This is a genomic window from Pseudomonas sp. Ps21-P2 (assembly GCF_039672565.1).
Lineage (GTDB): Bacteria > Pseudomonadota > Gammaproteobacteria > Pseudomonadales > Pseudomonadaceae > Aquipseudomonas.
In genome coordinates this window covers 226,099-456,784 of the sequence record NZ_JBDFPL010000004.1, presented here as the reverse complement: position 1 = coordinate 456,784, position 230,686 = coordinate 226,099, and the positions used below count along the sequence as shown (strand labels likewise).

General features: G+C 58.7%; 208 protein-coding genes, 4 tRNA genes and 3 pseudogenes (1 of these 215 cut by a window edge). 74 read left to right on the top strand and 141 right to left on the bottom strand.

The features are described 5' to 3' along the window. A pseudogene (ligD, locus tag ABEH28_RS13190) lies at positions 1-733 on the top strand (DNA ligase D) (it extends 1,829 nt beyond the left edge of the window). 9 nt (positions 734-742) lie between these two features. Further along, a complete protein-coding gene (locus ABEH28_RS13185; protein ID WP_346630133.1) occupies positions 743-967 on the top strand; it encodes a DUF2188 domain-containing protein in 225 nt (74 codons plus the stop codon). Positions 968-1,058: 91 nt separating this feature from the next. On the opposite strand, the gene ABEH28_RS13180 is transcribed toward ABEH28_RS13185, so the two are convergent. From ABEH28_RS13180 to ABEH28_RS13155, 6 genes are all read right to left on the bottom strand, one after another. Beyond that, on the bottom strand, positions 1,059-1,655 hold the full coding sequence (locus ABEH28_RS13180) for a hypothetical protein (protein ID WP_346630132.1): 597 nt from the start codon (positions 1,653-1,655) through the stop codon (positions 1,059-1,061). A 73-nt stretch (positions 1,656-1,728) separates the two neighbouring features. Then, on the bottom strand, positions 1,729-2,136 hold the full coding sequence (locus ABEH28_RS13175; RefSeq protein WP_346630131.1) for a hypothetical protein: 408 nt from the start codon (positions 2,134-2,136) through the stop codon (positions 1,729-1,731). Between the two features lie 50 nt (positions 2,137-2,186). After that, positions 2,187-2,519, bottom strand: coding sequence for a hypothetical protein (locus ABEH28_RS13170; RefSeq protein WP_346630130.1), 333 nt, complete (start codon positions 2,517-2,519; stop codon positions 2,187-2,189). Between the two features lie 61 nt (positions 2,520-2,580). After that, positions 2,581-2,946, bottom strand: a complete 366-nt coding sequence (locus ABEH28_RS13165; protein ID WP_346630129.1) for a hypothetical protein — start codon at positions 2,944-2,946, stop codon at positions 2,581-2,583. A 113-nt stretch (positions 2,947-3,059) separates the two neighbouring features. Further along, on the bottom strand, positions 3,060-3,620 hold the full coding sequence (locus ABEH28_RS13160; protein ID WP_346630128.1) for a hypothetical protein: 561 nt from the start codon (positions 3,618-3,620) through the stop codon (positions 3,060-3,062). Positions 3,621-4,113: 493 nt separating this feature from the next. Continuing rightward, on the bottom strand, positions 4,114-4,572 hold the full coding sequence (locus ABEH28_RS13155) for a hypothetical protein (protein WP_346630127.1): 459 nt from the start codon (positions 4,570-4,572) through the stop codon (positions 4,114-4,116). A 225-nt stretch (positions 4,573-4,797) separates the two neighbouring features. On the opposite strand from ABEH28_RS13155, the gene ABEH28_RS13150 reads away from it, so the two are divergent. The 6 genes from ABEH28_RS13150 (at position 4,798) to ABEH28_RS13125 (ending at position 12,078) form a co-directional block, all read left to right on the top strand. Then, a complete protein-coding gene (locus ABEH28_RS13150) occupies positions 4,798-7,578 on the top strand; it encodes a hypothetical protein (protein WP_346630126.1) in 2,781 nt (926 codons plus the stop codon). A 67-nt stretch (positions 7,579-7,645) separates the two neighbouring features. Next, on the top strand, positions 7,646-10,195 hold the full coding sequence (locus tag ABEH28_RS13145) for a hypothetical protein (protein WP_346630125.1): 2,550 nt from the start codon (positions 7,646-7,648) through the stop codon (positions 10,193-10,195). Between the two features lie 70 nt (positions 10,196-10,265). After that, on the top strand, positions 10,266-10,820 hold the full coding sequence (locus ABEH28_RS13140; protein WP_346630124.1) for a hypothetical protein: 555 nt from the start codon (positions 10,266-10,268) through the stop codon (positions 10,818-10,820). Then, positions 10,817-11,338 carry a hypothetical protein gene (locus ABEH28_RS13135; protein WP_346630123.1) on the top strand — a complete coding sequence of 174 codons (522 nt, stop codon included), beginning with the start codon at positions 10,817-10,819 and terminating at the stop codon, positions 11,336-11,338. The genes ABEH28_RS13140 and ABEH28_RS13135 overlap by 4 nt, the downstream gene beginning before the upstream one ends. A 53-nt stretch (positions 11,339-11,391) precedes the next feature. Continuing rightward, the gene (locus tag ABEH28_RS13130) at positions 11,392-11,880 is read left to right on the top strand and encodes a hypothetical protein (RefSeq protein WP_346630122.1); all 489 of its coding nucleotides are present in this window, start codon (positions 11,392-11,394) and stop codon (positions 11,878-11,880) included. Positions 11,881-11,916: 36 nt separating this feature from the next. Beyond that, complete coding sequence (locus ABEH28_RS13125) at positions 11,917-12,078, top strand: hypothetical protein (RefSeq protein ID WP_346630121.1); 162 nt, start codon at positions 11,917-11,919, stop codon at positions 12,076-12,078. Here the strand turns inward: ABEH28_RS13125 and ABEH28_RS13120 are convergent. From ABEH28_RS13120 to dapA, 14 genes are all read right to left on the bottom strand, one after another. Continuing rightward, entirely contained in the window at positions 12,075-13,874 is a 1,800-nt protein-coding gene (locus tag ABEH28_RS13120) for a hypothetical protein (RefSeq protein WP_346630120.1), read from the bottom strand. The two genes, ABEH28_RS13125 and ABEH28_RS13120, sit on opposite strands and share 4 nt — an antisense overlap. Positions 13,875-13,982: 108 nt before the next feature. Continuing rightward, entirely contained in the window at positions 13,983-16,913 is a 2,931-nt protein-coding gene (locus ABEH28_RS13115; RefSeq protein WP_346630119.1) for a hypothetical protein, read from the bottom strand. Between the two features lie 69 nt (positions 16,914-16,982). After that, a complete protein-coding gene (locus ABEH28_RS13110) occupies positions 16,983-17,387 on the bottom strand; it encodes a hypothetical protein (RefSeq protein ID WP_346630118.1) in 405 nt (134 codons plus the stop codon). A 249-nt stretch (positions 17,388-17,636) separates the two neighbouring features. Further along, positions 17,637-18,056, bottom strand: a complete 420-nt coding sequence (locus tag ABEH28_RS13105) for a hypothetical protein (RefSeq protein ID WP_346630117.1) — start codon at positions 18,054-18,056, stop codon at positions 17,637-17,639. A gap of 69 nt (positions 18,057-18,125) precedes the next feature. After that, positions 18,126-18,971 carry a hypothetical protein gene (locus tag ABEH28_RS13100; RefSeq protein ID WP_346630116.1) on the bottom strand — a complete coding sequence of 282 codons (846 nt, stop codon included), beginning with the start codon at positions 18,969-18,971 and terminating at the stop codon, positions 18,126-18,128. Beyond that, a complete protein-coding gene (locus ABEH28_RS13095; protein WP_346630115.1) occupies positions 18,968-19,342 on the bottom strand; it encodes a hypothetical protein in 375 nt (124 codons plus the stop codon). The genes ABEH28_RS13100 and ABEH28_RS13095 overlap by 4 nt, the downstream gene beginning before the upstream one ends. Positions 19,343-19,489: 147 nt before the next feature. Then, on the bottom strand, positions 19,490-19,981 hold the full coding sequence (locus ABEH28_RS13090) for a hypothetical protein (RefSeq protein ID WP_346630114.1): 492 nt from the start codon (positions 19,979-19,981) through the stop codon (positions 19,490-19,492). 32 nt (positions 19,982-20,013) lie between these two features. After that, a complete protein-coding gene (locus ABEH28_RS13085) occupies positions 20,014-20,310 on the bottom strand; it encodes a hypothetical protein (protein ID WP_346630113.1) in 297 nt (98 codons plus the stop codon). A gap of 1,036 nt (positions 20,311-21,346) precedes the next feature. Continuing rightward, on the bottom strand, positions 21,347-21,748 hold the full coding sequence (locus ABEH28_RS13080; RefSeq protein ID WP_346630112.1) for a hypothetical protein: 402 nt from the start codon (positions 21,746-21,748) through the stop codon (positions 21,347-21,349). A gap of 310 nt (positions 21,749-22,058) precedes the next feature. Next, positions 22,059-22,148, bottom strand: a tRNA-Ser gene (locus tag ABEH28_RS13075). 104 nt (positions 22,149-22,252) lie between these two features. Next, entirely contained in the window at positions 22,253-22,966 is a 714-nt protein-coding gene (purC, locus tag ABEH28_RS13070; protein WP_192170882.1) for a phosphoribosylaminoimidazolesuccinocarboxamide synthase, read from the bottom strand. A gap of 60 nt (positions 22,967-23,026) precedes the next feature. Further along, entirely contained in the window at positions 23,027-23,785 is a 759-nt protein-coding gene (locus ABEH28_RS13065) for an MBL fold metallo-hydrolase (RefSeq protein ID WP_346630111.1), read from the bottom strand. Beyond that, positions 23,786-24,901 (bottom strand): outer membrane protein assembly factor BamC, encoded by a 1,116-nt coding sequence (gene bamC, locus ABEH28_RS13060; protein ID WP_192132093.1) that lies wholly within the window; start codon positions 24,899-24,901, stop codon positions 23,786-23,788. Between the two features lie 17 nt (positions 24,902-24,918). Beyond that, entirely contained in the window at positions 24,919-25,797 is an 879-nt protein-coding gene (dapA, locus tag ABEH28_RS13055) for a 4-hydroxy-tetrahydrodipicolinate synthase (protein WP_282370503.1), read from the bottom strand. 307 nt (positions 25,798-26,104) lie between these two features. Between dapA and ABEH28_RS13050 the strand changes: the two genes are divergently transcribed. Then, a complete protein-coding gene (locus ABEH28_RS13050) occupies positions 26,105-26,668 on the top strand; it encodes a glycine cleavage system protein R (RefSeq protein ID WP_037014004.1) in 564 nt (187 codons plus the stop codon). A gap of 10 nt (positions 26,669-26,678) precedes the next feature. After that, positions 26,679-27,152 (top strand): peroxiredoxin, encoded by a 474-nt coding sequence (locus ABEH28_RS13045; protein ID WP_346630110.1) that lies wholly within the window; start codon positions 26,679-26,681, stop codon positions 27,150-27,152. A 115-nt stretch (positions 27,153-27,267) separates the two neighbouring features. Here the strand turns inward: ABEH28_RS13045 and ABEH28_RS13040 are convergent, their stop codons facing one another. Both ABEH28_RS13040 and ABEH28_RS13035 read right to left on the bottom strand, forming a co-directional pair. Then, positions 27,268-28,338, bottom strand: coding sequence for an AI-2E family transporter (locus ABEH28_RS13040; protein ID WP_346630109.1), 1,071 nt, complete (start codon positions 28,336-28,338; stop codon positions 27,268-27,270). A 37-nt stretch (positions 28,339-28,375) separates the two neighbouring features. Continuing rightward, the gene (locus ABEH28_RS13035) at positions 28,376-28,627 is read right to left on the bottom strand and encodes a sulfurtransferase TusA family protein (RefSeq protein ID WP_192170877.1); all 252 of its coding nucleotides are present in this window, start codon (positions 28,625-28,627) and stop codon (positions 28,376-28,378) included. A 146-nt stretch (positions 28,628-28,773) separates the two neighbouring features. Between ABEH28_RS13035 and ABEH28_RS13030 the strand changes: the two genes are divergently transcribed. Then, a complete protein-coding gene (locus tag ABEH28_RS13030; protein ID WP_065986750.1) occupies positions 28,774-30,210 on the top strand; it encodes a M48 family metalloprotease in 1,437 nt (478 codons plus the stop codon). Positions 30,211-30,312: 102 nt separating this feature from the next. Here the strand turns inward: ABEH28_RS13030 and nadA are convergent, their stop codons facing one another. Beyond that, entirely contained in the window at positions 30,313-31,371 is a 1,059-nt protein-coding gene (gene nadA, locus ABEH28_RS13025) for a quinolinate synthase NadA (protein WP_346630108.1), read from the bottom strand. Between the two features lie 254 nt (positions 31,372-31,625). On the opposite strand from nadA, the gene ABEH28_RS13020 reads away from it, so the two are divergent. From ABEH28_RS13020 to ABEH28_RS13000, 5 genes are all read left to right on the top strand, one after another. Further along, positions 31,626-33,485 carry an ABC transporter ATP-binding protein gene (locus ABEH28_RS13020; protein ID WP_346630107.1) on the top strand — a complete coding sequence of 620 codons (1,860 nt, stop codon included), beginning with the start codon at positions 31,626-31,628 and terminating at the stop codon, positions 33,483-33,485. 145 nt (positions 33,486-33,630) lie between these two features. Further along, on the top strand, positions 33,631-34,233 hold the full coding sequence (locus ABEH28_RS13015; RefSeq protein WP_346625505.1) for a TetR/AcrR family transcriptional regulator: 603 nt from the start codon (positions 33,631-33,633) through the stop codon (positions 34,231-34,233). Between the two features lie 215 nt (positions 34,234-34,448). Continuing rightward, the gene (locus tag ABEH28_RS13010) at positions 34,449-35,222 is read left to right on the top strand and encodes an alpha/beta hydrolase (protein WP_346630106.1); all 774 of its coding nucleotides are present in this window, start codon (positions 34,449-34,451) and stop codon (positions 35,220-35,222) included. A 108-nt stretch (positions 35,223-35,330) separates the two neighbouring features. Then, positions 35,331-36,020, top strand: coding sequence for a type 1 glutamine amidotransferase domain-containing protein (locus ABEH28_RS13005; protein ID WP_346630105.1), 690 nt, complete (start codon positions 35,331-35,333; stop codon positions 36,018-36,020). 282 nt (positions 36,021-36,302) lie between these two features. Next, entirely contained in the window at positions 36,303-37,805 is a 1,503-nt protein-coding gene (locus ABEH28_RS13000) for a M10 family metallopeptidase C-terminal domain-containing protein (protein ID WP_346630104.1), read from the top strand. A gap of 117 nt (positions 37,806-37,922) precedes the next feature. On the opposite strand, the gene ABEH28_RS12995 is transcribed toward ABEH28_RS13000, so the two are convergent. From ABEH28_RS12995 to ABEH28_RS12975, 5 genes and pseudogenes are all read right to left on the bottom strand, one after another. Next, positions 37,923-39,320 carry an NAD-dependent succinate-semialdehyde dehydrogenase gene (locus ABEH28_RS12995; protein WP_346630234.1) on the bottom strand — a complete coding sequence of 466 codons (1,398 nt, stop codon included), beginning with the start codon at positions 39,318-39,320 and terminating at the stop codon, positions 37,923-37,925. Between the two features lie 105 nt (positions 39,321-39,425). Beyond that, positions 39,426-40,235 (bottom strand): helix-turn-helix transcriptional regulator, encoded by an 810-nt coding sequence (locus ABEH28_RS12990; protein ID WP_192170869.1) that lies wholly within the window; start codon positions 40,233-40,235, stop codon positions 39,426-39,428. Positions 40,236-40,287: 52 nt separating this feature from the next. Beyond that, positions 40,288-42,315: a methyl-accepting chemotaxis protein gene (locus ABEH28_RS12985; RefSeq protein ID WP_346630103.1), complete on the bottom strand. Its 2,028-nt coding sequence runs from the start codon at positions 42,313-42,315 to the stop codon at positions 40,288-40,290. 181 nt (positions 42,316-42,496) lie between these two features. After that, positions 42,497-42,601, bottom strand: a pseudogene (locus ABEH28_RS12980) (flavodoxin family protein); the annotation flags it as partial. Between the two features lie 175 nt (positions 42,602-42,776). Continuing rightward, positions 42,777-43,598, bottom strand: a complete 822-nt coding sequence (locus ABEH28_RS12975) for an NADPH-dependent oxidoreductase (RefSeq protein WP_346630102.1) — start codon at positions 43,596-43,598, stop codon at positions 42,777-42,779. Positions 43,599-43,711: 113 nt separating this feature from the next. Here ABEH28_RS12975 and ABEH28_RS12970 point away from each other — a divergent pair, with 113 nt between their 5' ends. After that, the gene (locus tag ABEH28_RS12970) at positions 43,712-44,026 is read left to right on the top strand and encodes a hypothetical protein (RefSeq protein WP_192170865.1); all 315 of its coding nucleotides are present in this window, start codon (positions 43,712-43,714) and stop codon (positions 44,024-44,026) included. A 113-nt stretch (positions 44,027-44,139) separates the two neighbouring features. Beyond that, complete coding sequence (locus ABEH28_RS12965) at positions 44,140-45,240, top strand: hypothetical protein (RefSeq protein WP_192170864.1); 1,101 nt, start codon at positions 44,140-44,142, stop codon at positions 45,238-45,240. A gap of 109 nt (positions 45,241-45,349) precedes the next feature. Here ABEH28_RS12965 and ABEH28_RS12960 read toward each other — a convergent pair. The 17 genes from ABEH28_RS12960 to ABEH28_RS12880 form a co-directional block, all read right to left on the bottom strand. Continuing rightward, a tRNA-Lys gene (locus ABEH28_RS12960) sits at positions 45,350-45,425 on the bottom strand. Positions 45,426-45,488: 63 nt separating this feature from the next. After that, on the bottom strand, positions 45,489-46,163 hold the full coding sequence (gene queC, locus ABEH28_RS12955) for a 7-cyano-7-deazaguanine synthase QueC (protein ID WP_346630101.1): 675 nt from the start codon (positions 46,161-46,163) through the stop codon (positions 45,489-45,491). Between the two features lie 15 nt (positions 46,164-46,178). Next, positions 46,179-46,826 carry a 7-carboxy-7-deazaguanine synthase QueE gene (queE, locus tag ABEH28_RS12950; RefSeq protein WP_346630233.1) on the bottom strand — a complete coding sequence of 216 codons (648 nt, stop codon included), beginning with the start codon at positions 46,824-46,826 and terminating at the stop codon, positions 46,179-46,181. Positions 46,827-47,005: 179 nt separating this feature from the next. Next, positions 47,006-47,824: a tol-pal system protein YbgF gene (gene ybgF / locus ABEH28_RS12945; RefSeq protein ID WP_346630100.1), complete on the bottom strand. Its 819-nt coding sequence runs from the start codon at positions 47,822-47,824 to the stop codon at positions 47,006-47,008. Between the two features lie 6 nt (positions 47,825-47,830). Continuing rightward, positions 47,831-48,334 carry a peptidoglycan-associated lipoprotein Pal gene (gene pal, locus ABEH28_RS12940; RefSeq protein WP_037014065.1) on the bottom strand — a complete coding sequence of 168 codons (504 nt, stop codon included), beginning with the start codon at positions 48,332-48,334 and terminating at the stop codon, positions 47,831-47,833. A gap of 53 nt (positions 48,335-48,387) precedes the next feature. Then, complete coding sequence (tolB, locus tag ABEH28_RS12935; protein WP_192171054.1) at positions 48,388-49,668, bottom strand: Tol-Pal system beta propeller repeat protein TolB; 1,281 nt, start codon at positions 49,666-49,668, stop codon at positions 48,388-48,390. 17 nt (positions 49,669-49,685) lie between these two features. Further along, positions 49,686-50,777 carry a cell envelope integrity protein TolA gene (gene tolA, locus ABEH28_RS12930; protein WP_346630099.1) on the bottom strand — a complete coding sequence of 364 codons (1,092 nt, stop codon included), beginning with the start codon at positions 50,775-50,777 and terminating at the stop codon, positions 49,686-49,688. Continuing rightward, the gene (gene tolR / locus ABEH28_RS12925) at positions 50,777-51,232 is read right to left on the bottom strand and encodes a protein TolR (RefSeq protein ID WP_172613049.1); all 456 of its coding nucleotides are present in this window, start codon (positions 51,230-51,232) and stop codon (positions 50,777-50,779) included. The genes tolA and tolR overlap by 1 nt, the downstream gene beginning before the upstream one ends. 23 nt (positions 51,233-51,255) lie before the next feature. Beyond that, positions 51,256-51,951 carry a protein TolQ gene (gene tolQ, locus ABEH28_RS12920; RefSeq protein ID WP_122537415.1) on the bottom strand — a complete coding sequence of 232 codons (696 nt, stop codon included), beginning with the start codon at positions 51,949-51,951 and terminating at the stop codon, positions 51,256-51,258. Then, positions 51,941-52,411: a tol-pal system-associated acyl-CoA thioesterase gene (gene ybgC / locus ABEH28_RS12915; protein WP_346630098.1), complete on the bottom strand. Its 471-nt coding sequence runs from the start codon at positions 52,409-52,411 to the stop codon at positions 51,941-51,943. Before ybgC ends, tolQ begins: the two co-directional genes overlap by 11 nt. Positions 52,412-52,548: 137 nt before the next feature. Further along, the gene (ruvB, locus tag ABEH28_RS12910; RefSeq protein WP_065989736.1) at positions 52,549-53,604 is read right to left on the bottom strand and encodes a Holliday junction branch migration DNA helicase RuvB; all 1,056 of its coding nucleotides are present in this window, start codon (positions 53,602-53,604) and stop codon (positions 52,549-52,551) included. Then, positions 53,605-54,213, bottom strand: a complete 609-nt coding sequence (gene ruvA / locus ABEH28_RS12905) for a Holliday junction branch migration protein RuvA (RefSeq protein ID WP_065989737.1) — start codon at positions 54,211-54,213, stop codon at positions 53,605-53,607. Positions 54,214-54,274: 61 nt separating this feature from the next. Then, positions 54,275-54,799 (bottom strand): crossover junction endodeoxyribonuclease RuvC, encoded by a 525-nt coding sequence (gene ruvC / locus ABEH28_RS12900; protein ID WP_065989739.1) that lies wholly within the window; start codon positions 54,797-54,799, stop codon positions 54,275-54,277. A 125-nt stretch (positions 54,800-54,924) separates the two neighbouring features. Further along, positions 54,925-55,671 (bottom strand): YebC/PmpR family DNA-binding transcriptional regulator, encoded by a 747-nt coding sequence (locus ABEH28_RS12895; protein ID WP_346630097.1) that lies wholly within the window; start codon positions 55,669-55,671, stop codon positions 54,925-54,927. Between the two features lie 149 nt (positions 55,672-55,820). Beyond that, the gene (gene aspS, locus ABEH28_RS12890; protein ID WP_346630096.1) at positions 55,821-57,596 is read right to left on the bottom strand and encodes an aspartate--tRNA ligase; all 1,776 of its coding nucleotides are present in this window, start codon (positions 57,594-57,596) and stop codon (positions 55,821-55,823) included. Between the two features lie 261 nt (positions 57,597-57,857). Continuing rightward, positions 57,858-58,205 carry a ribbon-helix-helix domain-containing protein gene (locus ABEH28_RS12885; protein ID WP_346630095.1) on the bottom strand — a complete coding sequence of 116 codons (348 nt, stop codon included), beginning with the start codon at positions 58,203-58,205 and terminating at the stop codon, positions 57,858-57,860. 437 nt (positions 58,206-58,642) lie between these two features. Further along, on the bottom strand, positions 58,643-59,116 hold the full coding sequence (locus ABEH28_RS12880; protein WP_037014103.1) for a Dps family protein: 474 nt from the start codon (positions 59,114-59,116) through the stop codon (positions 58,643-58,645). A gap of 424 nt (positions 59,117-59,540) precedes the next feature. Between ABEH28_RS12880 and ABEH28_RS12875 the strand changes: the two genes are divergently transcribed. Then, positions 59,541-60,146, top strand: a complete 606-nt coding sequence (locus ABEH28_RS12875; RefSeq protein WP_108120953.1) for a cold-shock protein — start codon at positions 59,541-59,543, stop codon at positions 60,144-60,146. Between the two features lie 76 nt (positions 60,147-60,222). On the opposite strand, the gene ABEH28_RS12870 is transcribed toward ABEH28_RS12875, so the two are convergent. Both ABEH28_RS12870 and ABEH28_RS12865 read right to left on the bottom strand, forming a co-directional pair. After that, positions 60,223-60,429, bottom strand: a complete 207-nt coding sequence (locus ABEH28_RS12870; RefSeq protein WP_133772807.1) for a SlyX family protein — start codon at positions 60,427-60,429, stop codon at positions 60,223-60,225. A 2-nt stretch (positions 60,430-60,431) separates the two neighbouring features. Further along, on the bottom strand, positions 60,432-60,857 hold the full coding sequence (locus ABEH28_RS12865; protein WP_346625515.1) for an HIT domain-containing protein: 426 nt from the start codon (positions 60,855-60,857) through the stop codon (positions 60,432-60,434). A 987-nt stretch (positions 60,858-61,844) separates the two neighbouring features. Between ABEH28_RS12865 and ABEH28_RS12860 the strand changes: the two genes are divergently transcribed. The 3 genes from ABEH28_RS12860 (at position 61,845) to ABEH28_RS12850 (ending at position 66,096) form a co-directional block, all read left to right on the top strand. Beyond that, a complete protein-coding gene (locus tag ABEH28_RS12860) occupies positions 61,845-63,167 on the top strand; it encodes an OprD family porin (RefSeq protein ID WP_122623039.1) in 1,323 nt (440 codons plus the stop codon). 173 nt (positions 63,168-63,340) lie between these two features. Next, positions 63,341-65,056 carry a proline--tRNA ligase gene (locus tag ABEH28_RS12855; RefSeq protein ID WP_192170854.1) on the top strand — a complete coding sequence of 572 codons (1,716 nt, stop codon included), beginning with the start codon at positions 63,341-63,343 and terminating at the stop codon, positions 65,054-65,056. Positions 65,057-65,139: 83 nt separating this feature from the next. Then, a complete protein-coding gene (locus tag ABEH28_RS12850) occupies positions 65,140-66,096 on the top strand; it encodes a hypothetical protein (RefSeq protein ID WP_282369182.1) in 957 nt (318 codons plus the stop codon). Between the two features lie 17 nt (positions 66,097-66,113). Here the strand turns inward: ABEH28_RS12850 and dinB are convergent, their stop codons facing one another. Then, complete coding sequence (dinB, locus tag ABEH28_RS12845; protein WP_192170852.1) at positions 66,114-67,172, bottom strand: DNA polymerase IV; 1,059 nt, start codon at positions 67,170-67,172, stop codon at positions 66,114-66,116. Positions 67,173-67,409: 237 nt separating this feature from the next. On the opposite strand from dinB, the gene ABEH28_RS12840 reads away from it, so the two are divergent. From ABEH28_RS12840 to ABEH28_RS12825, 4 genes are all read left to right on the top strand, one after another. Beyond that, a tRNA-Met gene (locus ABEH28_RS12840) sits at positions 67,410-67,486 on the top strand. Positions 67,487-67,754: 268 nt separating this feature from the next. Next, a tRNA-Met gene (locus ABEH28_RS12835) sits at positions 67,755-67,831 on the top strand. Positions 67,832-68,161: 330 nt separating this feature from the next. Next, a complete protein-coding gene (gene mprF / locus ABEH28_RS12830; protein WP_346630094.1) occupies positions 68,162-70,804 on the top strand; it encodes a bifunctional lysylphosphatidylglycerol flippase/synthetase MprF in 2,643 nt (880 codons plus the stop codon). Further along, positions 70,804-72,093: a virulence factor family protein gene (locus ABEH28_RS12825; RefSeq protein ID WP_192170850.1), complete on the top strand. Its 1,290-nt coding sequence runs from the start codon at positions 70,804-70,806 to the stop codon at positions 72,091-72,093. Before mprF ends, ABEH28_RS12825 begins: the two co-directional genes overlap by 1 nt. Before the next feature lie 187 nt (positions 72,094-72,280). On the opposite strand, the gene ABEH28_RS12820 is transcribed toward ABEH28_RS12825, so the two are convergent. Further along, entirely contained in the window at positions 72,281-74,179 is a 1,899-nt protein-coding gene (locus ABEH28_RS12820; RefSeq protein WP_192170849.1) for a potassium transporter Kup, read from the bottom strand. Between the two features lie 270 nt (positions 74,180-74,449). Here ABEH28_RS12820 and rimO point away from each other — a divergent pair, with 270 nt between their 5' ends. Next, positions 74,450-75,787: a 30S ribosomal protein S12 methylthiotransferase RimO gene (rimO, locus tag ABEH28_RS12815; RefSeq protein ID WP_122537399.1), complete on the top strand. Its 1,338-nt coding sequence runs from the start codon at positions 74,450-74,452 to the stop codon at positions 75,785-75,787. 121 nt (positions 75,788-75,908) lie between these two features. Further along, positions 75,909-76,361 carry a GNAT family N-acetyltransferase gene (locus tag ABEH28_RS12810; protein WP_346630093.1) on the top strand — a complete coding sequence of 151 codons (453 nt, stop codon included), beginning with the start codon at positions 75,909-75,911 and terminating at the stop codon, positions 76,359-76,361. 12 nt (positions 76,362-76,373) lie between these two features. Here the strand turns inward: ABEH28_RS12810 and ABEH28_RS12805 are convergent, their stop codons facing one another. Continuing rightward, on the bottom strand, positions 76,374-77,369 hold the full coding sequence (locus tag ABEH28_RS12805) for an alpha/beta hydrolase (protein WP_346630092.1): 996 nt from the start codon (positions 77,367-77,369) through the stop codon (positions 76,374-76,376). 162 nt (positions 77,370-77,531) lie between these two features. Between ABEH28_RS12805 and ABEH28_RS12800 the strand changes: the two genes are divergently transcribed. The 3 genes from ABEH28_RS12800 (at position 77,532) to tsaA (ending at position 79,498) form a co-directional block, all read left to right on the top strand. Further along, positions 77,532-78,242, top strand: a complete 711-nt coding sequence (locus ABEH28_RS12800) for an rRNA pseudouridine synthase (RefSeq protein WP_346625521.1) — start codon at positions 77,532-77,534, stop codon at positions 78,240-78,242. 72 nt (positions 78,243-78,314) lie between these two features. Continuing rightward, on the top strand, positions 78,315-78,776 hold the full coding sequence (locus tag ABEH28_RS12795) for a DUF1456 family protein (RefSeq protein ID WP_346630091.1): 462 nt from the start codon (positions 78,315-78,317) through the stop codon (positions 78,774-78,776). Between the two features lie 17 nt (positions 78,777-78,793). Beyond that, a complete protein-coding gene (gene tsaA / locus ABEH28_RS12790; RefSeq protein ID WP_192170846.1) occupies positions 78,794-79,498 on the top strand; it encodes a tRNA (N6-threonylcarbamoyladenosine(37)-N6)-methyltransferase TrmO in 705 nt (234 codons plus the stop codon). Between the two features lie 168 nt (positions 79,499-79,666). On the opposite strand, the gene fpr is transcribed toward tsaA, so the two are convergent. Continuing rightward, positions 79,667-80,446, bottom strand: a complete 780-nt coding sequence (gene fpr / locus ABEH28_RS12785) for a ferredoxin-NADP reductase (RefSeq protein ID WP_065989778.1) — start codon at positions 80,444-80,446, stop codon at positions 79,667-79,669. Between the two features lie 121 nt (positions 80,447-80,567). Between fpr and ABEH28_RS12780 the strand changes: the two genes are divergently transcribed. Further along, positions 80,568-81,494 carry a LysR family transcriptional regulator gene (locus ABEH28_RS12780; RefSeq protein WP_065989779.1) on the top strand — a complete coding sequence of 309 codons (927 nt, stop codon included), beginning with the start codon at positions 80,568-80,570 and terminating at the stop codon, positions 81,492-81,494. Positions 81,495-81,521: 27 nt separating this feature from the next. Here the strand turns inward: ABEH28_RS12780 and ABEH28_RS12775 are convergent, their stop codons facing one another. Together ABEH28_RS12775 and erdR are read right to left on the bottom strand one after the other, a co-directional pair. Next, positions 81,522-81,890 carry a diacylglycerol kinase gene (locus tag ABEH28_RS12775; RefSeq protein WP_192170844.1) on the bottom strand — a complete coding sequence of 123 codons (369 nt, stop codon included), beginning with the start codon at positions 81,888-81,890 and terminating at the stop codon, positions 81,522-81,524. Positions 81,891-81,996: 106 nt separating this feature from the next. After that, positions 81,997-82,644 (bottom strand): response regulator transcription factor ErdR, encoded by a 648-nt coding sequence (erdR, locus tag ABEH28_RS12770; protein ID WP_065989781.1) that lies wholly within the window; start codon positions 82,642-82,644, stop codon positions 81,997-81,999. A 175-nt stretch (positions 82,645-82,819) separates the two neighbouring features. On the opposite strand from erdR, the gene ABEH28_RS12765 reads away from it, so the two are divergent. Then, positions 82,820-83,701, top strand: coding sequence for a DMT family transporter (locus ABEH28_RS12765; protein WP_346630090.1), 882 nt, complete (start codon positions 82,820-82,822; stop codon positions 83,699-83,701). Positions 83,702-83,759: 58 nt separating this feature from the next. Here the strand turns inward: ABEH28_RS12765 and ABEH28_RS12760 are convergent, their stop codons facing one another. Then, positions 83,760-84,491, bottom strand: coding sequence for a tRNA-uridine aminocarboxypropyltransferase (locus ABEH28_RS12760; protein ID WP_346625679.1), 732 nt, complete (start codon positions 84,489-84,491; stop codon positions 83,760-83,762). A gap of 218 nt (positions 84,492-84,709) precedes the next feature. Between ABEH28_RS12760 and ABEH28_RS12755 the strand changes: the two genes are divergently transcribed. Together ABEH28_RS12755 and ABEH28_RS12750 are read left to right on the top strand one after the other, a co-directional pair. Next, the gene (locus ABEH28_RS12755; RefSeq protein WP_065989783.1) at positions 84,710-85,135 is read left to right on the top strand and encodes a quorum-sensing-regulated virulence factor family protein; all 426 of its coding nucleotides are present in this window, start codon (positions 84,710-84,712) and stop codon (positions 85,133-85,135) included. A 378-nt stretch (positions 85,136-85,513) separates the two neighbouring features. Further along, the gene (locus tag ABEH28_RS12750; protein ID WP_346630089.1) at positions 85,514-86,620 is read left to right on the top strand and encodes an LOG family protein; all 1,107 of its coding nucleotides are present in this window, start codon (positions 85,514-85,516) and stop codon (positions 86,618-86,620) included. Positions 86,621-86,668: 48 nt separating this feature from the next. On the opposite strand, the gene recX is transcribed toward ABEH28_RS12750, so the two are convergent. The 3 genes from recX to ABEH28_RS12735 all read right to left on the bottom strand — a co-directional run bounded on the left by recX (position 86,669) and on the right by ABEH28_RS12735 (position 88,810). Beyond that, entirely contained in the window at positions 86,669-87,136 is a 468-nt protein-coding gene (recX, locus tag ABEH28_RS12745) for a recombination regulator RecX (RefSeq protein WP_122537389.1), read from the bottom strand. Between the two features lie 8 nt (positions 87,137-87,144). Further along, entirely contained in the window at positions 87,145-88,209 is a 1,065-nt protein-coding gene (recA, locus tag ABEH28_RS12740) for a recombinase RecA (RefSeq protein WP_065989790.1), read from the bottom strand. A gap of 85 nt (positions 88,210-88,294) precedes the next feature. Further along, positions 88,295-88,810 (bottom strand): CinA family protein, encoded by a 516-nt coding sequence (locus ABEH28_RS12735; RefSeq protein WP_282369224.1) that lies wholly within the window; start codon positions 88,808-88,810, stop codon positions 88,295-88,297. A gap of 479 nt (positions 88,811-89,289) precedes the next feature. Between ABEH28_RS12735 and mutS the strand changes: the two genes are divergently transcribed. Then, positions 89,290-91,857, top strand: coding sequence for a DNA mismatch repair protein MutS (gene mutS / locus ABEH28_RS12730; protein WP_346630232.1), 2,568 nt, complete (start codon positions 89,290-89,292; stop codon positions 91,855-91,857). 239 nt (positions 91,858-92,096) lie between these two features. Next, positions 92,097-92,420 carry a ferredoxin FdxA gene (gene fdxA / locus ABEH28_RS12725; RefSeq protein WP_065989796.1) on the top strand — a complete coding sequence of 108 codons (324 nt, stop codon included), beginning with the start codon at positions 92,097-92,099 and terminating at the stop codon, positions 92,418-92,420. Between the two features lie 559 nt (positions 92,421-92,979). Here the strand turns inward: fdxA and rpoS are convergent. From rpoS to ABEH28_RS12685, 8 genes are all read right to left on the bottom strand, one after another. Further along, positions 92,980-93,984 carry an RNA polymerase sigma factor RpoS gene (rpoS, locus tag ABEH28_RS12720; RefSeq protein WP_065989798.1) on the bottom strand — a complete coding sequence of 335 codons (1,005 nt, stop codon included), beginning with the start codon at positions 93,982-93,984 and terminating at the stop codon, positions 92,980-92,982. Between the two features lie 103 nt (positions 93,985-94,087). Beyond that, positions 94,088-94,981: a peptidoglycan DD-metalloendopeptidase family protein gene (locus tag ABEH28_RS12715; protein ID WP_346630088.1), complete on the bottom strand. Its 894-nt coding sequence runs from the start codon at positions 94,979-94,981 to the stop codon at positions 94,088-94,090. 179 nt (positions 94,982-95,160) lie between these two features. Next, positions 95,161-95,796 (bottom strand): protein-L-isoaspartate(D-aspartate) O-methyltransferase, encoded by a 636-nt coding sequence (locus tag ABEH28_RS12710; protein ID WP_172610991.1) that lies wholly within the window; start codon positions 95,794-95,796, stop codon positions 95,161-95,163. Between the two features lie 41 nt (positions 95,797-95,837). Continuing rightward, positions 95,838-96,587: a 5'/3'-nucleotidase SurE gene (gene surE, locus ABEH28_RS12705; protein WP_282369377.1), complete on the bottom strand. Its 750-nt coding sequence runs from the start codon at positions 96,585-96,587 to the stop codon at positions 95,838-95,840. After that, positions 96,575-97,633, bottom strand: a complete 1,059-nt coding sequence (gene truD, locus ABEH28_RS12700; RefSeq protein ID WP_346630087.1) for a tRNA pseudouridine(13) synthase TruD — start codon at positions 97,631-97,633, stop codon at positions 96,575-96,577. The genes surE and truD overlap by 13 nt, the downstream gene beginning before the upstream one ends. Beyond that, the gene (gene ispF / locus ABEH28_RS12695) at positions 97,630-98,103 is read right to left on the bottom strand and encodes a 2-C-methyl-D-erythritol 2,4-cyclodiphosphate synthase (RefSeq protein WP_192170837.1); all 474 of its coding nucleotides are present in this window, start codon (positions 98,101-98,103) and stop codon (positions 97,630-97,632) included. Before ispF ends, truD begins: the two co-directional genes overlap by 4 nt. Positions 98,104-98,209: 106 nt before the next feature. Beyond that, a complete protein-coding gene (fghA, locus tag ABEH28_RS12690) occupies positions 98,210-99,055 on the bottom strand; it encodes an S-formylglutathione hydrolase (protein WP_122537381.1) in 846 nt (281 codons plus the stop codon). Positions 99,056-99,149: 94 nt separating this feature from the next. Next, entirely contained in the window at positions 99,150-100,262 is a 1,113-nt protein-coding gene (locus ABEH28_RS12685; protein WP_108120933.1) for an S-(hydroxymethyl)glutathione dehydrogenase/class III alcohol dehydrogenase, read from the bottom strand. A 103-nt stretch (positions 100,263-100,365) separates the two neighbouring features. On the opposite strand from ABEH28_RS12685, the gene ABEH28_RS12680 reads away from it, so the two are divergent. Next, positions 100,366-101,262, top strand: a complete 897-nt coding sequence (locus tag ABEH28_RS12680) for a LysR substrate-binding domain-containing protein (protein ID WP_346630086.1) — start codon at positions 100,366-100,368, stop codon at positions 101,260-101,262. 5 nt (positions 101,263-101,267) lie between these two features. Here the strand turns inward: ABEH28_RS12680 and ispD are convergent, their stop codons facing one another. From ispD to rpsB, 23 genes are all read right to left on the bottom strand, one after another. Next, positions 101,268-101,978: a 2-C-methyl-D-erythritol 4-phosphate cytidylyltransferase gene (ispD, locus tag ABEH28_RS12675; RefSeq protein WP_346625527.1), complete on the bottom strand. Its 711-nt coding sequence runs from the start codon at positions 101,976-101,978 to the stop codon at positions 101,268-101,270. A gap of 10 nt (positions 101,979-101,988) precedes the next feature. Next, positions 101,989-102,267, bottom strand: coding sequence for a cell division protein FtsB (ftsB, locus tag ABEH28_RS12670; RefSeq protein ID WP_037014212.1), 279 nt, complete (start codon positions 102,265-102,267; stop codon positions 101,989-101,991). 159 nt (positions 102,268-102,426) lie between these two features. Next, positions 102,427-103,713, bottom strand: a complete 1,287-nt coding sequence (eno, locus tag ABEH28_RS12665) for a phosphopyruvate hydratase (protein WP_122537377.1) — start codon at positions 103,711-103,713, stop codon at positions 102,427-102,429. Positions 103,714-103,883: 170 nt separating this feature from the next. Continuing rightward, a complete protein-coding gene (kdsA, locus tag ABEH28_RS12660; RefSeq protein WP_346630085.1) occupies positions 103,884-104,729 on the bottom strand; it encodes a 3-deoxy-8-phosphooctulonate synthase in 846 nt (281 codons plus the stop codon). Positions 104,730-104,743: 14 nt separating this feature from the next. Further along, positions 104,744-106,375 carry a CTP synthase gene (locus tag ABEH28_RS12655; protein ID WP_192132158.1) on the bottom strand — a complete coding sequence of 544 codons (1,632 nt, stop codon included), beginning with the start codon at positions 106,373-106,375 and terminating at the stop codon, positions 104,744-104,746. Positions 106,376-106,647: 272 nt separating this feature from the next. Next, a complete protein-coding gene (tilS, locus tag ABEH28_RS12650) occupies positions 106,648-107,985 on the bottom strand; it encodes a tRNA lysidine(34) synthetase TilS (RefSeq protein WP_346630084.1) in 1,338 nt (445 codons plus the stop codon). A gap of 80 nt (positions 107,986-108,065) precedes the next feature. After that, entirely contained in the window at positions 108,066-109,013 is a 948-nt protein-coding gene (locus ABEH28_RS12645) for an acetyl-CoA carboxylase carboxyltransferase subunit alpha (RefSeq protein ID WP_172610979.1), read from the bottom strand. A gap of 127 nt (positions 109,014-109,140) precedes the next feature. Then, positions 109,141-112,662 (bottom strand): DNA polymerase III subunit alpha, encoded by a 3,522-nt coding sequence (gene dnaE / locus ABEH28_RS12640; RefSeq protein WP_346630083.1) that lies wholly within the window; start codon positions 112,660-112,662, stop codon positions 109,141-109,143. 71 nt (positions 112,663-112,733) lie between these two features. Continuing rightward, positions 112,734-113,375, bottom strand: a complete 642-nt coding sequence (rnhB, locus tag ABEH28_RS12635; RefSeq protein WP_346630082.1) for a ribonuclease HII — start codon at positions 113,373-113,375, stop codon at positions 112,734-112,736. 11 nt (positions 113,376-113,386) lie between these two features. Next, positions 113,387-114,523 (bottom strand): lipid-A-disaccharide synthase, encoded by a 1,137-nt coding sequence (gene lpxB / locus ABEH28_RS12630; protein ID WP_192170832.1) that lies wholly within the window; start codon positions 114,521-114,523, stop codon positions 113,387-113,389. Between the two features lie 2 nt (positions 114,524-114,525). Continuing rightward, positions 114,526-115,302 carry an acyl-ACP--UDP-N-acetylglucosamine O-acyltransferase gene (gene lpxA / locus ABEH28_RS12625; RefSeq protein ID WP_192170831.1) on the bottom strand — a complete coding sequence of 259 codons (777 nt, stop codon included), beginning with the start codon at positions 115,300-115,302 and terminating at the stop codon, positions 114,526-114,528. Beyond that, on the bottom strand, positions 115,299-115,739 hold the full coding sequence (gene fabZ, locus ABEH28_RS12620) for a 3-hydroxyacyl-ACP dehydratase FabZ (protein ID WP_037014232.1): 441 nt from the start codon (positions 115,737-115,739) through the stop codon (positions 115,299-115,301). The genes lpxA and fabZ overlap by 4 nt, the downstream gene beginning before the upstream one ends. A gap of 112 nt (positions 115,740-115,851) precedes the next feature. Then, complete coding sequence (gene lpxD / locus ABEH28_RS12615) at positions 115,852-116,907, bottom strand: UDP-3-O-(3-hydroxymyristoyl)glucosamine N-acyltransferase (protein ID WP_346630081.1); 1,056 nt, start codon at positions 116,905-116,907, stop codon at positions 115,852-115,854. 4 nt (positions 116,908-116,911) lie between these two features. Next, entirely contained in the window at positions 116,912-117,415 is a 504-nt protein-coding gene (locus ABEH28_RS12610; RefSeq protein WP_037014235.1) for an OmpH family outer membrane protein, read from the bottom strand. A gap of 46 nt (positions 117,416-117,461) precedes the next feature. Continuing rightward, the gene (bamA, locus tag ABEH28_RS12605; RefSeq protein WP_346630080.1) at positions 117,462-119,849 is read right to left on the bottom strand and encodes an outer membrane protein assembly factor BamA; all 2,388 of its coding nucleotides are present in this window, start codon (positions 119,847-119,849) and stop codon (positions 117,462-117,464) included. A gap of 75 nt (positions 119,850-119,924) precedes the next feature. After that, positions 119,925-121,277, bottom strand: coding sequence for an RIP metalloprotease RseP (gene rseP / locus ABEH28_RS12600; RefSeq protein WP_346630079.1), 1,353 nt, complete (start codon positions 121,275-121,277; stop codon positions 119,925-119,927). An 87-nt stretch (positions 121,278-121,364) separates the two neighbouring features. Then, a complete protein-coding gene (ispC, locus tag ABEH28_RS12595) occupies positions 121,365-122,555 on the bottom strand; it encodes a 1-deoxy-D-xylulose-5-phosphate reductoisomerase (RefSeq protein WP_265386918.1) in 1,191 nt (396 codons plus the stop codon). Next, on the bottom strand, positions 122,552-123,370 hold the full coding sequence (locus ABEH28_RS12590; RefSeq protein ID WP_346630078.1) for a phosphatidate cytidylyltransferase: 819 nt from the start codon (positions 123,368-123,370) through the stop codon (positions 122,552-122,554). The genes ispC and ABEH28_RS12590 overlap by 4 nt, the downstream gene beginning before the upstream one ends. Beyond that, positions 123,370-124,125: a polyprenyl diphosphate synthase gene (gene uppS / locus ABEH28_RS12585; protein WP_074891303.1), complete on the bottom strand. Its 756-nt coding sequence runs from the start codon at positions 124,123-124,125 to the stop codon at positions 123,370-123,372. Before uppS ends, ABEH28_RS12590 begins: the two co-directional genes overlap by 1 nt. Before the next feature lie 16 nt (positions 124,126-124,141). Next, positions 124,142-124,699: a ribosome recycling factor gene (frr, locus tag ABEH28_RS12580; protein ID WP_065989845.1), complete on the bottom strand. Its 558-nt coding sequence runs from the start codon at positions 124,697-124,699 to the stop codon at positions 124,142-124,144. Further along, the gene (gene pyrH, locus ABEH28_RS12575) at positions 124,696-125,439 is read right to left on the bottom strand and encodes a UMP kinase (RefSeq protein ID WP_037014256.1); all 744 of its coding nucleotides are present in this window, start codon (positions 125,437-125,439) and stop codon (positions 124,696-124,698) included. Before pyrH ends, frr begins: the two co-directional genes overlap by 4 nt. Positions 125,440-125,661: 222 nt before the next feature. Then, a complete protein-coding gene (gene tsf, locus ABEH28_RS12570; RefSeq protein ID WP_122537362.1) occupies positions 125,662-126,525 on the bottom strand; it encodes a translation elongation factor Ts in 864 nt (287 codons plus the stop codon). 187 nt (positions 126,526-126,712) lie between these two features. Continuing rightward, complete coding sequence (rpsB, locus tag ABEH28_RS12565) at positions 126,713-127,453, bottom strand: 30S ribosomal protein S2 (RefSeq protein ID WP_037014262.1); 741 nt, start codon at positions 127,451-127,453, stop codon at positions 126,713-126,715. Positions 127,454-127,792: 339 nt separating this feature from the next. On the opposite strand from rpsB, the gene map reads away from it, so the two are divergent. The 3 genes from map to dapC all read left to right on the top strand — a co-directional run bounded on the left by map (position 127,793) and on the right by dapC (position 132,652). After that, entirely contained in the window at positions 127,793-128,575 is a 783-nt protein-coding gene (gene map / locus ABEH28_RS12560) for a type I methionyl aminopeptidase (protein WP_192170825.1), read from the top strand. 84 nt (positions 128,576-128,659) lie between these two features. Continuing rightward, positions 128,660-131,359, top strand: coding sequence for a [protein-PII] uridylyltransferase (locus ABEH28_RS12555; protein ID WP_282369294.1), 2,700 nt, complete (start codon positions 128,660-128,662; stop codon positions 131,357-131,359). A gap of 96 nt (positions 131,360-131,455) precedes the next feature. Next, positions 131,456-132,652, top strand: coding sequence for a succinyldiaminopimelate transaminase (gene dapC / locus ABEH28_RS12550; protein ID WP_346630077.1), 1,197 nt, complete (start codon positions 131,456-131,458; stop codon positions 132,650-132,652). A gap of 41 nt (positions 132,653-132,693) precedes the next feature. On the opposite strand, the gene ABEH28_RS12545 is transcribed toward dapC, so the two are convergent. Continuing rightward, positions 132,694-134,340: a Na+/H+ antiporter gene (locus ABEH28_RS12545; RefSeq protein ID WP_346630076.1), complete on the bottom strand. Its 1,647-nt coding sequence runs from the start codon at positions 134,338-134,340 to the stop codon at positions 132,694-132,696. Positions 134,341-134,593: 253 nt separating this feature from the next. Here ABEH28_RS12545 and ABEH28_RS12540 point away from each other — a divergent pair, with 253 nt between their 5' ends. The 4 genes from ABEH28_RS12540 to ABEH28_RS12525 all read left to right on the top strand — a co-directional run bounded on the left by ABEH28_RS12540 (position 134,594) and on the right by ABEH28_RS12525 (position 137,694). After that, positions 134,594-134,956 (top strand): ArsC family reductase, encoded by a 363-nt coding sequence (locus ABEH28_RS12540; RefSeq protein WP_133772712.1) that lies wholly within the window; start codon positions 134,594-134,596, stop codon positions 134,954-134,956. A 31-nt stretch (positions 134,957-134,987) separates the two neighbouring features. Then, positions 134,988-136,022, top strand: coding sequence for a 2,3,4,5-tetrahydropyridine-2,6-dicarboxylate N-succinyltransferase (gene dapD, locus ABEH28_RS12535; RefSeq protein ID WP_282369285.1), 1,035 nt, complete (start codon positions 134,988-134,990; stop codon positions 136,020-136,022). A gap of 65 nt (positions 136,023-136,087) precedes the next feature. Beyond that, positions 136,088-137,293, top strand: a complete 1,206-nt coding sequence (locus ABEH28_RS12530; protein ID WP_346630075.1) for a cysteine desulfurase — start codon at positions 136,088-136,090, stop codon at positions 137,291-137,293. Beyond that, entirely contained in the window at positions 137,290-137,694 is a 405-nt protein-coding gene (locus tag ABEH28_RS12525) for a SufE family protein (protein WP_346630074.1), read from the top strand. The genes ABEH28_RS12530 and ABEH28_RS12525 overlap by 4 nt, the downstream gene beginning before the upstream one ends. 346 nt (positions 137,695-138,040) lie before the next feature. Here ABEH28_RS12525 and tcdA read toward each other — a convergent pair whose 3' ends face one another. Then, complete coding sequence (gene tcdA / locus ABEH28_RS12520; RefSeq protein WP_192170817.1) at positions 138,041-138,859, bottom strand: tRNA cyclic N6-threonylcarbamoyladenosine(37) synthase TcdA; 819 nt, start codon at positions 138,857-138,859, stop codon at positions 138,041-138,043. 232 nt (positions 138,860-139,091) lie between these two features. Between tcdA and ABEH28_RS12515 the strand changes: the two genes are divergently transcribed. From ABEH28_RS12515 to ABEH28_RS12485, 7 genes are all read left to right on the top strand, one after another. Beyond that, positions 139,092-141,680: a glycosyltransferase family 2 protein gene (locus ABEH28_RS12515; RefSeq protein ID WP_346630073.1), complete on the top strand. Its 2,589-nt coding sequence runs from the start codon at positions 139,092-139,094 to the stop codon at positions 141,678-141,680. A gap of 103 nt (positions 141,681-141,783) precedes the next feature. Further along, positions 141,784-142,935, top strand: a complete 1,152-nt coding sequence (dapE, locus tag ABEH28_RS12510; RefSeq protein ID WP_192170815.1) for a succinyl-diaminopimelate desuccinylase — start codon at positions 141,784-141,786, stop codon at positions 142,933-142,935. Continuing rightward, a complete protein-coding gene (locus ABEH28_RS12505) occupies positions 142,935-143,744 on the top strand; it encodes a putative RNA methyltransferase (RefSeq protein ID WP_192170814.1) in 810 nt (269 codons plus the stop codon). The genes dapE and ABEH28_RS12505 overlap by 1 nt, the downstream gene beginning before the upstream one ends. Positions 143,745-143,809: 65 nt before the next feature. Then, the gene (locus ABEH28_RS12500) at positions 143,810-144,187 is read left to right on the top strand and encodes a hypothetical protein (RefSeq protein ID WP_346630072.1); all 378 of its coding nucleotides are present in this window, start codon (positions 143,810-143,812) and stop codon (positions 144,185-144,187) included. A 97-nt stretch (positions 144,188-144,284) separates the two neighbouring features. Then, complete coding sequence (gene plsB / locus ABEH28_RS12495; protein ID WP_346630071.1) at positions 144,285-146,777, top strand: glycerol-3-phosphate 1-O-acyltransferase PlsB; 2,493 nt, start codon at positions 144,285-144,287, stop codon at positions 146,775-146,777. Between the two features lie 48 nt (positions 146,778-146,825). Beyond that, positions 146,826-147,224, top strand: a complete 399-nt coding sequence (locus ABEH28_RS12490) for a YbaY family lipoprotein (protein WP_282369274.1) — start codon at positions 146,826-146,828, stop codon at positions 147,222-147,224. Positions 147,225-147,263: 39 nt separating this feature from the next. After that, positions 147,264-147,953: a DUF4197 domain-containing protein gene (locus ABEH28_RS12485; protein WP_192170810.1), complete on the top strand. Its 690-nt coding sequence runs from the start codon at positions 147,264-147,266 to the stop codon at positions 147,951-147,953. A 24-nt stretch (positions 147,954-147,977) separates the two neighbouring features. On the opposite strand, the gene ABEH28_RS12480 is transcribed toward ABEH28_RS12485, so the two are convergent. Together ABEH28_RS12480 and ABEH28_RS12475 are read right to left on the bottom strand one after the other, a co-directional pair. Then, a complete protein-coding gene (locus ABEH28_RS12480) occupies positions 147,978-151,058 on the bottom strand; it encodes an efflux RND transporter permease subunit (RefSeq protein ID WP_346630070.1) in 3,081 nt (1,026 codons plus the stop codon). A gap of 4 nt (positions 151,059-151,062) precedes the next feature. Beyond that, complete coding sequence (locus tag ABEH28_RS12475) at positions 151,063-152,175, bottom strand: efflux RND transporter periplasmic adaptor subunit (RefSeq protein ID WP_346630069.1); 1,113 nt, start codon at positions 152,173-152,175, stop codon at positions 151,063-151,065. Positions 152,176-152,266: 91 nt separating this feature from the next. Here ABEH28_RS12475 and ABEH28_RS12470 point away from each other — a divergent pair, with 91 nt between their 5' ends. Further along, on the top strand, positions 152,267-152,914 hold the full coding sequence (locus tag ABEH28_RS12470) for a TetR/AcrR family transcriptional regulator (protein ID WP_346630068.1): 648 nt from the start codon (positions 152,267-152,269) through the stop codon (positions 152,912-152,914). Between the two features lie 311 nt (positions 152,915-153,225). On the opposite strand, the gene ABEH28_RS12465 is transcribed toward ABEH28_RS12470, so the two are convergent. Further along, entirely contained in the window at positions 153,226-154,314 is a 1,089-nt protein-coding gene (locus ABEH28_RS12465; RefSeq protein WP_346630067.1) for a catalase family protein, read from the bottom strand. A 128-nt stretch (positions 154,315-154,442) separates the two neighbouring features. Beyond that, complete coding sequence (locus tag ABEH28_RS12460; protein WP_346630066.1) at positions 154,443-155,234, bottom strand: class I SAM-dependent methyltransferase; 792 nt, start codon at positions 155,232-155,234, stop codon at positions 154,443-154,445. 98 nt (positions 155,235-155,332) lie between these two features. Between ABEH28_RS12460 and ABEH28_RS12455 the strand changes: the two genes are divergently transcribed. Then, complete coding sequence (locus ABEH28_RS12455) at positions 155,333-155,962, top strand: energy transducer TonB (RefSeq protein ID WP_346630065.1); 630 nt, start codon at positions 155,333-155,335, stop codon at positions 155,960-155,962. A 24-nt stretch (positions 155,963-155,986) separates the two neighbouring features. On the opposite strand, the gene ABEH28_RS12450 is transcribed toward ABEH28_RS12455, so the two are convergent. From ABEH28_RS12450 to ppc, 6 genes are all read right to left on the bottom strand, one after another. Then, the gene (locus ABEH28_RS12450; RefSeq protein ID WP_346630064.1) at positions 155,987-156,685 is read right to left on the bottom strand and encodes an extensin family protein; all 699 of its coding nucleotides are present in this window, start codon (positions 156,683-156,685) and stop codon (positions 155,987-155,989) included. Between the two features lie 49 nt (positions 156,686-156,734). After that, entirely contained in the window at positions 156,735-157,607 is an 873-nt protein-coding gene (locus ABEH28_RS12445) for a DUF72 domain-containing protein (RefSeq protein WP_346625550.1), read from the bottom strand. Then, the gene (locus ABEH28_RS12440) at positions 157,604-157,894 is read right to left on the bottom strand and encodes a hypothetical protein (protein WP_192171051.1); all 291 of its coding nucleotides are present in this window, start codon (positions 157,892-157,894) and stop codon (positions 157,604-157,606) included. Before ABEH28_RS12440 ends, ABEH28_RS12445 begins: the two co-directional genes overlap by 4 nt. A 218-nt stretch (positions 157,895-158,112) precedes the next feature. Continuing rightward, the gene (gene tsaB, locus ABEH28_RS12435; protein ID WP_346630063.1) at positions 158,113-158,787 is read right to left on the bottom strand and encodes a tRNA (adenosine(37)-N6)-threonylcarbamoyltransferase complex dimerization subunit type 1 TsaB; all 675 of its coding nucleotides are present in this window, start codon (positions 158,785-158,787) and stop codon (positions 158,113-158,115) included. Between the two features lie 90 nt (positions 158,788-158,877). Next, entirely contained in the window at positions 158,878-159,525 is a 648-nt protein-coding gene (gene adk / locus ABEH28_RS12430) for an adenylate kinase (RefSeq protein ID WP_346625552.1), read from the bottom strand. Between the two features lie 283 nt (positions 159,526-159,808). After that, complete coding sequence (ppc, locus tag ABEH28_RS12425; protein WP_346630062.1) at positions 159,809-162,445, bottom strand: phosphoenolpyruvate carboxylase; 2,637 nt, start codon at positions 162,443-162,445, stop codon at positions 159,809-159,811. Between the two features lie 243 nt (positions 162,446-162,688). Between ppc and ABEH28_RS12420 the strand changes: the two genes are divergently transcribed. From ABEH28_RS12420 to ABEH28_RS12410, 3 genes are all read left to right on the top strand, one after another. After that, the gene (locus ABEH28_RS12420) at positions 162,689-163,024 is read left to right on the top strand and encodes a pilin assembly protein (protein ID WP_346630061.1); all 336 of its coding nucleotides are present in this window, start codon (positions 162,689-162,691) and stop codon (positions 163,022-163,024) included. Between the two features lie 286 nt (positions 163,025-163,310). Next, positions 163,311-163,736, top strand: a complete 426-nt coding sequence (locus ABEH28_RS12415; RefSeq protein ID WP_074893253.1) for a DUF4398 domain-containing protein — start codon at positions 163,311-163,313, stop codon at positions 163,734-163,736. 48 nt (positions 163,737-163,784) lie between these two features. Further along, on the top strand, positions 163,785-164,567 hold the full coding sequence (locus tag ABEH28_RS12410; protein ID WP_192170798.1) for an OmpA family protein: 783 nt from the start codon (positions 163,785-163,787) through the stop codon (positions 164,565-164,567). 114 nt (positions 164,568-164,681) lie between these two features. Here the strand turns inward: ABEH28_RS12410 and ABEH28_RS12405 are convergent, their stop codons facing one another. The 14 genes from ABEH28_RS12405 to ABEH28_RS12340 form a co-directional block, all read right to left on the bottom strand. Then, the gene (locus ABEH28_RS12405; RefSeq protein ID WP_346630060.1) at positions 164,682-165,590 is read right to left on the bottom strand and encodes an alpha/beta hydrolase; all 909 of its coding nucleotides are present in this window, start codon (positions 165,588-165,590) and stop codon (positions 164,682-164,684) included. A 75-nt stretch (positions 165,591-165,665) separates the two neighbouring features. Continuing rightward, entirely contained in the window at positions 165,666-166,943 is a 1,278-nt protein-coding gene (locus ABEH28_RS12400; protein ID WP_074892251.1) for a flavohemoglobin expression-modulating QEGLA motif protein, read from the bottom strand. Positions 166,944-166,970: 27 nt separating this feature from the next. Further along, the gene (locus tag ABEH28_RS12395; RefSeq protein ID WP_346630059.1) at positions 166,971-167,528 is read right to left on the bottom strand and encodes a hypothetical protein; all 558 of its coding nucleotides are present in this window, start codon (positions 167,526-167,528) and stop codon (positions 166,971-166,973) included. An 18-nt stretch (positions 167,529-167,546) separates the two neighbouring features. After that, on the bottom strand, positions 167,547-168,278 hold the full coding sequence (locus ABEH28_RS12390; protein ID WP_192170795.1) for a TetR family transcriptional regulator: 732 nt from the start codon (positions 168,276-168,278) through the stop codon (positions 167,547-167,549). Between the two features lie 211 nt (positions 168,279-168,489). Continuing rightward, positions 168,490-169,992, bottom strand: a complete 1,503-nt coding sequence (gene lysS, locus ABEH28_RS12385) for a lysine--tRNA ligase (RefSeq protein ID WP_346630058.1) — start codon at positions 169,990-169,992, stop codon at positions 168,490-168,492. Between the two features lie 114 nt (positions 169,993-170,106). After that, a protein-coding gene (prfB, locus tag ABEH28_RS12380) for a peptide chain release factor 2 (RefSeq protein ID WP_108120905.1) occupies positions 170,107-171,202 on the bottom strand; the annotation gives its coding sequence in 2 pieces (ribosomal slippage) (positions 170,107-171,129 and positions 171,131-171,202; 1,095 coding nt in all). A gap of 159 nt (positions 171,203-171,361) precedes the next feature. Further along, a complete protein-coding gene (locus ABEH28_RS12375; RefSeq protein ID WP_192170793.1) occupies positions 171,362-172,366 on the bottom strand; it encodes a PleD family two-component system response regulator in 1,005 nt (334 codons plus the stop codon). A gap of 45 nt (positions 172,367-172,411) precedes the next feature. Continuing rightward, positions 172,412-173,422 (bottom strand): chemotaxis response regulator protein-glutamate methylesterase, encoded by a 1,011-nt coding sequence (locus tag ABEH28_RS12370; protein WP_192170792.1) that lies wholly within the window; start codon positions 173,420-173,422, stop codon positions 172,412-172,414. Next, the gene (locus ABEH28_RS12365) at positions 173,419-175,755 is read right to left on the bottom strand and encodes a hybrid sensor histidine kinase/response regulator (RefSeq protein ID WP_346630057.1); all 2,337 of its coding nucleotides are present in this window, start codon (positions 175,753-175,755) and stop codon (positions 173,419-173,421) included. Before ABEH28_RS12365 ends, ABEH28_RS12370 begins: the two co-directional genes overlap by 4 nt. Next, on the bottom strand, positions 175,752-176,435 hold the full coding sequence (locus ABEH28_RS12360; protein ID WP_346625558.1) for a chemotaxis protein CheW: 684 nt from the start codon (positions 176,433-176,435) through the stop codon (positions 175,752-175,754). The genes ABEH28_RS12365 and ABEH28_RS12360 overlap by 4 nt, the downstream gene beginning before the upstream one ends. Next, a complete protein-coding gene (locus tag ABEH28_RS12355; RefSeq protein WP_346630056.1) occupies positions 176,432-177,787 on the bottom strand; it encodes a protein-glutamate O-methyltransferase CheR in 1,356 nt (451 codons plus the stop codon). The genes ABEH28_RS12360 and ABEH28_RS12355 overlap by 4 nt, the downstream gene beginning before the upstream one ends. Next, complete coding sequence (locus ABEH28_RS12350) at positions 177,784-178,320, bottom strand: chemotaxis protein CheW (RefSeq protein ID WP_346630055.1); 537 nt, start codon at positions 178,318-178,320, stop codon at positions 177,784-177,786. The genes ABEH28_RS12355 and ABEH28_RS12350 overlap by 4 nt, the downstream gene beginning before the upstream one ends. Before the next feature lie 9 nt (positions 178,321-178,329). Next, positions 178,330-179,952, bottom strand: coding sequence for a methyl-accepting chemotaxis protein (locus tag ABEH28_RS12345; protein WP_192170787.1), 1,623 nt, complete (start codon positions 179,950-179,952; stop codon positions 178,330-178,332). Positions 179,953-180,295: 343 nt separating this feature from the next. Continuing rightward, positions 180,296-181,054, bottom strand: a complete 759-nt coding sequence (locus ABEH28_RS12340; protein ID WP_346630054.1) for a tellurite resistance TerB family protein — start codon at positions 181,052-181,054, stop codon at positions 180,296-180,298. Positions 181,055-181,310: 256 nt separating this feature from the next. On the opposite strand from ABEH28_RS12340, the gene ydcS reads away from it, so the two are divergent. The 6 genes from ydcS to ABEH28_RS12310 all read left to right on the top strand — a co-directional run bounded on the left by ydcS (position 181,311) and on the right by ABEH28_RS12310 (position 185,997). Further along, complete coding sequence (ydcS, locus tag ABEH28_RS12335) at positions 181,311-182,462, top strand: putative ABC transporter substrate-binding protein YdcS (RefSeq protein ID WP_346630053.1); 1,152 nt, start codon at positions 181,311-181,313, stop codon at positions 182,460-182,462. Positions 182,463-182,465: 3 nt separating this feature from the next. Further along, positions 182,466-183,527 carry an ABC transporter ATP-binding protein gene (locus tag ABEH28_RS12330; protein WP_346630052.1) on the top strand — a complete coding sequence of 354 codons (1,062 nt, stop codon included), beginning with the start codon at positions 182,466-182,468 and terminating at the stop codon, positions 183,525-183,527. 31 nt (positions 183,528-183,558) lie between these two features. Beyond that, positions 183,559-184,479 (top strand): ABC transporter permease, encoded by a 921-nt coding sequence (locus ABEH28_RS12325; protein ID WP_346630231.1) that lies wholly within the window; start codon positions 183,559-183,561, stop codon positions 184,477-184,479. Next, complete coding sequence (locus ABEH28_RS12320) at positions 184,469-185,278, top strand: ABC transporter permease (protein ID WP_346630051.1); 810 nt, start codon at positions 184,469-184,471, stop codon at positions 185,276-185,278. Before ABEH28_RS12325 ends, ABEH28_RS12320 begins: the two co-directional genes overlap by 11 nt. A 141-nt stretch (positions 185,279-185,419) precedes the next feature. Continuing rightward, complete coding sequence (locus ABEH28_RS12315) at positions 185,420-185,674, top strand: type II toxin-antitoxin system HicA family toxin (protein ID WP_346625565.1); 255 nt, start codon at positions 185,420-185,422, stop codon at positions 185,672-185,674. Then, on the top strand, positions 185,671-185,997 hold the full coding sequence (locus ABEH28_RS12310) for a type II toxin-antitoxin system HicB family antitoxin (RefSeq protein ID WP_192170782.1): 327 nt from the start codon (positions 185,671-185,673) through the stop codon (positions 185,995-185,997). Before ABEH28_RS12315 ends, ABEH28_RS12310 begins: the two co-directional genes overlap by 4 nt. Positions 185,998-186,046: 49 nt before the next feature. Here ABEH28_RS12310 and ABEH28_RS12305 read toward each other — a convergent pair whose 3' ends face one another. The 3 genes from ABEH28_RS12305 to ABEH28_RS12295 form a co-directional block, all read right to left on the bottom strand. Then, entirely contained in the window at positions 186,047-187,153 is a 1,107-nt protein-coding gene (locus ABEH28_RS12305; RefSeq protein WP_346630050.1) for an NADH:flavin oxidoreductase/NADH oxidase, read from the bottom strand. Between the two features lie 186 nt (positions 187,154-187,339). After that, a complete protein-coding gene (recJ, locus tag ABEH28_RS12300; RefSeq protein ID WP_282373304.1) occupies positions 187,340-189,049 on the bottom strand; it encodes a single-stranded-DNA-specific exonuclease RecJ in 1,710 nt (569 codons plus the stop codon). 90 nt (positions 189,050-189,139) lie between these two features. Beyond that, complete coding sequence (locus ABEH28_RS12295; protein WP_192170779.1) at positions 189,140-189,682, bottom strand: YaeQ family protein; 543 nt, start codon at positions 189,680-189,682, stop codon at positions 189,140-189,142. A gap of 200 nt (positions 189,683-189,882) precedes the next feature. Between ABEH28_RS12295 and ABEH28_RS12290 the strand changes: the two genes are divergently transcribed. After that, complete coding sequence (locus tag ABEH28_RS12290; RefSeq protein ID WP_346630049.1) at positions 189,883-190,779, top strand: TIGR02285 family protein; 897 nt, start codon at positions 189,883-189,885, stop codon at positions 190,777-190,779. Positions 190,780-190,973: 194 nt separating this feature from the next. On the opposite strand, the gene ABEH28_RS12285 is transcribed toward ABEH28_RS12290, so the two are convergent. The 11 genes and pseudogenes from ABEH28_RS12285 to ffh all read right to left on the bottom strand — a co-directional run bounded on the left by ABEH28_RS12285 (position 190,974) and on the right by ffh (position 202,233). Next, positions 190,974-191,270, bottom strand: a complete 297-nt coding sequence (locus tag ABEH28_RS12285; protein ID WP_346630048.1) for a DUF3509 domain-containing protein — start codon at positions 191,268-191,270, stop codon at positions 190,974-190,976. 219 nt (positions 191,271-191,489) lie between these two features. After that, a pseudogene (locus ABEH28_RS12280) lies at positions 191,490-193,556 on the bottom strand (transporter substrate-binding domain-containing protein); the annotation flags it as partial. Between the two features lie 176 nt (positions 193,557-193,732). Further along, positions 193,733-195,142 carry a threonine synthase gene (thrC, locus tag ABEH28_RS12275; RefSeq protein WP_346630047.1) on the bottom strand — a complete coding sequence of 470 codons (1,410 nt, stop codon included), beginning with the start codon at positions 195,140-195,142 and terminating at the stop codon, positions 193,733-193,735. A gap of 150 nt (positions 195,143-195,292) precedes the next feature. Continuing rightward, entirely contained in the window at positions 195,293-196,597 is a 1,305-nt protein-coding gene (locus ABEH28_RS12270) for a homoserine dehydrogenase (RefSeq protein ID WP_108120894.1), read from the bottom strand. 132 nt (positions 196,598-196,729) lie between these two features. After that, entirely contained in the window at positions 196,730-197,470 is a 741-nt protein-coding gene (gene dsbC / locus ABEH28_RS12265) for a bifunctional protein-disulfide isomerase/oxidoreductase DsbC (protein ID WP_192170775.1), read from the bottom strand. Positions 197,471-197,637: 167 nt separating this feature from the next. Next, on the bottom strand, positions 197,638-198,534 hold the full coding sequence (gene xerD / locus ABEH28_RS12260) for a site-specific tyrosine recombinase XerD (RefSeq protein ID WP_108120893.1): 897 nt from the start codon (positions 198,532-198,534) through the stop codon (positions 197,638-197,640). Between the two features lie 129 nt (positions 198,535-198,663). Next, positions 198,664-199,014: a 50S ribosomal protein L19 gene (gene rplS / locus ABEH28_RS12255; RefSeq protein ID WP_037012438.1), complete on the bottom strand. Its 351-nt coding sequence runs from the start codon at positions 199,012-199,014 to the stop codon at positions 198,664-198,666. Positions 199,015-199,057: 43 nt separating this feature from the next. Then, entirely contained in the window at positions 199,058-199,810 is a 753-nt protein-coding gene (gene trmD, locus ABEH28_RS12250; protein WP_192170770.1) for a tRNA (guanosine(37)-N1)-methyltransferase TrmD, read from the bottom strand. A gap of 3 nt (positions 199,811-199,813) precedes the next feature. Then, positions 199,814-200,350, bottom strand: coding sequence for a ribosome maturation factor RimM (gene rimM, locus ABEH28_RS12245; protein WP_037012440.1), 537 nt, complete (start codon positions 200,348-200,350; stop codon positions 199,814-199,816). Between the two features lie 5 nt (positions 200,351-200,355). After that, positions 200,356-200,607 (bottom strand): 30S ribosomal protein S16, encoded by a 252-nt coding sequence (rpsP, locus tag ABEH28_RS12240; RefSeq protein ID WP_037012442.1) that lies wholly within the window; start codon positions 200,605-200,607, stop codon positions 200,356-200,358. 246 nt (positions 200,608-200,853) lie between these two features. Then, complete coding sequence (ffh, locus tag ABEH28_RS12235) at positions 200,854-202,233, bottom strand: signal recognition particle protein (RefSeq protein WP_122535068.1); 1,380 nt, start codon at positions 202,231-202,233, stop codon at positions 200,854-200,856. A gap of 291 nt (positions 202,234-202,524) precedes the next feature. Between ffh and ccsA the strand changes: the two genes are divergently transcribed. From ccsA to ABEH28_RS12220, 3 genes are all read left to right on the top strand, one after another. Further along, positions 202,525-203,337, top strand: coding sequence for a cytochrome c biogenesis protein CcsA (gene ccsA / locus ABEH28_RS12230; RefSeq protein ID WP_192170768.1), 813 nt, complete (start codon positions 202,525-202,527; stop codon positions 203,335-203,337). 12 nt (positions 203,338-203,349) lie between these two features. After that, the gene (locus ABEH28_RS12225) at positions 203,350-204,588 is read left to right on the top strand and encodes a transporter associated domain-containing protein (protein ID WP_346625569.1); all 1,239 of its coding nucleotides are present in this window, start codon (positions 203,350-203,352) and stop codon (positions 204,586-204,588) included. Between the two features lie 322 nt (positions 204,589-204,910). Next, positions 204,911-206,227 (top strand): MFS transporter, encoded by a 1,317-nt coding sequence (locus tag ABEH28_RS12220; protein WP_192171048.1) that lies wholly within the window; start codon positions 204,911-204,913, stop codon positions 206,225-206,227. Between the two features lie 83 nt (positions 206,228-206,310). Here ABEH28_RS12220 and purT read toward each other — a convergent pair whose 3' ends face one another. The 4 genes from purT to ABEH28_RS12200 all read right to left on the bottom strand — a co-directional run bounded on the left by purT (position 206,311) and on the right by ABEH28_RS12200 (position 209,070). Then, positions 206,311-207,492, bottom strand: a complete 1,182-nt coding sequence (gene purT / locus ABEH28_RS12215) for a formate-dependent phosphoribosylglycinamide formyltransferase (protein ID WP_172610874.1) — start codon at positions 207,490-207,492, stop codon at positions 206,311-206,313. Positions 207,493-207,609: 117 nt separating this feature from the next. After that, positions 207,610-207,873 carry a DUF1289 domain-containing protein gene (locus tag ABEH28_RS12210; RefSeq protein WP_346630046.1) on the bottom strand — a complete coding sequence of 88 codons (264 nt, stop codon included), beginning with the start codon at positions 207,871-207,873 and terminating at the stop codon, positions 207,610-207,612. Continuing rightward, positions 207,873-208,397 carry a gamma carbonic anhydrase family protein gene (locus ABEH28_RS12205; protein ID WP_192170765.1) on the bottom strand — a complete coding sequence of 175 codons (525 nt, stop codon included), beginning with the start codon at positions 208,395-208,397 and terminating at the stop codon, positions 207,873-207,875. The genes ABEH28_RS12210 and ABEH28_RS12205 overlap by 1 nt, the downstream gene beginning before the upstream one ends. Positions 208,398-208,458: 61 nt before the next feature. After that, entirely contained in the window at positions 208,459-209,070 is a 612-nt protein-coding gene (locus tag ABEH28_RS12200; protein WP_192170764.1) for a CoA pyrophosphatase, read from the bottom strand. Between the two features lie 153 nt (positions 209,071-209,223). Between ABEH28_RS12200 and ABEH28_RS12195 the strand changes: the two genes are divergently transcribed. Beyond that, positions 209,224-209,775: an NUDIX hydrolase gene (locus ABEH28_RS12195; RefSeq protein WP_192170763.1), complete on the top strand. Its 552-nt coding sequence runs from the start codon at positions 209,224-209,226 to the stop codon at positions 209,773-209,775. Between the two features lie 50 nt (positions 209,776-209,825). After that, the gene (locus tag ABEH28_RS12190) at positions 209,826-210,389 is read left to right on the top strand and encodes a L,D-transpeptidase family protein (protein ID WP_192170762.1); all 564 of its coding nucleotides are present in this window, start codon (positions 209,826-209,828) and stop codon (positions 210,387-210,389) included. Positions 210,390-210,444: 55 nt separating this feature from the next. On the opposite strand, the gene ABEH28_RS12185 is transcribed toward ABEH28_RS12190, so the two are convergent. Then, positions 210,445-210,756, bottom strand: a complete 312-nt coding sequence (locus ABEH28_RS12185) for a YqfO family protein (protein WP_346630045.1) — start codon at positions 210,754-210,756, stop codon at positions 210,445-210,447. A gap of 6 nt (positions 210,757-210,762) precedes the next feature. Further along, positions 210,763-214,662: a phosphoribosylformylglycinamidine synthase gene (gene purL / locus ABEH28_RS12180; protein WP_346630044.1), complete on the bottom strand. Its 3,900-nt coding sequence runs from the start codon at positions 214,660-214,662 to the stop codon at positions 210,763-210,765. A 213-nt stretch (positions 214,663-214,875) separates the two neighbouring features. On the opposite strand from purL, the gene mltF reads away from it, so the two are divergent. After that, the gene (gene mltF / locus ABEH28_RS12175; RefSeq protein ID WP_346630043.1) at positions 214,876-216,336 is read left to right on the top strand and encodes a membrane-bound lytic murein transglycosylase MltF; all 1,461 of its coding nucleotides are present in this window, start codon (positions 214,876-214,878) and stop codon (positions 216,334-216,336) included. A 33-nt stretch (positions 216,337-216,369) separates the two neighbouring features. Here the strand turns inward: mltF and tadA are convergent, their stop codons facing one another. Together tadA and ABEH28_RS12165 are read right to left on the bottom strand one after the other, a co-directional pair. Then, positions 216,370-216,852: a tRNA adenosine(34) deaminase TadA gene (gene tadA, locus ABEH28_RS12170; RefSeq protein ID WP_346630042.1), complete on the bottom strand. Its 483-nt coding sequence runs from the start codon at positions 216,850-216,852 to the stop codon at positions 216,370-216,372. After that, the gene (locus ABEH28_RS12165) at positions 216,852-218,225 is read right to left on the bottom strand and encodes a multicopper oxidase family protein (RefSeq protein ID WP_282370272.1); all 1,374 of its coding nucleotides are present in this window, start codon (positions 218,223-218,225) and stop codon (positions 216,852-216,854) included. The genes tadA and ABEH28_RS12165 overlap by 1 nt, the downstream gene beginning before the upstream one ends. Before the next feature lie 171 nt (positions 218,226-218,396). Here ABEH28_RS12165 and ABEH28_RS12160 point away from each other — a divergent pair, with 171 nt between their 5' ends. Next, positions 218,397-221,327 (top strand): membrane-targeted effector domain-containing toxin, encoded by a 2,931-nt coding sequence (locus ABEH28_RS12160; RefSeq protein ID WP_346630041.1) that lies wholly within the window; start codon positions 218,397-218,399, stop codon positions 221,325-221,327. A 96-nt stretch (positions 221,328-221,423) separates the two neighbouring features. On the opposite strand, the gene guaA is transcribed toward ABEH28_RS12160, so the two are convergent. From guaA to ABEH28_RS12145, 3 genes are all read right to left on the bottom strand, one after another. After that, positions 221,424-223,001, bottom strand: coding sequence for a glutamine-hydrolyzing GMP synthase (gene guaA / locus ABEH28_RS12155; RefSeq protein WP_122535040.1), 1,578 nt, complete (start codon positions 222,999-223,001; stop codon positions 221,424-221,426). 98 nt (positions 223,002-223,099) lie between these two features. After that, the gene (guaB, locus tag ABEH28_RS12150; RefSeq protein ID WP_172610855.1) at positions 223,100-224,569 is read right to left on the bottom strand and encodes an IMP dehydrogenase; all 1,470 of its coding nucleotides are present in this window, start codon (positions 224,567-224,569) and stop codon (positions 223,100-223,102) included. Between the two features lie 126 nt (positions 224,570-224,695). After that, the gene (locus ABEH28_RS12145; protein WP_346630040.1) at positions 224,696-225,244 is read right to left on the bottom strand and encodes a sugar ABC transporter ATPase; all 549 of its coding nucleotides are present in this window, start codon (positions 225,242-225,244) and stop codon (positions 224,696-224,698) included. Between the two features lie 136 nt (positions 225,245-225,380). On the opposite strand from ABEH28_RS12145, the gene xseA reads away from it, so the two are divergent. Next, positions 225,381-226,760 (top strand): exodeoxyribonuclease VII large subunit, encoded by a 1,380-nt coding sequence (xseA, locus tag ABEH28_RS12140; protein ID WP_122623414.1) that lies wholly within the window; start codon positions 225,381-225,383, stop codon positions 226,758-226,760. 48 nt (positions 226,761-226,808) lie between these two features. Further along, on the top strand, positions 226,809-227,606 hold the full coding sequence (locus ABEH28_RS12135; RefSeq protein WP_346630229.1) for a peptidoglycan DD-metalloendopeptidase family protein: 798 nt from the start codon (positions 226,809-226,811) through the stop codon (positions 227,604-227,606). A gap of 83 nt (positions 227,607-227,689) precedes the next feature. Here ABEH28_RS12135 and ABEH28_RS12130 read toward each other — a convergent pair whose 3' ends face one another. Next, positions 227,690-228,010: a peptide ABC transporter substrate-binding protein gene (locus ABEH28_RS12130; protein WP_192170750.1), complete on the bottom strand. Its 321-nt coding sequence runs from the start codon at positions 228,008-228,010 to the stop codon at positions 227,690-227,692. A 382-nt stretch (positions 228,011-228,392) separates the two neighbouring features. Between ABEH28_RS12130 and leuA the strand changes: the two genes are divergently transcribed. Continuing rightward, complete coding sequence (leuA, locus tag ABEH28_RS12125; protein WP_192170749.1) at positions 228,393-230,075, top strand: 2-isopropylmalate synthase; 1,683 nt, start codon at positions 228,393-228,395, stop codon at positions 230,073-230,075. 81 nt (positions 230,076-230,156) lie between these two features. On the opposite strand, the gene ABEH28_RS12120 is transcribed toward leuA, so the two are convergent. Further along, positions 230,157-230,564, bottom strand: a complete 408-nt coding sequence (locus ABEH28_RS12120; RefSeq protein ID WP_346630039.1) for a hypothetical protein — start codon at positions 230,562-230,564, stop codon at positions 230,157-230,159. Positions 230,565-230,686 lie beyond the last annotated feature (122 nt).

Here is a 230,686-nt window from a genome sequence, read left to right as displayed (position 1 = left end):
GGTACGTGCGCCCGAAGGAATCGCCGGGGAACTGTTTTTTCAGAAGAACGTTGAGCGCCTTCCCATACCCGGCATCGAGACAGTGGAAGGTGAATCAGTGATGCTCATCAACAACGCCGAAGCACTCGTTGGAGCAGTGCAGATGAGCACCATCGAGTTTCATTCTTGGAATGCTCAAGCACCAGACTTGGACCGTCCTGACCGTTTCGTGTTGGACCTCGATCCAGACCCTGCCCTACCGTGGAAATCGATGGTAGAAGCAACCACCCTGACGTTGACCATCCTTGATGAATTGGGGTTGAAGTCATTCATCAAAACCAGTGGCGGCAAAGGTATCCATGTCGTTGTTCCTCTTACGCCCAAAGACGATTGGGACACCGTGAAGCGTTTCAGTCAGGCAATCGTCCAGTACATGGCGAAGCTGATTCCCGACCGCTTTTCTGCCGTTCTAGGTCCGAAGAACCGCATTGGCAAGATCTTCATCGACTACCTTCGCAACGGTAAAGGCGCGACCACCATCAATGCCTATGCAGCGCGTACACGCGAAGGCTTGCCAGTATCCGTGCCGATTTTCAAAGAAGAAATTCATGAGATCAAAGGAGCGAACGTGTGGAACATCCACAACCTGCATGAGCGTTTAGGTCAGCTAGGCGATGACCCATGGAAAGATTACGCGAAAACGAAGCAAACTATTACGGCTGACATGCGTCGAAAGCTTGGACTCAAAAAATAGGAGATTGAAATGGATAACTATCACATCACCAAATCCGGGGACCATTGGATTCTCAAAAAGCAGGGTGCTGAACCAGCCTCCAAAACCGGTGATACAAAGGCAGAAATCATCAAGCTTGCCACTGAATTCCTTGAAGGCAAAACTGCCTCTTTGAAAATTCATAAGGAAGACGGAACCATTCAAGAAGAACGGACTTACCCACGGAGTGCTGACCCGTCGAAATCCAAGGGTTGATTCATCATTATAAAGCCCTTGATTGGGCTTTATTTCGGACCAAAAAAAACCGCCTTTGGGGGGGCGGTCTGTTTATGTCGCATTGAATTTCTCACATTTTGAGTTTGGATTTTACTGCAGGTTTTTCTATCTGTTTTAACTCAGTTTTCTTTTTAATGTCATCTAATACATCAACAACATATTCAGATGTAGCAAATAAAGCTGAATCAATGTCTGGTCTGCCACCGGATTCTTGTAAAGCAGGTACATAGAAGTTTAAATCCTTTGTCCCATTACTGTTAACCGTCTTGCCAATCTCTAAAGCTTTTGAACTGCCGACATAGCTTGCAATTTCTTCACTGAATTTAATTGATGTAACGGGCGTCGAAATATCAATACTTAAATGACCTTGCTCAACTTGCCTTTGAAAAGCGAAAAATTTAGGCTCATTACGGACTGTCATTATTATGTCCTGCGCTATCAGAATATTCTCAATGTTTTCCTTTGGCGTTACTCTTGAAGGATCTATACCAGCAGCTTTAATTATTTTATCTTTATCATTTGCGTATCTAGCATAAAATCCTTGATGCGAAAGAGCAAATCCTCCATCAATAGTGTTACATGATTGCTCAGCATTGAATCTAATCGAGCTTTTCATTGCTTCGTTAATCAATTCATTTCTCTCATCTTTCGTTAATCTTGCACTCATATTTATTTACCTTCTGTTATGAAAACTGAATTGCCTCCATTCCAACAATTATACCATTTTGAAAAACACAAATTTACTTGGCAGACCTTATTTTGCTTTTTGTATTTTCAAAAGGAAAGCACTTTTGATGTGTCTGATAAAAACTCAGTGACCAAACATCTTCCGATTCAGCAAAATCATCCACTTCATTAATAACCCCTTTTGCTGAATATTCCGTATATCCGAAACACCTATACTTATATAGCTCCGTTTCGAATTCTAGAAATTCTTCAAATTCGCTTTTTAAATGGATTTTCCAAGCTTCTATACTTAAACATCCGTTAATTGTTTCGTATTCAATGTGACCCTTTCTTAACCTTATTTCCTTAACGAACCCGAGGCTCGCTACGCTACCCTTTACTTCTCGACATAGCTCTATTTGTAGATACTTATCATCAAACCATTTCATAGTGTCTTCATACAGCGAATAGAATTCTTCCATTTTTATTTACCTCATTGCTGCCAGCGGGATTGCTGACAGGTATTGCTCAGTCACCCAACATAAAAATAAAGGGAGAGATAATCGCCTCTGAAAACAAACTCGACGGATTTCTCATTAACCGCAATACTTTCAATATCTTCTTCATTAATATCCATTACAGCCCCATAAAGCCAGTCCCAATAACGAACGCACATTTTATTTTGCGTAAAACCCAAAGCAGTTTCTGGAGTAATAAAAATCATGACCGAACTTAAATCATTATGCACAGCCCATTCCTTAATATCCGTACAAAAGCCACGACCTTTCGAAACGAAGATATTACAACCATGCAACTTTACGAAATCAGCGAATTGCTGAAATTGTTCTACATTATTAATTCCCATTAATTGAACCTCATAGCCTATCAGCGGAATTGCTGATAGATATTCCCCACACAATTACTTGTTAATTACTTGAGTAGCTTTGCAAAGATTCTCTATGAATCCTTTTAAAGCCTTTAAGAATTTTCACGAACTCCAAATCCTGAACACTGCGCCGAAAATACTTTTCAAAGATTTCATTGCAGCGAGATCTTACTGCCACATCGCAACAATCATTATCCAGTCTCAAAGACTCATTCCACGTAGCAAAGATCAATCGGGAGATGATTTCATAGACAGGCTTTCGTTTTGGATGAGTCATCCACCCTGAAGTTCTATTGTTGAATCCAGCAAAAATCGGAAAGGAAGCTTTATAAGATGTCAATTCAGTTTCACATTCTTCACTGCTGACGAATTCAAAATCTACTGCTTCACTTTTTCTTGTACCCATTTCAAACCCACCCATTAACATTAAAAATTATTACTACCGCTATTCTCTAAATTAGCCTTTTAAGGAATTTAATAATTCCAACTATTGCCAATAGATGAAGCAAGTATAGATACTTAGGCTTTTTTAAAACGAGGATATAATTCGTCAAAACCGATACCAGCGTGAAATTTCATGTACTGCCCACCACCTACATGAACAAAACCTTGCTCTTCAAGATTTGGGCGCTTGGAATAACCCCAAAGATCAGCAGCAATTTTCTTGATGATTTTCCGACTCAATTTGCTTTGATCACCCCACTGCAGCGTAGTGATATACAGGCTTTGCTTAGCTTCGATTTTGAAAATTTCGGATAATTGTTCACAGCAAGCAGTAATAATCACTTCTTTAAAATCTGGCTTGAGTTTAGTGATTTCTGTGAAAATAGCCGTCGGAGGGCAGGTTTTTGTGTCAAAACGGAATTTAAAAATACCACTTTCGGCGCGCACAACCTCGAAATGAAAAGCCTCGCTGTCTGAATGCCATATCTGTCTTGGTTGCTTTCCATTCAAAGAGAGAAATTTTTCAAAATCGATGAATTTTTGTTCTTGCTCAACACTGAAATACTTATTAATGAATGAGTGAATAGAAGCATCAGTACCTTTCAAAACCACTTCATTACGATAAAGATTTGCCATGCTTGTATATTCTTTGCGCTATAACTGAATGTTAGAGCGAAGCAGCGTTACTGCTTGGGCGTGCAATGTAGCGTTGATTAAAACTACTTTTAGAAACGTTTAAGGTTTCAGGTAATGCACATATTTGAAAGCGTGATTGCTTTCGACGAGACAAACGATATCAAATCCAATTTATTTGTCAAACGACCAAATCACTCAAAAAAGCAACTTTTATTTTCTCTTAAAATCTTTAAAAAGGATTATTGGTTTTTTCACAGTGAGTACCAAAACCGCTAAATGGCTACAAGCCTTAAGCCACTTGAGTTTGAGGGTTATCTTTAAAAGAATTTAAAGATTTTCCAGAAGTTTCGATTGTGATTTTTGAGCAAAACTGGAGAATCCTGATAGAAGGAATCGATCAGGAGGAAGCAAGCCGATTAAAACGTTTTGAAAAAATAATTGGGATTGGCGCTTGCTGAACGTGTGCGAGAGCCAACCAATGTGACGGATCTGGTCAGTTCGGCTTGAAGGTCAGTTCGCCTTTCCGCCATTTCGCTACTTTCGAGATCGCACCTTTGAGTACCGTAGTCATGCCGCTTTCGATGGCTGCATGGGCACCAAACACCATCACGACCTTCTGAAGCTCTTTGAACACCACGCCTTGACCTTCAGACACGCTCACAGTGGCGTATCCACTGGTGCCGTACACATCGACCTCAACCGCACGGAAACGAACCTCGAGGCGTCCACCATCCCGCGATTCCTTCACGCTCGCTTTGAGATCTCCCAGCGACACGGACAAGCCTTGCTTGTCGTCATTCACAAGGTTCTTCTCCTTATCGAGTTGAACGACGTACACGCCTTCTGGTGACTGCTCACACAGATAGATGAAGCGGAAGCCGTTCAGGAGTTTGAGAAGGTCTGTCTTGAAGTCACCAAGCGTGAACAGTGCGATGGGATCGAGGTGGGACATACGTTTTGGAGTCTCAAAATGCTGGAATGGCTGGATTGTAAGCTTCTACCACCTGCCCTACAAACACGAACCACACGTACAGCCAGGTCCATCGTGTGACGGCACAACCATCCATCACGACGAGAATCCAGTTCACTCAAAATCTGCGATTTTGGGAATGGCTCTATCGCTCATTTGAGGAAGCACCAAATGTTATAATGATAAGCAGATAAACAATATAATCATATGAAACGTCTTTTCCCTTTATTTTTTCTTCCCTTAATGATTCTCTCAGGTTCAGCATTTGCTTATACCAAACCAGCAGATTGCGGATTGTCTGACGATGGTAAATCAATCAAGCCCTACAATTCAGATGTGTGTCCACAGAACATTACTCAACTAATTAGAATATCCTTTATGGGTCAAGCGGGTTTCACAAGCCTCATCGAAAAGACAGTTAATGATTCAAGATACTCAGACATTCAGGTTCAATTGTCAGAAGATCAAAAAAACATGAATAAGAAAAACGTTGAACATTTTGCAACTATGAAATACCTCATCTATGGTTTTGCATTGTTCATGACTTCCTTGATGTTTGCCCCATCAATATATCAAATCGTACATTCTCTAATGACTGGCGAAACGAGAAAGCAAGAGGACGGAACACCAGCACGATTTAACATCTGGTTATCTTTTCTAGCAATAATTTCAGGGGTTTTATGTTTCATTCCCGGCTTCTATGGAAACGAAAGCGAAGATGGTCATGATGACGCATTCAGTGTTTATGACTTCTTCTCAAATTTCAGTTTCATGAGTGACTTGACCTTTTCAAGCGAATTCATGTCCACCTATTTCAACCTTCTTTTGACTGGCGGCGTAGAAACGACAACACCAGACCAAACCGAGGAACAACAAAAAAAGGCGATGGAGAACAGTTATGTGTACTATTCAGTGCGCTCAACAATTGCGGGAATAATAAATACGTCTGTCGTTATTTCTGCAACATCAGCATTCAACAGCGAGATAGAAAACAAACAAGATAAAACAACTGGATGGAAACCAAGACTTACAACTGATGATGTGTGGCAACCAAACGATAATTTCGGAATAGATTTTGAGCATAGATTTATCGAAGATCCCAACCAAGTGATGTGGAAAGCAGATCCCATCACCTTTGCTGCAAATCCTGAATCACTCGGAAAAACTCTGGCTTATTTATCAGCAATAAATTACAACAAAACGTACCGTCCATTCAGCGACATTGAAGGATTATCTGCACAAGCGGCAAAATTGAGAAGTGACATTAAAACCACATCATTCTTTAACAATGAAGCGGGTTACGCTCAAATCGCAAATGATGCCACTGAGATTTTCTATCGCGATGCACAAGCGAATATCATGAAAATCCGGTTCAAGGAATGGATGAAAAAAGCTGATGAGATAGCTTTGCTCAAAATAAATTACGCTTGTTCCAAAGACAAGAGCACTCAAATCGCTTCTCAATTATTCATCGATGCACACAATGGTAAAGGTAATGATTCGGGCATATCCGATTGCGTAAGTGCTGATTGGAAATTATTGGGTCAGAACACATCTGAATTCTACGCTCAACAAGTCAAGGAGAAAACCGAAGCTTTGCAAAAGGAATATTATGATGTACGTATGAAAATTAACGACCAATACGCTGAATCTCATTTCAATCAAGACTTGTTAACAAAAATGAAAGAAACATTTCAACAAGGACCATTCGCCTATTTCTTTGCATTGCCGGGAATTTGGAACGCTTCAAGATTCACATCTACATCACAGAGCCAATTTGCAATCACAAGTCCTATCATGACATTGCAATCCAAGGCTCTAGATAATTACGTCGATGATGCATGGGCGGTTCAGCATGGATATGCTTCAAGAGCGTTCAACCTAAGCAAATACATTCGTGAAGTCACGTTGAGCGTTCCTGACGTTGGTTCACCAACGTTAAGGGATTCTCAGGCAATGATGCAGAAGCTTTACGAGAACGACTACACAGCGAGCCTGCAAAACAACGATCTCGAAGCAGCAACAATTATGGGATTCGAAAACCCACAAAATGAATTTGATAAGTGCAGAGAAACGTCTCTTCACCCTGTAACCTGCCTTCAAATCTACGGGCAGAAAATATCAGAGACGATGGTTGATATTATCTATTTTGGTGTGAGTATTAAAATGCTTGCAATGGGCGCAACCAAATTTGGCAACAACAAGAAATCGAAACTGAAGAAGAAAATCGCTGACGAAGACGAAAGCGCAGGAATTTCAAAGCACGTCACTAAAGTAAAACAGAATTCTGTAAAATCTAACTATTTTCAGTTAGCTGGCTCTTTAATGTCAGGTCTCTCAGATTTCATGCTTTACATAGCGGGATTCGGATATGTGTTTGCGATGGTTATGAAATTCTTAATTCCGTTCGCGATGATTGGTCCATTCGTGATTATGTACACACTGTACATTGTCTATTCGTTGATGCTCATTCTTTCCAGTGCTTTCGCCCTATACGCTTGGGCAAAATACAATGACAAGGACAATCTATTAACAATGGTAAGCACATTATGGGCGTTATTTTTATCAACGTTCGTTATGGGAACAATCATTTTAATCGTGTACACATTGAATTGGGAAATGACTGCACAGCTTGACAAAATAATTTCACCGTTGATTGCAAAAGGCGTCGGTTCAGAATTCAGTAGCTCAGCAAGCGCAATCATAGACAGCTTGACCGTAATGTTCGTTTCATACGTTTGCTTCATGGCTGTCAGTTTTGGTTCACTTAGATATTCACTAGGCGCTTTAAAAGGCATAGGAAAATTCCTAGGCGTAAGCGCACCATACCTTGATTACGGCGATCAATTCTTATCGAAAGCAATCAGAATTTGTTTCGTAATGTCGTTCGGAATTCTATGGGTAGTGGAAACTGGAATGAAGGCATTAAGTGGTGCGGCTGTCAATTTCGGTAAAGCACAATTAGAAAGAGTTAGAAGAAATAAGTAAGCATCTGCTTACCACCCTTTTGGAATAGGTCATTATGATATAATAGAAGAATACAATATATCTGCTCATGAAAAAACTATTCTATCTTTTCCTTTTTTGTTTTGTCTTTCTTTCACCCAGCGCTAATGCTTCGCAATGGAGTCTTTTACATCCTTGGGGAGCCATTGACGCAAGTAGAGATTTAGAGGCGAGCTACACTCAGCAGGAACGTATTCAAGCAAATCTATTTCCTTCTCTAGAATCAGCCATTGGTTGCAGATTAACGACCGACATTCGAGAAATGCCATTAGGACAACAATGGTTTTTTACTGGAAAATACGAATGTTCAAAAGCCTCTAACAAGTACAACAGCAATGTACACGTTATTCTAAATGGACCACTTCACTGGTTCTTTCAAGTCCTATTAGCGTTTCTAGGCGCGTGGGTCGCTAGACGTATATTACTGAGCTTCATAGAGTACATGAAGGGAGATGGAGAATCAGCAGGTTCGTTTACTAAATACATATTATTTGTCATCATCGCTGCAATGCTTCTTGTCCCACTTTACAAATCATCTGATGAACAGGATGCAAAAAAGGACACGAATTTAGTCACAATGGGTTATTACACAGGCTATGCGATTACCTACACGTTTGGTTCATTTGCCATGCATTTGCTTGCTGATAATGATGTGACTGAACAGCCCTACATCTACGTAGCAGAACCAGAAGACAAGAAAACACGAGAGGTTATCAATTTAGTAGATTTCGCTATGTGTATTCAAAGATTTTCAGGTTCAGCAAAACAGACGTTGCAGTTCACCCACACAGATGGGCACCTTTCTGCTTTCGCCCAAATTGGCAATTGTGTATTAGAGATTGATCACGAAATTGACGAAGGAACAATAGCCGTAGCGAAAATAAACGGGTTGCCAGATCTTTATCAGTTTGAGCTTGAAGCCCTCAATGACGCTTATACGACAATGTTTCAAGAGATTCATGATTTGACTGCAAAAGTAAACGCCTACAAGTCAATCACAGTTGATTCTTCTCCTGTCTTCCAAAGAAACCAATCATGCGAAAATCTAAAAACCGTTGACCCAACGGTGTTAGATACTACCGGACTGAAGCAATACGTTTATGACTCAGCAAATTGCATTGGTGCTGAATTCATTTCAAGGATGACCAGAGCGCCGGGAGTTACAGAGGAAAGCTTAGCAGCCTCAAATAGCCGTTCAGTTCAGTTGTGTAAAACGGACTACAGCAGTGATGTAGAAACTGCACAACGTGCTTGCGCTCAAACCATGTGTGCCTCAGATTCATCGCCATTCTTTTGCTCTGCACAAATAAATAATTACCTAAATCTTGTAGGTGCAAGGTTTATGACTGACCCAAATTACGCGACCATTCCACATTATTTTATGAGGAAATATTATGGTTCGACTGGCGTAGACGAGTTCGGAAAATCATTAGTAAACAGCACAACGATTACCAGCTACACCACAAACGACATTCTAGAACCTATCGAAACAGGCGAACTAGCATTTACCGTGCAGTTCGACAAAATAGATTCTACTGGAAAAAACGTTTACTCAACTGCCGATTTAATGGACGTATACGATTCAGAAGCTTCTTTGAATAGTGACCCATTACAGATTTTTGTGAATTACTTCACAAATAAAGATGGATTCCTTTCTCTAACAAGATTCAAGGATTGCCTTGCTAATCCAAGCAGCGTTTCACCATCGGGCAGACGTTGCCCAAACGTTTTCAAATCCTACGACATTCAGGGTAATACCTTATTAGCAATCTCAACAGAAATTAGATTAGGAACAAAAGCAGTGGGCATGTTCAGAGCCACGTCAGCAGAGAAAAGGCTTGAACGAGCTGGTGTTGATGCTGCTCAGAAGGGTTTGAAAGCCACTGCAAGCATGTTCGGCAACACAAGTGATGCTGTCATCACGTTCATGCTTGCTTCGTTCATGAACAACGCTGCAAACGATGTATTCAGCGAGTACGGAGCGAACATTGGACCAGAAGCCAATTACGTGATTGCGGCGGTCTATGCTGACCCTGACGCAGCAGAATTCGCTAACAGAGCAGCTAATACATTGTGGGTTATAGGAATGTTCATGAAATTTGGTTTCCCCATTTCATTCGGAATGGTGATTATCAGTTTCATTCTTGATGCTTATAAAAAAATAAGCCAAGAACAATTAACTATCGTTCCGCACTTCATAAAGCTTTTAGGTAAACATGGAGTTAATTCTCACAATGATACGTGGAAACCAATTCAGGTATTTTTCGTGAACATCGCAAGTTGGGCATGCTTTGGCATTATGATATTTTTCGCATCTGATTTTGTGACATCACTGTTTACATACAAAGCAATCTCCTATGCGTACCTAGACATGGTTCTAACAGAATCTTCAAACGCATCGACGTTAGGCGCTGGTATTGATCAGCTAATGAAAACAGGCTTATTCATATTCTTGGCTTCATTCGTGATGGCTTACGTTTTTAAATTCTCCACATTCACGATTGGTAAAGTGATTGATCACTACGCATTTGGTATCACACCAAGCAACAATGGTGACAAACACAAAATCATATCAGTTGAAGGAAAGCATGGCATTTAATAAATCGGGGCTTTAAGCCCCTTTTTTATCGCCTGCAAATGATACAATTAGAGAAACAAAACCTATAACCATGAATATTTTTAGATTTCTCAAACGAAAGCCTAAACTAGATATAGCAGAATTAACTGATGAAGAATTATTAACCAGATTGAAATTTTGGCTTAGCCAATTAAAGAATATTAGTAAAATATATTTCTTTTGTGCAATAGGCTCTTTCTTTTCACCTATAGCTTGGTTTGCTTTTTTCTATACATCAGCTTATCGCAAAAGCGAAAACCCACTTCTAAAAAATTGGCTCAAAATACCCAAGACTATAATATTTGCAGAAACCATCGTTCAATTTTGCCTTGTATATAGCCACATTGTATTGACTCAGGCAGGAGCGGAAATTTCAGGTTTAGGGTTAGGCTTATCCTATTTTATGTTCGGCACATTCTTTTTAGTGTTTACTATTTCTCTGAGCAAATTCCATGGTTTCGCTATCAAACGCAAGCAGCAATATTTCATCAATTCAGTTTCTGGCGATGACTATAAAATCACAGAGTCTTTCTTTCAGAAAAGCGCAAGATTAGCTAAAACACGTATCAATGATTTTAAAGATTTAGTCAAGGAGACGCCAAAATGATTTTCACCACTACTCAACTAACGATAAAAGGCGAACCTTCTGCTTTGGTAAAATCAGGTTTAATCATTGATTCTGAGCCAACGTCACACCCTTTCATCATTGGCAGTGATTCTGAATACATTCTGAATAAAGCTCGAAGCTGGTTGGAATCTTACAACTCCAAAGGCTTCAACAACCATACAAATGTTGATAGTTTTTATTTATTTAGCGTAGATTACAATACTTTACCTTCTGAACATTTTTTCCTACTTAGTTTCGAAGGTCGTAATAATCCAGAAGAATGCGTATTCATGCAGGCTGTGTACGAATCAGGAAAGAATGATTTTGCCATTAATTTTTTTGGATTGATCTCTAAAAATTCTTTTACTGATAGATCTATTGGCAATATTCAATTAGACATTGCAGTAGAGACTTACTTCTTTTCAGATATTGATGAGCCTCTGTCTAGTTTTTACGAATTCATTCAGCATCCTCACTTTGAAGAATCAGTAGCTACATTTACCCTTTTAAACTATTAACAGCCATTCCTCGCAAAGCGGGAGTGAATTGGACCTACAACACAGGAGAAATTATGAAATTATACACAAACAAAATCGACTTTTTAGAGTCAGTTGAATTAGGTAACTATGATGTTTGTCTTTTCGAATATACAGAAGCACCTTCTGATGAACTCGCAATTCAAGGATTGGATAGTCTTAAAAGAAAAGCAATACGTCATGATGCGTTACCTTCATTGTTGGGAAAAATGACAGATAGCACAGGCAAATCTAAATACTTGTTTTATTATTCACAAGAGTTTCTTTTCGATGAGAACCTAATATCATATGTAATTTGCGAATTCCGTTGCAATAAGCATGGAAAAGTCATAGCGACATTTGGCAGACTGTTTCACGAAATCATAGAACAAAGCTATAACGTGCAAGGTAATGATTACGACATATATCAACTAATTTATGTGTACAAATCATTTTCGATGTTTGATGACCTTCCCTTCACAGATTTTCTTGAAAGTCCTCATTTTGATGAATGTATCCTTATCTCAGACCTCCTGAATTACTAAATGCTACAATTCACTCATAACAAATAAAAAACCTTTATGAAAAAGACTAAAGAACAAATTTACCAAGAAAAACTAGAAGAAGCGCTTTTTTTTATGCAGCTTTATGAGGAAGGTGGAATTATAAATGATTGGGAAGTGCCAGCAGAAAAACCCGACCCATCAGAATCAGGCTATCCAGAAGATCTTAGAATTTATTAATCAGTTTTTAAATTAACACCTGTCAAATCACCATTGAACAACTGTATATCAGCAGACTTTTCGACTGGCATTGACAGTGTTTTTTTATCCGCTGAATCCATGTACTTCACAGTAAGCTTACTACCATTCAACTCAGAACTGGTCAAATTCAAGCCTTTTCCGCTCTGAATCTCACCATTGCCTGCATATTTATCAATGCTTCTAGGCAACGTTATTTTGAATTCCGCACCGCTACCAACCGCAGTTCTAAAAGCTTTAACTACATTCGTTACGTTTTGAGCATTGTATTTGCCCGGACTTAAATCATTTACAACTATATTCAGCCTATGCGTCTCCCCTGCTTTGATGCTTTGAAATTTCAATGAATCTACAAGCTTAGTCGAATATGTTGGATCAGAAAGCATAGATGACGTGAGGGAAAGATTCTCAATAAGCCCCGTTTTTGCAGCTGCAGCTACAACAACTGGTGAATTATCTACGCTTGTTCCTGCACAGGTATTAGAAGAAATCGTGTAAACCGTGCCGCTAGGATAAGATTTCGTGCCATTTGGCGCAGTAGCTACCGTTCTTGTTTTTGTAATGATCCCTGATTGACCGATACCACAAGCCTCGGTGATTGATTCGTTTGAGTAAGATTTTTCAGGATCTTGGACACATTGAGTCACATCAATTGACGTCACATTGAAAACATTGTTCGTTTGTTTTTTGTTCGAATCGTAAGACGAAACGTAATTTCCGTATTTTACAACATCACCAATATACGTCCCTTTCACGACATTATAGTAAGCGTCACATGTCACTGTTTCGTGCCCCGGCACCGAAGCCACGCCTTGGGACGGGATCAACGTACAGGTGTTAGACAGAAGCAATTCTTGCTGATGAGGCGTTGATAACGTGTAGCTGATGAGCTTGCCGTCAGCGTCATAGGCGCTGTAGGAGTCGTTTGTGTAATACACAACCCAGTGGTAGGTAATCTGCCCCGTATACCCTTCATCGCACAGTTCACGGCGCTGTGTTGGGTTCGCTGTCATAGGAGCGCTCACACAGGAATTACCTGATACGTTCCACGCCGAGTAATTTCTTACGCTTCCATCGGTCCAGACCTCATAGGTTCTTGACTGCACGATCTGACCTGACTGACCAGACGGGCAACCATAGTAACGGGCTTCGCTCTGGATCGAGCTACGAATTGCAGAGCAGTAATCGGCAATGGTTGACCAGCCAGATTCGTTCCTTCTCCCGTCTGACCAATTCTCGAAGGTTCTACGCTGAATGAGGTAGCCGCTTGGTCTGTCGGCAGGACATGAAGCATTCTGGTCCTCGTATCCAGAGCTTATGAAGGTAGGTCCAGCAGGAGGCGCAGGAGGCGTAGCAATGTTTGTATAGCATATTTGGAATTCAAAATAGGCGGTACGAGTGTTGTAGTACGGTCCAACGAAATAGGTTTTCCCATTGTAATTATAAAGCCCCATACCATCCGAGCCGAATCCGTTAACTGATGCACCCGGAGCATCTTCGATGTAAACGATACCTGCAGAACCTAAGTTTTTTGGCGTTATATCGCTTGGATGATAACCAATATTTCCTGAATTTCTAATTGAGATTCCGAATCTATTTCCATAAAGGGCATAAGACCCGGTAACGCCGCCTGAGCATGTTGCACTTCCTAAGAGTTCAGGATGAGAACCTTGCGCCGTAAGCGCAGCGTTAGCTTGCGCTGTAAATAACAGTGAGGAAAATATCAGAAATAAATACGAACAAAATCTTGATTTATTGGTTTTGTATTTGTTGTTCATGTGAATAATGTTTGCTGTAATGTCATTATACCACGACAGCTTTTAACACTTATCATTAGCAGATAATAAATAATCAAAAGCCCAACGATGGGCTTTCAATTTATTTCATCAGTATGCCTTGACTGAATTCAAGGCACTACCAGCTTGCCCTACATCTATTAAAGGCACATCAATACTTTGAATTGATCCTGAGTCCAAGACTGATTTTGTTTGCTTGTAATGTACAGTCAATTTACCTGTGCTTGAATTAAATGACACATCACCAATTACGGTTTTACTAACGTTTTCTTTGGTAATATTCCCTTTTCCTATATAACTAATCGCACTTCGTGGCAAGCTACCTAAATTTATCTTTCCACCAGTCTTAGCAACCCATGCTTTAGCCAACAAGCCTAGCTTTTGAGAATGAACATTAATTGAATCAATCGTAATGTTGAGTTTGTAATTTCCAAAATCTGGCGCTGCATTATTCACATAGTCAGTCATAATTTGTATTTGCGCGCTGTCAGAGGCTTTCACGGATTGATTTGCAAGGATTCCGTGTGCCGCTGTATTCTCGCCTTGATTGGCAGTGTCAGCTTCGGATTGTGCTGAACAGTTATTTTGCGAAACCTCATATCCCGCGCCATATGGGTAATTTACAGAACCATCATCTTTTGTTTGTACATAGCGAACCTTAGTCAATGAACCCGTTTGTCCTACTGGACAATCTTCTGTTTTGTATTGAGGATCAAGCGAAGTTGTTTCAGCTACACAATTATTCTGACGAGAAATCTCAACGAATTTCGTGCCTGACAGTGAATACGTCACGTTTTGCCCGGTTATTATAATAACTCCTTTCTGACCATTTGGGCACGCTTCGTTAAACGATACAGGAGTCGTTTCTAATAAATCATCGGTCAGCGTTTTACACGTATCGGTTAAAGCCGTTCTGATTTTTGGCGTGAAATTCTTCATCGTGCCATCGGAATAAATATCATACGTCCAATCAAATCTGAATGTTTTTTCACCAGTCTGACCTTCAGCGCACATTACGCGAGCCAATTCAAAATCTTTGATGGTCACGAAATCAGCAACGGGCGGTTTTGGGTCAACTGGTGGAACAGGGTCTACAGGAGCCACGACTACTGGCGGTACAGTCACAGGAGGCGTCGGGTCAACAGGCGTCACAACGGGAGGAACAACCTCTGGTGGTGTAGGGTCCACTACGACAGGAGGGACTACACAAGCATTCATAGTCGTTTTCCAGTCCCCGTAGCTGTCATTCACACCGTCTGACCATTGTTTGTAAGAACGTTCGAGGGTCAAGGTTCCAGTGAGAGGACTGGCACAATTTTCGGTTTTGGTTTCGACGGCATTGATGAAGGTACGAACCGGCTCGCAAGCGGGAATGCTGTCTTCATTCCATGTGCCGTATGAGTCGATTATCCCTTTTCCGACGTTCCATTCTGGCTCTTCATACCCAGCCATATCGGCGTAATTAAACTGAATCAATTCGTCTGTTTTTGCTGATTTGAAAAAATACTGCTCTTGCATGTACGAGTCGTATCCGTACCACACCCAAACCGTACCGTGTCTTGTTGTTAAACCACCCTCAACACCACCCACGGTCGAGCCTGCAGGACAATATTCGTAACCGTCCTCAGTCCATCCTTCCTGAGCAGGGATCGGGTCAGGAAGCGTCACAGGAACTGTCTGACATGCCTGAATGCTGTTCGTATCGAATGCTCCGAATTTCTTCACCATATCCTCAGTGATCTGAGGGAAATTCGAGAATCCGTTTTGCTCAACCATCCCGATTGGTGTGTACGTAGACCCGTCGAAAAAGAAGTATTTTGACGTGAACGTGGTTGAGTCAAAAAGGAAGTAAACCGGCACCTTGCCTGTACGCACGTTGCTACCATCCGTAGAGCCACCAACGGTTTCACCAGCAGCGCAATATTGGCTGTATGGAAGGTCGAAACTGTAGGTAGGCACCGCAGAGGCAGTCACTACTGGCTTGCATGCAGCATCAGAACCAGGATTCATCGAGCCGTATTTATCGACCATAGCTTGGGTAGCCGTTGGGTATGGAATCACACCGACGGCAGATTTTGCCGTGTAGAACACATCGTATGCACCTGAACCGTTCTGTTTCATGCTCCAAGAGCTAACGTTCGTAGATTGCTCGTAACTGATGTAGATCGGTACATTTCCTTGGCGCATGGCGCTGGCACCATTCACACCACCAACCGTGTACCCGGCTGGGCAGAATTCACGGTAATCAAGACTCGAGATCGCTAAATGCCCAGCGCTAACAGGGTTCGTTGGATCGTTCGGTTCAGTTGGCTGTGTAGGCACCACAGGAACCGTTGGAGGTGTCGCACAAGCTAGAACGCTATCGGTATCCCATGTGCCGTATGTATCTACGTCAGAGGCACCGTATTGCGGGAAACTGGACGTACCATCCCCATTGTCAGTCATGACTACTTCTGAGAAAAGTCCATTGAAGCTCTTCACGTAGTTCGTGCTGAAACCTTTGACGCTATCAAAGGAGCTGTAGAAGGGAATCGTGCCAGTTCTGTACGTAGACCCACCCAACACACCACCGACCGTTTGCCCGTTCTGGCAGGCGCTCATGATGGTGTTGTTGAACGAGAAGGTCGGATTGGCAGGAGGCGTAACTACTGGGGCGTCTATGATTGGGTAGCAAGCAGCGAGGGGCGCAGTGGGATCTTCAAAACCGTACTGAATGACAAAATCTGTCATCTGCTGATTGGTCATTTTTCCAGCAAATAAATCGTCAGGCGCAAGGGAGAACTCGCCTGTAATGTTGTCCTTGAGGTAATGAATGTCTGGATTTCCGAAGCGATCAAAGTACGTTTGGAAATATCCATCCCCTCTGTATGTCACTCCAAATTTGTACCCGGTAGGGTCCGTTGTGTAGCCGTCCGCACATGAAAGCCCGAAGCTATCAATGCTGAACCCAACCAATGCTGCATTAGCTTGTGCAGTTAAAACTAAAAAACCTAAACCAGTAATTATTTTTATCGTATTCATGATTATGTAAATTCATCTTATGCCTCTATTATATCAAATTGCGCCCTCCACATTTCTCTTTCCCATTGATTACTCCGTTTCAGAAAACACAAAATCATCAGTAACGTCTTCAGAGCAATTGGTTATAAAGCTCTGCTCATAACGTATTTTGCAGAAACAATCAGCAAAAGCCTTGGCAGCAAAAACCGGATGAACGTCTATCAGATTTTTTCTAACGCGCTCAGCATATGCAGAATAATCGAACAGGTAGTTTTCATCATAGACGGCATAAACACTGGACAATGCAATGTGAATCATCAGTAAAACGAAGTTTTCTGACTCCTTCAAATACCGTTCAGCCTTCTGCCCTTCTAGTGTTTCGTAATGGCGAAATTCCTCAACCGTGTCTGCTAACCGCGCCAATGTTGATGGCATGTCGTAATCAACGTTCAGGGTCAGGTGGCGTTGATAGCGGTCTTTAAAGGTCCAGTGCATGACTTTGATCCACGAAAAAGCGAAACCTTATGGTTGATCGATTCACTGATACTAGCAAGAAAAAAAACCGCCAACGTGGGCGGTCGAAAATACCTAGGCAAAGCCTTCCAATCCTAGGGATTTTTAATAACAATGACTAAACTATGAAACGTGAGCAACATCACAAAACAAATATTCCCAAAACATAATAATTGCTCACCTTTATATCGTACCATTTATTTCAGAAATACAAGGTTAAGCAGAGATTTTTTAAATAACTTCTGCATCACTCCATTGTTCCTGAACAGCTTCCAGTTTATGCGCCCTATAGCAATAGGCTTTGAAGATAATAAAACCGGCGCTTTTAACATCAGCGTGAGCAACGTGTTCATCGAAATCTTTCACATATGAATTCCATACATCTTCAACGTCGAGATCGCCATATTGACCAAAAAGACAAGCCAATAAGTCATGGATAGAGAAAAATTCAGCCAAAGCCTTGTCTTCAATCTGGATGCCCTTCTCAATCAGCAGGGACTGCGCGTATTCCAGATTTTCGGAAATGGTAAAGGCTTGATAAGCTTCGAGAGTTGAAACCAGATTAGGAATGACCTCATTCACGTTCATCGTGAATTGAAGATATTGACCTTTTTTGTAAGGATTTTCGAAAACATTTTCAGGAAGATTCATTTACTCAATTCCTTTTCTTTGGATTGAATAAATTATTGATCGATTACCTAAGCGGATCAAGCGATCTTTTTAAAAATCGCTGGTTTCTTGAGGTTTGTTTCTTTCTTCAATATACTGAGTAATTTCAGCCGAAGTGAAATTCTCTTTTTGAAGACGGTAAAATAGTCTGCAGTTAATTTCATCATTGTCAAATTTGTCACCAGCATTAGTGGCTTTGTAAATGATTTGTGAGCGGCAAGATTCGAAGTACAGGAACGTGCTTCCAGAACGATTTAGCTCTGGCATTTTCTCAGCAGCGACGGTGACTTGATTTCTTTTTACGAAAAAGTCATAGCGTCCTTCGCACGTAGGACAATTCTGATTGATTGCACGGTTTGCGTTAACCCACATGCCGGATTTCTTATCGACAAATCCGCACAGAACGATTCCTTCTTCAAGGCTTTTCGTTTCTTTCGAACCCACATTTATCTGAAAGCTACCAGCAACCTTAGCGGCATATTTGCTACTATAAATTTTTCTTTGATCGAAACGTAAAACGACAGAGTAGAATTTTTCACCTTGTTTAGAAACTCTCACAAGCGAAACGATGCACGGTTTCACAGCATTAGCACTCAATGCATAAAGCTCTTGTTGGCTCACGTCATACAGAGTCACGTAGTGGTATTTCATCGATTTGCATATTATTTTCAATGTGCAATTGCTTGTATTGATTCCTTTCAGCTTTCTGATTACGTCAGGCTTGACGATTTCGTCAGGAAAGAAGCCAGTGCTTGGCTTTCTCATTTCTGCAGCGTGCTTGACTGTGTACGTGCTTCGAGCTGGATTGTGAGGGACTGCACGGACTATATAGCTGTCTGCGCCCAATGCATCAATCATCTTCTGCAATTCTGCGTTCGGATTGTCGATGCAACTCATGCCGCACCTGAAATCTGCATCAATCCGGTAGTGCTATTAATTTTAATTTCATAATTCAGATACTTCCATCCAGTACGGGCGTACAAGCCATCAAAATACCCATCAACAAACAATGATTTGTTTGGCTTGAAACAACCAGTATCCACCGATCTTAAAAATCCTGACTTTTTCAGCTTTAAAATAACGTTATTCACGGTATGGGGCGCAACACCAGCTTCACTAGCTATGTGCTTTTTGTGATAAAAATTGATATTTATCAAACCGTCGGAGTCAAGGAACTTCATTAATTCCTTGAAAACCTTTTCGCTGCTTGGCGAAAGGTTGTTGTGTGCGGCTATCAACTGAAATAAGATATCTGCTTTAGTATTCATTATTATTTATTGTCTATTTTTATATATAATACCATTTATAATTCGAATACCAACAGTTACGCCAAAACAAATGTTAAGAACAATCATCACCTTTGAGGACTAATACTAATTAAAAACAAAGTGGTATGAAGTGCATAATGACGCGCTTCAAAAAGGCAAGCCATCATGTTTTTCAACTTTTTCTTGATTCTTCTCATAATATCTATAAGTATCGATATATGCCTGAATAACCTTCCCATCGGCACCCACCATTTCAGTATTCAATTCCTGACAGAACCTACTTTCTTTATCTTTAACTCTTAAACTAGTTTTACTGAAAGCCCTTGCATTGATTCTGAACATCACAACGCCCTTCTTGTTGCCATTTGTAGTTTCTATCAAATTCAGCATTCTTAGAATGTTGATTGATTTAGTCCTTGTTCTTGTTTGTTTAATACCTAAATCCTTGTCTAATTCTGCATAAGCCACAGTGCATTCATTATTTCTATCCATCATTTCGCAAGCCATGTCTAGAATTTCTCTAGCGTAGCTATCTGATCTTCCGGCAGCAGAAATCACTAAACGGGCTTTGCAATTCGTCTGATAAAAATATTGTTCAGTGTCATTTACTGATATTACGCTTTTAAAGGGGTTACTCATTTGAAATCACCAAATCTTCGTTGCTTATTATCTTAATTTTTGTTAATCAAAACTTCGATGAGGAAATTCCTGTTTTTTCCATCATATTCTTCTGATATAAGATTTCTCTTTCTCAAAACATTAAGTGCAACTCTTACTGTCTCTTTAGACTTACCTAAATATGCCGCCATTGAATCGTAATTTTGATATGTAACTTGATGCCTTCCAAAAAACTCGTCCGATTCAATCATTAAAAAAAACAACAATACATACGCATTGGTACTTTCCTGAGCCAAATCAGCTAGTAATTTTTTCGTCTTTGGATGGTGACTGATGTAAGTTGACGCCATTTGAAATCTCCGTTTTTATTCTTGTTTAATCAATATATCATATTGGTAACAGAAATTTCGGCGTTAAGATAAAAATTATCAAATAATATTATAATGCACGGTTAAACCCTTTAACCAATTATGGATTTGTATAAAGGTGCTTTTCACGCACTACCTTTTATTTAATGGGTTTAGCGCGTTATTATTAAAGGTTTAATCACATTTGGTGACGTATAAAGTACACCACAGTGTACTTCTTAAAAGAGCCAACACAGAAAACTCTGGAAAAAAAGCGTGAAAAAGTACACCACAGTGTACTTTATAAAATGGATATTTTTGGTTATAAAGTACAGCACAGTGTACTTTATCACCTCTACAGCCCTTTAAATTCAAGGGGTAAAATCCCAACGTGTGCGCGCGCGCATTTTTTTAGATTTAAAAGCCAACAGCTAAAACCAAATCCGAACCTGACAATTCCTACGGACCGCCAAAAATTCATAATGGGAACTGGATATTGGGAACTGGATATTGGGAACTGAAAAAAGGGAACTGAAAAACACCTTGTTATGAAAATTGATTTTTGAATGAGAAATCCTTTAATGGGAGAAGATGAAATTCCCTTTCTGTATTTAAAAGCCAATCCGCTTCGCGGGAATTGATATTCTCCAAGTGACCCTACATACCGCCATAAAAGCCTGCCTTTTGTGTGAACCCTGAAAGATCAAGAGCAGGTTTTAAGCTATTGTAGTTTTTTATAGATTGTCTTTTCGAGACATAATTTAAACCCTGAGCCAGTAAGGTTTATAAAAATCATCAAATCAAACGAATTTGAGCAATCCAAAGCAATTCTTGCACAATTATACTCAGAAGGACTTAAAACATTAAATCAGGTACTAAATTATAGTTTTTTAGACGTTGCATCTAAAATCAATAATCATCCATCCTTGCAGATTCTTGAATTCCACTCTTCTATTTCGAGCCATCGGTAGGTACGAAAATTCCCTAAGCACGGCATGGCTCTATTTATAAGATTCAACCTCAACAGAATCTTTAAAAATCAATCCTTATTCATAGATGAGATTTTTATTCTGACTTTCATGTTTTGCATGATCCAGCCGCCGTCTTCAGTCTCAACCTCAACGCCTGACAATACTCTTCCAACCTCACCAGTATCGTCTTTGAACATACCAAAGACCCCTGCTTTTTCAGTATCGTTGTCAGGGGTCAGCTCCAACCATCGCCCATCATCGGACTTCAATCTGACAAAAAACGGAAATCCATGTTCCGGGGTGAATATGCTGCAATTCAATAATTCACGAACAACACTGCCTGTTTTCATGGCATAAACACGGACTACCGCGCTTGACTCGCCTAGATTCGAAACCATTTCCATCAGAGCTAATTTCGCCTTTGCTTGGAGTGCCTCGAGTTCTTCATCGGTCAGTTCTTGCGAGATCATGCTTACAAATCCTTCGTGAGTGACGCCCTATGAAGCGTTCTGAGCCATTTTCGATGCCTACCCTACCCGTTTTGACACTGGCATGGCAAAGAGCCTTGTAGCTTGCCAGAACACACCACAGGCGAGTGAGTTCCACATGCCGCAGTTGAAGCAACAGGACAAACCAAGGACAGGATTAAACTGGTCAAATTCTGAGCAAAAAAAAGCCCCAATCCGAAGATCAGGGCTATTTTTTTTGGTACAAAGCGTTGGTACAAAACGCTTTTTTTGAACCCTCGTAAGTGCTTGATTTACAAGGGTTTCCGACGAATGGCGGAGAGATAGGGATTTGAACCCTAGGTACTGTCGCCAGTACAACGGATTTCGAATCCGTCCCGTTCGGCCACTCCGGCATCTCTCCAACGGCGCGCATCATAACAGTTCGTTCGAGGAACGCGAACCCTTTTTAAGGATTTTTTCGCGTTCTTTCAGATGCTTGCAGCGTTTTCCGCTTGAAGCGTTGGATCAGAGCGGTACGCCGAGACGCTGGGCGACTTCTTCGTAGGCTTCGATGACATCACCGAGGCCCTGACGGAAGCGGTCCTTGTCCATTTTCTTGCGGGTTTCTTTGTCCCACAGGCGGCAGCCGTCCGGGCTGAACTCGTCGCCCAGGACGATCGAGCCGTCGCTGAAGACGCCGAATTCAAGCTTGAAGTCGACCAGCAGCAGGCCGGCGTCGTCGAACAGTTTGCTCAGGACTTCATTGACCTTCAGCGACAGTTCTTTCATGCGAACCAGTTGCTCGGCGGTGCCCCAACCGAACGCGACGACGTGGGAGTCGTTGATGAACGGGTCGCCTTTGGCGTCGTCCTTCAGGAACAGCTCGAACGTGTAAGGGTTGAGCTTCATGCCCTCTTCCACGCCCAGGCGCTTGACCAGGCTGCCAGCGGCGTAGTTACGCACGACGCATTCGACCGGGATCATGTCGAGCTTCTTGACCAGCACTTCGTTGTCGCCCAGCAGTTTGTCGAACTGGGTCGGAATGCCGGCGGCTTCGAGCTTCTGCATGATGAAGGCGTTGAACTTGTTGTTCACCATGCCTTTGCGGTCAAGCTGCTCGATGCGCTTGCCATCGAAAGCCGAGGTGTCGTTGCGGAACACCAGGATCAAGCGGTCAGCGTCATCGGTCTTGTAGACCGACTTGGCTTTGCCGCGGTAGAGTTCTTCACGTTTTTCCATGATGGGCTCCGCTTGCTGAATCTTGCTGAATAGTGGGGGGCGAGTCGCCCGTTTGGGACGCTAGGCGATTTCGCGCCAGTCGAGCCCTGAATCCTGATCGGCCAATTGTAGCCAGTCCTCGTCGCACCCAAGGGTGTCGACAAAACATTGCCGGGCCAGATGCGGCAGGTTGTTCTTGCTGCTCAGATGGGCCAGCACCAGGTGCTGCAGATCCTGCCATCCCAACTCGTTCACCAGACTGGCGGCCTGATGATTGTTCAAATGACCGTGATCTCCGCCCACCCGCTGCTTGAGAAAGTACGGGTACTGACCCCGGGCGAGCAGATCGCGACAGTGATTGGACTCGACCATGAGCGCGTCGAGCCCACGGTAGCTGTCGAGCACCATCGGGCAATACGAACCAAGGTCAGTCAACAGCCCGAAACGCCGACGACCGTCGTTGAACACGAACTGCGTCGGTTCCAGCGCGTCGTGGGCCACCGACACCACGTCGATACCCAGACCACCGATGCGCACACCCTGCCCGCCCACAAGCCGAAGACCAGCTTCCACCGGCTTGCGCATGCCGCGCAGCGTGCCGTCGCTGAGGTACACCGGCACATCGTAGCGCCGAGACAGCAAACCCACGCCATGCACATGATCGGCATGTTCGTGGGTCACTAGAATGGCGCTGAGCTGTTTGCCGCTGACGCCCAGCCTGTCGAGCCGTCGTTCGGTTTCTCGCAGGGAGAAACCGCAATCGACCAGCACGTACGTGTCGTTGCTCGCGACCAGCGTGGCATTGCCGCGACTGCCGCTGCCCAGAACCGCGAAGCGCACTTAACCCAGGTTGTCCTGAATGACGCTCAACACACGACGAGCGACTTCAGTCGGCGCAACGGTGTTGATGTTCTTCTCGACCGTGACCTGAACGTTCTCGCCGACCTTGCTCAGGCGAACCTGATACCGCTCGGCGCGGGCCTCCTTCTCTTCCTTGGACTCTTCACTGCCGAATACGCGACTGAGGAAGCCAGGCTTGTTTTCAGGCTTGTCGGCTTTTTCTGCCAGGTTGATGTAGTACAGGCCCAGGCTGCGGTTGATGTCTTCAACGCGCCAGTCGCCCTGGTTAAGCGCACGACCGACGCTCGACCACGCGCGATCCAGATCCGCGCCCAGGTTCAGCACCGGGTTGCCGCTGCCGTCTTCGCTGAGGGAAACACGGCTTGGGGTGTCGAAATCACGCGCCGCCAGCAGGGACACCGAACCGCCCTTCTCGGCAGTGCGGGTCAGGCTTGCCAGCATGTCGTCGGTCAGCACGGAGTCGAGGCCAACGTTGGTGCTGCGCGACGGGAAGGCAGGGTCATCGCGGCTGCCGGCCGGACGTTGCACGCTGACCACATAGATTTCACTGGTGTTGCGCTGCACGCCAGGCTCAATGCGAACGCGGACGCGGGTTTCGGTGTTGGCGGCATCGCCACTCGAACCCATGCGCTTGGCAACCGATGCGGACAGTTCGTCCATGCGCTGCCAGGTGGTGTTGAATTCACCGGTTTGCGGACGATCTTCGGCAATACGGAAGCCGTTGTCTTCAAAGTACTGATGCGCCACAGGCCAGACTTCGGCCGGTGCGCGCTGGGCGAGAATCCAGCGGTTGTCGCCGCTCTTCTGCAGCGTGTAGTCCCCGGAGTCCTGAGCAGTAGTCAGAGGTTGCGGACGCGGCACGGTGAATTCACCCTTCTGGGTGTCATCGGCGACGTTGCGCGGGATCGGCAGCAACGGGTCCAGTCGTTTGACTTCTTGAACGCCCTCGGGCATTTGCATCGGAGGCTTCTGGGTCGCTTCCAGGTAATCGCTGCTGCGATCGCGGAAATAACCGTCCTGGCCAAAAAGCCAGCTGCAACCGCTGGTGCTGGAGATAATCAAGGCTAGTGCGGAAAGTCCGGCCAGTCGCTTCATTGCGTAATGCTTCCTCATTAGACCAATACACCGGACTGGCGCAGGGCCTGACGCAGCGGCTCGCGGCAGGACTCGCTGAGCCAGGTGAGCGGCAGACGAATACCGTCTGGCATCAAACCCATCTCATGCAGGGCCCATTTCACGGGAATAGGGTTCGATTCGATGAACAGGGTCTTGTTCAGCGGCATCAGTTTTTCATGGATTTTGCGGGCGGTGTCGGCGTCACCGGCCATCGCGGCCTTGCACAGATCGGCCATGGCGCGCGGCGCGACGTTGGCGGTGACCGAGATATTGCCTTTGCCACCCAGCAGCATCAGCTCGACGGCGGTTGCGTCGTCGCCGGAATAGACCAGGAAGTCGCTGCTCACGCCGGCAAGAATATCCTTGGCGCGCTGCAGGTCTCCGGTGGCTTCCTTGATGGCGATGATGTTTTTGACTGTCGACAGGCGGATAACGGTTTCGGCTGACATGTCGCAGGCGGTACGGCCCGGCACGTTATACAGAATCTGCGGGATGTCGACGGCTTCGGCGATGTGCTTGAAGTGCTGGTACAAGCCTTCCTGGGTCGGCTTGTTGTAGTACGGGGTGACCAGCAGGCAGGCATCGGCACCGGCGTTCTTGGCGTTGGTGGTCAGTTCGACCGCCTCGCGGGTGGAGTTGGCGCCTGTGCCGGCGATGACCGGAATGCGGCCAGCGACCTGCTGAACCACGCGGCGGATGACTTCGATGTGCTCGTTGACGTCGAGCGTCGCGGATTCACCGGTGGTGCCGACGGCAACAATGGCGTTGGTGCCCTCTTGCAGGTGAAAGTCCACCAGTTTGCTCAGGCTGTCCCAGTCGAGACGACCTTGTGCATCCATGGGTGTGACCAGTGCCACCATACTGCCCGCAATCATGCAAACCGCTCCTGCCGGAAAAAGAGAGCGGTAATGGTACTGGCGCCATGATCCTTGCACAAGGCGAGCATTCCCCTCGGCGCCGGTTTTCGCTACCCTTCGGTCTTTGATCGGTACGGGTCATCTGCCCGGCTCGTTCGACTGCTCGATTTTGTCGTCACTTACCCCGCCCTGCGTCGCGCGCCATGACAGGCCCATGGCCGCGATTGACGGCTGCGGGTCGGGGCGACATCACGATGCCTTCGTCCGTCGAGCCCGCCGGCACAGGCCTGCTGCGTACCGACCGCTCATCGTTTAGGAATGCTGCATGTCATCCATCCCCACAGTTCGCGAACAATTCCTTGTCATCAGTGCCCTTGGCGCCAACCCAATGGAGCTGACCAACGTCCTGTGCCGCGCCAGTAACGAAAGCCGTTGCTCGGTCGTCAGCTCTCGCCTTACTCGCCACGGTGAGTGCAGCGCGCTGATCCTGCAGATCTCCGGCAGCTGGGACGCCCTGGCGCGTCTGGAAACCGGCCTGCCCAACCTGGCGAAGAAACACGCCTTCACCGTCAATGTGGTGCGCAGTGCTTCGCTGGAAAACCGTCCGGAAGCCCTGCCCTACGTGGCCTACGTCAGTTCGGCGTACCGCCCGGACATTATCAACGAGCTGTGCCAGTTCTTCATCGACCACAACGTCGAGCTGGAAAACCTGATCTGCGACACCTATCAGGCCCCACAGACCGGCGGCACCATGCTCAACGCGACGTTCACCGTGACATTGCCGGCCGGTACCCAGATCAGCTGGCTGCGTGACCAGTTCCTGGACTTCGCCGACGCACTCAACCTCGATGCGCTGATCGAACCATGGCGCCCTCAAGCACCGATGTAAGGAGTCTCGAATGGCTGTAGAACTCGACCAACCGGTTGCCGACTTTCAGGTGCAGGCCACGAGCGAACAGGCGGTCAGCCTGTCGGCGCTCAAAGGTCAGCAAGTCGTCCTTTATTTCTACCCAAAGGACAGCACCCCTGGCTGCACCACCCAGGGCCAGGGCTTTCGCGATCATCACGCCGACTTCAAGGCCGCCAACACGGTGGTGTTCGGTGTTTCGCGGGACAGCCTGAAATCCCACGAGAACTTCAAGGCCAAGCAGGAATTCCCGTTCGAGCTGATTTCGGACAAAGATGAATCGCTGTGCCAGCTGTTCGATGTGATCAAGCTGAAAAAGCTGTACGGCAAGGAATACCTGGGCGTCGACCGCAGCACCTTCCTGATCGACAAGGACGGTGTGCTGCGTAAAGAGTGGCGCGGCGTGAAAGTGCCGGGGCATGTGGCGGCGGTGCTTGACGCAGCTCAGGCGCTGAACAAGGCTTGATCGCCATCATGTAGGCCTGAGCTTGCCCGCGATCGGGGGCCGTTTAGTCATCGTAGGTGGACCATGACGACGCCGATCGCGAGCAAGCTCACTCCTACAAAAAGCGAGGCAACGCCTATAACAACGGCGCCACCGTCGGTTCGTTCCGTGGCCACGCATCCAGCACGGCCTTGAACAGGGTCGCCAGCGGAATCGCAAAGAAAATCCCCCAGAACCCCCATAGCCCTCCGAACAACAGCACGGCGCAGATGATCGCGACCGGGTGCAAGCTCACGGTCTGGGAGAACAGCAGCGGCACGAGCACATTGCCGTCCAGGGTCTGGATGATGCCGTAGACCGCCATCAGATAGATGAACTGATCGCTCCAGCCCCACTGGAACAGCGCGATGAACGCCACGGGCACCGTCACCACCACCGCGCCCACATAGGGCACGACCACCGAAATCCCCACCAGCATCGCCAGCAACGCCGAGTAATTCAGGCCCATGGTCACGAAGGCGATGTAGGTCACCCCGCCGCAGATGAAAATCTCGATAACCTTGCCGCGAATGTAGTTGGCGATCTGCCGATTCATTTCCTCGGCCACATGGGTAATCAGCGTACGTTCACGGGGCAGATAGCCCCTCGCCCAACGGCTGATCATCCGACGATCCTTGAGGAAGAAGAACACCAGGATCGGCACCAGAACCAAGTAGATCATCATGTTGACCAACAGCGGCAAGCTGGACAGGGAAAACGTCAGCGCCCATTGCCCGAACTTTCCGACCTCGCCGCGCGCCACTTCGATGGCCTGCAGGACCTGTTCGTCCGACACCAGATGCGGATAACGCTCCGGCAGCAGCAACAGCAACGACTGCCACTTGGCGAGCATGCCGGGCAATTCGTTGAACAAGGTGATGAGCTGTCGCCACAGCAGTGGGACCAGAACCAGCAAAAACAGCGCCAGCGCCCCCATGAATAACGCGAAGACCAGTCCGACTGCGCCACCTTCCGGGACCCGCAGGCGTTCAAGCAGGTTGACCAACCCCTGCATCAGAAAGGCGAGCACCAGTCCGGCCAGCACCGGGGCAAGCACGCCGCCGAGGGTGAGAACAACGGTAAATCCGAGAACCAACAGCACTGCCAGCACTACCGCTTCCTCGTCGGAAAAGTAGCGCTGTATCCAGTCGCGAAGCACTTTGAACATCAAGAATCCTAGGAGGGTTGCGAGGGATCAGAAACGCTCAGGCCTTGCGTAGCCAATACCGATAAATGCCGTCAGCGTTTTCTTCGTGCAGCAGCACGTGCCCGGCCAGTTTTGCGAAGGTACGGAAGTCGCGCTGCGAGCCTGCATCGGTGGCCGTCACTTTGAGGACCGCGCCGCTGGCCAGACGATTGAGTTCCATCTTGGCCTTGAGCAAGGGAAGCGGGCAGTTGAGGCCGCTGGCGTCGAGCTCTGCATCGCAGGGTGCGGGGTGTCCTACAGCGTCAGACATCGTTTCTCTCCGGATAGACACATCCGCCCTCGCATAAAAGCAGTCAGGCGGAAGAACATTCTTACAAGTTTTCCAGAATACCCCACTCTGGTCAGCAAGCCATCGAGCCAGCTACAGTGGCGCCTTTCTGCCCCAGAGTTTCGTGCATGAATTTTTTGCGCCCCACGCTGCTGACCCTCGCATGCCTGCTGGCAGCGCCGAGCTTCGCAGAAGATGACCTGCCCTCCCTCGGCGACGCGAGTTCATCCATCGTTTCTCCCCAGCAAGAACATGACCTGGGGCGTGCCTGGCTCGGGCTGCTGCGCTCTGAAGTGGCGCAGCTGTCCGACCCGCTGCTCAAGGACTTCGTCGAGTCCTCGGTCTATCGGCTGGCCGAAACCAGCCAGGTGCAGGACCGCCGGCTCGAATTCATCCTGATCAACACGCCGGAGATCAATGCCTTCGCAGCGCCCGGCGGGATCATCGGCGTCAACGGCGGGTTGTTCCTCCATGCCGAGACCGAAGGCGAATACGCCGCGGTCCTCGCCCACGAATTGGCTCACTTGTCGCAACGGCACTTCGCCAGGGGCGTGCAGGCGCAGCAGCGCATGCAAGTGCCGGTGATGGCGGCGATGCTCGCCGGTATTGTCATGGCCGCAGCGGGCGCGGGGGATGCGGGGATTGCCGCGATCGCTGGCACCCAAGCGGCCGCGATTCAGGAGCAGGCGCGGTTCTCCCGGCAAAACGAAGCAGAAGCCGACCGCATCGGTATTCTCAATCTGGAAAAGGCCGGCTACGACCCGCGCAACATGCCCACCATGTTCGAGCGGTTGGCGCGCCAGTATCGCTATGACGCCAAGCCACCGGAATTCCTGATGAGCCACCCGGTGACCGAATCCCGTATTGCCGACACGCGCAACCGCGCCGAGCAAGCCAAGCCCGGCGGCAAGGAAGACAGCCCTGCGTATCAACTGATGCGCGCACGCACCGTGCTGATATACGAAGAAACCCCGGGCATGGCGGCCAAGCGCTTCCGTGCGCAACTGGCCGAGAACCCGAAAAACGATGCGGCTCGCTACGGTCTGGCACTGGCCCAGACCAAAGCGGGTCAGCTGAATGAGGGCCGCGAGACGCTGAAGCCCCTGCTCGACAAGGCGCCGGACAACATTCCCTACAACCTCGCCGCCGTGAACCTGGACATCTCCAATAATCGCCTGCCCGACGCTCAACAGCGGGTGGACCGGATGTTGAACCTGTACCCGGACAACTACCCGCTGAATCAGGCGAAAGTCGACGTCCTGCTCAAGCAGTCCAAGGCGCCGGAAGCGCTGAAGTCTCTGGAAATTCTGTTGAAGAGCCGCCCGGACGATCCGGACATCTGGAATCAGGTGGCGGATACCCGTGGTCTGTCGGGCAACACCATCGGCCTGCACCAGGCCCGTGCCGAATACTTCGCGCTGATGGGCGATTTCAAGCAAGCGATTCAGCAGCTTGAATTTGCCAAGCGACGGGCGAACAACAACTTCCAGCTGGCCTCACGCATCGACGCGCGGCAGCAGGAAATCATTGCTCAGGAGCGGGCGGTGAAGGACATGATGAACTGAAGTCAGCTACAAGCGGCAAGCCATAAGCTGCAAGGTGGAACGCAGCAAATCGCCTTTTCGCTTGGAGCTTGAAGCTTGAAGCTTGAAGCTTGCCGCTACAGATCATGCATTACCCGAAGCTTTCATCCGCGCCGCCTGAGTAAAGTCGAGCATGCGCTGCAACGGCCGAACGGCGTGAGGGATAACCGCCGGGTCGACGAAGATTTCGTTGGTACCTTCGCGCAAACACTGAAGCGTGCGCGCCAGCGTGTTCATCGCCATCCACGGGCAATGGGCGCAACTGCGGCATGCGGCGCCATTACCTGCGGTCGGTGCCTCAATGAAGACCTTGTCCGGGCACAGCTGCTGCATCTTGTAGAAGATGCCGCGATCGGTGGCGACGATGAAGGTGGTGTTCGGCAGCGTTTGCGCCGCCTTGATCAACTGGCTGGTAGAGCCCACGGCGTCAGCCAGGTCGATAACCGATTCGGGGGACTCCGGGTGCACCAGAATGGCAGCGTCCGGGTACAACGCTTTCATGTCCTCAAGCTGCCGGGACTTGAACTCCTCGTGCACGATGCAGGCGCCGTCCCACAACAGCATGTCGGCCCCGGTCTCGCGCTGGATGTAACGCCCCAGATGCTTGTCGGGCGCCCAGATGATTTTCTCGCCGTTGTCCATCAGGCTCTCGACGATCTCCAACGCGCAGCTGGACGTCACCACCCAATCAGCACGGGCTTTTACAGCGGCTGAGGTATTGGCGTAAACCACCACGGTACGCTCGGGATGCTGATCGCAGAACGCAGCGAACTCCTCGACCGGGCAACCAAGGTCCAGCGAGCAGGTAGCCTCAAGGGTTGGCATCAGGATGCGTTTTTCGGGAGTGAGGATTTTTGCGGTTTCACCCATGAAACGCACCCCGGCCACCAAAACGGTTTTCGCCGGATGGTTTTTGCCGAATCGCGCCATCTCCAGAGAATCCGAAACGCAACCGCCGGTTTCTTCCGCCAGCGCCTGAATCACCGGATCGCAGTAGTAGTGAGCGACCAGCACAGCGTCCTGAGCCTTGAGCTCGGCGGCGATCAAACGGCGGTACTCAGCCTCCTCTTCCGGGCTAAGGGTTTTGGGCTGTTTGGCGTCCAGGTGCGCTTGGACCAGAAGGCGTTCGGAGATGTGTGTCATGTCGGTGGACCTGAATGCGCGTACGGACGGAAAGTCCGCATGATAGAAAACGGCCGGGAAGTTAGCACGGGATCTGTTGAGCGATCACTTACCGGCAGTCACCGACTGCTGATCTTCAACCATCATGTTGGCGTCCTGGACGCCGCGAGACCGTCTCGCAATCGGGCGGAACGACCCATCCGCGAAAGCCTCGAACCCTCAAGTTAGCCATTCAATGGCAGAATCTGCGCCACTGGACAGTTTTGGAGACCCTCATGCTGCGCGTATTTGAACGACGGCTCGACCCCTTTCCACCCGACGAAGCACCGCCGCCACCCATAGGTCTGGCGCGTTTTCTGTGGGCCTGCACCCGTGGAGCGCGTGGCTATATCCTCGCCCTTGCGGTGCTCAGCGCCTGCGTATCGCTTTACGAAGCCTGGCTCTTCTCGTTCCTCGGGCAAGTGGTCGATCTGCTCTCGACCTGGAAGGACGGCGGCGCCACCGCGGGCGAGGAAAGTCGAGCGCTGTGGGGCATCGGCATTGTGCTGGTGATCAGCATCGGGCTGGTGGCCATGCGCACGATGGTTCAGCACCAGGTGCTGGCGATCAACCTGCCGCTGCGGCTGCGCTGGGATTTTCACCGACTGATGCTGCGGCAAAGCCTGTCGTTCTTCTCCGACGAGTTCTCCGGTCGGGTCACCACCAAGGTGATGCAGACCGCGCTGGCGGTGCGGGACGTGCTGTTCACCCTGATCGAAATCGCGCCCGGCATCGGCGTTTATTTCATTGCGATCATCGCGCTGGCCGGCGGCTTCGCCTTGAAGCTGATGCTGCCGTTCATGGCCTGGATCGTATTGTTCGGCCTGGCCATGCTGTACTTCGTGCCGCGCCTGGGCAAAGTCGGTCAGGAGCAGGCCAACGCGCGGTCGTCGATGACCGGGCGGATCTCCGATGCCTACACCAACATCACCACGGTGAAACTGTTCTCCCACTCCAAACGCGAAGCGCAGTTTGCGCGTGCGGCGATGGAGGACTTCAAGCAGACCGGCTTTCGCCAGATGCGTCTGGTGAGCCAGTTCGAGATCGTCAATCAGGCACTGGTTGTCGCGCTGATTCTGGGCGCAGGCGGTTATGCCCTGTGGCTGTGGCATCAGGGTGACGTCGGCACCGGCGCGGTGGCCGCGATTACCGCCATGGCGCTGCGCATCAATGGCATGTCCCACTGGATCATGTGGCAGATGACCTCGCTGTTCGAGAACATCGGCACGGTGCAGGACGGCATGGCGACCCTGACTCAGGGCCCTAAAGTGCAGGACGCGCCGGATGCAGCCGTGTTGAAGACCACCGGCGGCGCCGTGACCTTTGACAACGTCAGCTTCAACTACAACGGCGAGCGTCAGGTGCTGGAGGGTTTGAATCTCGCCATCCGCCCCGGCGAGAAGATCGGGCTGGTCGGACGTTCAGGCGCCGGCAAATCCACGCTGATCAATCTGCTGCTGCGCTTCTATGACGTGGACAGCGGCGAGATTCGCATCGATGGGCAGAACATCAGGCAGGTCACGCAAGACAGCCTGCGCAGCGCCATCGGCATGGTCACGCAAGATACGTCGCTGCTGCATCGGTCCATTCGCGACAACATCGCGTATGGCCGACCTGATGCCACCGATGAGGAAATCCACACCGCTGCGGCCAACGCCCAGGCCGACGGCTTCATCAGCCAGCTCAGCGACAAGCATGGTCACAGCGGCTACGACACGCTGGTGGGTGAGCGCGGTATCAAGCTGTCGGGCGGCCAGCGCCAACGGGTCGCCATTGCTCGCGTGATGCTGAAGAACGCGCCGATCCTGCTGCTGGACGAAGCCACCAGCGCACTGGATTCGGAAGTCGAAGTGGCGATTCAGGAAAGCCTCGACGAAATGATGAAAGGCAAAACCGTCATTGCCATCGCCCACCGGCTGTCGACCATTGCGGCCATGGACCGGCTCATCGTGATGGACGACGGTCGCATCATCGAACAAGGCACCCATGCCGAACTGCTCAACAAGAACGGCACGTACGCGCGGCTGTGGCATCACCAGAGCGGCGGGTTTCTAGGCGAGGACCAGGGCGTGCCTGAAGCGGTGGATCAGGTTTAGCGGGCAGGCGCGCTTTATAACCGCAGCGACACGACGGCGATGGGGGTTAAAGCTGTCGTGTCGAGCCGGTCCCCGCCGACACACGACAACATCGTCCATCAGAATCCGCTAGTAGACCGACTTACTAGGATGTATTCTCCGAGCCATGAATACTCCCCAAACACGTGGTTCATCTGATGTCCGTCAAGGAATCCTCGACGTCGGCCAACGCATCATGGCCGCCAAGGGGTATTCCGGCGTAGGCCTGAACGAAATTCTGGCCGCGGCGGGCGTGCCGAAAGGCTCCTTCTATCACTACTTCGGTTCCAAGGATGCCTTCGGCGAGGCGTTGCTTGAGCACTACTTCGACGACTACCTCGCGGATATTGATCGCATCCTCGGCGAGCCCGGCCTGCCCATGGGCGAGCGCCTGATGAGTTACTGGCGGGTCTGGCAAGACACCCAGTCGTTCCAGGAATGCCAGGGCAAGTGCCTCGCCGTGAAGCTTGGCGTTGAAGTGGCCGATCTGTCTGAAACCATGCGCGCGGTGCTCAAGCGCGGCACGGCCGGGATTACCGACCGGCTCGGCAGCGCGATTGAGGCCGGCATTGCCGACGGCTCGTTGCCCGCCTGCGAGAACCCTTACGCCGTTGCGCAAAGCCTGTACCAGCTGTGGGTCGGCGCCAGCGTGATGGTCAAGATCGAACGAAGCCTCGCGCCCTTCGAAACAGCCATGGCAACCACGCGCACGATTTTGCGCCTGACCTGATCAGCGCCCCGCAATGTCCCGCCGCTCTCTTTGCCTTCGTTCCTCCTCTGCATAGCGCCTGCCGGTCTCTCCTGACCGGCTTTATACCTTCGCCGCGTCCATTGCCAAGCACGTCAAAAAGGCCTCCTGAAATAATTTGAAAATAACTCTAGACGACTGGTCTACTCAGAGTTAAGGTGTACCCACATTAACCCGCCGCCACAAGGACTGACGTGATGAAAACCAGAACAACGATCACCGCTCTCGCCACTGCCGTGACATTGCTCGCCGCCGCTGGATTCGCGTCAGCCCAAGACCGCCCTGCCGCTCCCCTGACCGCCAAGACTGTAGTGCTGGTCCACGGCGCTTTCGCCGACGGCTCCTCCTGGAACAAAGTGATTCCGCTGCTGGAAAAAGCCGGCCTCAATGTGGTGGCAGTGCAGAACCCGCTGGATTCCCTGGAAGGCGATGTCGCTGTCACCAACCGCGCCATTGCCGCTGCTCCAGGCCCGGTGGTTCTGGTGGGTCACTCCTGGGCTGGCGCGGTCATCACCGACGCTGGCGTCAACGACAAAGTCCGCTCGCTGGTCTACGTCGCCGCTTACGCCCCGGATGATGGCCAGTCAGTATTCGATGCCGTTAAAGGCTATCCCGACATGCCCGGCCAGGCCTCCTTCGTCAAAGATGCAGACGGCTACGTGAAAGTCAGCGACGAAGGCGTCGCCAAATTCTTCGCCCCTGATCTGCCCCGCGCCGAACAGAAACTCGTCGCCGCGACCCAAGGCGCGCTGAACATCAAAGCGCTGAGCCAGCCAATTCCCCACGCTGCCTGGCACAAGGTGCCCTCCTTTGCGGTGGTGGCCACAAACGACCAGATCATCTCGTCACAACTGCAGCGCGATCAGGTGCAGCGCCTGCACGCCGATTCCATCGAAGTCCCTTCAGGCCATGTTGCGATGCTGGCCTATCCCAAGGCCGTGGCTGACCTGATCATAAAAGCCGCCAAGTGAATTTCGTTTTGCCGCTGAACTAGACGACTAGTCTATTAATCCAAGTAGATGACGCTTTACCTTTTGGCTGCTCGGCAGTCTCAAACCTAATCGAAAAGGAAATACCCGATGAAAGTTCTAATGGTTCTGACTTCCCACGACACCCTCGGCAACACCGGCCGTCCTACCGGCTTCTGGCTGGAAGAACTGGCCGCGCCCTACTACGCGTTCAGCGACATCAACGCCGAAATCGTCCTGGCTTCGCCACAAGGCGGTCAGCCTCCGCTGGACCCGAAGAGCAACGAGCCCGACTTCCAGACCGACCTGACCCGTCGCTTCGAGAAAGACGAAACCGCCAAAGCCCTGCTCGCCAACACCGTCCGCCTGGACAGCGTCTCCCAGGCAGATTTCGACGCCGTGTTCTACCCAGGCGGCCATGGTCCTCTGTGGGATCTGGCTGAAGACAAACACTCCGTCCAACTCATCGAATCGTTCATCGCCGCCAACAAGCCCGTCGCTGTCGTATGTCACGCCCCTGGCGTGCTGCGCCACGTGAAGAACGCCGACGGCACGCCGCTGGTCAAAGGCAAGACGGTCACCGGCTTTGCCAACAGCGAGGAAGAAGCCGTCGGCCTGACCAACGTGGTGCCTTTCCTGGTGGAAGACGAGCTGAAATCACTGGGCGGCGTCTACTCCAAAGGTCCGGACTGGGGCTCGTACGTCCTCACCGATGGTCTGCTGATCACCGGCCAGAACCCTGCTTCGTCCGGTCCTGGGGCAGACGTGTTGATCAAGGCACTGCAGAACAAATCGGCCTGATCACCGCCCGGCGCGAGGGGTGTTCGCACCCCTCGCCGCTTCTCACCTTCGCACCGAGATAACCGCCATGAACTGGTAATGAACGGATTCAACCCGACCCCAGGCCCGACTTTATGTCGGGCTTTGTCGTTTCTGGACGGATGCGAATAATCAAACAAACGCGGCTTTGACGGGTCTACCACGCCAATGGCCGGCATTGATCAACGCTCACGATGCCTGTTGTAACTGGATCTGCCGTCCACGGCGGCCGCAGGTGCCAAACCTTTTATAGCGAGAAAAAAAATGGCTCAGGCAACGAAACCAGCACTGCAGAGTGAAGCGGATGAGGCGGTTGTCGTGACGGCTCATGGCACGTATGACAGCTACGTGGGCACGGCGGATGACGACACCCTCACGGGCACCACAAAGCGGGATTTCATCTTTGGAGGCGATGGCGACGACATCCTCACCGGTCAGGGAGGGGATCCCAATCCGTTCAGCAACGCACAGGATCGCTATAACGGCGGTGCCGGCGTCGACACCCTCATCAGCCATCCTGCCTATTACTACGGCAACACCTTCGTCTACACATCAGTGACGGACAGTTACTTCGACAAACAGGGCTCGCACTCGGATCTGATCAAAAACTTCCAATCCAATGACGTACTTGACCTGACAGCGCTCGGGCTGGAGCGGGTTGGAAATGGCCACAACGGCGATCTGGCGGTCACTTACAACGCTGACGAGAACGTCACCTATGTTCGCTCGCTGGACATAAACGCCGAGGGGCAGGCATTCGAAGTCCGGCTGGAAGGCGACCACGCCGCTCAGCTCGGCACGCAGAATTTCGCCCTGCGTTACGACCTGACGGCAGAAAGCAATGGCCGCGAACATCACGAGAGCGAAAAGCAATACGTCATCAGCGGGACCGATGGCGATGACTTTTTGATCGTTCCCAAAAGCGGCAACATCGTCACAGGTGGCGGTGGCGCTGATGAGATGTACAGCGGCAATGCACGTAACACCTTCGCCTTCGAACACCTCACCGACAGCTTTGTTAACGACAGCTCGGGACACTCCAGTGTCGATTTCATCCACGACTTCCAGCTTGGCGAGGGCGACCTTCTGGACGTTTCGGCACTGGGTTTCACCGGCCTGGGCGATGGTTATAACGGCACCCTCAGTTACAGCTACGACAGCGAAGCGGGTTACGCGATTGCCCAATCCTTCGAGGCCGATGAGGACGGCAACCGTTTCGTGGTGCACCTGACACAATACGAACGGTATCCGCTCACTGGCCTGCAGGACATGGACCGTTTCACCTTTGCCGGGGACTCTGCAGCAGACCGAGCCAACCAGACGCTGACCGGCGACAACTACCGTGACGAGTTCACCAACTCGACCGCAGGCGGCATCCTTGTCGGAGGCGGTGATGATGACCTGCTGGTGGGCAATACCGGCGTCGACACCTTTCGATACGTCGAGAAGAGCGATAGCTTTCGGGGCAATTCGGACTTCATCAAAAACTTCGATGCCACACAGGACCGGATCGATGTGTCAGCGCTGGGCTACACCGGCCTGGGCGACGGCACCGATGGCACGCTGAAGTTGATCTACGACGCGGCCACGCACCGTACCTATCTGAAGGATTACGAAGCGGACGCGGACGGTCACCGATTCGAGATCAGTATCGACAAGAACGTCGCCAAGACTTTCACCGCCGATAACCTGATCGTGGCTGACGCGAACACTGCACACATCGAACTGGTGGGCCTGGCACCTGCCGACCTGCACCCGATTGGCTGAATCCAGACGCGCCATCCCAATAGGGCAGGCATGAAAAAGCCGTCGCAAATGCGACGGCTTTTTTTGCAGCAGGGGCGACTACAAACGTACGCCCATGCTGATACTGCTCACTGAATCTCAGTCGACGCTTTTTGCCCACACCGCTTGGGCATTGGTGAATTCACGCAGCCCGAAGTGGGACAGTTCGCGGCCGTAGCCACTCTTCTTGACGCCGCCCACCGGGATCCGCGCGTTCGTCGCCGGGAAACCATTGATGAACACGCCACCGGTTTCCAGACGCCGGGCGATGCGTTGCGCGCGCGGGATGTCCTGGGTCCACAGGCTGCCGCCCAGTCCATAGTCACTGGTGTTCGCCAGCACGATGGCGTCTTCGGCGTTGGCGGCAATGGTGATCGCTGCCACCGGGCCGAAAGTTTCTTCGTCGAAGGCGGCCATGCCTGGCTTCACATCAGCCAGCACGGTGGGCGCGTAGAAGTTGCCGGGGCCGTCGATCTTCTTCCCGCCCAGCAGCAACGTCGCGCCGGCGGCGATAGTGCGTTGAACCTGGCCATCCAGCTCATCGCGCAGATCAGCGCGGGCCATCGGACCGACGTTGATCGCGCTGTCCAGCGGGTCGCCGACTTTCAGTTGCTCGACCGCTGCAACGAATTGACGCGTGAATTGCTCGGCGATCGGTGCCTCCAGAATGAAGCGCTTGGCCGCCAGACAGACCTGACCGGCGTTCTGGAAACGCGCCTCGACGGCAGCTTTCACCGCAAGGTCGATATTGGCGTCGGCCAACACAATGAAAGCGTCCGAGCCGCCCAGCTCCAGCAGGCTCTTCTTGAGCGCCTTGCCCGCCGTGGCTGCCACGGCAGAACCTGCGCGCATGCTGCCCGTCAGGGTGACGGCGGCGATGCGCGGGTCTTCGATAGTGCGGGCCACGGTGTCGTTGTCAGCAATAAGGTTGGTGAACAGCCCTTTGGGAAAGCCTGCCGCCTCGTAAGCTTCTTGCAGCGCGTAAGCCGAGCCCATGACGTTCGGCGCGTGCTTGAGCATGAAGCCATTGCCCGACAGCATGATCGGCCCGGATGCACGAATCACCTGCCACAGCGGGAAGTTCCAGGGCATCACCGCCAGCACAGTGCCAATCGGCAGGAAGGACACGTGGACTTCGTCGTCGCTGCCTACATTGACGGGCTCATCGGCAAGAATCGCCGGGCCGTTGTCAGCAATCCACTCGATCGTGGCCGCGCACTTCTCCACTTCTCCACGGGCTGCCGCCAGGGTCTTGCCCATTTCAGCGGTGATCAGCGCAGCGAAGGATTCCGACCGCTCACGCAGGGTGTCTGCCAGACGGCGATAGGCCGCTACGCGCTCGCGCATCGGCGTGGCGCGCCACAGACGAAAGGCCGCAGCATTCACATCCAGCAACTGCTCGACGTCGGTCTGGGTCTGGAAGGGGTAAGTGGCGATCAGCTCGCCGGTGGCCGGGTTGCGTGACGTAGCGACGTTTGCGGCGGAGATCGGGCTCAAGTCAGACATCGTGATTACCTCGTTGACGGTCGGTGCAGCACCTATGCGCTGCGATGACCGCCACTCTAGGCAAGCCCGAAAAAGCCAGGAAGGCGTGTTGTTATCCTATGACCGTGAGTCATAGGCAGTGTGGCGGGGAATGTAGGTCACCAGCGACAGGTCCGGCCGCCCTTCAGGCGTCAGCGCGACGTAGGTGAAATCGATATGGCCGCTGATGGGATGCAGCAGACGCTTGCGGCCCTCCTCGAAACCTTTGACCTCGGTGTCCTGCCACCACTCTTTGAATTCAGGGCTCAGGGACGAGAGTTCTTCGATCAGGCTGTCGAACGGTGCCTTGTCCTGGGCCAGCGCGCGCGATGCCCGAAACGCACTGATCATGCCACGTGCCATCTGCTCCCAATCCAGAATGATGGTTCGGTACGGGATGTACAGAAACAGCAGACGGAGCGTGTTGCGCTCATGGGGCTGCAACGAACCGTAGTCGACGAACAGCTCGGCGATGGCGTCGTTCCACGCCAGGATGTCGAGCCGGGCGTTGCGCACATACGCCGGAATGGGGTTGATGGCGCGCACCAGCATTTCCAGGCCGGCCGTCACTCCGCCGCCGGTCGCAGCGACCGGCACCTCAAGTGCGGAAAGCGCATACAGGTGCGCGGACTCCACACGGTCAAGCTTGAGGACTTTGGATATCCGTTGCAGCGCGTCCGGCGAGGGCTGAATGTCGCGGCCCTGTTCAAGCCAGGTGTACCAACTGACGCTGACCCCGGCGAGCGCCGCCACTTCCTCACGGCGCAGTCCCGGGGTGCGGCGCGGCCCTTCTGGCAGGCCGAAATCATTCGGGTCGAGGCGCGCCCGTCGGCTGGACAGAAAATTGCCGAATTCGCGCCGCTGCTCTATCGAAGGTCTTTTTGCCATAACTCGCTCGTGGTCCACGTTTTGGTTGATCGCGGAAAACGGGCATCGTGGGTCAAGCTCTGGCGTGGGTCAAGCCGGTCAAGGTATCGGCGATGGCTTTGGTGCGCCGCGCCGTGCCTTCGGTGGCCTGGTTCGAGTTCTCCAGGGAGTCGAGCATTTCGCGCAGCGCGCCGACGCCGGTGGACTGGTCCTCGATCTGCTGCGCCACGCGCTGGATCTCGCTGGAGAGCAAGTCGATGTCGACGCCGATCTCGGCCGCGTTCTTACGGGTGATTTCCGCCAGCTTGCGCACTTCGTCGGCGACCACGGCAAAGCCTCGGCCCAGATCCCCTGCCCGCGCCGCTTCGATCGCAGCGTTGAGCGCCAGCAGATTGGTCTGGCCGGCGATCTGTTGAATCACCTGCACGATGGACTGGATACGCAGGCTCGATTCCGCGAGGGCTCGTGCGCCGACCACCGCTTCGTCCGCCTGGCTGACCAGCGCTACAACGGTATTGCCGGCGTTTGTCGAGACCGTGTTCTGCTGGTCGATCGTGCCGGCCAGATCGTCCATCGACAGGTGCAGCTCGCCGGAGTAGTGCTTGATCTGCGTGGACATCTCTTCCTGCTGCTGACCGGCCTGGGCAAGGACCCGACCCAGTGCGGCGAGTCCTTCGAAGACCGGAAGGACTTTGGTATCCAGCCCGCGGGTGTCCAGCGCGGTGTTGAAGTCGTTGAGCTTGAACGCCTCGATCTGCTTCACGATGACGTGATTCAAACCCACCATCTTCTTAAGCTGGCGGCGCAGGAAAAACGCCTTGAATTCGCCATAGTGCGCGATGAAATTGTCCACATACTCATCCGTGAATGACGCGCCTTTTGCCACCCGAAAGAAGAAGATCGCCGTGAGCGTCTGGTTCAGGTTCAGGCCAAGAATTTCACCAAAGGTCGAGAACCCCACCAGCGGTACGTCACCGAACAATCCGGTCATGCTGCCCAGATCCTTGCCGTTGTTGGCCCGACGCAAGATGCAGTCGTTGAGGATCGCCGCGACAGGCTGCCCGCCCTTGCCGCGCAGGAATTGCTCGTAATCCACGCGGGTGGCTTCGCGCAACGGCGTACGCTTGACCATCACCAGCTCTTCGCCGGGGGCCACGTCGCAGAACAGCTGAATGATTTGCTGTGCATGGTCGATGCGCGCGATTGATCGCACGAACAACTCGCTGCCCACCCGAATGGCGAAGGAGTAATCAGCCAGGTTCTTCTCAAGGGCGTGAGCGTCACAATCGAAGGCGTTACACAGCGCCTGGACCATGCTCATGATGTTGCCCTTGCTATCGATCACCTGGTCGATGGTGCGGTCTTCGACGGAAGCGGTCAGGACACTGAAGGTCAGCCCGGCGGGCTGGAAATTCTGACTTTTGAACACGCCGAAACGGATGTCGGCGGCGGTCTTGATGAAAACAATTTGCGCATGATTCTGATAGCTGCGCTTGCCGTCGTGGATCAGCGTCTTCTTGAAATCCGACTTGCCGCCGGCCGAGCCGCCGACAAACAGGCAGGGAAAACGCCCGGACTCGTAGAGCGCTTCCATGAAGAACGATTCGGACGCAGACAAGCCGTCGAACACCACATAGGCCAGCGTGTCGCGATGGTCGATGGCCGTGCTGACCTGCGCACGCTTGATGTTGCTGACCAGTTTTTCGATGCGCTCACGCATCTCCATGCGCTTGCCACCGCTGCGGATATCTTCGCATTCCAGCGGCACCATCACCACTTCAGCGGAGGCAATCACGCTGCGTTCGAAGAGCTGCAGAACGATGCGGTCCCATCGATCGCCGGTCGCACAATACAAACCGGTCGCACTGTTGCATAGCTCGCCGGAGGTGGTGCACAGGCTCAGCGCGCTATCGGGAAACCGCTGCTTTATGCGGGCGGCAATGTGGTCGATGTCCAGATGCGGTGAGACGAAGCCTGTCACCAGAACGGGAACTGAACGCACGCCCGCGAGGGCACGGTCCAGTTCGCCAGCGGTGCAGTTGATGCTGATCGCTTCCTGGCGGTTGGCACGGGATCGATTGAAGAGTTTGAGTGGGTTCATCGTTCGCTCACAGGAAAGGATCGCAGGGCGCATGCGTTACATACACAGAGCTTTTTTCTGTATCGGCCGCGGAAAATCCGACTTGAAGGACAGGACGTGGCGTTGGTCGGGGGGCCAACCGAAGTCGGCACAATTGCGTCAGTTTTAATCGACGTTGGTGTAATGGCTGCCAATTCGTGGGCCCCGGCGCGAGGTGCGGCTTGAGCGTGAATGCCGGGATCTCATAATCGCCGGCATTCTGTCGACGAAACGGCAGTGGCGGATTGGTGAAGGGGTTATCCAGCCGCGTCGCATTGTGGCCGGAACGCCTGCACCGCGATCCCGCCCACAGGTGGCTGCGCGACCTCATCGCTTCGACGGTCGAAACGACTTCCTGCCCGCCGCACTGACGCTGAACACTGCCTCAGTCATGCACAATCAAGGCGCGCTGACCGCATGACTGAATCCCTGGAGCCACGTTATCAACGAAGGCCAAAACCCATCCGGATCAACTGCTCAACCAAATGTTCACGGCCATGGAGGTTTGAGGTGTCACGAAGTCGGTTGACCACCTGTTCCGACCAACCGTTTGCCCTCATCCCCTCGCGCTGGTAGAAAGCCCCCAACCGCTGATCATAAGTGGCGACTGCGGCCGACTCTGGCTCCGCTGCGTAGGTTTCGTGGTGAAGCACCGCAGCCTGTGGAAGCCTCGGTTTGACCTTCGCCGGCAGTTCGATGGAGGGGTAACCGACGCAGAGGCCAAACACGGGATAAACGTGTGCAGGCAATCCAAGTTCCTTGGCTACCCCCTCGATGTCATTGCGAATGGCCCCGATGTAAACGCTTCCAAGCCCCAACGATTCGAGTGCCACTACTGCGTTCTGAGCCGCCAGTGAGGCATCTATCGTTCCGAGCAACAGGCTTTCGAGGTAGGGCAGTGCATGCAGTTCGGCGTGCTGCTGCTCGGCTACACGGGAAACGCGAGAGAGGTCGGCAAGCCATACCAGGAACAGCGGCGCTTGTCGGATGTATGCCTGGTTACCGGCAAGTGCCGAGAGACGCGCTTTGCGATCGGTGTCCCGCACCGCGACCACACTCCAGACCTGCAGGTTTGAAGAGCTGGCTGCAGACTGCGCAGCAGCAACCAGTGTTTCCATCAGCCCATCCGGCAGAGGCTCGGCGCTGAAAGCGCGAACGCTGCGATGGTCGAGCAACTGATCGATGGTATCGTTCCCGGTGGCGAGCGCCGATGCCTCGGGGTCCCCGTAGCGCGCTGCCATTCTGGATTGGTTGGTTGTGGTCATGGGTCTCTCCAAAAAAGTGACGCGAGGCTATCAAATCGATGCCACAGGCGCATGCCTTGCGCAGACGTTTTCACCCGGCCGCCCTGCTAGCCGAGCCATCAAGGGACATCCATTTGTCAGCAAAGCCTCTCAGTGCGCGTGACACCTGTCAGGTCCTGCGTGACATCGCCCTCGGCATTCGGGTGATGCGTCGGGTGGGCGGCAATGCTCAAGTCGACATCGACAGTGGCCTGATGACCGTAGAGGCTGATGGCTGGCTGATCACCTTTTACAAAGAGCACAATGCCCTGGATCACTGCGACCGCTGCCTCAGCCCCGAAGGTCGGGGCTACCTGTTTGACGCCCGCCAACGCTACGGCACTGATCCTCTTGAACTGCTGAGCACCTGGGAACGCGGTCAGCTGGAAACCCTGCTCTCCCTCATCTAACCGAACGCTCATACGCCGCGCGCCAAAAAAGGGCTCCGCCCATAGCGTGGGATGACGGAACCAAAGCGACTCAGTTGCCACTCAAGCGGTATAAAGTCCAAAGCGGGTGGCGTATGTCGACGAAAGTGAGTGGGCCTGTTGATCAGCTCTTCGGCTTGCATAATAGCGATTTTGGCTCGCCCCAAGGGCGTCTGACTGACCAGCGCCAAGCGGGCGGAGGCATCGATTTTGGTACGTCGCCCGGTGCCGGTGCGCAGTCGGTGAACTTCGGGGGACCATCGCCCCACAACAGTGACGGCCGAGTGAATGCCAGCGCGCAGGCGGCCAATCCCACTGATCAGGACCTGGCTGCATCGGTGCGTAATCTGGTCGAGCAGATCATGCAGGCGCTCGCACAATTCATGCAGCAAAACCGGAGCGACACGGGCGCGTCTTCTCAAAGCAGCGGCAGTCCGCAAGGCAAGTCGGCGGCAGTCTCCGCGCCCGCTCAGCCGGCGGCTGCCAACGCTGGGTCCCAGCAAGCAGCCGCGACGCCAAGTGCGGCCCAGCCATCATCAGCCGGGCCTCAAGTGGCATCCACACCTCCGGCGAATGCTCAGGCTGCGGCGGAGGCGACAGCTGCGCCTGCACCTGCAGACAAGAGTACCGCCGTAGGTGACGCCGCCTCCGCTGGCAGCGGGCCTTACTCGTTCAATATCACCAACACTCAAGACCATGCCATAAAGATTGGCCAGTTCGACAAAAATGAAAAGCTGGTAGGTGAATTGTCACTGGAGCCTGGGCAAAAAGGGACCATGAAGTACGAGGCAGACACGACGGGGCTGCTTAAACAGGCCGATGCGGACGGCAACTACAAGCCTGACGCGAGCCGCCTGGAGTTCTACAACGGTTTCATCAATACCAGCGACATTGATGGCCGCAACGCTGCAATTTATGCGAGCGACGGCAAAGGATTTGAAGTCGGAGACAAGCAAAGTATCGCTGACAAGGCACCTGACAGCATTACTTCCCTGGATTCTGCGGGGAACAAGACCATCGCCGGATGGTACGACGGGTCTACGGAGAAGATGAAACAGGGAGGCGATTTCCTGACCAAAGAGCTGGGCACTGGAATGACGTATCAGCATCCCAATGACGACACCCTGGGCCAGGGCAGCAACCCTATGCGCCATACGGACTCGATGTCCCTGGACGTGGTTTTCGGCAAGGCGTGAGATGGAGGCGGGGGCGTTGAGTTATTGAGTCAGCGCCGGCCGCTACTTTTTCACAGGCAAAAAAAAATCTGGAAATCCGCATTTACATGGGCCTTCCAGATTTTCGAAATGGTGGGTCGTGTGGGATTCGAACCTACGACCAATTGGTTAAAAGCCAACTGCTCTACCAACTGAGCTAACGACCCGCTTCGTTGTGGCGCGTATATTACTGATATTTCACAGTAATTCAACACCAAAGCGAAAATAAATTAAAAATAACGCGTCGGGTCCGTCACGCCAGCCGCCGCGAAGCCCTCGGCGCGCAAGCGGCAGCTGTCGCATTTTCCGCACGCACGTCCCTGCTCGTCGGCTTGATAGCAGGAAACCGTCAACCCGTAATCCACACCCAGACGCGTACCGGCTTTAACGATATCGGCCTTACTCAGCATCTGCAGCGGCGCCTGTATCGTGAAGCCCTGGCCTTCAACGCCAGCCTTGGTAGCGAGATTGGCCATGCGCTCGAACGACTCGACAAATTCCGGACGGCAGTCCGGGTAGCCGGAGTAATCCACAGCGTTGACACCGATGAAGATGTCGCGGGCACCAAGCACTTCGGCCCAGCCCAGTGCGAGAGAGAGAAAAACAGTATTGCGCGCCGGTACGTACGTCACCGGAATGCCCTCGCCCGGCGTCTCAGGCACCGCAATGCTGCTGTCAGTCAGCGCGGAACCGCCGATGCCGTTGAGATTGAGGCCGATAACCTTGTGCTCGACCACGCCCATATCGGCCGCTACACGCTCCGCCGCCTGCAACTCGGCGCGATGCCGTTGGCCGTAGTCGAAGCTCATGGTGTAGCAGCTGAAGCCATCGGCCTTGGCCATCGCCACCACAGTGGCCGAATCCAGCCCGCCGGACAGCAGGATTACCGCTCTTTTCTCAGTCATCGATTGCTCACTCATTCAGCGCCCCGGCTCGTCATTCCAGAGGATTTTATGCAACTGCAATTGCAGCCGCACCGGGAGGTTGTCGGCCACGATCCAGTCGGCCAGGTCTCTGACGTTCAGATCACGGTGGACAGGGGAAAACAGCACTTCGCCGGCGCGACGGTCCAGACCGTACTGAATGATCTTTGAAACGGCCCAGTCGTAATCTTCGCGCGAACAAATGACGAATTTGATCTGGTCGTTGGGCGTGAGCAGTTCGATATTCTCATATCGGTTGCGCGTCACTTCTTTTGAACCAGGGGTTTTCAGATCGACGACACGGCTTACGCGGGGATCGACTTTCGAGATGTCCAGCGCGCCGCTGGTTTCCAGAGAAACCTCGTAGCCCGCATCACACAGCCGTTGAAGCAAAGGAATGGCATTCGGCTGAGCCAGGGGCTCGCCGCCTGTGACGCAGACATAGCGCGGGCGATAGCTGGCAACCTGCTCCATCAACGAGTCGAGGGTCTGGATGGTTCCGCCAGTGAAGGCATATTCGCTGTCGCAATAACTGCAACGCAATGGGCAGCCGGTGAGGCGCACAAAAACGGTAGGCAAGCCTGCCGTGCGCGTTTCACCCTGCAACGAGTAGAAAACTTCGGTGATACGTAGTGTGTCTTGCATAGGGGCCACGGGCGTAACGGCTAAACAGGCCATCCGCCTCCGTCAGGCACTTCTGTACACCCTGCACACGCAGAATCCACAGAAGCGTAATCAATACCGGAATTTCGGGGGCGGAATTCTAACGAAGAAAGCCGCGCAATGCGCGGCTTTCTTGAATCAGCGGTCAGATTGACTGGCAATCAGAGACGCTGGAGGTCCCGCTGAGCCAACTGAGCGGCTGAAGTGCCTGGATACTGAGCAACGACTTGCTGAAGGATGCCCTTCACTTTATCGGTGTGGCCCAGGCGACGTTCCACGTCCGCCAGTTTGTACAGGGAATCAGGTACCTTGGCGTGCTTTGGGTAAAGCTGACTGACCTTTGCAAAGGCCTGACCGGCACCTTGCAGATCGCCCTTGGCCAGATTCACTTCGCCCAACCAGTATTGAGCATTGCCCGCGTACTGGCTGTTCGGGTATTTGCGCAGGAACGCCGCAAATGCCTGACTGGCCTTGTCGAAATCCTTCGCTTTGATCAGGTCGAAAGCAGCGTCGTAATAGAGCTTTTCTTTCGCTGGGTCACCGGGTTCGCTGCTGGCCTGTGGCGCTTGAGCGGCGGGTGTCACGGGGGCTCCGCCGGCATTGGTGCCGCCGTCGGAAGCAGAATTGTTGGCAGCTGATGGGGCCGATGCGCCGCCAGCTCCGATACGGGAGTCGAGATCTTTGTAGCGATCCAGCGCTTCCTGCTTCATCTGCTGGATGTCGTTTTGCTGGACCTCCACTATTCCGCGCAAGCGCGAAATTTCGTCCTGCATTTGCTGCAACTGCATGAACAGCTGACCTTGCGCCGAAGGTGCGGTCGTAGCCGCACCTCCGGCGTAGGCGCCAGACGTACCATAACCCGATGGCGGATAACTGCTACCAGCAGAGCCAGAGTTGTCATCGACCACAGGAACCGCACCCATCGCTGCGAGAGGAAGGGTGAGAGCCAAAACGGTTAAAGCACGTCGGCACGTTCGCATGTCAAATTACTTACGCAGTTCGACGCGACGGTTTTGAGCCCACGATTGCTCGTCGTTACCGGTGGCAACTGGACGCTCTTCACCGTAGGAAACGATTTCCAGCTGAGCTGGCGAAACGCCCTGCAGAACCAGGTAGCGTTGAACGGCTTTCGCACGACGCTCGCCCAGTGCCAGGTTGTATTCGCGAGTACCGCGTTCGTCAGTGTTACCTTCCAGAACTACGCGAGCGCCGTTGGCTTTCAGGTCTTTGGCGTGAACGTCCAGAGCGCGCATGGCCTCTGGTTTCAGGTCAGAGCTGTCGTATTCGAAGTAGAAAGTGGTGATAGCGCGCAGAGCAGCTTCTTCGCTCAGGCTGCCGTCAACAGCGCCAGAGTTAGCGCCGTAACCAGCGTTAGGATCTACAGCAGCGCCGCCAGCACCGGCATTGTCGCCGCCTTTGGACGAGCAACCTACAGCTACAGCCATGGCCAGAGCCAGCGCAGCAAATTTACCAAACTTCAGCATTTCCATCGTAAAACTCCTAATGAACCCCAAGTGTGTTAAGTACAACGTAAAGCGCCGCGTCAGTTCAGGTAAGGGGACCAGGAAGGTTCTCTGACTTCGCCTTGAGCGGTAGGAAGCGGGAGCCTTACGCGTCCATTAATGGACACGAGCATCAAGACTCCCCGGCCCTGCTGGCGGGTGGCGTAGATTACCATGGTGCCGTTAGGCGCAACAGTAGGCGACTCATCAAGGTTGCTGTCTGTGAGGATTTTTACGCTACCGCGCTGCAAATCCTGAGCTGCAACCTTGAAGTTGGTGAAGCCATCTTGACGATGGATCATCACAAGAGTCTTTTCATCCGCCGATAACTTAGGGTTGGCATTGTAGTTACCGATGAAAGTAACGCGCTCTGCCCCTCCGCCATTAATATTGGTTTTATAGATTTGTGGCTTGCCGCCGCGGTCAGACGTGAAGTAAATCGTGGAGCCGTCTTTACCGAAGAACGGTTCTGTATCAATGGAGGAATCGTTGGTCACTCGCGACAATTGACGCGAGGCCAGATTCATCACATAGATTTCCGGGTTGCCATCTTTCGACAACACCATCGCCAGCTTGCTGCCGTCCGGGGACCACGCAGGCGCGCCGTTCAGTCCTTCGAAGTTGGTGATCTGCTCGCGACGACCGGTGTCGATGTGCTGAACGAAGATGCGCGGGCGCTTCTGTTCAAACGACACATAGGCAATACGCTTACCGTCCGGCGCAAAGCGTGGCGACAGGATCGGCTCACGGGATTGCAGCAGCGTCACCGCACGGGCGCCATCGTAGTCCGAACGCTGCAGCGTGTAGCGAGTGTTGTCAGTGGAGAAACGCTCAGCCGTCACGTACAGCATGCGGGTCGAAAACGCACCCTTGATGCCGGTCAGTTTCTCGAATGACTGGTCAGCGATGTAGTGCGACATGTCGCGCAGCTGGTCAGCGGTGCCCGATACGTTACCGGTGAGAACCTGTTGCTCGGTGGCGACGTTAAACAGCGCGTACTGGACCTGAAGGCGACCGCCCGAAGGAACGATGCTGCCGACCATGACGTATTGCGCACCCAGCGCTTTCCAGTCACGGAAAATGACTTCGCTGGCCTGGCTCGGCTGGCTGATCATGTTTTCCTTTGGAATCGGCGAGTAATAGCCCGAATTCTGCAGGTCGTTGCCAATGATCTTGGCCATGTCTTCCGGCAGCACGCTGCCGCCCTGCAAACCAAACGGCACGACTGCGATAGGCGTGGCGCGGTCACTGCCGCTTGTTACCAGAATGTTCTTTTCGTCGGCAGCGGCGAAACCCGCTGCACAACACAGAACGACAAGCATTCCTCGAAGAAGGTTAATCACAAGGCTAGGTCCTCAGGTGTGAATGTCATCTTGAATGAACGGTAAGGTGCGAAGTCCGAAGGCTTCATCCCCTGCATCTCTGTCAAACGACCAATATTCTTGACCGCCGCTACTGCTGAACTGTCGAAAGGACCATCGCCGCTGGACTTGCTCACGCTGGCCGAAGTCACGGTGCCGTCCGGCAACATGTTGATCTGCAAGACGACTGTCATGCCCTTGCGCGCAGAAGGTGGACGTGCCCAGCCTTCAGCCGCCCGAGAGCGAATCAAATCATCAAAGCTGCCGGCCACTTCGTCGCCACGTTCATCGGCCAGCGCCTGTTGGCGTTCCGGCTTGTCGGAAAGCAGGTCGGCCAGTGCTTGCGCCTTCTTGTCTTCCGCTGATTTACGGGCAGCGTCCTGAGCTTTCTTCTTCGCGTCCTCAGTCGCCTTCTTCTTGGCGTCCTCGGCCGCTTTCTTCTTCGCGTCTTCAGCAGCCTTCTTCTTGGCGTCGTCCGCAGCCTGCTTCTTCGCGTCCTCGGCAGCCTGTTTCTTGGCTTCCTCGGCGGCCGCACGCTTGGCGTCTTCCTCGGCTTTCTTCTTCGCGTCGTCTTCGGCTTTCTTCTTGGCTATATCAGCCAATTGTTTCTCTTCGGCGGTTTTCTTCGCGTCATCCGCTTTTTTGGCTTCGGCTTTCTTGGCGTCGTCCGCAGCTTTTTTAGCGTCGTCGGCTTTTTTGGCGTCGTCAGCTTTCTTCGCTTCCTCGGCCTTTTGTTCTTCGGCTTTTTGAGCGGCATCGGCTTTCTTTTGTTCCGCCGCCTTCACTGCCTCTTGCTCAACTTTTTTCTGCTCCATCTGCTCGACTTCGGTTTGTCGCGCAGCGGATTTCTTCGCCTCACCGGCAAGCTTCTGGTTGGTCTGGGTGGTCGCCTGACTTTTTGATTTCAACTGATAGAGCGTGGCCTGAACGATGGGCCTGGCTTCAGGAAGCTCAGGCGTCATTGCGAAGCTGACGAACAACAAACCAAAAATCAGGACGTGCAGTCCCACCGCCCAGACGGACGGCCAGAAGTAGCTTTCCGAGGCGGACGGCTCTCGAATCGGCTGCATCAGGGGGCCTCGGTAATCAAACCAACGTTCCCGACCCCGGCCTTCTGCAACCCGCCCATCGTGCCCATGACGGCGCCGTAGTCGACCGTCTTGTCGCCACGGATGAACACTTGAGTCTGCTTGCCGGCGTCACGACCGGCGGCAATGATCTTGGTCACTGCGCTGGTCAGTTGCGGCAAGGTCATCGCCTTGTCCATTTGCTTGTCGGTGTCGACTTCGCTGCCAAGGTTCCAGTAGTAGGTCTTGTCAGCCTTGATCGAGATCGTCAGGACCTGATTGTTGTTGTCCTGCGGCAAAGCCTCGCTGGAGACCTTGGGCAGATCAACTTTCACGCCCTGGTTGATCATCGGAGCCGTCACCATGAAGATGACCAGCAGCACCAGCATCACGTCGATGTACGGCACCACGTTCATTTCGGCGACCGGCTTGCGCTTGTTGCGTCGGCCGCGAGCGATTAAAGCCATTGGGAAATACCTGCTTATTCTTCGCTGGTGTGCACTTTACGGTGCAGGATCGCCTGGAACTCGTCGGCGAATGTGTAGTAGCGACCGATCAGGTTCTCGCCACGAGCGGCGAAACGGTTGTAAGCGATGACCGCAGGGATCGCTGCGAACAGGCCGATGGCGGTAGCGATCAGTGCTTCGGCGATACCCGGTGCAACGGTGGCCAGAGTGGCTTGCTGCGCAGTGGCCAGGCCGCGGAAGGAGTTCATGATCCCCCAGACGGTACCGAACAGACCGATGTACGGACTGGTCGAACCCACGGTTGCCAGGAATGGCAGGCTCTGCTCGAGTTTTTCTTCTTCACGGGAGATCGCGACGCGCATGGCACGTGCAACACCTTCCATGACCGCGTCCGGATCAACGCCTGCCTGCTGACGCAGACGGGAGAATTCCTTGAAGCCCGCGCGGAAGATCTGCTCTACGCCGGAATCCGGGTCCGGGTTGCTGCCGGCCTGACGGTAGAGCTTGGACAGATCGATGCCTGACCAGAAGCGCTCTTCGAAACTGTCCAGAGCCTTGCGCCCGGCGCGCAGCATGGCGCTGCGCTGAAAAATCATGATCCACGAGGTGACCGAGGCGGCCACCAGGATCAGCATCACCAACTGCACAACCACGCTGGCATTGCTGACCAAACTCCACATGGAGGAATGGTCGACGACGTTAGCTTCCACGCTGTATCTCCTGCTCTGAATGTGTACCCGCGCCGCCCTGCCCGGCAAAGGCCGTGCGCAGAGCTTCGGGAATGGCCCGGGGTTTCAAACTGTCGGCGCGCACACACGCCACCAAAAACTGCCCTTCGCAGAGCAGCACATCATCCGCAGCCCGCCTGACCTGTTGCTGAAAACGCAGGCTGGCGCGGTTCAATTCGATTACTTCGGCGCTGATCAGCAGCTCGTCGTCCAGCCGCGCGGGCTTGTAGTACCGAGCCTCGCTTGAATGCACGACGAACAACAGGTTCTCGATACCCGCCATTGCGGATTGGGCAAAGCCCAGTTCCCGCAGTCGCTCGGTTCGAGCCCGCTCCATGAATTTCAGGTAATTGACGTAGTAAACGATGCCGCCGGCATCGGTGTCCTCGTAATAAACGCGACAACGATGTGCGAACGACTGAGCCCCGTTTTGCGCGCGCATACTCTAGTGCTTACTCCTCAGGTTGCCAATCCGGCCAGGCAACTGTTTTTCATCGTTTTTACTGCCCGCAACGCGTCACTTTGCGGTGACTGCCCGTCAGACCATCAAACACCCGAATAAATCGGTTGATCGTGCATTTATTCGTCAGGGTCTTCGACCGGTTCATCCATCACCGCCCGGTCGCCCATCCGCGAGGGGATGTTCAGACCGAAGTGCAGATACGCATGCCGCGTGACCATGCGGCCGCGAGGTGTGCGCATCATATAGCCTTGCTGAATCAAATAGGGCTCCAGCACGTCTTCAATTGTGTGTCGTTCTTCGCTGATGGCGGCCGCGAGGTTATCCACCCCGACCGGCCCGCCATCGAACTTCTCGATCATCGTCAGCAGCAAGCGTCGATCCTGATGATCGAAACCGCGTTCGTCGACGTCCAGCAGGTTCAGCGCAAGGTCTGCAATCGCCTTGGTGATCTCGCCCTTGGCGCGCACCTCGGCGAAATCCCGCACCCGACGCAGCAGCCGGTTGGCGATCCGTGGCGTTCCCCGTGCACGACGGGCAATCTCGAATGCGCCTTCGTCCTCGATGTACAGACCGAGAATTTTCGCCGAGCGCGACACGATCGTGGCCAGATCCGCAGTGCTGTAGAACTCAAGACGCTGCACGATACCAAATCGGTCACGCAGCGGATTGGTCAGCATGCCCGCGCGGGTTGTCGCACCCACCAGCGTGAACGGCGGCAGATCGAGCTTGATGGAGCGCGCCGCAGGGCCTTCACCGATCATGATGTCCAGCTGGAAATCTTCCATCGCCGGGTACAGTACTTCCTCGACGATGGGTGACAGACGGTGGATTTCATCGATGAACAGCACGTCGTGGGGCTCAAGATTGGTGAGAATCGCCGCAAGATCCCCCGGCCGTTCGAGCACAGGGCCCGAGGTGCTCTTGATCGAAACGCCCATTTCCTGCGCGATGATATGCGCCAGTGTGGTTTTACCCAGGCCCGGCGGACCAAAGATCAGCGTGTGGTCCAGCGCTTCACTGCGGCCGCGCGCCGCCTGAATGAACAGCTCCATCTGCTCACGCACGGTGGGCTGACCAATGTAGTCGGCCAGGCTCAGCGGCCGGATCGCACGGTCCAGTTGCTCGTCACGGTCACGCCCGGTGGCGGCGATCAGACGGTCGGCATCTATCACTTACAGCATCCCCTTCAGTGCGCGGCGAATGAGGTCTTCGCTGCTGAGATTCTTGTCCTTGATCGCGGTCACTGCCTTGCTCGCTTCCTGGGGCTTGTAGCCCAGGGAAATCAAAGCGCTGACGGCATCCGACTCCGCCGTCGCCACGGCCATCGGCGCGCCCGGCCCGTCCGATACCAGCGCGAAGGTGCCCGGCAACGAATCCCACGCCTTGAAGCGATCCTTCAGCTCGACCAGCAAACGCTCGGCGGTCTTCTTGCCAACGCCCGGGACTCGGGTCAGCGCGGAGGTATCCTGCGCCTGTACACAGCGCACCAACTCGTCCACTTCCAGCGTCGACATCAGGGCCAGGGCCAGTTTCGGCCCGACCCCGTTCAGACGAATCAGCTCGCGGAACATCTCGCGATCACGCTTCTCGTAGAACCCGAACAGCAGGTGCGCATCCTCGCGAACCACCAGATGAATATGCAGTGTCACGGTTTCGCCCAGATGAGGCAGGCGATACAGCGTGGTCATGGGCACTTCGACTTCGTAACCCACGCCGTTGACATCCAGTACCAGATGCGGCGGCTGCTTCTCGACCAACGTACCGCGTAGACGTCCAATCACGAATCAAATCCTTTCCAGAGGCCCGTTGCTGCGACGGGCCGTGCTAACGCAAATAATGCCATCAGAGCCGCAGACGACCGCCACGACTGCGCGCGGTATTGAGGCCGTGAGGGATGAGGCTGGATCGGGTATGCGCGTGACACATGGCAATTGCCAGTGCATCCGACGCATCCACCTGGGGTTTGGTGGTCAGCTTGAGCAGATGCATGACCATCATCATCACCTGATCCTTGTTGGCGCCTCCCGTCCCTGCGACGGCCTGCTTGACCTGGGTCGCGGTGTACTCGGCGATCTCCAGGCCTTCTTCGGCGCCTGCAACGATCGCTGCACCCCGGGCCTGACCCAGCTTCAAGGCCGAGTCGGGGTTGCGCGCCATAAACACCTTTTCGATGCCCATGGTCACGGGACCGTATGTCTGAATGACCTCGCGTACGCCGCGGTACACAATCTGCAGCCGTTCATGGAGCAAGCCTGTGCCCGTGCGAATGCAGCCCGAGGCCACGTACTCGCAGCCGCGCCCGGTATCACGCACCACGCCAAACCCGGTAATTCGTGAACCGGGGTCGATACCTAAAATAAGAGTCATAACGCCTGCAGCTTGAGAGGTAACGCGAACAATTGGACGCAGCATAAAGGCAGAAGCCGGAGGCCGATAGCGTTGATCATCAACGCTTCGTGCGCTCCGGCCTCAAGTTCCGAACGGGCAAAGGATCAGCCGAGCTGCTCCAGCACCTCGTCCGGGATTTCGGCGTTGGAATAGACGTTCTGCACGTCATCCAGGTCTTCCAGCATATCGATCAGCCTGAGGACCTTTTCCGCCATGTCCAGATCGAGCACCGCACTGGTGGTCGGCTGCATCACAATCTCCGCATCGGCAGGCGTGAAACCAGCGGCTTCCAGGGCGTTGCGCACGGCATAGAAACTGGAGAATGACGTGAATACGTCAATGGAGCCGTCTTCGTGGGTGACCACGTCGTCAGCGTCCGCTTCCATGGCAGCTTCCATCAGCGCGTCTTCGTCAACGCCCGGTGCGAAGGAGATCTGCCCCTTGCGTTCGAACAGATAAGACACCGAACCGTCAGTCCCCAGGTTGCCACCGCATTTACTGAACGCATGGCGCACTGCCGCAGCGGTCCGGTTGCGGTTGTCGGTCATGGTTTCGACCATCACCGCAACGCCACCCGGGCCGTAGCCTTCATAACCCAGTTCAACCATGTCATCGGCATCGGCAGCCCCGGCACCGCGAGCGATGGCGCGGTCGATGATGTCGCGGCTCATGTTCGCGCCAAGGGCCTTGTCCTGGGCCAGACGCAGACGCGGGTTCGACGCCGGATCACCTCCGCCCTGACGGGCAGCGACGGTCAGTTCGCGGATCCACTTGGTGAATATCTTGCCTTTCTTGGCATCCTGACGCTCTTTGCGGTGCTTGATGTTCGCCCACTTGGAATGACCAGCCATAACACGCTCCAAACCTTGAAACACGCACGCCCGCGCTTGATCGCTCAAACGCAGACGCTTCACTCGAATCTGTGCCCGGTATGGGCGGGGATCAGGGCGGACCGAATCGTCAGTCCGCCGAGCCCCATGTTCTACAAGGCCTACACGGCTCACTCAGCCTTCGGCGTCTCGCGCAGGCGGATGTGCAGCTCGCGCAGTGCCTTGGCATCAACCACGCCCGGTGCCTGGGTCATCACGTCCGCAGCGCTCTGGGTTTTCGGGAAGGCAATGACTTCACGAATGGACTGAGCACCGGTCATCAGCATAACCAGACGATCCAGACCGAACGCCAGGCCACCGTGGGGCGGCGCGCCGTACTTCAGTGCATCGAGCAGGAAGCCGAACTTCTCTTGCTGTTCGTCTTCGGAAATACCCAGCAGACGGAACACGGCCTGCTGCATTTCCTTGCGGTGGATACGGATCGAACCGCCGCCCAGCTCAGTGCCGTTCAGCACCATGTCGTACGCGCGGGACAGCGCGGTCGCAGGGTTGGCCTCAAGCTCTTCGGGCGAGCATTTCGGCGCGGTGAACGGGTGGTGCAGCGCAGAGAAGCTGCCGTCGTCGTTTTCTTCGAACATCGGGAAGTCGACGACCCACATCGGCGCCCACTCGCAGGTGAGCAGGTTCAAGTCGTGGCCCAGCTTGATGCGCAGGGCGCCCAATGCTTCGCTGACAATTTTGAATTTGTCGGCGCCGAAGAACACGATGTCGCCGTCCACTGCACCCACGCGATCAAGGATCACGTTGAGGTTGGCTTCAGGGATGTTCTTGACGATCGGCGACTGCAGGCCTTCGACGCCCTTGGCGCGCTCGTTGACCTTGATGTAGGCCAGACCTTTGGCGCCGTAGATACCGACGAATTTGGTGTAGTCGTCGATCTTGCTACGCGGCATGCTCGCACCACCGGGAACGCGCAGCGCCGTGACACGGCACTTCGGATCGTTCGCCGGACCGCTGAACACTTTGAAATCCACGGCCTGAAGCTGATCGGCAACGTCAACCAGCTCAAGCGGGTTACGCAGGTCTGGCTTGTCGGACCCGTAGCGACGCATGGCTTCTTCGAAGGTCATGTGCGGGAAGTCATCGAACTCCACATCCAGCACTTCCTTGAAGAGCTTGCGGACCATGGTCTCGGTGATGCCCATGATGTCGGTTTCGTTGAGGAAGCTGGTCTCGATGTCGATCTGAGTGAATTCAGGCTGACGATCGGCACGCAGGTCTTCGTCGCGGAAGCACTTGGCGATTTGGTAGTAACGGTCGAAACCGGCAACCATCAGCAGCTGTTTGAACAGCTGAGGCGATTGCGGCAGGGCAAAAAAGCTGCCTGGGTGGGTACGGCTTGGTACCAGGTAATCACGGGCGCCTTCCGGCGTGGCGCGGGTGAGGATCGGCGTCTCGACATCGAGGAAGCCGTTGCCGTCCAGGAAGCCACGGATGCTGGAAGTGATGCGCGAGCGAAGGCGCAGCTTTTCAGCCATCTCCGGACGACGCAGGTCGATGAAGCGATAACGCAGGCGGGTTTCTTCACCGACGTCGGAGTATTCGTTGAGCGGGAACGGCGGGGTTTCAGACTCGTTGAGCACTTCCAGCTCATAGCCCAGCACTTCGATCGCGCCCGACGCCATGTTCGGGTTGACGGCGCCGGCAGGACGCGCACGCACTTTACCGGTCAGTTTGACCACGTATTCGCTACGAACGCGGTCGGCGATGGCGAAGGTGTCAGCACGATCCGGATCGAAAACCACCTGGGCCAGACCTTCACGATCGCGAATATCGAGGAAAATCACCCCCCCGTGGTCGCGACGGCGATGGACCCATCCGCAAAGGGTAATTTCCTGACCTTCCAGGCTCTCGTTCAGTTGGCCGCAATAATGGCTGCGCATCATGATCGTGTGTTCACTTCTCGTAATTCGGAATTCGATGGAGCTTTCGCCCGTCGCCGGTGCAAGGGTGCGCAAGCTTTGGCATGCAGTCCAACCTGACGGTCAATCCTGCCTCCCACAGTAAGGCGGGGGATTATATAGGGATAATCATCGCTGTGCAGCCGCCCAGCCCGATACCGGGCAAGAAGATGTCGGCACACGGCGTGGATGCCGCAGTGCCGCCAGGGAATGCAGGCCCGCCGCAACGGGCCCGCTGAAATCAGGTCAGGTCGGGGACGGCGTCAGCCGCAGGCCCTCGGCACTCAAGACGTGCGCCACGCACACGACGCGGATCAGCCCGCTGAAATTCTTGACGCCGCCGTAACGCAGGTGAACCTCGCGATCGACGTAGGACAGCACGGCGTTGATGGAGCAATCGTTGAATCGTGCCATTTCGGACAGAATATTCCAGTACACCTCCTCAAGTCGCAGGCATGTGGCCAGCCCATTGAGCCTCACCGACCTGGAGTGCGGCTGGGCCAGGCTCATGTTGAAATTTTCGATAAACGGGTCGCCCCGGGCGTTCAGACACTGGGTCGGCTCCCATTCCTCTCGGGCAATATTCAGGTTCATGCAGGTCCCCCTCGTTGCGATTACGGATATGGCATCGGCACCTTCGCAATCAGTTGAAAAGAGGTGTCTATCAAGCCGTATTCCAAAGGGCGCAACCAGCAGAAGGAGCACTCTGAACCTGTAGGAGATCACCACGCTGCAGGGGTGATTTTCGAGAGTGAGCAAACGACTCAGACCCGATCCTAATCGGGGTGTTAAATATGTATTTTTCGCTGGTTTATTTCTTCCCGCTCACCCGATTGCGGACGTCAGCGTGACTCGGAAAAAGAGGGCGAGCGCGTTTCACAGGTGAGCGTTGTGAGCCAAAGGATTTCACACAGAGGGTGGATCAGGAGGGAATTGTTGCGCGCGGCGGGTGAAAGCAGTGGGGAGCGGGCACTCGTTACGTTGCCCGCACCTGTATTGCGTTGATCAGCTGTGGATGACTGAGCTTCTGATTATTGGGTTTCCAGCATCGAGCGCAGCATCCAGGCCGTTTTCTCATGCACTTGCATGCGCTGGGTCAGCAAGTCCGCCGTTGGCTCGTCGCTTACTTTGTCCAGCAACGGGAAAATGCCACGGGCCGTACGGGTGACTGCTTCCTGCCCCTGAACCAGCGAACGAATCATGTCCTCGGCAGCGGGTACGCCCTCTTCTTCCTTGATCGACGACAAGCGTGCATAGGTCGAATAGGTGCCCGGCGCCGGGAAGCCCAGTGCGCGGATACGTTCGGCGATTTGATCCACCGCCAGCGCCAGTTCGTTGTATTGCTCTTCAAACATCAGGTGCAGGGTACGAAAAGCCGGGCCAGTCACGTTCCAGTGAAAGTTATGGGTTTTCAGATACAACACGTAGGTGTCTGCCAGCAGGCGGGAAAGACCGTCCACGATGGACTTGCGATCTTCTTCGCTGATGCCGATATCGATTGCCATGTTCAGCCCTCTTCAATGATGGTTTTTTTAAAACGACTGCCGACCACTCTACCAAGACCATGGACCCTGCGCAGCCATCTGTCGGGATTAGTTCAGTCACGGGGCCGCAGTCAGGCCCGCTTCCTTTAATAGCAACGATCAGCGTAACGGTTTGTTTAGCCCGGCCGCTCTGGAACGAGCCTCTTGCCAGAATCGAAAAAAACCGACATACCGCCACTATCACCCTCGAACACATGCGCTAAGCACTTGATTTGAGTAGCTCTCGGCTTTGCTGTTAAATACAGACGCGCTGCCGCCAAAGTGCCGTCCGGCGGCAGTGCGTAGGCGGGACCGACACTCGTGCATCACGCCTCCCTTTTCTCCCGAAGCGTACCGAAGGTCACCCGCTATTTCCTTGTGATCCATCTTAATGTGAGTCATCAAAATGTTGAAAATAGTCCACCTGCTAACGGGCGCAGCTGCCCTGCTGCTGTCTTTCATCCCTAGCCTGCGTAGTGAAGCGCTGTCTTCTTACCTGTCCCAACCGGATGCGCTGTACCTGGCGCTCTTCGGCCTCATCAACCTGGTGCTTGCGCCAGTGATTCCTTACTGGAACAAAGGTCCACGTCATCAACTGCAAAACCTGGTCAGCGGCTTGCTCGTGCTGGCTGTCGTGCTTCAAATCCTCACGCTGGTCGTTCCACTGGAAACCATTGCCGGCCAGCCAGCCGTCCTGGTCAGCCTGCTCGCCGTCGTTATTGCCGTGGCGTTGCACCTGGCGGTCAGCTTCTACCGTTCCTCTCCTGCGCCTGCCGCACAGTCCCAGGATCTGGGCAACCGCGATACAGGCACGGTGAAGTGGTTCAACACCTCCAAAGGCTTCGGATTCATTTCCCGTGATTCGGGCGACGATATCTTCGTGCACTTTCGCGCCATTCGCGGAGAAGGCCACCGCGTTCTGGTCGAAGGCCAGCGCGTCGAGTTTTCGGTGATGAACCGCGACAAAGGCCTGCAAGCGGAAGACGTCATCGCTGCGCTTCCGCGCCGCTAACGTTGCCGCATAAAAAAACCGCGCTCACAGGCGCGGTTTTTTTTGACTGAAATTCCTGCCCTCAGCTCTTTCTCCCTTAATAGTGAGGGGGACGCGAGTCTTCAGCGAAGCCGTCGCCCTGCCCGCCCATTTCCTCCTGACGCTTGATCAGGGCAGCGATCTGTAGTTCCAGACGATCAAGGCTGCGCTGCTGGGCGACCAATACGTCGTTGAGGGCCTGAATCGTATCGTCCTGAAAGGCCAGTCGACTTTCCAGCTCCATGACACGGGATTCGAGATCCATGGTCAGTCCTCCTTAAAGGTGAATGCTTCGGTCAATCCGGACTTCAGTTGCGAGGTGATCCGGGCAACCTCATCCGGTGAATAAGGCTTGGCGGGATGCTTTCCCCACACCGGCGCAGGCCAGGCCGCGTCGCCCACCCGGCGAACAATGACATGCATATGCAGCTGACTGACCACATTACCCAGCGCAGCGACGTTCATCTTGTCGGCGTGAAACGTACGATCAAGTACGGCCGAGAGGTAGGTGGTTTCTTTCCACAACTGCGCCTGCTCCGCTTCGGACAGTTGGAACACTTCACTGATGTCCGGACGCTTCGGCACCAGAATGAACCATGGGTAATTGGAATCATTGGACAGCAGCAGCGTGCACAGCGGGAAGTCGCCGATCGGTAGTGTGTCTTGCAGCAAGCGCGGATCTAGAACAAACACGTAAATACTCCTGATCGCGGATTAGATAGGCTGAGCCGATTGACTGGCCCGATAAAGAAGTCGTGGGTAGCGGGAAGGATACTCGCGAATTCCAGACGATTCATCCGGCACTGTGATTCTGGGCATTTTGCGGATCTGGTGTTGATCGGTAGGCACTACACGTCCGCCTCGCACCAGAAACGCGCGAAAAATACCGCCACGCACTTTCATGAAGCGGGCAGCCGCCGCCCCAGGCCTGGCAGAACCAGGCAACGGACTTCGGGTGCACCCAGTTAATCCGGGCCTCACGGACGATATTCCTGGGTGCCGCTGCAGTCATGATTCCTAGGATGGCAGCGATACCGAATCGGAAGAACCAAACGCAGGCAATTTTGCGGCGTGACGCACCAAAACGACTCAGATGAGGCCCGGATATGTGACAGCTATCCGCGATTTACCCACTGCCAAGGGGTAACAGGTAACGTTAGTGACATTTCATCGCGCTAGTCTCAAGAAAATTCGGGTTGCAAAGCAGGCTATCGAAAATATTTTTATCGTTTTGATTCAGTAGCTTGAAGTCGACATCGAATGTTTTTACAACGCTTCCGACATTTTTTTCATATTCGTCGAAATTTTGTGCACGGTTGTTGCTTTGTCACACACAAGCTTGAAGACGAGCGTGTCGAGAGACAGGCCGGGACCGAAGGGATGCAACGGCGTTTGACAAGGTAGCTGGAGCGTCTGGATTCAATGAAGGTGTGAATGAATCCAGCGTTCAAAGTAACCCGGTAGTTGCACGGTTTAACGAATCAGGAGCTGTTCAGTAGCGACATGGACAGAGCTGGCGGCGACAAGGCCGTAAAGAAATTGAAAGGATAGGTTCGTAACTATCGCCATTAATGTCAGCGTGCTATAAATTTCGCCGACACCAAAAAGAAAGAAGCCGGCCAGATAAAAAAACAGGTGGACGGCAGTACTCTTCTTAAAAACCAAAGGAGCAAAGTCACGATGAGAGTGATGAAGTGGAGCGCAATCGCACTGGCAGTTACTGCAGCCAGCACCCAATTGGCATCGGCTGCGGCATTCGTAAGCGATCAGTCCGAAGCAACTGGTTTTGTAGAGGGGAGCAAGCTCGACGTCAAGGCTCGTAACTACTACTACAATCGCGACAAAAAGAATGGCGCGGTAGACGACAAAGACTGGACTCAAGGTTTCTGGGCTAACTACAGCTCCGGTTACACCCAAGGCCTGATTGGTGTCGGTGTTGACGCGTTTGGCTATGCCGGCTTCAAGCTTGATGGTTCGGACAAGTATTCGGGTTCGGGCAACCTGGTGACCGACAGCCAGGGTAAAAACGAAGACAGCTTCGGCAAGGCCGGTGGCGCTGTTAAATTCCGCGTCTCCAAGACCGAACTGAAAATCGGCGACATGCAGCCGCAGAACCCGGTTTTCGCAGTTGGCGGTTCCCGCCTGCTGCCACAAACAGCAACTGGCGTGACCTTGCAGAGCAGTGAGATCAAAGGTCTCGACGTAGAAGCAGGTCGCTTCACTTCGGGCACCAGCCAGGATGAGACCAATCGCAACGGCGATATCTGGGCCACCTACGCTGGCGTGACTTCCAAGTCCGCTACCTACGGCGGCGGCAAGTACTCGATCACCGACAACCTGGGTGTTGGTTTCTACTACAACAAACTGGAAGACGTGTGGAACCAGTACTACGGCAACGTGAACTACGCACTGCCGTTGACTGACGACCAGGCGCTGGCGTTTGACTTCAACTATTACAACACCCAGGACACCGGCAGCAAGAAAGCAGGCGACATTAACAACAACGCTTTCTCCCTGTCTGCAGCCTACTCGTTCCTGGCCGCTCATACCCTGACCCTGGCATTCCAGAAAGTTAACGGTGATACACCGTTCGACTACATCGGTATCGGCGACAACAACCGCGGTGGCGACTCGATCTTCCTGGCGAACTCGATTCAATACTCCGACTTCAACGCCCCGGGTGAGAAATCCTGGCAAGCCCGCTACGACCTGAACATGGCCACCTACGGTGTTCCAGGCCTGAGCTTCATGGCTCGCTACGTGACCGGTACTGACATCGACGGGACTCACACTCCATCGAACAGCACCTACACCGGCCTGTACGGTTCTGATGGCAGCCACCACGAGACCAACGTCGAGGCCAAGTACGTTGTTCAAACTGGCCCAGCCAAAGACCTGTCGTTCCGCATCCGTCAAGCATTCCACCGTGCCAACACGGACGAGGGCGAAGGCGATGTCAACGAGTTCCGTCTGATCGTCGACTACCCGATTTCGGTCTTGTAATCGCACTGTCTGACACTCGTTATAGAAAAGCCCGGCCCTCGCGCCGGGCTTTTTCATGGGCGCGCGGTTGACAATCCCTCCTCCTGCGGCGCCCGCCCGGCCTGTACTCAGCGATACCACCACCGTACAATGCCGGGTCATTTCCCAGTCACCGCAACCGACAACGGCCGACCATGCGTACCAGTCAATATTTGCTCGCCACACAGAAAGAAACGCCATCCGATGCGGTCGTGATCAGCCATCAGCTGATGCTTCGTGCCGGCATGATCCGCAAACTTGCCTCCGGTCTCTATACCTGGCTCCCCATGGGCCTGCGGGTACTGCGCAAGGTCGAAGCGGTGGTTCGCGAAGAGATGAACGCAGCGGGCGCGCTGGAAGTGTTGATGCCGGGCATTCAGCCGGCAGAGCTCTGGCAGGAGTCGGGCCGCTGGGAACAGTACGGCCCTGAGCTGTTGCGCTTGAAAGACCGTCACGATCGCGATTTCTGCGCGGGCCCGACCCACGAAGAGGTCATCACCGATCTGGCCCGCAACGAACTCAACAGCTATAAACAGCTGCCCATCAACATGTATCAGATCCAGACCAAATTCCGTGACGAAATCCGCCCGCGCTTCGGTTTGATGCGCGGCCGCGAGTTCATCATGAAGGACGCCTATTCCTTCCATGCGACCCAGGATTCCCTGCAGGAAACCTACGACCGTATGCATCAGGCGTACTGCAACGTGTTCACTCGTCTGGGCCTGAACTTCCGCCCGGTCGTGGCCGACAACGGCTCCATTGGTGGCGCGGGCTCCCATGAGTTCCACGTGCTGGCCGAGTCCGGCGAAGACGACATCGTGTTCAGCGACACCTCCGACTACGCCGCGAACATTGAAAAGGCTGAAGCCATTCCGCGCGAGGCCAGCCGCCCTGCGCCGACAGAAGAGCTGCGCCTTGTCGACACCCCTGACGCGAAGACCATCGCGGCCTTGGTCGAGCAGTTCAATCTGCCGATCGAAAAGACCGTCAAGACGCTGGTTGTGCATGCCGCTGAAGAAGGCAAGCTGATTGCGCTGATTATCCGTGGCGATCACGAGCTCAACGAAATCAAGGCGTCGAATCTGGAGCAAGTCGCCAGCCCGCTGGTCATGGCCTCCGAAGCCGAACTGCGCGATGCCATTGGCGCCGGCGCGGGTTCCCTCGGCCCGCTGAATCTGCCGCTGCCGTGCATCATCGACCGCTCGGTTGAGCTGATGAGCGACTTCGGTATTGGCGCCAACATCGACGACAAGCACTACTTCGGCGTCAACTGGGAGCGGGACCTGCCGGTTCCGACCGTCGCGGACTTGCGTAACGTCGTCGCCGGCGACCCGAGCCCGGATGGTCAGGGCAACGTGATCATCAAGCGCGGCATCGAAGTCGGTCACATCTTCCAGCTGGGCACCAAGTACAGCGACGCGATGAAGTGCCAGGTGCTGGGCGAGAACGGCAAGCCGGTCACACTGACCATGGGCTGCTACGGGATTGGTGTGTCGCGCGTTGTGGCTGCCGCGATCGAGCAGAACAACGACGCAAACGGCATCATCTGGAGCGACGCGCTCGCGCCTTTCCAGATCGCCCTCGTGCCGCTGCGCTACGAAACCGATGCGGTCAAAGAGGCAACCGACAAGCTGTACGCCGAACTGACGGCTGCCGGCTTCGAAGTGTTGCTGGATGACCGCGACAAGAAGACCAGCCCGGGGATCAAGTTCGCTGACATGGAACTGATCGGCATTCCGCATCGCATCGTGGTCAGTGACCGTGGTCTTGCCGAGGGTAACCTCGAATACAAGAGCCGCACCGAAGCCGAAGCGCAGGCCCTGCCTGTCGCCGATGTGTTGTCTTTCATCAAGGACCGGATCAAGCGCTGACCGGATTGCGCGCCTGCGATTGTGCAGGCGCGCTTTCATCCGCCACGCCTCTGCTATGCGCCTTACCTGCACCTAGAGATCTCATGTTCAAGCGAAATCCCTCACGTCTCGCAGGCGCTGTGTTGTGCACCAGCCTGTTTCTCGGCGGCTGTGCCAATCATCTGTCTCAACGCAGCGAGCATGAAGAACGTGTCGAGCGCAAATTGCTCGACCACAGTTTTCAGGTCGACCTTGGCGAACCCAAGACGCTGGAATTGCCCCAGCGCCGGATACGCATCCACGAGCTGAAAACATTCGACATCACCGAATTCGAAGTCACCCGGCACTACGACCGGTACACGCCGTATCAGCCGTGGCGGGAAGTCTATGAAATCCCACTGGGCGCGGTGGCCATCGTCGCGGGCATCGGCGCCAATGTGGTCAACGTACTGACGTTTGGCAGTCTGCCCGACAGTGTCACCAAGGACTGGCTCACTTACGGCGTCGCGGGGGTCAACCCGTTCATGAACGCACCCTCCCATGGTCGCGCTCAACAGAACCTGGCCGGTATCGACGAAGTACAGCGCGATCACCGCGTCGAGCATTCGAGTCTGCCGTGGAGTGAAGCGCCGGTTGAAGTCACCGCGGGCAAAGAGACCCACGAGTTGAATACGGACCGTAACGGCGTGCTGCGCGTGAATCTGCTGGACAGCCCGTTCGCCGAGCAGAACCTCAGCTATGTCACGCAACTGAACATCAAAGTGCAGGATGAGCAAAGCAACGTTCAGGCAACTGCCACGTTGCCACTGAGCAAATCACTGCGCGGCAAGCTGATTGAAGCCCACGACCTGATCTACGACGATCTGGAAGATGACGAAGTCAGCCAGTGGGTGCATCGCGTCAAGCGCCTGTCCGAGCTGGGACTGGAAGAGGAAGCCAGTGAGCTGGAACAGTCATTGATCGAGCTGACCCGCAACGATCCGCAGTTGCAGCACGAATTCCTTCGGGCACTGGCAAAAGATGCTGGTCGCCTGGTCGCGGTACCGCCGGGCAGCGAATAGCCTGGCCTGAACCAGTCTCAGCTGAACAACTCGAGCTGCTCATGGGCAGCCCGAAGGTCATGCAGACGTACACCAATCCCAAGCAATCGCACCGGCTTACCGCCCCGTGCGAACGCCTGGGTCAACAGTTGCTCATAACTGCTCAAGTCCCGCCCTGCCCCCGCCTGTTCCAGCGTTGTCTGGGTGAAGTCATGAAACTTGACCTTTACGAACGGTTTGCCAGGGCGGTAAAGGGTGTCAATCCGCGCGATGCGGTCGTTCAACGTTTCCAGCAATGCCGGCAGCATCAGCAGGCAACTGGCGAGGTCCGGCAGATCAGTGTCATAGGTATTTTCGACACTGACCGACTGGCGGCGATTGTCGTTCTGCACGGGCCGCTCATCCACACCATGGGCCAGATTCCACAGCCGCTCGCCAAATGAGCCGAATTCCCGCACCAGCGAAAGCTTGCTCCAGCCGCGCAAATCGGCGCAGGTGATGATGCCGAGGCGGCCCAGCTTGTCGGCCGTTACTTTGCCAACGCCGTGTAACTTGGACACCGGCAATTCGGAGACAAAGTCTTCCACCTGATCCGGGGTAATGACAAACAACCCGTTGGGCTTTTTCCAGTCGCTGGCGATCTTGGCCAGAAACTTGTTCGGAGCGACGCCGGCGGAAACGGTGATGTGCAACTGATTGGAAACGCGCCGCCGAATGTCCTGGGCGATCCGCGTCGCACTGCCGGAAAAGTGCTCGCATTCCGTGACATCCAGATAAGCCTCATCCAGCGACAGCGGCTCGATCAGATCGGTGTAGTCACGGAAGATCGTCTGGATCTCTTTCGATGCTTCTTTATAGGCATCCATTCTCGGTTTGACGATGGTGAGATCCGGGCACAGCGTCAGCGCATGTCGGGATGACATCGCGGAGCGGATGCCGTAGGCCCGAGCTTCGTAGTTGCAGGTCGCAATGACACCCCGCCGTTCAGCCGACCCGCCGACTGCCAACGGCTTGCCGGCCAGGCGCGGGTCGTCGCGCATCTCAATCGCGGCGTAGAAGCAATCACAGTCGATATGGATGATTTTGCGCTGCGGCATCACATGGAGTCGTAGGAAAACGGTCGTGCAGTATCTCATTCACGCGACTTTCTGACACTGAATAAGCCTCGTCCCCTACGGCCATGCCACTCCACGAAACCGCCCCTGAAAGTCCCGAAAGCGAGACGCGCCATGGCTCTCCGCGACACGTTCACGCTAACCGATTGAAGAAAAAGCCTTTTTTTCTGCCCATTGCTTGACAGCCCGGCGATCCTCTGTAGAATGCCGCCACACAGACGCGGGATGGAGCAGTCTGGTAGCTCGTCGGGCTCATAACCCGAAGGTCGTCGGTTCAAATCCGGCTCCCGCAACCAAACATCAAAAAAGGCTACTCGAAAGAGTGGCCTTTTTTGTGGCTGTCATTTGGGGAAGCGCGATCCCGCCGCCCTCTCCTCCCAGCGCTTCATATTAATGAAACAAGGCCTGTGGATGATGGCGACCTGCTGTCAGGCGCGGATTGCGATAAAAGCCTTGTCCAACCGCCACTTAGGCGCCCCAACGCTCCCGATGCGGTTATTTTGTCGATGCTTGGCATTAAAGGTTGACACTTCGTCGTTCGACTGTAGAATGCCGCCACACAGACGCGGGATGGAGCAGTCTGGTAGCTCGTCGGGCTCATAACCCGAAGGTCGTCGGTTCAAATCCGGCTCCCGCAACCAACATCTAAAAAGGCTACTCGAAAGAGTGGCCTTTTTTTTGCCTCGCTGAAAGCGCTCGAACAGCGGGCCGGAATCCTTGTCACATCCCATTACCGGGGTGCGTTCATCCGAGAGGTCTTGTTACTGTATGTTGCCGGGAGCGATAGTTTTGATCTCCCCTGCCGATACGCTGGCCAGCGACTGAACCTAGACTGAACGGTCACCGATACGTATCCGTGGTATTCGCCCGTTAGACGTTCAAGCGCTAACATCCTGAATTATTTTTTGCGTAGGGATTGGTAACTTGGCTGTATACCTCCATCCTGTCGCGCACGATCCAAGGAGTGATTGATGCGCGCCAACCCGTCCGACACAAACGAAGCAGTGACGGAGCATCCTCCGGCTCCCCCGAAACGACTGCGTCTACGCGAACTGGTGAGCAAGTACCGTCAACCCATTGGGTTAGGCGTCACCATCCTGCTGTTCGCCATCGCCCTGATCGCCTGTCGGCACATGCTGACCGAGCTGGACATCTACGCTCTGCAGGATTCGCTGCTCAGTGTGCCGCTGCCTTCTCTGGCCGGCGCAGTGCTGGCGACTGCCATCGGGTTCGTGATTCTGCTGGGCTACGAATGGTCCGCCAGCCACTACGCCAATGTCGATCTGCCGCCGAAGTCGCTGATCATGGGCGGGTTTTGCGCGTTCGCCATTGGCAACGCCGTAGGCCTGTCGATGTTGTCCGGCGGTTCGGTTCGTTACCGCCTTTACTCGCGCTTGGGACTGGGTGCGGGCGAAGTTGCCCACATGACCCTGTTTGCCAGCCTGTCCTTGGGTTGCGCACTTCCCCCGCTGGCTGCCCTCGCGACCTTGAGCGACCTGCCCGCCGCTTCACTGGCGCTGCATGTATCAGTGCCCGTACTGGCAACCGTTGCAGTCGCCGTGCTCGCGTTCAGTCTGATTCTGGGTTATGCCATCTATCGCCGACGCCTGCCGGAACAGACGATCCCGCATAATCTGCTGGTCCGCGCCGGACGCCGCACCCTGCGTCTGCCTGGCGTACGCCTGACCCTGATGCAGTTGGTGATCACTGCGCTGGACGTCGCCGCCGCTGCTGCCGTCCTCTATCTGTTGTTGCCCTCCGCCCCGCCCTTCGGCGCATTTCTGCTGGTTTACCTGCTGGCCCTGGCCGCAGGTGTCCTCAGCCACGTGCCCGGTGGCGTCGGCGTCTTTGAAGCCATTCTGCTCGCCGCCTTTGCCGACGAGCTGGGCGCCGCACCGCTGGCCGCCGCGCTGCTGCTGTACCGCCTGATCTACGTGGTGATGCCGCTGCTGATCGCTTGTCTGGTACTGCTTTACAGCGAGGCGAAGCGACTGTTGTTTGCGCAACAAGCCATGCGCGTTGCGTCCGGCCTTGGCGCTCCGATTCTGGCGTTGCTGGTATTTCTCTCCGGCGTGGTGCTGCTATTTTCCGGCTCGACGCCCGAGATCGACACCCGCCTGGAGAGCCTCGGCTTCCTCATTCCCCATCGACTGATCGACGCCTCTCACTTCGGCGCCAGCCTGATCGGCGTGCTCTGCCTGTTGCTCGCGCAGGGCCTGCGTCGTCGCCTGTCGGCGGCGTGGATGCTGACCACGATTCTGCTGTTTGTGGGCTCCATTCTGTCGATCCTCAAGGGTTTCGACTGGGAAGAAGCGAGTCTGCTGCTGCTGACCGCGTGCCTGCTGACCATCTTCCGGCGCTCGTTCTACCGTCCGAGTCGCTTGCTGGAACTGCCGTTTTCACCGCTGTATCTGGTCGCCAGTGTCTGCGTGCTGGGTGCTTCGGTCTGGCTGCTGCTGTTCGCCTATCAAGACGTGCCCTACAGTCATCAGCTGTGGTGGCAGTTCACACTGGACGCCGATGCCCCACGGGGTCTGCGCTCGGCGCTCGGAAGCGCGGTGCTGCTGCTGATCGTCTCGCTGACCTGGCTGCTGCGCACCGCGCGCCCTGTGATCAACCTGCCCGACGAGGCACAGCTGGCCAAAGCCGCGGAGATCATCAAAGCATCCAGCCAGCCCGATGGCGGTTTGGTGCTGACCGGCGACAAGGCCGTGCTGATGCACCCTGACGGCAATGCGTTTCTGATGTACGCCCATCGCGGCCGCAGCCTGGTTGCGCTGTACGATCCGATCGGCCCGACCCAGCAGCGGGCCGAGCTGATCTGGCAGTTCCGCGATCTGTGTGACGTTCACCATGCCCGCCCGGTGTTCTATCAGGTGCGTGCGGAGAACCTGCCGTTCTACATGGACATCGGCCTGACTGCGATCAAGCTGGGCGAAGAGGCCCGGGTCGATTTGCACAAGTTCGACATCGAAGCCAAGGGCAAGGAAATGAAGGACCTGCGCTACACCTGGAATCGGGGTGGGCGCGACGGTCTGTCGCTTGAAATCTACGAAGTGGGTCAAGCGCCCATGGACGAGCTCAAAGTGATTTCCGATGCGTGGCTGATGGGCAAGAACGTGCGCGAGAAAGGCTTCTCCCTCGGCCGCTTCAGCCTGGATTACCTCAAGCATTTCCGCATCGCCATCGTGCACTTCCAGGGCAAGCCGGTCGCGTTCTCCAATTTGCTGGAGACCTCGCGCAATGATCTGGCGAGCCTGGACCTCATGCGCTCGCACCCGGAAGCGCCGAAGCTGACCATGGAATTCATGATGGTCGGACTGATCCTGCATTACAAAAAAGAAGGTTACGCCCGCTTCAGCCTCGGCATGGTGCCGTTGTCCGGGCTGCAACCGCGACGTGGCGCGCCCTTGACCCAACGTCTGGGTTCGATGGTGTTCAGCCGTGGCGAGCAGCTCTACAACTTCCAGGGGCTGCGCCGTTTCAAAGACAAATTCCAGCCTGACTGGGAACCTCGTTATATGGCCGTGCCCGCAGGACTTGATCCGCTCGTGGCACTGGCAGATACCGCCGCCCTGATTGCGGGCGGCCTGACTGGATTGGTGAAACGCTGATGATTCAACGCTACTGGCGCTTTTTGCTCGCAGCCCTGGTAATTCTGGTGGTGGCATTGGGTTTCTGGCTGTGGAACCGCCCCGCCGCGCAACCGACGCTTGAACACATCACCCTGGATGACGGCTCTGCGCTGATCCGTGTGGTGCCTTCGACCAAGGTGAAAACCCAGGTCGCGCTCGCCGTTACCACTGAAGAATCATTGACCGAGAAACAACTGCTCGCCCTGAGCTACGACGCTTCGGCCCGGGTCGTACAAGTGACGCTGCCGAAGGACGATTGCCAGCTTCAGGCGAAGACCTTCAATGCCGCGCTGCAGAAGCTCGACGGCGCGCCTGATCTGGTTGCCGGTGTCGGTGCGGGTGCTTCCCTGGCGTGGCGCTGGCTGGCCGGTCAGGACAACGACAATGCCCGGGCCATCTCGGTTGGCTTCGTCCGCGATCAGCCGGGTTGCACTGACCCTGTGCCGAAGGCCGCCGCCCACGGCAAGTGGACGGTCGCCTGGAACGACGGCCCCGACGACGAAAGCGCCACACTGGTCCGTGACGCACCCAATACCGAAACCAGCATCAGCGACTACGACATCAAGTACCCGCAGGTGCTGAACAACGAAGTGCGCCGTCGCCTGATTGGGGGTGACGACAACGGTGGTCTGAACATTCCGGTGGTTGAGGTGCCGTCTTCCCAGCCCTCTGACACGGTCACGCTGTTCCTGTCCGGCGACGGTGGCTGGCGCGACCTGGACAAGGACGTGGCGGGCGACATGGCGAAAATGGGTGGCTACCCGGTCGTCGGCATCGACACCCTTCGTTACTACTGGGAGCACAAATCGCCAGAACAGACCGCCGCTGATCTGAGCGAGCTGATGGCCCATTACCGGCAGAAATGGGGCGCCAAGCATTTCGTCCTGGCGGGCTATTCCTTCGGCGCCGACGTGTTGCCAGCGATCTACAACCGCTTGCCGGAAGAAGACAAGGCGCGGGTCGACGGCATCATCCTGCTGGCCTTCGCCCGCACCGGCAGCTTCGAGATTGCAGTCGAAGGCTGGTTGGGCGCAGCCGGTAAGGAAGCGGCGACAGGCCCTGAGATGGCCAAGCTGCCCGGCGACAAGGTGCTGTGCGTCTACGGCATCGAAGAGAAGGATGAAAGCGGCTGTACGGAAACCACAGCACCTGGCGAGAAGATGCAACTGCCAGGGGGCCATCACTTCGACGAAGACTACCCGGCCCTGGCCAAGCGCCTGAGTGCGGTGATCGACAAGTGGAAGGGCAAAGAACCCGCCGCGGAGTAATCGCCCGCCCATAAAAAATCCCTGCTCTCTTGCGATTGCGGGGATTTTTTTGTTTCAGCTACTCGCTGACGTGAGGCCAACCTCTGTTGGACCGGCTTCAGCCGGGAAGAGGCCAGTGCATACGCCATCAATCTCACGGCGTGACACCCGGCACATTCCCGGTTAAACCCCGCCGAAGCGGAGCTGCTTACATCTCCACCTGCGTGCCCAGCTCGATCACTCGGTTGAACGGCAGTTTGAAGAAACGCAAATTGCCGTTGGCGTTCTTCAACATGAACGAGAACAGGCCCTCGCGCCAGCGGGCCATGCCCACCAGTTTCGACGAGACCACGGTTTCGCGGCTGAGGAAGTAGGTCGTGCGCATCGGGCTGAAGTCCAGTTCCTTCAGGTGACACAGGCTCAGCGCTGCCGGCACGTCCGGCTCGTCGATGAAGCCGAAATGCAGAATCACGCGATAGAAGCCCTCGCCAAACGCCTCGACCTCGAAGCGCTGGGCCGTTGGCACGCGCGGGGTGTCTTCGTACACGACGGTCAGCAGCACCACTTGCTCATGGAGCACCTGGTTGTGCAGCAGGTTATGCAACAGCGCATGGGGAACGGCGTCCGCACGGGCCGTGAGAAACACGGCCGTGCCCTGAACGCGATGGGGCGGCTGCACGCGAATACTGCTGATGAAGATCGGCAGCGGCAGACCGCCCTCGTCGATGCGATCTACCAACAGCTGCTTGCCGCGCTTCCAGGTGGTCATCAGGATAAACAGCGCGATACCCGCCAGGAACGGGAACGCCCCGCCCTGAATGACTTTTGGCACGTTGGCCGCGAAGAACATACCGTCCACGAACAGACATCCGACCAAAATCGGCACCGCGATCAGCGGCGGCCATTTCCAGGCCAGCAGCATGACCGACGCCACCAGAATCGTTGTGCAGAGCATCGTGCCGGTCACCGCCACGCCGTAGGCCGAGGCCAGCGCGCCGGAGGATTCGAATCCCAGCACCAGCAGGATGACCCCGACCATCAGCGCCCAGTTCACCGCACCGATGTAGATCTGCCCTTGGGCGTCGCTCGAGGTGTGCTGGATGTACATGCGCGGGATGTAGCCGAGCTGAATCGCCTGCAGCGTCATCGAGAACGCCCCGGAAATCACCGCCTGCGAAGCAATAATGGTCGCCAGCGTCGACAGGGCAATCAAAGGCAACAGGGCCCAACTCGGCGCCAGCAGGTAGAACGGGTTGCGTACCGCTTCAGGGTCTTGAATCACCAGGGCGCCCTGACCGAAGTAGTTCAGCACCAGTGCCGGCAGGACCAGCGCGAACCACGCGCGGGAGATCGGCTTGCGACCGAAGTGACCCATGTCCGCATACAGCGCCTCGGCACCGGTCAGTGCGAGCACCACAGCGCCCAACACCGAAACGCCAATGCCGGGATGATCAATAAAGAAGCGAACCGCCCACACCGGGTTGACGGCATGCAGCACTTCCGGCTGTTGCAGGATGCCGTGAACGCCAAGCACGCCGAGGGTCACGAACCACAGCACCATGATCGGGCCGAACATCACGCCAATGCGCGCAGTGCCGTGACGCTGAATCAGAAACAGCGCCACCAGCACGACCAATGCAATCGGCACCACCCAGTGCTCCAGTCCGTCAAAGGCCAGCTCCATGCCCTCGACCGCGGACAGCACGGAAATTGCCGGGGTGATCATGCTGTCGCCGTAAAACAGCGCCGCGCCGAACAGGCCGAAGACGATCATGCTCGCCTGCAGCTTCGGGTATTTGGCTGAAGCCCTTCGCGCCAGCGCCGTTAGCGCCATGATGCCGCCTTCGCCTTCGTTGTCGGCGCGCAGCACCAGGGCCATGTACTTGAAGGAGACCACCCAGATCAGTGACCAGAAGATCAGTGACAGAATGCCCAGCACGGCATCGTGGCCGGCCTGCACGCCATAGCCGCCGACGAAGACCTCTTTAATGGTGTAAAGCGGGCTGGTACCGATGTCGCCATAGGCTACACCCACCGCGCCCACCAGCAGACTCAACGGTTTCGCCGAAGAATGCCCGACCTCTGCCTGACTCGTTGCGTGACCCATTTACCACTCCTGAAACCATGACTCGAGCACCGCGATCCGGCGTTGTCGGATTGACCCACGCCGCACCGGTAAATTCCGATGCGCCCGGCCCACTTGGGGTGCCGGGCGTAACGCCGCGAAGCATAGCGCAGCACTCGTCGTAATTCTCTGTATAACACTGGTCAATCGTTCGACGCGCCGCTAGAATTGCGCACTTTTTGATCAGAGGCGCCCCAAGCGCCCAGTCGATGCTTCGGCCAAACGCCGGGCATCCTACGCCGAGGTTAGTCAATGTCCACCGTCACCACGTCTGCCGCCCCCAAGGTCGGCTTTGTCAGCCTCGGTTGCCCGAAGGCTCTGGTCGATTCCGAGCGCATCCTGACCCAGCTGCGCATGGAAGGCTATCAGGTCGTGCCGACCTACCAGGACGCTGACGTGGTCGTGGTCAACACCTGCGGTTTCATCGACAGCGCCAAGGCCGAGTCCCTCGAGACCATTGGCGAGGCGCTGGCCGAAAACGGCAAAGTGATCGTCACCGGCTGCATGGGCGTGGATGAAAGCGTGATTCGCAGCGTGCACCCGAGCGTGCTGGCCGTCACCGGTCCGCAGCAGTACGAGCAAGTGGTCAATGCCGTCCACGACGCCGCCCCGCCGAAGCTCGATCACAACCCGCTGATCGATCTGGTGCCGCCGCAAGGGGTCAAGCTGACCCCACGCCATTACGCGTACCTGAAGATTTCCGAAGGCTGCAACCACAGCTGCAGCTTCTGCATCATCCCGTCCATGCGCGGCAAGCTGGTCAGCCGCCCGATTGGCGATGTGCTCGACGAAGCCCAGCGTCTGGTCAAAGCCGGCGTGAAAGAGCTGCTGGTGATCTCCCAGGACACCAGCGCCTACGGCGTCGACATCAAGTACCGCACCGGTTTCTGGAACGGCCAGCCGGTCCGCACGCGCATGACCGAGCTGTGCCAGGCCCTGAGTTCGCTGGGTGTGTGGGTACGCCTGCACTACGTTTACCCGTATCCGCACGTCGACGAGATCATTCCGTTGATGGCGGCGGGCAAGATCCTGCCGTACCTGGACATCCCGTTCCAGCACGCCAGCCCGAAGATTCTCAAGCTGATGAAACGCCCGGCCTTCGAAGACAAGACCCTGGCGCGCATCAAGAACTGGCGCGAACAGTGCCCGGACCTGATCATCCGTTCGACCTTCATCGTCGGCTTCCCGGGCGAGACCGAAGAAGACTTCCAGTACCTGCTGGACTGGCTGACTGAAGCACAGCTCGATCGCGTCGGCTGCTTCCAGTACTCCCCTGTCGAGGGCGCGCCGGCGAACCTGCTGGATGCACCGATCGTTCCGGACGACATCAAGCAGGACCGCTGGGACCGCTTCATGGCGCACCAGCAAGCCATCAGCGCCGCACGCCTGCAGATGAAAATTGGCAAGGAAATCGAAGTGCTGATCGACGAAGTGGACGAGCAGGGTTTCGTCGGCCGTTCGTTCTTCGATGCGCCGGAAATCGACGGCAACGTGTTTGTCGAAAGCGACCGTGACTTCAAGCCAGGCGACAAGGTCATGTGCCGCGTAGTGGATGCCGATGAGTACGACCTGTGGGCTGAGCCAATCTAACGCTCAATCCCTGGCTCGCACGCCGCTTCACCTCCAACAGCCCTGCCCGTAAAACGGCGGGGTTTGTTTTTTCTGGCTATCGTCCCCACATCAGGATCACTACCCAGGGAGTAGCGGCCACATGACACGGCACTCGGTCATTTATCTGCCCAGGCAGCACGATTTCGCCGAACTCACCCGGGTCTGGGAAGCGTCCGTGCGCGCGACCCATGACTTTCTGCCCGAGAACTACATCACGCTGCTCCGGCATCTGCTGGAAACCCAGTACCTGGGCGCCGTAAACCTGCTCTGCACCCGCGACTCACACCTGCGCATCACCGGTTTCGCCGGCACCACCCCGGGCAAACTCGAAATGCTGTTCATTGCCCCCGACCACCGTGGCGCGGGCCTGGGCAAGCAACTGCTGGACTACGCGATAGAGCACTTCCACATCACCGAGCTGGACGTGAACGAACAAAATGCTCAGGCGCGGGGGTTTTACGAACGGCAGGGGTTTGAAGTGGTGGGCCGGACCGAGCTGGACGGGCTCGGCCGACCGCATCCGATATTGCGGATGCGGCTCAAGGTCATCTGAAGCAACCCTGCATCAGCGCTTCAGACTTTCCAGCAGCACCTTGTTGAACTGCTGAGGATCCTGAATCTGGGGCGCATGGCCCAACCCAGCGAACTCCACCAGTGTCGCCTGGGGAATGCGCCTGGCGGTGGCCTTGCCGAGCTCCGGGTAATTGCCCAGCGTCTTGCGCAACGCTTCGGGCGCCGCGTCCTTGGCAATGGCGGTGTTGTCCTTCTGCCCGATCATCAACACCGTCGGCATCTTCAGCTTCTCGAAGTCGTACAACACCGGCTGATTGAAGATCATCCCGTAGGTCTGCGCTGACGCCCGCGCCACCTCCTCCTTGCCTTTGCCGTTGAACATCCCGGCCTGCATGTCGACCCAATGGTCGAACTCGGGCCGCCATTCATTGGCGTAATAGGTCGACTGCTGATACTTGCGAATGCTCTCGGCACTGGTCTTCAGCTCACGGGCGTACCAGTCATCGAAGCTGCGATCCGGGACACCTTTGGCTTTCCAGTCTTCCAGACCGATAGGGTTGACCAGCAGCAGCTGATCCACTTGGTCGGGGTACATCAGCGCAAAGCGCGTCGCCAGCATGCCGCCCATTGAATGCCCGACCACGGTGACGTGGTCGATACCCAGTTGGGTCAGCAGCGCTTTGGTGTTCTGCGCCAGCTGCTCAAACGAGTACTTATAATCCGCCGGTTTGCTGGAGCGGCAGAAACCGATCTGATCCGGCGCGACCACACGATAGCCCGCGCCCGTCAGCGCCTTGATGGTCCCTTCCCACGTGGCGCCGCAAAAATTCTTGCCGTGCAGCAGCACCACGCTGCGACCATTGGCAGTGCCGGTTGGCTTGATATCCATGTAACCCATCTGCACGGGCGCACCCTGGGATTCAAAGCTGAAGTTCTGTGCCGGGAACGGATACTGAAACCCTTCCAGCTGTGGGCCGTAAGACGGTGGTTGCGCAGCGAGCAGCGGCAGACTGACAGTCATCAGCAGTGCGGGTAGCCATTTGGTCATGAATTCGCTCCAGACAATGTAGGAATAGAGAGCAGACCTGCATCGCTCCCGGAAAAATCCATCGAGTGGAGGCTTATTCGCCAGGCAATTTCAATGTGGCCGCGATTAACGGTGCATGCGCGGGTACAATAGGCGCCTTTCCATTTTGTTACGGCTTTTCTCATGACTGACCCCATTCGCCTTTCCAAACGCCTTATCGAGCTGGTCGGCTGCTCCCGCCGCGAAGCCGAGTTGTTCATCGAAGGTGGCTGGGTCACGGTGGACGGCGTTGTCGTCGACGAGCCGCAGTTCAAGGTCGAAAATCAGACCGTGGTGCTGAACGCGGAAGCGAAAGCTGATACGCCTGAATCCGTTACCCTTTTGTTTAACGCACCTGCAGGCATGGCCTCTGAAAGTGCCTTGGCGTTGATCACACCCGGTACGTTGTCCGCCGACCACAGCATCGGTCGACGTCCCCTCAAAGGGCACTTTCTGCGCCTGGAAGCGATTTCCACGCTGCAAGCCAACGCCAGCGGCCTGATGGTGTTCAGCCAGGACTGGAAAATCCTGCGCAAACTCACCGACGACCGCAGCAAGATCGAGCAGGAATACGTCGTCGAAATCTCGGGCGACATGGTTGCCCACGGCCTCAACCGCCTGAACCACGGCATGACCTACAAGGGCAAGGAACTGCCGAAGGTCAAAGCCAGCTGGCAGAACGAAAACCGCCTGCGCTTCGCCATGAAAAACCCGCAGCCCGGCGTTATCGCCCAACTGTGCGAGGCTGTAGGCCTGAAGGTTGTTTCGGTGCGGCGCATCCGTATCGGCGGCGTGTCCATCGGCAAGGTGCCTGAAGGCCAGTGGCGCTACATGACCGACAAAGAAAAATTCTGAATCCCCCCTTTATGAGCGCCGCATCCCATTTCGCGCGCGCTCATCTGTGAATCTCCAGGAAATACACGCACCATGATGAACAACGATGTACTGCGCAGCATCCGTTACATGCTTGATATCAACGACGCCAAAGTGGTCGATATCATCAAGCTCGGCGGGTTCGACGCGACCAGAGCCGATGTCGCGGCCTACATGAAGAAAGACGAAGAAGAAGGCTTCGTGCCGTGCAGTGACGAGGTCATGGCGCACTTCCTCGACGGCCTGGTGTTCTTCAAGCGTGGCAAAGACGAGAGCCGCCCGCCGCTGCCTGTCGAGCTGCCGATCACAAACAACATCGTCCTGAAAAAGCTGCGTGTGGCCTTCGAGCTGAAAGAAGACGACATGCACGCCATCCTCAAGGCGTCCGAGTTCCCGGTGTCCAAGCCTGAACTCAGCGCCCTGCTCCGCAAGGCCGGTCACACCAACTACCGCGTTTGCGGCGACCAGCTGCTGCGCAATTTCCTGCGCGGCCTGACCCTGCGCGTACGCGGCTAAGCGCTGCAGATCCGTCGATGACCCAGGCCTACAGCGTCTCGCCGATCGGTTTCATGCGCTCGTGCTTCAAAGAGAAGTTCGCCATTCCCCGGCAGCCGCAACTGGCGCCTGCCGCGCGGGGCGTGCTGGAGCTGGTCGCGCCTTTTGATCAGGGTGACGCCGTGCAGGGCCTCGAACAGGTCAGCCATGTCTGGCTGCTGTTTCTGTTTCATCAGGCCCTGGAGGATAAGCCGCGACTCAAGGTGCGCCCTCCTCGTCTGGGCGGCAATCAGTCGATGGGCGTGTTCGCCACGCGCGCGACCCATCGGCCGAACGGCATCGGTCAGTCGGTGGTCAAGCTGGACAAGGTCGAAGCCGGGCGCCTGTGGCTGTCAGGCATCGACCTGCTGGACGGCACGCCGGTGCTGGACGTCAAACCCTACGTGCCTTATGCGGACGTGATCGTTGATGCACGCAACAGCATGGCCGCCGCCGCGCCGGAGATGATTCCGGTGCAATGGGCAGACGCTGCGCTGGCCCAGGCTCGCGAACAGGGGCTGCGCCTCGAAGAACCGCTGATCGAGCTGATCGAGCAGTGCCTGGCTCAAGACCCGCGACCGGCCTACCAGACACCCACGCCAGAGCGACGCTACGGCGCGCAGTTCTGGGATCTGGACGTGCGCTGGCATTACCCGCAAGCAGGCGTCATCTGCGTGCTGGAAGTCGTCCCCGCCGCCGGTTGATAAACCGCTTACACCCGCCCACAAAAAAACCGCCTGGTCCGTGACCTCCAGGCGGTTTTTTTCAGACCCCAAAAAGGCGGGTGCCTGTACTGACCTATTCGCCGATGACGTCACCCTCGCGGTACTGCGAGGATGATTCATCGGCGATTGGGTCTTATCCGAACGCGATTACTTCTCGACGAACGCGCGCTCGATCAGGTAATCACCCGGCTCGCGCATGCGTGGCGAAACGGTCAGGCCGAAGCTGTTGAGCACTTCGCTGGTTTCGTCGAGCATGCTCGGGCTGCCGCACAGCATGGCGCGGTCGTCCTGCGGGTTGATCGGCGGCAGGCCGATATCGCTGAACAGCTTGCCGCTGCGCATCAGGTCGGTCAGGCGGCCTTCGTTCTCGAATGGCTCGCGGGTCACGGTCGGGTAGTAGATGAGTTTGTCGCGCAGCATCTCGCCGAAGAACTCGTTCTGCGGCAAGTGCTCGGTGATGAACTCGCGGTAGGCGACTTCGTTCACGTAACGCACGCCGTGGCAGAGGATGACCTTCTCGAAACGCTCGTAAGTTTCAGGGTCCTGAATGACGCTCATGAACGGCGCCAGCCCGGTGCCGGTGCTGAGCAGATAAAGGTGTTTGCCTGGCTTGAGGTCGTCCAGCACCAGCGTGCCCGTAGGCTTCTTGCTGATGATGATCTCGTCGCCTTCCTTCAGATGCTGCAACTGCGAGGTCAGCGGGCCGTCCGGCACCTTGATGCTGAAGAACTCCAGATGCTCTTCCCAGTTCGGGCTGGCAATGGAGTAGGCACGCATGAGCGGGCGCCCGTTTGGCTGCTGCAGACCGATCATGACGAACTGACCGTTCTCGAAGCGCAGGCCAGGATCACGGGTGCACTTGAAACTGAAGAGGGTGTCGTTCCAGTGATGAACGCTGAGGACACGCTCGTGATTCATGTTGCTCATGGTACGTGGGAGCTCCTGATAAATTCTTGCGCGGGTCAGTGCGCCATTGCGCGACATTCTAGTGGCAGACACAATATCTGTTAACTGAATTATCAAGATATAGGTTATCGGTTATATAGATATGCGATTTACTCTCCGTCAGCTCCAGGTTTTCGTCGCGGTCGCCCAGCAGGAAAGCGTTTCCCGCGCGGCGGTCCTGTTGTCCTTGTCGCAATCTGCGGCGAGCACGTCCATTACCGAACTGGAGCGCCAGTCCAGTTGCCAGCTGTTCGACCGCGCCGGTAAACGGCTGAGCCTCAACGCGACCGGCCGGCAGCTGTTGCCACAGGCCGTCGCGCTGCTGGATCAGGCCAAGGAGATCGAAGACCTGCTCAACGGCAAGTCCGGCTTTGGTTCGCTGGCAGTCGGCGCGACCCTCACCATTGGTAACTACCTCGCCACGCTGTTGATCGGCAGCTTCATGCAGCGCCACCCCGAGAGCCAGGTGAAGCTGCACGTGCAAAACACGGCGAACATCGTTCAGCAGGTCGCTCATTACGAGATTGATCTGGGTTTGATCGAAGGTGACTGTAGCCACCCCGACATAGAAGTGCAGACTTGGGTCGAGGATGAGCTGGTGGTGTTTTGCGCCCCTCAGCATCCCCTGGCCAAAAAGGGCCGGGCGTCCCTGGAGGAGCTGACGCGCGAGGCGTGGATCTTGCGGGAACAGGGTTCGGGGACGCGCCTGACTTTCGATCAGGCCATGCGTCATCACTTGAACAGCCTGAACGTGAGGCTGGAGCTGGAACACACCGAAGCGATCAAACGCGCCGTTGAATCCGGGCTTGGAATTGGCTGCATCTCGCGTCTGGCCCTGCGTGACGCCTTTCGTCGGGGCAGCCTCGTTGCGGTTGAAACGCCGGAGCTGGATCTGGTGCGACAGTTCTACTTCATCTGGCACAAGCAGAAATACCAGACATCGGCCATTCGCGAATTCCTCGACCTCTGCCGCTCATTCACCGCCGGTGTGAATCGCAGCGACGAGATCGTCCTGCCGAGCATCGCCTGACGCGGAGCCCGACTGTAAAAGCGATTGTCAGCCCAGCAGAATCAGGCCCCAGACCACGGCAATCATGCTCAGCGCCACGAACTGTGCAGCGCTGCCCATGTCTTTGGCGTTTTTGGACAAGGGGTGACGGTCCAGAGAGATCCGGTCAATCGCGGCTTCGATCGCCGAGTTCAGCAGCTCAACGATCAGCGCCAACAGGCACACCGCGATCAGGATCGCGCGCTCGCCGCGGCTGACGTGAAACATGAACGACAGCGGGATCAACACGACGTTGAGCAGCACCAGTTGACGGAACGCCGCTTCGCCTTTGAATGCAGCGGTCAGGCCGTCGAAGGAGTAGCCAGATGCGTTGAGAATACGTTTCAGGCCGGTCTGGCCTTTGAATGGGGACGTCATAGGGAAACTACTGATGAATGAAAGCGGTGGAGGCTAGTGCGGCGACGGTCAAAAAAGTGTGAAGGTCGACCGCGTACAGCCCGGGGTTCAGCCTGATTCAGGGGAATCAGCTCTGCGGAATGGATTCCAATTGTTGCAGCAGCAAGGCCGCCTGAGTTCGCGTGCGCACATTGAGCTTGCGAAAGATCGCCGTGACGTGGGCCTTGATCGTCGCTTCCGACACGCTCAGCTCGTAGGCGATCTGCTTGTTCAGCAGCCCCTCGCAGACCATCGTCAGTACGCGAAACTGCTGGGGCGTCAGGCTGGCAAGCCCTTCACTGGCAGCCTTGGCCTCCGGTGAGACGCTGATGCTTTCGTTGACCTGCGGGGGCCACCAGACATCACCGTCCAGCACCGTTCGCACGGCCTTCTGGATGGTTTCGAGGGAACTGGATTTCGGGATGAAACCGCTGGCGCCGAATTCCCGGGACTTGACCACCACCGCAGCCTCTTCCTGGGCAGAGACCATCACTACCGGCACCTGCGGGTACTGACCGCGCAACAGCACCAGGCCCGAAAAGCCATAGGCGCCGGGCATGTTCAGGTCCAGCAGGACCAGATCCCAGTCGGACTTTTCGGTCAGTCGCGCTTCGAGATCGGCGATGCTCTCGGCCTCGACCAGCCTTGCATCCGGCCCGAGCCCCAGGCTTAGCGCCTGATGCAATGCGCTGCGAAACAGGGGATGGTCGTCGGCAATCAGGATTTCGTATGGCATTTCATGATCCTTTAAGTGACTCAGCGCCGACGAATTCAACACCTAATGAGGCAGCCCGCGACATCTTGACACAGGGACCGTGCGTGAGCGGCGCCAAGGATGCCCAGCGAAGTCGGGGTGGTCAAGCCTGACGCTTTACGGCAAAGTCTGCGCCCCCGACCTGACGAGTGCCATCATGCCAAACCATGCCCTGCGAGCGGACTTGCTCATGCTCCTGACCGCATTGATCTGGGGCACCGGCTTCGTCGCCCAGACCGCCGGGATGGATCACATCGGTCCGTACCTGTTCTCGGGGCTGCGTTTTGCGCTGGGCTCCCTCTGCCTGATCCCGCTGATTCTGCGCAACGCCACGGTCCGAGTGCCGGAACCTTTGCTCAATCATGGCATGTTACGCGCCGGCATCATCATGGGCCTGACGCTGGCACTGGGCATCAGCCTGCAACAGGTTGGCCTGCTGTTTACCAGCGTGACCAACTCCGGTTTCATCACCGGTCTGTACGTGATTGTCGTTCCGCTGCTGGGCTTGCTGCTCGGTCATAAAACCGGGCTGGGCACCTGGCTGGGCTGCCTGTTGGCCGTGGTCGGCATGTGCCTGCTCAGTATTGGCGATAACTTTCACGTCGCCTCAGGTGATTGGCTGCAGTTGATCGGCGCGTTCGTGTGGGGCGGGCATGTGGTGTTGGTCAGCTTGTTTGCCAGTCGCCACGACCCGATCCGTCTGGCCTTCTTACAGTTCGCCACGTGTTCGGTGGTGAGCCTGTTGCTGGCAGTCCTCTTCGAACCGATCGCCCTCGACGCGATCATCGCTGCGGCCCCCTCTCTGCTCTACGGCGGCATCGTCGCGGTCGGCGTCGGCTACACGCTGCAAGTGGTCGCGCAGAAACACGCCATTGCTTCCCACGCGGCCATCATCCTTTCACTTGAAGCCGTGTTCGCCGCCATTGCCGGGGCCTGGATTCTCGGAGAGGCGTTGCAACTGCGCGGCTATATCGGCTGCGGATTGATGCTGGCGGGGATGCTGCTGGCGCAGTTGTGGCCGAAGAAAACCCTCGCCTGAGATCTGCTGCTATGCGAGCCGTCTTGATGCGGCTCGCTGGCGCCAGCCTTACTGATGACTACTCAAGATAGCCCTTGAGCTCTTGATGAGCATCGCTTAGCAAGTCGAGGGGCAACTGATTTTTGGCACCTAGATAGTGCTGACTGAACACATCGAAGTAGCAGCTTAGAGCCGAAGCTGCTTCAGTGTCGCCGGCCAGATCGAAACACAGTGCGGCCACTTCAGCGGTACAGAGATGTTCGCTGCGCGTGGAACGTCTGAGCTTGTACCGTGAAAGCTTTTCGGGGATCAGGCTCAAAATGGGGATGGAGTCAAAATAAGCGCTTTTACGGAAGATTTTCCTCGCTTCAGTCCATGTAGCGTCAAGCAGCACGAACAGCGGTCTCTTATTCGGATTAATCGTCACGGTATTGGTGACGCGCTCGGCCGCTACATATTCCCCCGGAAACACCAGATACGGTTGCCACTGCGGATCGTTGAGCAATGCAATCAGCTTCTCATCGACTTCGGTGCGTGACCACACAAACGCATGGTTATCCTTGATCACGTCTGCGATCAGCCAACCCGTATTGCTGGGTTTGAAGACCTCTTTTGTTGTCATGATCAGGCACACCCCTGATTTTGCCTCGACCTTGGGACGCCACCTGCACAGGCAGTGACTTTCGATCACTCGACAGTACGGGCACCTGGGCGCACGTGATCCGCGAGCAAGGTAAGGCTTGGTACTCTCCTCCTCCCGCTCATCTCTCAGACAGGCGACAGAGTTTCTGTGAAAAAGAGTCGGGGTCATCGAAGGGTAAGAAGGCAGTGACACGAGGGTATCCGGCAGGTCGAAAAGTCGCGGCATTCTATCAGACCCGCCCGACGCGCCGTGTTCTCTGGTGTCCGCCAAGGCTCCTCCCCTATACTGCCCGGCCTTGAGAGCTCACTCCCCCAGTGAACGCCTCGGGATGTCGCCGGTCCAACGGCCAGCCTCTGCATCACCCGTCCACGCACCAGGAGAATTCAATGCTGCGCCTCATCGCCCCCACTCTCACGCTTTTGCTCGTCGCTCCACTGTGCGCCAACGCGGCGTCCAAACAGGATTACGAACTGAGCCAGATGCTTGATAAAGTCGCGAAGGAAAGCAGTGTCGGTACGCCACGCGCCATCAACGAAGACATCCTCGACGAAGGCTACACCGTTGAAGGGAAGATGCTGATCAACCACCTGAGCGTGCAGTCTGGCCAGGCGGCTCAGATGCGCGAAAACCCGGACGACGTCCGCGGTCAGCTGGGCGGTAGCGTGTGCCGCAACGCCGGTTATCGTCAGCTGATGGCCAAGGGCGCGATCCTGCGTTACCAGTTCACCGAATACAAAACCAACAAGCTCATCACGACCCAGGAAATCAAAGCGGCGGATTGCGCTGCCAAGCCCCCTGCCCACAAGAAGTGATGTAACGCGCTTTATGGGCTGCGCGTTTCGAAATCCTTTCAACGCGCAGTCTTGCTCTCCCCTCCCCGGTACTTCCACTATTCAAATCCCCGCCACTCAGCACTTTTCGCGCGCTGCCTGATCGCTGATCCTGGTGCCTGCTTTTCGTTTCGCCGTGCCCCTGATGCCTCATCACATTTTGCATGCAAGAAAGGGTTGCCTGCGGCGCCGGTTGCCATCAATGTTTTCTCTTTTCAACCACGGATTAGCCCAGAATCGGGCGCCGCGCAGGTCTGACGCCTCCCTTTCCTTCGGATGCGCTGCGCACGCCGACGCATGACGCGTCGCGATCCCGCCACCTGGCGGCGGTCAATGATTCTGCAGAAGGAGAAAGCGTGAATGCCGTACGTACCCAGTGACGCGTTGTCTCAGCACTTTCAGAGCAACGGAATCGACCTCACCCCCAAAGTCGAAGAACTCCTCGGTTCGGTCGCCCCGGACAGCCCCAACCTTCCGCTCTACCGCGACATGATTCTGACCGTCCTGCGCATGGCCCAGGACGACCTGAATCGCTGGAATGCCAAAATCACCCTGCAAGCTTTGCGAGAGCTGGAGAATGCCTTCCGGGTGCTCGAACGATTCAAAGGCCGGCGCAAGGTCACCGTGTTCGGCTCAGCCCGTACCCCCCTGGAGCATCCTGTTTATGCACTGGCCCGTGAACTGGGCAAGCAACTGGCAGCCTCCGACCTGATGGTCATCACCGGCGCCGGTGGCGGGATCATGGCCGCGGCCCACGAAGGCGCCGGCCTGGATCATAGCCTGGGCTTCAACATCACCCTGCCGTTCGAGCAACACGCCAATGCGACCGTGGATGGCACCGGTAATCTGCTGCCGTTCCACTTCTTCTTCACGCGCAAGCTGTTTTTCGTCAAAGAGGCCGATGCGCTGGTGCTCTGCCCCGGTGGTTTTGGCACCCTTGATGAAGCACTGGAAGTGCTGACGCTGATCCAGACCGGCAAAAGCCCGCTGGTTCCCATCGTGCTGCTGGATGCTCCGGGCGGCACGTTCTGGGAAGGCGCTCTCGGTTTCATCAAAAATGAGCTGGAGGCGAACAAATACATTCTGCCCACGGACATGAACCTGATGAAGCTGGTGTACAGCGCCGATGAGGCCGTCGCCGAGATCAATCGGTTCTACAGCAACTTCCACTCCAGCCGCTGGCTGAAGAATACCTTCGTCATCCGCATGCATCACGCCTTGAGCGAACAGGCGCTGAACGCCCTGCAGGACAGGTTCGTCGATCTGCGGTTAAGTGGAGACTTCCAACAATACGGCCATCAGGACGAATATGACGAAGCGCAGTTCAGCCATCTCACGCGTCTGGCGTTCGCGTTCAACGGCCGCAACCATGGCCGCTTGCGCGAACTGGTGGACTGCATAAATCTGGAGGAGAACTGGGCGACACCTGCACTTTCTCAGCAGACCCAGCCTGTGAAATCGATGTGAGGGTGAATGCTTGAGGGCGCGTCTGCGCGCCTTCAGGCAGATCAAGCGTCAGTCGTCGTTGCCCTTGCCACTCAGCAAACGACCAATCAGCTCGGGCGGGTATCCGCGATAACTCAGAAAACGCATCTGCTGCCCACGTTCGCGGGCATCTCTGGGCAACTGGCCGCTGAACTTGCGCTGCCACAGCGCTTCCAGCTTCTCCCACCAGTCGACGCCGCACTCACGCAACGCCTGTTCAATGTCCGGACGCGGCAAACCGCGCTGCCCCAGCTCTTCGCGAATGCGCAAAGGGCCGTGGCCAGAACGGGCACGGTAGGAAACGAAGCTTTCGAGGTATCGGGATTCGGACAGCAGCCCCTCTTCCGTCAAACGGTCGAGCGCTGCGTCAATCAATTCGGGGGGAGCGCCGCGCTGACGTAGTTTGCGCGTCAGCTCGACACGACCATGCTCGCGTCGTGCGAGCAGGTCCATTGCAGTACGCCTTACAGCGACGGGCGTATCAAGCACAGCCGGCATGGCGGGGATCAGATGTCCGCGTCAGCTTCGACTTCAGCCACATCGTCTGCCGCTACGCGGGACGATTGAGCCTTCACATCAGGCGCTGCAGTCAGCAGTTTCTCGCGAATCTGCCTTTCGAGGGTGGTGCCGATTTCCGGGTTGTCAGCCAGGAACTTCGCGGAGTTGGCTTTACCCTGACCGATCTTGCTGCCCTGGTAGCTGTACCAGGCGCCGGACTTCTCCAGCAGACCGTGCAGCACGCCGAGGTCGATGATCTCGCCGTTACGGTAGATGCCCTTGCCGTAGAGAATCTGGAACTCAGCCTGACGGAACGGTGGGGCCACCTTGTTCTTGACGACCTTGACGCGGGTTTCGCTACCGACGACTTCGTCGCCTTCCTTGACCGCGCCTGTACGGCGGATGTCCAGACGAACCGACGCGTAGAACTTCAATGCGTTACCGCCGGTAGTGGTTTCCGGACTGCCGAACATCACGCCGATCTTCATACGGATCTGGTTGATGAAGATAACGAGGCAGTTGGCTGTCTTGATGTTACCGGTGATCTTGCGCAGCGCCTGGGACATCAGTCGGGCTTGCAGGCCGACGTGCATGTCGCCCATTTCGCCTTCGATTTCAGCTTTTGGTACCAGAGCGGCCACGGAGTCGACGACGATGACGTCGATCGCGTTCGAGCGCACCAGCATGTCGGTGATTTCGAGGGCCTGTTCGCCGGTATCTGGCTGGGAAACCAGCAGGTCATCGACGTTGACGCCCAGCTTGCCGGCGTACTCTGGATCGAGCGCGTGCTCGGCGTCGACGAATGCGCAGGTGGCGCCCATTTTCTGGGCTTCTGCGATGACGGACAGAGTGAGGGTGGTTTTACCCGAAGATTCCGGGCCGTAGATTTCAACGATCCGGCCTTTTGGCAGGCCACCGATACCGAGTGCGATATCGAGACCCAGCGAGCCGGTGGAGATAGCAGGAATAGCCTGGCGGTCATGGTCACCCATGCGCATTACGGCACCTTTGCCGAACTGACGCTCGATCTGACCCAAGGCCGCAGCCAAGGCTTTCTTCTTGTTGTCGTCCATTGAATCCTCTCGTAATAGGTTAGGCCTTGACGGCCGATATAACTGTATAAGTAGCCAGTATTATTCCACAGGGTCTGACGCGCGCCTACCCCTGATTTGGTATTTCTCCGCGAGAGAGGCGTACAAGCCCCTCTAGCGCGGCGCTCACCGTTTGTCGGCGGACCGCATCACGGTCACCTGCAAATAGAAAGCGCTCGGCGATCAATCGTTCCGCCACGCCCCAGCAGACCCACACCGTACCGACAGGTTTCTCCGCGGAGCCCCCGTCCGGCCCGGCCACCCCACTGACCGCAACCGAAAACTGCGCACCGCTGTTGGCCTGCGCGCCTCTGGCCATGGCTTCGACCACTTCGCGGCTGACGGCGCCGACCTGGGCGAACAACGCTTCCGGCACCGCCAGTTGTCGGGTCTTCTGCCGGTTGGAGTAGGTGACATACCCGGCCTCGAACCAGGCCGAACTTCCGGGAATACGGGTGATGGCTTCAGCGATGCCGCCTCCGGTGCAGGATTCGGCCGTACTGACCTGCGCGCCCGCTGCCAACAGTTGCTGACCCAGGGTTGCTGCCAGGTGGGTGATATCGTCCAAAGGGGTTCTCCGTATCGGTCGAGGCAAAGCAGACACGCTACACCAGCAGGATGGATGTGCAACACAGACGCGACCTGAATCCGGATCACGCCTGCAAGACACTTATTTGCGCTCCGGTTTTTCGGGGCAGGGTTTCTTGACGGTTTCCACGATGGTCTCCCGTGGACGTCGCTTGGCCTCCTCCAGAGGGATGAAACGGCCGTTGGTTGAATCTCGTCCTCGCTTGCGTTGCATAGGGCAATCCTTGTCGATGATGCCGCCTCCAGTCGGGCGGTGCTCGACATCCTAGCCAGCTCGAAGCGCTTCGTGTCGGTTCGGAAACGCGCCGTGACGAATCAGCCGGACCTGCGGCCCGAGAGCGTGCGTGGTAACCTTGCCGCCATCGCAAAAGCAATCGGATATGACGTCGGGCCACGTAGGTGGAATCCCTTTCGTCGCCCGAAACTTGCCTCAACCTCCTACAGAATTTGCCTAAATAACTGATGAATAAAGCAATTTCCGACCTGTCCTCGCACACCCCGATGATGCAGCAATACTGGCGGCTGAAAAATCAGCACCCCGACCAGCTGATGTTCTATCGCATGGGTGACTTCTACGAGATCTTCTACGAAGACGCCAAGAAGGCGGCCAAGCTGCTCGACATCACGTTGACCGCGCGCGGCCAGTCAGCGGGGCAAAGCATTCCCATGTGCGGCATCCCCTATCACGCGGCGGAAGGCTATCTGGCCAAGCTGGTGAAACTGGGCGAGTCGGTGGTCATCTGCGAACAGATCGGCGATCCGGCCACCAGCAAAGGACCGGTTGATCGTCAGGTGGTGCGCATCATCACGCCGGGCACTGTCAGCGACGAAGCGCTGCTGGACGAGCGTCGGGACAACCTGATCGCCGCCGTGCTGGGTGACGAGCGCCTGTTTGGTCTGGCTGTGCTGGACATCACCAGCGGCAATTTCACCGTTCTGGAAATCAAGGGCTGGGAAAATCTGCTGGCCGAGCTTGAGCGGATCAATCCGGTCGAACTGCTGATTCCCGATGACTGGCCGCAGGGCCTGCCTGCGGAAAAGCGTCGCGGCGCCCGGCGTCGCGCGCCGTGGGATTTCGAGCGCGATTCGGCGCACAAAAGCCTGTGCCAGCAGTTCTCCACTCAGGACCTGAAAGGCTTCGGCTGCGAGACCCTGACCCTGGCGATCGGCGCGGCCGGCTGCCTGCTGGGTTACGCCAAGGAAACCCAGCGCACGGCCTTGCCGCACTTGCGCAGCCTGCGCCATGAGCGTCTCGACGACACGGTGATTCTGGACGGCGCCAGCCGCCGCAATCTGGAACTCGACACCAACCTGGCGGGCGGGCGCGACAACACGCTGCAGTCGGTGATGGATCGCTGCCAGACCGCCATGGCCACGCGCCTGCTGACCCGCTGGCTGAACCGCCCACTGCGCGATCTAAATATCCTGCAGGCCCGCCAAGAGTCGATTGGCTGCTTCCTTGAGCGCTACCGCTTCGAGAACCTGCAGCCGCAGCTGAAAGAGATTGGCGACATCGAGCGCATTCTCGCGCGTATCGGCCTGCGCAACGCCCGCCCGCGAGACCTGGCGCGGCTGCGTGATGCCCTAAGCGCACTGCCCGAGTTGCAGCTGGCACTGGCCGAGCTTGAAGCGCCGCACATCCAGCAACTGGCGAAAACCGCGAGCACTTACCCGGAGCTGGCCGACCTTCTGCAACGCGCGATCATTGACAACCCGCCTGCGGTGATTCGCGACGGCGGCGTACTGAAAACCGGTTACGACGCCGAGCTCGACGAGTTGCTGTCCCTGAGCGAGAACGCCGGGCAGTTCCTCATCGATCTGGAAACCCGGGAGAAGGCGCGCACCGGGCTGGCTAACCTCAAGGTCGGCTACAACCGCGTGCACGGCTACTTCATCGAACTGCCGAGCAAGCAGGCGGAGCAGGCGCCGGCCGATTACATCCGCCGCCAGACGCTTAAAGGTGCCGAGCGCTTTATCACCCCGGAGCTCAAGGAATTCGAAGACAAGGCGTTATCGGCCAAGAGCCGCGCGCTGGCTCGGGAAAAGATGCTCTATGAGACGCTGCTGGAAGACTTGATCGGTCACTTGGCGCCGCTGCAGGACACCGCCGCCGCGCTGGCGGAGCTGGATGTGCTGAGTAACCTGGCCGAGCGCGCGCTGAACCTGGACCTCAACCGTCCGCGCTTCACCGACGAGCCGTGCATGCGCATCGAGCAAGGTCGTCACCCGGTGGTGGAGCAGGTCTTGTCGTCGCCGTTCGTGGCCAACGACCTGGACCTCAATGACAACACGCGCATGCTGGTGATCACCGGTCCTAACATGGGCGGTAAATCCACCTACATGCGCCAGACCGCTTTGATCGTGTTGCTGGCGCATATCGGCAGCTTCGTGCCGGCGGCGAGCTGCGAGCTTTCGCTGGTCGACCGTATCTTCACGCGTATCGGCTCAAGTGATGACCTGGCCGGCGGACGCTCCACCTTCATGGTGGAGATGAGCGAGACGGCGAACATCCTGCACAACGCCACCGACAAAAGTCTGGTGCTGATGGATGAAGTCGGACGCGGCACCAGCACCTTCGACGGGCTTTCCCTGGCGTGGGCTGCGGCGGAATGCCTCGCCCAGCTGCGCGCGTACACGCTGTTCGCGACGCATTACTTCGAGCTGACCGTGTTGCCGGAGAGCGAGCCGCTGGTGGCTAACGTGCATCTGAATGCCACCGAGCACAACGAGCGCATTGTGTTCCTGCATCGCGTGCTGCCGGGCCCGGCGAGTCAGAGTTATGGTCTTGCCGTGGCGCAACTGGCGGGCGTGCCGGGGCGCGTCATCACGCGGGCCAAGGAGCATCTGTTGCGTCTGGAGACCACCAGCCTGCCCCACGAACAGCCCAAGGCCAAGCCGGGCAAACCGCCGCTGCCGATGCAGAGCGATATGTTCGCAAGTTTGCCGCACCCTGTTCTGGACGAGTTGTCGAACCTGAAGATCGACGACCTGACGCCGCGACAGGCGCTTGAGTTGTTGTATTCGATGAAGACACGCATCTAACGTCATTCGTAACAAGCTGTTAGAATCCCGCGCGGTTCGGGACGCTGTGAGCTTTTAGCCTGGCTTTACAGCGCACCTGGCCGCGTTTGAACGCAGCGAACCAAGGTCGGACATCGCCGCGCAGGACACCTTGCCTGCCGCGTTGCTCGAGAAGCTGAGTTTTACGGCCGGGGGACGTCCCGTACCTGGCAAGCCGGACTGAACGGCCTTGCTGCCGCCGCCTGAGGAGAGAATTAGAAATGACCTTCGTCGTCACCGACAACTGCATCAAGTGCAAGTACACCGACTGCGTAGAAGTCTGTCCGGTGGACTGCTTTTACGAAGGCCCGAACTTCCTGGTGATTCACCCGGACGAGTGCATCGACTGCGCCCTGTGCGAGCCTGAATGCCCTGCGAACGCGATCTTCTCGGAAGACGAGATTCCGGCCGGCATGGAGAATTTCATTCAGCTGAACGCAGAGCTGGCTGACGTCTGGCCCAACATCACGGAACGCAAAGACGCGCTGCCGGATGCGGCGCAGTGGGATGGCAAGACCGGCAAGATAGCCGATCTGGAGCGCTAAGCGCTTGCTGATAAAAAGGGCCCTTCGGGGCCTTTTTGCGTTGGGCCTCCACACGGCCTCACTTTTCTGCAGGCGAAAAAAAGGGGCGGTTTGACCCGCCCACATTTTTTCCATAATCCCTTCAATCCTTTTTCATCATCCTGATGAATCGCATCCTGCGATGTCCTTGAGCAGTCGTCCTTGACCGCCTGTACCAATCCGTCGGTACAGGACTGATCTTAGTGATTTAAACCGTCAGGGCAAGGCCCGAGAGTTTTCAGGAAAATTCAGACACTGGCTGACACTCTCTTAAAATTATCAATTGAATCAGAGAGATAGCGACTGACTTGCAACTGACGGAGACATGATCCGCCAAAGAAGAGACGATAACTCACATTACGCGTAAGAAACGGCTTACAGCCTGAGTAAGCATCACTTACCTGATTGTGAAAACGAACGTTGGCCCATCAAATCGCTGTCATGGGAACTCCATCAAAACCACCTTCAACCGACATAAAAAAAGCCCCGACTCGTCGGGGCTTTCGTGTTGCTCGATGTAACTTACGCCAACTCTCTACGCTTATTGAAAGAGTGACTCGCTGGACAAGCCGTTCTTCTCGAGAATCTCGCGAAGGCGCTTCAACCCTTCCACTTGAATCTGGCGTACACGCTCGCGGGTCAGGCCGATTTCCAGTCCGACGTCTTCCAGCGTGCTGCTTTCATGCCCGCGCAGCCCGAAACGACGAACAACGACTTCACGCTGCTTGTCGGTCAACTCGGACAGCCACTGATCGATGCTCTGGGAGAGATCATCGTCCTGAAGCAACTCGCACGGGTCGGTAGGACGATCGTCCGTGAGCGTGTCGAGCAGCGTTTTGTCGGAGTCAGGCCCCAGAGACACATCTACCGAGGACACGCGCTCGTTGAGGCCCAGCATGCGCTTGACCTCACCGACCGGCTTCTCCAGCAGGTTGGCGATTTCTTCGGGAGAGGGTTCGTGGTCCAGCTTCTGCGTCAGCTCCCGCGCGGCGCGCAGGTAGACGTTGAGCTCTTTGACCACATGAATCGGCAGGCGGATCGTGCGCGTCTGGTTCATGATCGCGCGCTCGATGGTCTGACGAATCCACCAGGTGGCGTAGGTAGAGAACCGGAATCCGCGCTCCGGATCGAATTTTTCGACCGCTCGAATGAGGCCCAAATTGCCCTCCTCGATCAGGTCCAGCAATGACAGACCACGATTGACGTAGCGTCTGGCGATTTTCACGACCAGCCGCAGATTGCTCTCAATCATGCGTTTGCGCCCAGCCGGATCGCCGCTTTGCGACAGTCGCGCAAAGTGGACTTCTTCTTCCGGGGAGAGCAGGGGGGAAAAACCGATTTCATTGAGATACAGCTGCGTAGCATCCAGTGCCCGCGTGTAGTCAATGTACTTATGCTGTTTGAGCGCTGCAGAGTTTTTCGGTTTTGCACGAACAGAAGGTGTAGCTGGCTTCTCATCCGTTGCAGAATCCAGGACGATTACGGGCTCCATCAGGAGGACCTCGTCGTCTATGTCAAACTCCGGCACTTCTTTGCTGAGAGCCATTGTTATAGTCCTTTGGTGAGTTCGACCTCAAGCTCCAGTGACGCCTTCTTCCATGGCAGCACTTGAGCCTGTCCCCTCTACGCAGGAACAGGCTGACAACCGATCAGCGACGTGGCAAGAATTCCAGTGGATCTACTGGTTTACCCTGGCGGCGAATCTCGAAATGCAGTTTCACCCGGTCAGTCCCCGTTGAGCCCATCTCGGCAATACTTTGCCCTGCCTTGACCTGTTGTCCCTCCCGAACCAAGAGCCGACGGTTATGTCCGTATGCACTGACGTAGGTATCGCTGTGTTTGATGATGACCAACTCGCCGTAGCCCCTTAATCCACTCCCGGCGTATACCACGGTCCCATCAGACGCGGCCAAAACAGGCTGTCCCAAATCACCAGCGATATCAATTCCTTTATTCAAACTACCGTTTGAAGAGAACTTGCTGATCAAAACGCCGCTTGTTGGCCATGTCCAGCCGCTCGGAGAGCGGGCGCCGGTGACCACGGTTGTGTTGACCGGCGTGGTCGTCGAGTTGCTGGTCGGCGGTGGCGACGTGGCGGCGACAGCGCCTACGGGCCTTGAAATCACGGTGGTTTTCAGCGACCCGGAAGGCGATGTCGAACTGCTCGTGGTGGTCTGCGGAACGCTGGCCGAGCCAGAAGCCACGGCCGTGGACGGCGAGCTGGCGCGCCCGTCGAAACGGATCGTCTGACCCACATGAATGGTGAATGGCTCTGGGATATTGTTGCGTGCGGCCAGCGCTTTCCAGTCCCAGCCGTAACGGAATGCAATGGAAAACAGCGTGTCGCCGCGCTTCACGACGTACTGACCTGTGGTGACCGGCTGACGTGTCGGCACCGTCGACTTGCCGTTTCGGTCGACAACCCGCACGCCGCCCGATGGCGTGCTGGAGCAGCCGACCAGAAGGATACTCAGGGCAACTCCAATCACCAGACGCTGAAAACTTGTTGAAGCACTACGCTGCCGAATGACTGTGAGACTCACCCGCCACTCCCTTTACCGGTGACTGAAGAAGAAACTGCCCTGCGTCGTGAAAAGACCAGGCAGCCATGAAAAACTTGGTGTGAGACGGCGCTGCGGCAGTTGGCCGAAGCATCGTTGCAAAACGCCAGCCTGTAGACCGGCTGCGTCTTGTGGAATTCATTGCCTTCGCAAAATAGCGATTAAGCCAATGGTCCGTTGAGCAACGGGACGAAACGAACGGCGCCCAGCACATGGCGAGAGAAACCGTTTTCCTCACGAATGATCAGCATCAGTTGCTGCACCTCACCCGACCCCACCGGAATCACCAGACGACCGCCGGGTGCCAGTTGGTCCAGCAAGGCCTGAGGCACGTCGGTAGCAACCGCGGTGACAATGATCCCGTTGTAAGGCGCGAGCGCCGGCCAGCCTTCCCAGCCATCGCCCCAACGAAACACCATGTTGCGCAGGTTCAGCTCGACGAGGCGTTCCTTGGCGCGATCCTGCAGCACCTTGATCCGCTCAACGGAGAACACACGCTCCACCAGTTGCGCCAGCACGGCGGTCTGGTAACCCGAGCCGGTGCCGATCTCCAGCACTTTATCCAGCGGGCCCGCCGCCAACAGCAGCTCGCTCATGCGCGCCACCATGTAAGGCTGGGAGATCGTCTGGTTGTTGCCGATCGGCAGCGCGGTGTCTTCGTACGCGCGGTGCGCGAGGGCCTCGTCGACGAACAGGTGTCGAGGGGTCTTGCGAATGACGTCCAGCACTTGGGTGTTGGCAATGCCTTCTTCGCACAACCGTTGAATCAGACGCTCGCGGGTACGCTGGGAAGTCATCCCCACGCCACGTCGTAACAGATCATCTTGCTCACGCGACATCAGGCCATTCCCTCCAGCCATGCGTTCAGGCTGTTGAATCCGTCCTGATAAGTACGATCCAGCTGCAACGGGGTGATCGACACATAACCCTGCATCACGGCGTGGAAATCGGTGCCCGGCCCGCCGTCTTCGGCATCTCCTGCGGCAGCAATCCAGTAACCGGCCTTTCCGCGCGGATCGACCACGCGCACAGGCGCCGCCGCACGGGTGCGATGGCCAAGACGGGTCAGCTGAATTCCGCGCACATGTGCCAGCGGCAGGTTAGGGATATTCACATTCAATACGGTACGGGGTGGAAGGTCGAGGCGTTCATGGGCTTCGACCAGAAGCCGCGCGTAATGCGCAGCGGTTGCCAGGTTATCGACCTGACGTGACAAAAATGAAAAGGCAAATGACGGGCGTTGCAGAAAACGACCTTCCAGCGCCGCAGCAACGGTGCCCGAATACAGCACATCGTCACCCAGGTTGGCGCCGAGGTTAATCCCCGAAACAACCATGTCCGGCTCATCGGGCAGCAAGCCGTTGAGTCCGAGGTGGACGCAATCGGTGGGCGTGCCGTTGAGGCTGATGAAGCCGTTGTCCAGGGTGTGCGGGTGCAAGGGCCGGTCCAGCGTCAGCGAACTGCTCGCGCCGCTCTTGTCTTGATCGGGCGCAATCACCACGCACTCGGCGTACCCGGCCAGCGCGCCATGCAGCGCAGCCAGCCCGGGGGCCATAACCCCGTCATCATTTGAAATCAGAATACGCATGAGCTGTCCGTCTGCCCTGCCGGCGCGAGATCGATGAGTTCACGCACCAATGCGGTGGCGAAGCATCCGGCCGGCAGGACGAATTCCAGTTGCAGAATGTCAGGCTCGGGATAATGCCACGTCAACCGCCCGATGGGCAGTCGCAGGATGCGCCGTTCGTGCTCCATTCCCGCTTTTATCAACCAGTTACAGAGCGACGCCTCCCGCGCGGCGATGCTGTTTTCAAGCGCTGCGGTGGCGCCTGCAGCCGGGGAATCGCCCTCGCCCCACTGCGGCCCGGTCGGGTGCAGATCGAGGATCGCCAGTCGGGGGTCGCTGCACTCGGCGTCGCCAGCAGGGAAGAAACTGCGGCTGTCGGTGAACGCCAGCAGATCGCCCACTTGCGCCCGCTGCCAGCTGCCATCGGCGACTCGAGCGGCCAAGACCTGGTTGAAGAGGTAACTGCGCGCAGTGGATAACAGTCGAGAGCGCACATTGCGCTGCTCGGGCAGGGCCTGACGCTCGGCATAGTGCCGGGCTTCACCGAGGTTTCCGCCTTCATGGCCGAAACGCTGAGCGCCGAAATAGTTGGGAATGCCGTGTTGCCTGATCGACTCAAGACGTGCATCGAGCCCGGCCTTGTCGGCCTGCAATTGCGTCAGACGCAGCGTAAAACCATTGGCCGCGTGGGCGCCCCGTTGCAGCTTGCGCTTGTGGCGTTTGCTATCGAGGATCTTCAGCGAATCGTTTTCAGCCACTGACATGTCCGGATCGGCCTTGCCCGGCAGCTGAATGCTGAACCACTGACGGGTCAACGCCTGGCGATCCTTCAAACCGGCGTAGGCGACGGTTCGCAACGGCACACCGGCCGCCTTGGCCAGACGCCGGGCCGCTTCCTCGGTATTCAGGCCGCGTTTTTCAACCCACAACCACAGGTGCTCGCCATCGCCGGACAGCGGAATGTCGAGGACTTCATCGACCTGAAAATCTTCGGCAGTGGCCTTCAGCACAGCAGTACCCAGTGCGTCGCCGTAAGCTCTCGGACCCAGAAGTTCGAGTTCGGTCATGCGCTGATCAACAACGCGACGGCGTGCACGGCGATGCCTTCTTCGCGGCCGGTGAAGCCCAGCTTTTCAGTGGTGGTCGCCTTGACGTTGATCTGGTCGATGTCGACTTGCAGGTCTTCGGCAATCAAGGCGCGCATGCTTTCGATGTGGGGGGCCATCTTCGGCGCCTGGGCAACGATCGTCGCGTCGACGTTGCCGACCTTCCAGCCCTTTGCCTGCACTTGCTTGAGCACATGACGCAGCAGAACCCGGCTGTCGGCGCCCTTGAACTGCGGATCGGTGTCCGGGAAATGCTTGCCGATGTCGCCCAGCGCGGCAGCACCCAGCAGGGCATCGCTCAGCGCATGCAGCACTACATCGCCATCGGAATGCGCGAGCAAACCCGACGTGTGCGCAATCCGCACGCCGCCCAAGGTAATGAAATCGCCTTCAGCGAAACGGTGCACATCGTAGCCGTGGCCAATACGCATAAAAAAACGCCCTGAAAAAGTCAGGGCGTGATTCTACCTACTTTGACCGACATTAGGGTCGGCCCGCGCGCAATTGCCCGTGACGCTGCAATTGAGGGCGAGGACTTCAGCCGGCCAGGGCTCGGGCGTGATGGCGCAAGTGGTCTTCGATGAAGCTCGCGATGAAGTAATAGCTGTGGTCGTACCCCGGCTGCATGCGCAATTCCAGAGGATGACCGGCCGCCTTCGCCGCCTGAACCAACGATTCCGGCTTGAGCTGATTGCCGAGGAAATCGTCGCGATCGCCCTGGTCCACCAGCAGAGGCAAGCGCTCGGTGGCCTCGGCAATGAGCACGCTGGCGTCCCATTCACGCCAGCGCGAACGGTCTTCGCCCAGATAGCGAGAGAAGGCTTTCTGTCCCCAAGGACAATCCATCGGGTTGCAGATGGGCGAGAACGCCGACACCGATTGGTAGCGGCCGGGATTGCGCAATGCACCGACCAGCGCGCCATGGCCACCCATGGAGTGCCCGCTGATGCTGCGCTTGTCCGAGGCCGGAAAGTGCGCCTCGATCAACGCGGGCAGCTCGCTGATCACATAATCGTACATGCGGTAGTGCCGCGCCCACGGCTGCTCGGTGGCGTTCAGATAAAAGCCGGCGCCCAGGCCGAAGTCGTAGGCCTTGTCCGGATCATCTGGCACGTCGGCGCCGCGCGGGCTGGTGTCTGGCGCCACGATGATCAGCCCCAGTTCCGCCGCCACGCGCAGCGCACCGGCCTTCTGCATGAAGTTCTCATCGGTGCAGGTCAGCCCCGACAGCCAGTAGACCACCGGCAGCTTGCCGCCCTGCTCTGCCTGCGGCGGCAGATACACCGCGAACACCATGTCGCAGCCGAGCACATCGGAGTGATGTTTGTAACGCTTGTGCCAGCCGCCGAAGCTTTTCTGGCACGAAATGTTTTCCAGACTCATGGGCTTCTCCGAGCTACAAGCTTCAAGCCTCGAGCGGCAAGAGGTCATGACACGACGCTCTTGCGGCTTACAGCCTGGAGCTTGCCGCTGCTCCTCAGAAATGAATGACGGTACGGATGCTTTTGCCTTCGTGCATCAGGTCGAAGGCTTCATTGATCCGGTCCAGGCCCATGGTGTGGGTGATGAAGGTGTCCAGCGGGATTTCGCCGGTCTGCGCTTTTTCGACGTAGCTCGGCAGTTCGGTGCGGCCTTTGACGCCGCCGAAGGCCGAACCGCGCCAGACGCGACCGGTGACCAGCTGGAACGGACGGGTGGAGATTTCCTGACCTGCGCCAGCGACGCCGATGATCACTGATTCGCCCCAGCCCTTGTGGCACGATTCCAGCGCCGCACGCATCAAGTTCACGTTACCTACGCACTCGAAGCTGTAATCCACGCCGCCGTCGGTCATTTCGACGATCACTTCCTGAATCGGCTTATCGTGATCTTTGGGATTGACGAACTCGGTCGCCCCCAGTTCACGGGCCACGTCGAATTTGGACGGGTTGATGTCGACCGCGATGATGCGGGAGGCCTTGGCCATTTTTGCGCCGATGATCGCCGCCAGGCCGATACCGCCGAGGCCGAAGACTGCCACAGTGGCGCCCTCTTCGACCTTGGCCGTGTTCAGGACCGCACCGATGCCGGTGGTGACACCGCAACCCAGCAGGCAGACCTTCTCCAGCGGCGCTTCTTTGGGGATTTTTGCCAGAGAGATTTCCGGCACTACGGTGTATTCGGAGAACGTTGAGCAGCCCATGTAGTGGTAGATCGGCTGGCCGTTGTAGCTGAAGCGGGTGGTGCCGTCGGGCATCAGGCCTTTGCCTTGGGTGGCGCGGACTTTCTGGCAGAGGTTGGTCTTGCCGGACTTGCAGAATTTGCACTCGCGGCATTCGGCGGTGTACAGCGGAATGACGTGGTCGCCCACGGCGAGGGAGGTCACGCCCTCACCGATAGCCTCGACGACGCCCCCGCCTTCGTGGCCAAGGATGCACGGGAAGACGCCTTCGGAATCCGCACCGGACAAGGTGTAGGCATCGGTGTGGCAAACGCCGGATGCGACGGTACGAATCAACACTTCGCCGGCTTTCGGGGCCTCAACGTCCACTTCGACGATCTGCAGTGGTTCATTGGGCGCGAAGGCAACGGCAGCACGTGACTTGATCATCATGATCTCCAGCTAAATAAATACGAGCCCGGAGTGTAATACAGTGCTGGCTGATGAATAATCCGCCTGAAAGCAAAACATTAATGCTGTGCAGGGACAATCGATGCAGGTCAATCGCTGGGAAGGTCTGGACGAGTTTGTCGCCGTTGCCGAGTGCGGGCAGTTCACCGCCGCGGCTGAGCGGCTTGGGGTGTCGTCGTCGCACATCAGCCGCCAGATCGCGCGACTGGAAGAGCGTTTGCAGACACGCTTGCTCTATCGCAGCACCCGAAAAGTCGCTCTAACCGAGGCCGGTCAGACGTTTCTGCATCACTGCCAGCGCTTGCAGGACGGACGCGAGGAAGCGCTGCGTGCGGTCACCGACCTGACCAGCGAGCCGAAGGGGCTGCTGCGGATGACCTGCGCCGTGGCGTACGGCGAAAGGTTCATCGCCCCGCTGGTGACACGTTTCATGGAGGAATACCCGCAACTGCGCGTAGACATCGAGCTGACCAACAACACGCTGGACCTGGTGCATGAAGGCCTGGACCTGGCGATCCGGCTGGGCCGCTTGCAGGAATCACGACTGGTGGCTGCACGACTGGCGCCGCGCAAGATGTACCTGTGCGCCTCCCCCGCTTATCTCGAACGGTATGGCCGGCCCCACAGCGTGTCGGAACTGGCGCGACACAATTGCCTGATCGGCAGCTCGGACAGCTGGCAGTTGCAGCAAAACGGGCGGGAGTTTTCCCAGCGGGTGCAAGGCAACTGGCGGTGCAACAGTGGGCAGGCGGTGCTGGATGCGGCATTGCGCGGGGTCGGGCTGTGTCAGCTCCCGGATTACTACGTGCTGGAGCATCTCAAGCGCGGTGCGCTGGTGTCGTTACTGGATGCCCACCAGCCGCCGAACACCGCCGTCTGGGCGCTGTACCCGCAGCAGCGACATCTGTCGCCCAAGGTGAGAAAGCTGGTGGATTATCTGAAAGCGGGCTTGGCGTCGCGGGAGGAATACAGCGTTTAGGGCGATCAGCCGTTGAATTCGACCCGTCGCTGGCGCAGCCACTCGAGGTCTTCCGGGCGGGTGACCTTGATGTTGTCGGCGCGCCCTTCAATCAGACGCGGCGATTGCCCGGCCCATTCGATCGCCGAGGCTTCATCGGTGATCGCCACATTCGACACCAGGCTATCCGCCAGCGCCCGGTGCAGCGCACCCAGACGAAACATCTGCGGCGTATAGGCCTGCCAGATCAGGCTGCGATCCACGGTTTCGGTGACGCGGCCATTGGCATCGGCGCGCTTGAGGGTGTCTTTTGCCGGCACCGCCAACAGGCCGCCGACCGGATCATGCGCCAGCTCGCCCAGCAGATTATCGAGGTCCGAACGCGCCAGATTCGGGCGCGCGGCGTCATGCACCAGCACCCAATCGTTGTCATCGGCGCCGTTGGCGTGCAGGTGCAGCAGCGCATTGAGCACCGAGTCCGCACGCTCCTTGCCGCCTGCGACCTGCTGGATGCGGGAATCCAGCGCGCAAGGCAACGTCGGCCAATAAGGGTCATCCACAGCCAGACTGACCACCAGGCCCTTGAGCCGGGGGTGATCGAGAAAGCAAAGCAGGCTGTGTTCAAGAATCGTGAGGCCGCCCAGTTGCAGGTATTGCTTGGGACGGTCTGCCGCCATGCGCGCGCCAACGCCCGCTGCGGGAATCACTGCCCAGAAGGCAGGAAGGGATTGAGTCATTACACCAACGTCACTGTGCCAACTGATAAAGGGTTTCGCCGTCCTTGACCATGCCCAATTCATGACGGGCACGCTCTTCAACGGTTTCGAGGCCTTTTTTCAGCTCCAGCACTTCCGCGTCGAGGACTCGGTTGCGCTCCAGCAGAGCATCGTTTTCGGCATGTTGATCGGCGATTTGCTGAGTCAGACTGGCCACCTGCGCGAGACTGCCATTACCTACCCATAGGCGATACTGCAAGCCAGCGAGCATCAAAAGCAGAACGAGGAACAACCAGTTAGGACTGCGCATTGTGAATATCTGTTACCCGGCGAATAAAGACAGCAAAACCGACCATTTCAAATGCCCATAAGCCCGGTGGTCACCGGGCTTATGGATCAGGACGACAAGAAAGGTCACGCTTCAGTGACTTTTCCTACAACGCCTGCTGCCTTTTTACCATCTTTGCGATCAGCCGCGAAACTCGCCGCGACCACGGTACACCGCTTTGGCGCCCAGTTGCTCTTCGATACGCAGCAGCTGGTTGTACTTGGCGATACGGTCGGAACGGCTCAACGAACCGGTCTTGATCTGGCCAGCCGCAGTGCCCACGGCCAGGTCGGCAATGGTGGAGTCTTCGGTTTCGCCGGAACGGTGCGAGATCACGGCGGTGTAACCCGCGGCCTTGGCCATCTGGATGGCTTCCAGCGTTTCGGTCAGCGTACCGATCTGGTTGAACTTGATCAGGATCGAGTTACCGATCTTCTTGTCGATGCCTTCTTTCAGGATCTTGGTGTTGGTCACGAACAGGTCGTCGCCCACCAGCTGGATCTTGTCGCCGATCTTGTCGGTGAGGACTTTCCAGCCATCCCAGTCCGACTCGTCCAGACCGTCTTCGATGGAGATGATCGGGTGCTTGCTGACCAGGTCAGCCAGGTAGTCGGCGAAACCGGCAGAGTCGTACTCGCCTTCTTCGCTCAGCACGTATTTGCCGTTCTTGTAGAACTCGCTCGCGGCGCAGTCCAGCGCCAGGGTCACGTCGGTGCCCAGTTTGTAGCCCGCGTTGGCAACGGCTTCGGCGATGGCGTCCAGCGCGTCGCCGTTGGAGTTCAGGTTCGGCGCGAAGCCACCTTCGTCACCCACGGCAGTGTTCAGGCCACGTGCTTTCAACACCGCTTTGAGGTGGTGGAAAATCTCGGTGCCCCAGCGCAGGCCTTCGGAGAAGGTCTTGGCGCCCACCGGCTGAATCATGAATTCCTGGATGTCGATGTTGTTATCAGCGTGCTCGCCACCGTTGATGATGTTCATCATCGGGACCGGCATCGAGTAAACACCCGGCGTGCCGTTCAGATTGGCGATGTGTGCGTACAGCGGCAGATCCTGGTCCTGAGCGGCGGCCTTGGCAGCGGCCAGGGACACGGCGAGGATCGCGTTGGCGCCCAGGCTGGCTTTGTTCTCGGTGCCGTCCAGCTGAATCATCGCGTGATCCAGGGCTTTCTGGTCAACCGGGTCTTTGCCCAGCAGCAGGTCGCGGATCGGGCCATTGATGTTGGCCACGGCTTTCAGAACGCCCTTGCCCATGTAACGGCTCTTGTCGCCATCACGCAGCTCGAGCGCTTCACGCGAGCCGGTGGAAGCACCGGACGGCGCGCAAGCGCTGCCGATGATGCCGTTGTCGAGGAGCACGTCTGCTTCCACGGTGGGATTGCCACGGGAGTCGAGAACTTCACGACCTTTGATGTCGACGATTTTTGCCATTGTTGTTAACACTCCAAGATTGACGAAAACGACGCAGCTGGGAAAACGATTCGGCGTCTCAGGGCTCTAGGACAACGGGCAGGCCCTGAAACGACAATTTTCCCGACCCTTTGGTCGGGAAAACAACGAACGGCACTCTACCGGAGGGCTCGGCGCCGGAGAAGCGGGTTTTACGCCGTTTCGATCGTCGGGAAGCTTTTAACGAGTTCGTCGAGCGCCTTGAGCTGAGCAAGGAACGGCTCCAGCTTGTCCAGGCGCAGGGCGCAGGGACCGTCGCACTTGGCGTTGTTCGGATCAGGGTGGGCTTCCAGAAACAGACCGGCCAGGCCCTGGCTCATGCCGGCCTTGGCCAGATCGGTCACCTGGGCACGACGGCCACCGGCGGAATCGGAGCGACCACCTGGCATCTGCAGGGCGTGGGTCACGTCGAAGAACACCGGGTATTCGAACGATTTCATGATGCCGAAACCGAGCATGTCGACAACCAGGTTGTTGTAGCCGAAGCTCGAACCGCGCTCGCAGAGGATCAACTGATCGTTACCCGCTTCGACGCACTTGGCCAGGATGTGTTTCATCTCGTGGGGCGCGAGGAACTGGGCTTTCTTGATGTTGATCACTGCGCCGGTCTTGGCCATGGCCACGACCAGATCGGTCTGACGGGACAGGAAAGCCGGCAACTGAATGATGTCGCAGACCTCCGCCACGGCAGCGGCCTGCTCAGGCTCGTGCACGTCGGTGATGATCGGCACGCCGAAGGCTTGCTTGATGTCCTGGAAAATCCGCATGCCTTCTTCAAGGCCCGGGCCGCGATAGGAGGTCACCGAGGAACGGTTGGCCTTGTCGAAGCTGGCCTTGAACACGTACGGAATGCCGAGTTTCTCGGTCACTCGCACGTATTCTTCACAGACCTGCATCGCCATGTCACGCGACTCGAGGACGTTCATGCCGCCGAACAGAACCATAGGCTTGTCGTTGGCGATGTCGATCGAGCCGACGCGGATGATTTTCTGTGCCATGTGATAAATCCCTATCAGCCGTTCTTCTGGTGTTGAGCGAGCGCTGCCTTGACGAAACCACTGAACAACGGGTGGCCATCGCGCGGCGTAGAGGTGAACTCGGGGTGGAACTGGCAGGCCACGAACCAAGGATGGTCAGGGGACTCGACCACTTCAACCAGCGCGCCGTCACCGGAACGACCGGAGATTTTCAGACCGGCCTCGACCAGTTGCGGCAGCAGATTGTTGTTCACTTCATAACGGTGGCGATGGCGCTCGACGATGACGTCGTTGGCGTAGCAATCGTGCACCAGAGAACCCGGTTCCAGCAGGCATTCCTGCGCGCCCAGACGCATGGTGCCGCCCAGGTCCGAGGTTTCGGTACGGGTTTCGACAGCACCGGTGGCGTCTTCCCATTCGGTGATCAGACCGACGACCGGGTGCTGGCTGGCGCGATCAAACTCGGTGGAGTTGGCGTCTTTCCAGCCCAGCACGTTACGTGCGAACTCGATGACTGCCACCTGCATGCCCAGGCAGATGCCCAGGTACGGCACCTTGTTTTCGCGAGCAAACTGTACGGCCGTGATCTTGCCCTCGACGCCGCGCAGACCGAAGCCGCCCGGGACGAGAATCGCGTCCACGCCTTCGAGAAGGCCGGTGCCCTGATTCTCGATGTCCTCGGAATCGATGTAGCGCAGATTGACCTTGGTACGGTTGCTGATACCGGCGTGACTCATCGCTTCGATCAGCGACTTGTAGGCGTCCAGCAGCTCCATGTACTTGCCGACCATCGCGATGGTGACTTCGTGTTCCGGATTGAGTTTGGCGTCGACGACCTTTTCCCACTCGGACAGGTCGGCACTGCCGCACTGCAGGCCGAAGCGCTCGACGACGAAATCGTCAAGGCCCTGGGAATGCAGGATGCCCGGGATCTTGTAGATGGTGTCGGCGTCTTCGAGGGCGATGACCGCGCGCTCTTCAACGTTGGTGAACTGCGCGATTTTGCGGCGCGAAGAAATGTCGATCGGGTGGTCGGAACGGCAGACCAGTACGTCTGGCTGCAGGCCGATCGAACGCAGTTCCTTGACCGAATGCTGGGTCGGTTTGGTCTTGGTTTCGCCCGCGGTGGCGATGTACGGAACCAGTGTCAGGTGCATAAGCATGGCGCGCTTGGCGCCCACTTCGAAACGCAGCTGACGGATCGCCTCGAGGAACGGCTGCGACTCGATGTCGCCCACGGTGCCGCCGATTTCGACCATGGCGACGTCGGCATCGCCGGCGCCCTTGATGATGCGACGCTTGATTTCGTCGGTGATGTGCGGGATCACCTGAATGGTCGCGCCCAGATAATCACCACGGCGCTCTTTGCGCAGGACGTGCTCGTACACACGGCCGGTGGTGAAGTTGTTGTTCTGGGTCATGGTGGTGCGAATGAAACGCTCGTAGTGACCCAGGTCCAGGTCAGTCTCGGCGCCGTCGTGGGTGACGAACACCTCACCGTGCTGGAACGGGCTCATGGTGCCGGGATCGACGTTGATGTATGGGTCCAGCTTGAGCATGGTGACCTTAAGTCCCCTCGCCTCCAGGATGGCCGCCAATGAAGCCGAGGCGATGCCTTTCCCCAATGAAGAAACAACACCGCCCGTGACGAAGATGTAGCGCGTCATGAAAAACCCTAGAAGTCTGCGTTAAAGCGGTCAGAGCCGCCGGGGAAAGCGAAGGAAGGCCGAAGCCCCCGACAACCTGCGTGTTTCACTGTGGATCTTCGAATCTGTCGCGCCCAAGTCAGCGACCGGCCTTGAAAAGGTCTGTCCGTGGTTTGCCACATTTTTGAGAATCGTCCAGTAAAAACTGGCTGGTAATCGGCAACTTGCGTCGTTCCGGAAGGATCGACATAAGCTGTATCAAGAAGGGAGCGTAGTCTACCGGAAAGGCCCTTTCAGCTCAAACTTTGGTCATTCGTCGGTGGCAACCAGTGCAATCGCCAGTCGCCACGGGGGCTGGCGTCCAGTCCCGGAAGGTTTGCCACGGCCAATAACTGCTCGCCGCGGTACAACAGCGGCAATCGGCCGCGCAGAAAAACCGGCACGCCCTTCTCGTTGAGCAGCCTTTTCAGGTCGCGTCGGCCTCTGTCCGGCACATCGAAAGTTTCGCCGCCCTTGCGGTAGTGCACATGCAAGCCACCCGCAGGCGCAGCGCCGAGGATCTGCAGCATGCCGTTGCCCGGCAGCGCGAGAGGTTGCGACGCCATGGACCAGTGTTGCGAGCCGGCGACGTTTTTCAGCCAGATCCCCGACAGCCACCAGATACGCCCTTCGGCTCGGTGCATCTGACCATCGGCCAGTCGCCAGATGGGCCGACCGTCCGGCCCGGCGTCGCGCAACGAATCCCAGCCCACCCAGTGATCGGTGTCCGGCAATCGAGTGAGCGGCGCCAGCCAGTGGCGCAGTGCGTTGCGTTGCCGGGCGGGTGACAGCGCTTCGAGCGGCGCGAGTTCAAGGGAGGGCATGTCGAGCCACGGCCAGGGGCACGACGTGTCAGCGAGTGCGAGGTCCTGCATCGCCAGCTCGTCCAGCAACTGCTGGGCTTCGGCCAGATGCGCGGCGCTACGGGCCATGCTCGCGATCGCTTGCGGCCAGCGCGTTGCCACCAGCGGCAGTACATGACTGCGCAGGTAGTTGCGCGAGAAGCGGCTGTCTTTGTTGCTCGGGTCCTCGATCCAGCTCAACCCCTGTTCCCGGGCATAAGCCTCGAGGGTAGCGCGAGATTCATCCAGCAGCGGCCGAAATAACTGTCCTGCGCCCAAAGGACGCTGCGCCGGCATCGCGGCCAGCCCGCGCACCCCGGCGCCACGCAATAGACGGAACAGCAGTGTCTCGGCCTGATCGTCACGGTGCTGGGCGGTAAGCAGCACCTCGCCGGGCCCGAGGGTTGAGTTGAACGCGGCGTAACGAGCGTCACGCGCGGCTTGTTCGAGGCTCGCGCCGGGGCGCACCTGGACGTCGATGACCTCCATCGGCACGCCCAGAATCTGACACATCTGCCTGCAATGCACCGGCCACGAAGCCGCCACCGCCTGAAGGCCATGGTTGACGTGAACAGCGGTCAGCGGAGGAAGCGCGTGAACCCTGGCAAGTTCGGCCAGCAGGTGAAGCAGGACAGTGGAATCGAGCCCACCTGAGAATGCGACGCGCCAGGCGACTGCAGCGCGCCAGGGTTCGAGGCGCAACAGCAGACGTCTGGAGAGTGCGAGTGTGATGCTGTCCGGTTTGCTCATGCTGGTTAACCCTGCTTAAAGCTCGCCGGACCGGTGAGCATCACCGGGTTCGGTGACGCTCCTGTTGCAGAACGGTCCGGTTAAAGGCCATAGCTCATCAGGCGGTCGTAACGACGGGCCAGCAGCGCGTCATTATCGAACTTCTGAAGCATGCTCAGTTGGCTGCTCAATTCTTCGCGGATCAATGCAGCGGCAGCGGCCGGATCACGGTGCGCGCCACCCAACGGCTCGCTGATCACCTTGTCAACGATGCCCAAGCCCTTCAAACGCTCGGCAGTGATGCCCATCGCTTCGGCGGCATCCGGCGCCTTCTCGGCGGTTTTCCAGAGAATGGACGCGCAGCCTTCCGGCGAGATCACCGCGTAGGTCGAGTACTGCAGCATGTTCAGTTGATCGCACACGCCGATGGCCAGCGCGCCGCCCGAACCGCCTTCGCCAATCACGGTGGCAATGATCGGGGTCTTCAGGCGCGCCATGACCCGCAGGTTCCAGGCGATGGCTTCGCTCTGGTTACGCTCTTCGGCGTCGATGCCAGGATAAGCGCCCGGCGTGTCGATGAAGGTCAGGATCGGCATTTTGAAGCGCTCGGCCATTTCCATCAGGCGGCAGGCCTTGCGGTAGCCTTCAGGACGCGGCATGCCGAAGTTGCGGCGAACCTTCTCGCGCACTTCGCGGCCTTTCTGATGACCGATCACCATCACCGGCTGCTCGTTCAGACGGGCAATGCCGCCGACGATGGCAGCGTCGTCGGAGAAGTGGCGATCGCCATGCAGCTCGTCGAACTCGGTGAAGATGTGTTGAATGTAGTCCAGCGTGTACGGACGACGCGGATGACGCGCCATGCGCGCGATCTGCCAACTGGTCAGGTTGCCGAAAATGCTTTCGGTGAGCGTATTGCTCTTCTCTTGCAGTCGAGAGATTTCGTCGCCGATGTTCAGCGAGTTGTCATTGCCTACCAGACGCAGCTCTTCAATCTTGGCTTGCAGGTCAGCAATCGGCTGTTCGAAATCCAGAAAATTCGGGTTCATAGGCATCCGTCTTGGGTCGACGGCCAAGAGGCCGGCCGGTTGATCCGATAAGCGCCCTACCTTAATGGAGCGGGCGCCTTTCGGTCGAGTTTAAAGTGTCGAGTCGCAAATGTTGAGCTGATCGGTGTCAGCGATACTGCAGGAAGACGTTCTCTCGTCCGAACTGGTCACGCAGCGCCTGAATCAGGCTGTCTGCGGGATCAATCCGCCACGCTTCGCCGAACTGCAGCAGTGCCTTGGCTTCCTGCCCGGTGTAGTCGAGGGTGATCGGGCACGCGCCGCGATGCTTCTTGCACAGCTCGCCCAGCCAGCGTAGCCGGTCGCCCTTGAGCGCTTCGGCACGCACGTTCAGGCGCAGACTCTCTGCCAGCCCGGTGCGCGCCTCTTCCAGGCTCATCACCCGTTTGGCCCGCAACCGCAGGCCGCCGGAGAAATCGTCGGTGCTGACCTCCCCTTCCACCACCACCATCGCGTCGGTCTGCAGCAGCGACTGGGCAGCCTGGAACGAATCGGCAAACAGCGACGCTTCGATACGCCCCGAACGGTCGTCCAGGGTGATGAAGCCCATCTTGTCGCCCTTTTTGTTCTTCATCACCCGCAGCGCGATGATCAGGCCGGCGATGGTCTGGGTTTCCCGCGAGGGCTTCAGATCGACGATGCGCTGACGCGCGAACCGGCGGATCTCGCCTTCGTATTCATCGATCGGATGCCCGGTCAGGTACAGGCCCAGGGTTTCTTTCTCCCCACGCAGCCGCTCCTTGAGCGTGACCTCTTTGGCGCTGCGATGATTCGCGTACACGTCGGCGTCGGCTTCGACGAACAGGCCGCCGAAGAGATCGGCGTGGCCGCTGTCGTGACTGCGCGCGGTCTGCTCGGCGGCCTGAATGGCTTCTTCGAGCGCGGCCAACAGGACGCCGCGGTTGCGGTCGATATTGGCTTGATACTGTTTCGGCTCGTCGTAGAAGAACGGCCCCAGACGGTCCAGCGCACCGCTGCGAATCAGGCCGTCGAGGGTGCGCTTGTTGACGCGCTTGAGGTCAATGCGGGCGCAGAAATCGAACAGGTCAGCGAACGGGCCTTCCTGCCGCGCTTCAGTGATGGCTTCCACCGGGCCTTCGCCGACGCCCTTGATCGCGCCGAGGCCATAGACGATACGGCCGTCGTCGTTCACGGTGAACTTGAACTCGGAGTTGTTCACGTCCGGCGCATCAAGGCGCAGCTTCATGATCCGCACTTCTTCGATCAAGGTCACGACCTTGTCGGTGTTGTGCATATCCGCTGAAAGCACCGCTGCCATGAACGGCGCCGGGTAGTGACGCTTGAGCCAGGCGGTCTGGTACGACACCAGCCCGTAGGCCGCCGAGTGCGACTTGTTGAAGCCGTAACCGGCGAATTTTTCCACCAGGTCGAAAATGTTACCGGCCAGGTCCGGGTCGATGTTGTTGGTCTTGCAGCCCTCGATGAAACCGCCGCGCTGCTTGGCCATCTCCTCGGGCTTCTTCTTGCCCATCGCACGACGCAGCATGTCAGCACCGCCGAGGGTGTAGCCGGCCATGACCTGGGCAATCTGCATCACCTGTTCCTGATACAGGATGATGCCGTACGTTGGCGCAAGCACCGGCTTGAGGCCTTCGTACTGGTAATCGACGTGGGGGTACGACAGCTCGGCACGGCCGTGCTTGCGGTTGATGAAGTCGTCAACCATGCCCGATTGCAACGGGCCGGGACGGAACAGTGCCACCAGTGCGATCAAGTCTTCCAGGCAGTCGGGCTTGAGCTTTTTGATCAGCTCTTTCATGCCGCGGGATTCAAGCTGGAACACGGCCGTGGTTTCGGCGCGCTGCAGCAGCTCGTAGGTCGGCATGTCATCCAGCGGGATGAACGCGATGTCGAGAGGCTCTTCGTCGACCTTGGCGCGGTCGCGGTTAATAGTCTTCAGCGCCCAGTCGATGATGGTCAGGGTACGCAGTCCGAGGAAGTCGAACTTCACCAGACCGGCTGCCTCGACGTCATCCTTGTCGAACTGGGTGACCAGGCCGCCGCCCTCTTCATCGCAGTAGATCGCTGAGAAGTCAGTCAGTTTGGTCGGCGCGATAACCACACCACCGGCGTGCTTGCCGACGTTACGCACAACGCCTTCGAGCTTGCGCGCCATCTCCCAGATTTCTGCCGCTTCTTCGTCCACCTTGAGGAAGTCGCGCAGAATCTCTTCCTGCTCGTAGGCCTTTTCCAGGGTCATGCCGACTTCGAAGGGGATCATCTTCGACAGACGATCGGCCAATCCGTAGGACTTGCCCTGTACCCGCGCCACGTCACGGACCACGGCCTTCGCGGCCATGGAACCGAAGGTGATGATCTGGCTGACCGCGTTGCGGCCGTATTTCTCGGCCACGTACTCGATGACCCGGTCGCGACCGTCCATGCAGAAGTCGACGTCGAAGTCGGGCATGGAGACCCGCTCGGGGTTGAGGAAACGTTCGAACAGCAGGTCGTATTCCAGCGGGTCGAGGTCGGTGATCTTCTGCACGTAGGCCACCAGCGAACCGGCACCCGACCCCCGGCCCGGACCCACCGGCACACCGTTATTCTTGGCCCACTGGATGAAGTCCATCACGATCAGGAAGTAACCGGGGAAGCCCATCTGGATGATGATATCCAGCTCGAAATTCAGGCGATCGACGTAGACCTGCCGTTTGGCCTCGTAGTCCGGCGTGGTCTCTTTCGGCCACAGCACGGCAAGGCGCTCTTCCAGCCCCTCGAAAGACACCTTGCGGAAATACTCGTCGATGGTCATGCCATCGGGGATCGGGAAGTTGGGCAAAAAGTGCGTGCCCAGCTTGACGTCGATGTTGCAGCGCTTGGCGATCTCGACGGTGTTGGCGAGGGCGTCCGGCAAATCGCTGAACAGCTCGGCCATCTCCTCCGCGCTCTTCAGGTACTGCTGATCGCTGTAATTGTGCGAGCGGCGCGGATCGTCCAGCGCCCGGCCCTCGCCGATGCACACGCGGGTTTCGTGGGCTTCGAAATCTTCCTGCTTGATGAAGCGCACGTCGTTGCTGGCCACCAGCGGCACACCATGGCGCTCGGCCAGGGCGACGGCGGCGTGCAGGTGTTCTTCGTCATTGATGCGGTTGGTGCGCTGGACTTCGATGTAGAAGCGGTCCGGGAAAACCGACAGCCACTCTTTGAGCAGCTCGTCGGCTTCGGCCGGATTGCCACCGAGCAGGGCCATGCCGATCTCGCCTTCCTTCGCCGCAGACAGGGCAATCAGCCCTTCGCTGGCTTCGGCCACCCACTCCCGCTCGATGACGACCAGCCCATTGCGCTGGCCGTGCATGAAACCACGGGAAATCAGTTCGGTGAGGTTCAGGTAGCCTTTCGGATTCATCACCAGCAGGCTGAGGCGACTGAGGGGCGCATCGCGGTCGCGCCCGGCCAGCCAGATGTCGGCGCCGCAGATCGGCTTGATCCCCGCACCCATGGCGGCTTTATAGAACTTCACCAACGAACACATGTTGTGTTGGTCGGTCACCGCCACGGCCGGCATGTTCATGGCCGTGAGCGCCTTGACCAAGGGTTTTACACGGACCAGACCATCAACGAGGGAGTATTCGGTGTGCAGGCGTAGATGAACGAAAGAAGCCGGCATGGTTGATCCTATGGTGCAGAAAAAACGAAGGCCGGATTGTACCGGCCATTCAGAAAAACATCAGCCCGCGATCAACTGAATGGCAGCGACATGAAGCCGGTGGAGACCATCATGTCCCGCGCCGCCCAGGCCTGACGGACCGGGCCGAAGGAGCGCCGGTGAATGGGCGTCGGGCCCAAACGCGCCAGGGCCTCAAGGTGCACGGCCGTGGGATAACCCTTGTGGCCGCCAATGCCGTAACCCGGATAGAGCAGCTCCATGCGCGCCATTTCCCGGTCGCGACTGACCTTGGCCAGAATCGACGCGGCGGCAATGGCCGGCACATGGGCGTCACCCTGAATGACCGGCGCGCTGGGCACCGACAGCTGCGGGCAGCGGTTGCCGTCGATCAGCGCCAGTTTCGGCGTGATGATCAAGCCTTCTACCGCGCGCTTCATCGCCAGCATGGTGGCGTGAAGAATATTCAGCTCGTCGATCTCTTCGACTTCAGCCCGCGCGATGTGCCAGCACAGCGCCTTCTCGCAGATTTCGTCGAACAGTCTTTCGCGCTTGGCTTCGGTGAGTTTCTTCGAATCGTTCAGGCCCAGAATCGGGCGCTTGGGGTCAAGAATGACCGCCGCAGTGACCACGGCGCCACACAGTGGGCCGCGACCGACTTCGTCGACACCGGCGACCAGATCCTCGACAAGATTGAAGTCCAGACCCATTTGCATTGATTGCCTGCTCATTGTGAAGGCGTTGCGCCAATCAGGTTCAGCACCGCTTCGGCGGCCTGATTGGAAGCATCGCGACGCAAGGTTCGGTGAATCGCGTCGAAGCCGGCCGTCTGTGCGTCGCCGTTTTCCAGCAACGGCAACAGCGTCTGCGCCAGGGCCTCGGCGGTCGCCGCGTCCTGCAGAAGCTCCGGAACCAGCAAGCGCTGGGCCAGCAAATTCGGCAGCGACACGTACGGGCTTTTCACCATCCGCTTGAGTATCCAGTAGGTCAGTGGTGCCAGACGATAGGCAACCACCATCGGTCGTTTGTACAGCAGCGCTTCGAGGGTCGCGGTCCCGGAAGCGATCAGCACGGCATTGCAGGCTGCCAACGCTACGTGGGACCGGCCGTCGAGCAACGTCAGTGGAAGATCGCGCCCTTGCAGCAGTTGCTCGATCTGCTCACGGCGTTGAGGGCTGGCACAGGGCAGCACGAAACGGATGTCGGGGCGCTCGGCCAGAAGGCGCTCGGCCGCGTCGAAAAACAGCGCACCGAGACGCCCGACCTCACCACCGCGACTGCCCGGCATCAACGCGACCACCGGGCCTTCGCCCAGGCCAAGTTCGGCGCGCGCCGCCAGTTGATCCGCCTGCAGTGGAATGGTGTCGGCCAACGGATGCCCGACGAAACGCACAGGCACGCCCTTCTCTTCATAGAAACGGGCTTCGAACGGCAGCAGCGTCAGCATCAGGTCGCAGCCTTCACGGATCTTCAGAACACGCTTCTGCCGCCACGCCCATACGGACGGGCTGACGTAATGAACGGTCTTGATCCCGGCCTGACGTAGCTTGAGCTCGATATTGAGGGTGAAATCCGGGGCATCGATGCCGATGAACACGTCGGGCTTTTCGTCGATGAGGGCCTGAATCAGCAACTTGCGACGGGCGAGCAGCTCCTTCAGGCGGCCCAGTACTTCCACAAGGCCCATGACCGACAGGCGCTCCATCGGAAAATACGACGTCATGCCCTGGGCTTCCATGAGCGGTCCGCCGACACCAATAAATTCGGCGTCCGGATGCCGCGCCTTGATTGCACGCATCAAACCGGAGCCGAGAATGTCGCCGGAGGCCTCTCCGGCCACCAGCGCAATACGCAAGCGGGCCATGGTCAGCGGGTGATGCCGCGAGTCGAAGACTGGATGGACTTGAGGAACAGCTCGACTTCGGGGAACTGCGCGGCGGGTTCGCTCAGCTCGACGATCGCCTGCTCCACGGTCAGGCCCTGACGGTAGACGGTCTTGTAGGCGCGGCGCAGCGCATGGATCGCTTCCTCGGAGAAGCCGCGACGGCGCATGCCTTCGAAGTTCATGCTACGGGCTTCGGCCGGGTTGCCGAACACGGTGACGAACGCCGGAACGTCCTTGCCGATGGCCGTGCCCATGCCGGAAAAACTGTGCGCGCCGATATGGCAATACTGATGCACCAGGGTGAACCCCGACAGAATGGCCCAGTCATCCACGTGCACATGGCCGGCCAGTGCGGTGTTGTTGACCAGAATGCAGTGATTGCCGATGACGCTGTCATGACCGATGTGCGCGTAGGCCATGATCAGGTTGTGATCACCGAGGGTGGTTTCGGCGCGGTCTTGAATGGTGCCACGGTGGATGGTCACGCCTTCACGGATGACGTTGTGGTCACCGATCACCAGACGTGTCGCTTCACCTTTGTATTTCAGATCAGGCGTGTCCTCACCTACCGAGGAAAACTGGTAGATGTGGTTGTGTTTGCCGATTTTGGTCGGGCCGCGCAGGATCACATGCGGTCCGATCACTGTACCCTCGCCGATTTCCACACCAGGTCCGACGATCGACCACGGGCCGACCTCCACATTGTCGGCCAGCACGGCCGTCGGATCGATGATTGCGCGAGAGTCAATCAAACTCATAGTTTGCGTTCCGCACAGATGATTTCAGCCGAGCAGACCGGCTTGCCATCTACCGATGCCTGGCATTCGAACTTCCAGATCTGACGCTTGCAGCTCAGGAATTTCGCTTCGAGGATCAGCTGATCCCCCGGCAGCACGGGCTGGCGAAAGCGCAGTTTGTCGGAACCGACGAAGTAATACAGGGTGCCGTCGGCAGGCTTCACATCGAGCATCTTGAAGCCCAGGATGCCGGCCGCTTGAGCCATGGCCTCAATGATCAGCACGCCCGGCATGATGGGGTGCTGAGGAAAGTGACCGTTGAAGAAAGGCTCGTTGATGCTGACATTCTTGTAGGCACGAATGCTCTTGGTCTCGACATCCAGCTCCACCACACGGTCCACAAGCAGGAACGGGTAACGGTGCGGCAGATATTCACGGATTTCGTTGATGTCCATCATTTCGAAGGGAAGCCTGTAGTAAAGAGTGGGAGGGCGCGACTAACGCGCGTCACTCCTCTAGCAAATCAAGGAGGCAGTTTATCGGCTGTGCACGCTTGATAAGAAAAAAGTATCAGCCATCAGATGAAGCTTTACCGCCTGAGGTCACTGCCTCGACAATCTTTTCCAGGTGCTGCAGACGTCGCGCCATGTCATCGAGATGACGCATGCGTGCCGCGCTCTTGCGCCACTCCGCCGCCGGCTGCATCGCCGTCCCCGAAGAATACGATCCAGGCTCGGTGATCGACCGGGTGACCATGGTCATGCCGGTGACGAAAACCCCGTCGCAGATCTCGATATGGCCCACCAGCCCGACACCGCCTGCGAGCATGCAATGCTTGCCGATCTTCGCGCTGCCCGAGATGCCGACGCACGCGGCCATGGCCGTGTGGTCGCCGATCTGGACGTTGTGAGCGATCTGAATCTGGTTATCCAGCTTCACGCCATTGCCGATGCGGGTGTCATCCATGGCACCGCGGTCGATGGCGGTGTTCACGCCAATCTCGACATCGTCACCGATGGTCACACCGCCAATCTGCGCGATCTTCTGCCAGACGCCTTTCTCGTTGGCAAAACCAAAACCTTCACCGCCCAGCACCGCACCGGACTGGATGACCACACGCTGCCCGATACGGACGTCGTGATACAGCGTGACGCGCGGGGCGAGCCAGCCGCCCTCGCCAATCACGCTGCGAGCGCCGATGAAGCAATGGGCGCCAATGGTCACACCGGCCGCAATCCGCGCGCCGCTTTCGATGACCGCATAAGCGCCAACGCTGGCCGCCGGGTCGACGAACGCATCCGGCGCTACCACGGCGGTCGGGTGTACACCGACGGCAGCCTTGGGCTTGGGATCGAACAGATGGGAAATACGGGCGTAGGCCAGATACGGATCAGGCACCAGCAATGCGTCAGCGGCATACCCTTCAGCATCCGCCGGCTTGAGCAGCACGGCAGCGGCCTGGGTGGTCGCGAGGAATTTTCGGTACTGAGGATTGGCCAGAAAGCTGACCTGATCAGGACCGGCTTCCTGCAAGGTCGCCAGTCCTGTGATTTGCTTGTCCGCCGGGCCACGCAGGGTGGCGCCGAGGAACTCGGCCAATTGGCCGAGTGTAATGGTCGCAGTCATTAACTTACTTCAGCTGGTTCATGCGCTCGATAACCTGGCGAGTGACGTCGTATTGCGGTTTGACGTCAATCACGGCACCGCGCTCGAACACCAGGTCAAAGCCGCCTTTCTTGATGACTTCTTCTACCGCCTGGTCCAGCTTCGGCTTGAGTTGCTTGAGCATGTCGCGGTCAGCAACAGCCTTGGCTTCGTTCAGTTCTTTGGACTGGAACTGGAAGTCACGGGCTTTTTGCTTGAAGTCCAGTTCCAGACGCTCGCGCTCAGGCTGGGCCATCTTGTCGCCACCAGCAACCAGACGATCCTGAATGCCTTTGGCGCTGCTTTCCAGCGCTTTCAGCTTGGTCAGCTGAGGACCGAATTTCTTCTCTGCATCCACTGCGTACCGCTTGGCTGCGTCGGATTCGAGCAGGGCCATCTGGTAGTTCAGTACTGCGATTTTCATGTCAGCAAATGCCGGGCCTGCGATCAGAACCGTTGCCAGCAATGCCAATTGGGTCAACTTACGCACGATGTAACTCCTACAGAATCCGTTGTCGTTAGCAGTGATCAGACCCTTAGAAGGTCTGACCGAGAGAGAATTGGAAGACCTGGGTTTCGGTGCTGTCGTCCGGTTTCTTGACCGGCATCGCCAGGGCAAAACTCAACGGACCCAGTGCAGTCACCCATGTCACGCCAACACCGACGGAGCTTGCAAGGCCGGACAGATCGGGGCCGTTGCACTGAACCTTCTGACCATCGGTCGTAGTTTTTTGGGGACCGCAGTTGGTGTTAAAGGTGTTACCCACATCCCAGAAGATCGAGGTACGCAGCGAACGCTGGTCCTTGATGAACGGCAGCGGGAACAGGATCTCGGCACCGCCAGTGATCAGAACGTTACCACCGAACGGCAGCGGGTCTTGATCCGGGTCAGCAATGGTCCCTGGCTTACCGCCGTTCTCAGGACTACGACTTGGTGTACTGCGCGGGCCCAGCGTGCTGTCCTTGAAGCCCCGAACCGAGTTGAAGCCACCGGCGTAGTAGTTCTCGTAGAACGGCAGACCGGAAGTCGAGCCGTAACCGTCGCCATAACCCAGTTCCGAGTGCAGACGCAGGGTGTAGTTATTGGTGATCGGGTGGAACAGCTGACCGCGATAATCAAGTTTGTAGAACGACAGGTCGCTGCCCGGAATAGTCGTTTCCAGCGTCAGGCTCTGGGAGCTACCACGGGTCGGCAGTGTGCCTTTGTTCAGCGTCGATTCGGACCAGCCCACCGACGCCTTGAAGTTGGTGAAGCTGTCGCCTTCCTTCTCGATGAAGTCGAAGATCTCGTCAACGGTGTATTTACCGGTGCTCAGCTCATCCTTCTGTACCGACAGGCCGAAGTTCAGGCGAGAAGTCTCGCTGATCGGGTAGCCCATGTTGATGCCGGCACCCAGGCTGTCAACCGAGTAGCTCGCCACGTCGACGTCGAGGTCGTCGTAGTCGGTCTTGCGGTAGAACGCGCTGTAACCAAGGCTCACACCGTCCGGCGTGAAATACGGATCGACGTAGCTGAAGTTGTAGCGGGTCTGGTATTCACTTTTGGTCAAACCAATGGTGACCTTGTTACCCGTACCCAGGAAGTTGTTCTGGCTGATGGAACCACCCAGGATCAGACCTGCGCTCTGCGCAAAGCCGACACTGGCGGTGATCGAACCGGACGCCTGCTCTTCAACGGCGTAGTTCACGTCAACCTGATCGTCGGTGCCAGGCACCGCAGGCGTTTCAACGTTCACTTCCTTGAAGAAGCCCAGACGGTCAAGACGGGTCTTGGACTGGTCGATCAGGTAAGTGGAAGCCCAGCCGCCTTCCATCTGGCGCATTTCGCGACGCAGCACTTCGTCCGCTGTCTTGGTGTTGCCACGGAAGTTGATGCGGTTGACGTAAGCACGCTTGCCCGGATCGACGACGAAAGTGATATCGACGGTGTGGTCTTCATCGTTCGGCGTCGGCACACCGTTGACGTTGGCGAAGGTGTAACCCTCGTTACCCAGACGGCGGGTGATCAGCTCGGAGGTGGTGGTCATCACCTTGCGGGAGAACACCTGGCCCGGCTTGACCAGCAGCAGCGATTTGACCTGATCTTCAGGGACCTTGAGGTCACCGCTCAGCTTGACCGACTTGACGCTGTACTTCTCGCCTTCATGAATGTTGACGGTGATGTACACGCTTTTCTTGTCGGGCGTGATGGATACCTGGGTCGAGGCGATATCCATGTTGATATAGCCGCGGTCGAGGTAGTAGGAACGCAGACGTTCCAGGTCGCCGGAGAGTTTCTCACGGGCGTACTTGTCGTCGTTTTTGAAGAAGGAAAGCCAGTTGGTGGTTTTCAGTTCGAACAGATCGACCAGATCGTCTTCAGGGAAGACCGAGTTGCCCACCACGTTGATGTGCTGGATGGCGGCAACTGCGCCCTCGTTGATGTTGATCTTCAGACCCACACGGTTACGCGGCTGCGGCACGACTTCGGTGGCGACTTCTGCAGAATAGCGGCCCTGGGCAACGTACTGACGTTGCAGCTCGTTGCGGACGCCTTCCAGCGTAGCGCGCTGAAAGATTTCGCCTTCGGCCAGACCGGACTGCTTCAGACCTTTCATCAGGTCCTCAGTGGTGATCGCTTTGTTGCCTTCGATCTCGATACTCGAGACCGACGGACGCTCCACAACTGTGATGACCAGGACGTTACCGTCGCGGCCCAGCTGGATGTCCTGGAAAAATCCGGTTTTGAACAGCGCGCGAGTTGCGTCGACAAGACGCCCATCATCGGCCTGTTCACCCACGTTCAACGGCAGCGCGCCAAACACGCTGCCGGCGGAAACCCGCTGCAGACCGTTGACCCGGATATCGGAGATAGTGAAGGACTCGGCGTGAACTTCGGCGATCATCAGTACGGCAAGAACCGCAGTTAGCAGCAGACGTTTCATGAAGTCCTTTCTTATTCCAACTGGCAATAAACAAACTGCCGCAAAATGCGGCAGATTCACAATTCGGCGTAGCTTTTACAGTCGTCCCAGATCGTTGACCAGTGCGAGCAACATCACTCCAACCACCAGACTGATACCGATCTGAACCCCCCAGCCCTGCACCCTCTCCGACAGTGGTCGACCACGCGCCCACTCGATCAGATAAAACAGCAAGTGCCCCCCATCCAGCACTGGTATGGGCAGCAAGTTGAGAACGCCCAGGCTTATGCTCAGATAAGCAAGGAAATTCAGGAAGTCACCTACGCCTGACTGGGCCGAAGCGCCCGCCACTTTAGCAATGGTTATCGGTCCGCTCAAGTTTTTTACCGAGAGCTCGCCGAACAACATTTTCTTCAGCGAATCGAGGGTCAGCACGCTCATGGTCCAGGTACGCCGCGCGCCTTCTGCGACGGCGGCTACAGGGCCATAGCTGACCTCGCGCAACATCTCCGGCGGCCAATCCACGCCTTTCACGCCGGCACCGAGATACCCGGTCGCCGCAGCGCCCTCGCCACGTGTCACCAGATCGACGGGCACCTCCAGCTGTGCGCCATCACGCTCGACGCGCACCGAAATCCGCGTATCGGGATGGACACGAACCCAGTCCACGACCTTTTGCCATTCGTCGACAGGCTCGTTATTAAGTGCCAGCAGTCGGTCGCCGGTTTTCAGCCCGGCGGTTTGTGCGGGGCCTTTCGGATCGAGCTCTGCCAGCACCGGCGGTAGCGCCGGACGCCACGGTCTAATACCCAGCGAACGAATCGGGTCCGGCTCGGCTGCACCCTTGAGCCAGTCGTTGAGCACCAGCGAACGCGGGGTTTCCACGTCGGAACCCTGCTCGCGAACCTTCAACGCGATGCTGCCGCTCTCACCCAGGCGACGTACCAGTTGCAGGTTCACACCCGCCCATCCGGTGACGGCCTCGCCATCAACCGAGACGATTTCCTGACCGGAATTGAGCCCGGCCTTCTCCGCAATACTGCCTGGCTCGACACCGCCCACGACGGGCCGAACCTGCTGGCTGCCCAGCATCGCGAGTACCCAGAAAAATACAATCGCCAGCAAAAAGTTGGCGACCGGTCCGGCAATCACGATGGCGATGCGCTGATAAACCGACTTGCGGTTAAAGGACTGGTCAGCCAGCTCGGGGGGAACGTCGCCCTCCCGTTCGTCGAGCATTTTCACGTAGCCGCCGAGGGGAATCGCCGCCACGACATACTCGGTGCCCTTGCGATCACGCCAGCGCAGCAGCGGCATGCCGAAGCCCACCGAGAAACGCAGGACCTTGACGCCACAGCGACGCGCCACCCAGAAGTGACCGAACTCGTGGAACGTCACCAGCACGCCCAGCGCAACCAGGGTGCCGACAATCATATATAGCGCGCTCATCGCTGCTCTCCGGGTACCGATCTAGCGGTGCGTTGAAGCCCACATTGCATGCAAATCATCAAAAACACGACTGCCTGAACCGACCACCTAGCGACCATTGCGACCGAGCCACTGCTCGGCCAACGCGCGGGCACGTGCGTCGATCTCGAACACTGTCTCCAGCTCGGACACGGCGACGACAGGCTCAAGGTTCAGAACCTCGTCGATCATACTCGCGATTTCCGGATAGCGAATGCGCTTGTCCAGAAACGCAGCGACCGCGACTTCATTGGCTGCGTTCAGAACCGCAGGCGCACTGTCACCCGCCTCGGCAGCTTGCCGCGCCAGACGCAGGCATGGGAAGCGCACTTCGTCCGGTGCTTCGAAGTCCAGTCGCGCGATGCTGAACAGATCCAGCGGCGCGACGCCCGAGTCGATGCGCTCGGGCCAGGCCAGCGCGTGGGCAATCGGCGTGCGCATGTCGGGATTACCCAACTGCGCCAGCACCGAGCCGTCGACGTAATCGACCATTGAATGGATCACGCTCTGAGGGTGAATCACCACCTCAATCCGCGCAGGCGTCGTGTCGAACAGCCAGCAGGCTTCGATCAGCTCGAGGCCCTTGTTCATCATGCTGGCTGAATCGACGGAAATCTTGCGACCCATGGACCAGTTCGGATGGGCACAGGCCTGATCCGGGGAGACGTGCTCCAGCTCGGCGAGCGGTGTCTGACGGAACGGGCCACCGGATGCGGTCAGCAGAATGCGTCTGACGCCGACCTTCTCGAGACCACTTTCGTAATCACGGGGCAGGCACTGGAAGATCGCGTTATGCTCGCTGTCGAGCGGCAGCAGTACCGTGCCACTGCGGCGAACAGCCTGCATGAACAGGGCGCCGGACATGACCAGCGCTTCCTTGTTGGCCAGCAGAACTTTCTTGCCCGCCTCAACAGCGGCAAGGGTCGGGCGCAAACCGGCGGCACCGACGATGGCGGCCAGCACGGTATCCACCAGAGGGTGAGCAGACACTTCGCAGAGACCGCCCTCCCCCACGAGCACGCGGGTATCGAGACCGGCTGCGCGCAGGTCGTCCTGCAACTGGCGGGCGGCGGCCGTCGTCGGCACTACGGCAAACTGCGGGGTATGGCGAACGCACAACGCCAACAGCTCGGCCAGGCGCGTGTACCCCGTCAGGGCAAACACTTGATAACGCGCCGGATGCCGCGCGATGACGTCGAGCGTGCTCAAACCCACCGAGCCCGTCGCGCCCAGCACGGTAATGAGCTGAGGCGTACTCACATCACGCCCCAGTCTTTGGCGGCCCAGAGCAGCAAGGCGAACACCGGAATGGCGGCAGTCAGGCTGTCGATGCGATCCAGCACACCACCGTGGCCCGGGAGCAGGTTACTGCTGTCCTTGACCCCCGATTTGCGCTTGAACATGCTCTCAGTGAGATCACCGACGACCGAAATGAGCACGACAATCGCCGCGCACACCAAAGCGAAGATGATTTCGCTCAGCGACCAGCCACGATAGACGCCCACCGCCGCAGTGATCAGCAGACACGCCGCCAAACCACCGTAGAGACCTTCCCAGCTTTTACCCGGGCTGACTTTCGGCGCCAGCTTGCGCTTGCCGAATGCCTTGCCGGAGAAGTAGGCGCCGATGTCGGCACCCCACACCAGAATCATCACCGACAGAATCAGCCAGTTGCCCAGCGGCATCTGCTTGATCAGCACCAGGCCCTGCCAGGCCGGCAGCAATATCAGCAAACCGATCAGCAGTTTGCAGATAGCACTGGACCAATGCTCGCTGAACTCGGGATAGGTGAGCACCAGCCAGGTTGCCACCAGCCACCAGATCAGCGCCGCCACCAGCAACCAAGGCGCGAGGTCGGGTAGCAGGTACAACAGAAACAGCAGCGCAGCGACCACCACGGCGTACAGAACGCGGGCCGATTGGGCTTCGAAGCCGGAAAGACGCGCCCATTCCCAGGCGCCGAGTACGACGACCGCGCCGATGAACAACGCGAAGCTGCCGCCTGCCAGCAGAAAGAAGCCGCACAGGGCCAGCGGCGCAAGGATCAGCGCAGTGATGATTCGTTGTTTGAGCATTAAGCGCGGGCTCCAGCTTCTACCTGCTCGCTGGTTTTCCCGAAGCGGCGTTGGCGAGAAGCGAAATCGGCCAGCGCAGTGCGCATGGCATCGTGTTTGAAGTCCGGCCAGAACAGGTCGGAGAAATACAGCTCGGCATAGGCCAGCTGCCACAGCAGGAAATTGCTGATGCGGTGCTCGCCGCCCGTGCGGATGCAGAGGTCGGGCAACGGCAGGTCGCCGGTGGCCAGGCACGTTTGCAGCAGCTCCGGGGTGATGTCCTCCGGGCGCAAATGGCCGGCCTGAACTTCACGGGCCAGCCGCTGTGCAGCCTGAGCGATATCCCACTGACCGCCGTAGTTGGCGGCGATCTGCAGGACGAAGCGGCTGTTCTCAGCCGTACGCTGCTCGGCTTCGCGGATGGCAGCCTGCAGCTCGGGGTGAAACCGCGAACGGTCGCCGATGATGCGCAGGCTGATGCCGTTCTCGTTCAGGCGCTTGGTCTCGCGACGCAGCGCCGTGAAAAACAACTCCATCAGCGCGCCGACTTCTTCCGCCGGGCGCTGCCAGTTCTCGCTGGAAAACGCGAACAAGGTCAGCACCTCGACCTTGGCCTCGGCGCAGACTTCAATCACCGCACGAACAGCGTCGACGCCGGCCTTGTGGCCTGCTACACCGGGCAGCAGGCGCTTCTTGGCCCAGCGGTTGTTCCCATCCATGATGATCGCGACATGACGCGGCACCGATGCCGGCGCAGCCAGCTTTGTCTTATCCATGAAAGCTTCCCGGCCCTTATACGGCCATCAGGTCCGCTTCTTTGGACTTGGTCGCGGCGTCGATGTCCGCCTCAGCCTTGTCCGTCAGCTTCTGGATGTCGGCAGCGGCGCGGCGCTCTTCGTCTTCGCTGATTTCCTTGTCCTTGACCAGCTTCTTCAGTTCACCCAACGCGTCACGGCGGATGTTGCGCACGGCAACGCGGGCGTCTTCGGCGGCGCTGCGAGCCTGCTTGGTGAAGCCCTTGCGGGTCTCTTCCGTCAAGGCAGGCATGGAGATCAACAGCATCTCGCCCAGGTTGGTCGGGTTGAGGTTCAGGCCAGCGCTCTGAATGGCCTTGTCGACCGCAGAAAGCATGTTGCGCTCGAACGCCACGACCTGCAGCGTACGGGAATCCTTCACGGTGACGTTGGCGACGCCGCTCAGCGGGGTATCGGAGCCGTAGTACGGCACCATCACGCTGCCGAGAATGCTCGGGTGCGCCTTGCCGGTACGGATCTGGCCGAATGCATGGGCCAGGGACTCAAGGGATTTCTTCATCCGCTCTTGAGCGTCTTTCTTGATTTCGTTGATCATTGTTCGCCTTCCTCGATCAAAGTACCTTCCGCGCCGCCATGCACAATGTTCAGCAGGGCGCCGGGCTTGTTCATATTGAAGACACGCAGTGGCATCTTGTGGTCACGACACAGACAGATGGCTGTCAGATCCATTACACCCAGCTTGCGATCCAGCACTTCGTCATAGGTCAGACGATCGAACTTCTCGGCATGCGGGTCCTTGAATGGATCGGCAGTGTACACACCATCGACCTTGGTTGCTTTCAGCACGACATCAGCGTCGATCTCGATCGCGCGCAGGCACGCTGCGGAATCCGTGGTGAAGAACGGATTGCCGGTACCGGCCGCGAAGATCACGACTTCCTTGGCATTCAGGTGACGCATGGCCTTGCGCCGGTCGTAGTGATCGGTCACACCCACCATGGAAATGGCTGACATCACGATGGCCGAGATGTTGGCCCGCTCCAGCGCGTCACGCATGGCGAGCGCATTCATCACGGTGGCCAGCATGCCCATGTGGTCGCCCGTGACCCGATCCATGCCGGCCGCGCTCAGCGCTGCGCCGCGGAACAGGTTGCCGCCGCCGATGACCAGACCGACCTGAACACCGATGCCGACCAGCTGACCGACTTCCAGCGCCATGCGATCCAGCACCTTGGGGTCGATGCCGAACTCTTCCGACCCCATCAGGGCCTCGCCGCTGAGCTTGAGTAGAATGCGTTTATAGCGAGCTTGATAGCCACTGCCCTGCTGAGCCATTGCGAATCTCTCCTGCGGCGTTTGAAAAAAATCGTTCGAGTTGCGGGCCGTTTTCGGCCTGCGCTAACTCTAGGTCACTGCTTCAGGGAAATGCAGCCTCGTAGGCCCAGCCCCCTGCAAAAACAAATTCAGTGCAGCAATAACAATTCCGCGTACCGCTTTGACAAAGAGGCTGCGCGCGTTAGCGGGCAGCCTCTTCGGGGCGACAGTTGGAAAACCGTCTTATTGCTTGCTTGCAGCTACTTGAGCAGCGACTTCTTCAGCGAAGTTGTCGACTGGCTTCTCGATGCCTTCGCCCACTTTGAAGTAGGTGAAGGAAACGATTTCAGCGCCGGCTTTCTTGGCCAGTTCACCGACCTTGATTTCCGGGTTCTTGACGAACGCTTGCTCAACCAGGCTCGCTTCAGCCAGGAACTTGCTGATACGACCGCCAACCATCTTCTCAGCGATTTCAGCAGGCTTGCCTTTCAGCTTGTCTTCGTTCAACTGCATGAAGACATTCTTCTCGCGCTCGATCGCTTCTGGCGAAACGTCCGAAGGCAGCAGGAACTCAGGGTTGGTCGCTGCTACGTGCATGGCGATGTCTTTCGCCAGCTCTGCATCGCCGCCCTTGAGGACGACAACCACGCCGATCTTGTTGCCGTGCAGGTACGAACCCAGCACGTCGCCTTCGATGCGCGCCAGACGACGGATGTTGACGTTCTCGCCAACCTTGCCGACCAGCACCAGACGATCAGCTTCCATCGCTTCAACCAGAGGCTCAACGGTAGTCAGCTTGTCAGCGAAGGCTTTCTCGACGCTTTTAGCGACGAATGCCTTGAAGTCGTCCTGCAGAGCCAGGAAGTCGGTCTGGGAGTTGACTTCGATCAGGACAGCAGCTTTGCCGTCGTCCTTGATGGAGATGGCGCCTTCAGCAGCAACGTTGCCTGCTTTCTTGGCTGCCTTGATTGCGCCCGAAGCACGCATATCGTCGATGGCTTTTTCGATGTCGCCGCCAGCCTTGGTCAAGGCCTTTTTGCAATCCATCATGCCTTCGCCGGTACGCTCGCGCAGTTCTTTGACCAACGCTGCAGTAATCTCTGCCATTTCAAAATCCTCTTGGATAGGTCTTCAACCATTCCACCCGCAAGACGGGCGTTCAAATTCTTGAAAATCCATGGTGACTGCTGCACATGACAATAAGATCGATGGCAACGTCAGATGGTTTTCGAGGTGGCAAAAAGGGGGCCAAGCCCCCTTTTTGCGTACTGAGTCAACGCCAGGCGTTTGTTACTCAGCCTTCAACAGTTGCCGCTGGAGCTTCTTCAGCGTAAACGTCGGTGCCGCCAGCATTGTTGTTGCGACCACGGATCACAGCGTCAGCCATCGAACCCATGTACAACTGAATGGCGCGGATTGCGTCATCGTTGCCCGGGATGATGTAGTCAACGCCTTCAGGGCTGCTGTTGGTGTCGACAACACCGATGACCGGGATACCCAGCTTGTTGGCTTCGGTAATCGCGATGCGCTCGTGATCAACGTCGATAACGAACAGAGCGTCTGGCAGACCGCCCATGTCCTTGATACCACCCAGGCTACGATCCAGCTTTTCCAGATCGCGAGTACGCATCAGCGCCTCTTTCTTGGTCAGCTTGGTGAAAGTGCCGTCTTCTGCCTGGATTTCAAGATCACGCAGACGCTTGATGGAAGCGCGGATGGTCTTGAAGTTGGTCAGCATGCCGCCCAACCAGCGGTGATCGACGTACGGCGAACCGCAACGTGCTGCTTCTTCAGCGACGATCTTGCCAGCGGAACGCTTGGTGCCGACGAACAGGATCTTGTTTTTGCCCTGAGCCAGGCGCTCAACGAAAGTCAGAGCTTCGTTGAACATAGGCAGGGTTTTTTCAAGGTTGATGATGTGGATCTTGTTGCGCGCGCCGAAAATGTATTTACCCATTTTCGGGTTCCAGTAACGGGTCTGGTGACCGAAGTGCACACCGGCCTTCAGCATATCGCGCATGTTGACTTGGGACATGATAGTTCCTTGATAAGTCGGGTTAGGCCTCCACGTATCCCAATGACCAACCAGCGGCTTGAGCCGAAGGCACCCAGGTCATCGTGTCGACACGTGTGTGGGTTAGAGCTTTCGGGGCAGACCCCGTAAAGCGGCGCATTTTATATCACAAAAGACTGGATAACGGAACTCGAAATAAGAGCCTGTTTTTCCGACGCTTTTGTCCTCCTCGCGTTAACGGTCAGGCACCCTGTCCGCCGCGATCGGGGACGGGATGATAACCCGCCTGACGACGGTCTGGTAGAATCGCGTTTTTTCCGTATCAAGCCGTGGCCCCGCCGCGCCGAGAGAGCCTGTTTAATGACCGTGACACTGAAAACCCCCGAAGACATCGAGAAGATGCGCATTGCCGGCCGCCTGGCTGCGGACGTGCTGGAAATGATCGGCGACTATGTAAAGCCTGGCGTGACCACCGAAGAACTGGACCGCATCTGCCACGATTACATCGTCAACGAGCAGAAGGCCATTCCGGCGCCGCTGAATTACAAGGGTTTCCCGAAATCCATCTGCACCTCGATCAACCACGTGGTTTGCCACGGCATTCCGAACGAGAAGCCGCTGAAGAATGGTGACGTGCTGAACATCGACGTGACCGTCATCAAGGACGGCTACCACGGCGACACCAGCAAGATGTTCCACGTAGGCCAGGTGCCTGAATGGGCCGAGCGTCTGTCCCGCGTCACCCAGGAGTGCCTTTATAAAGGCATCGAAGTGGTCAAGCCCGGCGCGCATTTGGGCGATATCGGCGAAGTGATCCAGAAGCATGCCGAGAAGAACGGCTTCTCGGTCGTCCGCGAATACTGCGGCCACGGCATCGGCAAGGTCTTCCATGAAGAGCCACAAGTGCTGCACTACGGCAAGGCCGGGGACGGTGTGGAGCTGAAAGAAGGCATGACCTTCACCATCGAGCCGATGATTAACCAGGGCAAGGCCGACACGCGTCTGCTGGGCGACGGCTGGACAGCCATCACCAAGGATCGCAAGCTGTCGGCGCAGTGGGAGCACACCATTCTGGTGACCGCGACCGGTTATGAGATCTTCACCCTGCGCAGCGATGACACCATCGCCCGCACCTCGGCCTGATCGCAGAGTCTTTCGCCATCATGGTCCGTACAGCCAGCACGGTCGGTTTAGCACGGTCGGTATAGATAGAAGGAAAGCAGTTCGATGCCGCAGGTGGACCCAGATTTGTTCGATCGCGGCCAGTTTCAGGCCGAGCTGGCACTGAAGGCCAGCCCCATACCCGCCTTCAAGAAAGCCATCCGTCAGGCGCGCGAAGTGCTGGACGGACGCTTCAAGTCCGGCCGGGAAATTCGTCGGCTGATCGAAGACCGTGCCTGGTTTGTCGATAACATCCTGCAGCAGGCCTGGGATCAGTTCGACTGGAGCGAAGACGCCGACATCGCCTTGCTGGCGGTCGGCGGCTACGGTCGCGGCGAACTGCACCCCTACTCCGACATCGATCTGCTGATCCTGCTGGACAGCGCCGATCATGAGGTTTTCCGCGACTCCATCGAGCGCTTTCTGACGCTGCTGTGGGACATCGGCCTGGAAGTCGGTCAGAGCGTGCGCTCGGTGGACGAATGCGCCACCGAAGCCCGCGCCGACCTGACCGTCATCACGAATCTAATGGAAAGCCGCACGATTGCCGGTCCCGAGCGACTGCGTCAGCGCATGCTCGCCGTCACCAGCACCCGCGAAATGTGGCCGAGCAAAGAGTTCTTCCTGGCCAAACGCGCCGAGCAGAAGAACCGCCATCACAAGTATTTCGACACCGAATACAACCTCGAACCCAACGTCAAAGGCTCGCCCGGTGGCCTGCGGGATATCCAGACCATTCTCTGGGTTGCCCGTCGCCAGTACGGCACGCTGAATCTGCACGCACTGGCCGACGAGGGATTTCTGCTGGAGAGCGAAAACGCGCTGCTGGCCTCCTCACAGGAGTTTCTCTGGAAGGTCCGCTACGCGCTGCACATGCTGGCCGGGCGTTCCGAAGACCGTCTGCTGTTCGATTACCAGACCAGCATCGCGCGCCTGTTGGGCTACGAAGACAGCGACGCCAAGCTGGCCATCGAGCGCTTCATGCAGAAGTACTACCGGGTGGTCATGAGCATCGCGCAGCTCAGCGACCTGATCATTCAGCACTTCGAAGAAGTCATCCTGGCGGACGACGAAGGCACGGTCACCGAGACCATCAACTCGCGCTTCCAGCTGCATGACGGTTACATCGAAGCGACCCATCCGAACGTCTTCAAGCGCACGCCGTTCGCGATGATCGAGATCTTCGTGCTGATGGCGCAGCGCCCGGAAATAAAAGGCGTGCGGGCCGACACCATCCGGCTGCTGCGGGAACACCGCTACCTGATCAACGACGATTTCCGCAACGATATCCGCAACACCAGCCTGTTCATCGAGCTGTTCAAATGCGAGATAGGCATCCATCGCAACCTGCGGCGGATGAACCGTTACGGCATTCTCGGCCTGTACCTGCCGGAGTTCGGCCATATCGTCGGGCAGATGCAGCACGACCTGTTCCACATCTACACGGTCGATGCCCACACGCTGAACCTGATCAAGCACCTGCGTAAGCTGCAATACACGCAGGTGTCAGAGAAATTCCCGCTGGCCAGCAAGCTTATGGCCAAGCTGCCCAAGCCCGAGCTTATTTACCTGGCCGGGCTTTACCACGACATCGGCAAGGGCCGCGGCGGCGATCACTCGGAACTGGGCGCGGTGGATGCCGAAGCGTTTGGCATTCGTCATCACCTGCCCAATTGGGACACCCAGCTGATTGTCTGGCTGGTGCAGAACCATCTGGTGATGTCGACCACCGCCCAGCGCAAGGACTTGTCCGACCCGCAGGTGATTCACGACTTCGCCCAGTTCGTCGGCGATGAAGTGCACCTGGACTACCTCTATGTGCTGACCATCGCCGACATCAACGCGACCAATCCGACGCTGTGGAACTCGTGGCGGGCCAGCCTGCTGCGCCAGCTGTACACCGAGACCAAGCGCGCGCTCAAGCGTGGGCTGGAGAACCCGGTCGACCGCGAGGAGCAGATCCGTCGCACGCAAAGCGCCGCCCTGGATATTCTGGTGCGCAGCGGCACTGATCCCGACGACGTAGAGCAACTGTGGTCGCAACTGGGTGATGACTATTTCCTGCGTCACACCGCCGGCGACGTGGCCTGGCACAGCGACGCGATTTTGCAGCAGCCAGCCGATGGCGGCCCGTTGGTGCTGATCAAGGAAACCACCCAGCGCGAGTTCGAAGGCGGCACGCAGATCTTCATCTATGCGCCCGACCAGCACGACTTCTTCGCCGTGACCGTGGCAGCCATGGACCAGCTGAACCTGAACATCCACGACGCCCGGGTCATCACGTCCACCAGCCAGTTCACCCTCGACACCTACATCGTGCTCGACAGCGAAGGCGGTTCGATCGGTGACAATCCGGAGCGCATCAAGGCCATTCGCGAGGGCCTGACCGAGGCGCTGCGCAACCCCGACGATTACCCGACCATCATCAAGCGCCGCGTACCGCGCCAGCTCAAGCACTTTGCCTTCGCGCCCGTGGTGACGATTTCCAACGACGCGCAACGGCCGGTCACGGTGCTGGAGCTCAGTGCGCCGGATCGACCTGGACTGCTGGCGCGACTGGGCAAGATCTTCTTGGAGTTCGATCTGTCGTTGCAAAACGCCAAGATCGCCACGCTGGGCGAACGCGTGGAAGACGTGTTCTTTCTGACCGATGAAAACCACCAGCCGCTGTCCGACCCACAACTGTGTCGACGCCTGCAGGATGAAATCGTCGAGCAGCTCAGCGTCAATCCCGAGCCCGGCAGCGAGTTGCGCATCAGCATTTGAATCCGCCAGGACGGCACGACTTAACGACTTGATTCAACGGCGCCCTGCCACATCGTGAACACGAGTGCGGGCGCCCAGCCTTGAGAACGATTCGACATGAATAACGCCCTGCAGCAGCTTCAGCCCTACCCTTTCGAGAAACTTCGCGCGTTGCTCGGTGCCGTTACGCCGAATCCGGACAAACGTCCGATCGCCCTGTCGATCGGCGAACCCAAGCACAAATCGCCGGAGTTCGTCGCCAAGGCGCTGGCCGACAACCTCGATCAGATGGCGGTCTACCCGACCACGGCCGGAATTCCTGCGTTGCGTGAAGCCATCGCCACATGGTGCGAGCGCCGTTTCAGCGTGCCTGCCGGCTGGCTGGATGCCACCAAACACGTGCTGCCCGTCAACGGCACCCGTGAGGCGCTGTTCGCGTTTACCCAGACCGTCGTCAACCGCACTGACAACGGTCTGGTGGTCAGCCCCAATCCGTTCTACCAAATCTATGAAGGCGCGGCGTTTCTGGCCGGCGCCACTCCGCACTATCTGCCGTGCCTGGCCGAGCACGGTTTCAACCCGGATTTCGACGCGGTCAGCGCTGATGTCTGGGACCGCTGCCAGATTCTGTTCCTGTGCTCGCCGGGCAACCCGACCGGTGCGCTGATCCCGGTGGAAACCCTGAAAAAGCTCATCGCCCTGGCCGACAAGCACGATTTCGTGATTGCCGCGGACGAGTGCTACAGCGAGTTGTATTTCGACGAAGCGACCCCGCCGCCCGGCCTGCTCAGCGCCTGCGCCGAACTGGGTCGCCAGGATTTCAAGCGCTGCGTGGTCTTTCACAGCCTGTCAAAGCGCTCGAACCTGCCGGGCCTGCGCTCGGGTTTCGTCGCCGGCGATGCCGAGATTCTCAAGGCGTTTCTGCTCTACCGCACCTACCACGGCTGCGCGATGCCGGTGCAAACGCAATTGGCGAGCATCGCGGCCTGGAGCGATGAAGAACACGTGCGCGCCAACCGCACGCTGTACCGGGAAAAGTTTGACGCCGTGCTGGAAATCCTTAGCCCGGTCATGGATGTGCAACACCCGGACGGCGGTTTCTATCTGTGGCCCAGCGTCGGGACTGATGACGCAGCGTTCTGCCGGGATCTGTTCGTCACCCAGCACGTGACGGTGGTGCCAGGCTCCTACCTGTCCCGCGAGGTCGACGGCTTCAATCCCGGCGCCGGTCGCGTGCGCATGGCACTGGTTGCACCGCTGGCCGAGTGCATCGAAGCCGCGCAGCGCATCCGGGATTTCATGACGAGCCGTTGATTTCCTGCTGACACTCTACGCACTGAGGCCAGCCTCTAGCCTCAGTGCGCCAGACCCAGATTGGCTTCGTTCAAATCGAGTTCTGCCAGCACCAGGCGAAGCACGTCATCGCCGATCTGGTGATGGCGGTGCAGGTCGTACAGCTTCAGGCGCTGAGCACGCAGGGCGTTAAGGCGCATGCGCTTTTCCAGTTGATCCATTTGAAACGCCAGGGCCTGAGCCTCGGCGGTGTCATTGAAGATATCCAGACGCTGGCGGTATTCGGACATGATCCGCGCCTTCACTTCCATGGCGAGGACCGCTTGCGCGGCGTCGGGCGAATCCGTCGCTGCCGGGATCGCCTCATTCTCCAGTGTCTGAATCGCCGCCTGAGCCGTGCGCTTCCAGGCGTCTCGCACTTCGCGCTTCATGCGCATGTCCGGCTCACTGACCTGCCCACGCAGGAGCACCGGCAAGCCAATGCTCGCCGACACCAGCGACAGCAGAATCACCCCGGCGGCAATGAAAATCAGCAAGTCCCGCTCGGGAAAGTCGACGCCGGCGCTGATCAGCATCGGCACCGACAACGTACCCGCTAGCGTGACAGCACCGCGCACCCCGCCCACGGTCAGCAGCAATGACGACCGGGTCGACAGATCCAGGGTGCCGTCGCCCCTGCCGCGCCAGCGCCGGATCTGGATCATCAGCCGCCAGACGCTTTGCACCCAGATGAAACGCAGCGCCGCCAGCACGACGAAGATTACCAGCACGTCAAGGCACCGCCACAACAGGGTCGGCCACAGGGTGGCTTCGTGGTGGGTAACGGCGGTGATGATGTCGGGCAACTGCAAGCCCAGCAGCAGGAAGATCAGGCCGTTGAACGCAAATTCCAACAGGGTCCATACGCTGCGATTGAGCAGTCGAGTAGTGGTCTGGCGCGGCAGCAGATCGACCCAGCTTTGCATCATCCCTGCCGCCACCGCCGAGAGAATTCCGGACAGCTCAAGGCGCTCGGCCAGCACGTAAGCGGCGAACGGCAGCAGCAACATGAAGACGACGTGGGTTGCTGGATCATCCCAGCCCCGGGTGATCATCCAGCTGCGCAGGCGACCCACCACCCAACTCAGCGCAACGCCCACGGCCAGACCACCGCAGGCGACCAGCACGAAATTCAGGCTGGCATCGGTCAGGGAAAACACCCCGGTGATGGCGGCTGCCAGCGCGAACTTGAAAGTGACCAGGCCGGTCGCGTCATTCATCAATGCTTCGCCCTGGAGCATGCGCATGATCGGCACGGGCAGCCGGTCCTGGGCGATGGCCGAGACCGCCACGGCGTCCGTCGGCGACAGCACGGCCGCCAGCGCAAACGCGACGGGCAAGGGAATTGAAGGCAGCAGCCAGTGGATGAAGTAACCGGCGCCGATCACCGTAAAAATCACCAGCCCGACCGCGAGGGTCAGAATCGCGCCGCGGTAGCGCCAGAGGTCGCGCTTGGGCATCCGCCAGCCATCGGAAAACAGCAGCGGCGGCAGGAACAGAAACAGGAACAGCTCAGGGTCGAGCGCCACGTGCAGGCCCAGGGTCGGCCATGCCAGCAAGGCGCCCGCGGCGATCTGCACCAGCGGCAACGGCAGCGGAATCAACCGGGCGAGCAATCGCGAGACACCTACCAGCGTCAACAAGATAAGGACGGTATAGGCTGTTTGCATTGCGTGTTTCCCCAAGCGTTGACTCATGACTGACATCGGCAACAGACCCGATGCGTCCGGCAAAGTGCCCCTCTTGGCGGCTGTGATGGTCATGGGGTGTTGATACATCAGTCGTGGTCGGCCGGCGTCGCCAGCGTTCATCGCCCGTAAACCTGCCTCAAATGGACAAAGCGTCGGCCCGCCGCACTTACCCGGCGTGTACGTGGCATAATCCTCCACCGTTTTTTTCAACCGTCCCGAAAGGAGCAGGCCCATGGCCAAGGAAACCCACACGTTGCACCTGTTTGGGATCAAGGCGTGCGACACGATGAAGAAGGCGCGCACCTGGCTCGATGAAAAATCGGTGAATTACGATTTCCACGACTACAAGACCCAAGGCATCGATCGCGACCACCTGACCCGTTGGTGCAATGAGCATGGCTGGCAGACGGTACTCAACCGCGCCGGCACGACCTTTCGCAAACTGGACGAGGCGCAGAAAGCCGACCTCGATCAGGAAAAGGCCATTGAGCTGATGCTCGCTCAGCCCTCGATGATCAAGCGCCCGGTGCTGGATCTTGGCGACAAAACCCTGATTGGCTTCAAACCCGAACTGTACGCTGCGGCTATCGCCTGATTGAGATAGCCCTAAATAACGAGGTATCTGCATGTCCACTTCTCTGTTCAGCCTGGCCTTTGGCGTTGGCACACAAAACCGTCAAGGCACCTGGCTGGAAGTTTTCTACGCCCTGCCGCTGCTCAACCCGTCGGCTGAAATCGTCGCTGCCATCGCGCCGATCCTGGGCTACACCGGTGGCAATCAGGCCATCGCATTCAACACCGATCTGTCCTCGCGTCTGGCCAATGCCCTCAAAGGCATCGACGACGCCCAGGCTGCGCTGCTGACCCGACTCGCCGAGAGCCACAACCCTCTGGTTGCCACGCTGCTGGCCGAGGACACCGCACTGACCTCCACCCCCGAGGCTTACCTCAAGCTGCATCTGCTGTCCCATCGACTGGTCAAGCCCCACGGTTTGAGCCTGGCCGGCGTGTTCCCGCTGCTGCCGAACGTCGCGTGGACCAGCCAGGGCGCCATCGACTTGGGCGAACTGGCCGAGCGTCAGCTGGAAGCCCGCCTGAAAGGCCATTTTCTGGAGGTCTTCTCGGTGGACAAATTCCCGAAAATGACTGACTACGTCGTGCCAGCCGGTGTGCGCATCGCTGACACCGCGCGCGTACGTCTGGGCGCCTACATTGGCGAAGGCACCACCGTGATGCACGAAGGCTTCGTCAACTTCAACGGCGGCACCGAAGGCCCGGGCATGATCGAAGGTCGCGTGTCGGCTGGCGTGTTCGTCGGCAAGGGTTCGGACCTGGGCGGCGGTTGCTCGACCATGGGCACGCTGTCGGGCGGCGGCAACATGGTGATCAAGGTCGGCGAAGGATGCCTGATCGGGGCGAACGCCGGCATCGGCATTCCGTTGGGCGATCGCAACACCGTTGAAGCCGGTCTGTACGTTACCGCCGGCACCAAAGTGGCGCTGCTGGACGACAAAAACGAGCTGGTCAAGGTCGTCAAGGCTCGTGAGCTGGCCGGTCAACCGGACCTGTTGTTCCGTCGCAACTCGCAGACCGGCGCGGTGGAGTGCAAATCCCACAAGTCGGCCATCGAGCTGAACGAAGCGCTGCACGCTCACAACTGATCGATGCTGCGTGCGGGTTCGGTGTCCCTCGGGGCTCCGAGTCCGCCTCAACGAGCGTGACTGATATGCCCCTCATTTCTCCCTGGCGCGCTGACTTTCCGGCCATCGACGCCCTGCAACGGCAAGGCCAGACCTACCTGGACAGCGCCGCCACTGCACAAAAGCCCCACGCCCTGATCGACGCCACGGTGCATTACTACGCCAACGGCGCAGCGAATGTGCATCGCGCCCAGCACCTGCCGGGCGCCATGGCGACCCAGGGCTTCGAGGACACGCGACGCAAGGCCGGCGAATGGCTGAATGCCGGAGCGTCCGGGCAGATCGTTTTCACCCACGGCGCCACGTCCGCGTTCAACTTGCTCGCTTACGGCCTGGAGCACGTGTTTCAGGCCGGCGACGAGATTGTCATCAGCGCCCTGGAGCATCACGCCAATCTGTTGCCCTGGCAGCAGCTGGCCCTGCGTCGCGACCTGAAGCTGGTGGTGCTGCCCGTCACCGAGGCCGGCGTGATTGATGTAGAGGCCGCCGCCGGGCTGATCACTTCACGCACCCGTTTGCTGGCGGTCAGTCAGTTGTCCAACGTGCTCGGCACCTGGCAGCCGGTTCGGCAACTGGTCGCGCTGGCCCAGGCCCATGGCGCGCTGACGGTGATTGATGGCGCCCAGGGTGTCGTCCATGGACGACACGATGTGCAGGACATCGGCTGCGACTTCTACGTGTTTTCCAGCCACAAGCTCTATGGCCCGGATGGCGTGGGCGTGCTGTTCGGGCGACATGACGCATTGGCGCGGTTGCAGCACTGGCAGTTCGGCGGCGAGATGGTCCTGCAGACCGGCTATCAGACGGCAACCTTTCGCCCTGCGCCGCTGGGCTTCGAAGCGGGCACGCCGCCCATCAGCGCGGTGATCGGTCTCGGCGCGACGCTGGATTACCTCAACGGCCTCAATCAGTCCGCCGTCGCCGAATACGAAGCGTGCCTGCATGAGCGGTTGCGCGCTGGGTTGATGCTGCGCGACGGTGTGCAGGTGCTGGGTGATCCCCATGTGGCGCTGGTGAGTTTCGTGGTCGAGGGCGTGCACAACGCCGATCTTGCGCACCTGCTGACCGAGCAAGGCGTCGCGGTTCGCGCCGGTCACCACTGCGCCATTCCGTTGATCAGTGGCTTGGGCCTCTCAGGCGCGATTCGGGTGTCGCTGGGGCTGTACAACGATTCCGGGGACCTGGAGCGATTTTTCACCGCACTGGATCAAGCGCTGGAGTTGTTGCGATGAGCCTGCCGACCGATGCCCGCACGGCGCTGGAAACCTTCAACGAGTCACTGAGCTGGGAGCAGCGCGCACGATTGCTGATGCAATGGGGAGACCGCCTGCCCCCCATGAGCGACGATGAAAAGACCGACGAGCATTTGGTAGACGGCTGCGAGAGCAAGGTCTGGCTGGTGGGCGACGTGATCGACGGCCACTGGCAGTTCCGCGCCGCCAGTGACGCGCGCTTGATTCGGGGTCTGGTGGCGCTGTTGCTGGCCCGGGTCAACGGCCTGTCGTTGCAAGAACTGCAGCAGGTGGGCCTGGTGGAGTGGTTCACGCAGCTGGGCTTGAGCCGTCAGCTGTCGGCATCCCGCAGCAACGGGCTGAATGCGGTGCTGCAGAAGATGCGGCAGCTCGCACGGTAGAAATTCCCCGTCGTCCAGGCGCCGCGCTGTTGCGCAGCAAACATGAGACTTGGTGGAGCGAGCTTGCTCGCGAAAGGATCGTTCAACTGCTGGATATTTAGCGGATGTACCGGCCTCTTCGCGAGCAAGCTCGCTCCCACAATGGGTTCCGAGCAACTGTTTAGAATCTTCGGCGTACACAAAACCTGTGGGAGTGAGCTTGCTCACAAAAGGATCTTTCAACCACTGGATATTTAGTGGATGTACCGGCATCTTCGCGAGCAAGCTCGCTCCCACAGGTAGTTCATCTGCAGGACCATCGGCGGGGGTTCACAAAGGATACGCCAGCATGACTGCCCCTCTGTCGTCAGGCCGTTGGCTGCGCCTTGGCGCGCTCCGACGGCCGTCGCACGCCGGCGACGATTTTGTCCACGGCTTTGGTCGCGGCGACCATCCCGAATGTGGCAGTGACCATCATCACCGCGCCGAAACCACCTGCGCAGTCCAGCTTCACGCCGTCGCCGACGAAGCTTTTCTGCAGGCAGATGCTGCCGTCCGGCTTGGGGTAGCGCAGTTGCTCGGTGGAGAACACGCACGGCACGCTGTAATGGCGGGTGACGGTGCGGGAAAAGCCGTAGTCCCGGCGCAGGGTCGAGCGCACCTTCGACGCCAACGGGTCGTTGAACGTGCGGTTGAGGTCGCAGACCTGAATCAGGGTCGGGTCGATCTGCCCGCCTGCGCCGCCGGTGGTGATGATCTGGATCTTGCGCCTTTTGCACCAGGCGATCAGCGCGGCCTTGGCATTGACGCTGTCGATGCAATCGAGCACACAGTCGATGTCCGGCGTGATGTATTCGGCCATGGTGTCGCGGGTGACGAAGTCGGCGACGGCATGAACGACGCAGTCGGGATTGATCTCACGCAGGCGGTCGGCCATGACCTCGACCTTGGCGCGGCCAACGGTGCTGCTCAGGGCGTGCAACTGGCGGTTGCTATTACTGACGCAGACGTCGTCCAGATCAAACAGGGAAATCTCGCCCACGCCACAGCGCGCCATGGCTTCCGCCGCCCAGGAACCCACGCCGCCGATGCCGACCACCGCCACATGGGCCGCGCGCAGGCGTTCCAGGCCCTCGATGCCGTACAGGCGGGCAACGCCAGCGAAACGCGGATCTTCTGTGCTCATGACTAATACCCCAAAAAACCGGCGCGCATTATAGGCCCTGGCGGCGATTCGCAAAGCGCTGAGTGGCAGTCGTTTGGTCTGAAAGTCGCCCCGTTCCCCACAAGCCACCCACGAACACGCAAAGCCCTACAGCCACGGCCGAACAGAACTTCAACACGTGTCGGTTGCCAAAGTTCTGGCCCGCTGTACCCTGTCACTCCTCCCCGTTCCCCTCTTGGAACCTGAAGCACCTATGTCATCGCGTAAATTTGGACTCAACCTCGTTGTCGTCGTGGCGATTGCTGCGCTGTTTACCGGCTTCTGGGCGCTGATCAACCGCCCCGTCACCGCGCCCAACTGGCCGGAGCAGATCTCCGGCTTTTCCTATTCGCCTTTCCGGCTGGGCCAGAATCCACAAAAAGATCTCTACCCGTCCGACGAAGAAATGCGTCAGGACCTGGAGCTGATGAGCAAGCAGACGGACAACATCCGTATCTACTCGGTGGACGGCACGCTCAAGGACATCCCCAAGCTGGCCGAGGAATTCGGCCTGCGGGTGACCCTCGGTATCTGGATCAGCCCGGACCTGGAGCGCAACGAACGCGAGATCACCACGGCGATCGAGCTGGCGAATACAACGCGCAGTGTGGTTCGCGTGGTGGTCGGCAACGAAGCGCTGTACCGCGAAGAGATCAAACCCAAAGACCTGATGGCCGCCCTCGACCGCGTGCGCGCCGCCGTCAAAGTCCCGGTGACCACGTCCGAGCAGTGGCATATCTGGGAGAAATACCCGGAACTGGCCAAGCACGTTGACCTGATCGCCGCGCACATCCTGCCGTACTGGGAATACATCCCGATGGATAAAGCCGGGCAGTACGTGCTCGACCGCGCCCGCGAACTGAAACGCATGTTCCCGAAAAAGCCGCTGCTGCTCTCTGAGGTCGGCTGGCCGAGCAATGGCCACATGCGCGGCGGTGCGGACGCCACCCAGGCGGATCAGGCGGTTTACCTGCGCACGCTGGTCAACAAGCTCAACCGTCAGGGCTTCAACTACTTCGTGATCGAGGCCTTCGATCAGCCGTGGAAAGCCAGCGACGAAGGATCGGTTGGTGCCTATTGGGGCGTGTACAACGCCGCCCGCCAGCAGAAATTCAATTTCGAAGGCCCGGTGGTCGCGATCCCGCAATGGCGCGTGCTGGCAATCGGCTCGGCAGTGTTGGCAATGCTGGCCCTCGCCTTGCTGCTGATTGACGGCTCGGCGCTGCGTCAGCGTGGCCGCACATTCCTGACCTTTATCGCCTTCCTGTGCGGTTCGGTTCTGGTCTGGATCGGCTATGACTACAGCCAGCAATACAGCACCTGGTTCAGTCTGCTCGTAGGATTTTTACTGGCGCTGGGCGCGTTCGGCGTGTTCATCGTGCTGCTGACGGAGGCCCACGAACTGGCCGAAGCGGTGTGGACGCACAAGCGTCGTCGCGAATTCCTGCCCGTTGAAGGGGATTCGGCCTACAGGCCGAAAGTGTCGATTCATGTGCCCTGCTACAACGAGCCGCCGGAGATGGTCAAACAGACCCTCAACGCACTGGCCGCGTTGGATTACCCGGATTTCGAAGTGTTGCTGATCGACAACAACACCAAGGACCCCGCCGTGTGGGAGCCGGTCAAGGCCCACTGCGAAATGCTCGGCCCGCGCTTCAAGTTTTTCCACGTCGCACCGCTGGCCGGGTTCAAGGGCGGCGCCCTGAACTACCTGATCCCGCACACGGCGCCGGACGCCGAAGTGATTGCCGTCATCGACTCGGATTACTGCGTCGACCGCAACTGGCTCAAGCACATGGTTCCGCACTTCGCCGATCCGAAAATCGCCGTGGTGCAGTCGCCGCAGGACTACCGCGATCAGCACGAAAGTGCGTTCAAGAAGCTCTGCTACTCGGAATACAAAGGCTTCTTCTACATCGGCATGGTTACCCGCAACGACCGCGATGCGATCATTCAGCACGGCACCATGACCATGACCCGTCGCTCGGTCCTGGAAGAACTGGGCTGGGCGGACTGGTGCATCTGTGAAGACGCCGAGCTGGGCCTGCGCGTGTTCGAAAAAGGCTATTCGGCCGCGTACGCCCACAACAGCTTCGGCAAGGGCCTGATGCCCGACACCTTCATCGACTTCAAGAAGCAGCGTTTCCGCTGGGCCTATGGCGCGATTCAGATCATCAAGCGTCACGCCGCCAGCCTGCTGCGTGGCAAGGACACCGAACTGACCCGCGGCCAGCGTTATCACTTCCTCGCGGGCTGGCTGCCGTGGGTGGCCGATGGCATGAACATCTTCTTCACGGTCGGCGCACTGCTGTGGTCGTCGGCGATGATCATCGTGCCCAACCGTGTTGACCCGCCGCTGCTGATTTTCGCGATTCCGCCGCTGGCGCTGTTCTTCTTCAAGGTCGGCAAGATCATCTTTCTGTACCGTCGCGCCGTGGGCGTGAACCTCACGGACGCGTTCTATGCGGCGCTTGCGGGACTGGCGTTATCCCACACCATCGCCAAAGCGGTGCTGTACGGGTTCTTCACCACCAGCATCCCGTTCTTCCGCACCCCGAAAAACGCCGAAAGCCATGGCTTGCTGGTGGCGATTTCCGAGGCCCGCGAAGAGCTGTTCATCATGCTGATGCTGTGGGGCGCCGCGTTGGGCATCTGTTTGGTGCAGGGTCTGCCGAGCAACGACATGCGCTTCTGGGTCATCATGCTGCTGGTGCAATCGCTGCCGTATCTGGCGGCGCTGGTCATGGCGTTTCTGTCTTCACTGCCGAAACCAAAACCGGCCGACGAACCCGCTACCGCCTGAAACAATGGGCCGCTGTACTAAACGGCGGCCTTCGGGTCGCCGTTTTGCTTTAAGCTATTGGCCGGTTTATCGCCTTGCCTTCACTCAATATCTCGGACCTTTCATGACAGCCCCAGCCGACCTCTCGCCCACGCTGCAACTCGCCTGCGACCTGATCCGTCGCCCATCCGTCACGCCACTGGACGCCGACTGCCAGGCCGTGATGATGAAACGCCTGAGCGATGCCGGTTTTGCCCTGGAGCCGATGCGCATTCAGGATGTGGACAACTTCTGGGCCACCCACGGCAGTCAGGACGGTCCGGTGTTGTGCTTCGCCGGTCACACCGATGTGGTGCCGACCGGCCCGGTTCAGGCCTGGCAGAATGATCCGTTCAGCGCGCTGATCGACGAAGACGGCATGCTCTGCGGCCGTGGCGCGGCGGACATGAAAGGCAGCCTGGCGTCGATGATTGTCGCCACCGAGCGTTTCGTCGCCGATCACCCGAACCACAAGGGCAAAGTGGCCTACCTGATCACCAGCGATGAAGAAGGCCCGGCCCACCACGGCACCAAAGCGGTGGTCGAGCGTCTGGCGGCGCGCAAGGAACGTCTCGACTGGTGCATCGTTGGCGAACCGTCGAGCACGACGCTGGTGGGCGATGTGGTCAAGAACGGCCGTCGCGGCTCACTGGGCGCAACCCTCACCGTCAAAGGCATTCAGGGCCACGTCGCCTACCCGCATCTGGCGAAAAACCCTATTCATCTGGCAGCGCCTGCGCTGGCTGAGCTGGCTGCCGAGCACTGGGACAACGGCAATGACTTCTTCCCGCCGACCAGCTTCCAGATTTCCAACCTGAATTCCGGCACCGGCGCCACCAACGTGATCCCGGGGGATCTGGTGGCGGTGTTCAATTTCCGTTTCTCCACCGAATCCACCGTCGAAGGCCTCAAGCAACGCGTCGCCGCGATTCTCGACAAGCACGACCTGGACTGGCACGTGGAATGGGCGCTGTCCGGCCTGCCGTTCCTCACCGAACCGGGCGCGCTTCTGGACGCGGTGTCGGCGAGCATTAAACACGTCACCGGCCGCGAGACCCGCGCTTCCACCAGCGGCGGTACGTCGGACGGTCGCTTCATCGCCACCCTCGGCACCCAAGTGGTCGAACTGGGGCCGGTCAATGCGACGATCCATCAGGTCAATGAACGCATCCTCGCCAGCGATCTCGACGTGCTGACCGAGATCTACTACCAGACCCTGGTCAAGTTGCTCGCCTGATGCTGACCTGCCCGATCTGCTCCGCCCCGCTCGATTCAGCGGATAACGGCGTTGTGTGCCCCGCCGGGCACCGCTTCGACCGCGCCCGTCAGGGGTATCTGAATCTGCTGCCCGTGCAGCACAAGAACAGCCGCGACCCTGGCGACAATCAGGCCATGGTCGAGGCGCGGCGCGACTTCCTCAACGCCGGGCATTACGCGCCAGTTGCCAAGCGTCTCGCCGAACTGGCTGCCGAGCGTGCCCCCGCGCACTGGCTCGACATCGGGTGCGGCGAGGGCTATTACACCGCCCAGATTGCCCAGGGTCTGCCCGACGCAGACGGCTACGCGCTGGACATCTCCCGCGAAGCGGTGAAGCGCGCCTGCAAGCGTGACCCGAACATCACGTGGTTGATTGCCAGCATGGCGCGCGTGCCACTGCCGGAGGCGAGCATGCAGTTCATCGCCAGCGTGTTCAGCCCGCTGGACTGGGCCGAGGCCAAGCGTCTGCTGTCGCCGGGCGGCGGCTTGATGCGTGTAGGACCGACCAACGATCACCTGATGGAATTGCGCCAGCGCCTGTACGACGAAGTCCGCGATTACAGCGATGACAAGCACCTGGCGCTGGTGCCGGAAGGGATGAGCCTGCAGCACAGTGAAACGTTGCGTTTCACCCTGACACTGGTGGACGGCCAGGCCCGTGCCAATCTGCTGGCCATGACGCCCCACGGCTGGCGCGCCAGTGCCGAACGTCGTGCGAACGTGGTCGAGCAGGCCGAGCCGTTCGAGGTCACGGTGTCCATGCGCTACGATTATTTCGTCCTGAACTGACGGCTCGAAGCACCCGAACAGACTGAATCCGCGAGTGGATTTTCCAGAACAATCAAGAGGCATCCATGCGCCAACCCGATATCGAGATTTACCTGAAAGACGCTGACGTTGACCACAAGGCGATTACTGCCTGGCTGACCGCGGCCATCGGCCCTTGTACCGAATGGACGCAGAAAGGCCAGACCTGGAAATGCCAGGCGGGCGACGTGCCCATCACCTGGATTCCCAAGGCCGTCGGCAAGTGGAACAGCCTGTGCCTGGACAGCGACAAAACCCCGTGGGAAGACGATATCGCCTGCGCCCGCGCCGCCTTTGCCGCGCTGAACGTTGAAGTGCGTTGCGCGCCGGGAACGTGGGTCGAGGAAGAGAGTGACGCCGAAGCCGATCAATGGATTCGCATCAGCGTTGATGGTGAAGAAGAAATCACCTGGCATACGTCCTGAGACGTCATCCTGACGGTCGCCCGCGCCGCTTTGCCCATCCCCACCAGATGCGGCAAACTGGCGGCCTCGCGGGCGTCGCCCCTCTCAGCAGAATTCTATGACCCGTTCCCCGTTTCGCCGTCTTGTATTCGGCACCGTGCGCCGCCTGCTTTACCTATGGGTGCGCTCGGAGACGATCAACCAGTCGTCCTTCACCCTCAATCTCGACCGCAGCCGCCCGGTTTTCTATGCGCTGCAAAACCCTTCCATGAGCGATCTTGCGGTCCTCGACACCGAATGCCGCAAGGCCGGTCTGCCGCGCCCGGTGCTGTCCGTGGCCGTCGGCAATCTGACCGAGCCGGCTGCGTTTTTCTACCTGACCCCCGAGCCTGACTGGCTGGGGCGCCACGACAAACGCGGCGCGCCACCGACCCTTGAACGTCTGGTCAGCGCGGTCACGCAAAATGCTACGGAAGACGCGCAAATCATTCCGGTCAGCGTGTTCTGGGGTCAGTCCCCGGACAAGGAAGACAGCCCGTGGAAACTGCTGTTCGCCGACAGCTGGGCAGTGACCGGGCGTCTGCGTCGTCTGGTGACCATTCTGATCCTGGGCCGCAAGACCCGCGTGCAGTTTTCGGCGCCGGTTCATCTGCGCGAGCTGGTCGATCAGAATAAGGGCTACGAGCGCACGGTGCGCATGGCTCAACGCCTGCTGCGTGTGCATTTCCGCAACCTGAAAACGTCGGTGATCGGCCCGGACCTTTCGCACCGTCGCCATCTGGTCAAAGGGCTGGTGGCGGATCCGCTGGTCAGGCAGGCCATTCTCGACGAGGCCGCACGGGAGAAAATCACCGAAGCCAAGGCCCGGGAAAAAGCCCTGCATTACGGCAACGAGATCGCCTCGGACTACACCTACACCGCCATCCGTTTCCTGGAAGTGGTGCTGAGCTGGTTCTGGAACAAGATTTACGACGGCATCAAGGTCAGTCACCTGGAGGGCGTGCAGAACGTCGCCCAGGGCAACGAGATCATTTATGTGCCGTGCCACCGCAGCCACATCGACTACCTGCTGCTGTCGTACCTGTTGTTTCGCAACGGCCTGACCCCGCCGCACATTGCCGCGGGCATCAACCTCAACATGCCGGTCATCGGCGGCCTGTTGCGGCGCGGCGGCGCGTTTTTCATGCGCCGTACGTTCAAGGGCAATCCGCTGTACACCGCGGTGTTCAACGAATACCTGCACACGCTGTTCACCAAGGGCTTCCCGGTCGAGTACTTCGTCGAAGGCGGACGTTCGCGGACCGGGCGCATGCTGCAGCCCAAGACCGGAATGCTGGCGATCACCCTGCGCAGCTTCCTGCGCAATTCGCGCATGCCCATCGTGTTCGTGCCGGTCTACATCGGTTACGAACGCGTGCTGGAAGGCCGGACCTATCTGGGGGAGCTGCGCGGTGCGGCGAAGAAGAAAGAGTCAATCTTCGACATCTTCAAAGTCATCGGCGCGCTGAAGCAGCGCTTCGGCCAGGTCTCGGTCAACTTCGGTGAGCCGATCAAGCTCACCGAGTTTCTCGACCACGAGCAGCCGGACTGGCGCACTCAGGAACTGGGCCCGGTGTTCAAACCGGACTGGCTCCACGAGACCACCCACCGTCTGGGCGAACGCGTGGCCCGCCACCTGAACGAAGCCGCAGCGATCAACCCTGTAAATCTGGTGGCGCTGGCGTTGCTGTCGACGGCGAAACACGCTCTGGACGATCAAGCCCTGGCGCGGGTGCTGGATCTGTACCTGACGCTGTTGCGCACCGTTCCTTACTCGCCCCATACCACGCTGCCGGACGGCGATGGCCGGGCGCTGATCGAGCACGTCAAAGGCATGAATCTGCTCTCGGAACTCAGCGATGCGCTGGGCAAGATTCTGTACCTGGACGAGCAAAATGCCGTCCTGATGACTTACTACCGCAACAACGTGCTGCACATTTTCGCGCTGCCCTCATTGCTGGCCTGCTTCTTCCAGAGCTCGTCGCGCATGAGCCGCGAGCAGATTCTGCGGTACACCCGGGCGCTGTATCCGTACCTGCAATCGGAGCTGTTCATCCGCTGGTCGCTGGACGATCTGGATGAGGTCATCGATCAGTGGCTGGCGGCGTTTGTCGAAGAGGGTCTGCTGCGATTCGAGAACGGCGTTTACCTGCGCCCGGCGCCGAGCTCGCGGGCTTTCGTGCTGCTGACGGTGTTGTCGCGGGCGATTGCCCAGACCCTGCAGCGTTTCTACATGGCGATTTCCCTGCTGCTCAACAGCGGTCAGCACACCCTCAGCGCCGAAGGGCTTGAGGAGTTGTGCACGACGATGGCCCAGCGGCTGTCGATCCTGCACGGCCTGAATGCGCCGGAGTTTTTCGACAAGAGCCTGTTCCGGCATTTCATTCAGACGCTGCTGGATCAGGGTGTCCTGCGCACCGACGCTGCCGGCAAACTGAGCTATCACGATATGTTGGGGGATCTGGCAGAAGGCGCCGCCAAGCGCGTATTGCCAGCGGAAATCAGGCTGTCGATTCGCCAGGTGGCGTTGCACCGCAGTGATGAAGTCGTCGGGGCTGCGCCGATCGCCTAAGCGACGACGCACGCCCTACCTAACGTTTCACCTGACAAGGACAATCACATGAAACACATCCTGCTCACCCTCATGACCACCGTGCTGGCCGCTTGCGCCCATGCGCCGGACAACCTGCCGGGCTCGGTGGACGGCGAGGTGTTTTACCTGCAGCGCATGGCGCTTCCACCGACGGCTACGCTAAAGGTCACGCTCCAGGACGTATCGCTGGCGGACGCACCCGCGCAGATCCTCGCCAGCCAGAACGGCCCGATCAAAGGCCAGGTGCCGCTGCCGTTTCACCTGACCTACGATCAGAAGCAGGTCCAGCCGGGGCACACTTACTCGGTCAGCGCGCGCATCGAGGTGGACGGCAAGCTGCTGATGATCAGCACCGAGCGCTACACGGTAGACCTGACGCTGGACGAAAAACCGCCCGTCAAAATTCGTTTGAGCCCGGCCCGTTAATCGGGCGTGCATCACAGACCGCTGAAAAGGACATTAACCATGTTGCGTCGCTCCCTCTCGTTCACTGGCGTCTGCGCCGGCCTGCTGTTGTCGGCCAGTGCCTTCGCGCTGTCGCTCAATGATCTGTCGCAATCGGACGCCACCGGCGGGCTGAAGGATGCCCTGACCCAGAGCGCGCAAGTCGCCGTCAAGCAACTGGGCGTGCCGGGTGGGTTCAGCAACAACAAGGATGTGCGCATCGAACTGCCCGGCAACCTGGGCAAGGTCGCCAAGAAGATGAAGCAGTTCGGCATGGGTGCCCAGGTCGATCAGCTGGAAACCAGCATGAACCAGGCAGCGGAAGCGGCGATGCCCCAGGCGCAGACGTTGCTGGTCGATGCGGTGAAAAAGATGAGCGTGTCGGATGCCAAGGCCATCCTCAGCGGCGGCAAGGACTCGGCCACCCAGTACCTGAGCACCTCCAGCCGCGAACAGATCCGCGCCAAGTTCCTGCCCATCGTCAAACAGGCCACTGACAAAGTCGGCCTGGCGCAGAAATACAACGCCTTCGCCGGTCAGGCCGCGACGCTCGGCGTGCTGGACGCCAAGAGCTCGAATATCGAAGGCTACGTCACCGAGAAGGCGCTGAACGGCCTGTTCGAAATGATCGCCAAACAGGAAGAAAGCATCCGCGCCAACCCGGCAGCGGCGGCGACCGGTCTGGCGAAGAAGGTATTCGGCGCGTTGTAACGCGCGCCGTGGCGGGTCAAGCGATCAAACCTCGACCCGCTCATCCTTTTTCACCCTGAACCACGCCGCATACAGCGCGGGCAGGAACAGCAGGGTGAGTGCGGTGGCGACGATCAGGCCGCCCATGATGGCGACGGCCATGGGGCCGAAAAACACGCTGCGTGACAGCGGGATCATCGCCAGCACCGCCGCCAGCGCGGTGAGCACGATGGGCCTGAAGCGCCGCACCGTTGCTTCAATGATCGCCTGCCAGCGATCCAGACCCGCCGCGATGTCCTGCTCGATCTGGTCGACCAGAATCACCGAGTTACGCATGATCATCCCCGACAGCGCGATGGTGCCGAGCATTGCCACGAAGCCGAACGGCTGATTGAACAGCAGCAGAAACAGCGTCACACCGATCAGCCCCAGCGGCGCCGTGAGAAACACCATGAACGTACGGGAGAAACTGCGCAGCTGGATCATCAGCAAGGTCAGCACCACCACGATGAACAGCGGCACCCCGGCGTTTACCGAGTTCTGTCCGCGGGCCGAGTCCTCCACCGTGCCGCCCACTTCCAGCAAGTACCCATCGGGCAACTGCGCGCGCACGTCTTCCAGCGTCGGCAAAATCTGTTTCACCAGCGTTGCCGGCTGCTCCTTGCCATAGATGTCGGCGCGCACCGTCACGTTCGGCAAGCGGTTGCGGTGCCAGATGATGCCCTCCTCGAAGCCGTATTCAAGCGTCGCCACCTGTGACAAGGCGACGTTGCCGCCATTGTTGGTGGGCACTGACAAGCTGGCGAGGCTGCCCAGCTCATGCCGTTCCTGCTCCGTCCCGCGCAGGAGGATTTCGATCAACTTGTCGTCCTCGCGGTACTGGCTCACGCTCGACCCGGTCAGCTGACTTTGCAGAAAACGCGACAGGTCCGCCGTGGTCACCCCCAGCGCCCTGGCCCGGTCCTGATCGACGTTGAGATAAACGACTTTGCTCGGCTCTTCCCAGTCCAGATGCACGTTGACCACATGGGGATTTTCCCTGACCTTCGCGGCCACCTTGCGAGCCAGCGCACGCACTTCATCAATGTGCTCGCCGGTGACTCGGAACTGCACCGGATAGCCCACGGGAGGGCCGTTTTCCAGGCGGGTGACGCGAGGCCGCAGCATCGGAAACTGCTCATCGAGGGTCTGGATCAGCCAGGTGCGCAGTGCTTCGCGGTCCTCAATGGTTTTCGCCAGCACGACGAACTGGGCAAAGCTTGCCGCGGGCAGTTGCTGATCCAGCGGCAGGTAAAACCTTGGCGAACCGGTGCCGACATAGGCCACGTAATTCTCAACGCCGGCGTGTTCCTTGATCATCGCTTCCAGCCGTTTGACCTGCTCGGCGGTGCTGCTGAGCGAGGCACCTTCGGCGAGCTTCAGGTCAACCATCAGCTCCAGTCGCCCGGACGCCGGGAAAAACTGCTGCGGCACAAAGCGGAACAAGAAAATCGACAGAGCGAACAACGCAATGGTCAACACGATGACCGTCTTGCGGCGCCGCACGCACCAGCCGACCAGCCCGCGAACACGTCGGTAGAACGGCGTGCCATATGGGTCAGGCGCATGGGCCCCGGTGCCATGTTTGGCCGCATGGATCTTCGCCAGATCCGGCAACAGCCGTGCGCCCAGATACGGCACGAATACCACGGCGGCAATCCATGAGGCGATCAGCGCGATGGTCACCACCTGAAAGATCGAGCGGGTGTACTCGCCGGTGCTCGACTGCGCGGTGGCGATGGGCAGGAAACCGGCTGCGGTGATTAGGGTGCCGGTAAGCATCGGGAACGCCGTGCTGGTCCAGGCGAAACTGGCGGCCTTCAGCCGGTCGTAACCCTGTTCCATTTTGATCGCCATCATTTCCACGGCGATGATTGCGTCGTCCACCAACAAGCCCAACGCCAGCACCAGCGCGCCGAGGGAAATCTTGTGCAGGCCGATGCCGAGGTAATACATGCAGGCGAAAGTCATCGCCAGCACCAGCGGAATCGCCAGCGCCACCACCATTCCGGTGCGCACGCCGAGAGAGAAAAAGCTCACCAGCAGCACGATGCCCAATGCCTCGGCGAGCACCTGCACGAACTCGCCGACGCTGGTTTTCACCGCCGCAGGCTGGTCCGAGACTTTGCGCAGCTGCATACCGGCCGGAAGGTTGTTCTGCAAATGGGCGAACTCGCCCTCCAGCGCACGGCCCAGCACCAGAATGTCGCCACCGTCTTTCATGGCGACGGCGAGCCCGATGGCATTCTGACCCATGAAGCGCATCTGCGGCGCGGGCGGGTCGTTGAAGCCACGGCGCACATCGGCCAGATCGCTGATACGGAACGTGCGATCACCGACGCGGATCGGGAAGCTGCGGATCTCGTCGACGGTCTGAAAACGCCCGGTCACGCGCAGTTGAACGCGCTCGCTGGGCGTCTCGAAAAAGCTCGCCGCCACCACCGCGTTCTGCGCTTCCAGCGCCTGGTGCACCGACTGCATCGGCAGGCCGAGGGTGGCGAGTTTGACGTTGGAGAGTTCGATCCAGATCTTCTCGTCCTGCAGACCGAGCAGCTCGACCTTGCCAACATCCTTGACCCGCTGCAGCTGGATCTGGATGCGGTCGGCGTAATCCTTGAGCACCGCGTAGTCGAAACCCTCCCCCGTGAGCGCATAGATATTGCCGAACGTGGTGCCGAATTCGTCGTTGAAGAACGGGCCCTGCACACCGGTCGGAAGGTTCTGACGGATGTCGCTGATCTTCTTGCGGATCTGATACCAGAGTTCCGGCAGTCGGGCGGAGACCAGCGAGTCCCTCGCGACAAACGTGACCTGGGATTCACCGGGGCGCGAGAACGAGACAATGCGCTCGTAATCGCCGGTTTCCATCAGCTTCTTCTCGATGCGGTCGGTGACTTGCCGCGACACCTCTTCGGCACTCGCGCCCGGCCAGAGGGTGCGAATGACCATGGCTTTGAAAGTGAAGGGCGGATCTTCACTCTGACCCAGTTTGGTGTAGGAAAGCGCGCCGACTGCGGCCAGCAGAATCATGAGATACAGGACCATCTGCCGATTACGCAGCGCCCATTCGGACAGATTGAAACGCATCCCGCTACTCCTTCGCGGCCAGCTTGACCGCCCGATTACTGCGGTCGACCGGGCGCACCTGCTCGCCTTCGTGCAGCACGTGCACACCCGCTGCGACGACCCAGTCGCTGGCCTGCAAGCCGCTGAGCACCGGCACGGTTTCCTGCCCGTAAGCGCCGACCTGCACCGGCGTGCGTTTCAGGGTGGAGTCGCTTTGCAGACGCCAGACGTAGTTCACGTTGTTTTCGGCTGTCAGCGCCGACAGCGGCACGGACAACGGCACGGCGTGTTCGGACTGGATGTACACCCGGGCGCTCTGGCCCAGCTCGGCCGGGACTTTCCCGCCGGCGAAGGCAATGCGTGCGGCAAAGGTGCGCGAACGCGGATCGGCAGCCGGCGACAGCTCGCGGATACGCCCCGGGAAACGCTGCTCGCGCTGGGTCCAGAGTTCGACGGAAACAGGGTCGCCGATCTTGAAGCGGCCGTAATTCTGCTCCGGAAGACTGATCGAGACTTCGCGCTCGCCGTCGGCGGCCAGGGTGAAGACGGTTTGTCCGGCAGCTACCACTTGACCGACTTCCACCAGTCGTCTGGCGATGACACCCTCCTGCGACGCACGAAGCACGGCGTAGCCGGTCTGATTGTCAGCGACGGTCGATTCAGCCTTGAGCTGTCTAAGCCGGGCGTCTGCGGCGCGGTAGGTGTTTTCAGCGTTGTCGTACAGCGACTTGCTGACCATCTGCCGGTCCATCAGCGTTTTGTACCGGTCGCGCTCGGAGCGGACCGTCTGCAGGTTGGCTTCGGCGGCGGCAACTTGCGCGCGGGTGGCGTCCTGTTGCAGGCGCACGTCCTGGGCGTCAAGTTCGGCCAGCGGCTGGTTGGCCTTGACCCGCTCGCCCTCCTCGACCAGGCGCTTACTGACCTTGCCGGGGATGCGGAAGGCGAGTTCCGGCTCGAAACGGGCATGCACTTCCCCCGGATAGGTGTCCATGGACTGGGCAGCTGGCTGCGGTTGCACCACCATGGCGGGCCGCACGGCGGCGGTCACCGGCGCCTCCTGACGACAACCGGCGAGTGCAGCGATCAAGCCGACCGGCAGCGCAAGGAGCTGGGCACGAAGCAGGGCGTCGCGGAGCATGATGAGGCACCTTGGCAGTAGAGCTTTGAATAATTGTACCGGCGAGTATATTTAAAATTACCGAACTGAACAGTCCACTAATTCGACGAAGATGCCTGACGACTCCATGACCGACTCAACCTCCCCCGCCGGACCCGGCCGCCCCAAGGATCTGGCCAAGCGCCAGGCCATACTCGAAGCGGCCAAGAACCTGTTCATTCGCAACGGTTACGCCAACACCAGCATGGATGCCGTTGCCGCTGAAGCCGGGGTCTCCAAGCTCACCGTCTACAGCCACTTCAACGACAAGGAGACATTGTTTTCCTGCGCGGTGGTTGCTCGCTGCGAGGAGCAGGTGCCCGAGTTATTCGTGGACGTGCCCGCTGATGAGCACGTTGAAAAGGTATTACTGGGTATTGCCAGAGGGTTTCAAACGCTGATCAACAGCCCTGAGTCCATCGACCTGAACCGTTTGATCATCGCTTTGGGGCCTCAGGAATCATCACTGACTCAAGTGTTCTTCGAAGCAGGACCGCAGCGGGTCCTCCACGAACTTGCGCGGTTTTTGAGTAATCTGAGCGGTAAAAACGGGCTGCATTTTGAATCGCCGCTTAATGCGGCAGGCCATTTTTTGAGCTTGATCAAAGGCGTGCACCATTTCAGGCTTCTCATCGGCACCGGGGAAATACCGGACGAGCACGCTGCCGACCACCATGCCAGGGAGGTGGTGGCGCTGTTCTTGAAGGCATATCGGGTTTAGACGCTGACGGTCAGTGCTCACTGTGGGACCGGCTTTAGCCGGGAAAGCGTCAGGCGCCACATCATAGGATTGATGGTGCTAACACGGGCCCTTTCCCGGCTGAAGCCGGTCCCACTAATCGACCGCGTACTCATAGTGGGACTGGCTTTAGCCGGGAAGGCGTCGGGCGTGACACCACAAATCGGATGGTGATCACAGCGGCCCCTTCCCGGCTGAAGCCGGTCCCACTAATCGACCGCGTACTCATAGTGGGACCGGCTTTAGCCGAGAATGCGGAGTGGAAGACACCACAGAATTTGACGACCAGCCTGTCAGCGAGGCTCGTGCATCGGGCAGCCGTTGTGGCTGGCGCGGAAGCCCGAAGACAGCTCGTAGGACGGTTTGCGCGCACGCATGACGCCGCCGAGTGGCCGGTGTTCAACAACGCCGTGCCAAGGGCTGAAGGCCATGCCGTCGTCGATTTCCTGCTGACGTTCTTCTGACCAGCTGTCCTGTGTCGGAACGTCGATACGGGCCACGGTCACGAACGGGCTCAGCTCTTCGGACCATTCCACCGATGCGTCTTCGATCGGCATTTTCTCAAGGTCGGTAGCGAGCTGGATACGCACGTCCCACACCCCTCCCTTGCTCAAGAAGTGACTGCGCACCGCTTCCCGCAAGCCGTCGGGATGGCCATTCAGGTCGACCTTCTGGTCAGTCAACGCGGTGAGTTCGGGGGAAACAGGCACCACGCTCAACTTGGCGTAATAGCGGCCATAGAGAAACGGCACCACGGTGTTAAAAGTTTCACCCAGTACATGGGTCATCGGATGCCCACCCAGCGATTTGAGCGTGCCACTCTCCCCACCCATGGCTTCGACCGTCGACTCCAGACCACGAAACAACGCCGACAGCGCTTTCTTCATGTTGGGCACTTTGTCGGTAGTCTTGGCCAGCAGCTTCAAGGTCTTGAGAAAATCCTTCGGCGTGGCGGCCGTGAACGCCCTGGCGTTCTGCATCACGAAGTCCTGGGTAACCTGCCCTTCACTGCCCGGCAGGCGTGCGCCCTGCACACCGACCAGCTTGATGGCCAGACCGCGCGGCGTTGACACTTTGTCGTCGAGCACATCCCCGGGATTGGTTGAAAAACGCATTTTTACGTCCAGCGTGCCGGGATGGGCGAAGACACCCTGCGCCAACTCGGGCGGCAGATTATCCAGAATGTGGATCTGCCCATGCAGCAATCCATGGGCTTTGGCATGCACGCTGCGTATGGCATGGCCGCCATCTTTGTAGGTGGTTTCCAGAATACTGTGCATGGCCTCGGCGAGTTCTTTGCTCGTCTGAGCCTCGTCATCGGGTATCTGCTCGAAGTGCGGCTCGAACGGCAAAGGCGTTACGGACAAAGGGGAAGTACTCATCGGTTATCTCCGGCTACGGATCAGGTCAGGTTTGTCTCCGACGAGCCCACTCATACGGTGGATTTTCTGGCATCGGCACAGCAGATGACTGCGCCGATGATTGCCGGGTTCATCTAATCGGATGAAGTTCACGTCCGCGCGATTTTCAACGCCTTGATCGGGTAAATGTCGTAGCGGCTGGATTTGCCGTCCAGCGCGTAAGAGGGCTTGGGCCCTTCGATGCTTGGCGCCTTGCGCGGGCGTTTGACCACGACGCGGTGGGTCGCCAGCCCCAGTGCCGCTTCCAGCAACGCCGGAGCGTCCATGTCATCGCCCACCAGAGGCCGGAACAGGCGCATTTCCTTTTTCACCAGCGCGGTTTTTTCCCGATGAGGAAACATCGGATCAAGGTAGATGACCTGGGGCGGCTCGCCTTCCCATTGGCGAATCAGCTCAATGGAATTGCCGGTCAACAGGCGCATCTGCGCGATGATCCCGCCCACCTCCAGGTCCCTCACCCCACGCGCCAGGCCGTCTTCAAGCAGCGCGGCGATGATCGGCTGCCGCTCGATCAGGCTAACTTCGCAGCCCAGACTGGCCAGCACAAAGGCGTCCTTGCCCAGCCCCGCCGTGGCATCCAGCACCCGAGGGCGCACGCCCGGCTGAATGCCCACGGCCTTGGCGATCATTTGCCCGCTGCCGCCGCCAAACAGACGCCGATGGGCCGCCTTGCCTTCGATGAAATCCACACGCACCGGGCCCGGCGCGTCGTCACCCAGTTGCTGCAATTGCAGGCCGTCTGCGGCGACTTGCAGGGCGAAATCCGCGTCGGCGTCGTCCAGCGGCAAACCCAGTCGCTGCGCCCATTGCGCTGCGGTTTCCTGCCCGTCGGGGGTCAAGCTGTCGACCCGAATGCGGCTGCCCGCGTGCTGCTCAGTCATTGTCTCTACGCGCTCAAATAATCTTAATGATTGGCAGGATCTGCCGATAACAAAAGTATCCGGCATTTTGCCAGACCCACGGGCTGTACTGAGCGCTTATGTCAGACATTCAGCAAACCTCCTCGATAGGCTATTTGACGTACGCAGGCGACTACAGCGTACGCAATACCCAAACCCTTAGCGGCGTCACGCAGCTCTGGCAGGATGCGTTTGCCCGTGCGATGGCTCAGCAGGTCGATGACAACGCTGGCGAAACCCCGGAATACAGCGCCGTCGCCACGACGGACCACCTGACCGGCGAACCGATTGCCGGCGCAAGCGCACTGGGCAAGATCGTCGAACAACGTGAGTGCCCGGTTCAGGACAAGGAAATCGCGCCGCCGGAGCCGTTGTTCCTGCCGATCGCCGAGTTCGAATGGGACCTGGCCGACAAACCCGCCAAGCCGTTCACCGCGATGGAAATGATCGAGCAGCAACGTAACCTCGAATTCGATGACAACTGGGTTCGCCCGACCGTGCTCAACCCCTACGATGACAGCGTTGAACCCGGCCCGGGCCCTCAGCCTCGTCCGCTGTTCCTGCCGATTGCCGAATTCGAATGGGACCTGGCCGACAAGCCTGCGACACCGTTCAGCGCGGAAGAGATGACCGAGCAGCAGCGTCATCTGGCCTTCGATAACGGCTGGGCGCGCCCGATCGTGCTGCAGAACCTTCGTCTCGCTGCCTGAGACTGATCCCGCGTTTGTCACGCCTCAGCGACACACCCGCCAGCGTCCCATGTCCAGGTGAAAGTGGTTTCGGTGCGCGGCGTTGTATTCCGGGCTCAACACCGTGTTGAATTGCTGGCAGGCGCCATCCCTCACCAATCGCAGAAAACGCCCCGCGTCGCCCTCGTCTTTCCAGTCCTTGAGCACCGAAATCCTGCGTCCGTCTGCCAGACGAAACCCGGCGATGTCCAGCGCGTTGGCGGTAGCGTGCTGGCTCAGACGGCCTTCGCTGCGGTTGTAGATGTTGCGGCAGGCGAAGCTGCCAAGGTGATCAACCTGGGTGACCTTCTGCCCGAACACCGACTGGGCTGCCGGCTGCAACTGGTGGATATCAAACAGCGCATAGGCCACGGCAAGGCGACAACTGGACAGCAAACTGCTGCTCAGCGCGACGTCGCCGCCCTGGATGCGCAGCGTGTTGGTCAGCGGGCATTTGGCGCCGGCGGCGCTGTCGGCCTGGTGCGTGTAACGCAGGGTCGAGGTTTGCAGCGCGGCCTCGCACAACGCCGGATCCTCCTGCAATCGCCAGAGCTTGAAAGGAGTGATGAGGTTGGGTTCGTCGCGCACGTTCAGCGGCGCCCACGGGTTCCAGCGGTCAGCGACAGACAGCCAGCCACGCCAGATCGACACCGCAACCGCCGCGCTGATCAAAACCAGAAGAAGAAAGAAGGTCGAGCCGCGCATGCAGGAGTGTTCTCGTCTGACGTAGGGAAAAATCTACCCCATGTCGACCTCAGAGCAGCCCGAGTTGCTCCACTTGCCGGCCGCGATCCAGTTGCGGCAGATCGGGCAACCCCGGCAGCAGGGTCATCAATTGATGATGAAAGCGACGAGCCAGTTGGGGCGAGGCGATGTTGTCAGGCGTGTGCAGGAACACCGAAGGCGTGCGCCCCTCCTCGATCCAGCCGGCCACTTTTTCCGCCCACTGCACGATGAAGCCTTGGTTGATCTCCTCATCCGGCCCGCCAATGAAGCGAACCTGCGGAAAAGACGTCAGCGCCGCCGGACGCGGCGGGACTTTGGGCTTCTTCGATTGCGCATGAAGCACGGCTGGGTCAGTGGAGACAGAACTGAACAGCGGCCGGGAATCCAGACAGATGCGCTCCACGCCGCGGTCGAGCAACAGACGGTTGAGCTGCCGCTCGTCTTCGCCCTTGCTGAAAAACGCCATGTTGCGCACTTCCACCGCCAAAGGCTGGCCTTCCAGTGCGTCAATGAACGCGGCCAGCTCATTCAGCCGATGGGGACCGAAGCTGGCCGATAGCTGCAGCCACAGCGGTTGAAGCCTCGACCCCAGTGGCGCCAGCAGTTGCAGGAAATCCTCCACCGCGCCCAAGTGCTCGCGCAGGTCGCCGGCATGGCTGATGTCACGGGGAATTTTGGCGCTGAAGCGGAAATGCTCCGGCAGGGCGTCCGCCCAACGCTGGACGATCTCGGGTTTGGGACGGGCGTAAAACGTGGTGTTGCCTTCGACGGCATTGAAGACCTGCGCGTACAACCCAAGCAAATCCAGGTCCGGGGCGTCCGGCGGGTACAGCGACTCACGCCAGGCTTTTTCGCTCCAGGACGGGCAACCGATGTAGTAAGGCGGGTGGGCGAGGTTCAAACGTGAAGGTCGAGCCCGGAGACTTCGAGGTCCCAGTCGACGAAGGTCGAAGTCGTCAGATAGCTGCTCAGCGCGTGGGCGACGCGAGTGCTCATGGCACGGGGGAAAATAATGTCCTGCTGACGCGCGGGCACGTTTGCCGTGGTACCCGTCTGGCGACGGGCTGCCTGCGGAACCACTTCGACCTCATCGTTCACTTCCTCGAACGTGCCTTCCAGCGCCGCAGAATCCTTGCGCGTCTTGCGCTTGATCGGGTAGGTACGTGGTGAAGGACCGGTGATTCGCATCATGCTTACTCGGCGTTTGATAGTGGCAATTTAATCTCACAGTAAGCCGTTAAGCAAACATGCGAACGATAACTAGACCACACTTATTGCGAATTGTTTAAAGCAGCCGGGAGTTTATGCAGTTTTGTCGCCGAACGGTCATCTGCAGTGTGACCTGCGTCGCATCTCGGGCGTAGCACAGTAAAGTCATGACCGTTTCTGCATTACGTGGCCATCCCTCAACGCGCCTTTGGCGTGGCCACTTTATCGCGAAGGTAAACCGGCTGGGCGTCGTCAGCGACGACGGCTTCGCCACGGTGCCAGGCGAAAGCGCCGAGAGTCAGCAGGTCCTGCGCGTGGGGCAACAGTGTGGCGTCCTGGGAAGTGACAACGGCGGCAATGCGCTCGGCGTAACCCCAGCCGGTGCCGGCCCCGAACCAATCGCCCGTCGCTTCACTTGGCAAAGCAGCCATTTCCGGTGGCATGACGGCCTCTTCAGCCACCAGCTTCATCTCCCCCGCCACTTCGCGATAGCAGCCCCAATAGACTTCGTCCATCCGCGCGTCGATGGCGGCCGCGACCTGAGTAGCGCCCTGCTCGCGAAAGGCCCGTTGCGCCAGCGCCGCCAGATTGGACACTGGCAGCACCGGGCGATCCAGACCGAAGGCCAGCCCCTGCACCACCCCGATGGCGATGCGCACGCCCGTAAACGCGCCCGGGCCCCGGCCGAATGCGATGGCGTCCAGCGCCGACAGGCCAATGCCCGCCTCGGCCAGCAGGTCCTTGATCATCGGCAGGAGTTTTTGCGCGTGCAGGCGCGGGATCACCTCGTAGTGAGTCAGCACTTTGCCGTCATGCAGCAAAGCGACTGAGCAGGCTTCAGTGGCGGTGTCCAGGGCCAGCAAGGTGGTCATCGGGGTTTCCATCGTTGTGCGAAAAAAGTGCCGCATTATAAACAACAACGACCCGCAAGCGGGCCGTTGTTCAATGCCGTGAGACGCGAATCAGCTCAGGGCTTCAAGCACCTTGGCGGTGATCTGCTCGACCGTGCCCACGCCTTCGATGTGGCTGCACTTCGGTGTGCCGTCCTGCGTCTGCAGCTTGGTGTAGAAATCTACCAGCGGCTTGGTCTGAGAGTGGTAGACCGACAGGCGATGGCGAACAGTGGCTTCGACGTCGTCCTTGCGCTGAACCAGTGGCTCGCCGGTAACGTCGTCCACACCGTCAACCTTCGGCGGGTTGTACAGGGTGTGGTAAACGCGGCCGGAGCCTTCGTGAACGCGGCGACCGGAGATGCGCTTGACGATCTCTTCGTCATCGACCTTGATCTCGATGACGTGATCGATGGCCAGGCCAGCTTTCTTCAGGGCTTCTGCCTGAGGAATGGTGCGCGGGAAGCCGTCGAACAGGCAACCGCCAGCGCAATCAGGCTCGGACAGGCGATCCTTGATCAGGCCGATGATCAGGTCATCGGAGACCAGGCCGCCGCTGTCCATGACGCTTTTGGCTTTCAGGCCCAGCTCGGTACCGGCCTTGACCGCAGCGCGCAGCATGTCGCCGGTGGAAATCTGCGGAATGTTGAATTTCTCAGTGATGAACTTTGCCTGAGTACCTTTGCCGGCCCCGGGAGCTCCCAGCAGAATCACGCGCATTGTTGTGCTCCTCAAATTTTTATAGAGATATCGTCGGATTCGCCTAAATGGGGCCAATCGCAAAATTTTACTGACCCAACGGCCAAAGGCTGATCAAGATACACAGCCGATTCATGCCGCACAAGACGCCGAAAGTCGCAGTAACCCGCGAAAAACCAGTAGCTTGGCATCGATCTGCACAAGGGTGAGACCTCGTGCAACTGGGTGACGCCGCATCACTCGCGACGATCGAGGTGCGGCCGAATGAAAGGCGTCGTGTTCATTCGGCCGGGTTGCCTGGCCGTCAGCCGGTGTTGCGCAATCCGGCGGCGATGCCTGCAACAGACACCAGCAGCGCCTGCACCAGCGGACTGTCCAGACTCGCCTCTTGCTGGCGGGAGCGCGCCAGCAACTCCGCCTGCAATAAATGAAGAGGGTCGAGGTAGGTGTTGCGCAGGCTGATGAACTTCAGCGTTTCAGGGCTGTGGGCCAACATCCGCGACTGGCCCGTCAGGCCAAGCACCACGTCACACGCCTGCGACAATAGGCCGCGCAAATGCGTGCCTAAATGCAGCAGTCTGGGCTCCACCAGACGTTCGTCGTAGAGCTGGGCGATGTCGCTGTCGGCCTTGGCCAGCACCATTTCCAGCATGTCGATGCGGGTGCGGAAGAACGGCCATTGCTCACGCATCTCAGCGAGCAGATCACCCTGACCGCGTTCCAGCGCCTTGCTCAACGCGTTTTCCCAGCCCAGCCACGCGGGCAGCATGAGGCGCGTCTGGGTCCAGGCGAAAATCCACGGAATCGCGCGCAGGCTCTCGACCCCGCCCTCGCGGCGCTTGGCCGGACGACTGCCCAGCGGCAGTCTGCCCAGCTCCTGTTCCGGCGTGGCCAAGCGGAAGTATTCGACGAACTCCGGGTCTTCCCGCACCACGGCGCGATAGGCTTTCACGCCGTCTGCCGCCAGTTCGTCCATCACCTGACGCCAGGCCGGTTGCGGCATCGGCGGCGGTTGCAAAGTGGCTTCCAGCACGGCGGCCAGATAAAGGTTGAGATTCTGTTCGGCGATGTCCGGCAGGCCGAACTTGAAGCGGATCATCTCGCCCTGCTCGGTGGTGCGGAAGCGCCCTGCCACAGAACCCGGCGGCTGCGACAGAATCGCCGCGTGTGCCGGGCCGCCACCGCGACCGACCGTACCGCCGCGACCGTGGAACAACAACAACTCAACCTCTTGCGCGCGGCAGATTTCAACCAGTTTTTCCTGGGCCCGGTACTGCGCCCAAGCCGCAGCCGTGGTGCCGGCGTCCTTCGCCGAATCCGAGTAGCCGATCATGACTTCCTGAGGACCTTCCAGGCCTCGGCGGTAGGCAGGAATGCTCAACAGCTGCTCGATCACCGGGCCGGCATTGTCCAGGTCAGCAAGGGTTTCGAACAGCGGCACCACGCGCATGGAGCGCTGCAGCCCGGCTTCCTTCAACAACAGTTGAACGGTGAGCACATCCGAGGCTGCGCCGGCCATGGAGATCACGTAGGAACCGAGCGATGCCGCCGGCGCAGCCGCCACTTCGCGGCAGGTCGCCAGCACTTCGGCCGTGTCCGCTTCAGGGCTGAAATGGGCCGGGAGCAGCGGTCGCTTGTTGTCCAGCTCTCGCAGCAGGAAGTCGATGCGCGTCGGCTCATCCCACTCGTCATAGCGGCCTAGCCCGAGGTATTCGGTGATCTCGCTCATGGCCGAACTGTGCCGCGTGGAATCCTGGCGCACGTCGAGCTTCACCAGGAACAGGCCGAACGTCACCGCGCGACGCAAACAGTCGAGCAGCGGACCATCAGCGATCACGCCCATGCCGCATTCATGCAGCGAGTCGAAACACAGCTGCAGGGGCTCGAGCAGTTCGCGGTTGTCGTGCAACACGTCTTCCGGTGCGACCTGGGTGACACTCAGTGAGGCGTGGGCCCAATTGCGCGTGGCCCGAAGCCGCTCGCGCAGTTGCTTGAGCACACTGCGGTAAGGCTCGGCGCTGTCGCCCGCGGCTTCCATCAACGCCGGGCTGGCCTGCTGCATCGACAGCTCGGCGGCCAGTTGATCGACGTCGCGCAGGTACAAGTCGGCCGCCATCCAGCGCGCCAGCAGCAGCACCTCGCGTGTGACGGCAGCGGTGACGTTGGGGTTGCCGTCGCGGTCGCCGCCCATCCAGGAAGCGAAACGAATCGGCGCCGCGTCCAGCGGCAGGTGCAGGCCGGTCGCGGCGTGCAGCGCCTGATCGGCCTTGCGCAAGTAGTTGGGGATTGCTTGCCACAGGGAATTTTCGATGACCGCAAACCCCCACTTCGCCTCGTCGACGGGCGTGGGTCGGACGCGGCGGATTTCTTCGGTGTGCCACGCTTCGGCAATTAGCCGCTGCAGACGCTCGGTGATCTGCTCACGCTCGTGGCGATTCAAGTCGCGATGATCAAGCGCGGCCAGTTGCGCAGCGATGGCGTCGTACTTCTGGATCAGCGTGCGCCGGGCAACTTCGGTCGGGTGCGCGGTCAGCACCAGTTCGATTTCCAGCGTGGTCAATTGCTGCGCCAGCGCCTCGGGGGTCTGCCCGGCTTGCTTCAGGCGCTCCAGTAGTTCGGGCAGCACACGGGATTCAAACGGCTGCGGCTTGCTGTCATCACGACGATGAATCAGCTGATACTGCTCCGCGATGTTGGCCAGATTGAGGAACTGGTTGAACGCGCGCGCGACCGGCAGTAACTCATCTTCGCCCAGGCCTTCAAGACTGGAACTCAATTGCTCGGTGCCTTGGGTCGACGCATGCCGGTCAGCCTTCGCGCTTTTGCGGATGCGCTCGATCTTCTCGAGGAAATCAGCGCCGTGCTGATCACGAATGGTGTTGCCCAACAGTTCACCCAGCAGGTGAACGTCCTCGCGCAATCGTGCATCGATATCAGCCATCCAGCCCTCTCCTTCAGCTTTATTGTTTTTACCGGCGAGTCCTTGCAGGGGTCCATTCGCTGCTGCCGAACGGAACGCCCTGCGGGGTTTCGTTTCTATTGGTGTGTATAGAGCGACAAATTGATGTCCATACGCAACCCTCGACGCACTTTCACCGCCGGGGAAGCCCGTCTCAGTCACGCCTGACCGTGGCTCAGCCACATGTCCAACGCCCGCCCTGGCGCGGGAACCGATGAGGTATGTATGAAGATCCGAGAGCTCGCCGAACAGTGGGAACAAAATGCCAAGGGGCGTCTGAGCGAGACCGCCTATGCTATTCATTTGGATGTTGAGGCGGCCGCGCGGCTTGCGGCGATTGCCGAGATGTACCCCAAGCGCACGCCTGAAGAATTGCTCGGCGAACTGATCGGTGCCGCCCTGGAAGAATTGGAGGCAAGCTTCCCTTACGTGCGCGGTCAGCATGTGGTCGCCACCGACGAGGAAGGCAATCCGCTTTACGAGGACGTCGGCCCAACGCCCCGGTTCCTCGAACTATCGCGGCGCCATCTGCAGGAAATTTCCGATCGGGAAGGCCTGTGACGAGTGCATGGGCGACGTCGTTTTTGCTACGTCAGATTTTTCTGCAGGCCTCTCGGGCCAATGATCACGCAGACAAAGTGACGTCATTTTTCGAGCGTCAATTTTACAACACGTAACAAAAGCTGACTGCATGTTTAGAAAAATGTGTGAACTATTCAAAAAACGCAGCGGTCCGAGCAGTTAGCCATTCCAGTAAAGCCGTCAGATGACTGCGGAAGTGACGCAACACCATCCATCCGCGTGGGCCGTTGCTGAAATGGAACAACCAGTTTTCAGGAGTTAAGAAATGGAGTTGACCACCATGAACACCAGCACTGCCAAACCAACGTTCAATCGCCTGCGCGGGCTGAAGATGGCTGCACTGGCGCTGGGCACCAGCGTTCTTCTGGCTGGTTGCGCAGGCAATCCTCCAAGCGAGCAGTACGCCGTGACCCAGTCGGCCGTCAATGCCGCTGTCACCGCCGGCGCTACCGAATACGCTGCCGTTGAAATGAAGTCCGCTCAGGACAAGTTCAAGCAAGCCGAACTGGCGATGCAGGAAAAGAAATACGACGAAGCTCGTAAATACGCCGAGCAGGCCGAGTGGGATGCACGTGTAGCCGAGCGTAAGGCTCAGGCCGCGAAGGCACAGAAAGCGGTGCAGGATGCTCGTCAGGGCGTCAATGAGCTGCGTGAAGAAGGCATGCGTCAGGTTCAGCCTGTCACACAGTAACGCTTCGCAGTTCAAGCATTGGCCATTGAGTTAAAGGACGAAAATATTATGCGTAAACAAGTACTTATTCCTGCCCTGCTGGCTTTGAGCGTTGGTCTGGCGGCGTGCTCGTCGCAGCCGAACGTAAACCTGGAACAAGCCCGCACCAACTACTCGGCGCTGCAAAGCAACCCTAAAGCCACTGAACTGGCTGCGCTGGAAACCAAAGACGCCAGCGAGTGGCTGGACAAGGCAGATGCCGCGTACCGCAACAACGATGACCAGAAAAAGGTCGACCAACTGGCTTATCTGACCAACCAGCGCGTTGAGCTGGCCAAGCAGACCATCAACCTGAAGACCGCTGAAAACGATCTGAAAGGCGCTGCGGCCCAACGTGCCCAGGCTCGTCTGGATGCTCGCGACGCTCAGATCAAGGCCCTGCAGAACAGCCTGAACGCCAAGCAGACCGAACGCGGCACGCTGGTGACTTTCGGCGACGTACTGTTTGACCTGAACAAGGCTGAGCTGAAGTCTTCGGGTCTGGTCAACGTCAACAAGCTGGCCCAGTTCCTTCAGGAAAACCCTGATCGCAAAGTCATCGTTGAAGGCTACACCGACAGCACCGGTTCCGCGGCCTACAACGACTCCCTGTCCGAGCGCCGCGCCAACTCCGTGCGCATGGCTCTGATCAAAATGGGCGTAGGCCCAGAGCGTATCGTTGCCCAGGGTTATGGCAAGGAGTACCCGGTTGCTGACAACACCAGCGCCTCGGGCCGTGCCATGAACCGTCGCGTGGAAGTCACCATTTCCAACGACAACCAGCCAGTAGCACCGCGCTCTTCGATGAAGTAATGCGGTTGTAGCGCAAATAAAGAGCCCCGCCTGTTGCGAAACAGGCGGGGCTTTTTTGTGGCAGTTTTAAAATGCGAGTGATACGAAGTATCGCTCGCGGTGCTGCTCCGCAGGCTATGGAGAGGATGGCGCCGACTTGCCGGTTTGAGGGTCAGGATAATTCGGAATTTCCCCCAGCCTGCGCAGGCCGTTGAAGTGCTGCGGATCATCCAGATAGCGAACCATGACCTCGCGCCATGTGGGGTCGCCGAAGGTCTGGACGTGAGGGCCGCGTGTCAGCTGCAGCACACGCGGCGGCGGTGCGGCCTGATACAGGCTGATGCCGTTGTGAAGCGGCACTAGCGTGTCGTCCAGGCTCTGGAACAGCAGCATCGGCGTGCCCTTGAGCTGCGGCATGCCGTTGATGGCGCTGTCGCCGTCCGGAATCACCCACGACAGCGGCCGTTTGATGGGCCACGTCAGCCACGACGTGCTGAGGGTATAGCGCGCGACCTCGCGGTAGCTCGCCGGTACGCTATCGAGCACCAGCGCCTTGACCCGCGCGCGCTGTTGCGGGTGCTCCGACAAGTAATGCACGGCCAGCGCCCCGCCGATACTTTGCCCGAGTACCACCAGCGGTTTGCCCTGTACCTCGGGCGCAGCGTTCAGCCAGTCAAAGGCCGCATCGATGTCCTGATAAATCGCCGGCAGACTCGGCTCGCCTTCGGACCGGCCATAACCGCGATAGTCCACCAGCAACACCTGATACCCCTGCTCCGGCAACCACCAACTCCCCGCCAGGTGCCAGGCCATGTTGCCGCCGTTGCCATGCAGGTGCAGCACCGTGCCCTTCACCGGCACGCCGGGCTTGGCCGGCAGAAACCATGCGTTGAGTTTGATGCCGTCGGCCGCCGTGAGGGTGACATCGCGCCAGGCGAGGTGGGCTTTGTCCGGCGTCAGCGGCAGACCGCGTTCCGGGTAGAACAGCCATTCGCTGCAGCCGCTGAGGGAGATGACCAGGAGCAAGGTAAGAAGACGCTTCAAGCGATGTCCTTCGATTCTGGATTTGCACACGACGGGAGACCTGACAGAGGCGCCGATTCATCAGCGCCCACAGACTCACAGAATATTCGAGTAGTCCGCTTCGATCCGGTCCAGGCTCAGGTGGTTGAGGAAGTTGGAGAAGCACATCCACGCCGACAGCGCGTTCATGTCGCGGAACTGGTCGGGCAGGTATTTGGGCGGCACCACCAGGCCTTCGTCCACCAGCTGACGCAACGTGCGCATGTCCTCCAGCGTGGTCTTGCCGCAGAACAGCAGCGGCACCTGCTCCAGCTTGCCCTTTCTCACGGCCAACTGGATGTAGTTGTAGACCATGATGAAGCCCTTGAGGTAGGACAGATCCTTGGTGAATGGCAGCCCATTCGGTACCGAGCCCCGGAATACCCGACTGGCGTTGCCGTAGCTTTCCGACATGCCGAAGCCTTGCTCGCGGTAGAAGTCGAACACCTGCAAAAAATCGGCGCCCTCCTCGGCCATGTGAATGGCGCGGGTGCGGTTGGTCAGCTTGCGCAGGCGGCTCGGGTAGGACGCAAAACCGATGATCTCCATCAGAATCGCCAGGCCTTCCTGGGTCACGGTCGACGAGGGCGGGCCTTTGGACAGGAAGGTGCAGATCGGCTGATTCTGCCCATTGAGCGTGGTGCCGACGTGGACCAGGCCTTCATGGACTTCAAGCGCCCGAACATCACGTTCGTTGAACATCGCGTCGCTGCGAATCTTGATGTAATCGGCGCCGGCCGCAGCGTCCGCCACAATGCCGTCGGATTCGAACACCCGGATCGTCTCTTCAGCCTCGCCAAACGTGCGATTGAGCCGGGTCTGCAGCATGGCGACGGCGTCTTTGGCCGTCAGGATTTTCGGCTCATCCTTGAGGTCCCCGCGACCGGCGATGTTGTTCAGGTAATCGGAGAGCATCATGCCGAGGTCGGACAGAGTCGGGTCGCCGGCATGGAAAGCATCGGACGCCGCGCCGTACAGTTCCTGGGAGATCAGGCCGAAGTCCGGGGTGCCGCGGGCTTCCAGCATGCGGATGACCATCCGGTACTCTTTGCACATGCGCCGCATGATCTGCCCGACCGGGTTGAACTGGCCCAACTGCCGGGTGATGTCACGCTCGATGTTCTGGAACTCCAGCTTCACCGCGCCGGAATCAAACCCCAGCGGGCGATTTTCGTAGTAAGCGCGGTCGACTTCCGGCAGGTGTTTGCCTTTGCCGTCAAGGAAGGTCTTGCGGATGTTGTCATCCCATTTCACGGCATCAAGGATTCGAATCGGCGTCTGCGCTACCACGATACGATCAGACAACGTGCGAATAGTCTGTTGGTATTCGTCCACCCGGTACCCCTTATTGAACCGTTTGCGCTATTTGGTCATGCGCTGATATTGAGCTGCTTTGAGAAAGACGTCGGAATTGGCCGGGTCGTCGAGGTAGGCAAAGACCTTGTCCATGGGACTTGAGATCAGCATACCGTCGCCCTTCACCGTATCGACCCGCTCGCCGTCGAGCCCCTTCTGCTCGACCAACTGCTGAAACCGCTCCAGGTCCAGGTCATAGACCACCAGTTCGTCGGCACCGTTCTCGTTGTCGATCAGGTCGAAACCGGCGATGACGTAATTGCCGCCGTATTTGTCAGGCAGCGCGGCGGACACGTACCAGCGACTGCCGTGGCGCGACACGGTGAAGGCGTACTCGTCACGGTTTTTGCGATCGCCCTTACGGTAGCTGACCGCTTTGTAACGGTCGGGGCCGGCGCGGCTGATTTCCAGTTCGAGCGGCTCGCCCCAGGCATTTTTGCTGCTCCAGGTGCCGAGCAATTTGGGCGGGGCGGTGTTGCTGACCGGAATCGGGTCCTTGAACGTCACCAGGCATCCGCTCAACAGCGCGAACGACAGGGCGAGCAATACGCTCCAGACTCTCATCGGGTTCTCCTTGAGGTATCAGCCAGCCATCGGCTTGGCAGTGCCCAGTACCAGATGCATCTGGCGAGTAAGAATAGCGAGCATTTCTTCGTCTGCGCCGGGCCGAGGCCCGTTGAGCAGCCCCTGATATTCCATCCGGCAGATGAGCCCCGTCAACACTTGGGCGTCCAGTTGCGGCTGGACCGAGCCCATGACTTCAAGAAACTGGGCGCTGCCCTGCAGCAAAATCTGCTGGTGGGCACTCACCAGTGGGGCCAGACGCGGGTTGATCAGCGCTTCGAGGTGGAAGGCGTGCTCGGCAATGAGCTGGTCGCGACGGGTCAGCAATTGATGACGCACGTACTCCATGGTCATGCGCGCGATCTCATCCGCCAGCCGGGCGCGGGCCTCGGCGCTGCCGTCATTGCGCGCGACCATCTCGCGCAGCAGCGCCTCGGTGTTGGTCCACAGCTTGGCCATGTACGCCGCGCTGCGTTCAACGTATTGCGCGAAGGCATCGGTGAGCAGGTCATCGATGTCTTTGAAATAGTAGGTGGTGGCAGAGAGCGGCACTTGCGCCTCGGCCGCGACCGCGCGATGCCGCACGGCCCGGACGCCGTCACGGATGAGGATGCGCATGGCCGCATCGAGGATCTGTTGGCGACGCTGTTCACTTCCCTGTCGACTCGCCTTGCGGCCCTGGTACTGAACACTCTGTGCGACTGCCGTGGCCAGGCCAGCGGCTCCCTTTTGAGCGACGGTGCGGTTCACAACTGGATTTCCTTTTTTCGAGTCATTCACATCACAGCAACGTCAGCTTACGGCGGTGTCTGCGCCGACGTCATCGCGAGCAAGCTCACTCCTGCAATCGGCGGAGTGCCCCTGTAGGAGTGAGCTTGCTCGCGATAGCCTTTCCAAATGCAGCCGCGCACTACGAACAGACAAAAAAAAGCCGCCCTGCGCAGGCGGCTTGTTTCGACGCTTAGGCTTGCGGCCGCATGTGCGGGAACAGGATGACGTCCCGAATGGACGGCGAGTTGGTCAGCAGCATGACCAGACGGTCGATGCCGATGCCCTCGCCCGCGGTCGGCGGCATACCGTATTCCAGCGCACGGACGAAGTCTGCGTCGTAGTGCATGGCCTCGTCGTCGCCCGCATCCTTGTCCGCCACCTGAGCCATGAAACGCTCGGCCTGGTCTTCCGCGTCGTTCAACTCGGAATAGGCGTTGGCGATTTCGCGGCCGCCGATGAACAGCTCGAAGCGGTCGGTGACGTTCGGGTTGTCATCGTTGCGACGGGCCAGCGGCGACACTTCGAACGGGTACTGGGTGATGAAGTGCGGCTGCTCCAGCTTGTGCTCGACCAGCTCTTCGAAAATCATCACCTGCAGCTTGCCCAGACCTTCAAAGCCCAGCACCTTGGCGCCGGCTTTCTTGGCGATGGCGCGGGCCTTGTCGATGTCGTTCAGGTCATCGGCGGTCAGCTCGGGGTTGTACTTGAGGATCGAGTCGAACACCGACAGACGCGCAAACGGCTCGCCGAAGTGGAACACCTTGTCGCCATACGGCACGTCAGTGCTGCCGAGCACCAGCTGGGCCAGCTCACGGAACAGCTCCTCGGTCAGGTCCATGTTGTCTTCGTAATCAGCGTAGGCCTGGTAGAACTCGAGCATGGTGAACTCGGGGTTGTGCCGGGTCGAAACGCCTTCGTTACGGAAGTTGCGGTTGATCTCGAACACTTTCTCGAAGCCACCCACAACCAGACGCTTGAGGTACAGCTCCGGCGCGATGCGCAGGAACATTTCCAGGTCCAGCGCGTTGTGGTGCGTCTCGAACGGCTTGGCCGCAGCGCCGCCCGGGATGGTCTGCAGCATCGGCGTTTCGACTTCAAGGAAGTCGCGCTGCATCAGGAAGCTGCGGATGTGGGCGATGACTTTCGAGCGAACGCGGAAGGTTTCACGCACGTCATCATTGACGATCAGGTCGACGTAACGCTGGCGATAACGCTGCTCGGTATCGACCAGGCCATGGTGCTTGTCGGGCAGCGGACGCAGGGACTTGGTCAGCAGGCGGACATTGGTCATTTCGACGTACAGGTCGCCCTTCCCGGAACGGGCCAGGGTGCCTTCGGCTGCAATGATGTCGCCCATGTCCCAGGTTTTCACCGAGGCCAGGGTTTCTTCCGACAGCGTCTTGCGGTTGACATAGACCTGGATGCGACCGGTCATGTCCTGAATCACCATGAACGAGCCACGGTTGAGCATGATGCGCCCGGCAACCTTGACCGGAATCGCCGCTTCAGCCAGCTCTTCCTTGGTCTTGTCCGCGTACTGTTTCTGCAGGTCGTTGCAGTAGTTTTCGCGACGGAAGTCGTTCGGGAAGGCGTTGCCCTTGGCGCGCTCGGCCGCAAGTTTTTCCTTGCGCAGGGCGATCAGGCTGTTTTCTTCCTGTTGCTGGGCTTGCGGGTCGAGTTGTTGGTCGCTCATGTCTTGATTATCCATCACAGGTTCGTGGCCCTTCGTCTGGCCGGGAAGCGCGACGAAGGATCGCGGGCGGCGACGTCATGATGACGCGCCCGACCCGCAACAGTGGTGTGGCGATTACAGGCCCTGTTTGAGGCTCGCGATCAGGTATTCGTCGATGTCGCCATCGAGCACCTTGTCGCAATCGCTGCGTTCGACGCTGGTCCGAAGGTCCTTGATGCGCGAGGCATCGAGCACGTACGAACGGATCTGGTGACCCCAACCGATGTCCGACTTGGTGTCTTCCAGCGCTTGCGAGGCCGCGTTGCGTTTCTGCACTTCCTGCTCGTACAAGCGTGCCCGCAGCATCTTCATCGCGGTGTCTTTGTTGGCGTGCTGGGAGCGTTCGTTCTGGCAGCTGACCACGGTGTTGGTCGGCACGTGGGTGATCCGGACCGCCGAGTCGGTGGTGTTGACGTGCTGACCACCAGCGCCCGAGGAGCGGTAGGTGTCGATGCGCAGGTCCGACGGGTTGATGTCGATTTCGATGTTGTCATCGATTTCCGGCGACACGAACACGGCCGAGAACGAGGTGTGGCGACGGTTGCCGGAGTCGAACGGGCTCTTGCGGACCAGACGGTGTACGCCGATTTCGGTGCGCAGCCAGCCGAATGCGTATTCGCCCTTGATGTGCACCGTGGCGCCTTTGATGCCGGCGACTTCACCGGCCGACAGCTCCATGATAGTCGCGTCGAAGCCGCGCTTGTCGGCCCAGCGCAGGTACATGCGCAACAGGATGTTCGCCCAGTCCTGGGCTTCGGTGCCGCCGGAACCGGCCTGGATGTCCAGGTAGGCATTGTTCTGGTCCATCTCGCCGCTGAACATGCGACGGAATTCCAGTTTTTCCAAGGCCTCGCGAAGACGCTCGACTTCAGCAGCAACGTCGTCGACGGCGGCCTGGTCTTCTTCTTCGGCGGACATCAGTAACAGGTCCTTGGCATCCACCAGGCCGGTGCTCATTTCGTCGAGGGTGTCGACGATCTGCGCCAGCAGCGAACGCTCGCGGCCCAGTTCCTGGGCGTACGACGGGTTGTTCCAGACGTTTGGATCTTCGAGCTCGCGATTAACTTCGGTCAGACGATCATGTTTGTGATCGTAGTCAAAGATACCCCCGAATGGTTTCGGAGCGCTCGGACAGGTCCTTGATGCTGTTTAGGATCGGGTTGATTTCCATGGTGGGCAGCACTCGCAGGCGATTTTCACAAAGCCGGCGAGTATAGCGCAGCGAACCCCCCGATGGCAGCCCGTTGGGCAGGGCTGGGTCGTGATCGTCGTTCTTTGCGGGGACATCACCTGGTTACGCCCAGAGCGCGCAGGAATGTGGGTCCTCGCCCTACCCCATCGCCACCTGATTGCGCCCGTTATGCTTCGCCGCGTACAGCCCCTGATCCGCAGTCTGGATCAGCTGGCGACTGTGGCTGCCCACTTGCGGGACGACAGTGGCGAGACCGATGCTGACCGTCAGGCTGGAGCCTTGGCTGGGCGCGACGTGGGGAATGTTCATGCTGGCGATGGTCTGGCGCAGTTTTTCCGCCAGCAAACGTGCGCCACCCGGGGAGGTATTGGGCAGCACCAGCGCGAACTCTTCGCCGCCGTAACGTGCGGGCAGATCGGAGGGACGGCTGGAGTTGGCGCGGATGGCTTTGGCGACCTGACGCAGGGCTTCGTCACCTTCGAGATGCCCGAAGGCGTCGTTGTAGGCCTTGAAGTAATCCACGTCGATCATCAACAGCGAGATCTGCGTCTGCTCACGGGTAGAACGGCGCCATTCCAGCTCCAGGTACTCGTCGAAGTGACGGCGGTTGGACAGGCCGGTCAAGCCGTCGGAGTTCATCAGGCGTTGCAGCACCAGGTTGGTGTCGAGCAGCTGTTGCTGGCTGACGCGCAACGCACGATAGGCTTCATCGCGCTGCAGCAGCGTCATGTACGAGCGCGAGTGGTAACGAATGCGTGCGACAAGTTCGATGTTGTCCGGCAGTTTGACCAGGTAATCGTTGGCCCCGGCGGCAAAGGCGGCGCTCTTGATCAGCGGGTCTTCCTTGGTCGAAAGCACGATGATCGGGATGTCCCGGGTCTTCGGATTGCTGCGGTACTCACGCACCAGCGTCAGGCCGTCGAGGCCGGGCATGACCAGGTCCTGAAGAATGACCGTCGGCTTGATCAGGATCGCTTGGGCAATCGCCTGATGGGGGTCCGCGCAGAAGTGGAAGTCGATGTTTTCTTCCTGTGCCAGCCCACGTCGGACGGCCTCGCCGATCATGGCCTGATCGTCGACGAGCAACACCATGGCAGCGTTTTCATCCGTGGCGTGCAGATCGTCCAGTTGCAAATCATGCATTCGGGGTCTCCTGGTCACAGGTCGGCTGTGAAATCACCTGGAAATTCATTGGGTGAATACCTCCTTCAAGCGAGGTGCAATCGATTCCAGAGAGCGAATTTCCGTGGCGGCGTCGATGGCCGCGGCCGCTTTGGGCATGCCATACACCGCACAGCTTTCCTGATTCTGGGCGATGGTGAGAAAGCCCCGCTGACGCATCAGCTTGAGTCCCTGCGCACCATCACGGCCCATGCCGGTCAACAAAACACCCACTGCGTCACCATTCCAATAGCTGGCCACACTTTCGAAAAACACGTCGATGGAGGGCCTGTAAATTTCGTTAACCGGCTCTGCGGTGTACGCCAGCGTGCCGTTCCTGAGCAGACGAATATGGTGGTTGGTGCCTGCCAGCAGCACCGTGCCCACTTGCGGCGGCTCGCCATGGCGCGCCAGCCTGACCTCCAGCCCCGAAGAGCTGCTCAGCCATTGCGCCATCCCTTCGGCGAACACCTGATCCACATGCTGCACCAGTACGATGGCGGCCGGGAAATCCGTCGGCAGCGCCTTGAGCAGTATTTCCAGTGCAGCGGGGCCGCCGGCCGATGAGCCGATCGCGATCAACCGCTGACGCTGTGCCGACTCGCGCACCGGTGGCGGCACAGGGCGAACCCGCGTGTCCCGCTCGCCAATGAGCCAGCCTATATTAAGTATCTTGCGCAACAAAGGCGCGGCGGCATCCTTGGGGTTGCCGGCACCCAGCGCGGGCGTATCGACGACGTCCAGCGCGCCATGGCCCATGGCTTCGAACACCCGATGCACATTCTGCTCGCGGTCCACGGTGACGATGACGATGGCGCACGGCGTCGCCGCCATAATACGTCGAGTGGCCTCCACGCCGTCCATCACCGGCATGATCAGGTCCATCAGGATCAGGTCGGGCGTCAGCTGCGCGCAACGCTCCACCGCCTCGGCGCCATTGCTGGCCACCCAGGCAATCTGGTGCGCCGGCTCAAAGGCCAGCGCGCGGCGCAACGCCTCCACTGCCATGGGCATGTCGTTGACGATGGCAATCTTCATCCCTGCGCATCTCCTATCAACTCAACGACCGCATCGAGCAGCGCGTCGTCATGGAAACTGGCCTTGGCCAGATAGTAATCGGCGCCAGCGTCCAGGCCGCGACGGCGATCTTCTTCACGGTCCTTGTACGACACCACCATCACTGGCAGCGATTGCAGGCGGCTGTCGCGGCGCACCAGCGTCACCAGTTCGATGCCGTCCATGCGCGGCATGTCGATGTCGGTGATGAGCAAATCGAAATCCTCACCGCGCAAGGCGTTCCAGCCGTCCATGCCATCAACGGCCACGGCGACTTCGTAACCCCGGCTGGCCAGCAACTTGCGCTCCAGCTCGCGCACCGTCAGCGAATCATCGACCACCAGCACGCGCTTACGGGCTTGGGTGTCCGCCTGCTGGCTGCGCCGGTCAATGCGCGCCAGGCGTCCGGTATTGAGCAGTTTCTCCACCGATCGCAGCATGTCTTCAACGTCGATGATCAACACCGCCGAGCCATCGTCGAGCAAGGCGCCCGCGGAAATGTCCTGAACCTTGCCCAGGCGCGGATCCAGCGGCAAAACCACCAGCGTGCGTTCGCCGATGAAGCGTTCCACGGCGACGCCATACACGGCATCGCGCTCGCGAATGACCACCACTTTGAGCACGTCTTCACTGTGCTGGCTGGCCGGGCGGTTAAGCAACTGAGTGGCGGCCACGAGCCCGACATGCCGCTCCTCGTGCCAGAAATGCTGACGCCCTTCCAGCTGCACAATCTCGTCGGCGCGCACGTCACGCATCCGCTCTATGTGCGCCAGCGGAAAGGCATACGCTTCGCCGCCGACGTCCACCACCAGACTGCGCACCACCGACAAGGTCAGCGGCACTTCCAGATGGAAACGGCTGCCCTGCCCGGCGCGCTGGTCCATTTCGACGCCGCCACGCAGTTGCCGAATCATGTGTTGAACCGCGTCCAGGCCGACGCCTCGGCCAGACACTTCGGTGACCGTGTCGCGCATGCTGAAACCGGGCAGGAACAGGAAGCTCAGCAGTTCTTCTTCGCTCAACTGCGCAGCGGTTTCGGCAGGCGAGAGCTTGCGCTCAATGATATTCAGGCGCAGGCGTTCGAGGTCGACGCCGGCGCCGTCATCGATCAGCTCGACCACCAGCAGCCCGGCCTGGTGCGAGGCCTTCAATTGAATCAGCCCCTCGGCCGGCTTGCCGCAGGCGAGGCGCTGTGCGGGCAGTTCGATGCCGTGGTCGACCGCGTTGCGCAGCAAATGGGTCAGCGGTGCTTCGAGTTTTTCCAGCACATCGCGATCGACCTGGGTTTTTTCGCCGTCGATTTCCAGGCGCACCTGCTTGCCCAGCGAGCGCCCCAGATCCCGGACCATGCGCGCCTGGCCCACCAGCACATCGGCAAACGGGCGCATGCGGCAGGCCAGCGCAGTGTCGTAGAGCAGTTGCGCGCGTTGCGACGCCTGCCAGCCGAACTCATCGAGGTCGGCGGTTTGTTGAATCAGCAAATGCTGCGCTTCGCCGAGCAGACGCCGCGCTTCGTCCAGCGCCTTTTGCGCGTCGGGATCGGTGTTGGCGCCGAGCAAGGCTTCAAGACTGTCCAGTGCTCGGGTGGCGCCGGTCTGCGTGCGTTTGACCCGCTGCATCGCGGCCAGATAAGGCTTCAACCGTTGGGTCTCGACCAGCGACTTGCTCGACAGGTCCAGCAGGTTGTTCAAGCGTTCGGCGGTGACGCGCAGGACCCTTTCACCGGTCTCGGCCACACGTCGTTCACCGGGGCCATCTGCTTTAGGCGCCAGGTCGGCAACGGGCTCGACGACGGCGGCGGCCAGTTCTTCGGCGGCTGAATCCTGCGCAGACTGAAGCGAGGTGACCAGCGACTGCGCGTTGGCAAGCAAGATGTCTTCAAGGGAAGGCAACGCGCTGGGCACCAGCATGGCTTTCATGGCCGGATCGGCGCTGACCATGTTGTTCATCAGCGCCACATAGCCGTCCACATCCGCCTGAGGCACGCTGGCGCCGGGCGTGGCGATGCGCATCAGCAAATCGGTGCCCATCAGCAAGGCGTCGATGTGCTCGGGCAGCAGGTGCAATCGGCCTTCCTGGGCGCTGACCAGGCAGTCTTCCATGACGTGGGAAACGCTGACGCCCGCGTTGACCCCGACAATCCGCGCCGCGCCTTTCAGCGAATGGGCCGCGCGCATGCACGCTTCCAGTTGATCAGCCTGAGTCGGATTGCGCTCAAGGGCCAGCAGGCCCGCGCTCAACACCTGAGTCTGGGCTTCCGCCTCCAGGGTGAAGAGTTCGAACAGCGACGCGTCGCGCATTTGATCGGGCGTCATGTCAGGCTCCGGTTCACGGCCGACAAGAGCTGGTCTTCATCGAGCAGGCGCAGGCTGCGGTTCTTCCATTGCACGACGCCTCGGGTGAAGCGTGCGTTGTTGTTCTGTGCCGACGCCGAGGCGGTGTCCAGCAGGCGCGCTTCGATGGCATGAATGCCGTCAACCTCGTCCACCGGCACCACCACCGGACCGCCGTCTGCCGAAACAATCAGCATGCGCGGCATTGTGCGGGCATCTCCGACCGGCGCGACTGAAGGGTCCAGCCCGAGCAGTTCGACGAACGACAGGCAGGCCACCAGGGCGCCGCGCACATTGGCAACGCCCAGCAAGGCGCGGGAACGCTGGTGCGGAAGCGAATGAATGGCTTGCACCGGCGACACTTCCACCAGACACCGGGTCGGCAGGCCGAGCCACTCTTCGCCGAGACGAAACACCACGGTCGAACGGGTTTCGACGTCGACGGCCAGCGCATCGGTGTGCATCGAAACGCGCTGCTCCTGGGCCAGCGAGTAACGGTCGAGCAAGCGTGTTGCCGCTGCCGAGTACACCGAGCAGTTACGGCAATGAATATGATCGGCAAGTAGCGGGCAGGACCGGTCGCCATGGATGCCGATGCGGTTCCAGCAGTCGTCGATCGCCTCGGCGGTGTCGCTGACCAGCTCTGTGTGTACGCGACTCATCCGCTGCGTCCTTCTTTAGTGACACCCCGTGCCGCGCGCTCCTGCAGCCGCCGGGCCCCTGCGCTGTCGCCCTGGGCGGCGAGCAGCGCGGCGAGTTGCGCCAGGGTTTCCGGATGCTGCGGCTGCAGATACAACGCCTTGCGATAAAACCCTTGTGCCGCGCTCGCCTCCCCCGCCACTTCGCTGAGCAGGCCCAGCCAGTAAAACACCGGGGCAACAGGTTCGAAGCGCTTGAGGTACTGCTCGCAGGCCACCTTCGCCTCGGCACTGCGGCCTTCGTTGGCAAGGGCCGCGATGCTGCGCAATAACTCGGTAGCGTCGCCGTTGCCCGCGCCCGGCGCCGCCACCGCTTTGATGTCGGGTCTGAGCGCAGCCCTGCGTTCTTCGGTCAGCGCAGGATCATTCAACAACCTCGGCGCAAAGGGCTGCGGTTTACGGGCGCCGCGCGACAGGGCCGATGTTGGGTAAGCAGACGTTGGCTGAGCAGGCGATGAATCGCTTCGCGACGGCGCCATGGCTGGGGCAGTCCAGACGCTGTGGGGTTCGGAGGTGGCCTCGTCACGCCGACGAAAGGCGAACGATTGGGGAATGCCAATCGACACCATGCCCATGCGCCCGAGCAGGCTGCCCTCGGCGGGCCCGATGAACAGCACGCCGTCGTCGCGGGTCATGCGTTTCAGCGCATCAAAACCCTGACGCTGGGTGTCGACGTCGAAGTAGATCAGCAGGTTGCGGCAGAACACGAAATCGTAGGCCGACTGCGCCACCGGCATGGCGGGATCGAGCAGGTTGCCGGACTGAAAGCGGACCTGATCACGCACCCGCTCCTCCAGTCGATAGCCCTCCTCGACCGCGCTGAAAAAACGCTCACGGAAACCCAGTTGGTCACCGCGAAAGGAGTTTTTGCCATACACGCCCTGGCGCGCGCGCTGGATCGAAAGCGGGCTGATGTCCACTGCCTCGACGCTGAACTGCGGCCCGCGTAGACCGGCGTCGAACAGCGCCATGGCGATGGAATAAGGCTCTTCGCCGGTGGAGCACGGCAGGCTGAGAATCCGCAGCGGACGCACGCCATTGAGCTGCGCCAACCGGGCGTTGGCCAGCTTGCCGAGGGTGGCGAAGGATTCCGGGTAACGGAAAAACCAGGTTTCGGGGACGATCACCGCTTCGATCAGCGCCTGTTGCTCGTCCGCCGAAACCAGCAGCGTCTGCCAGTAGTCGTCGTGGTCCCGCGCCTTGGACAGCGTGCAGCGCTGACGCACGGCGCGCTCGATGATCGCCTCGCCCACCGACGCGACGTCCAGGCCGATGCGGTCCTTGAGAAAGGCGAAGAAACGCGCGTCGCTGCTCATGGCGCCGCCTCGAAGGCATCCGGGCTCATGGGCTGCTCGGGAAACAACAGTTCGCGCACGGCGTCACTGAGCAAGTCATCCACACGTATCCATTGCAGCAGGCCGTGTTCGTCCTCGCGCACCGGGCCCAGGTACGGCGCCTGTGAGTTGTCCAGACCATAGGCTTTGAATTCATGGGGCGAGCAGCGCAACGTGTCGGTCGCCTGTTCGAGGATCAGGCCCAACTCACGCGGCGGGCGATCGCCGCCGAGGCGGTAGTGCACCAACACCAGCCGTGTGCTGGTACGCAACGGGGCGGGATGGCCGAAGGTCAGCGCGCTGAGATCGATGACCGGGACGATCGCACCGCGGTGGGCAAACACACCCGCGACCCAGTGCGGCGCCTGGGCGATGGGCTTGAGCATCAGCCGTGGCAGCACTTCGGCGACTTCTGTCGCTTGCAGCGCATAGCGTTCCGCGCCGATGCGGAACAGCAGAAACAGCTTGTTCTTCGGCGACACCGCAACGCTGCGCTTGGCTGAATGCTCGATCATGGGCCTGACTCAGACCTTGAAACGCGAAACGCCGCTACGCAGCCCCACCGCCACCTGGCTGAGCTCGTCGATGGCGAAGCTGGCCTGACGCAGGGATTCGACGGTCTGGCTGCTGGCATCACCCAACTGCACCAGCGCCTGGTTGATCTGTTCGGCGCCAGTGGCCTGGGCCTGCATGCCTTCGTTGACCATCAACACACGCGGCGCCAGGGCCTGCACTTGATGGATGATCTGCGAAAGCTGCTCGCCGACTTGGGTCACTTCGTACATGCCGCGACGCACTTCTTCGGAGAACTTGTCCATGCCCATGACGCCCGCCGACACCGCCGACTGGATCTCGCGAACCATCTGCTCGATGTCGTAGGTGGCCACGGCGGTCTGGTCGGCCAGACGCCGGACTTCGGTGGCGACCACGGCGAAACCACGGCCGTATTCGCCGGCTTTTTCCGCTTCGATGGCGGCATTGAGCGACAGCAGGTTGGTCTGGTCGGCGACCTTGACGATGGTCACCACGACCTGATTGATGTTGCCGGCCTTCTCATTGAGGATCGCCAGCTTGGAGTTGACCAGATCGGCCGCGCCCATGACCGAGTGCATGGTTTCTTCCATGCGCGCCAGGCCTTGCTGACCGGAGCCCGCCAGGACCGAAGCCTGATCCGCCGCTGAGGTTACTTCGGTCATGGTGCGCACCAGATCCCGAGACGTTGCGGCAATTTCCCGCGACGTGGCGCCGATTTCCGTGGTGGTCGCAGCGGTCTCGGTGGCCGTCGCCTGTTGCTGCTTGGAGGTGGCAGCAATCTCGGTCACCGATGTGGTCACCTGAATCGACGAGCGCTGGGCCTGGGACACCAATGCCGCAAGTTCGGCGACCATGTCGTTGAAGCCAGTCTGGACCGATCCGAATTCATCGTTGCGATCCAGCGCCAGCCGCGTGCTCAGGTCGCCGGTGCGCATGGTCTCGAGAATCTGCACGATGCGATTCATCGGCGCCAGAATCGCGCGCATCAGCAACAGGCCGCACGCGGCGGCCGCCAGCAAGGCAATGATCAACGAAATGCCGAGGGTGATTTTGGCGCTGGAGACGGCGGCTTGAATGGCGTCGGACGCCTTGTCGGCGACCACCTTGTTCTTGGCGCCGAGTGCGTTGAGCTGTTTACGACCCTCAAACCACGTGGGGGTGAGTTGCTCGGCGAAAATCCGTTGGGCCAGCGCGTAGTTGTCGCCCTGATAAGCCGCGAGCACACCGTTGAGCACGAGCTGGTAGCGTTCGCGCAATTGCAGAAACTGGGCGAAGTCGTTGCGATCCGATTCGTCGAAGATGCTTTTCTGGTAATTGACGATCTGCGCCTGCAGGCGGTCTTCGAATTCTTTGTACTGGTCTTCTTCAGCGCTGGTGAGGTCGCGACCGGCGCCTTCACTGAGCAAATGCTGGGTGGCTACGTAGCTTTCGACCCAGGCGCCGCGCACGGTGCTGCTGTAGAAAACGCCGGGCAGCGCGTCCAGTCGTACGGCATCGCCGCTGCTCTCGATCACCAGCAGGCGATTGAACGACACGATCACCATCAACAGCATGATGGCGATGATGACAGCGAAGCTCGCCAAAATCCGTTGACGCAACGTCCAGTTCTTCACAGTCAGCCCTCAAGGGTTCAACGCCGGCATGACCGGGTTCAAGAAGCGGACCGACGGACGGTCCAAAGCGAGCGGGAGTATAGCCTAGTGACTTCCCAATAAACGGGCTGTTTCCGACAAGGAAAACGCCATATCACACAGCCAGATCGGAAGTGTCTTACACGCTATCGGCTTGATGTGGCGTTGCTTGATGGTACGAGTGCGTTGTTGGCGGATGCCTGCAGCGGACGTTCAGCGACGGGGGAGAAATGCGGGTCAGGCCCCAACGGTTGTTGGGCCTGACCCGCAGGTTTGCGGGTGTCGGATGGTGTATCCGGGACGGGTGGCTGGACAGGCTGACGGTTTAAGGCTGCGCCTGACGCACTTGGTGCTCAAGCTCGGTCTTGAGGGCGGGATCGAGCTTCAGCTGCTTGGCGAGTTCGTCCAGGTAAGCGCGCTCCATGAAGTGTTCTTCGTCGACCATCATCACGCTGGCCAGGTACATCTCGGCGGCGATTTCCGGGGTCTGCGCCGCGCGGGCGACATCGGCCGGGTCCAGCGGCTTGTTCAGTTCAGCGTGCAGCCATTGCTGCAGTTCGTTGTCGCCGGTGATGCGGGTGAACTCGCCTTCGATGAGTTCGCGTTCACGGTCGTCAACGTGGCCGTCGGCCTTGGCCGCTGCCACCAGCGCCCGCAGGATGGCCTCGCTGTGCTGCTCGACCTGGGCCGGCGGCACGCGGTCCACGGTTTGCGGCTCAACCGGTTGCGCCACACCCTGACTCGCCTGCCAGTTTCCGTAGGCCTTGTACGCCAGCACGCCCAACGCTGCGAGCCCGCCATAGGTCAGCGCTTTGCCGCCCATTTTGCGTGCGCCTTTGTTGCCCATCAGCAAGCCCATCGCGCCCGCTGCCAACGCGCCGCCACCGGCCCCGGAGAGCAGCCCGCCAAGGCTCCCGCCCAACTTGCCGCCCAGGCCGCTGCCACCGACTTTGCCGAGCAGATCGCCGAGACCGCCCTGCCCGTTTTGCCCGCTTTTGCCGCTCTTGTCGTGAGCGCCGGCCTTGTTTTGCAGCAGGTCCTGGCCGGATTTCAACAGTTGATCGAGTAAACCGCGCGTGTTCATGACTTCACCTTCAGAAGGGGGACAGACGATTCGACCCGCAGGTTAAGGCGAAGGCACCGACGCGCGCCGGGCGGGTTTGCTTCTGAATGTTGCGGCAACTGAGCGTCCAGAGGCCGGATGGGTTTTGACTCAACCGCATCCGCCTTGCACGAATGGGCGCGGTATTTGCTGCGCCAAGTTTGTCGAGGATCGAACGGGGCACTACGCTCTGCACCACCGATCTCTGCCCAAACAACCACCATGAGGCAAACCCACCATGTCTGTGCACAAGACTGCGATTCTCAGCGCCGTGATTACCGCCCTATTCACCAGCGGCGCGGTGCAGGCCGCTGAAGCACTCACGGCGGTGGGCGATGGCGAGGGGCAACTGGATATCGTGGCGTGGCCGGGCTACATCGAACGCGGCGAAAGCGACAAGGCCTACGACTGGGTGACCGGCTTCGAGCAGGAAACCGGCTGCAAGGTCAACGTCAAGACCGCCGCAACCTCCGACGAGATGGTCAGCCTGATGACCAAGGGCGGCTATGATCTGGTCACCGCGTCGGGCGATGCGTCGTTGCGACTGATCGCCGGCAAGCGTGTGCAGCCCATCGACCCCACGCTGATCCCGAACTGGAAGACCCTCGACCCGCGCCTGAAAGACGGCCCCTGGTACACGGTGGAGAACAAAACGTACGGCACGCCTTACCAATGGGGCCCGAACGTGCTGATGTACAACACCAACGTGTTCAAGACGCCGCCGGTGAGCTGGAGCGTGGTGTTCGAGCCGCAGGATTTGCCCGACGGCAAACCGAACAAGGGTCGGGTCCAGGCCTATGACGGGCCGATCTACATCGCCGACGCCGCGCTGTACTTGAAGACCGCCAAACCGGAACTGAACATCGTCGACCCTTACCAGCTCACCGAGACCCAATACAAGGCGGTACTCGACCTGCTTCGCGCTCAGCAGCCGCTGATTCACCGCTACTGGCATGACGCAACGGTGCAGATGAGCGACGTGAAAAACGAAGGTGTGGCAGCGTCGAGTTCGTGGGGTTACATGGTCAACGGGCTGGTCGCCGAAAAGCAGCCCGTCGCCTCGACCATCCCCCAGGAAGGCGCCACCGGCTGGGCCGACACGACGATGTTGCACGCCGAGGCCAAACACCCCAACTGCGCCTACAAATGGATGAACTGGTCGCTGCAACCGAAAGTTCAGGGCGACGTTGCGGCCTGGTTCGGCTCCCTGCCGGTGGTGCCTGACGCCTGCAAGGGCAACGAACTGCTCGGCGCCGAGGGTTGCGAGACCAACGGGTTTGACCTGTTCGACAAGATCGCCTTCTGGAAAACACCCCAGGCCGAGGGCGGCAAATACGTACCGTACAGCCGCTGGACGCAGGATTACATTGCGATCATGGGCGGGCGTTAAGCCATGACCCACGCTGTCCAGTTCACCCAGGTCTCGCGGCTGTTCGGCGAGGTGAAAGCCGTGGACCGGGTGTCCATCGACATTGAGGACGGCGAGTTCTTTTCCATGCTTGGCCCTTCAGGCTCCGGCAAGACCACCTGCCTGCGCCTGATCGCAGGCTTCGAGCAACCCAGCGCCGGCTCGATTCGCATTCATGGCCAGGAAGCCGCCGGTCTGCCGCCGTACCAGCGTGACGTCAACACGGTGTTTCAGGACTACGCGCTGTTTCCGCACATGAACGTGCGGGACAACGTTGCCTATGGCCTGAAAGTCAAAGGCGTCGGCAAGGCCGAGCGGATCAAGCGAGCCGACGAGGCCCTGAACATGGTGGCGCTCGACGGCTATGGCGTGCGCAAACTCGTGCAACTGTCCGGCGGACAGCGCCAGCGTGTGGCCCTGGCGCGTGCACTGGTCAATCGGCCGCGGGTGCTGCTGCTCGACGAACCCCTCGGCGCCCTCGACCTGAAGCTGCGCGAACAGATGCAAAGCGAACTGAAAAAGCTGCAGCGCCAGCTGGGCATCACCTTCATCTTCGTCACCCACGACCAGACCGAAGCGCTGTCGATGTCGGACCGGGTCGCGGTGTTCAACAAAGGCCGCATCGAGCAGGTCGATACGCCGCGCAATCTGTACATGAAACCGGCCACGACTTTTGTGGCGGAATTCGTGGGCACCTCCAACGTCGTGCGCGGCGAACTGGCGCAGGCATTGACCGGCAGCCCGGGCGCTTTTTCGATTCGGCCCGAGCACATCCGTTTTGCCGAGAGCGGCACTGCGACGCACGACATTCAGCTCAGCGGCGTGCTGCACGACATTCAATATCAGGGCAGTGCCACCCGCTACGAGGTCAAACTGGACAACGGCCAGACGCTCACTGTCAGCCAGGCCAATAGCCAATGGCTGGACACCGGGGCGCGCTATCAGCCGGGGCAACGCCTGACGGCATGCTGGGCGCGGGAAGCGATGATTGCGCTACATGACGCGCCACGTGAGTCGCCAGAAATCGCGACGGGCGAGGCGCATTGAGATGGGTCAGACGTTCACTGGCTCGGCGCCAATGCAACGGCAATCGCCACTCCGGCGCTTTTCCAGCCTGCTGTATCGACGCCCAAATCTTTACCTGTCACTGCTGCTGATCCCGCCGCTGCTGTGGTTCGGCGCGGTTTACCTCGGCTCGCTGCTGGGCCTGTTGTGGCAGGGCTTCTATACCTTCGACGACTTCAGCATGACCGTGACGCCGGACCTGACCCTGGCGAACTTCGGCGCGCTGTTCAACCCGGCCAACTTCGACGTCATCCGCCGCACCCTGAGCATGGCGGTCGCAGTGTCCATCGCCAGCGCCATCATCGCCTTCCCCATCGCGTATTACATGGCGCGCTACACCACCGGCAAAACCAAGGCGTTCTTTTACATCGCGGTGATGATGCCGATGTGGGCCAGTTACATCGTCAAGGCGTACGCGTGGACGCTGCTGCTGGCCAAGGGTGGCGTCGCGCAATGGTTCGTTCAGCATCTGGGATTGGCGCCGGTGTTGCAGGGGCTGTTGAGCGTGCCCGGCATCGGCGGCAGCACCTTGTCGACCTCGCATCTGGGGCGATTCATGGTGTTCGTCTACATCTGGCTGCCGTTCATGATCCTGCCGATTCAGGCTTCCCTCGAACGCTTGCCGCCGTCACTGCTGCACGCCTCCGCCGACCTTGGCGCCACGCCCCGGCAGACGTTCATGCAGGTGATTCTGCCGCTGTCGGTGCCTGGCATTGCAGCGGGCTCGATCTTCACGTTTTCGCTGACGCTGGGGGATTTCATCGTGCCGCAACTGATCGGCCCGCCGGGCTACTTCATCGGCAGCATGGTCTACGCCCAGCAAGGCGCCATCGGCAATATGCCGATGGCAGCAGCGTTCACGCTGGTGCCGATCGTGCTGATCGCGGTTTATCTGGCCATCGTCAAGCGTCTGGGGGCTTTCGATGCACTCTGATAAAGCGTCGTGGGCCCTGAAGATCGCAGCCTGGGGCGGTCTGGTGTTTCTGCACTTTCCGATCCTGATCATCTTCGTCTACGCCTTCAACACCGAAGACGCCGCCTTCAGCTTCCCGCCGAAAGGCTTCACCCTGAGGTGGATCGGCGTGGCATTCGCGCGGCCTGACGTGCTGGAGTCGATCAAGCTTTCGCTGCAAATCGCCTGCGTCGCCACGCTGATCGCACTGGTGCTCGGGACGCTGGCCTCGGCAGCGTTGTACAGGCGGGACTTCTTCGGCAAGGACGGCATCTCGCTGATGCTGATTCTGCCCATCGCCCTGCCCGGCATCATCACCGGGCTGGCCTTGTTGTCGGCGTTCAAGACCCTGGGGATCGAGCCGGGCATGTTCACCATCATCGTCGGCCACGCGACCTTCTGCGTGGTGATCGTCTACAACAACGTTATCGCCCGCCTGCGCCGCACATCCCACAGCTTGATCGAAGCCTCGATGGACCTCGGCGCCGATGGCTGGCAGACCTTCCGCTACATCATCATGCCCAACCTGGGCTCGGCGCTGCTGGCCGGCGGCATGCTGGCGTTTGCCCTGTCGTTCGACGAAATCATCGTCACCACCTTCACTGCCGGGCATGAGCGCACATTGCCCATCTGGCTGCTCAACCAACTCAGCCGCCCACGGGACGTGCCGGTAACCAATGTCGTGGCGATGCTCGTGATGATAGTGACCATGCTGCCGATCCTCGGCGCGTACTACCTGACGCAGGGCGGGGAAAGCGTGGCGGGGAGTGGGGGGAATTGAGCGGGTTGGGGCAGCGTGCTTCCCACGACGGGAGGCAGATAGGGCGAGCTGGGCGGGATTAAGACGCAGGAGCCCTGACGAGTCTCCTTTTCCTACAACATCGCACTAGGCTCGGGCTTGTCAGTATCATATTTTGATACCATGAATAATCGACAAGCTGGCACCTTAAAAATCGTGTTCTCCAAACCCGTCCCCCATAACCTGGAATGGAGTCGACTGGAGTCGCTCTTCGCGGCGTTAGGCGCAAAAACCATAGAAGGCAGTGGCTCAAGGGTCAGGTTCGAACTCAATGGCGTAGTGGCGACCTTTCACCGGCCGCACCCGGACAAGGGTGCGAAGCCGTACCAGGTTCGTGACGCGCGAGCGTTCCTTGAGCACGCAGGAGTTACTCCATGAACATCATGAACTACAAAGGCTACTCAGCCCGGATCAACTACAGCGATGAAGACGGCCTCTTCGTAGGGCATGTCGCGGGGATCAAAGACGTGATTGGCTTTCATGGCCAGTCGGTACAAGAGCTACGATCGGCGTTTGAAGAGGCGGTGGACGACTATCTTGAAGTCTGCGAACGCTTGGGCCGTGAGCCACAGAAAACCTATTCCGGAAAACTGAGCTTACGGCTGGAACCTGAGTTGCATGCAAGCGTGGCGTCACAAGCGGAGTTGGCGCATAAAAGCATCAACCAATGGGTCAGTGACCTGCTTCGGCAAGCCATCTGACCCCATATTTATAAGCGAATAGCCTATACAGGCGTTCCGCGCCTGCGCCTCAATCCCGTAAATCCGACTCATGAATCGGCTGGTCGCGGTGCGTTGCCCGCTGGTATTGCGCGGGCCATGTGGCCTGGCGTCCGCCCAGATGTTCATCGGCACGCAGCGGCCAGTACGGATCGCGCAGCAGTTCGCGGGCGAGGAAGATCAGGTCAGCCTGGCCCGTCCGCAGAATGGTGTCGGCCTGGGTGGGTTCGGTGATCATGCCCACGGTGCCGGTGGCAATGCCGGATTCGCTGCGCACTCGAGCGGCGAATTCGGTTTGATAGCCCGGGCCCACCGGAATCTCGGCTTTGGCCGCAGTGCCGCCGGAAGACACATCAACCAGGTCGACGCTCAGCTCTTTCAAGCGTTTGCCCAGCTCGACGGTTTCGTCCGCGTTCCAGCCGCCTTCCACCCAGTCGGTGGCCGAGACGCGCACGAACAACGGCAGGTCTGCGGGCCAGACTTCACGCACGGCCTTGGTGATTTCGAGGGTCAGGCGGATGCGGTTTTCGAACGAGCCACCGTATTGATCCTGACGCTGGTTGCTCAGCGGCGACAGGAACTGATGCAGCAGATAACCGTGGGCAGCGTGGATTTCGACCACTTTGAAACCTGCGGTCAAAGCACGTTTGGCAGCATCGACGAAGGCCCTGATGATGTCCTGAATCTGGGCCTCATCCAGCGCCGTAGGCACGGTGTAGGTCGGGTCGAAAGCGATCTTCGAGGGGCCCCAGGTCGCCCAGCCGCCTTGGTCGGCAGGGATGGCGCCGCTCTGGCTCACCCACGGCCGCCATGTACTGGCTTTGCGTCCTGCATGGGACAGCTGAATGCCGGCCACCGCGCCTTGGGCGTTGATGAATCGAGTGATGCGCTGGAGCGGCTCGATTTGCTCGTCGTTCCAGAGGCCGAGGTCTTCCGGGGTGATGCGCCCGTACTGGGTTACCGCCGCCGCTTCGGTGAAAATCAGCCCGGCGCCGCCGACCGCGCGACTGCCCAGATGGACCAGATGCCAGTCATTGGCCAGGCCGTCGGCGCAGCTGTACTGACACATCGGCGAAACCACAATGCGATTGCGCAGGGTCAGCTGGCGAAGGGTGTAGGGTTCAAGCAGCAGGCTCATGGGCACCTCTCAGGTCGTGTGGCAGGTTCCATACGTTGCGAACCTTGAGCCTAGTCGACAACCCGAGCTAAGTGAGGGTTCACTCATTTCCCGGCGTAAGCCAGACATCCTGAAACAACGCGTTCACCTGTAGGACTGGCTTTAGCCGGGAAGGCGTCAGTGGCCACACCGCACGCTGATCACAGTTCAGCGCGGTGAAAGATGAACCACCATCAGTTGCACGGTTTCGTTGCCGCGGAATTCGTTCAGGTCCAGCTTGTACGCCAGCTCGACCCAGCGCACGGTCGGGTTGGGCCATACGTCGCGATCGACGCTAAAGGCGATGCCTTCGAGCTTGACGCTGCCGCATTCGGTCTTGAGTACCATCTTCAGATGGCGCTCGCCGACCACTCGCTGCTCCACCAGCTGGAACACGCCATGGAACAATGGCTCGGGAAAGTGCTGCCCCCACGGGCCGGCGTTGCGCAGCGCACGGGCCAGTTCCAGGTGAAACTCTTCGACGGCCAGTGTGCCGTCGGACAGCAGCCGGCCGGTCAGGTCTTCTTCCTTGAGCTGGCGGCGAACTTCAGCATCGAAGGCCTCGGCGAATGCCGGGAAGTTGCCTTCCGGCAGCGACAGCCCGGCCGCCATCGCATGACCGCCGAACTTGCTGATCAGCTCCGGATGTTTAGCCGCCACGGCATCGAGCGCGTCGCGGATGTGAAAGCCCGGCACCGAACGCGCCGACCCCTTCAGCACACCCTCGCCTGCGCTGGCGAAGGCAATGGTCGGGCGGTGATAACGCTCTTTCAAACGCGAGGCCAGAATGCCGATCACGCCCTGGTGCCATTCGGGTTCGAACAGACACAGACCAAACGGCATCGACTCCAGCGGCAGGTCCTTGAGCTGGGCGAGTGCCTCGCGCTGCATGCCCTGCTCGATGGATTTGCGGTCCTGATTGAGCTCGTCCAGACGCACGGCCATTTCCCGCGCCTCGGTCTCGTCATCGCAGAGCAGGCATTCGATGCCCAGGCTCATGTCATCCAGGCGCCCGGCCGCGTTCAGGCGTGGGCCGATGATGAACCCCAGGTCGGTGGAGGTGATGCGCGAGGCCTCGCGACGGGCGACCTCGAGAATGGCGCGCAACCCCGGACGGGCACGACCGGCGCGGATGCGCATCAGCCCCTGGTGCACCAGAATCCGGTTGTTGGCGTCCAGCGGCACGACGTCGGCGACGCTGCCCAATGCCACCAGATCCAGCAACTCGCCCAGATTGGGTTGAGCGCGGCCCTCGAACCAGCCGATGTCCCGCAGTCGTGCGCGCAAGGCCATCAACACATAAAAAATCACGCCAACGCCGGCCAGCGACTTGCTCGGGAAGGTGCAGCCGGGCTGGTTCGGGTTGACGATGGCATCGGCCGCCGGCAATTCGTGGCCGGGCAAGTGGTGATCGGTGACCAATACCTGCAAGCCCGCCGCCTTCGCCGCTGCAACGCCTTCAACGCTGGAAATGCCGTTGTCCACGGTCATGAGCAAATCAGGCTGGCGCTCAAGGGCGACCTGGACGATTTCCGGTGTCAGGCCGTAGCCGAATTCGAAACGGTTCGGCACCAGATAGTCCACATGCGCCGCACCGAGCAGACGCAGACCTAATACACCCACCGTGCTGGCCGTCGCGCCATCGGCATCGAAGTCGCCGACGATGAGGATGCGCTGACGCTGCTGCAATGCAGTCACCAGCAAATCGACGGCGGCCTCGATGCCCTTGAGCTGTTGGTAGGGAATCAGCCGGGCGAGGCCCTTGTCGAGCTCTTCCTCCGAGGCCACACCGCGCGCTGCGTATAACCGGGTGAGCAAAGGCGGCAGATCGCCAAGAAAAGGCAGGGTGTCAGGTAACTCGCGTGGTTCGATGCGCATTCGGGTTCCGCTGGTGTTCTCGTTGGGGCCGGTTGGGTGTAGCGATGCCACCGCGATGCCGCTGTTGTAGCGTCGCAATGCAGGACTGAATCAGCCCCGCTCGCCTGCCAGCCACTGCAGTTGCACTTCGTGCTGGCCGCGATCATCGGTGACGAAGATCGTGCCTTCGCTGATCATCACGTCCCACTTGATCACTCGGGGCATGTCCTTGGCCAGGATTTCCAGTGCCTCCTGGGGGACCGAAGCGATATTGACGTTCTTCAGCGTCTTGATCGCCGGTATGACCTTGCCTTCCCACACCCGCAGACTGCCATAGGCCAGCAGGCTGGTGCGTTCGGTGCGGCGCGAGCACCACGTCAGGCGGTCGGCGTCGGGCTGGCCCACTTCGATCCAGTGCAGCACGCGATCGTCCAGACTCTTTTCCCACAACGCAGGCTCGTCGACGTCCGACAGACCACGGCCAAACGACAGATGCTCGTTGTACCAGAAGGCGTAGGCCAGCAGGCGCACGGTCATGCGCTCTTCGGTCTCCGAAGGGTGACGCGCGATGGTCTGCTTGACGGTTTCGTAGACCCCGCGATCAAGGTCGGTGAGATTGAGTTCGAACTTGTAGGTCGTGGACGGTTGGGCCATGAACGGGCTTCTAGTAGAGACGGGAAAGGCGGCAAGTCTACCCGATGCAGCCCCGTTGAACGACCGAACTCGATGAGCGATGCGGCTCGCCCTTCAGATCGGAGCTGGGGCACAACGTTCGCGAGGCGTTACTCATGCCCCCATGACATGTGTTAAATAAATGAGGCACATCACCGATTCCTTGCTGCGAGACGCTGTCGATGAGGGTCAACGCTTCCATGCATGTCACCGGTTCCCGAATGCGCGCCGTGCTGCTCGCTGCTCTGCTCATTAGCCTGCCCGGTACCGCGTCGGCACGTGAAACGCTGATCTGGCTGCTGCGCGACTTCCCGCCCCTGACTATATTTTCGGGCCCATTGGCGGGCCAGGGCGCCATCGACAAGCTGATGCCTGAGCTGACCGCCCGGATGCCGGAATACGATCACCAGATCATGCACGTCAATCGCGCGCGCGGAACGCAGATGCTCAATGACCCTGACGTGTTCGCTTGCGACCCGACCCTGCTGTGGACGCCCGAGCGCGACAAAACCATGTTGTTTTCCATCCCCTCCTATGCCACGCCCAGTAATGGCGTGACGATCGAGCGCAGCCGCCATGCGCTGTTCGCACCTTTCATCGACGCCGACGGCCGCCTCGACCTCGCCGCCCTGCTGGCCAGCGACAGCGTTGATGTCGGCATCGTCGGCGAACGCAGCTACGGCCCGGTCATCGATAAAGTGTTGCGCGAGACCACTCGCCCCAAACGTCTGATCCTGCACTACGGCAACACGGCGGTGGGCAGCATGCTGGAGATGGAGCGGCTTGATCGCTTTCAAGCGATTATCAGTTACTGGCCGGAAGCCCGATTTCACGCTCAGCAACAAGGCATTCCCCTGGATGCGCTGGAATTTCTCCCGGTCAAGGGCGTGCCCAAATACCAGTTTGCTCACATTGCCTGTTCGAAGACCGAGAAGGGACGCGCGGCGATGGAGATCATCAACCGGGAAATGCGTGTGCTGCGGGTGACGCGGCTGATCGGGTTTTATGCGGAGTGGATGGTCAAGAAGGAGGAGTATCTGCGCGACGCCCAGACATTTTTTGAGGAGCCGCCGAACTGACCCGGCATAGACCCGCGGCCTGGAGCGAAAAGCCGAATTTCAGACAAAAGAAACCCCGAGCAGCGGGGAGACTACTCGGGGTCAACCGTGGTCCATCTTGGACCCGTACGGCAGGCAGCATGAACATCGGAGCACAATGCCTGCGCCTGCCGTAACTGATAGGAGCCTACTGAATCGAGAAGGTTCCCCGCAGCTCAGACGAAAGGTCGAGCTGCAGCGTAAGCAGCGGACTGGGACACATTGCGCATGGCTGCGATGACACAAGGCTCAATGCGCCCTTCTGCCACCATCAAATCACGGTGAAGACCATCTACCACGTCAGTCAGCTGGCGCTTGTCGCCCAGTTGCGACGCAGAAAAAACACGCTCGATCACTATCGCACCCGCTGGATTTTTCAGCGTCACCAGACGCTCGCCCAGAATACCGGCAGGGCCAATTCTCACCTGATAAGGGGACAGCGCTTCGCTCAGTAGCAAGCTGATATTTTCCATCCGGATCACCACTCAACAATTTGAATGCAAAGGTGCTAACCAATGACCATTGGCAGCAGCGGAAAGTTCTGCGCACTGTGGCGAGTTGACACATGCGCACTGCCTGCCGCAGTTTGATTCCGGAGCATGCCTGCCGAATGTGACAGGCAGAATTCACGCCCCTGACGTCTTCGCCTGCTCCAGGTCGTTGAGCAACGCCTTCAACTGGCCTGCCGCCTGCTCGGCCGCAAGACGGGCATCGTGCAACTCACCTTCCAGACGCTTGCGTTCGCTGATGTCCATCCAGCCGCCGAGCAAGCCCTGCAGCTGACCGTCCGCGCGGTGGAAGGGGGCCGTCCATTCCGAGACGTCGATCTGACGTCCGCCCAGCCGCAGTACCCGCTCGGTAAACACACGCTCCCGCGTCTCCAGCATTTTCATGTAGTCAGCGTGCATCTGCTGGGCGAGGTCGCCGGGAATGAGGTCAACATCGATCAGGCGACGACCCTGCAATTGCTCGTAACTGATGCCGAAAATTTCCTCATAACTGCGGTTGCAGGCGACAAGACGGCCCTGAAGATCACGCACGTAAATCGGATTGGGGATGCCGTCGAGCAGTATCCGCTTGAAGGCAAGCTGGTCACCCAGTTGCGCCTCGGCGCGCTGCCGCTGGTGAATCTGAAACTTCAGGCGGCTGCTCCAGGCCAGTGACACCAGCCCCAGCAGTAAGGAAGCGCCAGTGAGCCAGTATATCCAGGCGGGAATGCGGTTCCAGACCGAGGGGTGAGGATTCGCCGCGCCGAGCCATTTCAGGCGGATCGCACGCATTTCAGCCACCGGGAATTCCTCCAGAGCCTTGTTGAGTATGCCGAGCAATTCGGGCTGGCTTCTGACGACCGAAAATTTGTCCGGCGACCACATGCCCTCGACGCTGCGTCCGACCTTCAGCTCGCCCAATGGATACAACCACGCGCCGGCCTCGTTCTGGATGGTCGCGTCGGCGTCGCCCTTCTCCACTAGTCGGCGGGCATCCTCATAGGTCGCCACAAGCTTGAGCTGGATATGCGGATAGCGTTGCTGAATGAACCCGAGCAACGCGTGTCGTGCGGGAAGCGCCAGCACCTTGCCGGTCATGTCCGACAGCTGGAAGGACGGGTTACTGTCAGCGTGCACGAGAAAGACCCAGTTGTTGCCGCCAAATGCGTAGGTGAAATTCAACAGCCCTTTGCGTTCCGGGTTTTCGGCCAGCGTGGTGTTCATGTGTGCACTGCCGTCCGTCAACGTCTCCAGCAAATCTTCGGTCGAGGCCGATTCCTGATACACGAACTGCAAACCGGTCATTCGCGAAATACGCGCGAGCACATCCACGTTCAAACCCACCCAGCGACCTTGAGCATCCTTGTAGACGTAGGGAGGGTGCTGGGTGGAGGCGACGATGACCTGCGGATGTCTGCGAATCCACCGCCGTTCGATCGCGTTGATGTTCACCTGCCGTCGGGCAAGATCGGCGCCCAACCCGAGGGTCCAGCGCCCCTGGATTTCACGGATGACAGCGTCGTCCACGCCTTCCAGCGCTCGGTCGAAGAGCGCCCGCAGCGTCGAGTCTTGCTCCCGGAATGCAAATGAAAAGCCTGTGGATGGCAGCAGGCTGTCGAACTTGGTCTGTAAACCGAGGTAAGGCCGCAACAGGCTGTAAGACCGCACCGTCAGCTCATTGGCAATGAATGCGTCGGCGGAGTCGTTCGCCAGTGCCTCCATCGCGCTGTACAGCGTGGGCGCGACGACGATCTCGCTGTCCGGATAGAGCCGCTGAACCTGCGCTTCGTCCGCATAACCGTCCAGCAGCAACACGCGCTTTCCTCTCAGCGAAGGGTGCAGGTCAGCGTCGTTGCCTCTGCCAAATACCACTGTTCGGTCAGGAATGTAGTCCCGGCTGAATGCCAGTCCGGACGTTTCTCGCTCGAAACCGTTGGCGCTGGTCAGCAAGTCGATTTCTCCGGCCAGCAATGCGTTGACCGCTTGGGCGCGCTTTGCGAACCCGCGTATCTGCACGGGCATGGAAAGCCGCGCACTGATCAGGCTCAGGTAATCCGCGCTGATGCCCTGATAGCGATTATGGTCGGTGGTGATGTCGATGGGCTCATGGTCAGCAACGGAAATGCCGACTCTCAGCACCTTCCGTGCGTTCAGCCACTGGCGGTCCGCCTCGTCAAGAACAAGCGGCTGCTGCGCCACGAAGGGCGCGCTCAGGCCGAACCGCAAGTTCTCAGCTGCATGGCCTGCGCGACTGCAGATGCACATGAGCATCAGCAACGCCCACAGCGCCGGTTGGAGATTCGGGATGCGGCTGCAAAATGCCGCTGAGTAAAAATGTTTAACAACCACGGGCTTATACCGAAAAAAGAAAATTCTTCGGAAGTGTGGCACGCAGAAAAAACAAGGCCCGCTGCGAGGCGGGCCTTAGTTGTTACACGGCGATACGGTCAGAGAGGTTTGCCACGATTACCGTGCTGGCTGACAAAGGCCTGCATGGCTTTGAGGTCATTTGGCAGAACAGTGCAGCGCTCGTCTCGCTCGAACAAATCAGACAAATGTGCAGGCAGCTCAAGCGCTTTTCCTACACCGGCTTTCAGCACGGCGTCCGGGAACTTGACCGGATGCGCCGTTCCCAGGATCACCATTGGCGTGTCCAGGCTGCGGCGGCAGTCCCGCGCGGCTTTCACGCCGATCGCGGTGTGCGGATCGAGCAGCTCGCCGGTGCTGGCGAACACTTCAGCGATGGTCTTGCAGGTGTCTTCGTCACTGACCGCCAGCGAATCAAACAGCTTACGGGTCTCGGTCCAGCGGTCTTCCTGAACGCTGAAACCGCCGCCCTGCCTGAAGTTGGCCATGAGCTCGGCAATCGCCCCGCCGTTGCGACCGTGCATGTCGAACAGCAGACGCTCGAAGTTGGACGACACCATGATGTCCATCGACGGCGACAACGTGGCGTGCAGGGTTTCCTTGACGTACTGATTGCCGCTCATGAAGCGGTGCAGGATGTCGTTGCGGTTGGTGGCAACCACCAGCTGGCTGATCGGCAAGCCCATGTTGCGAGCGAGGTAACCGGCGAAGATGTCGCCGAAGTTGCCGGTCGGCACGGAGAACGCCACCGAACGCGCCGGGCCGCCCAACTGCAGCGCCGCGTGGAAGTAGTAAACGATCTGGGCCATGATCCGCGCCCAGTTGATCGAGTTCACCGCGACCAGACGCGTGCCCTTGAGGAAGCTCTGGTCGGCGAAGCTGTTCTTGACCATTTCCTGGCAGTCGTCGAAGTTGCCTTCGATCGCGATGTTATGGATGTTCTCGCCGAAGATGGTGGTCATCTGGCGGCGCTGAACATCGGACACGCGGTTGTTCGGGTGCAGGATGAAGATGTCGACGTTATCGCAACGACGGCAGCCTTCGATGGCGGCCGAGCCGGTGTCACCCGAGGTGGCGCCGATGATGACCACGCGTTCGCCGCGCTTCTCGAGCACATAGTCCAGCAGACGACCCAGCAGTTGCAGGGCGAAATCCTTGAACGCCAGGGTCGGCCCGTGAAACAGCTCCAATACCCACTCGTTGCCGTTCAGCTGACGCAGCGGCGCAACCGCAGCGTGGGAAAACACGCCGTAGGTTTCTTCGAGAATCTTCTTGAAATCCGCGTCGGGGATGCTGCCCGTCACGAACGGACGCATCACGCGAAAAGCCAGCTCGTGATAAGGCAGGCCGGCCCAGGACGCGATCTCTTCCTGCGTAAAGCGCGGCAGGTTTTCCGGCACATACAGACCGCCATCGCTTGCCAGACCGGTCAGCAGCACATCTTCGAAATTCAGGGCCGGTGCCTGGCCGCGGGTACTGATATAGCGCATTTTTCAAACCTTCGGTTTGGGCGGCGAGCTCAAAGAGGCCAGCTGCAAGTCAAAACGGTTTGTCTTTGACCTGCAGCCCGGGGCCCGAAGCTCACCGCGATATAAGTTTGCTGTTACTTGCAGCTTGCCGCTTAACGCTTGCGGCTCGTCTCAGTTCAGATGCTCGACGCGGATGCGCACAACCGGTCCGGCAACGTCTTCCAGCGCTTCCAGCGCTTCGATCGCATCGTTCATGCGTTTCTCGACCACGCGGTGGGTCAGCAGAATCATCGGCACCAGGCCGTCATGTTCTTCGACTTCTTTCTGCATGATCGATTCGATGTTGATGCCGCGCTCGGACAGAATGCTTGCCACCTGGGCCAGCACGCCGGGATGATCCTTGGCCTGGATGCGCAGGTAGTACGCGCTTTCGCACGCGTCGATCGGCAGGATCGGGTGAGCGGACAGCGAATCGGGCTGAAAGGCCAGATGCGGAACGCGGTTTTCAGGGTCGGTGGTCAGGGCACGAACCACATCGACCAGATCAGCCACGACGGATGAAGCGGTCGGCTCCATGCCGGCACCTGCGCCGTAGAACAATGTCGAGCCGGCGGCGTCGCCGTTGACCATCACGGCGTTCATCACGCCATTGACGTTGGCGATCAGACGGTCCGCCGGGATCAGGGTCGGGTGAACGCGCAGCTCGATACCGCTCGGCGTGCTGCGGGCGACGCCCAGATGCTTGATGCGGTAGCCCAGCGCTTCGGCGTAATTCACGTCGGCGGTGGTCAGCTTGGTGATGCCTTCGGTGTAGGCCTTGTCGAATTGCAGCGGGATGCCAAAGGCGATGGACGCCAGAATGGTCAGCTTGTGCGCCGCGTCGATGCCTTCGACGTCGAAGGTCGGATCGGCTTCTGCATAGCCCAGCGCCTGCGCCTCAGCCAGGACGTCCGGGAAGGTGCGGCCCTTTTCGCGCATCTCGGTGAGGATGAAGTTGCCGGTGCCGTTGATGATGCCGGCGACCCAGTTGATGCGGTTGGCCGACAGGCCTTCACGAATGGCCTTGATCACCGGGATACCGCCCGCCACCGCCGCTTCGAAAGCCACGATGACGCCCTTCTCCCGGGCCTTGGCGAAAATTTCGTTGCCGTGCACGGCGATCAGCGCCTTGTTGGCGGTGACCACGTGCTTGCCGTTTTCAATGGCCTTGAGCACCAGTTCGCGGGCGATGGTGTAGCCACCGATCAGCTCGATGACGATGTCGATTTCAGGGTTGCTTGCCACGTCGAACACGTCGGTCGTGGTCGGGGTACCGGTAATCTGGCAATTGGGGTTTGGTGTACGCATGGCAATCTGCGCCACTTCGATTCCACGCCCGGCACGGCGGGCAATTTCCTCGGCGTTACGCTTTAGCACATTGAAGGTACCGCCACCGACAGTACCCAGCCCACAGATGCCTACTTTGACCGGTTTCACTATGAACTCCCCATAAAACGGCCGACGCGAGGCCGGCCGTGGAATCAGCCGCATTCAGCACGGCTCGCTATTGATGAAGCGCTACGGACAGGCCGCTTCAATGTTTACCGCAGGAGGCTGCGATAAACGAAATTACTTGGCACTCAGTGCGAGTTTGGCCACTTGTGGCGCCGGCTGGTAGCCCGGAATCAGCTGACCGTCGGCCAACACGATGGCCGGTGTGCCGTTCACGCCGATGGACTGGCCGATTTCAAACTGCTTGGTGACCGGGTTGTCGCACTTGGGCGCCTGGATATTCTTGCCATCGACCATGCGGTCCATTGCACCGCGGCGGTCCTTGGAGCACCAGACGGCCTGAAGTTGTTCGTCACCCGGCGAGCCCAGACCCTGACGCGGGAACGCCACATAACGCACTTCGATGCCGCGCTTGTTCAGCTCCGGCACTTCGGCGTGCAGTTTGTGGCAGTACGGGCAGGTGGTGTCGGTGAACACCGTGATGTGGGATTTGGTCTCGCCCACGGCTGGGTAGACGACCATTTCAGCGGCAGGAATGCCATTAATGGTCTTGGAAATCGCCTGACGCTCGACCTTCTCGGTCAGGTTGACCGGCTTGCCGGCCTGCATCTGGTACAGGTTGCCCTGCATGACGAACTGACCGTCGGCGCTGGCGTACAGAACGCGACCGCCCTTTAGATTCACTTCGTAAAGGCCGTTCAACGGACTGCTGGAAATGCTCTCGACGGGAATCTCCAGATTCAGCGATTCCAGGGTCTTGCGAATGGCTTTGTCGGACGCCTCGTCGGCGTGGGCAAACAGGCTGAAAGAGCTGGCCAGCGCTACAACGGCAGCACCGAGAAAACGAGTGACGCGCATGAAAACTCCTCGAGCGGTGAGCAGACGGGCCAAGCTGAAAACGGGTGGCGGAAAAGCACCGGGAGATTTTCAGGGCCTTGATCTGCGAAACCGGCAAAGCCTATCACATAAGGCTCGCGAGGCCGACGCCCGCTGATGTACGACACATCGTAAATTACTGAAGTCCTCTATCCCCTAGGATGGTGCTTCGTATGCATTTCCTGCAACCGCGCGCGGGCGACATGGGTGTAGATTTGCGTCGTAGACAGGTCACTGTGGCCGAGGAGCATCTGCACCACGCGCAGGTCGGCGCCGTGGTTGAGCAGGTGGGTGGCGAAGGCGTGACGCAGAGTATGGGGCGACAGCGATTTGCCGATGCCGGCGACTTTGGCCTGGTGCTTGATGCGATGCCAGAAGGTCTGGCGGGTCATCTGTTCACCGCGCTGACTGGGAAACAGCACGTCGCTGGGCCGACCGTTGAGCAACTCATGGCGAGCGTCGCGCATGTAACGCTCGACCCAGACGATGGCCTCCTCCCCCATCGGCACCAGACGCTCCTTGCTGCCCTTGCCCATGATGCGCAACACGCCCTGGCGCAAGTTGACCTGCTCAAGCGTCAGGCTGATCAGCTCGGTCACGCGCAGGCCGCAGGCGTAGAGCACTTCCAGCATGGCCCGGTCGCGTTGACCAATGGCGTCGCTCAGGTCGGGCGCGGCGAGCAACGCTTCGACATCGGCTTCGGACAAGGATTTGGGAAGTGGCTTACCCAGCTGCGGCATGTCGACCTGCAACGTCGGGTCGACCGCAATCAGCTTTTCTCTGAGCAAGTAACGATAGAAGCCGCGCACGCCGGAAAGCAGACGCGCCGTGGAGCGAGGCTTGTAGCCGTTGTCGACCCGCCACCCCAGGTGGTCGAGAATCGCTTCGCGACTGACACTCATCAGGTCCACGCCTTTTTCCTGCAACCAGCCGTTGAACAGCGCGAGGTCGCTGCGATAGGCATCGCGCGTGTTGTCCGACAGCCCCTTCTCCAGCCACAGAGCGTCGAGAAAGCGGTCGATCATGGGATGGTCAATGGCGGGCATGGGTTCTGACTTGAGTGGTGAAAAGCGGGGAGCAGTCTTTCATACCTGCGCAGGCGGGACAAAACCAGATGCCAGAAAGCAAAAAAGCAGCCCGTAGGCTGCTTCTTCATTCGCATGGGAAGACTGGGATTAAACCAGTTTTTCCTTGATGCGAGCTGCTTTACCGGACAGGTCACGCAGGTAGTACAGCTTGGCCTTGCGAACGTCGCCGCGACGTTTCACAGCCATGCTGTCGATTTGCGGGCTGTAGGTCTGGAAAGTACGTTCAACGCCAACACCGTTGGAGATTTTACGAACAGTGAAAGCACTGTTCACACCACGGTTACGCTTGGCGATAACAACGCCTTCGAACGCCTGCAGACGAGCGCGGTCGCCTTCCTTCACTTTCACCTGAACGACAATGGTGTCGCCCGGGGCAAAGGGAGGGATCTCTTTGGTCATCTGCTCTGCTTCGAGTGCAAGGATGATTTTGTTAGTCATGCTGTGCTCCTAAGGTAAACCGGTCTGATTTACCATCGATACGTTAACTATCGTCCCGCTCGCGGAGGTATTCCGCCAGCAGCTTCTTCTCTTCTCCAGAAAGCGAGCGGCTTTCCAGAAGATCGGCGCGTCGTTCATAGGTCCGCCCAAGGGACTGCTGTAAACGCCAACGCCGGATGTGTGCGTGATTGCCACTAAGCAATACGTCGGGAACACGCTGATCCGCATACACCTCCGGGCGGGTGTAGTGCGGGCAATCCAGCAGACCATCCGTGAAGGAATCTTCCTCCGCGGAATCTACATGCCCTAAAGCTCCAGGCAGCAGTCGCGTAACCGCATCTATCAGGACCATGGCCGGCAGCTCACCGCCAGATAACACATAGTCGCCAATCGACCACTCTTCATCGACATGAGCTTCAATGAAACGCTCGTCGACGCCTTCATAACGACCGGCAATCAGGATAAGTGCTTCTTCCTGCGCCAGTTCGCGTACCGCAGACTGATCCAGCTTGCGGCCTTGTGGCGACAGGTAAATTACCTTCGCCGCATCCCCCGCCGCCTGCCTGGCCTGAACCAGAGCATCTTCGAGGGGCTTGATCTTCATCACCATGCCAGGGCCACCGCCAAACGGGCGATCGTCCACAGTGTGATGTCGATCAGTGGTGTAATCCCGCGGATTCCAACAGGTGAGCTGCAACAGCTCCTGTTTCACCGCACGGCTGGTAATGCCGTATTCGCTGATGGCGGAAAACATCTCGGGAAACAGCGTGATGACTTCTATGCGCAGGCTGGCCATTGCTTAGAAATCCGCGTCCCATTCCACCTTCATCTCGCCTGCAACCAGATCAACTGCCAACACGCATTGCTCCGTATAGGGCAAAAGGCGTTCGCGATCGTCCAGACTGCCTGCGCAGGGTTTGACCACCATTACATCGTTGGCGCCGGTTTCCAGAAGATGATCGACCTTCCCGAGCAATTGCCCAAGACCGTCAATGACCTTCAGACCTTCAAGCTGGTACCAGTAGTACTCGCCGTCGGTCAATTCAGGGAACAGGTTGCGTGGCACGCAGATCTCGTAACCGGCCAGAAGACGAGCTTCTTCACGATCATCAAGACCCTTGAGCTTAGCGACCAGGAACTTGTCGTTCCCGCGTCCACTGACCAGCTCGACCTGTTTCACATTGCCTTCGCGCTTGAGCGTCCAGGTTTTGTACTGCAACAGGTTTTCGGTTGGATCAGTAAAGGAATACACCTTCACTTCGCCGCGAACGCCGTGTACCGAGTAAATCTTGCCGATGACGATCAGATCGTCGGCGGAAGCTGGCGTCGCGTTCATATTGCTCAGGCCGCAGCCTTAGCAGATTCCTTCAACAGCGAAGCAACACGCTCAGAAGGTTGTGCACCAACGCTCAGCCAGTAGGCCAGACGCTCTTGGTTCACGGACAGACGGATTTCCTGACCACGGGCAACCGGGTTGAAGAAACCGATTTGTTCCTTGTGGGAACCGTCACGTGGGTTGCGGCTGTCGGTGACAGTCAGGTGGTAGAACGGGCGCTTTTTAGAGCCGCCAAGGGCAAGACGGATTGTTAGCATTGAACAATTTTCCTGTAGTCGGTGCTGCAAATCTAAGATGCACAGCGGGCATGGGTGCCCGAAAGGCCGCATATTCTAAGGAATATCCGGATTTTTGCAAATGACTTTTTCCGGCGTACGCCGTCGGGCCACCTAGATCTGCCATGGAGCCGTCAGGGATGACGGCAGTGAGTGCCTGCCTGAGCAGGCCACCGGGACGGTTGCCCCAATGAAGAACGCGCGGGAATAACGCCCGCGCGATGCAATTTACATTTTGGGCATACCGCCGCCGCCGGGCAGCATTCCGCCCATGCCGCGCATCATCTTGGCCATGCCGCCCTTGGTCGAAAACTTTTTCATCATCTTCTGCATCTGTTTGTGCTGCTTGATCAGACGACCGATGTCCTGCACCTGGGTGCCGGAACCCATGGCGATACGGCGTTTGCGTGAACCGCTGATCAACTCAGGGTCGCGACGCTCGGCCGGGGTCATCGAGTTGATGATGGCTTCCATCTGCTTGAACTGCTTCTCGGCGGCGCTTTGCGCGTTGCCCATCTGCGACAGATTAACGCCGCCGATGCTTGGCAGTTTGTCCATGAGCCCGCCCAGGCCGCCCATGTTCTTCATCTGTTGCAACTGATCGCGGAAGTCTTCGAGGTCGAAGCCCTTGCCCTTCTTCAGCTTCTTGGCCAGTTTGTCGGCCTTGTCCTTGTCGAGGGTCTGTTCGGCCTGCTCGATCAGACTGAGCACGTCGCCCATGCCCAGGATGCGCGATGCGATACGGTCGGGATGGAACGGCTCCAGCGCCTCGCTCTTCTCGCCCATACCGATGAACTTGATCGGCTTGCCGGTGATGGCGCGCACCGACAGCGCAGCACCGCCACGGGCGTCACCGTCGACCTTGGTCAGGATCACGCCGGTCAGCGGCAGCGCGTCACCGAAGGCCTTGGCGGTGTTGGCGGCATCCTGGCCGGTCATGGCGTCGACCACGAACAGCGTCTCGGCCGGCTTGACCGCCGCGTGCAGCGCCTGGATCTCGCCCATCATTTCCGCGTCGATGTGCAGACGACCGGCGGTGTCGAGGATCACGACATCGATGAACTTGAGCTTGGCTTCTTTAATAGCCGCTTCGGCGATGTCGACCGGCTTCTGGCTGATGTCGGACGGGAAGAACGTCACGCCGATGTCGTTGGCCAAGGTTTCCAGCTGCTTGATCGCGGCGGGACGGTAAACGTCCGCCGACACCAGCATCACGGTTTTCTTTTTGCGTTCTTTCAGGAATCGGGCGAGCTTGCCGGCAGTGGTGGTCTTGCCCGCACCTTGCAGACCGGCCATCAGAATGACCGCCGGCGGCGTGACGTTGAGGGTCAGCTCTTCGTTGGCCGCCCCCATCATCTCTTCCAGCTCGGCCTGGACGATCTTCACGAACGCCTGGCCCGGCGTCAGGCTGCGCGACACCTCGGTGCCGACGGCGCGCTCCTTGATGCGATTAACGAAGTCTTTGACAACCGGCAAGGCGACGTCGGCTTCAAGCAGCGCCATACGCACTTCACGCAGTGTGTCCTTGATGTTGTCCTCGGTCAGCTTGGCCTTGCCAGTGACCTGGCGCAGCGTCTGCGAGAGACGATCTGTCAGATTTTCAAACATGCGTGATCCTTTGGGTTCGTGCTGAACCCCGATTGATGCGGCCCGGCCCGTAGCGGCCTTTTCAGTCGGCTGCCGACATCGCGACGCCTGCGCTTTACAGGATGGCTATTAATAATAGCGACGCTATAAAGGCGGCTGAAACAGCGATCGGCGAGCCTGTGGCTTGAGCAGGCCGCGGATTATAGCGAAGACTCCGGCGCACGGACACCACGGCGTCTGCTTCTCTAGTCTTTCGTGGAATGCGCGTTATATGCCAAACTCACCCGCTTTCGGGCACGCCCAACAGGATCTATGTCCCCCTTGTCACCGAGTTTGCTCTTCAGCCTCGCCGCCGCCGTCTTCTACGCCGCTGCGACCGTCTACCAGGGTATGCGCCTGCGTCAGGGCCAAAAGGCCGACAAATGGCTGCTGTGCCTGATCGGCACCCTTGCCGTTGCCTGCCAGGCCAGTGCCCTGTTCGGCCAACTGGTGCGCCCTATCGGCCTGGGTCTGGACTTTTTCAGTGCCGCCAGCCTGATCGCTGTCTCCGTGATCATCGTGACCATGCTCGCGTGCATTCGTCTCCCGGTGGAAATCCTGCTGATCCTCCTGTTCCCGCTGGGGCTGCTGACGACCCTGATGGCGCAGTTTGCGCCCTCCGGCACTCTGCAGCCGATCATTGAAGAACACGGCATCATCAGCCATATCCTGCTCTCGATCCTCGCTTACGGGATGTTTACCATTGCGGTGTTCCAGTCGCTGCTCCTGTTGTTGCAGGATCATCAGCTGAAAAACAAACACCCCCTTGGCCTGATCAAAAGCTTCCCGCCGCTGCAAACCATGGAGAGCCTGCTCTTCGGCTTCCTCTGGGCCGGCTGGGTCTTGCTGTCGATGTCGCTGATTTCCGGCTGGCTGTTCGTCGAAAACCTGTTTGCCCAGCATCTGGTGCACAAAACCCTGCTGTCGATCCTGGCGTGGATCGTCTTCAGTGTGCTGCTGTGGGGACGCCATCATCTGGGCTGGCGCGGCCACAAGGCGATCCGCTGGACCCTGGGCGGGTTCCTGCTCCTGATGCTCGCCTATTTCGGCAGCAAGCTCGTTCGTGAATACATCCTGCACATCTGACGGGCGTTGATCATGGATAATCTGCCGGTCGGCACAATGCTCACGCTGCTTGCCCTGCTCACCCTCTGGTCCGGGCTATTCAGTGCGGTCGAGGCTGCGCACCACAATCTCAGGGCAATGCCGGTCAACCCCCGCTCCAACGAACCACCGAAGCCAGTTCTGGCGTTCAACCTCAACAGCCTCATCCTCGGCAACACGCTGCTCAAGGCGCTGATTACCGTCCTCGCCACGTTACTTGCCATCGGCCACTGGTATTTCCACGGTCCGCTGATTGCCTGGCTGGGCGTCGCCAGCGTGCTGGTGGTGGTGACCGAATTCATTCCGCGAAAGCTGGCGGCGCGTCGCCCCGAATCCATTCTGCTGCTGGGCAACAACGTGCTGCGCATCCCGGTTCGCCTGTTGCAGCCGCTGACCTGGATCTACAAGAACATCGCCAAAACGCTGTTGCGCCCTTTTCTGTCGAAGCGTCGGCCAGACAGCGTCGATGACGATGACGACGCGCACCCGACGGTCTATCAGGACAACGAAAGCCAGTATGGCCGCGCCCACGTGATCTCCGGGATCTACGCGCTGGACCGCATGACCGTGAACGACATCCTGGTGCCGCGCAGCGAAGTCGACGGCATCAACCTCGACGACACCATCGAAGAGATCATCGACAAGCTGATCATCTCCCGGCACACCCGTCTGCCGGTCTACCACAACGACATCAATCAGGTGGAAGGCGTGCTCAACACGCGGATGATCAGCCACCTGCTGCCGCGCAACGAACTGACCAAAGAGGCACTGCAAGCCGCCTGCTACGAGCCGTACTTTGTGCCGGAAAGCACGCCACTGCAGATGCAACTGCTCAACTTCCATAAGCAGCAGCGGCGCATGGGCGTGGTCGTCGATGAATACGGCGAGGTGCTGGGCATCGTCAGCCTCGAAGACATTCTCGAAGAGATCGTCGGTGAATTCGAAAGCGAGCAAGCCCTCGATAACCCGCACATACAGCCGCAGCCTGACGGGCGTCTGGTGATTGATGGGGCGGCTTCGATTCGCGATTTGAATAAAAGCCTCGCCTGGCATCTGCCCTCCGATGGCCCCAAAACACTCAACGGGCTGATCACCGAAGCGCTGGAGACGATCCCCAACAGCGCGGTCTGCCTGAAGATCGGGCCCTACCGCCTGGAAATCCTCGAGACCGAGGACAACCGGGTGAGCCGGGTGCTGATGTGGCTGAACACCCGCACCAAAGACGTGATCTGAAGACGTGATATAAACAGGCAGGCGGCGCCCTGAAACACTTGTTTCCGCGCCAATCCCCTTCCTATAATCGATCCGCTTACCCAGCCCCGCCGATCCGCGTGCTACCCGCACAACGCGCGATCCGGCCAGTCACACAGCCTGACCGCTCACGCGACACCCTGGCCTTCGCTCCCATCCCGAGCACGCCACGCGCCTTTGCCCGCATCCGGGCTAATCTGTTCAGCGCTGGACCCAAAACAACAATTACGATTGCCGCAGCGCGCGCACGAAATTTCGTCTCCCGCTGACAGGCGATACGACTGCCAGGGATATCCGCATGACCATGACTTCTGCCTGTCCAACCCGCGACGAGAGCGAAACCCGCCCCGCTAACTCCGCGGCCCGCGTCGCCACCGCCAGCTTCATCGGCACCGCGATCGAATTCTACGATTTCTACGTGTACGCCACAGCCGCCGCGCTGGTGATCGGCCCGGTGTTCTTTCCGCAAACTTCCAGCACCGCACAGATGCTGTCGGCGTTTCTAACGTTCGGGATCGCCTTTCTCGCACGTCCGCTGGGCTCGGCGCTGTTCGGCCACTTCGGTGACCGTGTCGGCCGCAAATCGACGTTGGTCGCCTCCCTGTTGCTCATGGGCGTCTGCACCACGCTGATCGGCGTGTTGCCGGGTTACGACGCCATCGGCTCATGGGCGCCGATTCTGCTCTGCGTGCTGCGCTTCGGCCAAGGCCTCGGACTGGGCGGCGAATGGGGCGGCGCGGCGCTGCTGGCCACCGAGAATGCGCCCAAGGGCAAACGTGCGTGGTTCGGCATGTTTCCGCAGTTGGGTCCTTCCATCGGTTTCCTTGCAGCAAACGGGCTGTTTCTGACGCTGGCGATGACGCTGGACGACGAGCAATTCCGCTCCTGGGGCTGGCGCGTGCCGTTTCTGCTCAGCGCCGTGCTGGTCATCATCGGGCTGTACGTGCGGCTGAAGCTTGAGGAAACGCCTGTTTTCGCCAAGGCCATCGCCCGCCATGAGCGTGTGAAACTGCCAATTGCCGAACTGTTCGGTCAGTACTGGAAGCCGATGCTGCTGGGGGCAGCGTCAATGGTGGTGTGCTACGCGCTGTTCTACATTTCCACCGTCTTCTCGCTAAGCTACGGGGTGAAAACCTTGGGTTACAGCCGCGAGTCGTTTCTGGCGATGCTGTGTTTTGCGGTGCTGTTCATGGCCCTGGCGACGCCGCTTTCGGCATTGGCGAGTGATCGATTTGGTCGCAAGCCGGTGCTGGTGATCGGCGGCGTGCTGGCGATCCTGTCGGGCTTTCTGATGGAGCCCTTGCTGACCCACGGCACGACTTGGGCGGTGACGCTGTTTCTGTCGATCGAGCTGTTTCTCATGGGCGTCACCTTCGCGCCGATGGGGGCGATGTTGCCGGAGCTGTTTCCTACGCGGGTGCGTTATACCGGCGCGTCGGCGGCCTACAACATCGGTGGCATTGTCGGTGCCTCGGTCGCGCCGTTCTTCGCACAGAAGCTGGTGGAAATGGGCGGCCTGAGCTGGGTCGGCGGGTATGTCTCGGCGGCGGCATTGATCAGCGTGATCGCCGTGCTGTGCCTGAAAGAAACCCGGCACGCAGACCTGGATACGATTGCCTGATCACACCGGATCTCTTTTTTAGCGACGCAACAGCCAAACAAAAACGGCGCCCCTGAGGGCGCCGTTTCTATTCAGCGTAAAGCTTACAACTGGACCTTCACCGCCATCGAAGCGCGAGTGGCCTTGCGACGGGCCGCTTCGATCGACTCGTCACGGGCCAGAGCCACGCCCATGCGGCGCTGACCATTGACCTCGGGCTTGCCGAACAGGCGCAGCGCGGTGTCCGGTTCGCTCAGGGCTTGTTCCAGGTTGGCGAACGCCGTCTGGGTCGATTGACCTTCGACCAGAATCACCGCCGACGCCGATGGCCCGAACTGGCGAATCAGCGGGATCGGCAGACCGAGAATGGCCCGGGCGTGCAGCGCGAACTGCGACAGGTCCTGGGAAATCAGCGTGACCAGACCGGTGTCGTGGGGACGCGGCGAGACTTCGCTGAACCACACCTGATCGCCTTTGATGAACAGCTCGACGCCAAACAGGCCACGGCCACCCAGCGCTTCGGTTACCGCTTTGGCGACGCGCTCGGACTCGGCCAATGCGACCGGGCTCATGGCTTGGGGCTGCCACGATTCCTGATAGTCGCCCTTCTCCTGACGATGCCCGACCGGCGCGCAGAAGGTGGTGCCGCCGACGTGACGCACGGTCAGCAAAGTGATTTCGTAATCGAAATCAATGAAGCCTTCGATGATCACCCGGCCTTTGCCGGCACGACCGCCTTCTTGGGCGTAGTCCCAGGCCTTCTGGATGTCAGCGTCGGTTTTCAGCAGGCTCTGGCCTTTGCCCGACGAACTCATCACCGGCTTGACCACGCACGGGAAGCCCAGGTCTTCGACGGCTTTTTTGTAGTCTTCGAAGGTGTCGGCGAAGTGATACGGCGAGGTCGGCAGGTCCAGCTCTTCAGCGGCCAGACGACGAATACCTTCGCGGTTCATGGTCAGCTGCGCAGCGCGGGCCGTCGGAATGACCGTGAAGCCTTCGGACTCCAGCTCCACCAGGGTCGCGGTGGCGATGGCTTCGATTTCCGGGACGATGTAATGGGGCTTCTCGGATTCGATGACCGCACGCAAGGCGGCGCCGTCGAGCATATTGATCACGTGGCTGCGGTGCGCGACCTGCATCGCCGGAGCGTTGGCGTAACGGTCGACGGCGATCACTTCAACGCCCAGGCGTTGCAGCTCGATCACCACTTCCTTGCCAAGCTCGCCGCAACCGCAGAGCAAAACGCGGGTCGCGGTCGGCGACAGTGGAGTTCCGATTTGAGTCATCTCAGGTCCTCGTGGAGCAGGTCGAGGGTTGCTCGCCGTGTGCAAGCAACCGCAGGTAGAAAGGCGCGCAATTTACCATGAAGGCCGGGGAATGGGATGCAGCGGCGCAGGGTTGATTCAACGTCGAGGGCTGTTGCCACTCACCTGAAACATCATCCCGCTCGCCCTCGCCCGCTCATCGCAGGCGAGCAACACGGCACGGCGCGCCTGGTTGTCCATTCGGCTCCAGCCGGTGATCTCGGCCACGGTTCGCTGGCAACCGGTGCAGATGTCGGCGTCGTCCAGTGCGCAAATGCTCACACAGGGCGAGCGGACCGGCTTTTCACGGATCGGCTGTTCATCGACGGGTGCTGCATGGATGGGGGGTTCGGCGCTGGACATCAATCTTCCTGCGGGGCCAGGTCACGCGCGTAGCGCTGGGCGTTGTGGACGTAGTGGGCGGCGCTGGCGTCGAGCATCTGCTTCTGTGCGTCAGTCAGCTCGCGGACAATCTTGCCCGGCGAGCCCATGACCAGTGAACCGTCAGGAATGACTTTGCCTTCGCCGATCAGTGAATTCGCGCCGATGATGCAGTGTTTGCCGATCTTCGCGCCGTTGAGGATGACCGAGTTAATGCCGATGAGCGTGCTGTCACCCACGCTGCAACCATGCAGCATCGCGTTGTGGCCGATGGTCACGTTGCGGCCGATGGTCAGCGGCGAGCCCATGTCGGTGTGCATGACGGTGCCGTCCTGCACGTTGCTGTTCTCGCCGATGTCGATCAGCTCGTTGTCGCCGCGCAGCACGGCGCCAAACCAGACGCTGGCGTTGGCCTGCAAGCGCACATTACCGATGACAGTGGCTGTCGGCGCGATCCAACTGCTGGCGTGCGCGTCGACGCGGGCATCGCCCAGCCGGTACTTCATGGTCTGCTCCTCATGGCTCGGTTCTCATGGCTCGGTTCTCATCGCTCGGCGCGGCCGTGGCTCAGGATTTCAGCGTGTGGATGATTGATCGTTTGGGCGGTTCGTTGAGGTCGATGCCGCTGTCGAACAACAGGTTCATCAGCTCGACGATCATGATCGCGGTCAGGCCCCAGATCTTGTACTCGCCGAAGCGGTAACTCGGCACGTACCAGCTGCGCCCTTGATAGTCGATGCGGTGGGTGTGTTCGCGCGCATCCTGGCGGAAGAAATCCAGCGGCACGCTGAAGACCGCCGCGATCTCGCCATCATTAGGGGTGTATTCAACGAAGTCGGGAATAACGCCGACGTAGGGCGTCACTTTGATGCCGTGCTTGGAGATCAACGGACTCAGCGGGCCGATCACCTCCACGAGACCCGGTGGCAAACCGATTTCCTCTTGGGCTTCGCGCAGCGCCGTGAAGATCAGGTCAGGGTCTTCCGGATCACGCCGTCCGCCCGGAAAGGCCACTTCGCCGCCGTGGGTCGAAAGGCCGCTGGCGCGCAGGGTCAGCACCAGTTCGGGCTCTGCGCTGCGAGTGATGGGCAGAAGCACGGCGGCTTCGGGAAAGCGCGCGTCCGTTTCCAGCATCACCGGCGTGTGGCTGCTCATACGGTGAAGTAGCTCATCCAGCATGGGAATTCTCGATCGGTTGCCTGCCCGGCATCATGCACCAAAGCGAAGATGCGCCCAAGTCTTGTAGGACAACCCGCCCGCGCAAGACGCCTCTTGCCGTCCACCCGCGCTACAGCTCAAGATAGCCGCTGCCAACAGGAACCCGATTCGATCATGAAATTCTGCAGCAACTGCGGCGAACAGGTCATCCAGCGTATCCCCGAGGGCGACAGCCGCCCGCGTTACGTGTGTGAACATTGCGACACCATTCACTACCAGAACCCCAACATCGTGGCCGGCGTCGTGCCGGTGTGGGGCGAGAAAGTGTTGCTGTGCCGTCGCGCCATCGAACCACGACTGGGTTACTGGACGTTACCCGCCGGTTTCATGGAAAACGGCGAAAGTGTCGAGCAGGCCGCGCGCCGCGAGACACTTGAAGAAGCCTGCGCGGAGGTCGAGGACCTGCAGCTGTATTCAATGATCGATGTGCCGCACATCAACCAGGTGCACATCTTCTACCGCTCGAACCTGGTCAGACCGGAGTTCGCGGCCGGCATCGAAAGCCTGGAAGTGAAGTTGTTCGACGAAGCCGATATCCCGTGGTCGGAGCTGGCTTTCCAGACCGTCAGACGTACCCTAGAATGCTTTTTCCGCGACCGGCGGCAGCAGGATTTCCAGGTGCACACCGATTGCCTGTCCGTCACACCTCCTCATAAAACCACTTGATCAAGACGACGGCGCGCGATTGCCGCGCAGGCTTCAGGGATACCCTTTTCATGCGTTGGTTGCTTGCCGTTTTATGCCTGTCGGTTGTGCCGATGTCCCAGGCTGCGTTCACTCAGACCATCGTGCCCAAAGGCAGCGAACAGAAGTTCGTCGGCGGTAAGGTTGTCGACACCCAGAACATCGCGGACCGGACCATCGATAAGGTGCTGGTGCTCAAATCCGCGCATCAGCTGCAGCTGATCAGCCGTGGCGAGGCGCTGAAGACCTATCGAATCTCACTGGGCAAAGCGCCCATCGGACCGAAACTGCAAGAGGGAGACCAGCGCACACCGGAAGGTTTCTACTGGCTCGACTGGCGCAAGACCAGCGACGCCTACAACCTGTCGATGCACATTTCCTACCCCAACATTTCCGATGCCGCACGCGCCCGTCGCGAAGGCGTGAAGCCCGGCAGTATGATCATGATCCACGGTACGCCGATCAATGACGATTACCCGGAGTGGTATTTCCACACGCTCGACTGGACGAACGGCTGCATCGCGATGCGCAACAGCGATATTCGTGAGGTGTGGGATCTGGTGAAAGACGGCACGATGATCGAGATCAGGCCGTAAGTATCTGCGGGGGTCATGCAGAAAGCCTCGATCCAAAGCAAGGCTGCGGGGAAAGCTAGATATCTTCCAGTTTCCACACGTCATAAGCCGGTACTTCGTAAGGATGATTGGCCTTCAACGCAGCAACCGCCTGCCCGATCAGCTCATCTGACACGACAAGCTCGACCTTCCATTCCTGAACCTGCTCGACCTCGCCGGCGTGCCCGATGAACGGCTGACTGCCGTCCAGCGGGCGAAACTGGCCTTGCCCGAGCACCTGCCATGAGCAGCAGTCATACGCGCCGATTCGCCCCGCACCGGCGGCGAACAACGCGCTTTTGACCTGCTCCACATGGCTCGGTGGCACAAAGAAGGCCAGCTTGTACATCAGCGGTCAGTTAACCCAGACGCGCGCGTTACGGAACATGCGCATCCACGCGCCATCTTCAGCCCACTCATCCGGACGCCACGAGTTGGTCACGGCGCGGAACACACGCTCAGGGTGCGGCATCATGATGGTGACGCGACCGTCAAGCGTGGTCAGACCCGCGATACCACGGGGCGAGCCATTCGGGTTGGCTGGATAGGTTTCAGTGACCTTGCCGTGATTGTCGACGAAACGCACGGCAACGGTGCCGGACAGATCGGTTTCAATCAGCGCTTCAGGGGTCTTGAACTCGGCGTGACCCTCACCGTGCGCGATGGCGATCGGCATGTGCGAGCCGGCCATGCCTTGCAGGAAGATCGACGCCGACTTCTGGATTTCGACCATCGCCACGCGCGCTTCGAACTGCTCCGAGCGGTTGCGCACGAAGTGCGGCCAGAACTCGCTGCCCGGGATCAGTTCGCTGAGGTTGGACATCATCTGGCAACCGTTGCAGACACCCAGCGCGAAGCTGTCGCTGCGGGCGAAGAAGCCCTGGAACGCATCCCGTGCACGGCTGTTGAACAGCGCGGACTTGGCCCAGCCTTCGCCGGCACCCAGTACGTCGCCGTAGGAGAAACCACCGCACGCCACCAGACCTTTGAAGTCATTGAGGTCGACGCGACCGGCGAGGATGTCGCTCATGTGCACGTCGACCGAGGCGAAACCGGCGCGGTCGAAGGCAGCCGCCATTTCAACCTGACCGTTAACGCCCTGCTCACGCAGCACTGCCACTTGTGGGCGAACGCCCTTCTTGATGTAAGGCGCAGCGATGTCGTCGTTGACGTCATAGCCCAGCTTGACGTTCAGGCCCGGGTTGTCTTCTTCCAGCAGCGCATCGAATTCCTGATCGGCGCAATCGGCGTTATCACGCAGGCGCTGGATCTGATAGCTGGTTTCGCTCCACTGACGCTGCAGCAGGCGGCGATCACCTTTGAACACGGTGTCGCCGCTCAGGCTGATGATCACGTCGCTGTTGTTAATCGGCTTGCCGATCACGGCGACGCAATCTTCGCCCAGGCCGGCAGCGCTGAACTGTGCAAGCACGAGCGGCGTGGCGTCCTGGCGAACCTGGATCACTGCACCCAACTCTTCGTTGAACAGAATGGCCGCGACTTTTTCGCGCTTGCCGGTCAGCGTGTCGAGTTCGAGGTTCAGGCCACAATGGCCTGCGAACGCCATTTCCAGCACGGTCGCCATCAAGCCACCGTCGGAACGGTCGTGATAGGCCAGCAGGTGGCCGTCGGCGTTGAGGCCCTGAATGACGGCGAAGAAAGCTTTGAGGTCTTCGGCGTCATCGACGTCCGGCGCGACGCTGCCGAGCTTGCCGTGGGTCTGGGCGAGAATCGACGCGCCCATGCGGTTCTGGCCACGGCCGAGGTCGATCAGGATCAGATCGGTCAGGCCCTTGTCCATGCGCAGTTGCGGGGTCAGGGTCTTGCGGATGTCGGTGACCGGTGCGAAACCCGTAACGATCAGCGACAGCGGCGAGGTCACGGTTTTCTCGGTGCCTTCGTCGCTCCAGCGGGTCTTCATGGACATCGAGTCCTTGCCCACCGGAATGGTAATGCCCAGCTCGGGGCACAGCTCCATGCCGACCGCTTTCACGGTGTCGTACAGACGCGCGTCTTCGCCCGGGTGGCCGGCAGCGGACATCCAGTTGGCGGACAGCTTGATGTCGGAGATCTTGCCGATGCTCGACGCCGCGATGTTGGTCAGGGTCTCGCCAATCGCCATGCGACCGGACGCCGGAGCATCCAGCAAGGCCAGCGGGGTGCGCTCGCCCATCGCCATGGCTTCGCCGGTGTACACGTCAAAGCTGGTTGCGGTGACGGCGACGTCCGCCACGGGCACTTGCCACGGGCCGACCATCTGGTCGCGATTGACCATACCGGTGATGCTGCGGTCGCCAATGGTAATAAGGAAGCTCTTGCTCGCCACGGCCGGATGATGCAACACGCGCTGCACGCTTTCTTCGATGTCGAGGGCGCTTGGGTCGAAGTCGTCGCCCAGCTCGGTTTCACGCTCGGCCGAACGGTGCATGCGCGGGGCCTTGCCCAGCAGCACTTCCAGCGGCATGTCGACAGGGTTGTTGCCGAAGTGGCTGTCGGTGACGGTCAGTTGCGGCTCTTCAGTCGCCTCGCCTACCACCGCAAACGGGCAACGCTCACGTTCACAGATGGCTTTGAAGCGTTCGAAATCAGGGGCGCTGACCGCCAGAACATAACGTTCCTGGGACTCGTTGCTCCAGATTTCCAGCGGCGCCATGCCTGGCTCGTCGTTCGGCACGTTGCGCAGCTCGAAGCGGCCGCCGCGGCCGCCGTCGTTGACCAGTTCCGGGAAGGCGTTGGACAGACCGCCCGCGCCGACGTCATGGATGAACGCGATCGGGTTGGCCTCACCCAGCTGCCAGCAGCGGTCGATGACCTCCTGACAACGGCGTTCCATTTCCGGGTTTTCACGCTGTACCGAGGCGAAGTCCAGGTCAGCCGAGCTGGTGCCGGTAGCCATGGAGGAAGCTGCGCCGCCACCCAGACCGATCAGCATCGCCGGGCCGCCGAGCACGATCAGCTTGGCGCCAACGGTGATTTCGGCTTTCTGCACGTGCCCTTCGCGAATGTTGCCCATGCCGCCTGCGAGCATGATTGGCTTGTGGTAGCCGCGAACTTCATCGCCGTGTGGCGTGCTGATCGACTGCTCGAAGGTACGGAAATAACCGGTCAGGGCCGGACGACCGAACTCATTGTTGAACGCCGCGCCACCCAGCGGGCCTTCGATCATGATGTCCAGCGGCGTCACGATGCGCTCGGGCTTGCCGTACGGCTTTTCCCAAGGCTGCTCGAAACCCGGAATGTTCAGGTTGGACACAGTGAAACCGGTCAGGCCGGCTTTCGGCTTGGCACCACGGCCGGTTGCGCCCTCGTCGCGGATCTCGCCGCCGGAGCCAGTGGCTGCGCCCGGAAACGGAGCAATCGCCGTCGGGTGGTTGTGGGTTTCGACCTTCATCAGAAGGTGCACCGGCTCCTGAACCGCACCGTACTCGCGGCTTTCAGGATTCGGGAAAAAGCGGCCGGCAACGCTGCCGACGATCACCGAAGCGTTGTCCTTGTAAGCGGACAGCACGCCTTCGTTGTGCATCTGATAGGTGTTCTTGATCATGCCGAACAGGCTTTTTTCCTGGCTCTGGCCGTCGATGTCCCAACTGGCGTTGAAGATCTTGTGACGGCAGTGCTCGGAGTTCGCCTGCGCGAACATCATCAGTTCGATGTCGTGGGGGTTGCGCTTGAGGCCGGTGAACGCGTTCACCAGATAATCGATTTCGTCTTCGGCGAGGGCCAGGCCCAGTTCGACGTTGGCTTTTTCCAGCGCCGCACGGCCGCCACCCAGTACGTCGATGGCGATCAGCGGCTTGGGCTCGGCGTGGCTGAACAGGCTGGCGGCCTCTTCAAGCGCGCCCAGTACGATCTGGGTCATGCGGTCGTGCAGCGCGTCGGCGATCAGCTGTGCGTCGGCGTCGCTGAACTGGCCTTCTACATAAAAGGCAATACCGCGCTCAAGACGCTGGATCTTGGTCAGGCTGCAATTGCGCGCGATATCGGTGGCCTTGCTCGACCATGGCGAAATGGTGCCGAAACGCGGGAGGACCAGGAACAGGCGGCCCGCAGGCTCCTGCACCGGTACGCTCGGACCGTATTTCAGCAGGCGGGCAAGCACTTGCTGCTCGTCTTCGGTCAGGACGCCATTGACCTCAGCGAAGTGGGCGAATTCAGCGTACAGGCCACTGACAGCCGGAACTTTATCGTTCAGCTGCGCAAGTAATTTCTTGTGGCGGAAGGCGGAAAGGGCGGGAGCACCACGCAGGATCAACATCGTCGGGACAGCCTCGGGAAGGGGGTGTGCTTTGAGGCCGTGCATTCTAGCCTAATCACTCACCGTCGGCACCCGAAACCACGGCATGGGATGCACCCGAATGTCGGCTCCGGGCGCTTGCCTGCGTCGGAAGGTAAAAAATCCTCTGCTCTATCAGACGCGACCCGCGCTGTCGAGATATGGCGGTATGGCTGCTTTGCGTATACTGCACCGATGTTTTCCCAATCAGATTTCCGCCCACGCTGTGCCAAGTGGCTCATCGCAACCGGAATCTTCCTGCTGCTCGGCGCGTGTGTGGAGAAACCCAACACGCTGGAACGAGTCAAGGAGGATGGCGTTTTGCGCGTCGTCACCCGCAACAGCCCGGCGACCTATTTTCAGGACCGCAACGGTGAAACCGGTTTCGAGTACGAACTGGTGAAGCGCTTCGCCGACGATCTGGGCGTTGAACTGAAAATCGAAGCCGCCGACAACCTCGACGACCTGTTCGATCAGATGGGCAAACCCGGCGGGCCGGTGCTGGCGGCAGCGGGTCTGGTCAGCAGCGAAAACCGCGCGAAGCAGGTACGTTTTTCCCACTCCTATCTTGAAGTCACCCCTCAGGTCGTTTACCGCAACGGTCAGTCGCGCCCCACCGATCCGGCCGATCTGGTCGGCAAGCGCATCCTCGTGCTTAAAGGCAGCAGCCACGCCGAGCAACTGGCAGCGCTGAAGGTCAAGTACCCCGGCATCAACTACGAAGAGTCCGATCAGGTCGAAGTCGTCGACCTGTTGCGTATGGTGGACGAGGGCCAGATCGACCTGACCCTGGTGGACTCCAACGAATTGGCGATGAATCAGGTGTATTTCCCCAACGTTCGCGTGGGCTTCGACCTCGGCGATGGCCGCGATCAGCGTTGGGCAGTGGCGTTAGGCGATGACAACAGCCTGCTCAATGAGATCAACGCCTATCTCGACAAAATGCAGAAAAACGGCATGCTGCAGCGGCTCAAAGACCGCTATTACGGGCATGTCGACGTGCTCGGTTACGTTGGCGCCTACACCTTCGCCCAGCACTTGCAGGAACGCCTGCCCAAGTACGAAAAGCACTTCCAGACCGCCGCCAAGGCTGAACAGGTCGACTGGCGTTTGCTGGCGGCAATCGGTTATCAGGAATCCTTGTGGCAGCCGGGCGTGACGTCGAAGACCGGCGTGCGCGGCTTGATGATGCTGACCCAGAGCACGGCCCAGGCCATGGGCGTGTCCAATCGGCTCGACGCCAAACAGAGTATTCAGGGCGGCGCCAAGTATTTTGCCTACGTCAAAGAACAGCTCGACGACTCGATTCAGGAGCCCGATCGCACCTGGCTGGCGCTGGCGTCCTACAACATTGGCACTGGCCATCTGGACGACGCGCGCAAGCTGGCGGAAAGCGAAGGCCTGAACCCGAACAAGTGGCTGGACGTAAAGAAGATGCTGCCGCGTCTGTCGCAGAAGAAGTGGTACAGCAAAACCCGCTACGGCTATGCGAGGGGCGGTGAACCGGTCAGTTTCGTCGCCAACATCCGCCGTTATTACGACATCCTGACGTGGGTGACGCAGCCGCAGATGGAAGGCGGCCAGGTCGCGGAAGGCTCGCTGCATGTGCCCGGGGTAGACAAGACCAAGCCGTCGGAAGAGAAAGCGCCGCTTTAGTCAGCGCCAGAATCCGCTCGCCGTCGCGCTGAACTACCCCTTCGCCCGCCTCATCCTGAAAAACTCACTCAGCATCGTCCCGCACTCCTCCCCCAGCACCCCGCCTTCAAACAGCACGCGATGATTCAGGAAAGGCTGCGTAAAGAACTGGCCCTGACTCTGCACCACCCCCGCTTTCGGCTCAGTCGCGCCATACACCACGCGGGTGATGCGCGAGTGGACGATCAAACCGGCGCACATGCTGCAGGGTTCCAAGGTCACGTACAGCGTGCTGCCCGGCAGGCGGTAATTGCTGAGTGACTGCGCCGCTGCGCGAATGGCGACCATCTCGGCGTGGGCGCTGGGGTCGCTGCCGCTGATGGGGCAGTTGAAACCGCGGCCGACGATTTCACCGTCCTGCACCACCACCGCGCCGACCGGCACCTCGCCCAGCAACGCACCCTCCGCTGCCAGCGCCAGGGCTTCACGCATGAAGTGCTGATCGCGGCTGCGATCAATGATAGGCGGCTGACGCATCAGGAGACCTCGATAGCGGCCATGAGACCGGTTTCCATGTGATCGATCACATGGCAGTGAAACATCCACACGCCGGGATTATCCGCCACCAAAGCGACGCGCGCGCGCTCATTGCGCCCCAGCAGGTAGGTGTCGGTGAAGTACGGAATCACGTCCTTGCGATTGGAGGCGATGACTTTGAAGCTCATGCCGTGCAAGTGAATGGGATGCTGATACTGCGTCATGTTCTTCAGCTCGAAGATGTAACTCTTGCCTCGTTCTAGCCTGGCGATCGGCCGGTCGGCGCAGGTCTTGTCGGTGATGTCCCAGGCCTGGCCATTGATCTGCCACAAGCTGGGCGGTTTGCCGTTGTCGACATTCACCGACACTGAACCGACCCACTCGAAATTGAAATTGAGCTTCTCGGCGTTGGCCAGATCAGGCTCGGCGACCGGATTCGCCGGCAGCTCAGGCGGCCATTTGCCCGGCGCATCGTTGTTGGCGACCGAGCGAAAGGTGCCCAGCCGTACGGGGCCGTTGCGCAGGGAGATCTCTTCACCGGCGGCAGGCGCCTTGATCGCCAGACAGATGCGCATGCCCGGCCCCAGCCAGTAATCCTTGCCCAGCGCGCGCGGTTTGACCGGGTTGCCGTCCAGGGCGTAGATCATCGCCTCCGCGCCCGGCAGGTTCAGGCGATAGGTCACCGTGTTGTCCAGGTTGAGAATGCGCACCCGAGTGATTTGCCCGGCAGGCAGCTCGACGACGCCTTGTGGCACGCCATTAATCGTGGACAATCGCCCCGCCGTGCCCTCGCGTGCGGCCTCGCGAATGACGCTGAAGTCGGTGAAAGCGCCCTCCTCGTCCACGTGCCAGCTCTTCAGGCTGACCACGCGTTCGTGGGCAAACCCGGTCGGCTCGCGCTCCTCGACGATCAGCGGCCCGACCAGCCCGCGACCGAGCTCCTCGCTGCTGCTGACGTGGGGGTGATACCAATAGCTGCCAGCGTCCGGCACACGGAATTTATAGTCGAAATACTCGCCCGGCTTGACCGGCAATTGCGAGACGTAAGGCACGCCGTCCATCTCCAGCGGCAGCCGAATGCCGTGCCAATGAATGGTGGTTTCAACGGGCAGGTGATTGATGAACCGCACCCGTAGCCATTCGCCCTGCCTGACGCGCAGTTCAGTGCCCGGCGCCGAACCGCCGAATGCCCAGGCGGGCGTCTGGTGTCCCGCAACCAGCTCGACGTCCAGCGGCGCGGCGATCAGCTCGTAATCGTGCCCTTCGCCCGGCCCGCGCTTGCCCAGCCAATACCTTGAGGCACCGCCCGCGCCAAGCCCGACCACGGCAAGACCGGCCAGACCTCCGAGTATCTGTCGACGGGTAAAAGACATGTACGAAAAAACCTCAAACGACGGGTCGCATCCTTGAACGATGCGAGGGGCGGACACGATACACCTGCACTTACAGAAATTTAAGGAGACCGCGTACGCAATACATATTTAGTGCCAAATGAATCGGCAATCCCGCCAAGCTTGTCTTCCCGTTCATCAAGGAAGACGAATATGACCACCGCAGTTAATCACCTGTCCTCTGCAACCCTGGACCAGGATCGAACCGCCCTCATCAGAATAAGTGAGCGTCTGGTCGAGGCCTGCCCGGACATGCGTGAAATGGCCCGCAGCATCGCCCGGGAAATCCTCCTGCGTCAGACCGGTCACGACGCCGAACCCGACACGGTTTACTGGCACCGCTTCCACACGGCGGTTAGCAGTCCGCGATCATTCAATGGCTGGCAGCACCGCGACGCGCCCTATCAGTCGATGACCCTCCCGCAGCTGGTCATGCACCGTTTCAATCCCCACGACCAGGACAACGCTGACACCCTGCAGATGCTTAGCGGGTTCTACACCGCAGACGCCGATGCGGAAGCCTTCGATGAGCGAAACGAGGTCAGGATGTTGCCCGCCCAGGTCATGGGTGAGTTTTGGTCAGTGGATTTCAAATCCCGCCATCACGAGAAGCTGAAGGCGTTCTGGCGCGACTTCGCCGATCACTTCCGCACCATGGCCAAGGCCAACTTTATCGCCAGCGCCCTTGAAGACCATCAAGCGGGATGGCTCACCGAAGAGGACCTGCGAAGCGTCCTACGCGCGGCGAACGTAGAACCGCCCGAGTCACCAAGCCTGGAAACCCTTCAAGCCAGCGCTCCGGCCAGCGCCGAAGCGAGCGTCTGGACCTTCGACGTGATCGGCTACGAGGCCAGCGATATCCTGCGCATCGTGACCGCCGGCGGCCGACAGATTCTCTACACCCCCGGCGAAGTGCAGGCGTTTCATGCTTTTGCGACGCCGGAAGAACTGCACTGGTGGCTGCTGTCGCAAAACAACCGCCCGGAGCGACGCGCGCGTTTCATGGGTCACTTCCCGCTGTCAGCCCACGGCGAGGCTGACGACAACATCGGGTTGTTTCACGGCCTGGACGTGCTTTACACCACATGGGGCGCAGCGAATCCCGGCGTGATCAATCAACACAGCCAGCACGTGTCGGGCGACCCGTTCACTCATCTGCGCGACTCAATCCGCACGCGGTTGTTGGCCGATGCAGACCTGGCGCTGCACTCCAACGGCGACCTGCGCAAACAGATGTGGATTGGTTATCTGCGGTCGTTCTCTCAGCTTTCCGGTGCGCTGGCAGCGATTGACTGGCCGATTGCGCTGGCAGCCGTCGGCGCGGGCATCGCCGACATGGGCCTGAATATCGATCAGGCCCTGAACGGCGCAAGCACGGCGCAACGCAAGGCGGGGGTTATCGGCGCTGTGACGGCCAGCATCGACGTCCTGTTCAACAGCACCTTTCTTGTCGGCGGGGAAGCGATATCGGAAGGCGAGTTGCTGCGGCCTGAACTTGAGGGTGAGCCAGTACACGAAGTCGATGAGCCTATTGATGGATTCGTTGACACGCCGGGCTTCGAACCAGAATCCGTTTACCCCTTTGAACGCAACGATGGGCTGGCCTCCTTCGAGACCAACATGCTGCTGGACGCCTTCGAACCCATACGCGAAGGCCGTATGAAAGGCATCTACCTGACTGATCAGGGCGAGACGTTTATCGAGGTCGATGGCTTCGCCTACGCCGTTCGCTACATCAACGAGCTCAAATCCTGGGCCATCATTGATCCGGAAAATCCCTTCTCGTTTTACCGAAACTTGCCTGTGCGACTTAACAGCGCCGGCACGTGGGAGCCTGTCACACCCCTGGGCCTGTCAGGCGGCGGGAAGGTGCTCGGCAGGATGTTGCCCGGTCGTGGTGTCGGCGTTTCTCCGCAGACGACCACCCCTCCCAGCCCATACGAAATCCCCGACGCGCTGAAACCGGAGGTCATGGATGGCGCGCAGTATGGCGGTCGCTTTGTCGACGATCGCTATCGCAGTCCCGATTTCGACAAGCCCGACCCGTACGACGAGTTCAAGCGCATGCGTCGCAATCTGCGAGACGACGCCAACGCATTCTTCAACACGCTAGAACAGCCAAAGCGTCCAGAGATTCCCGAACTGCCTGCCAACGCGCCGCTCAAAAGCGTTCTCAAGAGCCTATTCAAACGCTCGTCGGGCCTGGTCATCGGCGAGAGTCATGCCGGGATCGGCAGCAAGCAATTTCTCATTGAACAGATGCCGTTACTCGCCAAGCTCAAGGTGAAAACCCTCTACATGGAGCACATGCTCACCGACTTCCATCAGGCTGATCTGGATGCTTTTTCGAGAACCGGCACTTTGTCGTCTCAGCTCGAGGAGTACATCAAGACGCTGGACAAAGGCCATCGAACTGACCCAACCGGAAAGTACACCTTCATGGCCGTGCTCAAATCCGCGCAAGAAAACCGCGTGCGCATCCGGGCAATCGACTGCATGGCGAGCTACCGCGTCGACGGCATGGAAGGTGCGGAGCAAACGCTGCGGCAGAAGGTGATGAACTACTATGCCAAGGGTGTGATCGACGCAGACCGAGGGGCGAGAAGCGACGGCAACTGGGTGGCACTTGTGGGTAACTCCCACGCCAATACGTACCAGGGTGTTGCCGGTGTCGCAGAACTGGAAGGGGCTGTAGGGCTGCGCATTGAGGACGTTCGTGTGGCAGAGTCAGCGGGAATGACGTCAGACCCCGGCATAGAAACGACCGACACGGTGGGCCGTCGTGCGGGACGAGTGCAGAGTGATCTACGGCTGCAGGTTCTGGTCGCCACGCCCCAGACCGATCTCAACCTGGAGAACAAACTGCTTCGAGCGGGCATGTTCACCCTCGATGACAGTGACGGTCAGTTGAGCCTCGTTCACCGCAGCAATGAAGGCTTGGCGGTTCGTACCGAGATCAAGCGGGAGGGCAAGCGCGTCTTTATCGACCGGCCGAAGTGGCAGCGAGTGAGCGGCCGTCGGTTTGAGACGTTGGGGGATTTGACGTCGGCGCTGGAGCTGATGGGGATGACGTTGGTGCGGTGAGGCTTTGAAGCTTTGAATGCAAAAAAGCCGGGGGATGCGTTGATGCCCCCCGGCCTTTAGGCTACGACGTTATAACGAGTTCAGATCAGAATTTGATCATTCCCACTCAATCGTCGCAGGCGGTTTGCTCGACACGTCATACGTCACGCGCGAAATGCCTTCGATCTCATTGATGATCCGGCCGCTCACCGTTTCCAGCAGCTCGTAAGGCAGGTGTGCCCACCGTGCGGTCATGAAGTCGATGGTTTCGACGGCACGCAGGGCGACGACCCAGGCGTAACGACGGCCGTCGCCGACGACGCCAACCGATTTCACCGGCTGGAACACCACGAAGGCCTGGCTGACTTTGTGGTACCAGTCGGCTTTGCGCAGTTCTTCGATGAAGATGTGGTCGGCGCGACGCAGCAGGTCGGCGTATTCCTTCTTCACTTCACCGAGGATGCGCACGCCCAGGCCCGGGCCCGGGAATGGGTGGCGGTAGACCATGTCGTACGGCAGGCCGAGTTCGAGACCCAAACGACGGACTTCGTCCTTGAACAGTTCGCGCAGTGGCTCAACCAGTTTCAGGTTCATCTCTTCCGGCAGGCCGCCCACGTTGTGGTGCGACTTGATGACGTGGGCCTTGCCGCTTTTGGCGCCAGCGGATTCGATGACGTCAGGGTAGATGGTGCCCTGGGCCAGATACTTGATGTTGTCGAGCTTGGTCGACTCGGCGTCGAAGACGTCGATGAAGGTGCGCCCGATAATCTTGCGCTTCTTCTCCGGATCGCTTTCGCCGGCCAGGTTGTTGAGGAACTGGTCTTCGGCGTTGGCGCGGATCACCTTGACGCCCATGTTCTCGGCGAACATGGCCATGACTTGCTCGCCTTCGTGCAGGCGCAGCAGGCCGTTGTCGACGAAGACGCAGGTCAATTGGTCGCCGATGGCTTTGTGCAGCAGCGCTGCGACCACCGAGGAGTCAACACCGCCAGACAGGCCGAGCAGTACGTTGTCGGTGCCGACTTGGGCGCGAACCTGGGCGATGGCGTCTTCAGCGATCTTCGACGGGGTCCACAGTGCTTCGCAGCCGCAGATGTCGAGGATGAAGCGCGACAGGATGCGACCGCCCTGCTTGGTGTGGGTCACTTCCGGGTGGAACTGCACGCCGTAGTAGCCGCGGGTGTCGTCGGCCATGCCAGCGATAGGGCAGCTCGGGGTGCTGGCCAGAACGTGGAAGCCTTCCGGGATTTCAGTGACTTTGTCGCCGTGGCTCATCCACACGTCGAGACCGAAAACGCCGTCGGCGTCGACGTGGTCTTCGATGCCATCCAGCACGCGGCTCTTGCCGACGATGTCGACGCGGGCGTAACCGAATTCACGCAATTCGGAACCGGCGACGCGGCCACCGAGCTGCTCGGCCATGGTCTGCATGCCGTAACAGATCCCGAAGATCGGCACGTTCAGGTCGAACACGGCCTGGGGCGCGCGCGGGCTGTCGGCAACGTGCACGGACTCGGGGCCACCGGCGAGGATGATGCCTTTCGGGGCGAATTCGCGGATCGCTTCGTCCGACATGTCGAACGGGTGCAGCTCGCAGTACACGCCGATTTCGCGAACGCGACGGGCGATCAGCTGGGTGTACTGGGAACCGAAGTCCAGGATCAGGATGCGGTGGGCGTGAATGTCGAGGGCCATAGTCATTCTCGTCGAAAATCAGAAACAAGACGGGGCTGTCATGAACAGCCCCGGTAAACAATTCGTGAAGCGCGCCTGAGTCATCAGGCGCGTTCCGATCAACCTACGCGGTAGTTCGGCGCTTCCTTGGTGATCTGCACGTCGTGAACGTGAGACTCGGCCATGCCGGCACCGGTGATGCGCACGAACTCAGGCTTGGTGCGCATTTCGTGGATGTCGGCGCTGCCGGTGTAACCCATCGACGAGCGCAGGCCGCCCATCAACTGGTGAACGATGGCAGTCAGCGAACCCTTGTACGCAACGCGGCCTTCGATACCTTCCGGTACGAGTTTTTCCGCGCCATCGGATGAGTCCTGGAAGTAGCGGTCCGACGAGCCCTGGGCCTGGGACATTGCGCCCAGCGAACCCATGCCGCGATACGCCTTGTACGAACGACCCTGGAACAGCTCGATCTCGCCCGGTGCTTCTTCGGTACCGGCAAACATCGAACCCATCATCACGCAGTACGCACCGGCAACGATGGCCTTGGACAGGTCACCCGAGAAACGGATGCCGCCGTCGGCGATCAGCGGAACGTCTGTCCCTTCCAGTGCCGAAGCCACGTTGGCAATGGCGCTGATCTGCGGGACGCCCACGCCAGCGACGATACGGGTGGTGCAGATGGAACCAGGACCGATGCCGACCTTGACGCCGTCAGCGCCGGCTTCGACCAGTGCGCGTGCAGCGGCGCCGGTGGCGATGTTGCCGCCGATGACTTGCACGTCAGGGAAGTTCTGTTTGACCCAGCGAACGCGGTCGATCACGCCTTTGGAGTGGCCATGTGCGGTATCGACAACGATGACGTCCACGCCCGCAGCAACCAGTGCGCTGACGCGTTCGCCGGTGTCTTTACCGGTACCGACTGCAGCGCCGACACGCAGACGACCCTGGTCGTCCTTGCTCGCCAGAGGCCAGGCTTTGGATTTCTCGATGTCCTTGACGGTCATCATGCCCTTGAGCGCGAACTTGTCGTCGACGATCAGGACTTTTTCCAGGCGGTGCTTGTGCAGCAGATCGCGCACTTCGTACTTGTCGGCGCCCTCACGGACGGTGACCAGACGCTCTTTCGGCGTCATCACTTCGCGGACAGGGATATCCAGGCGGGTTTCAAAGCGGACGTCGCGGGAGGTCACGATGCCGACGAGCTCGCCGTCATGCAGGACCGGAACGCCGGAGATGTTGTGTTGACGGGTCAGTTCGAACAGGTCGCGAACGGTGGCGTCAGCCTCGATGGTAATCGGATCCTTGACCACACCCGCTTCGAACTTCTTGACCTTGCGCACTTCGGCAGCTTGCTGCTCGACGGTCATGTTCTTGTGGATGATGCCGATGCCACCTTCCTGAGCCATGGCGATTGCCAGACGGGCTTCAGTGACGGTGTCCATAGCGGCGGAAACGAGGGGGATGTTGAGTTCGATGCCACGGGTCAATCGTGTTTTCAGACTGACTTCGTTGGGAAGCACCTCGGAATAACCGGGCACAAGGAGAATGTCGTCGAATGTAAGGGCTTCTTGGCTGATACGCAGCATCGCTGGGCTCCCGAGCGGGAAAATGGAAGCGCGCCATTGTACCCAGACACCTGCAGTATCTCAATGTAAAGATCAGGCTATTTACTAATGAACCGGATTAATGCGCCCAATCACGGTGGCGAAGATCTACATCCTGACTTTGACATAGGACACCGGACGGTCCATGCGCTCGGCAAACGCCTCGATAAAGCTGCTTTTAAAGCCGGCGTCCAGCCAGTTATTGAATATGAATCCCAGATTCGAGAACCCGCACGGCTCCAGAAACAGGAATCCGTTGATGTCATCTTCATGACGGCATTCGGGGCACATGAAGTTGTCGGTGTGGCCCGGCATCCAGTCTTCCAGACTGTCGAACAGGGCTTCGCCGATCTCGCGCCGGCATTCAGGGCAACCGGCCTCCTCCTTGAAGCCCTGCTGCGGCGTATAGATGCAGCGCTTGAGGACGATTTCCAGACCGTTGACCGGCTGACCGAACGGCAAGGCGTCAGGGTTTTCAACGAAGCGTCGCGCGCCGGGCGCAATCGCGTAAGCCATGCGATTGAAGCTGCGGCCGCAGGTGGTCAGTGATTCTTCGACGACGTTCAGCTTCACCAGCCAGCGCAGGATCGCCCGCGCCTTCGCTTCGTGCGCAGGGAAGCTGGAGATTTGCGGGACGATGATGCTTTGGGTGTCCATGAAGGGCCTGTCTGACGAGTAATCGGGGGGCGGCAGCTTAATCGTGCTGTCGGTGACGTCAAGTAGGGCCGTCGGGTCGCACGCCGTCGGCGATCTCATCTGGTGACCCGTGCCCCAATGCCTTTATGATGCCGCCATGATCAAAGACCCCTTCGCAAGACTCGGCCTTGACCGGGACGTCCTCACTGTCAGCCAGCTCAACGGCCGCGCACGCGTGCTGCTGGAGGATGTGTTCTCCAGCATCTGGGTCGAGGGCGAGATTTCCAACCTCTCGCGTCCCGCCTCAGGGCACGTTTACTTCACGCTGAAGGACTCCGGCGCCCAGGTGCGTTGCGCGTTGTTTCGCAGCAACGCGGCGCGGGTACGTCAGGCGTTGAAGGACGGCCTGGCGGTCAAGGTGCGCGGCAAGGTCTCGCTGTTTGAAGGTCGCGGCGACTATCAGCTGATTCTCGACACGGTGGAGCCTGCTGGCGATGGCGCGCTGCGTCTGGCCTTCGATGCGTTGAAGGAAAAGCTCAGCGCCGAAGGCATGTTCAGCGCCGAGCGCAAGGTCGCCCTGCCGCTGCACCCCAAGCGGATCGGCATCATCAGTTCCCCGACCGGGGCGGTGATTCGCGACATCATTAGCGTGTTTCGTCGTCGCGCGCCCCAGGTCGAACTCACCCTGATTCCCACCGCCGTGCAGGGCCGCGAAGCCATTGGCCAGATCGTGCGCGCGTTGAAGCTCGCCGACGGCCGCGGCTTCGATGCGTTGATCCTCGCCCGGGGCGGCGGCTCGCTGGAGGACCTGTGGTGCTTCAACGAAGAAGCCGTTGCCCGCGCCATTGATGCGTGCGTGACGCCGATCGTCAGCGCAGTCGGGCATGAGACGGATGTGTCGATCAGTGACTTCGTCGCCGACGTGCGCGCGCCGACGCCCTCCGCCGCCGCTGAATTGCTGGCGCCGGATTCAAGCGATCTGCACCGTCGGGTCGACAGCCTGGAGCGCCGACTGATCAGCCGCATGCAGGACCGGTTGATGCGCGAGCAATTGCGTCTGGACGGGATTTCCCGCCGCTTGCGTCACCCCGGTGAACGGTTACGCCAGCGCGCCCAGCGCCTCGACGATCTGGACATGCGCATGCGCCGGGCCTTCGAGCAGCAGATGCACAAGCGCCAGGTGCGCATGAGCCATCTGGAAAGCCGCCTGGCGGCGCAACATCCGGGACGCACGCTGATGTTTCTGCGTCAGCGCCTGGCGGTACTGGCCGAGCGGCTGCCCCGTGCGATCAAGGAGAACCTCAAGAGCCGTCGCTTGCAGCTGCAAAGTCAGGTGCAGACGCTCAATGTGGTCAGCCCGCTGGCGACCCTTGGCCGTGGTTACAGTATTTTACTGGATGAACGCGGCAGGGCCATTCGCGCTGCCGAGCAGACTCATCAGGGTCAGCGACTGACGGCAAAGCTGGCGGACGGCGAACTGCAGGTGCGCGTCGAAGACAACCATCTGACGCCTGTCACCCTTTCACTTCTGGATTGATCAATGCCTTCTTTTCTAACCCGTTCGTTGGCAACTGCTGCATTGGTCATGTGTGCTGCCCTGCCCGCCTACGCTGACAGCTACATTTCCCGCCTGGTCAACAAGCCCATGCCCGGCGGCGTGGCGGTGGTCGATCTCGGCCCTGCCCCGCAAGCGCCCAAAGCCACGTGGCAGGGCAAACCCGTGCTGGTGGTCAAGGATCAGGACGCGCGCTGGCTGGCCATCGTCGGCATTCCGCTGAGCGTCAAACCAGGCACTGCGCAGCAGGTCAGCAGCGGCGGCCGCAACCTGCCTTTCGTGGTGGGCAACAAGAAGTACCCGGAGCAGCGCATCACCCTGAAGAACCAGCGTCAGGTCAATCCGAACCCGGACGACCTTAAGCGCATCGAGCAGGAACTCGACGTGCAGGTCCGCGCTTACCGTACGTTCAGTCCCGTGACGCCAAGCAACCTGTTGCTGGACAAACCGGTGGACGGGCCGCTCTCCAGCAAATTCGGCGTGCGGCGCTTCTTCAACGGCGAGGAGCGCAATCCTCACGCCGGACTGGATTTCGCGGTTCCGGCCGGTACGCCTATCAAGTCGCCGGCCGCGGGCAAGGTGATTCTGATCGGCAACTACTTCTTTAACGGCAACACGGTGTTCGTCGATCACGGGCAGGGCTTCATCAGCATGTTCTGCCATATGTCGAAGATCGACGTGAAGGTTGGCGATGCCATTCCGCGCGGTGGTGTGGTCGGGCGCGTCGGTTCGACCGGTCGCGCAACGGGGCCGCACATGCACTGGAACGTCAGCCTGAATGACGCGCGGGTAGATCCGGCGATTTTCATCAATGCGTTTCAGCCGTAACACCTTTTGACGGGACTCTTAGCGGCGTGCCATCAGGTACGCAAACCGAACCGCATGCGAACAGGGATGAAGTCAGCTCTGCTTCACCCCTCGCGCCACAGTTTTAGCCGATCCTGGACTTCATCGCTGAACTGCCGCAGCTCCTCATCAGTAATCAGATCCTCCGCGACCAGCGCATAGAGGTGAAAACTGAAATTACTTCTTGAAAAGTTGGTGGAATCGAACACTTTGGCCACAAGTTTATCGCCCTTGTTAGCCACATCCCTGACACCTTGGACGCGGTCTCGAGCATCTTTGTCCGTTAGCGCTGTTTTTTTCAGAATGTCCTGCCAGATACGCTCGTAAAGGCGCTCCACGGCTAGAGGTCTTAGTCGGCTGAGAATTTTCCAGTCTGCTTCTTTCATGGGATGGCCCTCTACACGGGTTGTTGTGGTGATCGAGTGTGGGAGTGCAATTGGGAGCTACGCGTTGCGTGGAGTCAACGGCATGAGCAACGGACCAGCGACAAACTGGAGAAAATCGCGATTAAAACCCGGCTAATGCAGTTACGCGAGATTATTCATCAATTTTCCGCAACCGCTTGCCAGCTTTCACCCCATTGGTTACGTTTGGCGACATGAAAACCTCTCACACCCTCATTCTGATGCGTCAACATCGCTGCCTCTGCCTCGTCAGTGCACGACTGCAAAGCTGAACGCGGTGCCTCGACGCTCACCCGCAGTGCTACTCTCGCATCAACCGGCTGGCCGCCTTCTTTCGGCCCTGAGTACAACAAGGATTATTCACATGACCATGCTCAAAGATCCCTCGACCAAGTACCGCGCCTTTCCTGTCATCGACCTGCCTGACCGCACCTGGCCTTCCAAGACCATCACTGCGGCGCCGATCTGGTGCAGTTCCGACTTGCGTGACGGTAACCAGTCGCTGATCGAGCCCATGGATGCGGTCAAAAAGCTGCGTTTCTGGAAGACCCTCGTTCAAGTCGGCGTGAAGGAAATCGAAGCCTCCTTCCCTTCCGCCTCGCAAACCGATTTCGACTTCGTGCGCACGCTCATCGAAGACGGCCATATCCCGGACGACACCACCATTCAGGTGCTGACTCAGGCCCGCGAAGACCTGATCGCGCGGACGTTCGAGTCCCTGCGCGGTGCGAAAAAAGCCATCGTCCATCTTTACAACGCCACCTGTCCGTCCTTCCGCCGCATCGTCTTCAACCAGGACAAAGCGGGCGTGAAAGCCATCGCCGTGAATGCTGCTCAGCTGTTCGTCAAATACGCCGCCCTGCAGCCAGAAACCCAGTGGCAGTTCGAGTACTCGCCTGAGACGTTCAGCGCCACCGAGCTGGAGTTCGCCAAGGAAGTCTGCGACGCCGTCATCGAAGTGTGGAACGCGACGCCGCAGAACAAGGTGATCCTCAATCTGCCAGCCACCGTCGAAGTCGCCACCCCGAACATTTACGCCGACCAGATCGAATGGTTCTGCCGCAACATTTCCCGTCGTGACAGCGTAATCATCAGCCTGCACACCCACAACGACCGTGGCACCGGTGTCGCGGCGACCGAGCTGGGCCTGATGGCCGGTGCGGATCGGGTTGAAGGCTGCCTGTTCGGCAACGGCGAGCGCACCGGTAACGTCGACCTCGTGACCGTCGCGCTGAACATGTACACCCAGGGCCTGAATCCGCAACTGGACTTCTCGGACATCGACGGCGTGCGCAAGGTGGTCGAGGAGTGCAACCAGATTCCGGTGCACCCGCGTCACCCGTACGTCGGCGACCTGGTACACACCGCGTTTTCCGGCTCTCACCAGGACGCTATCCGCAAGGGCTTCACTCAGCAGAAGGAAGGCACGCTGTGGGAAGTGCCGTACCTGCCAATCGATCCAGCCGACATCGGCCGCAGCTACGAGGCGGTCATCCGCGTCAACAGCCAGTCCGGCAAAGGCGGGATTACTTACCTGCTGGAACAGGAATATGGCATCTCCCTGCCGCGTCGCATGCAGATCGAGTTCAGCCAGGTGGTTCAGGGCGAGACCGATCGTCTTGGCCTGGAGATGACCGCGCAGCAGATCTACTCGCTGTTCAAGCGTGAATACCTGCAGGCCAACAAGCCGTATGCACTGGTCAGCCATCGCTTGCAGGAAGAGAACGGCAACAGCGCTGTCGAAGTAGTCGTGACCGGCATGGGCGACAGCGAGAGCAATCTGCGCTGGAAAGGCACCGGCAATGGCGCACTGGAAGCGTTGGTGGCCGGCCTCCCGGTGTCGGCCGAGATCATGGACTACAACGAACACGCCATCGGCGCGGGCACCACGGCCAAAGCCGCTGCCTATATCGAGCTGCGGGTGGATGGCGATCGCGCGGTACACGGCGTCGGCATCGACGAGAACATCACCACGGCCAGCTTCAAGGCACTGTTCAGCGCCCTCAATCGTGGCCTGCTCCAGGCTGATGCGACGAAAGCGGCTTAACGCTTCGGGATAGAAAGCTGCGCCCGATAAAAAAGGCCCTGAAGTGCAAACTTCCGGGCCTTTTGTTTGAGCGCTGGATAATCAGGCCGTGGTGTCGACTTTGACTTTCATCAAGTTCAACAGGGACGCCTGCAGTGCGCCCAACTGAGCCATGGTCCCGGAAATCTGCTGCTGAATCGCCATGACCTGCGTGGCCTTCAACTCATCGGGCGTCTTGCTGGCCTGGACAGCGGCTAACTGAGCTTGCTGCTGCTGGAGCATTTTCTGGGCTTGCTCAATCTGCTCCTGCAACTGTTTGATCATCTCCTCCTTCATGCTCGGCGCTTCGGCTGACTCACTGGCGCCTGCCGCCTTGGAGTCGCCATACACATTGCCACGCAGCTCGACGCTGGCGGTCTTGGCATCGCTCTTGTTGGAGTCGTCGGTTTTGACGGCGGCCGTGAACACGCTGGAGTAAGCACCCAACGAACTGGTGTTGATGGTGGTCATGATGAACTCCTTATGAGGTGCACTTTGTATCGGCCAGCGTACAAACATCTGAAGTCCAATTTATTGCAGACGCAAAAACGCCCCACGACCGGGGTCATGGAGCGGTTTTGTCTCTGAATCAG

Bases quoted from the DNA above. Each gene is read 5' to 3' on its own strand.
- ABEH28_RS12860 (WP_122623039.1), top strand. From the start codon at position 61,845: ATGAGAGTGATGAAGTGGAGCGCAATCGCACTGGCAGTTACTGCAGCC.
- purC (WP_192170882.1), bottom strand. From the start codon at position 22,966: ATGGAAAAACGTGAAGAACTCTACCGCGGCAAAGCCAAGTCGGTCTAC.
- ABEH28_RS12210 (WP_346630046.1), bottom strand. From the start codon at position 207,873: ATGTCCAGCGCCGAACCCCCCATCCATGCAGCACCCGTCGATGAACAG.
- fabZ (WP_037014232.1), bottom strand. From the start codon at position 115,739: ATGATGGACATCAACGAAATCCGTGAATATCTGCCGCACCGTTACCCG.
- ABEH28_RS13045 (WP_346630110.1), top strand. From the start codon at position 26,679: ATGGCTGTAGAACTCGACCAACCGGTTGCCGACTTTCAGGTGCAGGCC.
- ABEH28_RS12500 (WP_346630072.1), top strand. From the start codon at position 143,810: ATGCGCCAACCCGATATCGAGATTTACCTGAAAGACGCTGACGTTGAC.
- ABEH28_RS13100 (WP_346630116.1), bottom strand. From the start codon at position 18,971: ATGAGTTGCATCGACAATCCGAACGCAGAATTGCAGAAGATGATTGAT.
- recJ (WP_282373304.1), bottom strand. From the start codon at position 189,049: ATGCGCATCGAACCACGCGAGTTACCTGACACCCTGCCTTTTCTTGGC.
- ABEH28_RS13035 (WP_192170877.1), bottom strand. From the start codon at position 28,627: ATGTCTGACGCTGTAGGACACCCCGCACCCTGCGATGCAGAGCTCGAC.
- adk (WP_346625552.1), bottom strand. From the start codon at position 159,525: ATGCGCGTGATTCTGCTGGGAGCTCCCGGGGCCGGCAAAGGTACTCAG.
- ruvC (WP_065989739.1), bottom strand. From the start codon at position 54,799: ATGACTCTTATTTTAGGTATCGACCCCGGTTCACGAATTACCGGGTTT.
- ABEH28_RS12645 (WP_172610979.1), bottom strand. From the start codon at position 109,013: ATGAACCCGAATTTTCTGGATTTCGAACAGCCGATTGCTGACCTGCAA.
- ABEH28_RS12525 (WP_346630074.1), top strand. From the start codon at position 137,290: ATGAGCCTGCCGACCGATGCCCGCACGGCGCTGGAAACCTTCAACGAG.
- queE (WP_346630233.1), bottom strand. From the start codon at position 46,826: ATGCAAGACACACTACGTATCACCGAAGTTTTCTACTCGTTGCAGGGT.
- ABEH28_RS13090 (WP_346630114.1), bottom strand. From the start codon at position 19,981: ATGAGTAACCCCTTTAAAAGCGTAATATCAGTAAATGACACTGAACAA.
- ABEH28_RS13160 (WP_346630128.1), bottom strand. From the start codon at position 3,620: ATGGCAAATCTTTATCGTAATGAAGTGGTTTTGAAAGGTACTGATGCT.
- ybgC (WP_346630098.1), bottom strand. From the start codon at position 52,411: ATGCGCGCGCAAAACGGGGCTCAGTCGTTCGCACATCGTTGTCGCGTT.
- plsB (WP_346630071.1), top strand. From the start codon at position 144,285: ATGACCCGTTCCCCGTTTCGCCGTCTTGTATTCGGCACCGTGCGCCGC.
- ABEH28_RS12415 (WP_074893253.1), top strand. From the start codon at position 163,311: ATGGAGTTGACCACCATGAACACCAGCACTGCCAAACCAACGTTCAAT.
- ABEH28_RS12120 (WP_346630039.1), bottom strand. From the start codon at position 230,564: ATGACCACCATCAACACCAGTTCGTTGGGTGCTTACTCCAGCGTGTTC.
- tsaB (WP_346630063.1), bottom strand. From the start codon at position 158,787: ATGACCACCTTGCTGGCCCTGGACACCGCCACTGAAGCCTGCTCAGTC.
- ABEH28_RS13120 (WP_346630120.1), bottom strand. From the start codon at position 13,874: ATGAACAACAAATACAAAACCAATAAATCAAGATTTTGTTCGTATTTA.
- queC (WP_346630101.1), bottom strand. From the start codon at position 46,163: ATGACTGAGAAAAGAGCGGTAATCCTGCTGTCCGGCGGGCTGGATTCG.
- lpxA (WP_192170831.1), bottom strand. From the start codon at position 115,302: ATGAGTTTGATTGACTCTCGCGCAATCATCGATCCGACGGCCGTGCTG.
- ABEH28_RS12765 (WP_346630090.1), top strand. From the start codon at position 82,820: ATGCCAAACCATGCCCTGCGAGCGGACTTGCTCATGCTCCTGACCGCA.
- ftsB (WP_037014212.1), bottom strand. From the start codon at position 102,267: ATGCGCAGTCCTAACTGGTTGTTCCTCGTTCTGCTTTTGATGCTCGCT.
- ABEH28_RS12350 (WP_346630055.1), bottom strand. From the start codon at position 178,320: ATGATCGAGCATTCAGCCAAGCGCAGCGTTGCGGTGTCGCCGAAGAAC.
- tolA (WP_346630099.1), bottom strand. From the start codon at position 50,777: ATGCAGCCGATTCGAGAGCCGTCCGCCTCGGAAAGCTACTTCTGGCCG.
- ABEH28_RS12410 (WP_192170798.1), top strand. From the start codon at position 163,785: ATGCGTAAACAAGTACTTATTCCTGCCCTGCTGGCTTTGAGCGTTGGT.
- mprF (WP_346630094.1), top strand. From the start codon at position 68,162: ATGCGCGCCAACCCGTCCGACACAAACGAAGCAGTGACGGAGCATCCT.
- ABEH28_RS13175 (WP_346630131.1), bottom strand. From the start codon at position 2,136: ATGGAAGAATTCTATTCGCTGTATGAAGACACTATGAAATGGTTTGAT.
- ABEH28_RS13110 (WP_346630118.1), bottom strand. From the start codon at position 17,387: ATGCACTGGACCTTTAAAGACCGCTATCAACGCCACCTGACCCTGAAC.
- erdR (WP_065989781.1), bottom strand. From the start codon at position 82,644: ATGCCATACGAAATCCTGATTGCCGACGACCATCCCCTGTTTCGCAGC.
- recX (WP_122537389.1), bottom strand. From the start codon at position 87,136: ATGCCGGCTGTGCTTGATACGCCCGTCGCTGTAAGGCGTACTGCAATG.
- rnhB (WP_346630082.1), bottom strand. From the start codon at position 113,375: ATGCAAATGGGTCTGGACTTCAATCTTGTCGAGGATCTGGTCGCCGGT.
- ABEH28_RS12185 (WP_346630045.1), bottom strand. From the start codon at position 210,756: ATGTACAAGCTGGCCTTCTTTGTGCCACCGAGCCATGTGGAGCAGGTC.
- ABEH28_RS12800 (WP_346625521.1), top strand. From the start codon at position 77,532: ATGACTGACCCCATTCGCCTTTCCAAACGCCTTATCGAGCTGGTCGGC.
- ABEH28_RS12135 (WP_346630229.1), top strand. From the start codon at position 226,809: ATGTGTGCTGCCCTGCCCGCCTACGCTGACAGCTACATTTCCCGCCTG.
- bamA (WP_346630080.1), bottom strand. From the start codon at position 119,849: ATGAAACGTCTGCTGCTAACTGCGGTTCTTGCCGTACTGATGATCGCC.
- ABEH28_RS12190 (WP_192170762.1), top strand. From the start codon at position 209,826: ATGCGTTGGTTGCTTGCCGTTTTATGCCTGTCGGTTGTGCCGATGTCC.
- ispF (WP_192170837.1), bottom strand. From the start codon at position 98,103: ATGCGTATTGGCCACGGCTACGATGTGCACCGTTTCGCTGAAGGCGAT.
- frr (WP_065989845.1), bottom strand. From the start codon at position 124,699: ATGATCAACGAAATCAAGAAAGACGCTCAAGAGCGGATGAAGAAATCC.
- ABEH28_RS12515 (WP_346630073.1), top strand. From the start codon at position 139,092: ATGTCATCGCGTAAATTTGGACTCAACCTCGTTGTCGTCGTGGCGATT.
- ABEH28_RS13000 (WP_346630104.1), top strand. From the start codon at position 36,303: ATGGCTCAGGCAACGAAACCAGCACTGCAGAGTGAAGCGGATGAGGCG.
- ABEH28_RS13185 (WP_346630133.1), top strand. From the start codon at position 743: ATGGATAACTATCACATCACCAAATCCGGGGACCATTGGATTCTCAAA.
- dapD (WP_282369285.1), top strand. From the start codon at position 134,988: ATGTCCACTTCTCTGTTCAGCCTGGCCTTTGGCGTTGGCACACAAAAC.
- nadA (WP_346630108.1), bottom strand. From the start codon at position 31,371: ATGACACACATCTCCGAACGCCTTCTGGTCCAAGCGCACCTGGACGCC.
- ABEH28_RS12195 (WP_192170763.1), top strand. From the start codon at position 209,224: ATGAAATTCTGCAGCAACTGCGGCGAACAGGTCATCCAGCGTATCCCC.
- ABEH28_RS13125 (WP_346630121.1), top strand. From the start codon at position 11,917: ATGAAAAAGACTAAAGAACAAATTTACCAAGAAAAACTAGAAGAAGCG.
- map (WP_192170825.1), top strand. From the start codon at position 127,793: ATGACCGTGACACTGAAAACCCCCGAAGACATCGAGAAGATGCGCATT.
- ABEH28_RS12290 (WP_346630049.1), top strand. From the start codon at position 189,883: ATGAGGGTCAACGCTTCCATGCATGTCACCGGTTCCCGAATGCGCGCC.
- ABEH28_RS12710 (WP_172610991.1), bottom strand. From the start codon at position 95,796: ATGACTTCCCAGCGTACCCGCGAGCGTCTGATTCAACGGTTGTGCGAA.
- ppc (WP_346630062.1), bottom strand. From the start codon at position 162,445: ATGGCTGATATCGATGCACGATTGCGCGAGGACGTTCACCTGCTGGGT.
- ABEH28_RS12440 (WP_192171051.1), bottom strand. From the start codon at position 157,894: ATGCGAATCACCGGTCCTTCACCACGTACCTACCCGATCAAGCGCAAG.
- ccsA (WP_192170768.1), top strand. From the start codon at position 202,525: ATGTCCCCCTTGTCACCGAGTTTGCTCTTCAGCCTCGCCGCCGCCGTC.
- pyrH (WP_037014256.1), bottom strand. From the start codon at position 125,439: ATGGCTCAGCAGGGCAGTGGCTATCAAGCTCGCTATAAACGCATTCTA.
- ABEH28_RS13135 (WP_346630123.1), top strand. From the start codon at position 10,817: ATGATTTTCACCACTACTCAACTAACGATAAAAGGCGAACCTTCTGCT.
- ABEH28_RS12880 (WP_037014103.1), bottom strand. From the start codon at position 59,116: ATGGCAATCGATATCGGCATCAGCGAAGAAGATCGCAAGTCCATCGTG.
- ABEH28_RS13095 (WP_346630115.1), bottom strand. From the start codon at position 19,342: ATGAATACTAAAGCAGATATCTTATTTCAGTTGATAGCCGCACACAAC.
- lysS (WP_346630058.1), bottom strand. From the start codon at position 169,992: ATGAGCGACCAACAACTCGACCCGCAAGCCCAGCAACAGGAAGAAAAC.
- ABEH28_RS12885 (WP_346630095.1), bottom strand. From the start codon at position 58,205: ATGAACCTGAATATTGCCCGAGAGGAATGGGAGCCGACCCAGTGTCTG.
- ABEH28_RS13105 (WP_346630117.1), bottom strand. From the start codon at position 18,056: ATGAATCTTCCTGAAAATGTTTTCGAAAATCCTTACAAAAAAGGTCAA.
- ABEH28_RS12420 (WP_346630061.1), top strand. From the start codon at position 162,689: ATGAAGATCCGAGAGCTCGCCGAACAGTGGGAACAAAATGCCAAGGGG.
- ABEH28_RS12680 (WP_346630086.1), top strand. From the start codon at position 100,366: ATGCAGGTCAATCGCTGGGAAGGTCTGGACGAGTTTGTCGCCGTTGCC.
- tadA (WP_346630042.1), bottom strand. From the start codon at position 216,852: ATGCGTCAGCCGCCTATCATTGATCGCAGCCGCGATCAGCACTTCATG.
- ABEH28_RS13115 (WP_346630119.1), bottom strand. From the start codon at position 16,913: ATGAATACGATAAAAATAATTACTGGTTTAGGTTTTTTAGTTTTAACT.
- ABEH28_RS13155 (WP_346630127.1), bottom strand. From the start codon at position 4,572: ATGTCCCACCTCGATCCCATCGCACTGTTCACGCTTGGTGACTTCAAG.
- ABEH28_RS13130 (WP_346630122.1), top strand. From the start codon at position 11,392: ATGAAATTATACACAAACAAAATCGACTTTTTAGAGTCAGTTGAATTA.
- recA (WP_065989790.1), bottom strand. From the start codon at position 88,209: ATGGACGACAACAAGAAGAAAGCCTTGGCTGCGGCCTTGGGTCAGATC.
- ybgF (WP_346630100.1), bottom strand. From the start codon at position 47,824: ATGCGAACGTGCCGACGTGCTTTAACCGTTTTGGCTCTCACCCTTCCT.
- dapC (WP_346630077.1), top strand. From the start codon at position 131,456: ATGAATAACGCCCTGCAGCAGCTTCAGCCCTACCCTTTCGAGAAACTT.
- mltF (WP_346630043.1), top strand. From the start codon at position 214,876: ATGTTTTCCCAATCAGATTTCCGCCCACGCTGTGCCAAGTGGCTCATC.
- dsbC (WP_192170775.1), bottom strand. From the start codon at position 197,470: ATGCGCGTCACTCGTTTTCTCGGTGCTGCCGTTGTAGCGCTGGCCAGC.
- ABEH28_RS12490 (WP_282369274.1), top strand. From the start codon at position 146,826: ATGAAACACATCCTGCTCACCCTCATGACCACCGTGCTGGCCGCTTGC.
- ABEH28_RS12395 (WP_346630059.1), bottom strand. From the start codon at position 167,528: ATGAGAGTCTGGAGCGTATTGCTCGCCCTGTCGTTCGCGCTGTTGAGC.
- truD (WP_346630087.1), bottom strand. From the start codon at position 97,633: ATGACCGAACTCGAACTTCTGGGTCCGAGAGCTTACGGCGACGCACTG.
- ABEH28_RS12160 (WP_346630041.1), top strand. From the start codon at position 218,397: ATGACCACCGCAGTTAATCACCTGTCCTCTGCAACCCTGGACCAGGAT.
- ABEH28_RS12145 (WP_346630040.1), bottom strand. From the start codon at position 225,244: ATGGACACCCAAAGCATCATCGTCCCGCAAATCTCCAGCTTCCCTGCG.
- ABEH28_RS12805 (WP_346630092.1), bottom strand. From the start codon at position 77,369: ATGACCAAATGGCTACCCGCACTGCTGATGACTGTCAGTCTGCCGCTG.
- ABEH28_RS12315 (WP_346625565.1), top strand. From the start codon at position 185,420: ATGAATAATCGACAAGCTGGCACCTTAAAAATCGTGTTCTCCAAACCC.
- ABEH28_RS12795 (WP_346630091.1), top strand. From the start codon at position 78,315: ATGATGAACAACGATGTACTGCGCAGCATCCGTTACATGCTTGATATC.
- ABEH28_RS12825 (WP_192170850.1), top strand. From the start codon at position 70,804: ATGATTCAACGCTACTGGCGCTTTTTGCTCGCAGCCCTGGTAATTCTG.
- ABEH28_RS12450 (WP_346630064.1), bottom strand. From the start codon at position 156,685: ATGCGCGGCTCGACCTTCTTTCTTCTTCTGGTTTTGATCAGCGCGGCG.
- ABEH28_RS12225 (WP_346625569.1), top strand. From the start codon at position 203,350: ATGGATAATCTGCCGGTCGGCACAATGCTCACGCTGCTTGCCCTGCTC.
- ABEH28_RS12755 (WP_065989783.1), top strand. From the start codon at position 84,710: ATGCTGCGCCTCATCGCCCCCACTCTCACGCTTTTGCTCGTCGCTCCA.
- fghA (WP_122537381.1), bottom strand. From the start codon at position 99,055: ATGAGTCTGGAAAACATTTCGTGCCAGAAAAGCTTCGGCGGCTGGCAC.
- fdxA (WP_065989796.1), top strand. From the start codon at position 92,097: ATGACCTTCGTCGTCACCGACAACTGCATCAAGTGCAAGTACACCGAC.
- ABEH28_RS13085 (WP_346630113.1), bottom strand. From the start codon at position 20,310: ATGGCGTCAACTTACATCAGTCACCATCCAAAGACGAAAAAATTACTA.
- ABEH28_RS12455 (WP_346630065.1), top strand. From the start codon at position 155,333: ATGTCAGACATTCAGCAAACCTCCTCGATAGGCTATTTGACGTACGCA.
- tcdA (WP_192170817.1), bottom strand. From the start codon at position 138,859: ATGAGCACAGAAGATCCGCGTTTCGCTGGCGTTGCCCGCCTGTACGGC.
- ABEH28_RS12750 (WP_346630089.1), top strand. From the start codon at position 85,514: ATGCCGTACGTACCCAGTGACGCGTTGTCTCAGCACTTTCAGAGCAAC.
- rimM (WP_037012440.1), bottom strand. From the start codon at position 200,350: ATGAACGCGACGCCAGCTTCCGCCGACGATCTGATCGTCATCGGCAAG.
- ffh (WP_122535068.1), bottom strand. From the start codon at position 202,233: ATGTTTGAAAATCTGACAGATCGTCTCTCGCAGACGCTGCGCCAGGTC.
- kdsA (WP_346630085.1), bottom strand. From the start codon at position 104,729: ATGGCACAGAAAATCATCCGCGTCGGCTCGATCGACATCGCCAACGAC.
- ABEH28_RS12295 (WP_192170779.1), bottom strand. From the start codon at position 189,682: ATGGCCCAACCGTCCACGACCTACAAGTTCGAACTCAATCTCACCGAC.
- ABEH28_RS13005 (WP_346630105.1), top strand. From the start codon at position 35,331: ATGAAAGTTCTAATGGTTCTGACTTCCCACGACACCCTCGGCAACACC.
- ABEH28_RS12165 (WP_282370272.1), bottom strand. From the start codon at position 218,225: ATGTCTTTTACCCGTCGACAGATACTCGGAGGTCTGGCCGGTCTTGCC.
- ABEH28_RS13165 (WP_346630129.1), bottom strand. From the start codon at position 2,946: ATGGGTACAAGAAAAAGTGAAGCAGTAGATTTTGAATTCGTCAGCAGT.
- rplS (WP_037012438.1), bottom strand. From the start codon at position 199,014: ATGACTAACAAAATCATCCTTGCACTCGAAGCAGAGCAGATGACCAAA.
- ABEH28_RS12365 (WP_346630057.1), bottom strand. From the start codon at position 175,755: ATGACGCCCGATCAAATGCGCGACGCGTCGCTGTTCGAACTCTTCACC.
- ABEH28_RS12340 (WP_346630054.1), bottom strand. From the start codon at position 181,054: ATGAACACGCGCGGTTTACTCGATCAACTGTTGAAATCCGGCCAGGAC.
- rseP (WP_346630079.1), bottom strand. From the start codon at position 121,277: ATGAGCGCGCTATATATGATTGTCGGCACCCTGGTTGCGCTGGGCGTG.
- ABEH28_RS12460 (WP_346630066.1), bottom strand. From the start codon at position 155,234: ATGACTGAGCAGCACGCGGGCAGCCGCATTCGGGTCGACAGCTTGACC.
- ABEH28_RS12355 (WP_346630056.1), bottom strand. From the start codon at position 177,787: ATGAGCAGCGACGCGCGTTTCTTCGCCTTTCTCAAGGACCGCATCGGC.
- ABEH28_RS12360 (WP_346625558.1), bottom strand. From the start codon at position 176,435: ATGAGTCGCGTACACACAGAGCTGGTCAGCGACACCGCCGAGGCGATC.
- fpr (WP_065989778.1), bottom strand. From the start codon at position 80,446: ATGAGCAACATGAATCACGAGCGTGTCCTCAGCGTTCATCACTGGAAC.
- ABEH28_RS12465 (WP_346630067.1), bottom strand. From the start codon at position 154,314: ATGAGTACTTCCCCTTTGTCCGTAACGCCTTTGCCGTTCGAGCCGCAC.
- ABEH28_RS12505 (WP_192170814.1), top strand. From the start codon at position 142,935: ATGCTGACCTGCCCGATCTGCTCCGCCCCGCTCGATTCAGCGGATAAC.
- tsaA (WP_192170846.1), top strand. From the start codon at position 78,794: ATGACCCAGGCCTACAGCGTCTCGCCGATCGGTTTCATGCGCTCGTGC.
- rpsB (WP_037014262.1), bottom strand. From the start codon at position 127,453: ATGTCCCAAGTCAACATGCGCGATATGCTGAAGGCCGGTGTGCACTTC.
- dapA (WP_282370503.1), bottom strand. From the start codon at position 25,797: ATGATTGCGGGCAGTATGGTGGCACTGGTCACACCCATGGATGCACAA.
- ABEH28_RS13080 (WP_346630112.1), bottom strand. From the start codon at position 21,748: ATGATCTCGCAAGAACTGACCGATGAAGAACTCGAGGCACTCCAAGCA.
- ABEH28_RS12895 (WP_346630097.1), bottom strand. From the start codon at position 55,671: ATGGCTGGTCATTCCAAGTGGGCGAACATCAAGCACCGCAAAGAGCGT.
- ABEH28_RS12820 (WP_192170849.1), bottom strand. From the start codon at position 74,179: ATGGGTCACGCAACGAGTCAGGCAGAGGTCGGGCATTCTTCGGCGAAA.
- guaB (WP_172610855.1), bottom strand. From the start codon at position 224,569: ATGCTGCGTATCAGCCAAGAAGCCCTTACATTCGACGACATTCTCCTT.
- ABEH28_RS12480 (WP_346630070.1), bottom strand. From the start codon at position 151,058: ATGCGTTTCAATCTGTCCGAATGGGCGCTGCGTAATCGGCAGATGGTC.
- leuA (WP_192170749.1), top strand. From the start codon at position 228,393: ATGACCATGCTCAAAGATCCCTCGACCAAGTACCGCGCCTTTCCTGTC.
- ABEH28_RS12330 (WP_346630052.1), top strand. From the start codon at position 182,466: ATGACCCACGCTGTCCAGTTCACCCAGGTCTCGCGGCTGTTCGGCGAG.
- ABEH28_RS13180 (WP_346630132.1), bottom strand. From the start codon at position 1,655: ATGAGTGCAAGATTAACGAAAGATGAGAGAAATGAATTGATTAACGAA.
- ABEH28_RS12200 (WP_192170764.1), bottom strand. From the start codon at position 209,070: ATGCTGGATGAGCTACTTCACCGTATGAGCAGCCACACGCCGGTGATG.
- pal (WP_037014065.1), bottom strand. From the start codon at position 48,334: ATGGAAATGCTGAAGTTTGGTAAATTTGCTGCGCTGGCTCTGGCCATG.
- ABEH28_RS12320 (WP_346630051.1), top strand. From the start codon at position 184,469: ATGCACTCTGATAAAGCGTCGTGGGCCCTGAAGATCGCAGCCTGGGGC.
- ABEH28_RS12555 (WP_282369294.1), top strand. From the start codon at position 128,660: ATGCCGCAGGTGGACCCAGATTTGTTCGATCGCGGCCAGTTTCAGGCC.
- ABEH28_RS13010 (WP_346630106.1), top strand. From the start codon at position 34,449: ATGAAAACCAGAACAACGATCACCGCTCTCGCCACTGCCGTGACATTG.
- ispD (WP_346625527.1), bottom strand. From the start codon at position 101,978: ATGACTCAATCCCTTCCTGCCTTCTGGGCAGTGATTCCCGCAGCGGGC.
- ABEH28_RS12530 (WP_346630075.1), top strand. From the start codon at position 136,088: ATGCCCCTCATTTCTCCCTGGCGCGCTGACTTTCCGGCCATCGACGCC.
- surE (WP_282369377.1), bottom strand. From the start codon at position 96,587: ATGCGTATTCTGATTTCAAATGATGACGGGGTTATGGCCCCCGGGCTG.
- ABEH28_RS12810 (WP_346630093.1), top strand. From the start codon at position 75,909: ATGACACGGCACTCGGTCATTTATCTGCCCAGGCAGCACGATTTCGCC.
- uppS (WP_074891303.1), bottom strand. From the start codon at position 124,125: ATGGATAAGACAAAGCTGGCTGCGCCGGCATCGGTGCCGCGTCATGTC.
- tilS (WP_346630084.1), bottom strand. From the start codon at position 107,985: ATGAGCAAACCGGACAGCATCACACTCGCACTCTCCAGACGTCTGCTG.
- ABEH28_RS12590 (WP_346630078.1), bottom strand. From the start codon at position 123,370: ATGCTCAAACAACGAATCATCACTGCGCTGATCCTTGCGCCGCTGGCC.
- ABEH28_RS13050 (WP_037014004.1), top strand. From the start codon at position 26,105: ATGTCATCCATCCCCACAGTTCGCGAACAATTCCTTGTCATCAGTGCC.
- ABEH28_RS12760 (WP_346625679.1), bottom strand. From the start codon at position 84,491: ATGACCCCGACTCTTTTTCACAGAAACTCTGTCGCCTGTCTGAGAGAT.
- ABEH28_RS12475 (WP_346630069.1), bottom strand. From the start codon at position 152,175: ATGCTCCGCGACGCCCTGCTTCGTGCCCAGCTCCTTGCGCTGCCGGTC.
- ABEH28_RS13030 (WP_065986750.1), top strand. From the start codon at position 28,774: ATGAATTTTTTGCGCCCCACGCTGCTGACCCTCGCATGCCTGCTGGCA.
- lpxB (WP_192170832.1), bottom strand. From the start codon at position 114,523: ATGGCCCGCTTGCGTATTGCGCTGGTGGCCGGAGAGGCCTCCGGCGAC.
- ABEH28_RS13170 (WP_346630130.1), bottom strand. From the start codon at position 2,519: ATGGGAATTAATAATGTAGAACAATTTCAGCAATTCGCTGATTTCGTA.
- ABEH28_RS12485 (WP_192170810.1), top strand. From the start codon at position 147,264: ATGTTGCGTCGCTCCCTCTCGTTCACTGGCGTCTGCGCCGGCCTGCTG.
- ABEH28_RS13020 (WP_346630107.1), top strand. From the start codon at position 31,626: ATGCTGCGCGTATTTGAACGACGGCTCGACCCCTTTCCACCCGACGAA.
- ABEH28_RS12205 (WP_192170765.1), bottom strand. From the start codon at position 208,397: ATGAAGTACCGGCTGGGCGATGCCCGCGTCGACGCGCACGCCAGCAGT.
- ABEH28_RS12685 (WP_108120933.1), bottom strand. From the start codon at position 100,262: ATGATCAAGTCACGTGCTGCCGTTGCCTTCGCGCCCAATGAACCACTG.
- ABEH28_RS12855 (WP_192170854.1), top strand. From the start codon at position 63,341: ATGCGTACCAGTCAATATTTGCTCGCCACACAGAAAGAAACGCCATCC.
- aspS (WP_346630096.1), bottom strand. From the start codon at position 57,596: ATGATGCGCAGCCATTATTGCGGCCAACTGAACGAGAGCCTGGAAGGT.
- ABEH28_RS13015 (WP_346625505.1), top strand. From the start codon at position 33,631: ATGAATACTCCCCAAACACGTGGTTCATCTGATGTCCGTCAAGGAATC.
- ABEH28_RS12870 (WP_133772807.1), bottom strand. From the start codon at position 60,429: ATGGATCTCGAATCCCGTGTCATGGAGCTGGAAAGTCGACTGGCCTTT.
- ABEH28_RS12220 (WP_192171048.1), top strand. From the start codon at position 204,911: ATGACTTCTGCCTGTCCAACCCGCGACGAGAGCGAAACCCGCCCCGCT.
- ABEH28_RS12875 (WP_108120953.1), top strand. From the start codon at position 59,541: ATGTTGAAAATAGTCCACCTGCTAACGGGCGCAGCTGCCCTGCTGCTG.
- tsf (WP_122537362.1), bottom strand. From the start codon at position 126,525: ATGGCAGAGATTACTGCAGCGTTGGTCAAAGAACTGCGCGAGCGTACC.
- ABEH28_RS12775 (WP_192170844.1), bottom strand. From the start codon at position 81,890: ATGACGTCCCCATTCAAAGGCCAGACCGGCCTGAAACGTATTCTCAAC.
- purT (WP_172610874.1), bottom strand. From the start codon at position 207,492: ATGACTCAAATCGGAACTCCACTGTCGCCGACCGCGACCCGCGTTTTG.
- xseA (WP_122623414.1), top strand. From the start codon at position 225,381: ATGATCAAAGACCCCTTCGCAAGACTCGGCCTTGACCGGGACGTCCTC.
- ABEH28_RS13145 (WP_346630125.1), top strand. From the start codon at position 7,646: ATGAAAAAACTATTCTATCTTTTCCTTTTTTGTTTTGTCTTTCTTTCA.
- ABEH28_RS12985 (WP_346630103.1), bottom strand. From the start codon at position 42,315: ATGAACCCACTCAAACTCTTCAATCGATCCCGTGCCAACCGCCAGGAA.
- ABEH28_RS12130 (WP_192170750.1), bottom strand. From the start codon at position 228,010: ATGAAAGAAGCAGACTGGAAAATTCTCAGCCGACTAAGACCTCTAGCC.
- ABEH28_RS12470 (WP_346630068.1), top strand. From the start codon at position 152,267: ATGCCTGACGACTCCATGACCGACTCAACCTCCCCCGCCGGACCCGGC.
- dapE (WP_192170815.1), top strand. From the start codon at position 141,784: ATGACAGCCCCAGCCGACCTCTCGCCCACGCTGCAACTCGCCTGCGAC.
- ABEH28_RS12310 (WP_192170782.1), top strand. From the start codon at position 185,671: ATGAACATCATGAACTACAAAGGCTACTCAGCCCGGATCAACTACAGC.
- xerD (WP_108120893.1), bottom strand. From the start codon at position 198,534: ATGCCCGCCATTGACCATCCCATGATCGACCGCTTTCTCGACGCTCTG.
- rimO (WP_122537399.1), top strand. From the start codon at position 74,450: ATGTCCACCGTCACCACGTCTGCCGCCCCCAAGGTCGGCTTTGTCAGC.
- ABEH28_RS13040 (WP_346630109.1), bottom strand. From the start codon at position 28,338: ATGTTCAAAGTGCTTCGCGACTGGATACAGCGCTACTTTTCCGACGAG.
- ABEH28_RS12370 (WP_192170792.1), bottom strand. From the start codon at position 173,422: ATGAAGATTGCCATCGTCAACGACATGCCCATGGCAGTGGAGGCGTTG.
- ABEH28_RS12780 (WP_065989779.1), top strand. From the start codon at position 80,568: ATGCGATTTACTCTCCGTCAGCTCCAGGTTTTCGTCGCGGTCGCCCAG.
- dnaE (WP_346630083.1), bottom strand. From the start codon at position 112,662: ATGCCGGCTTCTTTCGTTCATCTACGCCTGCACACCGAATACTCCCTC.
- ABEH28_RS12305 (WP_346630050.1), bottom strand. From the start codon at position 187,153: ATGAGCCTGCTGCTTGAACCCTACACCCTTCGCCAGCTGACCCTGCGC.
- lpxD (WP_346630081.1), bottom strand. From the start codon at position 116,907: ATGACTGCGACCATTACACTCGGCCAATTGGCCGAGTTCCTCGGCGCC.
- ABEH28_RS12540 (WP_133772712.1), top strand. From the start codon at position 134,594: ATGGCCAAGGAAACCCACACGTTGCACCTGTTTGGGATCAAGGCGTGC.
- ABEH28_RS13140 (WP_346630124.1), top strand. From the start codon at position 10,266: ATGAATATTTTTAGATTTCTCAAACGAAAGCCTAAACTAGATATAGCA.
- trmD (WP_192170770.1), bottom strand. From the start codon at position 199,810: ATGGCCAGCCTGCGCATAGAAGTCATCACGCTGTTTCCCGAGATGTTT.
- ABEH28_RS12850 (WP_282369182.1), top strand. From the start codon at position 65,140: ATGTTCAAGCGAAATCCCTCACGTCTCGCAGGCGCTGTGTTGTGCACC.
- ydcS (WP_346630053.1), top strand. From the start codon at position 181,311: ATGTCTGTGCACAAGACTGCGATTCTCAGCGCCGTGATTACCGCCCTA.
- ABEH28_RS12965 (WP_192170864.1), top strand. From the start codon at position 44,140: ATGTCGACGAAAGTGAGTGGGCCTGTTGATCAGCTCTTCGGCTTGCAT.
- bamC (WP_192132093.1), bottom strand. From the start codon at position 24,901: ATGAAGCGACTGGCCGGACTTTCCGCACTAGCCTTGATTATCTCCAGC.
- dinB (WP_192170852.1), bottom strand. From the start codon at position 67,172: ATGCCGCAGCGCAAAATCATCCATATCGACTGTGATTGCTTCTACGCC.
- ABEH28_RS12375 (WP_192170793.1), bottom strand. From the start codon at position 172,366: ATGCATGATTTGCAACTGGACGATCTGCACGCCACGGATGAAAACGCT.
- purL (WP_346630044.1), bottom strand. From the start codon at position 214,662: ATGTTGATCCTGCGTGGTGCTCCCGCCCTTTCCGCCTTCCGCCACAAG.
- ABEH28_RS12975 (WP_346630102.1), bottom strand. From the start codon at position 43,598: ATGACCACAACCAACCAATCCAGAATGGCAGCGCGCTACGGGGACCCC.
- ABEH28_RS12655 (WP_192132158.1), bottom strand. From the start codon at position 106,375: ATGACGCGCTACATCTTCGTCACGGGCGGTGTTGTTTCTTCATTGGGG.
- ABEH28_RS12325 (WP_346630231.1), top strand. From the start codon at position 183,559: ATGCAACGGCAATCGCCACTCCGGCGCTTTTCCAGCCTGCTGTATCGA.
- ABEH28_RS12285 (WP_346630048.1), bottom strand. From the start codon at position 191,270: ATGGAAAATATCAGCTTGCTACTGAGCGAAGCGCTGTCCCCTTATCAG.
- rpoS (WP_065989798.1), bottom strand. From the start codon at position 93,984: ATGGCTCTCAGCAAAGAAGTGCCGGAGTTTGACATAGACGACGAGGTC.
- thrC (WP_346630047.1), bottom strand. From the start codon at position 195,142: ATGCGCTATATCAGTACCCGCGGCCAGGCACCGGCCCTGAATTTCGAA.
- tolB (WP_192171054.1), bottom strand. From the start codon at position 49,668: ATGCTTGTCGTTCTGTGTTGTGCAGCGGGTTTCGCCGCTGCCGACGAA.
- ABEH28_RS12990 (WP_192170869.1), bottom strand. From the start codon at position 40,235: ATGGCAAAAAGACCTTCGATAGAGCAGCGGCGCGAATTCGGCAATTTT.
- rpsP (WP_037012442.1), bottom strand. From the start codon at position 200,607: ATGCTAACAATCCGTCTTGCCCTTGGCGGCTCTAAAAAGCGCCCGTTC.
- ABEH28_RS13150 (WP_346630126.1), top strand. From the start codon at position 4,798: ATGAAACGTCTTTTCCCTTTATTTTTTCTTCCCTTAATGATTCTCTCA.
- guaA (WP_122535040.1), bottom strand. From the start codon at position 223,001: ATGGCCCTCGACATTCACGCCCACCGCATCCTGATCCTGGACTTCGGT.
- eno (WP_122537377.1), bottom strand. From the start codon at position 103,713: ATGGCAAAAATCGTCGACATCAAAGGTCGTGAAGTTCTCGACTCCCGT.
- ABEH28_RS12545 (WP_346630076.1), bottom strand. From the start codon at position 134,340: ATGCAAACAGCCTATACCGTCCTTATCTTGTTGACGCTGGTAGGTGTC.